At 69.3% G+C, this 230686-nt stretch carries 216 protein-coding genes, 1 pseudogene and 1 riboswitch (2 of these 218 only partly in view); of the genes and pseudogenes, 87 read left to right on the top strand and 130 right to left on the bottom strand.

Annotated features, from left to right (window positions below):
* Positions 1 to 1350, bottom strand: partial view of a UPF0182 family protein gene (locus ACNJ7K_RS13620; protein WP_174247011.1) — the start only. Its footprint begins 1668 nt before the window's first position; 1350 of the gene's 3018 nt are visible here — the first part of the coding sequence; its start codon is at positions 1348 to 1350; the stop codon falls past the left edge of the window.
* A gap of 192 nt (positions 1351 to 1542) precedes the next feature.
* Here ACNJ7K_RS13620 and ACNJ7K_RS13615 point away from each other — a divergent pair, with 192 nt between their 5' ends.
* Positions 1543 to 2148 carry a PPA1309 family protein gene (locus ACNJ7K_RS13615; protein ID WP_159417910.1) on the top strand — a complete coding sequence of 202 codons (606 nt, stop codon included), beginning with the start codon at positions 1543 to 1545 and terminating at the stop codon, positions 2146 to 2148.
* A gap of 42 nt (positions 2149 to 2190) precedes the next feature.
* On the opposite strand, the gene ACNJ7K_RS13610 is transcribed toward ACNJ7K_RS13615, so the two are convergent.
* Positions 2191 to 3216 carry a YlbL family protein gene (locus ACNJ7K_RS13610; protein ID WP_120283515.1) on the bottom strand — a complete coding sequence of 342 codons (1026 nt, stop codon included), beginning with the start codon at positions 3214 to 3216 and terminating at the stop codon, positions 2191 to 2193.
* A gap of 182 nt (positions 3217 to 3398) precedes the next feature.
* On the opposite strand from ACNJ7K_RS13610, the gene ACNJ7K_RS13605 reads away from it, so the two are divergent.
* From ACNJ7K_RS13605 to ACNJ7K_RS13595, 3 genes are all read left to right on the top strand, one after another.
* On the top strand, positions 3399 to 4844 hold the full coding sequence (locus tag ACNJ7K_RS13605; RefSeq protein WP_159417909.1) for a zinc-dependent metalloprotease: 1446 nt from the start codon (positions 3399 to 3401) through the stop codon (positions 4842 to 4844).
* An 84-nt stretch (positions 4845 to 4928) separates the two neighbouring features.
* Positions 4929 to 5822 carry a hypothetical protein gene (locus ACNJ7K_RS13600; protein WP_487041808.1) on the top strand — a complete coding sequence of 298 codons (894 nt, stop codon included), beginning with the start codon at positions 4929 to 4931 and terminating at the stop codon, positions 5820 to 5822.
* Positions 5819 to 7144 (top strand): ABC1 kinase family protein, encoded by a 1326-nt coding sequence (locus tag ACNJ7K_RS13595; RefSeq protein ID WP_159417907.1) that lies wholly within the window; start codon positions 5819 to 5821, stop codon positions 7142 to 7144. Before ACNJ7K_RS13600 ends, ACNJ7K_RS13595 begins: the two co-directional genes overlap by 4 nt.
* 19 nt (positions 7145 to 7163) lie before the next feature.
* Here ACNJ7K_RS13595 and ACNJ7K_RS13590 read toward each other — a convergent pair whose 3' ends face one another.
* Positions 7164 to 7493 carry a WhiB family transcriptional regulator gene (locus ACNJ7K_RS13590; protein WP_487041807.1) on the bottom strand — a complete coding sequence of 110 codons (330 nt, stop codon included), beginning with the start codon at positions 7491 to 7493 and terminating at the stop codon, positions 7164 to 7166.
* Positions 7494 to 8008: 515 nt separating this feature from the next.
* On the opposite strand from ACNJ7K_RS13590, the gene ACNJ7K_RS13585 reads away from it, so the two are divergent.
* Positions 8009 to 8368 (top strand): VOC family protein, encoded by a 360-nt coding sequence (locus ACNJ7K_RS13585; RefSeq protein WP_258258510.1) that lies wholly within the window; start codon positions 8009 to 8011, stop codon positions 8366 to 8368.
* A gap of 29 nt (positions 8369 to 8397) precedes the next feature.
* Here ACNJ7K_RS13585 and ACNJ7K_RS13580 read toward each other — a convergent pair whose 3' ends face one another.
* Positions 8398 to 10542 (bottom strand): ATP-dependent DNA helicase UvrD2, encoded by a 2145-nt coding sequence (locus ACNJ7K_RS13580; RefSeq protein ID WP_120279826.1) that lies wholly within the window; start codon positions 10540 to 10542, stop codon positions 8398 to 8400.
* 109 nt (positions 10543 to 10651) lie between these two features.
* On the opposite strand from ACNJ7K_RS13580, the gene ACNJ7K_RS13575 reads away from it, so the two are divergent.
* Positions 10652 to 10906 carry a mycoredoxin gene (locus ACNJ7K_RS13575; protein ID WP_016693351.1) on the top strand — a complete coding sequence of 85 codons (255 nt, stop codon included), beginning with the start codon at positions 10652 to 10654 and terminating at the stop codon, positions 10904 to 10906.
* Between the two features lie 77 nt (positions 10907 to 10983).
* Here ACNJ7K_RS13575 and nudC read toward each other — a convergent pair whose 3' ends face one another.
* Positions 10984 to 11883 (bottom strand): NAD(+) diphosphatase, encoded by a 900-nt coding sequence (gene nudC / locus ACNJ7K_RS13570; protein WP_159417905.1) that lies wholly within the window; start codon positions 11881 to 11883, stop codon positions 10984 to 10986.
* Positions 11884 to 11892: 9 nt separating this feature from the next.
* On the bottom strand, positions 11893 to 12981 hold the full coding sequence (locus ACNJ7K_RS13565; protein ID WP_120279828.1) for a potassium channel family protein: 1089 nt from the start codon (positions 12979 to 12981) through the stop codon (positions 11893 to 11895).
* 121 nt (positions 12982 to 13102) lie between these two features.
* Between ACNJ7K_RS13565 and ACNJ7K_RS13560 the strand changes: the two genes are divergently transcribed.
* Entirely contained in the window at positions 13103 to 13492 is a 390-nt protein-coding gene (locus ACNJ7K_RS13560) for a DoxX family protein (protein WP_120279829.1), read from the top strand.
* 49 nt (positions 13493 to 13541) lie between these two features.
* Complete coding sequence (locus ACNJ7K_RS13555) at positions 13542 to 14606, top strand: NAD-dependent epimerase/dehydratase family protein (RefSeq protein WP_120279830.1); 1065 nt, start codon at positions 13542 to 13544, stop codon at positions 14604 to 14606.
* A gap of 7 nt (positions 14607 to 14613) precedes the next feature.
* On the opposite strand, the gene ACNJ7K_RS13550 is transcribed toward ACNJ7K_RS13555, so the two are convergent.
* A complete protein-coding gene (locus ACNJ7K_RS13550; RefSeq protein ID WP_487041806.1) occupies positions 14614 to 17970 on the bottom strand; it encodes an ATP-dependent helicase in 3357 nt (1118 codons plus the stop codon).
* Positions 17967 to 21293: an ATP-dependent helicase gene (locus ACNJ7K_RS13545; RefSeq protein ID WP_487041850.1), complete on the bottom strand. Its 3327-nt coding sequence runs from the start codon at positions 21291 to 21293 to the stop codon at positions 17967 to 17969. The genes ACNJ7K_RS13550 and ACNJ7K_RS13545 overlap by 4 nt, the downstream gene beginning before the upstream one ends.
* Positions 21294 to 21448: 155 nt before the next feature.
* Between ACNJ7K_RS13545 and ACNJ7K_RS13540 the strand changes: the two genes are divergently transcribed.
* Genes ACNJ7K_RS13540 through ACNJ7K_RS13530 form a run of 3 tightly spaced genes read left to right on the top strand, consistent with a single transcriptional unit; the run spans position 21449 to position 24315 of the window.
* Positions 21449 to 22234: an alpha/beta fold hydrolase gene (locus tag ACNJ7K_RS13540; RefSeq protein ID WP_174247010.1), complete on the top strand. Its 786-nt coding sequence runs from the start codon at positions 21449 to 21451 to the stop codon at positions 22232 to 22234.
* Positions 22235 to 22237: 3 nt separating this feature from the next.
* On the top strand, positions 22238 to 22564 hold the full coding sequence (locus ACNJ7K_RS13535) for an MGMT family protein (RefSeq protein WP_120279834.1): 327 nt from the start codon (positions 22238 to 22240) through the stop codon (positions 22562 to 22564).
* Between the two features lie 14 nt (positions 22565 to 22578).
* Positions 22579 to 24315, top strand: coding sequence for an NTP transferase domain-containing protein (locus ACNJ7K_RS13530; RefSeq protein ID WP_487041805.1), 1737 nt, complete (start codon positions 22579 to 22581; stop codon positions 24313 to 24315).
* Between the two features lies 1 nt (position 24316).
* Here ACNJ7K_RS13530 and ACNJ7K_RS13525 read toward each other — a convergent pair whose 3' ends face one another.
* The 8 genes from ACNJ7K_RS13525 to ACNJ7K_RS13490 all read right to left on the bottom strand — a co-directional run bounded on the left by ACNJ7K_RS13525 (position 24317) and on the right by ACNJ7K_RS13490 (position 34125).
* Positions 24317 to 25045 (bottom strand): sirohydrochlorin chelatase, encoded by a 729-nt coding sequence (locus tag ACNJ7K_RS13525; RefSeq protein ID WP_487041804.1) that lies wholly within the window; start codon positions 25043 to 25045, stop codon positions 24317 to 24319.
* Positions 25042 to 26181, bottom strand: coding sequence for a uroporphyrinogen-III synthase (locus tag ACNJ7K_RS13520; protein WP_120279837.1), 1140 nt, complete (start codon positions 26179 to 26181; stop codon positions 25042 to 25044). The genes ACNJ7K_RS13525 and ACNJ7K_RS13520 overlap by 4 nt, the downstream gene beginning before the upstream one ends.
* A complete protein-coding gene (nirD, locus tag ACNJ7K_RS13515; RefSeq protein ID WP_060651360.1) occupies positions 26178 to 26612 on the bottom strand; it encodes a nitrite reductase small subunit NirD in 435 nt (144 codons plus the stop codon). Before nirD ends, ACNJ7K_RS13520 begins: the two co-directional genes overlap by 4 nt.
* Before the next feature lie 89 nt (positions 26613 to 26701).
* Positions 26702 to 29218 (bottom strand): nitrite reductase large subunit NirB, encoded by a 2517-nt coding sequence (nirB, locus tag ACNJ7K_RS13510; protein ID WP_159417900.1) that lies wholly within the window; start codon positions 29216 to 29218, stop codon positions 26702 to 26704.
* Positions 29219 to 29248: 30 nt separating this feature from the next.
* Entirely contained in the window at positions 29249 to 30703 is a 1455-nt protein-coding gene (locus tag ACNJ7K_RS13505; protein WP_159417899.1) for a nitrate/nitrite transporter, read from the bottom strand.
* A gap of 122 nt (positions 30704 to 30825) precedes the next feature.
* Positions 30826 to 31680, bottom strand: a complete 855-nt coding sequence (locus ACNJ7K_RS13500) for a TIGR02569 family protein (RefSeq protein ID WP_026061392.1) — start codon at positions 31678 to 31680, stop codon at positions 30826 to 30828.
* Positions 31681 to 31755: 75 nt separating this feature from the next.
* Complete coding sequence (moeZ, locus tag ACNJ7K_RS13495; protein ID WP_225623584.1) at positions 31756 to 32988, bottom strand: adenylyltransferase/sulfurtransferase MoeZ; 1233 nt, start codon at positions 32986 to 32988, stop codon at positions 31756 to 31758.
* Positions 32989 to 33066: 78 nt separating this feature from the next.
* Positions 33067 to 34125: a DUF3152 domain-containing protein gene (locus tag ACNJ7K_RS13490; protein ID WP_487041803.1), complete on the bottom strand. Its 1059-nt coding sequence runs from the start codon at positions 34123 to 34125 to the stop codon at positions 33067 to 33069.
* A gap of 193 nt (positions 34126 to 34318) precedes the next feature.
* On the opposite strand from ACNJ7K_RS13490, the gene fasR reads away from it, so the two are divergent.
* Entirely contained in the window at positions 34319 to 34975 is a 657-nt protein-coding gene (gene fasR, locus ACNJ7K_RS13485; protein ID WP_120279840.1) for an HTH-type transcriptional activator FasR, read from the top strand.
* Between the two features lie 66 nt (positions 34976 to 35041).
* Here fasR and ACNJ7K_RS13480 read toward each other — a convergent pair whose 3' ends face one another.
* Together ACNJ7K_RS13480 and ACNJ7K_RS13475 are read right to left on the bottom strand one after the other, a co-directional pair.
* A complete protein-coding gene (locus ACNJ7K_RS13480; protein ID WP_006550244.1) occupies positions 35042 to 35272 on the bottom strand; it encodes a DUF3107 domain-containing protein in 231 nt (76 codons plus the stop codon).
* Between the two features lie 57 nt (positions 35273 to 35329).
* Positions 35330 to 36034 (bottom strand): ferritin-like fold-containing protein, encoded by a 705-nt coding sequence (locus ACNJ7K_RS13475; RefSeq protein WP_060651355.1) that lies wholly within the window; start codon positions 36032 to 36034, stop codon positions 35330 to 35332.
* A gap of 206 nt (positions 36035 to 36240) precedes the next feature.
* Between ACNJ7K_RS13475 and ACNJ7K_RS13470 the strand changes: the two genes are divergently transcribed.
* Positions 36241 to 37905, top strand: coding sequence for a DEAD/DEAH box helicase (locus ACNJ7K_RS13470; RefSeq protein ID WP_159417896.1), 1665 nt, complete (start codon positions 36241 to 36243; stop codon positions 37903 to 37905).
* Between the two features lie 4 nt (positions 37906 to 37909).
* Complete coding sequence (locus tag ACNJ7K_RS13465; protein WP_159417895.1) at positions 37910 to 39115, top strand: Rv3212 family protein; 1206 nt, start codon at positions 37910 to 37912, stop codon at positions 39113 to 39115.
* Positions 39116 to 39119: 4 nt separating this feature from the next.
* On the opposite strand, the gene ACNJ7K_RS13460 is transcribed toward ACNJ7K_RS13465, so the two are convergent.
* The gene (locus ACNJ7K_RS13460; protein ID WP_159417894.1) at positions 39120 to 39920 is read right to left on the bottom strand and encodes a ParA family protein; all 801 of its coding nucleotides are present in this window, start codon (positions 39918 to 39920) and stop codon (positions 39120 to 39122) included.
* 74 nt (positions 39921 to 39994) lie between these two features.
* Here ACNJ7K_RS13460 and ACNJ7K_RS13455 point away from each other — a divergent pair, with 74 nt between their 5' ends.
* On the top strand, positions 39995 to 40480 hold the full coding sequence (locus ACNJ7K_RS13455; RefSeq protein WP_455409232.1) for a GNAT family N-acetyltransferase: 486 nt from the start codon (positions 39995 to 39997) through the stop codon (positions 40478 to 40480).
* Positions 40481 to 40487: 7 nt separating this feature from the next.
* Here the strand turns inward: ACNJ7K_RS13455 and ACNJ7K_RS13450 are convergent, their stop codons facing one another.
* Positions 40488 to 40910, bottom strand: a complete 423-nt coding sequence (locus ACNJ7K_RS13450) for a hypothetical protein (RefSeq protein ID WP_372473337.1) — start codon at positions 40908 to 40910, stop codon at positions 40488 to 40490.
* Between the two features lie 47 nt (positions 40911 to 40957).
* Here ACNJ7K_RS13450 and ACNJ7K_RS13445 point away from each other — a divergent pair, with 47 nt between their 5' ends.
* Together ACNJ7K_RS13445 and ACNJ7K_RS13440 are read left to right on the top strand one after the other, a co-directional pair.
* Positions 40958 to 41896 carry a diacylglycerol/lipid kinase family protein gene (locus tag ACNJ7K_RS13445; protein WP_487041802.1) on the top strand — a complete coding sequence of 313 codons (939 nt, stop codon included), beginning with the start codon at positions 40958 to 40960 and terminating at the stop codon, positions 41894 to 41896.
* A 271-nt stretch (positions 41897 to 42167) separates the two neighbouring features.
* Positions 42168 to 42422 carry a WhiB family transcriptional regulator gene (locus tag ACNJ7K_RS13440; RefSeq protein WP_006550236.1) on the top strand — a complete coding sequence of 85 codons (255 nt, stop codon included), beginning with the start codon at positions 42168 to 42170 and terminating at the stop codon, positions 42420 to 42422.
* A 75-nt stretch (positions 42423 to 42497) separates the two neighbouring features.
* On the opposite strand, the gene ACNJ7K_RS13435 is transcribed toward ACNJ7K_RS13440, so the two are convergent.
* Both ACNJ7K_RS13435 and ACNJ7K_RS13430 read right to left on the bottom strand, forming a co-directional pair.
* Positions 42498 to 43973 (bottom strand): sensor histidine kinase, encoded by a 1476-nt coding sequence (locus ACNJ7K_RS13435; RefSeq protein WP_120279845.1) that lies wholly within the window; start codon positions 43971 to 43973, stop codon positions 42498 to 42500.
* 34 nt (positions 43974 to 44007) lie between these two features.
* Positions 44008 to 44223 carry a biotin/lipoyl-binding carrier protein gene (locus tag ACNJ7K_RS13430; protein ID WP_006550234.1) on the bottom strand — a complete coding sequence of 72 codons (216 nt, stop codon included), beginning with the start codon at positions 44221 to 44223 and terminating at the stop codon, positions 44008 to 44010.
* A 95-nt stretch (positions 44224 to 44318) separates the two neighbouring features.
* Between ACNJ7K_RS13430 and ACNJ7K_RS13425 the strand changes: the two genes are divergently transcribed.
* Complete coding sequence (locus ACNJ7K_RS13425) at positions 44319 to 44393, top strand: 50S ribosomal protein bL37 (protein WP_022597109.1); 75 nt, start codon at positions 44319 to 44321, stop codon at positions 44391 to 44393.
* 142 nt (positions 44394 to 44535) lie between these two features.
* On the opposite strand, the gene rsrA is transcribed toward ACNJ7K_RS13425, so the two are convergent.
* Positions 44536 to 44817 carry a mycothiol system anti-sigma-R factor gene (gene rsrA / locus ACNJ7K_RS13420; RefSeq protein ID WP_088897715.1) on the bottom strand — a complete coding sequence of 94 codons (282 nt, stop codon included), beginning with the start codon at positions 44815 to 44817 and terminating at the stop codon, positions 44536 to 44538.
* Positions 44814 to 45452 (bottom strand): sigma-70 family RNA polymerase sigma factor, encoded by a 639-nt coding sequence (locus tag ACNJ7K_RS13415; RefSeq protein ID WP_120283527.1) that lies wholly within the window; start codon positions 45450 to 45452, stop codon positions 44814 to 44816. The genes rsrA and ACNJ7K_RS13415 overlap by 4 nt, the downstream gene beginning before the upstream one ends.
* A gap of 212 nt (positions 45453 to 45664) precedes the next feature.
* Between ACNJ7K_RS13415 and ybaK the strand changes: the two genes are divergently transcribed.
* On the top strand, positions 45665 to 46162 hold the full coding sequence (ybaK, locus tag ACNJ7K_RS13410; RefSeq protein WP_059382246.1) for a Cys-tRNA(Pro) deacylase: 498 nt from the start codon (positions 45665 to 45667) through the stop codon (positions 46160 to 46162).
* 21 nt (positions 46163 to 46183) lie between these two features.
* On the opposite strand, the gene ACNJ7K_RS13405 is transcribed toward ybaK, so the two are convergent.
* Positions 46184 to 46939, bottom strand: coding sequence for an SOS response-associated peptidase (locus tag ACNJ7K_RS13405; RefSeq protein WP_059382386.1), 756 nt, complete (start codon positions 46937 to 46939; stop codon positions 46184 to 46186).
* 80 nt (positions 46940 to 47019) lie between these two features.
* On the opposite strand from ACNJ7K_RS13405, the gene aroA reads away from it, so the two are divergent.
* Entirely contained in the window at positions 47020 to 48306 is a 1287-nt protein-coding gene (gene aroA / locus ACNJ7K_RS13400) for a 3-phosphoshikimate 1-carboxyvinyltransferase (protein ID WP_174247124.1), read from the top strand.
* Positions 48273 to 49292: a ribosome small subunit-dependent GTPase A gene (gene rsgA, locus ACNJ7K_RS13395; RefSeq protein ID WP_120279849.1), complete on the top strand. Its 1020-nt coding sequence runs from the start codon at positions 48273 to 48275 to the stop codon at positions 49290 to 49292. Before aroA ends, rsgA begins: the two co-directional genes overlap by 34 nt.
* Positions 49293 to 49366: 74 nt before the next feature.
* Here the strand turns inward: rsgA and ACNJ7K_RS13390 are convergent, their stop codons facing one another.
* The 6 genes from ACNJ7K_RS13390 to ACNJ7K_RS13365 all read right to left on the bottom strand — a co-directional run bounded on the left by ACNJ7K_RS13390 (position 49367) and on the right by ACNJ7K_RS13365 (position 55632).
* Positions 49367 to 50602: a fatty acid desaturase family protein gene (locus ACNJ7K_RS13390; RefSeq protein ID WP_059382247.1), complete on the bottom strand. Its 1236-nt coding sequence runs from the start codon at positions 50600 to 50602 to the stop codon at positions 49367 to 49369.
* A gap of 63 nt (positions 50603 to 50665) precedes the next feature.
* On the bottom strand, positions 50666 to 51952 hold the full coding sequence (locus ACNJ7K_RS13385; protein ID WP_120279850.1) for a fatty acid desaturase family protein: 1287 nt from the start codon (positions 51950 to 51952) through the stop codon (positions 50666 to 50668).
* A gap of 31 nt (positions 51953 to 51983) precedes the next feature.
* Entirely contained in the window at positions 51984 to 53114 is a 1131-nt protein-coding gene (locus tag ACNJ7K_RS13380; RefSeq protein WP_120279851.1) for a ferredoxin reductase, read from the bottom strand.
* Between the two features lie 110 nt (positions 53115 to 53224).
* On the bottom strand, positions 53225 to 53734 hold the full coding sequence (locus tag ACNJ7K_RS13375; protein WP_120279852.1) for a DUF6912 family protein: 510 nt from the start codon (positions 53732 to 53734) through the stop codon (positions 53225 to 53227).
* Between the two features lie 3 nt (positions 53735 to 53737).
* Entirely contained in the window at positions 53738 to 55147 is a 1410-nt protein-coding gene (locus ACNJ7K_RS13370; RefSeq protein WP_120279853.1) for a WS/DGAT/MGAT family O-acyltransferase, read from the bottom strand.
* A complete protein-coding gene (locus tag ACNJ7K_RS13365; protein ID WP_159419175.1) occupies positions 55144 to 55632 on the bottom strand; it encodes an HAD-IA family hydrolase in 489 nt (162 codons plus the stop codon). Before ACNJ7K_RS13365 ends, ACNJ7K_RS13370 begins: the two co-directional genes overlap by 4 nt.
* A 173-nt stretch (positions 55633 to 55805) precedes the next feature.
* Here ACNJ7K_RS13365 and ACNJ7K_RS13360 point away from each other — a divergent pair, with 173 nt between their 5' ends.
* Complete coding sequence (locus tag ACNJ7K_RS13360; protein ID WP_192378495.1) at positions 55806 to 56357, top strand: Rv3235 family protein; 552 nt, start codon at positions 55806 to 55808, stop codon at positions 56355 to 56357.
* A gap of 118 nt (positions 56358 to 56475) precedes the next feature.
* Here the strand turns inward: ACNJ7K_RS13360 and secA are convergent, their stop codons facing one another.
* The 16 genes from secA to ACNJ7K_RS13280 all read right to left on the bottom strand — a co-directional run bounded on the left by secA (position 56476) and on the right by ACNJ7K_RS13280 (position 74491).
* Entirely contained in the window at positions 56476 to 59280 is a 2805-nt protein-coding gene (gene secA / locus ACNJ7K_RS13355; RefSeq protein ID WP_230789046.1) for a preprotein translocase subunit SecA, read from the bottom strand.
* 184 nt (positions 59281 to 59464) lie between these two features.
* A complete protein-coding gene (gene hpf, locus ACNJ7K_RS13350; RefSeq protein ID WP_060651341.1) occupies positions 59465 to 60133 on the bottom strand; it encodes a ribosome hibernation-promoting factor, HPF/YfiA family in 669 nt (222 codons plus the stop codon).
* 235 nt (positions 60134 to 60368) lie between these two features.
* The gene (locus ACNJ7K_RS13345) at positions 60369 to 61013 is read right to left on the bottom strand and encodes a ComF family protein (RefSeq protein ID WP_159417885.1); all 645 of its coding nucleotides are present in this window, start codon (positions 61011 to 61013) and stop codon (positions 60369 to 60371) included.
* 130 nt (positions 61014 to 61143) lie between these two features.
* A complete protein-coding gene (gene lpqB, locus ACNJ7K_RS13340; RefSeq protein ID WP_159417884.1) occupies positions 61144 to 62928 on the bottom strand; it encodes an MtrAB system accessory lipoprotein LpqB in 1785 nt (594 codons plus the stop codon).
* On the bottom strand, positions 62925 to 64574 hold the full coding sequence (gene mtrB / locus ACNJ7K_RS13335) for an MtrAB system histidine kinase MtrB (protein ID WP_225623585.1): 1650 nt from the start codon (positions 64572 to 64574) through the stop codon (positions 62925 to 62927). Before mtrB ends, lpqB begins: the two co-directional genes overlap by 4 nt.
* A gap of 68 nt (positions 64575 to 64642) precedes the next feature.
* A complete protein-coding gene (mtrA, locus tag ACNJ7K_RS13330; RefSeq protein WP_006550216.1) occupies positions 64643 to 65320 on the bottom strand; it encodes an MtrAB system response regulator MtrA in 678 nt (225 codons plus the stop codon).
* 5 nt (positions 65321 to 65325) lie between these two features.
* Entirely contained in the window at positions 65326 to 65991 is a 666-nt protein-coding gene (locus ACNJ7K_RS13325) for a dTMP kinase (RefSeq protein WP_006550215.1), read from the bottom strand.
* A 31-nt stretch (positions 65992 to 66022) separates the two neighbouring features.
* Positions 66023 to 67492, bottom strand: coding sequence for an adenosylhomocysteinase (gene ahcY / locus ACNJ7K_RS13320; protein WP_487041801.1), 1470 nt, complete (start codon positions 67490 to 67492; stop codon positions 66023 to 66025).
* 126 nt (positions 67493 to 67618) lie between these two features.
* Complete coding sequence (locus ACNJ7K_RS13315; protein ID WP_019288501.1) at positions 67619 to 68224, bottom strand: TetR/AcrR family transcriptional regulator; 606 nt, start codon at positions 68222 to 68224, stop codon at positions 67619 to 67621.
* Between the two features lie 69 nt (positions 68225 to 68293).
* Positions 68294 to 68479, bottom strand: coding sequence for a rubredoxin (locus ACNJ7K_RS13310; protein ID WP_019288502.1), 186 nt, complete (start codon positions 68477 to 68479; stop codon positions 68294 to 68296).
* Positions 68476 to 68643 (bottom strand): rubredoxin, encoded by a 168-nt coding sequence (locus tag ACNJ7K_RS13305; protein ID WP_174247009.1) that lies wholly within the window; start codon positions 68641 to 68643, stop codon positions 68476 to 68478. The genes ACNJ7K_RS13310 and ACNJ7K_RS13305 overlap by 4 nt, the downstream gene beginning before the upstream one ends.
* Positions 68644 to 68645: 2 nt before the next feature.
* The gene (locus ACNJ7K_RS13300) at positions 68646 to 69890 is read right to left on the bottom strand and encodes an alkane 1-monooxygenase (protein ID WP_112320082.1); all 1245 of its coding nucleotides are present in this window, start codon (positions 69888 to 69890) and stop codon (positions 68646 to 68648) included.
* 248 nt (positions 69891 to 70138) lie between these two features.
* On the bottom strand, positions 70139 to 71416 hold the full coding sequence (gene manA / locus ACNJ7K_RS13295; RefSeq protein ID WP_019288505.1) for a mannose-6-phosphate isomerase, class I: 1278 nt from the start codon (positions 71414 to 71416) through the stop codon (positions 70139 to 70141).
* Positions 71416 to 72501, bottom strand: coding sequence for a tobH protein (locus ACNJ7K_RS13290; protein ID WP_268654054.1), 1086 nt, complete (start codon positions 72499 to 72501; stop codon positions 71416 to 71418). The genes manA and ACNJ7K_RS13290 overlap by 1 nt, the downstream gene beginning before the upstream one ends.
* Positions 72502 to 72648: 147 nt before the next feature.
* Positions 72649 to 74019, bottom strand: coding sequence for a phosphomannomutase/phosphoglucomutase (locus tag ACNJ7K_RS13285; protein WP_487041800.1), 1371 nt, complete (start codon positions 74017 to 74019; stop codon positions 72649 to 72651).
* A gap of 76 nt (positions 74020 to 74095) precedes the next feature.
* The gene (locus ACNJ7K_RS13280; protein WP_172414905.1) at positions 74096 to 74491 is read right to left on the bottom strand and encodes a DUF3499 domain-containing protein; all 396 of its coding nucleotides are present in this window, start codon (positions 74489 to 74491) and stop codon (positions 74096 to 74098) included.
* 87 nt (positions 74492 to 74578) lie between these two features.
* Between ACNJ7K_RS13280 and ACNJ7K_RS13275 the strand changes: the two genes are divergently transcribed.
* Positions 74579 to 75073, top strand: a complete 495-nt coding sequence (locus ACNJ7K_RS13275) for a metallopeptidase family protein (protein WP_059382262.1) — start codon at positions 74579 to 74581, stop codon at positions 75071 to 75073.
* Positions 75074 to 75196: 123 nt separating this feature from the next.
* Here the strand turns inward: ACNJ7K_RS13275 and ACNJ7K_RS13270 are convergent, their stop codons facing one another.
* Complete coding sequence (locus ACNJ7K_RS13270; protein ID WP_167388378.1) at positions 75197 to 75463, bottom strand: WhiB family transcriptional regulator; 267 nt, start codon at positions 75461 to 75463, stop codon at positions 75197 to 75199.
* 334 nt (positions 75464 to 75797) lie between these two features.
* Between ACNJ7K_RS13270 and cofD the strand changes: the two genes are divergently transcribed.
* The 3 genes from cofD to ACNJ7K_RS13255 are packed head-to-tail and all read left to right on the top strand — an operon-like array spanning position 75798 to position 78711.
* Complete coding sequence (cofD, locus tag ACNJ7K_RS13265; protein WP_487041799.1) at positions 75798 to 76787, top strand: 2-phospho-L-lactate transferase; 990 nt, start codon at positions 75798 to 75800, stop codon at positions 76785 to 76787.
* On the top strand, positions 76787 to 78154 hold the full coding sequence (locus ACNJ7K_RS13260; RefSeq protein WP_268654058.1) for a coenzyme F420-0:L-glutamate ligase: 1368 nt from the start codon (positions 76787 to 76789) through the stop codon (positions 78152 to 78154). Before cofD ends, ACNJ7K_RS13260 begins: the two co-directional genes overlap by 1 nt.
* A gap of 2 nt (positions 78155 to 78156) precedes the next feature.
* Positions 78157 to 78711, top strand: coding sequence for an NUDIX hydrolase (locus tag ACNJ7K_RS13255; protein WP_487041798.1), 555 nt, complete (start codon positions 78157 to 78159; stop codon positions 78709 to 78711).
* Positions 78712 to 78797: 86 nt separating this feature from the next.
* Here the strand turns inward: ACNJ7K_RS13255 and ACNJ7K_RS13250 are convergent, their stop codons facing one another.
* From ACNJ7K_RS13250 to rfbD, 4 genes are read right to left on the bottom strand one after another with little or no spacing between them, the layout of a single operon-like run.
* A complete protein-coding gene (locus ACNJ7K_RS13250) occupies positions 78798 to 79562 on the bottom strand; it encodes an SGNH/GDSL hydrolase family protein (RefSeq protein ID WP_159417881.1) in 765 nt (254 codons plus the stop codon).
* A gap of 14 nt (positions 79563 to 79576) precedes the next feature.
* On the bottom strand, positions 79577 to 80662 hold the full coding sequence (gene manB / locus ACNJ7K_RS13245) for a mannose-1-phosphate guanylyltransferase (protein ID WP_059382268.1): 1086 nt from the start codon (positions 80660 to 80662) through the stop codon (positions 79577 to 79579).
* The gene (locus ACNJ7K_RS13240) at positions 80652 to 81578 is read right to left on the bottom strand and encodes a glycosyltransferase family 2 protein (RefSeq protein WP_487041797.1); all 927 of its coding nucleotides are present in this window, start codon (positions 81576 to 81578) and stop codon (positions 80652 to 80654) included. Before ACNJ7K_RS13240 ends, manB begins: the two co-directional genes overlap by 11 nt.
* Positions 81579 to 81637: 59 nt before the next feature.
* The gene (rfbD, locus tag ACNJ7K_RS13235) at positions 81638 to 82507 is read right to left on the bottom strand and encodes a dTDP-4-dehydrorhamnose reductase (RefSeq protein WP_487041796.1); all 870 of its coding nucleotides are present in this window, start codon (positions 82505 to 82507) and stop codon (positions 81638 to 81640) included.
* A gap of 296 nt (positions 82508 to 82803) precedes the next feature.
* Between rfbD and ACNJ7K_RS13230 the strand changes: the two genes are divergently transcribed.
* Together ACNJ7K_RS13230 and ACNJ7K_RS13225 are read left to right on the top strand one after the other, a co-directional pair.
* Entirely contained in the window at positions 82804 to 84297 is a 1494-nt protein-coding gene (locus ACNJ7K_RS13230; protein WP_487041849.1) for an LCP family protein, read from the top strand.
* A gap of 35 nt (positions 84298 to 84332) precedes the next feature.
* Complete coding sequence (locus tag ACNJ7K_RS13225) at positions 84333 to 85043, top strand: TIGR03089 family protein (protein ID WP_487041795.1); 711 nt, start codon at positions 84333 to 84335, stop codon at positions 85041 to 85043.
* Here the strand turns inward: ACNJ7K_RS13225 and ACNJ7K_RS13220 are convergent.
* The 7 genes from ACNJ7K_RS13220 to ACNJ7K_RS13190 form a co-directional block, all read right to left on the bottom strand.
* Positions 85021 to 85416: a hypothetical protein gene (locus ACNJ7K_RS13220; RefSeq protein WP_159419173.1), complete on the bottom strand. Its 396-nt coding sequence runs from the start codon at positions 85414 to 85416 to the stop codon at positions 85021 to 85023. The genes ACNJ7K_RS13225 and ACNJ7K_RS13220 overlap by 23 nt on opposite strands.
* 46 nt (positions 85417 to 85462) lie before the next feature.
* Complete coding sequence (locus tag ACNJ7K_RS13215; protein ID WP_487041794.1) at positions 85463 to 87901, bottom strand: FtsX-like permease family protein; 2439 nt, start codon at positions 87899 to 87901, stop codon at positions 85463 to 85465.
* Positions 87898 to 88680 carry an ABC transporter ATP-binding protein gene (locus ACNJ7K_RS13210; protein WP_159417876.1) on the bottom strand — a complete coding sequence of 261 codons (783 nt, stop codon included), beginning with the start codon at positions 88678 to 88680 and terminating at the stop codon, positions 87898 to 87900. The genes ACNJ7K_RS13215 and ACNJ7K_RS13210 overlap by 4 nt, the downstream gene beginning before the upstream one ends.
* Positions 88681 to 88794: 114 nt before the next feature.
* On the bottom strand, positions 88795 to 89496 hold the full coding sequence (locus ACNJ7K_RS13205) for a response regulator transcription factor (RefSeq protein WP_487041793.1): 702 nt from the start codon (positions 89494 to 89496) through the stop codon (positions 88795 to 88797).
* Positions 89497 to 89506: 10 nt separating this feature from the next.
* Entirely contained in the window at positions 89507 to 90673 is a 1167-nt protein-coding gene (locus tag ACNJ7K_RS13200) for a sensor histidine kinase (protein ID WP_487041792.1), read from the bottom strand.
* Positions 90674 to 90684: 11 nt separating this feature from the next.
* Positions 90685 to 91197, bottom strand: a complete 513-nt coding sequence (purE, locus tag ACNJ7K_RS13195) for a 5-(carboxyamino)imidazole ribonucleotide mutase (RefSeq protein WP_487041791.1) — start codon at positions 91195 to 91197, stop codon at positions 90685 to 90687.
* On the bottom strand, positions 91190 to 92464 hold the full coding sequence (locus ACNJ7K_RS13190; protein ID WP_159417873.1) for a 5-(carboxyamino)imidazole ribonucleotide synthase: 1275 nt from the start codon (positions 92462 to 92464) through the stop codon (positions 91190 to 91192). The genes purE and ACNJ7K_RS13190 overlap by 8 nt, the downstream gene beginning before the upstream one ends.
* A gap of 156 nt (positions 92465 to 92620) precedes the next feature.
* Here ACNJ7K_RS13190 and ACNJ7K_RS13185 point away from each other — a divergent pair, with 156 nt between their 5' ends.
* Positions 92621 to 93154: a GtrA family protein gene (locus ACNJ7K_RS13185; RefSeq protein ID WP_024101520.1), complete on the top strand. Its 534-nt coding sequence runs from the start codon at positions 92621 to 92623 to the stop codon at positions 93152 to 93154.
* Positions 93155 to 93166: 12 nt separating this feature from the next.
* On the opposite strand, the gene ACNJ7K_RS13180 is transcribed toward ACNJ7K_RS13185, so the two are convergent.
* The 4 genes from ACNJ7K_RS13180 to ACNJ7K_RS13165 form a co-directional block, all read right to left on the bottom strand.
* Positions 93167 to 94474, bottom strand: a complete 1308-nt coding sequence (locus ACNJ7K_RS13180) for a sensor histidine kinase (protein WP_268654064.1) — start codon at positions 94472 to 94474, stop codon at positions 93167 to 93169.
* Positions 94475 to 94484: 10 nt separating this feature from the next.
* Positions 94485 to 95168, bottom strand: coding sequence for a response regulator transcription factor (locus ACNJ7K_RS13175; protein ID WP_024101522.1), 684 nt, complete (start codon positions 95166 to 95168; stop codon positions 94485 to 94487).
* Positions 95169 to 95243: 75 nt separating this feature from the next.
* Complete coding sequence (locus tag ACNJ7K_RS13170) at positions 95244 to 95807, bottom strand: PH domain-containing protein (protein WP_268654065.1); 564 nt, start codon at positions 95805 to 95807, stop codon at positions 95244 to 95246.
* Between the two features lie 55 nt (positions 95808 to 95862).
* Positions 95863 to 96708 carry a biotin--[acetyl-CoA-carboxylase] ligase gene (locus ACNJ7K_RS13165; RefSeq protein WP_120279876.1) on the bottom strand — a complete coding sequence of 282 codons (846 nt, stop codon included), beginning with the start codon at positions 96706 to 96708 and terminating at the stop codon, positions 95863 to 95865.
* Positions 96709 to 96824: 116 nt separating this feature from the next.
* Here ACNJ7K_RS13165 and ACNJ7K_RS13160 point away from each other — a divergent pair, with 116 nt between their 5' ends.
* The 3 genes from ACNJ7K_RS13160 to ACNJ7K_RS13150 all read left to right on the top strand — a co-directional run bounded on the left by ACNJ7K_RS13160 (position 96825) and on the right by ACNJ7K_RS13150 (position 99612).
* A complete protein-coding gene (locus ACNJ7K_RS13160; RefSeq protein WP_019288520.1) occupies positions 96825 to 98465 on the top strand; it encodes an acyl-CoA carboxylase subunit beta in 1641 nt (546 codons plus the stop codon).
* Positions 98466 to 98621: 156 nt separating this feature from the next.
* Positions 98622 to 98948 carry an acyl-CoA carboxylase subunit epsilon gene (locus tag ACNJ7K_RS13155; protein WP_016696115.1) on the top strand — a complete coding sequence of 109 codons (327 nt, stop codon included), beginning with the start codon at positions 98622 to 98624 and terminating at the stop codon, positions 98946 to 98948.
* A 1-nt stretch (position 98949) separates the two neighbouring features.
* Entirely contained in the window at positions 98950 to 99612 is a 663-nt protein-coding gene (locus ACNJ7K_RS13150) for a Maf family protein (protein ID WP_039584823.1), read from the top strand.
* A 13-nt stretch (positions 99613 to 99625) separates the two neighbouring features.
* On the opposite strand, the gene ACNJ7K_RS13145 is transcribed toward ACNJ7K_RS13150, so the two are convergent.
* On the bottom strand, positions 99626 to 100042 hold the full coding sequence (locus tag ACNJ7K_RS13145) for a group III truncated hemoglobin (RefSeq protein WP_120279879.1): 417 nt from the start codon (positions 100040 to 100042) through the stop codon (positions 99626 to 99628).
* A gap of 62 nt (positions 100043 to 100104) precedes the next feature.
* On the opposite strand from ACNJ7K_RS13145, the gene ACNJ7K_RS13140 reads away from it, so the two are divergent.
* From ACNJ7K_RS13140 to ACNJ7K_RS13090, 11 genes are all read left to right on the top strand, one after another.
* Positions 100105 to 100998, top strand: coding sequence for a sulfurtransferase (locus ACNJ7K_RS13140; RefSeq protein WP_487041790.1), 894 nt, complete (start codon positions 100105 to 100107; stop codon positions 100996 to 100998).
* Positions 100995 to 101408 carry a SufE family protein gene (locus ACNJ7K_RS13135; protein WP_487041789.1) on the top strand — a complete coding sequence of 138 codons (414 nt, stop codon included), beginning with the start codon at positions 100995 to 100997 and terminating at the stop codon, positions 101406 to 101408. Before ACNJ7K_RS13140 ends, ACNJ7K_RS13135 begins: the two co-directional genes overlap by 4 nt.
* Positions 101409 to 101415: 7 nt before the next feature.
* Positions 101416 to 102876 (top strand): condensation domain-containing protein, encoded by a 1461-nt coding sequence (locus ACNJ7K_RS13130; protein WP_120279881.1) that lies wholly within the window; start codon positions 101416 to 101418, stop codon positions 102874 to 102876.
* Positions 102877 to 102996: 120 nt separating this feature from the next.
* Positions 102997 to 104787, top strand: coding sequence for an acetyl/propionyl/methylcrotonyl-CoA carboxylase subunit alpha (locus tag ACNJ7K_RS13125; RefSeq protein WP_268654071.1), 1791 nt, complete (start codon positions 102997 to 102999; stop codon positions 104785 to 104787).
* Positions 104788 to 104945: 158 nt separating this feature from the next.
* Positions 104946 to 105323: a DUF1707 SHOCT-like domain-containing protein gene (locus tag ACNJ7K_RS13120; RefSeq protein WP_088897686.1), complete on the top strand. Its 378-nt coding sequence runs from the start codon at positions 104946 to 104948 to the stop codon at positions 105321 to 105323.
* A gap of 119 nt (positions 105324 to 105442) precedes the next feature.
* Positions 105443 to 105883, top strand: a complete 441-nt coding sequence (locus tag ACNJ7K_RS13115) for a DUF1707 SHOCT-like domain-containing protein (protein WP_268654073.1) — start codon at positions 105443 to 105445, stop codon at positions 105881 to 105883.
* 3 nt (positions 105884 to 105886) lie between these two features.
* Positions 105887 to 106249: a VanZ family protein gene (locus ACNJ7K_RS13110; RefSeq protein WP_120279883.1), complete on the top strand. Its 363-nt coding sequence runs from the start codon at positions 105887 to 105889 to the stop codon at positions 106247 to 106249.
* 97 nt (positions 106250 to 106346) lie between these two features.
* Positions 106347 to 106664: an SAV_915 family protein gene (locus ACNJ7K_RS13105; RefSeq protein ID WP_088897684.1), complete on the top strand. Its 318-nt coding sequence runs from the start codon at positions 106347 to 106349 to the stop codon at positions 106662 to 106664.
* The gene (locus ACNJ7K_RS13100) at positions 106661 to 106942 is read left to right on the top strand and encodes a hypothetical protein (protein ID WP_088897683.1); all 282 of its coding nucleotides are present in this window, start codon (positions 106661 to 106663) and stop codon (positions 106940 to 106942) included. Before ACNJ7K_RS13105 ends, ACNJ7K_RS13100 begins: the two co-directional genes overlap by 4 nt.
* A gap of 2 nt (positions 106943 to 106944) precedes the next feature.
* The gene (locus ACNJ7K_RS13095) at positions 106945 to 108081 is read left to right on the top strand and encodes a hypothetical protein (protein WP_487041788.1); all 1137 of its coding nucleotides are present in this window, start codon (positions 106945 to 106947) and stop codon (positions 108079 to 108081) included.
* A gap of 49 nt (positions 108082 to 108130) precedes the next feature.
* Positions 108131 to 109003 carry a hypothetical protein gene (locus ACNJ7K_RS13090; protein ID WP_487041787.1) on the top strand — a complete coding sequence of 291 codons (873 nt, stop codon included), beginning with the start codon at positions 108131 to 108133 and terminating at the stop codon, positions 109001 to 109003.
* A 3-nt stretch (positions 109004 to 109006) separates the two neighbouring features.
* Here the strand turns inward: ACNJ7K_RS13090 and ACNJ7K_RS13085 are convergent, their stop codons facing one another.
* From ACNJ7K_RS13085 to ACNJ7K_RS13075, 3 genes are all read right to left on the bottom strand, one after another.
* Positions 109007 to 109837: a tyrosine-protein phosphatase gene (locus ACNJ7K_RS13085; RefSeq protein WP_120279887.1), complete on the bottom strand. Its 831-nt coding sequence runs from the start codon at positions 109835 to 109837 to the stop codon at positions 109007 to 109009.
* 47 nt (positions 109838 to 109884) lie between these two features.
* Entirely contained in the window at positions 109885 to 111219 is a 1335-nt protein-coding gene (gene lat / locus ACNJ7K_RS13080) for an L-lysine 6-transaminase (RefSeq protein ID WP_487041786.1), read from the bottom strand.
* A 67-nt stretch (positions 111220 to 111286) separates the two neighbouring features.
* The gene (locus ACNJ7K_RS13075) at positions 111287 to 111751 is read right to left on the bottom strand and encodes an Lrp/AsnC family transcriptional regulator (protein ID WP_016692799.1); all 465 of its coding nucleotides are present in this window, start codon (positions 111749 to 111751) and stop codon (positions 111287 to 111289) included.
* A gap of 36 nt (positions 111752 to 111787) precedes the next feature.
* Here ACNJ7K_RS13075 and amaB point away from each other — a divergent pair, with 36 nt between their 5' ends.
* Positions 111788 to 113293: an L-piperidine-6-carboxylate dehydrogenase gene (amaB, locus tag ACNJ7K_RS13070; RefSeq protein WP_120279889.1), complete on the top strand. Its 1506-nt coding sequence runs from the start codon at positions 111788 to 111790 to the stop codon at positions 113291 to 113293.
* A gap of 29 nt (positions 113294 to 113322) precedes the next feature.
* Here the strand turns inward: amaB and ACNJ7K_RS13065 are convergent, their stop codons facing one another.
* A complete protein-coding gene (locus ACNJ7K_RS13065; protein ID WP_059382299.1) occupies positions 113323 to 113580 on the bottom strand; it encodes a DUF7218 family protein in 258 nt (85 codons plus the stop codon).
* Positions 113581 to 113680: 100 nt separating this feature from the next.
* Between ACNJ7K_RS13065 and ACNJ7K_RS13060 the strand changes: the two genes are divergently transcribed.
* Genes ACNJ7K_RS13060 through ACNJ7K_RS13040 form a run of 5 tightly spaced genes read left to right on the top strand, consistent with a single transcriptional unit; the run spans position 113681 to position 122624 of the window.
* Positions 113681 to 115228: an AMP-binding protein gene (locus tag ACNJ7K_RS13060; RefSeq protein WP_268654079.1), complete on the top strand. Its 1548-nt coding sequence runs from the start codon at positions 113681 to 113683 to the stop codon at positions 115226 to 115228.
* A complete protein-coding gene (locus ACNJ7K_RS13055; RefSeq protein WP_159417865.1) occupies positions 115225 to 116610 on the top strand; it encodes an FAD-binding oxidoreductase in 1386 nt (461 codons plus the stop codon). The genes ACNJ7K_RS13060 and ACNJ7K_RS13055 overlap by 4 nt, the downstream gene beginning before the upstream one ends.
* A 37-nt stretch (positions 116611 to 116647) precedes the next feature.
* The gene (locus ACNJ7K_RS13050; RefSeq protein WP_230788733.1) at positions 116648 to 117208 is read left to right on the top strand and encodes a hypothetical protein; all 561 of its coding nucleotides are present in this window, start codon (positions 116648 to 116650) and stop codon (positions 117206 to 117208) included.
* 51 nt (positions 117209 to 117259) lie between these two features.
* Positions 117260 to 121822 (top strand): ATP-dependent helicase, encoded by a 4563-nt coding sequence (locus ACNJ7K_RS13045; protein ID WP_487041785.1) that lies wholly within the window; start codon positions 117260 to 117262, stop codon positions 121820 to 121822.
* Position 121823: 1 nt separating this feature from the next.
* Positions 121824 to 122624, top strand: a complete 801-nt coding sequence (locus tag ACNJ7K_RS13040) for a DNA-formamidopyrimidine glycosylase family protein (protein ID WP_487041784.1) — start codon at positions 121824 to 121826, stop codon at positions 122622 to 122624.
* Here the strand turns inward: ACNJ7K_RS13040 and ACNJ7K_RS13035 are convergent.
* Positions 122594 to 123262 carry a TetR/AcrR family transcriptional regulator gene (locus tag ACNJ7K_RS13035; protein ID WP_174247008.1) on the bottom strand — a complete coding sequence of 223 codons (669 nt, stop codon included), beginning with the start codon at positions 123260 to 123262 and terminating at the stop codon, positions 122594 to 122596. The genes ACNJ7K_RS13040 and ACNJ7K_RS13035 overlap by 31 nt on opposite strands.
* Positions 123263 to 123287: 25 nt before the next feature.
* On the opposite strand from ACNJ7K_RS13035, the gene ACNJ7K_RS13030 reads away from it, so the two are divergent.
* Positions 123288 to 124313: an oxygenase MpaB family protein gene (locus tag ACNJ7K_RS13030; protein ID WP_487041783.1), complete on the top strand. Its 1026-nt coding sequence runs from the start codon at positions 123288 to 123290 to the stop codon at positions 124311 to 124313.
* Positions 124314 to 124366: 53 nt separating this feature from the next.
* Complete coding sequence (locus ACNJ7K_RS13025) at positions 124367 to 124888, top strand: hypothetical protein (protein WP_120279895.1); 522 nt, start codon at positions 124367 to 124369, stop codon at positions 124886 to 124888.
* A 52-nt stretch (positions 124889 to 124940) separates the two neighbouring features.
* Here ACNJ7K_RS13025 and glpD read toward each other — a convergent pair whose 3' ends face one another.
* Positions 124941 to 126671, bottom strand: coding sequence for a glycerol-3-phosphate dehydrogenase (gene glpD, locus ACNJ7K_RS13020; protein WP_039584835.1), 1731 nt, complete (start codon positions 126669 to 126671; stop codon positions 124941 to 124943).
* Positions 126672 to 126786: 115 nt separating this feature from the next.
* On the opposite strand from glpD, the gene glpK reads away from it, so the two are divergent.
* Entirely contained in the window at positions 126787 to 128301 is a 1515-nt protein-coding gene (glpK, locus tag ACNJ7K_RS13015; RefSeq protein WP_120279896.1) for a glycerol kinase GlpK, read from the top strand.
* Positions 128302 to 128340: 39 nt separating this feature from the next.
* Here the strand turns inward: glpK and ACNJ7K_RS13010 are convergent, their stop codons facing one another.
* Positions 128341 to 129738 (bottom strand): NAD(P)H-quinone dehydrogenase, encoded by a 1398-nt coding sequence (locus tag ACNJ7K_RS13010; protein WP_060651291.1) that lies wholly within the window; start codon positions 129736 to 129738, stop codon positions 128341 to 128343.
* A gap of 212 nt (positions 129739 to 129950) precedes the next feature.
* Here ACNJ7K_RS13010 and ACNJ7K_RS13005 point away from each other — a divergent pair, with 212 nt between their 5' ends.
* Positions 129951 to 130421, top strand: a complete 471-nt coding sequence (locus ACNJ7K_RS13005; RefSeq protein ID WP_120279898.1) for a gamma-glutamylcyclotransferase family protein — start codon at positions 129951 to 129953, stop codon at positions 130419 to 130421.
* Between the two features lie 64 nt (positions 130422 to 130485).
* Here ACNJ7K_RS13005 and ACNJ7K_RS13000 read toward each other — a convergent pair whose 3' ends face one another.
* The 3 genes from ACNJ7K_RS13000 to ACNJ7K_RS12990 form a co-directional block, all read right to left on the bottom strand.
* Positions 130486 to 131643 (bottom strand): M20 family metallopeptidase, encoded by a 1158-nt coding sequence (locus ACNJ7K_RS13000; protein ID WP_120279899.1) that lies wholly within the window; start codon positions 131641 to 131643, stop codon positions 130486 to 130488.
* Positions 131640 to 132800, bottom strand: a complete 1161-nt coding sequence (locus tag ACNJ7K_RS12995) for a M20 family metallopeptidase (RefSeq protein ID WP_120279900.1) — start codon at positions 132798 to 132800, stop codon at positions 131640 to 131642. Before ACNJ7K_RS12995 ends, ACNJ7K_RS13000 begins: the two co-directional genes overlap by 4 nt.
* A gap of 78 nt (positions 132801 to 132878) precedes the next feature.
* Positions 132879 to 133577, bottom strand: a complete 699-nt coding sequence (locus tag ACNJ7K_RS12990; protein WP_159417860.1) for an enoyl-CoA hydratase/isomerase family protein — start codon at positions 133575 to 133577, stop codon at positions 132879 to 132881.
* A 66-nt stretch (positions 133578 to 133643) separates the two neighbouring features.
* Between ACNJ7K_RS12990 and ACNJ7K_RS12985 the strand changes: the two genes are divergently transcribed.
* Both ACNJ7K_RS12985 and ACNJ7K_RS12980 read left to right on the top strand, forming a co-directional pair.
* Positions 133644 to 134456, top strand: coding sequence for a purine-nucleoside phosphorylase (locus tag ACNJ7K_RS12985; RefSeq protein ID WP_268654086.1), 813 nt, complete (start codon positions 133644 to 133646; stop codon positions 134454 to 134456).
* A complete protein-coding gene (locus ACNJ7K_RS12980) occupies positions 134453 to 135952 on the top strand; it encodes a phospho-sugar mutase (RefSeq protein WP_487041782.1) in 1500 nt (499 codons plus the stop codon). Before ACNJ7K_RS12985 ends, ACNJ7K_RS12980 begins: the two co-directional genes overlap by 4 nt.
* 36 nt (positions 135953 to 135988) lie before the next feature.
* On the opposite strand, the gene ACNJ7K_RS12975 is transcribed toward ACNJ7K_RS12980, so the two are convergent.
* Together ACNJ7K_RS12975 and upp are read right to left on the bottom strand one after the other, a co-directional pair.
* Positions 135989 to 136633 (bottom strand): MspA family porin, encoded by a 645-nt coding sequence (locus ACNJ7K_RS12975; protein WP_120279903.1) that lies wholly within the window; start codon positions 136631 to 136633, stop codon positions 135989 to 135991.
* Positions 136634 to 136852: 219 nt separating this feature from the next.
* Complete coding sequence (upp, locus tag ACNJ7K_RS12970) at positions 136853 to 137476, bottom strand: uracil phosphoribosyltransferase (protein ID WP_024101551.1); 624 nt, start codon at positions 137474 to 137476, stop codon at positions 136853 to 136855.
* Positions 137477 to 137588: 112 nt separating this feature from the next.
* Here upp and ACNJ7K_RS12965 point away from each other — a divergent pair, with 112 nt between their 5' ends.
* The 5 genes from ACNJ7K_RS12965 to ACNJ7K_RS12945 are packed head-to-tail and all read left to right on the top strand — an operon-like array spanning position 137589 to position 140933.
* Positions 137589 to 137924 carry a type VII secretion target gene (locus tag ACNJ7K_RS12965; RefSeq protein WP_159417857.1) on the top strand — a complete coding sequence of 112 codons (336 nt, stop codon included), beginning with the start codon at positions 137589 to 137591 and terminating at the stop codon, positions 137922 to 137924.
* Positions 137921 to 138916, top strand: a complete 996-nt coding sequence (locus ACNJ7K_RS12960) for a C40 family peptidase (RefSeq protein WP_120279905.1) — start codon at positions 137921 to 137923, stop codon at positions 138914 to 138916. Before ACNJ7K_RS12965 ends, ACNJ7K_RS12960 begins: the two co-directional genes overlap by 4 nt.
* Before the next feature lie 59 nt (positions 138917 to 138975).
* Positions 138976 to 139290 (top strand): hypothetical protein, encoded by a 315-nt coding sequence (locus ACNJ7K_RS12955; RefSeq protein WP_120279906.1) that lies wholly within the window; start codon positions 138976 to 138978, stop codon positions 139288 to 139290.
* Positions 139287 to 139634 carry a YbaB/EbfC family nucleoid-associated protein gene (locus ACNJ7K_RS12950; protein ID WP_487041781.1) on the top strand — a complete coding sequence of 116 codons (348 nt, stop codon included), beginning with the start codon at positions 139287 to 139289 and terminating at the stop codon, positions 139632 to 139634. The genes ACNJ7K_RS12955 and ACNJ7K_RS12950 overlap by 4 nt, the downstream gene beginning before the upstream one ends.
* A gap of 60 nt (positions 139635 to 139694) precedes the next feature.
* The gene (locus tag ACNJ7K_RS12945; protein WP_120279908.1) at positions 139695 to 140933 is read left to right on the top strand and encodes a primosomal protein; all 1239 of its coding nucleotides are present in this window, start codon (positions 139695 to 139697) and stop codon (positions 140931 to 140933) included.
* Between the two features lie 123 nt (positions 140934 to 141056).
* On the opposite strand, the gene ACNJ7K_RS12940 is transcribed toward ACNJ7K_RS12945, so the two are convergent.
* From ACNJ7K_RS12940 to ACNJ7K_RS12930, 3 genes are read right to left on the bottom strand one after another with little or no spacing between them, the layout of a single operon-like run.
* Positions 141057 to 142142, bottom strand: coding sequence for an adenosine deaminase (locus ACNJ7K_RS12940; protein WP_230788701.1), 1086 nt, complete (start codon positions 142140 to 142142; stop codon positions 141057 to 141059).
* 56 nt (positions 142143 to 142198) lie between these two features.
* On the bottom strand, positions 142199 to 143482 hold the full coding sequence (locus ACNJ7K_RS12935) for a thymidine phosphorylase (protein WP_230788698.1): 1284 nt from the start codon (positions 143480 to 143482) through the stop codon (positions 142199 to 142201).
* Positions 143475 to 143894 carry a cytidine deaminase gene (locus ACNJ7K_RS12930; RefSeq protein WP_159417854.1) on the bottom strand — a complete coding sequence of 140 codons (420 nt, stop codon included), beginning with the start codon at positions 143892 to 143894 and terminating at the stop codon, positions 143475 to 143477. The genes ACNJ7K_RS12935 and ACNJ7K_RS12930 overlap by 8 nt, the downstream gene beginning before the upstream one ends.
* Before the next feature lie 254 nt (positions 143895 to 144148).
* Here ACNJ7K_RS12930 and sdhC point away from each other — a divergent pair, with 254 nt between their 5' ends.
* Genes sdhC through ACNJ7K_RS12910 form a run of 4 tightly spaced genes read left to right on the top strand, consistent with a single transcriptional unit; the run spans position 144149 to position 147541 of the window.
* Complete coding sequence (gene sdhC, locus ACNJ7K_RS12925; RefSeq protein WP_159417853.1) at positions 144149 to 144556, top strand: succinate dehydrogenase, cytochrome b556 subunit; 408 nt, start codon at positions 144149 to 144151, stop codon at positions 144554 to 144556.
* 1 nt (position 144557) lies between these two features.
* Entirely contained in the window at positions 144558 to 144998 is a 441-nt protein-coding gene (locus tag ACNJ7K_RS12920; RefSeq protein ID WP_159417852.1) for a succinate dehydrogenase hydrophobic membrane anchor subunit, read from the top strand.
* A gap of 15 nt (positions 144999 to 145013) precedes the next feature.
* Positions 145014 to 146765, top strand: a complete 1752-nt coding sequence (gene sdhA, locus ACNJ7K_RS12915; protein WP_006550126.1) for a succinate dehydrogenase flavoprotein subunit — start codon at positions 145014 to 145016, stop codon at positions 146763 to 146765.
* A complete protein-coding gene (locus tag ACNJ7K_RS12910; RefSeq protein ID WP_006550125.1) occupies positions 146765 to 147541 on the top strand; it encodes a succinate dehydrogenase iron-sulfur subunit in 777 nt (258 codons plus the stop codon). The genes sdhA and ACNJ7K_RS12910 overlap by 1 nt, the downstream gene beginning before the upstream one ends.
* A 100-nt stretch (positions 147542 to 147641) precedes the next feature.
* On the opposite strand, the gene ACNJ7K_RS12905 is transcribed toward ACNJ7K_RS12910, so the two are convergent.
* The 4 genes from ACNJ7K_RS12905 to ACNJ7K_RS12890 form a co-directional block, all read right to left on the bottom strand.
* Positions 147642 to 147872, bottom strand: coding sequence for a LapA family protein (locus ACNJ7K_RS12905; RefSeq protein WP_225623587.1), 231 nt, complete (start codon positions 147870 to 147872; stop codon positions 147642 to 147644).
* 68 nt (positions 147873 to 147940) lie between these two features.
* A complete protein-coding gene (gene yhjD, locus ACNJ7K_RS12900) occupies positions 147941 to 148969 on the bottom strand; it encodes an inner membrane protein YhjD (protein WP_487041780.1) in 1029 nt (342 codons plus the stop codon).
* Positions 148970 to 148985: 16 nt separating this feature from the next.
* On the bottom strand, positions 148986 to 150026 hold the full coding sequence (gene trpS / locus ACNJ7K_RS12895; protein ID WP_120283541.1) for a tryptophan--tRNA ligase: 1041 nt from the start codon (positions 150024 to 150026) through the stop codon (positions 148986 to 148988).
* Positions 150027 to 150101: 75 nt separating this feature from the next.
* The gene (locus tag ACNJ7K_RS12890; RefSeq protein WP_159417850.1) at positions 150102 to 150905 is read right to left on the bottom strand and encodes an exodeoxyribonuclease III; all 804 of its coding nucleotides are present in this window, start codon (positions 150903 to 150905) and stop codon (positions 150102 to 150104) included.
* A 217-nt stretch (positions 150906 to 151122) separates the two neighbouring features.
* Here ACNJ7K_RS12890 and ACNJ7K_RS12885 point away from each other — a divergent pair, with 217 nt between their 5' ends.
* From ACNJ7K_RS12885 to acnA, 3 genes are read left to right on the top strand one after another with little or no spacing between them, the layout of a single operon-like run.
* Positions 151123 to 151899 (top strand): IclR family transcriptional regulator, encoded by a 777-nt coding sequence (locus ACNJ7K_RS12885; protein WP_120279913.1) that lies wholly within the window; start codon positions 151123 to 151125, stop codon positions 151897 to 151899.
* The gene (locus ACNJ7K_RS12880; RefSeq protein ID WP_120279914.1) at positions 151896 to 153098 is read left to right on the top strand and encodes a CaiB/BaiF CoA transferase family protein; all 1203 of its coding nucleotides are present in this window, start codon (positions 151896 to 151898) and stop codon (positions 153096 to 153098) included. Before ACNJ7K_RS12885 ends, ACNJ7K_RS12880 begins: the two co-directional genes overlap by 4 nt.
* The gene (gene acnA, locus ACNJ7K_RS12875) at positions 153095 to 155725 is read left to right on the top strand and encodes an aconitate hydratase AcnA (RefSeq protein ID WP_487041779.1); all 2631 of its coding nucleotides are present in this window, start codon (positions 153095 to 153097) and stop codon (positions 155723 to 155725) included. Before ACNJ7K_RS12880 ends, acnA begins: the two co-directional genes overlap by 4 nt.
* 46 nt (positions 155726 to 155771) lie before the next feature.
* Here acnA and ACNJ7K_RS12870 read toward each other — a convergent pair whose 3' ends face one another.
* Positions 155772 to 156986, bottom strand: coding sequence for a hypothetical protein (locus tag ACNJ7K_RS12870; protein WP_230788690.1), 1215 nt, complete (start codon positions 156984 to 156986; stop codon positions 155772 to 155774).
* A gap of 145 nt (positions 156987 to 157131) precedes the next feature.
* Positions 157132 to 158349, bottom strand: a complete 1218-nt coding sequence (locus tag ACNJ7K_RS12865) for an NADP-dependent isocitrate dehydrogenase (protein ID WP_120279916.1) — start codon at positions 158347 to 158349, stop codon at positions 157132 to 157134.
* A gap of 269 nt (positions 158350 to 158618) precedes the next feature.
* Positions 158619 to 158730: riboswitch (SAM riboswitch) on the top strand.
* A 134-nt stretch (positions 158731 to 158864) separates the two neighbouring features.
* Between ACNJ7K_RS12865 and metX the strand changes: the two genes are divergently transcribed.
* The gene (metX, locus tag ACNJ7K_RS12860; protein WP_230788688.1) at positions 158865 to 159992 is read left to right on the top strand and encodes a homoserine O-acetyltransferase MetX; all 1128 of its coding nucleotides are present in this window, start codon (positions 158865 to 158867) and stop codon (positions 159990 to 159992) included.
* Here metX and ACNJ7K_RS12855 read toward each other — a convergent pair.
* From ACNJ7K_RS12855 to ACNJ7K_RS12835, 5 genes are all read right to left on the bottom strand, one after another.
* Positions 159989 to 160273 (bottom strand): DUF3017 domain-containing protein, encoded by a 285-nt coding sequence (locus ACNJ7K_RS12855; protein WP_120279918.1) that lies wholly within the window; start codon positions 160271 to 160273, stop codon positions 159989 to 159991. The two genes, metX and ACNJ7K_RS12855, sit on opposite strands and share 4 nt — an antisense overlap.
* A 26-nt stretch (positions 160274 to 160299) precedes the next feature.
* A complete protein-coding gene (locus ACNJ7K_RS12850) occupies positions 160300 to 161154 on the bottom strand; it encodes a bifunctional methylenetetrahydrofolate dehydrogenase/methenyltetrahydrofolate cyclohydrolase (protein ID WP_186455312.1) in 855 nt (284 codons plus the stop codon).
* A gap of 5 nt (positions 161155 to 161159) precedes the next feature.
* Complete coding sequence (locus ACNJ7K_RS12845; protein ID WP_487041778.1) at positions 161160 to 162635, bottom strand: wax ester/triacylglycerol synthase domain-containing protein; 1476 nt, start codon at positions 162633 to 162635, stop codon at positions 161160 to 161162.
* 168 nt (positions 162636 to 162803) lie between these two features.
* A complete protein-coding gene (locus tag ACNJ7K_RS12840) occupies positions 162804 to 163418 on the bottom strand; it encodes a maleylpyruvate isomerase N-terminal domain-containing protein (protein ID WP_120279920.1) in 615 nt (204 codons plus the stop codon).
* A 151-nt stretch (positions 163419 to 163569) separates the two neighbouring features.
* Positions 163570 to 164601 (bottom strand): aldo/keto reductase, encoded by a 1032-nt coding sequence (locus tag ACNJ7K_RS12835; protein WP_120283546.1) that lies wholly within the window; start codon positions 164599 to 164601, stop codon positions 163570 to 163572.
* Between the two features lie 295 nt (positions 164602 to 164896).
* Here ACNJ7K_RS12835 and ACNJ7K_RS12830 point away from each other — a divergent pair, with 295 nt between their 5' ends.
* Complete coding sequence (locus ACNJ7K_RS12830; RefSeq protein WP_225623854.1) at positions 164897 to 165394, top strand: hypothetical protein; 498 nt, start codon at positions 164897 to 164899, stop codon at positions 165392 to 165394.
* Here the strand turns inward: ACNJ7K_RS12830 and ACNJ7K_RS12825 are convergent.
* Positions 165394 to 165459 (bottom strand): annotated as a pseudogene (locus ACNJ7K_RS12825) (DUF2510 domain-containing protein); the annotation flags it as partial. The gene ACNJ7K_RS12830 and the pseudogene ACNJ7K_RS12825 sit on opposite strands and share 1 nt — an antisense overlap.
* 143 nt (positions 165460 to 165602) lie before the next feature.
* On the opposite strand from ACNJ7K_RS12825, the gene ACNJ7K_RS12820 reads away from it, so the two are divergent.
* Positions 165603 to 166067: a tRNA (cytidine(34)-2'-O)-methyltransferase gene (locus ACNJ7K_RS12820; protein WP_159417844.1), complete on the top strand. Its 465-nt coding sequence runs from the start codon at positions 165603 to 165605 to the stop codon at positions 166065 to 166067.
* Here the strand turns inward: ACNJ7K_RS12820 and ACNJ7K_RS12815 are convergent.
* Genes ACNJ7K_RS12815 through ACNJ7K_RS12805 form a run of 3 tightly spaced genes read right to left on the bottom strand, consistent with a single transcriptional unit; the run spans position 166064 to position 170485 of the window.
* A complete protein-coding gene (locus ACNJ7K_RS12815) occupies positions 166064 to 166372 on the bottom strand; it encodes a rhodanese-like domain-containing protein (RefSeq protein ID WP_016692855.1) in 309 nt (102 codons plus the stop codon). The genes ACNJ7K_RS12820 and ACNJ7K_RS12815 overlap by 4 nt on opposite strands.
* A complete protein-coding gene (locus ACNJ7K_RS12810; protein ID WP_159417843.1) occupies positions 166365 to 167222 on the bottom strand; it encodes a DUF4349 domain-containing protein in 858 nt (285 codons plus the stop codon). Before ACNJ7K_RS12810 ends, ACNJ7K_RS12815 begins: the two co-directional genes overlap by 8 nt.
* Positions 167223 to 167233: 11 nt before the next feature.
* Positions 167234 to 170485 carry an error-prone DNA polymerase gene (locus tag ACNJ7K_RS12805; protein WP_487041777.1) on the bottom strand — a complete coding sequence of 1084 codons (3252 nt, stop codon included), beginning with the start codon at positions 170483 to 170485 and terminating at the stop codon, positions 167234 to 167236.
* Positions 170486 to 170672: 187 nt separating this feature from the next.
* Between ACNJ7K_RS12805 and ACNJ7K_RS12800 the strand changes: the two genes are divergently transcribed.
* Entirely contained in the window at positions 170673 to 171131 is a 459-nt protein-coding gene (locus ACNJ7K_RS12800) for an SRPBCC domain-containing protein (protein ID WP_487041776.1), read from the top strand.
* Positions 171118 to 171450: an ArsR/SmtB family transcription factor gene (locus tag ACNJ7K_RS12795; RefSeq protein ID WP_006550100.1), complete on the top strand. Its 333-nt coding sequence runs from the start codon at positions 171118 to 171120 to the stop codon at positions 171448 to 171450. The genes ACNJ7K_RS12800 and ACNJ7K_RS12795 overlap by 14 nt, the downstream gene beginning before the upstream one ends.
* Here ACNJ7K_RS12795 and ACNJ7K_RS12790 read toward each other — a convergent pair.
* Positions 171444 to 172349 carry a D-isomer specific 2-hydroxyacid dehydrogenase family protein gene (locus tag ACNJ7K_RS12790; protein WP_258258630.1) on the bottom strand — a complete coding sequence of 302 codons (906 nt, stop codon included), beginning with the start codon at positions 172347 to 172349 and terminating at the stop codon, positions 171444 to 171446. The genes ACNJ7K_RS12795 and ACNJ7K_RS12790 overlap by 7 nt on opposite strands.
* Before the next feature lie 112 nt (positions 172350 to 172461).
* Here ACNJ7K_RS12790 and ACNJ7K_RS12785 point away from each other — a divergent pair, with 112 nt between their 5' ends.
* The 4 genes from ACNJ7K_RS12785 to ACNJ7K_RS12770 all read left to right on the top strand — a co-directional run bounded on the left by ACNJ7K_RS12785 (position 172462) and on the right by ACNJ7K_RS12770 (position 178025).
* Positions 172462 to 172869, top strand: a complete 408-nt coding sequence (locus ACNJ7K_RS12785) for a YciI family protein (RefSeq protein ID WP_160874362.1) — start codon at positions 172462 to 172464, stop codon at positions 172867 to 172869.
* Between the two features lie 3 nt (positions 172870 to 172872).
* Positions 172873 to 174012: an RNA polymerase sigma factor gene (locus ACNJ7K_RS12780; protein WP_487041775.1), complete on the top strand. Its 1140-nt coding sequence runs from the start codon at positions 172873 to 172875 to the stop codon at positions 174010 to 174012.
* A 74-nt stretch (positions 174013 to 174086) separates the two neighbouring features.
* Positions 174087 to 175616 carry a multicopper oxidase family protein gene (locus ACNJ7K_RS12775; RefSeq protein WP_455409201.1) on the top strand — a complete coding sequence of 510 codons (1530 nt, stop codon included), beginning with the start codon at positions 174087 to 174089 and terminating at the stop codon, positions 175614 to 175616.
* 285 nt (positions 175617 to 175901) lie between these two features.
* Positions 175902 to 178025, top strand: coding sequence for an MMPL family transporter (locus tag ACNJ7K_RS12770; protein ID WP_120283548.1), 2124 nt, complete (start codon positions 175902 to 175904; stop codon positions 178023 to 178025).
* A gap of 52 nt (positions 178026 to 178077) precedes the next feature.
* Here ACNJ7K_RS12770 and ACNJ7K_RS12765 read toward each other — a convergent pair whose 3' ends face one another.
* On the bottom strand, positions 178078 to 178956 hold the full coding sequence (locus ACNJ7K_RS12765; protein WP_487041774.1) for a ferredoxin family protein: 879 nt from the start codon (positions 178954 to 178956) through the stop codon (positions 178078 to 178080).
* Between the two features lie 55 nt (positions 178957 to 179011).
* Positions 179012 to 179602: a hypothetical protein gene (locus tag ACNJ7K_RS12760; RefSeq protein WP_487041773.1), complete on the bottom strand. Its 591-nt coding sequence runs from the start codon at positions 179600 to 179602 to the stop codon at positions 179012 to 179014.
* Between the two features lie 50 nt (positions 179603 to 179652).
* Between ACNJ7K_RS12760 and ACNJ7K_RS12755 the strand changes: the two genes are divergently transcribed.
* Entirely contained in the window at positions 179653 to 180759 is a 1107-nt protein-coding gene (locus ACNJ7K_RS12755) for an alcohol dehydrogenase catalytic domain-containing protein (RefSeq protein ID WP_120279929.1), read from the top strand.
* Positions 180760 to 180766: 7 nt separating this feature from the next.
* Here the strand turns inward: ACNJ7K_RS12755 and ACNJ7K_RS12750 are convergent, their stop codons facing one another.
* Genes ACNJ7K_RS12750 through ACNJ7K_RS12735 form a run of 4 tightly spaced genes read right to left on the bottom strand, consistent with a single transcriptional unit; the run spans position 180767 to position 184823 of the window.
* Positions 180767 to 181681 carry an exodeoxyribonuclease III gene (locus tag ACNJ7K_RS12750; RefSeq protein WP_487041772.1) on the bottom strand — a complete coding sequence of 305 codons (915 nt, stop codon included), beginning with the start codon at positions 181679 to 181681 and terminating at the stop codon, positions 180767 to 180769.
* Positions 181682 to 181692: 11 nt separating this feature from the next.
* Entirely contained in the window at positions 181693 to 182469 is a 777-nt protein-coding gene (locus ACNJ7K_RS12745; RefSeq protein ID WP_487041771.1) for an alpha/beta fold hydrolase, read from the bottom strand.
* Positions 182470 to 182484: 15 nt separating this feature from the next.
* Positions 182485 to 184065: a DNA polymerase Y family protein gene (locus tag ACNJ7K_RS12740; protein ID WP_159417835.1), complete on the bottom strand. Its 1581-nt coding sequence runs from the start codon at positions 184063 to 184065 to the stop codon at positions 182485 to 182487.
* Entirely contained in the window at positions 184062 to 184823 is a 762-nt protein-coding gene (locus ACNJ7K_RS12735) for a hypothetical protein (RefSeq protein ID WP_159419169.1), read from the bottom strand. The genes ACNJ7K_RS12740 and ACNJ7K_RS12735 overlap by 4 nt, the downstream gene beginning before the upstream one ends.
* A 274-nt stretch (positions 184824 to 185097) precedes the next feature.
* Between ACNJ7K_RS12735 and ACNJ7K_RS12730 the strand changes: the two genes are divergently transcribed.
* Positions 185098 to 186246 (top strand): serine/threonine-protein kinase, encoded by a 1149-nt coding sequence (locus ACNJ7K_RS12730; protein WP_159417834.1) that lies wholly within the window; start codon positions 185098 to 185100, stop codon positions 186244 to 186246.
* Between the two features lie 13 nt (positions 186247 to 186259).
* Here ACNJ7K_RS12730 and ACNJ7K_RS12725 read toward each other — a convergent pair whose 3' ends face one another.
* Together ACNJ7K_RS12725 and ACNJ7K_RS12720 are read right to left on the bottom strand one after the other, a co-directional pair.
* Positions 186260 to 186946 carry a response regulator gene (locus ACNJ7K_RS12725; RefSeq protein ID WP_120279934.1) on the bottom strand — a complete coding sequence of 229 codons (687 nt, stop codon included), beginning with the start codon at positions 186944 to 186946 and terminating at the stop codon, positions 186260 to 186262.
* Complete coding sequence (locus ACNJ7K_RS12720) at positions 186943 to 188265, bottom strand: ATP-binding protein (protein ID WP_225623588.1); 1323 nt, start codon at positions 188263 to 188265, stop codon at positions 186943 to 186945. The genes ACNJ7K_RS12725 and ACNJ7K_RS12720 overlap by 4 nt, the downstream gene beginning before the upstream one ends.
* Before the next feature lie 97 nt (positions 188266 to 188362).
* On the opposite strand from ACNJ7K_RS12720, the gene ACNJ7K_RS12715 reads away from it, so the two are divergent.
* A complete protein-coding gene (locus ACNJ7K_RS12715; protein WP_487041770.1) occupies positions 188363 to 189832 on the top strand; it encodes a PspC domain-containing protein in 1470 nt (489 codons plus the stop codon).
* Positions 189825 to 190058: a hypothetical protein gene (locus ACNJ7K_RS12710; RefSeq protein WP_006550082.1), complete on the top strand. Its 234-nt coding sequence runs from the start codon at positions 189825 to 189827 to the stop codon at positions 190056 to 190058. Before ACNJ7K_RS12715 ends, ACNJ7K_RS12710 begins: the two co-directional genes overlap by 8 nt.
* Positions 190059 to 190200: 142 nt before the next feature.
* Here ACNJ7K_RS12710 and guaA read toward each other — a convergent pair whose 3' ends face one another.
* From guaA to guaB, 4 genes are all read right to left on the bottom strand, one after another.
* A complete protein-coding gene (gene guaA / locus ACNJ7K_RS12705) occupies positions 190201 to 191775 on the bottom strand; it encodes a glutamine-hydrolyzing GMP synthase (protein WP_487041769.1) in 1575 nt (524 codons plus the stop codon).
* A gap of 67 nt (positions 191776 to 191842) precedes the next feature.
* Positions 191843 to 193567 (bottom strand): GMC oxidoreductase, encoded by a 1725-nt coding sequence (locus ACNJ7K_RS12700; protein WP_487041768.1) that lies wholly within the window; start codon positions 193565 to 193567, stop codon positions 191843 to 191845.
* A gap of 182 nt (positions 193568 to 193749) precedes the next feature.
* Positions 193750 to 194883, bottom strand: coding sequence for a GuaB3 family IMP dehydrogenase-related protein (locus ACNJ7K_RS12695; RefSeq protein WP_487041767.1), 1134 nt, complete (start codon positions 194881 to 194883; stop codon positions 193750 to 193752).
* A gap of 71 nt (positions 194884 to 194954) precedes the next feature.
* On the bottom strand, positions 194955 to 196478 hold the full coding sequence (gene guaB, locus ACNJ7K_RS12690; protein ID WP_120279938.1) for an IMP dehydrogenase: 1524 nt from the start codon (positions 196476 to 196478) through the stop codon (positions 194955 to 194957).
* A gap of 260 nt (positions 196479 to 196738) precedes the next feature.
* Between guaB and ACNJ7K_RS12685 the strand changes: the two genes are divergently transcribed.
* Positions 196739 to 197149, top strand: a complete 411-nt coding sequence (locus ACNJ7K_RS12685) for a DUF5319 domain-containing protein (protein ID WP_006550077.1) — start codon at positions 196739 to 196741, stop codon at positions 197147 to 197149.
* A 95-nt stretch (positions 197150 to 197244) separates the two neighbouring features.
* Here the strand turns inward: ACNJ7K_RS12685 and ACNJ7K_RS12680 are convergent, their stop codons facing one another.
* The 3 genes from ACNJ7K_RS12680 to ACNJ7K_RS12670 form a co-directional block, all read right to left on the bottom strand.
* Positions 197245 to 198318, bottom strand: coding sequence for an anti-sigma-D factor RsdA (locus ACNJ7K_RS12680; RefSeq protein WP_230788652.1), 1074 nt, complete (start codon positions 198316 to 198318; stop codon positions 197245 to 197247).
* Positions 198311 to 198889 carry a sigma-70 family RNA polymerase sigma factor gene (locus tag ACNJ7K_RS12675; protein WP_019288580.1) on the bottom strand — a complete coding sequence of 193 codons (579 nt, stop codon included), beginning with the start codon at positions 198887 to 198889 and terminating at the stop codon, positions 198311 to 198313. The genes ACNJ7K_RS12680 and ACNJ7K_RS12675 overlap by 8 nt, the downstream gene beginning before the upstream one ends.
* A 128-nt stretch (positions 198890 to 199017) precedes the next feature.
* Positions 199018 to 199929, bottom strand: coding sequence for a hypothetical protein (locus tag ACNJ7K_RS12670; protein ID WP_159417827.1), 912 nt, complete (start codon positions 199927 to 199929; stop codon positions 199018 to 199020).
* Between the two features lie 524 nt (positions 199930 to 200453).
* Here ACNJ7K_RS12670 and ACNJ7K_RS12665 point away from each other — a divergent pair.
* Positions 200454 to 200747 (top strand): WhiB family transcriptional regulator, encoded by a 294-nt coding sequence (locus ACNJ7K_RS12665; RefSeq protein WP_006550073.1) that lies wholly within the window; start codon positions 200454 to 200456, stop codon positions 200745 to 200747.
* Positions 200748 to 200992: 245 nt separating this feature from the next.
* Here the strand turns inward: ACNJ7K_RS12665 and groL are convergent, their stop codons facing one another.
* Positions 200993 to 202603: a chaperonin GroEL gene (groL, locus tag ACNJ7K_RS12660; RefSeq protein ID WP_120279941.1), complete on the bottom strand. Its 1611-nt coding sequence runs from the start codon at positions 202601 to 202603 to the stop codon at positions 200993 to 200995.
* Positions 202604 to 202690: 87 nt separating this feature from the next.
* On the bottom strand, positions 202691 to 202993 hold the full coding sequence (gene groES, locus ACNJ7K_RS12655) for a co-chaperone GroES (RefSeq protein ID WP_006550071.1): 303 nt from the start codon (positions 202991 to 202993) through the stop codon (positions 202691 to 202693).
* 311 nt (positions 202994 to 203304) lie between these two features.
* On the opposite strand from groES, the gene ACNJ7K_RS12650 reads away from it, so the two are divergent.
* Positions 203305 to 205026 (top strand): Hsp70 family protein, encoded by a 1722-nt coding sequence (locus ACNJ7K_RS12650; protein ID WP_487041766.1) that lies wholly within the window; start codon positions 203305 to 203307, stop codon positions 205024 to 205026.
* 40 nt (positions 205027 to 205066) lie between these two features.
* Here ACNJ7K_RS12650 and tsaD read toward each other — a convergent pair whose 3' ends face one another.
* The 8 genes from tsaD to glmS all read right to left on the bottom strand — a co-directional run bounded on the left by tsaD (position 205067) and on the right by glmS (position 213536).
* Positions 205067 to 206095 (bottom strand): tRNA (adenosine(37)-N6)-threonylcarbamoyltransferase complex transferase subunit TsaD, encoded by a 1029-nt coding sequence (tsaD, locus tag ACNJ7K_RS12645; RefSeq protein ID WP_159419168.1) that lies wholly within the window; start codon positions 206093 to 206095, stop codon positions 205067 to 205069.
* Positions 206096 to 206139: 44 nt separating this feature from the next.
* Positions 206140 to 206655 carry a ribosomal protein S18-alanine N-acetyltransferase gene (rimI, locus tag ACNJ7K_RS12640; RefSeq protein WP_159417825.1) on the bottom strand — a complete coding sequence of 172 codons (516 nt, stop codon included), beginning with the start codon at positions 206653 to 206655 and terminating at the stop codon, positions 206140 to 206142.
* Positions 206652 to 207320 (bottom strand): tRNA (adenosine(37)-N6)-threonylcarbamoyltransferase complex dimerization subunit type 1 TsaB, encoded by a 669-nt coding sequence (tsaB, locus tag ACNJ7K_RS12635; protein ID WP_268654101.1) that lies wholly within the window; start codon positions 207318 to 207320, stop codon positions 206652 to 206654. The genes rimI and tsaB overlap by 4 nt, the downstream gene beginning before the upstream one ends.
* Positions 207321 to 207399: 79 nt before the next feature.
* A complete protein-coding gene (gene tsaE, locus ACNJ7K_RS12630) occupies positions 207400 to 207858 on the bottom strand; it encodes a tRNA (adenosine(37)-N6)-threonylcarbamoyltransferase complex ATPase subunit type 1 TsaE (protein ID WP_268655770.1) in 459 nt (152 codons plus the stop codon).
* 22 nt (positions 207859 to 207880) lie between these two features.
* Positions 207881 to 208939 (bottom strand): alpha/beta fold hydrolase, encoded by a 1059-nt coding sequence (locus ACNJ7K_RS12625; protein WP_159417822.1) that lies wholly within the window; start codon positions 208937 to 208939, stop codon positions 207881 to 207883.
* 4 nt (positions 208940 to 208943) lie between these two features.
* On the bottom strand, positions 208944 to 210116 hold the full coding sequence (gene alr / locus ACNJ7K_RS12620) for an alanine racemase (RefSeq protein WP_487041765.1): 1173 nt from the start codon (positions 210114 to 210116) through the stop codon (positions 208944 to 208946).
* A 58-nt stretch (positions 210117 to 210174) separates the two neighbouring features.
* Positions 210175 to 211626 carry an NAD(P)H-hydrate dehydratase gene (locus tag ACNJ7K_RS12615; RefSeq protein WP_487041764.1) on the bottom strand — a complete coding sequence of 484 codons (1452 nt, stop codon included), beginning with the start codon at positions 211624 to 211626 and terminating at the stop codon, positions 210175 to 210177.
* Positions 211627 to 211670: 44 nt separating this feature from the next.
* Positions 211671 to 213536 (bottom strand): glutamine--fructose-6-phosphate transaminase (isomerizing), encoded by a 1866-nt coding sequence (gene glmS, locus ACNJ7K_RS12610; protein ID WP_120279948.1) that lies wholly within the window; start codon positions 213534 to 213536, stop codon positions 211671 to 211673.
* A 128-nt stretch (positions 213537 to 213664) separates the two neighbouring features.
* Here glmS and ACNJ7K_RS12605 point away from each other — a divergent pair, with 128 nt between their 5' ends.
* A complete protein-coding gene (locus tag ACNJ7K_RS12605; protein WP_487041763.1) occupies positions 213665 to 214513 on the top strand; it encodes a hypothetical protein in 849 nt (282 codons plus the stop codon).
* A gap of 16 nt (positions 214514 to 214529) precedes the next feature.
* On the opposite strand, the gene ACNJ7K_RS12600 is transcribed toward ACNJ7K_RS12605, so the two are convergent.
* The 9 genes from ACNJ7K_RS12600 to eccCa form a co-directional block, all read right to left on the bottom strand.
* Positions 214530 to 215567, bottom strand: a complete 1038-nt coding sequence (locus tag ACNJ7K_RS12600; protein WP_487041762.1) for a WXG100 family type VII secretion target — start codon at positions 215565 to 215567, stop codon at positions 214530 to 214532.
* A complete protein-coding gene (locus ACNJ7K_RS12595) occupies positions 215564 to 215971 on the bottom strand; it encodes a hypothetical protein (protein ID WP_487041761.1) in 408 nt (135 codons plus the stop codon). The genes ACNJ7K_RS12600 and ACNJ7K_RS12595 overlap by 4 nt, the downstream gene beginning before the upstream one ends.
* A 118-nt stretch (positions 215972 to 216089) precedes the next feature.
* Entirely contained in the window at positions 216090 to 217430 is a 1341-nt protein-coding gene (gene glmM, locus ACNJ7K_RS12590; protein ID WP_487041760.1) for a phosphoglucosamine mutase, read from the bottom strand.
* A 152-nt stretch (positions 217431 to 217582) separates the two neighbouring features.
* Positions 217583 to 218086, bottom strand: a complete 504-nt coding sequence (gene rpsI, locus ACNJ7K_RS12585) for a 30S ribosomal protein S9 (RefSeq protein WP_006550056.1) — start codon at positions 218084 to 218086, stop codon at positions 217583 to 217585.
* On the bottom strand, positions 218083 to 218526 hold the full coding sequence (rplM, locus tag ACNJ7K_RS12580; RefSeq protein WP_006550055.1) for a 50S ribosomal protein L13: 444 nt from the start codon (positions 218524 to 218526) through the stop codon (positions 218083 to 218085). Before rplM ends, rpsI begins: the two co-directional genes overlap by 4 nt.
* A gap of 289 nt (positions 218527 to 218815) precedes the next feature.
* Complete coding sequence (locus tag ACNJ7K_RS12575) at positions 218816 to 219106, bottom strand: WXG100 family type VII secretion target (RefSeq protein ID WP_016690931.1); 291 nt, start codon at positions 219104 to 219106, stop codon at positions 218816 to 218818.
* Positions 219107 to 219167: 61 nt separating this feature from the next.
* Positions 219168 to 219521: a WXG100 family type VII secretion target gene (locus tag ACNJ7K_RS12570; protein ID WP_225623589.1), complete on the bottom strand. Its 354-nt coding sequence runs from the start codon at positions 219519 to 219521 to the stop codon at positions 219168 to 219170.
* 130 nt (positions 219522 to 219651) lie between these two features.
* The gene (locus tag ACNJ7K_RS12565) at positions 219652 to 221166 is read right to left on the bottom strand and encodes a type VII secretion-associated protein (protein WP_487041759.1); all 1515 of its coding nucleotides are present in this window, start codon (positions 221164 to 221166) and stop codon (positions 219652 to 219654) included.
* A complete protein-coding gene (gene eccCa / locus ACNJ7K_RS12560; protein ID WP_487041758.1) occupies positions 221166 to 225149 on the bottom strand; it encodes a type VII secretion protein EccCa in 3984 nt (1327 codons plus the stop codon). The genes ACNJ7K_RS12565 and eccCa overlap by 1 nt, the downstream gene beginning before the upstream one ends.
* Positions 225150 to 225344: 195 nt before the next feature.
* Between eccCa and eccD the strand changes: the two genes are divergently transcribed.
* Together eccD and mycP are read left to right on the top strand one after the other, a co-directional pair.
* Positions 225345 to 226796, top strand: coding sequence for a type VII secretion integral membrane protein EccD (gene eccD, locus ACNJ7K_RS12555; protein ID WP_455409188.1), 1452 nt, complete (start codon positions 225345 to 225347; stop codon positions 226794 to 226796).
* The gene (mycP, locus tag ACNJ7K_RS12550; RefSeq protein WP_183070544.1) at positions 226793 to 228160 is read left to right on the top strand and encodes a type VII secretion-associated serine protease mycosin; all 1368 of its coding nucleotides are present in this window, start codon (positions 226793 to 226795) and stop codon (positions 228158 to 228160) included. Before eccD ends, mycP begins: the two co-directional genes overlap by 4 nt.
* A 1-nt stretch (position 228161) precedes the next feature.
* Here the strand turns inward: mycP and eccB are convergent, their stop codons facing one another.
* Complete coding sequence (gene eccB, locus ACNJ7K_RS12545) at positions 228162 to 229616, bottom strand: type VII secretion protein EccB (protein WP_230788630.1); 1455 nt, start codon at positions 229614 to 229616, stop codon at positions 228162 to 228164.
* Between the two features lie 240 nt (positions 229617 to 229856).
* Between eccB and eccE the strand changes: the two genes are divergently transcribed.
* Positions 229857 to 230686: the 5' portion of a type VII secretion protein EccE gene (gene eccE, locus ACNJ7K_RS12540; protein WP_230788628.1), read on the top strand. Its footprint extends 754 nt past the window's final position; 830 of the gene's 1584 nt are visible here — the first part of the coding sequence; its start codon is at positions 229857 to 229859; its stop codon lies beyond the right edge, outside the window.

The raw sequence follows: 230686 nt of genomic DNA, 5'->3' as shown, positions 1-230686 counted from the left end.
ACGGTTGGCGGGCGCCGCGACGAGACCGTTGCCGTGCGTGTACACGGTGTGGCGGTTGATCCAGTCGGTCTGGTTACCGGTCAGGCTCGTCGGCGAGAGCTCACGCGCCGCGACGATGTAGTCCTCCATACGACCGTCGAGCTCGTACCGGTCGATGTCGAGCGACTCGGGGTAGCCGTAGAAGTTCTTCAGCTGCGTCTGCTGCGTGAACGTGCGGGGAAGCACGTTCGGGTCGAGCAGGCGGGCATTCGCGATCGTGGTGATGTCGGCCGGGATGTTCTCGGGCGAGGTGGTACCCACGCCCGGGTAGTCCTCGTACGCCACCTTGTCGTCGGTGATGCCGTACGCCTCGCGGGTCGCGGCGATGTTGCGCTCGATGTACTCGCTCTCCTTGTCGGCAGCGTTCGGGCGCACCGAGAACTGCTCGACCATGAGCGGGTACACCGCACCCACGAGGATCGACGACAGCACGAGCAGCGCCGTCGCGAGCGCGGGGATCCGCAGGTCGCGCAGGAAGATCGCCGCGAAGAACGCGATCGCGCAGATGACGGCGATCGCGAGCAGGATGAGCTTGGCCGGCAACACCGCGTTGATGTCGGTGAAGCCACCACCGGTGAAGGTGGGTTCCTTGCGGCTGCTCCACAGCAGTTCGTACCGATCGAGCCAGTAGGCGAACGCCTTGAACGCGACGAACAGGCCCGCGAGGACCGCCAGCTGCACACGCGAGGCCGTCGACATGCTTCCACCGCGACCGGCGAGACGGATGCCGCCGAAGATGTAGTGGGTGACGAGGTTCGCGATGAAACCGAGCACGATCGCGACGAAGAACCAGTTGAGCACGAAGCGGTAGAACGGCAGGTCGAAGGCGTAGAAGCCCACGTCGAGACCGAACTGCGGATCGGTGGTGCCGAAGTCGCCGCCGTTGAAGAACATCTGCACGGTGACCCAGCCGGCCTGGGCGACCAGACCGGAGAGCACACCGAGCACGACCGGGATGCCGATCCCGAAGGCGCGCATGCGCGTCATCACGGTGGTGCGGTAGCGCGCCACCGGATCGTTGGGTCCGGTGGTCGGCACGAAGACCGGGCGCGACCGGTAGGCGAGCAGCATCGCCAGCCAGACGACACCGCCGATGAACAACCCGACCACCAGGAACAGTGCGATCCGGGTCAGGAGAACCTTGACGTATACGTCCCGGAAGTCGACCTCGCCGAACCAGAGCCAGTTGGTGTAGGTGTCCACCAACCGTGGTCCGAGCAGCAGCAGCACTGCGGCCACCACTGCCAGGATCAGCAGAACTCTGCTCCGCTTCGACAATGTAGGTACTCCGGTCGGGGGCCTCATGCCCACGTGCCACGCTCCCAACTCGTCCGGCGGCGCGATCGCACCGCATCTGTACATCTCGCGCTCGACGAACGCGTACGAACGCGCCTCGTTGTCACGGAGTGACCGTTTCGCCCCACTCTACGGAATCCTCCTACCGGGGGTCGTACGACGCAGGTCCGGCAGCGCACACCCGCGTACGGGTGCCAGGATAGGCCGGTGAACCAACGTCTTCCCGTACCTTCCGAACAAGGACTCGCGCGCGCCGTCCACGAGATCATCGATTTCGCGGATGCGGAGGGTTGGGACCGCCCTCCCGTGATGTTCGCGCTCGTCCCGACCGTGCTCCTCGCAGCCGCCGAACCCACCCTCGCCGACCAGCTCGACGAGGGACACGAGTACACCCCGATCGCGCAGGAGGACTTCCCCGACGACGTCGAGGGCGGCAGTCCCGCACTCGAGGAGTTCCTCGCCACGACCACCTGGCCCGGCTCTGTCGCCGGGTGCGCGCTCGTGCAGGAGGTGGTGGTGCTGCCGCCGAGCGCCGAGAACGAACTCGACGACGCCTTCGCGCCGCTGCTCGCCGACACCCACGCGGCCGACGAGGCGGCACGACTCGCAGCGCACACTCACCCGGAACGACGCGCCGCCCGCCTCATCTCCGCGGTCCTGCGCGACGGGCCGTCGCTCTCGCTCCTGCAGTTGCGTCCGCTCGACGACGACGATCCGTTCGCGGGTGCCGAACTGCGGACCTACGACAACCTCGCCCCGCACGTCGTGGCGGCGTTGTACGCAACCCTGGAGGCGAGCGACGACGACTACTGAGCTGTCGGCCACCGCGCTGTCGCTCCCTCGGCGGCGGATGGGTCAGCTGCAGGTCGGCGCGTCGCGTCCGTCCGCGATCGCTGCCAGCGCGTCGATCGCGCCCTCGAGCGTCTCGACCTTCACGAGCTGCACACCCTCGGGGGCGCCGCTCTGCGCCTCCGCGCAGTTCTCGGCGGGCACCAGGAAGACGGTCGCGCCGTCCTCCGACGCCGCGGTGAGCTTGTGGGTGATCCCGCCGATCGGCCCGACCATCCCGTCCGAGTCGATCGTGCCGGTCCCGGCGACGTCCAGGCCGCCGTTGAGCAGGCCCGGGCTGAGCTTGTCCACCACGGCCAGACTGAACATCAGGCCGGCGGACGGGCCGCCGATGTCGGCCAGGTTGAAGGTGACCTCGAAGGGCACCTCGGGAACCTCCTCGGTGGCGATGCCCAGGAAGCCCTTGTCCGGGTCGCCGGGCCGTGGACCGACGGGGACGTCGAACGACTCCTCGGCATCGCCGCGCAGGACGGTGATGCCCACCGACTCGCCGGGCGGCACGTCGCCGACCGCGCGCTGGACCTGGCCGGCCGTGCGCATCTCCTCGCCGCCGACGGCGACGATCCGGTCGCCCGCTTCGAGCAACCCGGAGGCGGGAGCGTCCTGGCCCACCTCGGCGATCCGCAGGGTCACCGGCAGATCGAGATAGTGCAGAGCGGCGAGTTCGGCGGACCGCTCCGACTGGGCGAACTGCGCCTGGTCGACGGCCTGCACTTCGTCCTTGCTGCGGTCGGGCGGATAGACCTGCTCGCGCGGCGCGACGCCGTAGCGACCGCTGATCCAGGCGGTGAAGGTCTGCGCGAGGGTGAGATTGTCGGTGACCCCGACGGTCGTCATGAACAGACTGCCCTCGGTCTCGTCCGCCTCGATCCCCTCGAGCGCCACGACCGGGGTGCCCTCGATCTCGCCGAGCGTGTCGAAGACGGGGCCGGGGCCGAGCGCCACGTACGGCGCCCGGACGTTGAACGCCACGACCACGATGACGAGGATCGGGAGCACGAGCGCGAGCGGCAGGACGTAGCGACGATTCACCCGGCCAGGGTAGCGGTCGGCCGACGATGCCCCGCACCACGACCGTGCTGTGTCGCTCATGGCGTACCACGCCCCATCTGACGGCGTACCACGCCCCATCGTGATGGCGTACCACGCCGTGTTCGCCATGAGCGTGACCACGATGCCGGTCCCCGCCCGGGCCGCCTTGTACCGTTGGATACATGAGCGACACGCCCTTCGGATTCTCGAATCCCGACGACGACCCCGACCGCAGGAAGGACGAGGGTTCCGGTAGCGGCGGATCCGGTGGCGGTATCCCCTTCGGATTCGGACTGCCCGGCAGCGGCGGGGGCGACAACCCGTTCGGCGGTCAGGGCTTCGATCCCGCGCAGTTCGGTCAGATGCTCAGCCAGTTCGGCCAGATGCTCGCCGGCATGGGTAGCGCCATGGGTTCCGGCGGCGGCTCGGGCCCGGTCAACTACGACATTGCGACGAAGCTCGCACGACAGCAGATCGGGTCCGTCGACCCGGTCTCGCCCCGCACCGCCGACGCCGTGACCGACGCCGCGCGCCTCGCGGAACTGTGGCTCGACGCGGCCACCACGCTTCCCGCGGGTGCGTCGAAGGTCGTGGCGTGGACGCCCGTCGACTGGCTCGACAACACCCTCGAGACGTGGAAGCGCCTGTGCGATCCGATCGCCGAGCAGGTCAACGGGATGATGCTGAACGGTCTGCCCGAGGAGGCCCGCGCGATGGCCGGGCCCATGCTCGGCATGTTCTCCCAGATGGGCGGGGTCGCCTTCGGCTCCCAGCTCGGTCAGGCCCTCGGCCAGCTGTCGAAGGAAGTGCTCACCTCCACCGACATCGGTCTCCCGCTCGGCCCGGAGGGCACCGCTGCTCTGCTGCCGGCCGCGGTCGAGAGCTTCGGTGAAGGACTCGAGCAGCCCGCCCAGGAGGTGCTCGTCTTCCTCGCCGCACGCGAGACCGCCCACCAGCGCCTCTACAGCCACGTGCCGTGGCTGCGTCAGCGAATGCTGGCGACCGTCGAGGAGTACGCACGCGGCATCCGCATGGACATGTCGTCGATCGAGGATCTCGCGCAGGGACTCGATCCGTCGGCACTCACCGACCCGTCCAAGCTCGAGGAGATCCTCAAGCAGGGCGCGTTCGAACCCCAGACCACCCCGGAGCAGAAGGCCGCACTCGAACGACTCGAGACGATGCTCGCGCTCGTCGAGGGCTGGGTCGAGACGGTCGTCGCCGACGCGCTCGGCGAGCGGCTCCCGGGCGCCTCGGCCCTGACCGAGACCCTGCGCCGTCGCCGCGCCACGGGCGGACCGGCGGAACAGACCTTCGCCACGCTCGTCGGCCTCGAACTGCGGCCCCGGAAGGTGCGCGAGGCCGCCGCGCTGTGGCGACGTCTCACCACCGACGCCGGCACCGAGGCCCGCGACCACGTGTGGGCGCACCCCGACCTGCTGCCGGACTCGTCGGATCTCGACAACCCGGCAGCCTTCGTCGACCGTGTGATCGGCGGCGGTACCGGAGCCTTCGACGATCCGATCGCCCAGCTGCAGGCGACCATGGAACGCGAGCAGGCCGAACGGGATCGCGCCGCCGAGGAGGGATCCGACGAGGATCGTCCCGGGGACGACAGCACCTCCTAGAACGACCCGACAACGGTGCCCGCGCCTGTGGACAACTGCTCCTCGTGAGCCGTCCACGGGCGCGGGTGCTGTCAGTCTGTCTCCATGATCACCGCATCGCGCGAGACGACCACGAATCCCGTGCCGCCCGAGACGGCGGTTCTCCGGGTCGATCCGGAACTGGCCGTGCTCGAACGGTCCGACGGCTCGATCCAGCTCGGCTGGGGTCCCGACACCGCGACCGTCGTCCTGCCACCCGAGGGCATGGACAGCTTCGACCTCGGCGTTCTCGTCCGGCTGCTCGACGGCCGGCTCACCCTCGACGAAGTGCTGGACGTCGTGGCGGAGCGTGGTCTTCCGTCCGGACGGGTCCGGCAGGTGCTCGACGAGCTCACTGCGACGGGCGCGGTCAGGCAGGTCCCCGCGTCGTCGGTCGGTCCGGCGCGACCGCGGCGGGTGCGGGTCCACGGCTCGGGTCCGCTCGCGTCGGCGATCGTCGAGGATCTCCCGGTGTGGGACGTGCGGTGGGTGCGCTCGTCGCCCGGTGACGAACCGCAGGGTCCGGCCGACTGTGTCGTCCTCGCCGACGGGCAGGTGCCCGACCCCCACCTCGTCGACATGCTCGTGCGGGCCGGGATCCCTCATCTCGCGGTGCGGATCCGGGACGGACGCGGCATCGTCGGTCCGTTCGTGCTCCCAGGCCGGAGCAGTTGCCTGCGCTGCGCCGATCTCGTACGGACCGATCTCGATCCGTCCTGGCCGCGACTGGCGAGTCAGCTGTACGGGCGGCAGGGCCACGCCGGTCGGGCGGTGACGTCGGCGACCGCGGCGATGGCCGTCGGTCAGATCGAGGCGTTCCTCTCCGCCGATCCGTCGGTGACTCCGGCGGTCGACCGCACGCTCGAACTGGACCTGCGAACCCACTGCATCGTCACGCGTCGATGGTTCCGTCATCCCCGGTGCGACTGCTCGGCCATCGCTCCGGTCGGTCAGGCATGATGGGGGGCGTGCCAGACATCCCTCGCAGAAGCTCGTCCCGCACTGCCAAGCTCGCGAGCATTCCCCTGGGAATCGCCGGGCGCGCGGCCGTCGGTTTCGGTCGTCGGCTCGCCGGTGGGGATCGGGAGGAGATCGACGCCGAGATGACGGCGAAGGCCGCCGAACAGTTGTTCAGTGTGCTGGGCGAACTCAAGGGTGGCGCCATGAAGTTCGGCCAGGCACTGAGCGTGATGGAAGCCGCCGTCCCGGAGGAGTTCGCCGAACCGTATCGGGAGGCGCTGACCAAACTGCAGGCCGAGGCCCCTCCCCTGCCCGCCCGGGCCGTGCACCGCGTGCTCGACCAACAACTCGGCACGAAGTGGCGTGAGCGCTTCGAGTCGTTCGACGACGTGCCCGTCGCGTCGGCCAGCATCGGCCAGGTGCACCGGGCCGTGTGGTCGGACGGACGCGAGGTCGCGGTGAAGGTCCAGTACCCGGGCGCCGACGAGGCGCTGCGCGCCGACATGCGCACGCTGTCCCGGTTCGCCGGGTTGTTCGCCACGATGATGCCGGGCGCCGATGTGCGTGCGCTGCTCGACGAGTTGTCCGCACGCACCGAGGAAGAACTCGACTACCGGATCGAGGCCGACAATCAGCGGGCCTTCGCGAAGGCCTTCGCCGGCGACGAGAAGTTCCTGATCCCGCGTGTCGTCGCAAGTGCACCGAAGGTCGTCGTGACCGAATGGCTTTCGGCGACACCACTGTCGGCGATCATCAACGGTGGTACGCGAGAGCAGCGCAACCGGGCCGGTGCGCTGCTCGCGGAGTTCCACTTCTGTTCGCCCGCACGCGCCGGTCTGCTCCACAGCGACCCGCATCCGGGCAATTTCATGCTTCTCGACGACGGCCGTCTCGGGGTCATCGACTTCGGCGCCACGGCGGCGATGCCCGACGGCTTCCCGCCGGTGCTCGGGCGGATGGTCCGGCTCGCGCTCGAGGAACGTTTCGACGAACTCACCCGGCTGCTCTACGACAACAAGTTCGTGCTGCCCGGCCGCACGGTTACCGACGAGGAGATCGCCGATTACCTCCGGCCGTTCACCGATCCGATCCACACCGAGTCGTTCCACTTCACCCGCGCATGGCTGCAGCGGGTGGCGGGCACGGCCACGGACTTCTCGAGTTCGACCTTCAAGACGGCCCGGACACTGAATCTTCCGCCCGAGTACGTGGGTGTGTTCCGGGTGCTGCTCGGTTCGGTCGGCATCTGCGCTCAGCTCGACGCCGAAGCGCCGTACATGCGCATCCTCAGTGAATGGCTACCCGGCTTCGTCGAGGAGTAACGAAGCCGGGCAACCGTATTCACGCACAGACCAGTTCCTTGCGGGGTTCGGGCAGCGGATTCTTCCGCGGCCGGCCCCGCGGCCGCTTGCGGGCCACGACGACACCACGGTCGATGATCTCCCCGCCCCACACGCCCCAGGGTTCCTCCCGCTCGAGAGCTGCGTCGAGGCACTGGGCACGCACCGGGCAGCCCGCGCACAGCGTCTTGGCGTACTCGAGATCGGCCGGGGTCTCGGCGAACCACAGGTCGGGGTCGTTGTCGTGGCACGGCAGGGTGTCGCGGTCGCGGTCGTTGCGTGACGTCGCGAAAGTGTCGCTGCGCGACAGGATGTCGTCGGTACGACGCATCTCGTCTCCTTCCGTTCGTTTCGACAGGCTCGACGGGTATTCGCTCGGCACGTGAGCTCCTTCGTTGGTTCGGTGGAATGCGATGCGAACCCGGCCGGAGAACGAGAAAGGCCACGGTCCGCTGGGCGGGGTCCGTGGCCTGGAGGAGACGAAGGTCTACCGGGAGATACTTCCCGATCGACTTCCGACCACGGACGAGACGGCGGCGGCGTACACACGTCGGCGTGCACGCGGCGCGGCGGCCACTGCGGGAGCCACAGATGTGGCAGTGCGGGTGGTAGCGGCGGCCACAGCGACACGAGGGGCAGCTGCTACTGCCACAGCGACACGAGGGGCCGTTGCCACTGCACGAGCATCGAAGCCGAGCATCGGGGCCACCTCACTTTCTCGTCGCGCACGGGCCGTCTCCCGTGACATCGTCATCCAGCCTAGATTCGTGGACACGATCGGCACAAGTTATTTTCTACCTGCGGTTTCGTGTCGCGGTCTTCGTCCCGGCACTACAGTCGGAGGGCATGTCCCTCGCGACCACGAGATTCCTGCCCGTCCTCGACTGCCCGGATCCGCGCGCGCTCGCCGACTTCTACCGCCGGTTGCTCGGATGGACGATCACCAACGAGCGAGAGGACTGGGTCGAACTCGCCCGTGACGACTCGACCGCCATCGCATTCCAGCGCGATCCCGACTTCACGCCGCGTCACTGGCCCGCCGACGGTGTGCACGCCCATCTCGACTTCCACGTGCCCGATCTCGACGAAGCCGAACGTCTCGTCCTCGGGCTCGACGCGCTGCGCGCCGACGACGGATCGAACAAGAGCACCTTCCGGGTGTTCCGCGACCCGGCGGGGCACTACTTCTGCCTGTGCGCCGAGTGAACCCGGCCGAGACGTCGGCCGGGTAGTCCTCAGAGGTCGAGGGTGTCGACGGTGCGCTCCCCCCGCACGAGGGCGAGCACGTCGGCGCCGTACTGCTCGAGCTTCTTCGCCCCGATCCCCGGGATGGCGACCAGCGCCCGATCGTCGCGCGGCTGCTGTTCGGCGATCGCGACGAGGGTGTTGTCGCTGAAGACGACGTAGGCCGGAACCTTCATCTCCTTCGAGCGCTCCCGGCGCCATTCCTTGAGCGCGACGAGCAGATTCTCGTCGAGATCGGAGGGGCACCCCTCGCAGCGACCGAGCATGGTCGAGGTGGTGCCCATGAGCGGCTTGCCGCAGACACGGCACTGCGGGCGCTTCTTCCGCGGGGAGGCCGGTTCGGCGATCTTCGACGCGGGTGAACTGTCGGGGATGAGCCCGTGCAGGAAGCGGGAGCGTCGCCGCGACCGGCGACCGCCCGCCGTGCGGGACAACGCCCACGACAACTGCAGGTGCACGCGGGCACGAGTGACGCCGACGTAGAGCAGCCGCCGTTCCTCCTCGATGCCGGCCTCGTCGGGCGGGGTGTCCTTGTCGCCGGTGACGTGGGTGATCGGCAGGGTGCCGTCGGTGAGCCCGACGAGGAAGACGGCGTCCCATTCGAGGCCCTTCGCCGCGTGCAGAGACGCGAGCGTGACGCCCTGGACGGTCGGTGGCTGACGCGCCTCGGCACGAGCCGCGAGATCGCGCAGCAGGCCCTGCAGATCCAGGTCGGGTTCGTGCTCGAGCAGTTCCTCGGTGAGCTGCACGAGCGCGACGAGCGACGCCCAGCGCTCGCGTGCCTGCGCACCCACCGGTTCGGTGTCGGTCAGGCCCAGCGGCACCAGGGTGGCCCGGACGAGGCTGAGCAGCCCGGCACCGCGACCGGCGTCCTCCGGCAGGTCGTCGCGTGTACCCACCTGACGCAGGGCATTGACCGCCTGCCGGACCTCCGCGCGGTTGAAGAAGCCTTCACCTCCGCGCACCTGGTACGGGATTCCCGCCTGCGTGAACGCCTGCTCGTAGGCCTCGGACTGGGCATTGATGCGGTAGAGCACCGCGATCTCGGCTGCCGGCACCCCCTTGCCCATCAGCTTCGCGACGGCCTTGGCGACCGCCTGGGCTTCGGCGGGCTCGTCGTCGAACTCGGCGAAGGTGGGCTCCGGTCCGGACGGACGCTGACCGACGAGCTTGAGCCGGGTGCCGGCGATGCGGCCCCGCGCCGCGCCGATCACGCGGTTGGCGAGGTCGACCACCTCCGGGGTGGAGCGGTAATCGCGTTCGAGGCGTACGACCGTGGCGTCGGGGAACCGGCGGGAGAAGTCGAGCAGGTGCTTCGGGGTGGCGCCGGTGAACGAGTAGATGGTCTGGTTGGCGTCGCCGACCACCGTGAGGTCGTCGCGCTCGCCGAGCCAGGCGTCGAGCACGCGCTGCTGCAGCGGAGTGACGTCCTGGTACTCGTCGACGACGAAGCAGCGGTAGCGGTCGCGGAACTCCTCGGCCACCGCGAGGTTGTCCTCGAGGGCCGCGGCGGTGTGCAGCAGCAGGTCGTCGAAGTCGAGATACATCCCGTCGCCCGACCGGGTCTTGAGCTGCTCGTAGGTCTCGTAGACGCGCGCGACCCGCTCTGGATCGGCCGGTGGGGTGCGGTGGGCGCGGGCGGCCGCGGCGGGATAGTCCTCGGGCGCGACGAGCGTGCCCTTGGACCATTCGATCTCCGACAGCAGGTCGCGCACGGTGTCGGTGTCGGTCGGGAAGCCGCACCGGTGCGCGGCCTGCGAGACCGCCGCGAACTTGCGGTCGAGCAGTTGCCACGGCGTGTCGCCGACGACCTGCGGCCAGAAGTACCGCAGCTGCCGCAGGGCGGCGGCGTGGAAGGTGCGGGCCTGCACCTGCGTGCCGTCGCCGCCGATGCCCAGGGCGCGCAGGCGTGAGCGCATCTCCCCTGCCGCGCGGGCAGTGAAGGTGACGGCGAGGACCTGGCCGGCGGAGACGTGACCGGCGGAGACGAGGTGGGCGATGCGGCGCGTGATGGTGCGGGTCTTGCCGGTGCCGGCACCGGCAAGCACGCAGACCGGTCCGCGTGGGGCGAGTACCGCTGCTGCCTGCTCGGGGTCGAGACCGTCCACCACATCCGCACACATGGCCTCCATCATGACAGCGACCGCCGACAGCGCAGCCCCCGGTGACCCCGCCCGCTGTGGTGAGGACCACAGCTCACCCCGGTCGCGGAACATGTTCGGCGGCTGTGATGTTCTCCAAGACATGACGACCACCGACGCACCCGCCCTGACCGTCTACTCCACCACCTGGTGCGGTTACTGCAGGCGGCTGAAGACCCAGCTCGACCAGAACGGCATCGCGTACACCGAGATCGACATCGAGTCGGATCCGGCCGCGGCGGAGTTCGTCGGCAGCGTCAACAACGGCAACCACGTGGTGCCCACCGTCAAGTTCGCCGACGGCAGCACCGCCACCAACCCGTCGCTCGCCGAGGTCCAGCGCGCTCTGGGTCTGTAGTTCCTGCTCGTTCGGAAAGGCCGGTCGCGTCCGCCGCGGCCGGCCTCTCTCGTGCCCGGACCCTCTGTCCGGGCCTTCTAGTCCTTGGCCCAGCCCTCGAGCATCCCGCGCGCGATGGAGATCGAGCCGGGCAGCAGCAGCGGGGCGTCCTCGGCGGAGGCCCAGTCGCCCGTCGCCAGCGCCGCACGGACCTCCTCGCGGGTGAACCACCGCGCCTCGGTGATCTCCCCGTCGCGGAAGTCCAGCGCCTGCTCGGGATCGGCAATCGCCGCGAATCCCAGCATGAGCGACCGGGGGAACGGCCAGGGCTGACTGCCGAGATACCGCACGTCGCGCACCTCGACACCGACTTCCTCGCGGATCTCCCGCACCACGCACGATTCGAGCGACTCACCGGCTTCGACGAAGCCCGCGAGAACGGAGAAGCGCCGCTCGGGCCACACCGGCTGCCGGGCGAGCAGGACCCGATCGTGTCCGTCGTGCACGAGACAGATGATCGCCGGGTCGGTGCGCGGGAACTCCTCGTGCCCGGTCTCGGTGCTGATCCGCGACCAGCCGGACATCGTCGGGCGGGTGGGCGAGCCGTCGACCGCGCTGTAGCCGGCGTTGTCGTGCCAGTTCAGCAATGCGACCGCGCTGACCATCAGGTCGGCGTCGGCATCGTCGAGACGCTCGCCGACGCGTCGCAGATCGGCCACCGTGCCCGTCTGCGCCAGGACGCGGGCCGCCCAGACGTGATGTCCGTCGCGGATACCCAGGAAGATCGCGCCCTCGACCGGTTCGGGACCGAGTTCCGACGCCTCACCGAGCACGAGAGCGCTGTCGGAGACGCGGACCTGGTTGCGTCGATCGACCCGCAGGAGTTTCGCGTCGGCCCAGCCGGCGCGCAGGGCGTCCTCGTCCGAACGCAGCTCCTCCGCCCGGTCGACGACGGTACGAGAGAGCAGCGGGGTACCCGACAGAGCGAAACCGGTCACATCAGCACCCTAGCCACGCATGGCGCCCGGCGGCGAACCCACCAGCCGGATGTAGAGCAGTTTGTCGCTCGCCTCGAGTGCGTCGACCTCGGGCGAACCGATCCGCCACATCCGCCCGTCGCGGACGACGGCGAGGACGATGTCCTTCAGATGCCGGGGAGATCCCCCGACCTCGCCGGGCTCGACGTCGCGTTCGGTGATGGCGAATCCGGCTTCCGGTGTGAGCAGGTCCTCGATCATCTCGACGACGTTCGGAGTGGTCGTGGCGATGCCGAGCAGGCGCCCCGCCGTCTCCGACGAGATGACCACCGAGTCGGCACCGGACTGACGCAGCAGGTGGGTGTTCTCCGACTCGCGGATGGCGGCGACGATCTTCGCGCGCGGGGCGATCTCGCGGGCGCTGAGGGTCACGAGCACCGCGGTGTCGTCGCGGTTCGCGGCGACGATCACCGCCGACGCGTGCTGCACCCCGGCGAGCCGGAGCACATCGGACTTCGTCGCCGAACCCTGAACCGTCACGAGGCCCTGGCCGGCCGCGGACTCGAGAACCACCGGATCGGTGTCGACCACGACGATCTCGGACGGGGGTACCCCGTCGCCGAGCATCGCGTCGACTGCGGTACGGCCCTTGGTGCCGTAACCGATGACGACGGTGTGATTACGCACGCGGCGCCTCCAACGCTGGATCTTGAATGCTTGCCGGGAACTCTCGGTCAGTGCCGACAGAGTGGTACCGACGAGCACGATGAGGAAGAACACCCGGAGCGGGGTGATCAGCAGGATGTTGATCAGGCGCGCTTCGGGTGTGAACGGGGTGATGTCGCCGTAGCCGGTGGTCGAGAGCGAGACCGTGGCGTAGTAGACACAGTCCAGCAGCGACAGTTCGTCGCCCTGGGCGTCGCGGTATCCATCGCGATCGAGGTAGACCACGACGACCGCGAGGAACAGCGCAGCGAACGCGTAGCCGATGCGACGCGCGATCGCGAGTCCGGGACTCGTCTGTTCCTGGGGGACGCGCAGCACACCGACGAGCGCGAAGTCGGGGCGCTCGGTGAGCTGATCGGAGCGGCTGAACCGCGCACGCAACCTCCCGGGCATCGCGGTGTCCCACCTTCCTGCTGTCGGCCTCCACTGGCGGCCACCCTCGGTCGTCGCGGTACCGAACGGACTGCGCCCGATACCGGATCGCAGCGTACCGCCGCGCGTTAGTGTGGCACGCATGTCCACGAAAGCGGCACAGCGCTCTGCGATCCGGCTGTCAGGTCTTCTTCTCGGCGTCGGAATCCTGCACTTCGTGCGACCGGAACCCTTCGACGGCATCGTGCCGCGCGCCCTGCCGGGTGATGCCCGCACCTACACCTACGCCTCGGGGGTCGCGGAGATCGCCGTCGCCGGCGCGCTCGCCGTGCCCCGCACCCGGCGCCTCGGCGGTTCCCTGGCCGCGGCGCTGTTCCTGGCGGTCTTCCCCGCCAACGTGCAGATGGCCGTGACGTGGCTGCGCAGCCCGAAACTCTCCCCCGCCGCCAAGGCGGTGTCGCTCGCCCGGCTCCCGCTGCAGATCCCGCTCGTCACCGAGGCACTGAAGGTCCGCCGCACATCCTCCCGCTGAGCTACCCACACGCGGTGATTGAGGTCACAGCGAGCGGGTATGCGTCGGTATGGACACCGGACGTGGTCTGAAGGTGGTCGTCGTCGGCGCGACCGGCAATCTGGGAACCGGGATCGTCGAGGCGCTCGGACGCGAACCCGACGTCGCCGAGATCGTCGGCGTCGCGCGACGACCGACGGAGTGGACGTCCCCCAAGGCGACCTTCACGGTCGCCGACACCACCACCGACGACTTCCGCCCGATCGTGCGGGGCGCCGACGCGGTGATCCACCTGTCCTGGCTGTTCCAGCCAACTCACCGTCCTGAGGTGACCTGGAAGAACAATGTGCTCGGCGCGATCTCTGTCTTCGAGGCGGCTGCCGCGGAGAAGGTTCCCGCGCTGATCTACTCGTCGTCGGTCGCGGCCTATTCGCCCGGAAGCTCGACGGATCGCGTCACCGAGGACTGGCCCACACACGGATGGCCGGGTGCCGCCTATCCCCGCGAGAAGTCGTATCTGGAACGTTTTCTCGACACCCTCGAATTACGGGCGCCGGAGATGCGCATCGTGCGGATGCGGCCCTACTTCATCTTCAAGCGCGAATCGGCGACCTCGCAGCGACGCCTGTTCGTCGGCCCCCTGCTCCCGGGAAACCTGCTGCGCAGCGGACTGCTCCCCGTGATGCCGTTGGTCGAGGATCTGCGTGCCCAGGTACTACACACGAGCGACGTGGCCGACGCCTTCGTCCGTGCGACCGTCCGGCCCGTCCGCGGCGCGTTCAACCTCGCCACGGAACCACCCGTGGACGGCGCGTTCCTGGCAGAGATGTTCTCCGCCAGGAAGATCCCCGTACCGCGTGCAGCACTCCGCGAGGCCGTGAGGGCGGCGTGGCACGCGCATCTCGTTCCTGCCTCCCCCGGCCTGCTCGACACCGTTCTGCAACTTCCGCTGCTCGACAGCACGCGCGCCCGCACAGAACTGGGCTGGGAACCGCAGTATTCGCCGCCCGAGATCCTCGAGGAATTCCTGTCGGGACTGCGGGAAGGAGCCGGGATGCCCACCGCTCCCCTGGCACCCGACACCGCCGGGCGCCGGGCACACGAAGTGGCCACCGGTATCGGGCAGCGCCCCTGAGTCGGTGTCACTCGCCGTCGGCACGCCCTCGCAGATTCCCCGCCTCGAGCACGAGGCGTTCGAGCATCGCCGCATTCGGCAGTTCCTCGGGTGCGACGGTGCGTCCGGTGCGGACGTAGTGGAAAGCCGCTCGAACCTTGTGTAGCGGTAGTTCGGCCGGCCGGCCGGTGAGCCGCTCGGTCCGCGCCGCCATCAACTGCGCCCAGGCGAGACGGTAGGCGGCGAGCTGCACACCCACCGCGGCGAGCTTCTCGCCTTCCGGTTCGGCGCCGGTCTTCCAGTCGATGACCGTCCAGCCCCCGTCCGGATCCTCGAAGACGGCGTCGATGCGTCCGCGGATCACGGTGCCGCCCAGGGCCGTTTCGAACGGCACCTCGACCTCGACGGGGTTACGCGACGCCCACTTCGACCGCAGGAACGCCTCCTGGAGCCGGTCGAAGTGCGAATCGTCGCCGTCCTCGTCGTCGGCACCGGGAAGCTCGTCGAGGTCGAGCAGGCGTGTCGCGCCGAATCTGCGCTCGAGCCACGCATGGAAGGCGGTGCCGCGACGCGCGAGCGGATTGGGCCGGAACGGCAACGGACGACGTAGACGGGCAGCGAGGGCGTCGGGATCGGTGGCGAGATCGACGAGCTGACTGACGGACAGCTGTGCGGGCAGCACCACCTCGGCGCTCTGCTCGGCGCGCTGTTCGCGTTCGGCCAGGAGCGCATCGACGTCGGTAGCCCACTCGTCGGGATCGTCGTCGTACTCGGTCGGGAGGTCGGTCCGGTCGAACTCGGCAAGGACCAGTGCCGCGCCGCGTTCGACCTCGGTGCGCCGGGCACCGAGCGGGTCGCGCGGCCACAGTGCGCTGCGGGGTGAGGCCGTGAGCGGATTCTCCTCCTCCGGTTCGGGTTCCGGAGCCCAGTGGTCGACCGCACCGAGTCCGGGCCGGGCCGTGACGATCTCGTGCAGTTCCCGGAGGAACGGCGAGGGCCCCTTCGGTTCGGATCCGGTGTCGGCCCAGTGGTGGGCGGAGACGAACAGTGCCCGCTCGGTGCGGGTGAGAGCGACGTAGAACAACCGGCGGTCCTCGTCGAGCTTGCGGCGCTTGAGCGCGTCCTTGTGGGCGTCGATGGCCCGCTCGAGCATCTTGCGATCGGAGACGTCGTCGAGGTCGAGCACGGGCACACCGTCGGTGCTGCCCGGATCGTCGTCGGGCAGCACCCGGTCGCCCCGCAGATGCGGAGGCAGTTCGGTCGTCGAACCGAGCCAGGTCGCGGCGGCCGTGGACGACGGGAAGACCCCGGCGGCCACGTGCGGCACCGCGACGACCTCCCATTCGAGGCCCTTCGCGGAGTGGACGGTGAGGACCTGCACGCGGTGGGGGTCGACCTCCACCTCACCGGGTGCGAGTCCCTGCTCGATCTCCTCCGCCGCCGCGAGGTAGGACAGCAGACCGGGAAGCGTCGCGTTGGTGCGTCCCGCGTAGGACGCGACGACGGAGGCGAAGGCGTCGAGATGCTCGCGGCCGGCGACACCGCGCCTGCTGCCCACGCGGGCCTCGGTCTCGATGCCGATACCGAGCACACGCTCGACCTCGGCGACGAGTTCGGTGAGCGGCTGACCGAGCCGCTCGCGCAGGGAGGTCAGCTCGCGGCCCAGCGCGACGATGCGCGCGTAGCCGAACTCGGAATAGCGGCTGCTGTCGCCGGGATCGGAGATCGCGTCCGCGAGACCGGCCTGATCGGCGTACTCACCGGGCAGCGCCGAATCGAGGGCGTCCTCGAGCGCATCGGGATCGGTCACCGCGCCGGCGACACCCCAGCGTCCCGCGATGGCCAGTTCCTGGGCGCGTTCCCACAACGCCTTCAGGTCGGCGGCACCGAGCTGCCAGCGGGCACCGGTGAGCACCCGCACGGCCGCGCTTCCGGCCAGCGGATCCGCCGCGAGACGCAGCATCGCGAGCACGTCGGCGACCTCCGGCGTGTGCAGCAACCCACCGATGCCCACGACCTCGACCGGAAGGTCGCGGGCGCGCAGCGCTTCGGCGATCGGCGCGGCGTCGGCGTTGCGCCGGACGAGGACCGCAGCGGTCGGCGGTGTGCGTCCGGCCTCGCGGGCGGCGGCGTACTCGGCGGCGATCCGGTCGGCGACCCAGTCGCGTTCGACCGCGACGTCGGAGTGCAGTGCAAGGCGGACGTCGCCGGCGGTCGCGTCGGGGCGGGGACGCAACCGGCTGACCGACACCCCGCGATCGCGCAGGGGCTCGGACGAGACGTTCGCCAGTTCGAGGGCCTGCGGCGGATTGCGCCAGCTGGTGAGCAGTTCGCGGGTGGGTGCCGGCTCGCCGTCGGCCGCCGGGAAGTCGGTCGCGAACCGCGGCAGGTTGGCGGCCGACGCACCGCGCCAGCCGTAGATGGACTGCATGGGATCGCCGACCGCGGTGACCGCGAGACCGGGATCGGCGCCACCGCCGAACAGGGCAGCGAGCAACACGCGCTGGGCGTGCCCGGTGTCCTGGTACTCGTCGAGCAGCACAGCCCGGAATCGTTCCCGCTCACCGGCTCCCACCTCGCGGTGATCGCGGGCGACCCGCGCGGCGAGCGACATCTGGCTGCCGAAGTCGAGGGCGCCTTCGCGGCGCAATGTCTCGGACAGCCGTTCGACGAGCGGAAGCAACTGCAACCGCGCGTGCTGGGTCTCGAGGTAGCCGAGCAGCGTCTTCGACGGTGCTCCGCGCTGCCCCGGACCGGGCGGGAGGGTGTGCACGAGCTGTTCGAGTTCGACGTGGGCGTCGCGCAGCAGATCCGGCTCGACGAGGTGCTCGGCGAGCTGGCCGGACAGGGCGAGCACGGCCTCGGTCACCGATGCAGGATTGCGGTCGGTGTCGAGTTCGCCGTCCCACGAGCTGACCACGCGGTGCGCGACCTGCCACAGCTCGGTCTCGGACAGCAGGGTCGCCGACGGTTCGATGGGCAGCAACAGACCGTGCTCGGTGAGCAGGCGACCGGCGTACGCGTGGTACGTGCTCACTTCGGGTTCGCTGCCGAGGATCCGCGCGCGCAACCCACCGCTCGGGTCGAGGTCGCGCAGGAGCGCCGATCCGGCGAGCTTGGCCAGGCGCGCCCGGATACGGGCCGTGAGCTGCTGCGCGGCCTTACGCGTGAAGGTCAGGCCCAGCACCTGCTCTGGTTCGACGAGACCGTTGGCGACGAGCCACACCACCCGCGCAGCCATGGTCTCGGTCTTGCCGGCACCGGCTCCGGCGACGACCAGCATCGGGCCGGGCGGGGCCTCGATGACGGCGGCCTGCTCGGTCGTCGGCGGCAACTGTCCCAGTGCCTCCGCGAGGCGCTTCGCGCTCACCCGTGGAGCACTCATTCCCCTGTCACCTGCCTGCCTTCGTCGTGTGCCGGGCAGCTCGACAGCACCGGGCAGTGCCGGCACCCGTCGTTGACCCTCGCGACGAAACGGGGGCCGCGGGTCGCGGCCGCTGCGTCGTGGATGATCTCCCGCCACTGGGCGAGACCGTCCTCGTCGAGGGGCGGCTGCACGCGCTGCGTCGCGCCTTCCTTGTTGTGGGGTTTGGCCACGAAGACCAGGCGCGCGCCACCGGGCTCCGATGCCGGTTCACCCTCGATCGCGCCGGCCGCCGCGGCGACCTGGTAGGCGGCGAGCTGGGCATGATCGCGCGCGGCGTCCTTCGACACCGGGTTCTTCGCGGTCTTGACGTCGATGACGACCGGACGGCCCTCGGCGTCGCGTTCGAGCCGATCGATGCGACCGCGGAGCCGCACGCGGGGCTTGTCGTCGGAATCGGGTTCGAGGATGCCGTCGACCTTGATCTCGACGCCGATCTCGGTGAGCTCTCCGCGCGTGCCCTGCAGCCACGTCGAGAAGGTGTCGAGCATGCGACGGGTGCGTTCGAGCTCGCGGCGGGCATACCATTCGGCGCCCAGATCGACCGAGTCCCATGCCTTCTCGAGGGCCTGATCGATGCGGTCGGGCGGGATCCGTCCGGCGAGCGCCTGGACGAGGGTATGGACGAGCGTGCCGGTGACGGCGTGGCTGTTCTCGCCGTCGGAACCGCCGTGCCGCTCGAACATCCACCGCAGCGGGCAGGTCGTGAGCTGCTCGACCGTGGACGGCGACAACCGCACCGCGTCGTCGTCGGGATCCCACAGCGGGTCGGCCGTGCTGGGATCGGCCGTGCCGTACCAGTCGTCGGGGTGGGCGCCGCGGACCCCGGCCCGCGCGAGCCGCGCGAGTTGCTGAGCGGCGCGCTGCTGTCGTTCGGGTTCGGTCTCGGCGATCTCCGGATCGCACACCACGCTGCGCAGTTCGGCGACGAGCGCGGGCAGGGCCAGCACGCGGGTGCGCACCTCGTCGGGCACGGGTTCGGCGAGGAGATCGTCGGACGCATCGAGCTCGTCGGTGTCGACACCGCGCAGTTCGTCGACGAAACGGGAACGGACCAGTTCGCTGTCGCCGCTCACCGAGTCGACGGCCGTCACCAGGAGGTGGGTGCGGGCGCGACTGCACGCCACGAGGAACAGGCGCCGCTCCTCGGCGAGCAGCGGTGCGGTGCGCGAGAGCCGCGCACCGGTCTCGTCGCCGCCGTCGGCGCCGGAGACGGCGTCGATCAGAGCTTCGATGCCGAGCAGGGTGCCGCGTGCTCGCAGGCTCGGCCACAGGCCCTCCTGGACACCGGCGACCACCACGACGTCCCATTCGCGACCGGCAGCGGAGTGCGCGCTGACGACCGTGACCGCTTCGGATTCGGCGGCGACGCGGGTGCGGGCCGTGGCGGGGATCTCCTGCTCGGTGAGGTAGTCGACGAACCCGGCGATGTGTGCGCGGGGCAGACGGTCGACGTAGTCGGCTGCGGCGTCGAACAGGGCCACGACGCCGTCGAGATCGCGGTCGGCCTGCGCACCGATCGGCCCACCCCAGGCCGACGCGGCGGCCCATCGCCGTTCGAGTCCGGTGGCCTGCCATGCCTCCCACAGCACATCCTCGAGACCGCCCCCGCGCAGCGCCGCCGAGCGGGCCTTGCGCAGCACACCGAGCACCTTCTTCAGCGGGGCGGCCTCGACGTCGGTCAGTCCACGGATCAGGTGCGCGTTCTCGGTGGTGTCGTCGCCCTCGGTGAGCAGGATGCGCAGCAGTTCGGCGGAGTCGCGGTCGTTGCCCGACGCGAGTTCGACCCGTCGCAGGCCACGCCGCAATCTGCGCAGCGCGACCGGTTCGGCACCGCCGATGGGCCCGGACAGCAGGGCGAGCGCTTCGTCGCCGCCGAAGCCGCTGTCGGACACCGCGCGCAGCACGAGCAGCAGTCCCGCGACGCTGTGCTGACGGGCCAGCGGGAGTTCGGAGGCGGCGGTCGTCATCGGGACGCCCGCCGCGAGCAGCGCGCGGCGCAGCGGAGCGAGCACCCGCGGCACGGACCGGACCACGATCGCCATGCGCGACCACGGCACACCGTCGACGAGATGGGACCGGCGCAGGGTGTCGGCGACCAGTGCCGCCTCCTTGGCCTGCGACGAGCACACCGCCACGCGGACCCGCCCGGGATCGTTTTCCTCGACGCTGTGCCCGGCCATACCGCGGTGCGGCGGCAGGCCCGGCAGTCTGCGAGCGATCCCGTCGGCGAGCGACGCCACCTCGGGAGCGGCACGATGATTGACACCCAATACGACCCGGCGCGATCCGTCGGCCTCGCCGAGGCTCTCCAGGAAGGAAGTGTCGGCGCCGCGGAAACCGAAGACGGCCTGATCGGGGTCGCCGGCGATCGTGCTCGTGCGAGTGCCGGTACCGATCACGCGGACCAGGTCGGCGGCCTGCGGATCGAGATGCTGGGCGTCGTCGACGAGCAGGTGGCGGATCCGGCCGCGCTCGGCGGCCAGCAGATCGGGATCGGTCGCGAACGCCGCGAGCGCCGCACCGACCAGTTCGGCCGCGTCGAGTGCCGGAGCGGTGGCCTCCGGAGCTTCGAGACCGACGGCACCTCGCAGCAGCATCACCTGCTCGTAGCGCTCCGCGAAACGCCCGGCCGCGACCCACTCCGGTCGATTGCGGCGCTCCCCGAGTGCCACCAGATCCTCCGGACCGAGACCGCGCTCGTTCGCGCGCAGCATCAGGTCGCGCAGTTCGACGGCGAAGCCCGTCATGCCCAGTGCCGGACGCAACCGCTCGGGCCACATCCCGGCGCCGTCGTCGATGTCGCCGCGCAGCAGTTCGCGCAGCACGGCGTCCTGTTCGGCGCCGGTGATCAGGCGCGGCGGCGGATTACCGTGCGCCGAGGCCTGCAACCGCAGCACCGCGAAGGCGTAGGAGTGGACGGTACGGACGAGCGGCTCGCGCGTCGCGCGGGGCACGGCGCCGTCGCCGAGCGCGATCAGACCGGCCGTGATCGCCTCGCGCACGGCGGTGGCGGCCCGCCGCGAATGCGTGAGGATCAGCACCGACTCGGGATCGGCGCCGCGTGCGATGCGGTGGACCGCGAGATCGACCAGCAGGGACGTCTTGCCCGTGCCGGGACCGCCGAGGACCTGCCACGGCCGCCAGCGGAGGGAAGGCGGGGCGTCGTCGAACAGCACGCGCACGTCGTCGGGCCACTCGCGGGCCACCGGCGCCTCGGCGGACCTGCGTACCAGGCGCGCGGCCGGGCGACGGACGCGATCGGGGATCTGCGGTTCGGACATGCGCGAGACGGTGGCAGGCAGGTCGGTGACCTGCGCCCGTGGTGGGTGCAGGTGGGGGGTGCCGGTATCGACGTCGAGCATGACCCCATCCCACCAGACGGGTACGACAGCGTCCGGGAGCACACCGCGTGGTCCCGACTGGGATAGTGGTCGGCGTGAGTGCCACGGAGCTTCTGCACACCCATCTGTTCGGGCCGGACGACGGGCCGGAGGTCCTCGCCCTGCACGGACTCACCGGTCACGGTCGACGCTGGCGGAACCTCGCCGAACGGCACCTGCCCCACCTGCGGTTCGTCGCTCCGGACCTGCGGGGACACGGCCGGTCGCCGTGGACTCCCCCGTGGTCGTTCGAGGCGCACGTCGCCGATCTGACGGCGGTGCTGGACGCGCACACCACCGGTCCCGTCACCGTGGTGGGCCATTCCTTCGGGGGTGCCCTCGCGCTGCATCTCGCCGCCGCGGTGCCCGACCGGGTGCGGGCGCTGGTGCTCCTCGATCCGGCGATCGGTCTCCCGGCCGACCGGATGCTCGAGATCGCCGACCTCACCCTCCACAATCCCGACTACACGGACGAGGCCGAGGCCCGGGCCGAGAAGGTCCACGGCGACTGGGGCGAGGTGGCACCCGAACTGCTCGACGAGGAGATCGCCGAGCACCTCGTCGAACTCGACTCGGGGCGCGTCAACTGGCGGATCTGCGTACCGGCGCTGGTGACCTCGTGGGGCGAACTGGCCCGCGGACCCGTCCTGCCGCCGGCCGGTATCCCGACGATCTTCGTACGGGCCGGGAAGGTGCAGCCCCCGTACACCACGGCGAATTTCCGTCGCGACCTCGCGGAACGACTCGGCGACGACCTGACCCTGCTCGAATTCGACTGCGACCACATGATCGACCAGGCCCGTCCCGCCGAGACCGCCGAACTCGTGGCCCGGATGGTGTAGCCGGTGGTCACCACGGACGAGCAGATCGAGCGGGTCCGCGAACTCGTGGCCTCCGTGCCCGCGGGCCGGGTCGTGACCTACGGCGACATCGCCGGTGCCGCGGGCCTGTCGAGTGCACGCACCGTCGGCTGGATCATGCGGACCGATTCCGCGGACCTGCCGTGGCACCGCGTGGTCCCCGCCTCCGGGCGACCGGCCGCGCACCTCGCACGCCGGCAACTCGCACGCCTCGAACTCGAAGGTGTCCCGATCTCCGGCGACCGGATCGATCTCACCCGGGCACGGCACCGGTTCCCGCCGGACTCAGGCGATCACGAGCGGAGCGGATGAGGCAGCATGAAGACATGAGCACGCTCACCCACGTCGAAGCCGTGATCGTCGCGGGAGGCCGCGCGACCCGCATGGGAGGCGTCGACAAGCCCGCTCTGACCGTCGGCGGCCGCACGATGCTGGACACCGCCCTCGACGCGGTCGAGGGGTGCGCGCGGGTGACGGTGGTGGGTCCGCACCGCGACGATCTCGACCCCCACGTGCTGCAGATCCAGGAGACACCGCCCGGCGCGGGTCCGGTCGCGGCACTGGCAGCGGCGGATCCGGTCGCCGATCTCGTGGTCACTCTCGCCGCCGACCTTCCGTTCGTCACCCCGAAGACCGTCGCGGCCCTGTTGGAGTCCCTGAACGAGGATGTGGCGGCCGAGGCCGCCTTCGCGGTGGACGACACCGGACGGGTGCAGTTCCTGCTCGCCGCGTGGCGGACACCGGCGCTGGCCGCGCGTCTGGACTCACTCGGTGGAGACGTCGCGAACCGGCCCATGAAAGCGTTGTTGCCCGAGCGGTACGTCACCGTCCCGGTCTCCGAAGCGACCGACTGCGACACCCCCGCCGATCTGGAGGCGGCGCGCGCCGGATCCGCGACCGCCCGTGTGGCCCCCGACCCCGACCACGCGCGGAGAATCCTACGAGAAGCATTGTCACCGTTGCCTTCCCGCACCGTTCCGGTCGAGGAGGCGCAAGGCGCCACGTTGGCGGCACCGCTCGTCGCGGCGGAGGCGCTGCCTCGCGTCCGGACCTCGGCCATGGACGGTTACGCGGTGGCGGGCGACGGACCGTGGTTGCTGCGCAACGAGATCCGCTACGCCGGTGACGGGGGCTCGCTCACGCTCGGCGACGGAGAGGCCGCCCGGATCGCGACGGGCGCCCACCTGCCGGCCGGCGCGACCGCTGTCGTGCGCGACGAGTTCGTCCGTGTGGAGGGCGGTTTCGTCACCCGTCTGCCCGATGCACCCGTGCGCGACGACGCGCGTCGCCGCGGGGAGGACTGGGAGTCGGGGACGGTCCTTGCCGAGGCCGGCACCGCCGTGAGCCCGGCGGTCGTCTCCGCAGCCGCCAGCGGTGAGGTCACCGAGCTTCGGGTGCGCGGTCCGCTGCGTGTGCACATCGCGCTTACCGGCGACGAGATCCGTCGCACCGGTCCTCTCCGCGAGGGGCAGACGCGCGACTCGCTGGGTCCGATACTTCCCGACTTCGTCCGCTGGTGCGGCGCTACGGTGGTCGGCGAAGGACATCTCCGTGACACCGCGGACGGATTCGACGCGTTGTTCACGGGCACCGACGCCGATGCGATCGTCATCGTCGGCGCGACGGGTGGTGGCGCCGCCGACCAGTTGCGCGGTGCGCTGGCGCGGGCCCGCGCGCAGGTGGTCGTCGAACGCGTCCGGTGCAAGCCCGGCGGATCGCAGGTCGCGGCGACGCTGCCGGACGGCCGTGCAGTGCTGGGACTGCCCGGGAATCCGGTGGCGGCGGTGGCGACGCTGCTGGTGATGCTGCCTGCGATCGCCGACGGCCGCACCCTCCGTACCCCGGCGACTCCTGCGACCGCTCCACTGGCGAATGCCTCGGAGGTCGTCGGCGACATCACGCGGTTGCTGCCCGCCCGTCAGGACGGGCAGGGACGATGGTTGTGCGACAACACGATTCGCACGGCGCATCTCGCCGGTCTCATCGGACGCAGCGCGATCGCCGTGGTGCCGCCGGGAGCGGTGGACGGCGATCGCGTCGAATTGTTGCCGCTCCCCCGCTGATTCAGTCGCAGTGGCGAGCCGCTCCCACAGGAGCGAGGCGCAACGCGTCGACTGCGGAGCGGTAGCGCCGGGCCACGAGGTCGACGACGGGTTCGGCGACACCGATCGGCGCGGCGACGCCGTCGGCGCCGACCTCCGACAGCCGGCGGTGGAAAAGACCGTCGGCGAGAAGATAGGACGCGACGAACACCCGACGCGCGCCGCCGGCACGGACCTCGTCCACGACTGTCGCGACCCGCGGTTCGCCGGTGGCGATCCACCCGACCCGCACCGGGGTCCGCACGAGCGACGAAACCATGCGGGCCGTCACGTGGACGTCGCGGCAGGCGCGAGGGTCGGAGGAGCCGGCTGCCGCAAGCACGACGTCGTCGCCCTCGACCCAGCCTGCCTGCCGCAACCGCTCGACGAGAACACGGGCGAGAGCAGGGTCGGGACCGAGCGCGGGGGTGATCGTCACCGCGTCGTTCCCACCGGCCGCGACCTCGCGCGGAACGTCGGTGTGCACGTGATAGCCGGAGGCGAGGAAGGCGGGGACGAGCACGGTCGGACGGTCGGTGTCGCGCAGGACCTCCGAGGGCGACGGGCCGAGGACGTCGACGAAGGCGACACGGGTGGGGCCGACGCGGGAGGAGACGGCATCGGCGAGCGCCGCGATCATGTCGACACCGCGCGGATTGCGGGTGCCGTGCGCGACGAGCAGCAATGCCGGGTCGGTGTGTGTACCGGTCATGGATGCATTCCTTCCGGGTCGACGGCGAGGCGGTAGCCACGCTTGACGACGGTCTGCACGATCGCCGGTGCGCCGAGAGCCGAGCGCACCCGGGCGACCGCGGTTTCGACGGCGTGGGTGTCGCCGCCCCCACCGGGCAGGGCAGCGAGGAGTTCCTCGCGGGAGACGACGAGACCGGCGCGCGCGACGAGCGTGCGCATCAGGGCCATCCCGGCAGGGGGAAGGCACCGCACGGTGCCGTCGACGATCACGCAGCGCCCTCGCGGGCTGAGCACGTGACCGCCGGCCTCGATGCGCACGGCCCGCCGGGGAAGTTCCTCGGCGATGTGCCGGGCGAGCGAACCCAACCGGGATCGGTGGGGCATGCTGACGGGCACGTCGAGTTCGGTGAGCGGTGCCGCGGTGACGGGACCGACGCACACGGCGGTGACGCCGGTGCGCAGCGACCGCAGCATCGGCTCGAGCCAGCCGGTCTCCTTGGCCCGCATGAGCATCGACGCGACGGCCGGTGCGCTGGTGAAGCTCACGGCGTCGAGTCCACGTTCCACGATCTGCTCGATCATCCGGTCGAGCGCGGTGAGATCCTCGGGGGGCGTCCACCGGTAGACCGGGACGGGCACGACGTCGGCGCCCGCAGCGCGCAGCGCCTCGCACACGTCGGTCCCGGGTTCCCATTCGGTGCGCTCACCGTGCAACTGCACCGCGATGCGGCGGCCGGCGACACCCTCGTTCAGCAGGAGTTCGAGCACCTCGGCGGACGATTCCGAGGAAGGGGACCACTCCTCGCGGAGTTCGGCGGCCCGGATCGCGCCCGTGACCTTCGGGCCACGGGCGAGGATCCGGCTCGCGCCGAGTGCCTGCGCGAGGTCGTCGGCGAGTCCCCAGCCTTCCGCTGCGCCCATCCACCCGCGGAACCCGATCGCTGTGGTGGCGATCGTGATGTCCGGGGGCTGCGCGACGATGCAACGGGTGACACGCTCGAGTTCGTCGTCGTCGGACAGCGGGATGATGCGGATGGCGGGGGCGTGCACGACCTCGGCCCCACGCCTGGTGAGGAGCGTGGCGAACTCGTCGGCACGCCGAGCTGCCGTCACGCCGATGGTGAATCCCCGCAGCGGCACGTTGTCGTCGCTCACGAACCCTCTCCGGTCGCATCCTCGTGCCGCCGGTCGCGCGGGACGAGGCTGTGGATCTGGACGACTCCCGCCCACACGCGCACCTCATAGACGGGCAGACGCACCGACGGATCGTCGAGGCACCGGCCGTCGTCGAGGGAGAAGACCTGCTTGAGCAGCGGCGAGGCCACGGTGGGCTCTCCGCCCCGGTCGCCCACGATGCCGCGGGACATCACCGCGGCGCGGCCGAACGGATCGAAGTTGCCCACTGCGCGCAGGGTTCCGTCGTCGAGCAGGAACAGGGCCACCTGCTCGCCGCCGCGCAGCAGCACGGCCACGCCGCGGCCCGGAATGAGATGGCTGAGCGGACAGGCCGAGGTCCATTCCAGCCGCCCGTCGAACACGCTGTCGCGCGTCGATCCCCCTACGGTATGCGTCTCGATGACGGTCATCGCTGTCCTCCTTGAAACTGCTGTCCTGAAGTTTGGGCGCCCGGTGTTTCGAGCGCGTTACCCGCTCGTTCCCTCGGGGTAAGCGGTCGTCACGCCCCGGTTCCGGGTCCGATGCCCGGCATACCCACGAGGACGGGGACCTTGCGGGGGCCGCTGTCGTCGAAGCGGACGGTGGGGTCGGGCTGCTCGGGCGCGTTGACGAACGAGACGAACCGCGCCAGCTTCTCCGGATCCTCGAGGACGCCGGCCCACTCGTCCTTGTAGCCGTCGACGTGCTTGGCCATCGCAGCCTCGAGATCGTCGGCGATACCGAGGGCATCGTCGCACACGACCTCCTTGAGGTGCTCGAGGCCGCCCTCGAGTGCGTCGAGCCACGGAGCGGTGCGCTGGAGCCGGTCGGCGGTGCGGATGTAGAACATCAGGAACCGGTCGATGTACCGGACGAGGGTCTCGTCGTCGAGACCACCGGCGAGGAGCTGTGCGTGCTTGGGCGACTGGCCGCCGTTGCCGCACACGTACAGGTTCCAGCCGTTCTCCGTCGCGATGACACCGACATCCTTGCCGCGTGCCTCGGCGCACTCACGGGCGCATCCCGACACCCCCATCTTGAGCTTGTGGGGCGATCGCAGTCCGCGGTAACGCAATTCGAGAGCGACGGCCATCCCGACCGAGTCCTGCACGCCGTAGCGGCACCAGGTGGAGCCGACACAGCTCTTGACGGTGCGCAGCGACTTGCCGTACGCCTGCCCGGATTCCATGCCGGCGTCGACGAGACGCTTCCAGATCTGCGGGAGCTGTTCGACGCGGGCACCGAACAGGTCGATGCGTTGACCGCCGGTCATCTTCACGTAGAGACCGAAATCGCGTGCCACCTCACCGATCACGATGAGCTGCTCGGGGGTGCACTCGCCACCGGGCATGCGCGGCACGACCGAGTAGGTGCCGTTCTTCTGGATGTTGGCGAGGAAGTGGTCGTTCGTGTCCTGCAGACCGGCCTGCTTGGGGTGCAGGATGTGGTCGGAGTCGGTGGACGCGAGGATCGAGGCCACCACCGGCTTGCAGATGTCGCAGCCGTGTCCGGTGCCGTACTGGGCGATGAGCGCGGAGAAGGTGCGGATGCCGGTGGCCTGGACGATCTCGAACAGCTCGGCGCGCGACTGCTCGAAGTGCTCGCACAGGGCCTTCGACATCTGCACACCCGACTGGGCGAGCAGCTGCTTGATGCTCGGGAGACAACCGCCGCAGGTGGTGCCGGCGCTCGTGCACGACTTGACCTGCGCGATGTCGCAGGCACCTTCGGAGATCGCGCCGCAGATCGCGCCCTTGGTGACACCGTTGCACGAGCACACCTCGGCGTCGTCGGGTAGCGCACCGGCGCCCGGCTTCTCCCCCACCGGGGAGATCAGCGTGGCCGGATCCCCCGGCAGTTCGCGGCCCACGAGCGGTCGCAGGTTGCCGTAGGCGGAGGCGTCGCCGACGAGGATGCCGCCGAGCAGGGTCCTGGCGTCGTCGGAGACGACGAGCTTGGCGTAGGTGCCCTTCGCGGAGTCGGAGAGCACGACCTCGAGGGCGCCGGGCGTCGTCGCGTGGGCGTCACCGAAGCTCGCGACGTCCACGCCGAGCAGCTTGAGCTTCGTCGACAGGTCGGCGCCGGGGAACTCGGCGGTACCGCCGACGAGCCGGTCGGCGACGACCTCGGCGGTGCTGTAACCGGGGGCGACGAGTCCGTAGCAGGTGCCCTCGACGGCGGCGCATTCGCCGATGGCGTAGACGGCCTCGTCCGAGGTGCTCCGGCAGGTACGGTCGGTGAGCACACCGCCGCGGCCGCCGAGTTCGAGTCCGGCCTCCCGGGCGAGCTCGTCCTGGGGACGGACGCCGGCGGAGAAGATCACGAGTCCGGCCTCGAGGACGGTCCCGTCGGACAGGGTCACCTGCAGCGCCTCCGGTCCGGACTCGATCTTCTCGGTGCCCACCCCGGTGTGGGTGACGAGGCCGAGGTCGGTGACGAGACGGTCGAGGACCCGGCCGCCGCCTTCGTCGACCTGGGCGGGCATGAGCCGGTTGTTGTACTCGACGACGTGCGGCGTCACTCCCAGCAGGCGCAGCGCGTTGGCGGCTTCGAGTCCGAGCAGGCCACCACCGATGACGATGCCCGCGAGGCCGGCGGCCTTGGCGCGTTCGGCGGCGGCGCGGATGCCGTCGAGATCGTCGAGCGTGCGGTAGACGAAGCAGCCGGGCAGGTCGTGGCCGGGCACCGGCGGCACGAAGGGGTACGAGCCGGTCGCGAGGACGAGGCTGTCGTAGGGCAGAACGTCGCCGCCGGCGGTGGTGACGGTGCGGGCCGCGCGGTCGATTCCCACGGCGCGGGTGCCGACGCGCAGGTCGACGAGATCGTCTGCTGCGTAGTCGTTTCCGGCGAGAGCGAGTTCCTTGCGGTCCCAGGCTCCGACGTAGGACGACAGTCCCACGCGGTCGTAGGCGGCGTCGGCCTCCTCGCCGAGCACGGTCACCGACCAGCTGTTCTGCTCGTCGCGGACACGCAGGGCTTCGACGAAGCGGTGGGCGACCATTCCGTGTCCGACGACGACGACGTTCTTGCGGCTCATGATGTTCTCTTTCTTCGTGCCGGGGATCGGTCAGACTGCGACGCGGGCCGGGGCGGGAGCCTCGGTGGACGGCTCGCTCGCGGGAGTGGTGTGGGGGCGGCGGAGGAAGACGAACCAGGTCACCGCGATGCACACGAGGTAGAAGATCGCGAAGACCCAGAAGGCCATCGTCGCGGACTGCGCCTCGCCGCCGTAGGAGGCGCGGAAGACCAGGTTGATGCCGACGCCGCCGAGTCCACCGATGGCACCGGCGAAGCCGATGAGGGCACCGGACATGCTGCGCGACCAGGCGGCCTTCTCGTCGCGATCCAGTTCGTCGAGGTCCTGCGCACGGGCCTCGAAGATGGACGGGATCATCTTGTAGACCGAGCCGTTGCCGAGCCCGGAGAGCAGGAACAGGGCGATGAAGCCGAGCACCATGGCGGTCAGCACACCGCCGGTTGCGGCGCCGGTGGTGCGGTCGTCGAGGGTGCCGGCGACGATGAGCACCGCGGCGGCCAGGGCCATCGCGACGAAGGTGTAGAGGGTGATTTTCCCGCCGCCGATGCGGTCGGCGAGCTTTCCGCCGAGCGGACGGGAGATGGATCCGAGGAGCGGGCCGATGAAGGCGATCTGCGCGGCGTGCAGGGCGGCCTGGGCGGGGGTGTCGCCGCCGGCGAGGAAGTTGATCTGCAGGACCTGACCGAAGGCGAAGCTGAAGCCGATGAACGAACCGAAGGTGCCGATGTAGAGGAAGGAGATGATCCACGAGTCGCGGAACTTCAGTGCGGCGCCCATGGCCCGCAGGTCGGCCTTCTGGTCACGGAGGTTGTCCATGAACAGGGCGGCGCCGAGCGCGGCGACGGCGCACAGGACCAGGTAGACCGCGCAGACGATCCAGGGCTCGGTGTTGCCGATGGTGGCGATGACGAGCAGGCCGATCAGCTGGACGGCCGGGACACCGATGTTTCCGCCACCGGCGTTGAGTCCGAGCGCCCAGCCCTTCAGGCGCTGCGGATAGAAGGCGTTGATGTTGGTCATCGACGACGCGAAGTTGCCACCACCGACGCCGGCAAGTGCCGCGACCAGCATGAACGTGGTGTAGGAGTGACCCGGGTTCAGCATCAGGTACAGCGCCCCGATGGTGGGGATCAGCAGTACGAGGGCACTGAAGATGGTCCAGTTGCGGCCGCCGAAGCGGGCGGTGGCGACGGTGTAGGGGATGCGGAGGATCGCGCCGACGAGCGTGGGGACGGCGACCAGGAAGAACTTGCCGGCGGCGTCGATGCCGTACACGTCGGTGGGCATGAACAGCACCATGACCGACCAGATCGACCAGACGGAGAAGCCGACGTGCTCGGCGATCACCGACCAGATCAGGTTGCGCTTGGCGACCTGCTTGCCGCCGGCCTCCCACGCCTCCACATCCTCGGCGTCCCACCGCTCGATCTTGTGACTGCGTGCGAATTTGTCTCTGAGACTTTCATTTTCGATGAAGGTCGTCATCGCCGTTCCTCCTCGGGTCCGTGTTGATCCCAAAGGTAGGAAACGGGTGTTGCTACGGTGCTGCCCGCGGTGACCGTCGCGTCAAGAGTTGCTCACCCCGGCCCCGGCCGCCCTGTGAGGTGTTACAGGAGGAACCGCACGAGGTCGGCGGTGTGCGCCAGGCCCGGGAAGGCGTCCTCGGTCGAGCGCGGGTGCAGCGCGTGCACGGCCAGCCGGAAGATCACCGCGCGCAGCAGCATCTGCGGCCACTCGGGAAGGTCCTCCCAGCGGCCGATGAGTCCTTCGTCGGCACCGCCCCACGACAGTGCGTCGACGACGGCGACGGCGGCCGCCCAGGAGGCCGGACGCCAGTAGGGGGTGATGTCGGTCAGCCCGGGCGCTGCGCGGCCGGCGAACAGGACGGTGCCGAACAGGTCTCCGTGGACGAGCTGGTCGGGCAGGTGCACGGGCTTGCGGAAGGTCGCGAGCTGGTTGATCAGGTCGAGGCTCTTACGGCCGTCGGGGGTCACCGTCTCGGGTGCACCCGCCGCGCGGGCGCTGCGCAGGGGTACGGTCTCCCAGGCCGCGCGGTCGGCGGCGACGAAGACGTCGACGTCCTCCCAGGGTGCGACGGGTGGCTGCATGAGGAAACGGGGACGTTCGAGCTGCGCGGTGGCGGTGTGCAGCCGTAGCGACAGCGAGACCACTTCGTCGTGCCGGGGCTCGGACGTGCCGACGATGTAGGTGTCGGCGCGCCATCCGGAGACCACGTAGCGACCATCGGTGGACCGCACCGGGCGGGCCAGCCGCACGCCGTCGACGGTCAGGGTCTCCCGCACTTTGGCGGACCAGGCCGCGCGAGCATGATCGGCGACTCGGGACAGCACGACGTCCCCACACCGGAAACCTCCGTCCCAGTCGGGCCCGAGCGGGACCGGTTCGACATCGCGGAGACCGAATGTGGAGCACACGTGCTGAGGCGGTTCGGGTGAGCTCACGACGCTCAACCTACCTTCGCAGACCGCCCGGATCGGGAAGGCACTCCGCTGTTTCAGGTCACAACGAGGTCACCGTCAGTAGACCGGCAGCGAGGTGTCGACCTGCTGCGCCCACGCGATCACGCCACCGTGCAGATGCGTCGCATCCGAGAAACCCGCTCGCGCAAGGACTTCGAGCGCTTCGGCCGAGCGGATACCGGTCTTGCAGTACAGCACGATCGGGGTGTTCTGCGGCAGGTCGGCGAGGGCCTCGCCGGAGAGGATGCGGTCCTTCGGCACGAGCCGTGCACCGTCGATACGGACGATCTCCCACTCGACGGGTTCGCGCACGTCGATCAGCGCGAGGTCGCGGCCCTCGTCGAGCATGCGGCGCAGTTCGGTGGGGGTGACGGCCGATCGCGCCGACGCAGCGGCGTCGGGAACGATCCCGCAGAAGGCCTCGTAGTCGACGAGTTCGGTGACCGGCACCCGTCCCGGATCGCGGCGCAGGGTCACCGTGCGGAACGACATCGCGAGCGCGTCGTAGATCATGAGCCGGCCGAGCAAGGGCTCACCGATCCCCGTGATGAGCTTGATCGCCTCGGTGGCCATGACGGTGCCGATCGTGCCGGGCAGGACACCGAGCACACCGCCCTCGGCGCACGAGGGAACCATGCCCGGCGGCGGCGCCTCGGGGTAGAGGTCGCGGTAGTTCAGGCCGCGCCCGTCGGGAGCGTCCTCCCAGAACACCGACACCTGACCTTCGAACCGGAAGATCGAGCCCCACACGTACGGCCTGCCGGCGAGGACAGCGGCGTCGTTGACGAGATAGCGGGTCGCGAAGTTGTCGGTGCCGTCGAGGATCAGGTCGTACTGCTCGAACAACTGCACGGCGTTGCTCGACTCCAGCCTCGTCTCGTACAGACGCACGGTGACACCGTCGTTGATTGCCAAGATGCTGTCGCGGGCGCTCTCCCCCTTGGGCCGTCCGACGTCGGAGCGGCCGTGGATCACCTGCCGCTGCAGGTTCGACGTCTCCACGTCGTCGAACTCGACGATGCCGATCGTGCCGACGCCCGCCGCCGCCAGATACAGCAGCGCGGGCGAACCGAGTCCGCCGGCGCCGATGCACAGCACCCGCGCGTTCTTCAACCGCCGCTGACCGGTGACCCCGACGTTCGGGATGATCAGGTGACGGCTGTACCGGGCGACCTCCTCGCGACCGAGCTCCGGGCCGGGTTCCACCAGCGGCGGAAGGGATCGGCGCGTCGACGGTGTCGTTGCGGTCACGGGTTCTCCTGTCGCGATGCGTCCTGCGTCACCGTCCATGGTGCCATTCGGTGCTGCAACCCCACCCCGCCCCGCCCGTCGACCCCCGCCCGGCCCGGCGACTACCGTGCTCGGCGTCTACGCCCGCGGGTACGGCCAGGGGTTGAACCGGCAGCGCAGCCCGTCGGCGGGGACCGCGCCGTCCGGGTCCAGGCGCGCGATGTCGTCGTTGGCGGTGCCGAAGGTCTGCTGCATCATGATCGGCGCGAGACCGCCGTCGGTGGTGCAGGCGTCGTGTTGCGCCAGGCCGATGGCGTGGCCGACCTCGTGGTTGACGACGTACTGGCGATACGACCCGATGTCGCCCTGGAAGGTGACGGCCCCGCGCACCCACCGCGCTTCGTTGAGGAGCACCCGCTCCATCGAGGGGTTGAAGCACGATCCCTCGAGCGGGATGTCGTAGCCGCATCCTTCGCGGATGGTCATCTGCGAGGTGAGGGAGATCCGGAAGTCCGGCTCGCCGGTGTCGATGCGGCGGAAGGCGACCGCCTGGTCGCCGATCCAGCTCCGCGGATCGGCGAGGGTGCGGTCCACCATCGTCGCGAAGGCCGCGTCGCCGCCGTAACCGGTGGTGTCGATGCCCTCCTCGAGTTCCACCGTGTAGGTGAACACGCGGTTCTGCCCCGCACCGACCTGCCCGGTGGTGCCGGGCACGACCCGCCACTGCCGCGCACCGACTTCCGTGAACGGCCCGCCGTCCGGCAGGGCACCGGACTCGAGCGACTCGGGGAAGGCCCCATCGGGCTGCGGGGCCTCGACGATGATCTCGGTGACCTCGCTCGCGACGACCGGATCGGCGGGCTCCTCCGCTCCTCCCCCACGCGCGGCGTCCCACAGCACGACCAGGGTCACGACGGCGAGGATCGGGACGGCATAGGCGCGCCAGCCGTAGGTGGCGACGAATCTGCCCACGCGGGTCTGCTTGCGGACGTCGCGTTCGGGTCGCGGTCGGCGAGGCGGCCGGTCCGGCCGTCCCACCGGGTCCCACACGGCACGTAGAGGCTGGTGCGACCGGCGACCCGGCTCGGATCGTTCCGTTCCTCGCGACCGGGACGAACCGGACGACGTCGGGGAAGGATCTGTCTGCGAGGAGCCCTGCGGCCCCCTGCTCTCGCGCACTCCTCCACGCTCGATCACGGATGTCAGGATGTCATATCGAGACCATTTCGATATCCGAAGCGTCGAAGGCGTGCCCCCATCCGTGCACCGGGAACGGATACTGGTCGGTAGGCCGGTCCGTTCGATACGCAGGTTCACCTGTAACCTGCAAAGACGAGGAGCGCCGAGGTGGCACACGCCACTATCGGAGTAGTGCAGATTGGGAGCAAGCATGACCGACGTCACCGAACGAGCATCCGGCCGGGGTAACAACGGCAAACGGGGCGCCCGGATGCCGCGTGACGAACGTCGTGCACAGCTGCTCGAGGCTGCCAGTGAGGTCTTCGTCACACGCGGTTACCACTCGGCCGGCATGGACGAGATCGCCGAATGCGCCGGAGTGAGCAAGCCGGTGCTGTACCAGCACTTCCCCGGCAAGCTCGAGCTCTACTGCGCCGTGCTGCAGAACTATGTGGACACCCTCATCAACGGCGTCCGCCAGGCCCTGCGGTCCACGACCGACAATCGTCAGCGTGTGCGTGCCGCGGTGCAGGCCTTCTTCGATTTCGTCGACAACGACAGCCAGGGATTCCGTCTCGTCTTCGAATCGGACCTCATGGGCGAGCCGCAGGTGTCGCGGCGGGTCGAGCAGGCCACCGAGGCGTGCGTCGACGCCGTCTTCGACCTCGTGAGCCACGATTCGGGCCTCGATCCGTACCGGGCCCGCATCCTCGCGGTCGGCCTGGTGGGAACGAGCCAGTTCACGGCTCGTTACTGGCTCGACGCCGCGCGTCCGATCCCCAAGGAGGACGCCGTGGACACCACGGTCGCGCTGGCCTGGGGCGGTCTGAAGCACGTGCCGCTGCAGCCGGAACTCCGTCGTCGCTGACGACACATACCGAGAACGACGAACGGGCCGGGGCGACATGCCCCGGCCCGTTCTCGTCGGTCGCTCTCAGTTGGCGGCGAAGCCGACCTTGCCCAGCGTGGCAGGACCGATGTCCACGTAGCTGATCTTGGCGGCCTGCACGAGAACCTTGCGGCCCTTCTCGTCGACAAGTGCGAGCACCCCGTCGTCGGCGCCGTTCAACGCGGCCCGGACGAGCTTCTCCACCTCGTCGGGCGTCTGGTCGCTGACGACGACAACTTCGCGCGGGCTGTCCGCGACGCCGATCTTGACCTCCACGGTGGACCTCCGATTCTCATGCGTTGAAACCGAGCTGGTACTGCTGTCAGCCCCAGGCTAATGCAGTCCGAGCACCGACATCCGCTCGGCGTGCTCGACCTGCATGCGATCGAACAGTGCGGCGATGTTCGTCAGGTCGCCGGACGCGAGAATCACCAGCTCGGCGAGTTCCTCGTTCTGCGCGAGGACGTACTGCGCCTGGGTGATGGCCTCGCCGAGCAGCCGGCGTCCCCACAGCATCAGGCGGTCCTTCTGCAGCGGGCTGCGCTCGACGACCTCGCGGACCTCCTGCACCACGAACTCCGAGTGGCCGGTCTCGGCGAGGACCTCCCGGACCACCGTGGAGACCTCGGGAGCGAGCATGTCGGCGATCTCACAGTAGAAATCTGCGGCGATCCCGTCACCCACGTAGGCCTTGACGAGGACCTCGAGCCAGGTCGAGGGAGCGGTCGAGGCGTGGTAGGCGTCGAGCGCCTTGCGATAGGGCTCCATCGCCGCGTAGATCTCGACGCCGCGATCGGTGAGCGCGGTTCGGAGCGTCTCGAAATGGCTCATCTCCGCAGCTGCCATGCTTGCGAGCGCGACCCGCCCGCGCAGGGACGGGGAGAACCGGGCGTCCTCGGCGAGACGGTAGAACGCCGAGATCTCGCCGTACGCGAGCACTGCGAAGAGCTCTGCGACACCGGGGTGATCGGCGGGGACTGCGGGTCCGCCCGGCGTCGCGCCGGACTCGGAGGTGGACTGCGGCGTATCGGCTCCCATGACGACGAAGCGTAGTACTACCTCGTGGAATGCGCCGGAACCGGTACAATGGATCGGGAAGCCCGCGTTTCGAGCCGCCGACCGTGGCCCGCGAGCTTCCCAGATAATGTGCGCGCACCCGAACTGCGGATCGCTGCCGCGCTTCGCCGAGCCTGGTGGATACCGCTCGCGCTGAGGTGCAGGCCGGTCGCCTTTCCCCCTCGTGCGTGCGTGCCGAGACCAGGAAGGCCGGACCCCTGAGCAAGATCACCATCGACCACGAAGACGACGCGAGCGAAACGACCGTCTCCGCACAACTCGATTCCACCCACGTACCCCCCACCTTCGGCGAACTCGGCGTCCGCGACGAGATCGTCCGCGCCCTCGCCGAGGTCGGCATCGAACGCACCTTCGCGATCCAGGAACTCACCCTGCCGCTCGCCCTCGCCGGCGACGACCTCATCGGTCAGGCCCGTACGGGTATGGGCAAGACCTTCGGCTTCGGCGTTCCGCTCCTGCACCGCATCGCCACCGAGGGTTCCGGTACGACCACGCTCGACGGCACTCCCCGTGCGCTCGTGATCGTCCCGACCCGCGAACTGTGCATCCAGGTCACCAACGACCTCGTGAACGCCTCCAAGTACCTGCCCGGCAGCCGCAAGTCGGGCCTCGAGGTCCTGTCGATCTACGGTGGCCGCCCCTACGAGCAGCAGATCGACGAACTGAAGAAGGGTGTCGACGTCGTCGTCGGTACTCCCGGTCGTCTGCTCGACCTCGCCAACCAGGGTCATCTGATCCTCGGCAAGATCGGCGTGCTCGTCATGGACGAGGCCGACGAGATGCTCGACCTCGGCTTCCTGCCCGACATCGAGCGCATCCTCACGATGGTCCCCGACCGTCGTCAGACGATGCTCTTCTCGGCCACGATGCCCGGCCCGATCATCACTCTCGCCCGCACGTTCCTGAATCGCCCGACGCACATCCGCGCCGAGGAAGCCGAATCGTCGGCCGTGCACGAGCGCACCCAGCAGTTCGTCTACCGGGCGCACGCGCTCGACAAGGCCGAGCTCGTCGCCCGCGTGCTGCAGGCCGAGGGACGTGGCGCCACCATGATCTTCACCCGCACCAAGCGCACGGCGCAGAAGGTGGCCGACGACCTCGTCGAGCGCGGTTTCGCGTGCGGCGCGGTGCACGGCGACCTCGGTCAGATCGCACGCGAGAAGGCACTCGACAAGTTCCGCAGCGGCAAGATCGACGTCCTCGTCGCGACGGACGTCGCCGCCCGCGGCATCGACATCGACGACGTCACCCACGTCATCAACTATCAGTGCCCCGAGGACGAGAAGACCTACGTCCACCGCATCGGCCGTACCGGTCGCGCCGGACGCACCGGTATCGCGATCACCCTCGTCGACTGGGACGACGTGCCGCGCTGGCAGCTCATCGACAAGGCTCTCGATCTCGGTATCCCGGATCCGATCGAGACCTACTCGAGCTCCCCGCACCTGTTCGAGGAGCTGAGCATCCCGTCCGACGCCACCGGACGCGTCCGCAAGGCCGCTCCCGCCGCCTCCGACAACGGTGAGAAGCGCGAGCGCGTCGAGCGCGAGGGCGGATCCCGACCGAAGCGCAACCGGGTCCGCCGCCGCACCGTCCGCGGAAAGTCGGCCGACGGCTCCGCGACGGATGCCGCCGCAACCGGTTCCGACGACTCGGCGAAGGCCGAGAACGAGTCTGCCGCAGCGGAGACGGGTGAGGACACCGGGGCTTCCGCTCCGGCACGTCGTCGCCGTCGTCGCCGTCGCACCCGCTCGGGCGAGGGCCCCGCCGGTCGCGCAGAGCAGCAGGACACGTCGAACGTGGAAGCGGTCTCGACGTCGTCTGCCCGATAACCACGTGCTCGCGCCCGAGCGCCGCACCCGCACCGACCTTCTCGTCGCAGCCGCACTCGTCGTCACCGCTCTGGTGGCGGCGAGTGTCGTCTGGCTGAACTCGGATGCGCGGGGCACCACGTCGACCACCTGGGACGGACCCGTCCCCACTCCTGCTGCCGCGCAGGCGCTTCCGCGCACTCTCGCCGAACTGTGGCGTGCTCCGAGTACGGCGACGACCGCGCCGGTGGTGTCCGGGGGCACGATCGCCACGGCCGACAGTGGTGCGGTGGTCGGCCGCGACCCGCAGTCGGGCGAGGAACGCTGGCGGTACGACCGCGACCGGGCGTTGTGCGCGGTCACCGAGGCCTGGGGCGACGTGGTCTCGGCCTACCGCGGCCCACGCGGATGCGGTCAGGTCACCGCGCTCGACTCCGGCAGTGGCGCTCGCGGCGCGCAACGGTCGAGCGACGCCGACGATCCGATCCGGCTCGTCGACGCCGGTTCGCACCTGATCGCCTTCGGCGAGTCGCGTCTCGAGATGTGGCGCTCCGATCTGGTGCGCACGGTCGAGTACGGGCGCGTCGACGCACCGGTGAACCCGAACGCCCAGCCCCGATCGGGTTGCGAACTGCGCTCGGCAGATTCGGGCGCCGAAGTGCTGGCCGTGCTCGAGCAGTGCGCAAACGAGCCGACCAATCGGCTCACCCTTCTCGATCCCACCCCCGACGACAGCACCAAGCCCGAGGAGTTCGCCTCGTCGGTGCTGCCGGAAGCGGGCGGGGACTCCCGCATCGTCGCGGTGGTCGGCGACCGCACGGCGGTCTACCTGGCCCCGGACGACAACGACGGGCCACGTATCGAGGTCTTCGACAGCGAGGGCGTCCTCGTCGACACGCACACCCTGCCGCGTCCTGCCGGCGAATCGGACGACCCCGCCCTCGAGCGCGGCGGCGTGCTGGTGTGGTGGACGGGCCGCGACACCGTCGCACTGTCCACCACCGATTTCGCTCCGCAGTGGACCGTCGAGGACACCCTCGGCAACGGCGACATCATGGCCGGTTCGCTGCTCCTTCCCGTCGAGGACGCCCTCGTGGGAGTCGACTCACGGACCGGCGAACCCGGCCCGCGCATCGACGTCGAGCGCGGAGCGGTCTCCACGGTGAACGTCGCCGTCGCCGGGGACGTCGTGGTCGAGCAACGCGACGACGAACTCGTGGTGTTGGGCTGATGTCTCAGTCCGCGACGGCGGTTTCGAAGGTCTCGAGTTCCGCCTCCCCCGACCAGTAGCGCAGCAGGTTCTCGGAGAGCGCCCGGTACGCCTCGGCGCCCTTGTTCTTGCGTCCCGCCAGCACCGTCGCGCCCGAGGCGGAAGCCTCCGCGAAGCGGACCGTGCGGGGTACGGGCGGGGCCAGCACCGGCAGGTCGTACCGGTCGGAGACATCGGCGAGCACGTCGCGACTGTGCGTGGTCCGCGAGTCGTACAGGGTCGGCAGCGCGCCGAGCAGCTCGAGATCCGGATTGGTGATCTGCCTGACCTCGTCGACGGTGCGCAACAACTGCCCCACTCCACGGTGTGCGAGCGTCTCGCACTGCAGTGGAACGAGCACCGACCGCGCCGCGGTGAGACCGTTGAGCGTGAGAACGCCGAGGGAGGGCGGGCAGTCGATCACGACGACGTCGTAGTCGTCCTCGACCGACGCCAGGGCCCGCTCGAGGGTGTATTCGCGTCCCGGCTTCATGAGCAGCATCGCCTCCGCACCCGCGAGGTCGATGGTCGCCGGCAGCAGCGACATCCCCTCCGCGGTGTCGAGCAGGACGTCCTTCGTCTCGACACCGCCCACGAGCACGTCGTGCACGGATTGTTCGAGCTTGTCGGGGTTGTGCCCGAGGGAGAAGGTCAGGCACCCCTGGGGGTCGAGATCGACGACGAGCACCCGCCGGCCCAGCGCCGACAGCGCGGCCCCCAACGACGCGACGGTGGTCGTCTTGGCGACGCCACCCTTCTGATTTGCCACTGCAAGTACCGTTGCCACGACCCCGATCCTCGCGCACTCGGCGGCGCAGCGCGAGGTGAATCCGCCCACGAGACCGCAGGAGGCAGCCCGTCGTGATCCGCAGAGCCACACCCGAGGACGTCCCCGCGATCACCGGACTGATCTACGACCTCGCCGAATACGAGAAGGCCCGGCACGAGTGCACCGTGGTGCCCGCGCAGATCCACGAGGCTCTGTTCGGGCCGCAACCCTCGGTGTACGCGCACGTCGCCGAGGAATTTGGTGAGGACGGAGCCGCAGGTCAGGTCGTCGGGGTGGCGCTGTGGTTCCGGAACTTCTCCACCTGGGACGGCGTGCACGGCATCTACCTCGAGGATCTGTTCGTCCGTCCCGAACACCGCGGCAAGGGACACGGACGCGCACTGCTCGCGGCGCTCGCCCACGAATGCGTGGAGCGCGGTTACACCCGCCTGAGTTGGTCGGTGCTGGACTGGAACGAGCCGTCCATCGGTTTCTACCGCTCGCTCGGCGCCGTCGCGCAGGACGAGTGGACGACGTTCAGGCTCAGCGGCCCCGCGCTGCAGGCTCTCGGCAGCTGAGCCCGGATCACTCGTCGACGTCGGGCGCGTACTCGTGCGCAAGCCACCGCGTCGTGGGCGGGCTGAACAGCAGCACGAGCGTGGGGACCACGACGAGCCCCAGCACGGTACCGATGGCCGGCTGGTGCGAGTCGGTCAGCAGCGACCACACCACGGGCAGCAACAGCAACTGCGCCAGTACCGCCACGGCACGTCCCCAGCGCACCCCGCGCACGAGCGCGATCCCGCCGGCCAGTACCCCGCCGAACAGGACGAACAGCCACAGCGCGAAGCCGTAACCGTTGGTGACCGACTGATCGTGTTCGCCCGAGGCTGCGCGGATGATCGAGTACACCGCGAACCCCATCGCGACGACACCCTCGAGGACGACGAGCCAGCCGGCGGCACGCACGGTCGACGGAACGCTGCTGCGAGGTGTTTCGAGAGGCACCCGTCCAGCGTAGTGGACCCGCCGGGCACCACTTAGGCTGATGTTCCGTGCGCGCCCTGCTGATCGTGAATCCGAATGCGACGACGACCACCCCGGCCGGTCGCGACCGTCTCGCTCACGCCCTGAGAGGCCGGCTCGCACTGACCGTCGCACACACCACCCACCGCGGGCACGCCGCAGAACTCGCGCGTTCGGCGCACGCCGACGGGATGGACGTCGTCGTCGCGCACGGGGGCGACGGCACCGTCAACGAGATCGTCAACGGTCTGCTCGGCCCCTCCCCCGACCGATCCGCCGATCCGTCACTTCCGCGACTCGCGGTGGTGCCCGGCGGCTCGGCGAACGTGTTCGCGCGGTCCCTGGGGTTGTCCGCCGATCCGCTCGAGGCCACCGGGCAGGTGCTCGAGTCGTTGCAGGAGGGCAGGACCAGCCGGATCGGCCTCGGCCACTGCGACGGACGGTGGTTCACCTTCAACGCGGGCCTCGGCCTCGACGCCCAGGTGTGCGAGGCCATCGACCTGAGCCGCGCCGAGGGCAAGAAAGTGACGACGACGTGCTATGTGTGGCATGCGGTGGCCCGGTTCTTCGCGTCGAAGCGGGCCGAGCCGACGCTCACGCTCGAGATGCCCGGATCCGAACCTGTGTCGGGGGTGCACTACGCGTTCGTGTCGAACTCGAGTCCCTGGACCTATCTCGAGTCCCGGCCGGTGCACACGAATCCCGGCACATCGTTCGACACCGGGTTGGGTGTGTTTGCCATGACGACGACCCGGGTATTTCCGAGCCTGCGGGTGGTGAGGCAACTCCTGGCCGCCCGTGGCGAGCCGGCGTCGCCGCATCTGGTGCGTGCGGACGATGTCGCGCACGTGCGCGCCCGGGCCTCGCGCCCGATCGGACTTCAGGTCGACGGCGACTATCTCGGACTCCGCACCGAGGTCGAGTTCGTGGCCGTACCGTCGATCCTCGATGTCGTCGCGCCCCGCTGACGATCCCCTCTAGCGGGACAGCGACAGAAAGAAAAGCACGAATTCTGTGATTACCACTACCTTCTCGGCCCGAGTGGAGTAGAAAGAGGGATTGGCGAACTCGTAGCTCACAACAGCGTGAGCTTCCCCACGATCGTGGTCGATTCTATTGACTCCACGCTCGTTCGTGAAAGCATTCACAAGTAACCGCGCGGAAACACTCCGTGCCACAGGCGTGAACACGCATTGACCATCAGCCGGTGCACACGCACCATCGAAGGAGAGTAGAAGCATGGACTGGCGCCACAAGGCCATCTGCCGCGACGAGGATCCGGAACTGTTCTTCCCCGTGGGGAACAGCGGCCCGGCTCTCGCGCAGATCGCGGATGCCAAGCTCGTGTGCAACCGTTGCCCCGTCACCGCCGAATGCCTTTCCTGGGCGCTCGAGTCCGGCCAGGATGCCGGCGTCTGGGGCGGTATGAGCGAGGACGAGCGCCGCGCTCTCAAGCGTCGCAACGCCCGCACCCGCGCTCGCACGGCGGTCTGAGCAGCTCCGACAGACGTTCGAAGGCCCGGCCCCCTCACGGAGGCCGGGCCTTCTTACGTGCACAGGCCGAAGCGGTCAGGCGACCGGCACCTTGCCCAGCGGTAATTGCAGGCGCGCATCGGTCCCGCCGGTCTCGTTGGAGGTCAGTTCCAGCGATCCGCCGAGTTCGGCGGCCACGAGGGTCCGGACGATCTGCAGACCGAGCCGGTTCGACGCCTCGAGGCTGAATCCGTCGGGAAGGCCCTTCCCCTCGTCACGGACCACGACGTCGAGCATGCGGGCCGAACGCTGTGCCCTCACAGTGACCGTGCCGTTGACGCCCGGATCGAAGGCGTGCTCGACGGCGTTCTGGACGAGCTCGGTCAGCACCATGACCAGGGGCGTCGCGCGATCTGCGGGGAACACACCGAGGTTCCCCTCTCGCAGCACACGGATCTGACTGCCCACCGTCGACACGTCGACGACGATGGGGATCAGCTGGTCGAAGACACCGTCGAGATCGACCTCCTCGTCCACGGACATCGACAGCGCCTCGTGCACCAGGGCGATGGACGTCACCCGGCGAACCGCTTCGCCGAGGGCCTGCTGGGCTTCGGTGTTCCCGGTTCGGCGCGCCTGTAGTCGCAGCAGTGCGGCGACCGTCTGCAGATTGTTCTTGACGCGATGGTGGATCTCGCGGATCGTCGCGTCCTTGCTCAGCAGTGCGCGGTCGCGTCGTTTGACCTCGGTGACGTCGCGGACGATCACCGCGGCGCCCCTGATCTTGCCTCCCGGATTCAGGACCAACGCACGGATCAGAACCGTGGCACCGCGTGCCTCGATCTCCATGCGCTGCCCCAGACGGCCCTCCACGGCCCCGCGGAGGTAGTCGGTGACGTCGCGGCTCTCGAAGGGATCGGTGACCAGTGCGCGGGTCGTCTCCACGAGATCCTGACCGATCAGGTCGGAGTTCAGACCCATCCGGTGATAGGCCGACAGCGCGTTCGGGCTGGCGTAGACGACCTTGCCCTTCCGGTCGAGCCGGATGAATCCGTCGCCCGCACGCGGACTCGACTTGGTGTCCGAGCGCGCCTCGGGCGTGGGGAAGGTGCCCTCGCTGATCATCCGGTAGAGGTCGTCGGCGCATTCGAGATAGGCGGTCTCGAGCGCGCTGGCCGACCGTCGCGACACACGGGCGGCGTCGCGGCTGAGCACCGCGACGACCCGACCGTCCGAGCGCACCGGCACGGCCTGACGGATGTTGATCCCGGCGCCCGGGGACGACTTGACGTCGACGATCTCTCCGGTTTCGAAAGCCTCACGGACGTAAGGATGTTCGTTGTCGGAGACGAGCATGCCGACGGCGTCCTCGGGAATCACGGTCGAGGCGGTGGTGGGCCGGCACTGTGCGACGCACACGATTCCGGACGGCGCCGCGTCGACCCACAGGAGGACGTCGGCGAACGACAGGTCGGCGAGCAACTGCCACTCGCCCACGACACGTTGGAGGTGATCGACGGCCGCGCCCGGAAGATCCGTGTACCTTGCGAGCAACGAACTGAGTGTGGACACGGGAACCGCTTTCGTACTCAGGAGATATCCGCCGTCAGGAGATCACGGCGATGAGGTCGCCCTGCTGGATGACATCCCCCACCGAGACTCCGACGGAGGTCACGGTGCCCGCCGACTCGGCGAGCACGGGAATCTCCATCTTCATCGACTCGAGGATCACCAGCGTGTCGCCCTCGGCCACCACGTCACCCTCTCGCACGACGACCTCGAACACGGTCGATACCATCTCCGCGCGTACGTCTTCCGCCATCGAACACCTCGTTTCACGCTCCGGCGGCGGACCTGCCGACAGGACCACTCGACCGCACGTGAAACACTGTAATGAACGAGAAAGGAGATCCCACCATGGGTAAGCGAGGTCGCAAGAAGCGCAGCCGCAAGGGTAACGCCGCCAACCACGGCAAGCGTCCCAACGCCTGAGACGCGGACAGGGGCCGGAAAGCAGCAGCTTTCCGGCCCCTGTCACGTTCGGGGTGTCTCGTCTACGACTCGGTACGAGTGAACTCGTCTACGACTCGGCGTGAGTGGAACTCGCCTACGACTCGGCGTGAGTGGAACTCGCCTACGACTCGGTGCTGTCCGTCTCGGTGATCACCACGGTGCGGCGGATCTGCAGCATCAGCCGCTCCCGCAGGCCCTCGGGTGCGTGTTCCCCGCCGCACTTGCGGCTGAGCAGCGATTTGATCTTCTCCTCGATCCCGTAGGCCTCGAGGCAGGTGCCGCACTCGTCGAGGTGCCGCTGCAGCTTCTCGCGGGAACCGGCGTCGCACTCGGAATCGAGAAGCAGGTAGACGTCCGCGATGACCGCCGAGCAGTCGAGTCGATCGAAGTCGGGTTCGCTCACTGCGGTGCTCCCTTTCCGCTCTCGGGCCGATCCGATGTTCCGGTTGTCGCGTCCACGGCCTTCTCCCGCATGAAACCGCGATCGCGCGCCACGTCGGCCAACAGGCCCCGCAACTGCTTGCGACCCCGGTGCAGTCTCGACATCACAGTGCCGATCGGCGTCCCCATGATCTCGGCGATCTCCTTGTAGGGGAACCCTTCGACGTCGGCGTAGTAGACGGCCATGCGGAACTCCTCGGGAAGCTCCTGCAGCGCCGCCTTGATGTCGTCGTCGGGAAGCGCGTCGAGCGCCTCGACCTCCGCGGACCGCAGACCGGTCGACGAATGCTCGGCCGTGGCGGCGAGCTGCCAGTCGGTGATCTCGTCGGTCGGGTACTGCGCGGGCTGCCGCTGACGCTTCCGGTACGAGTTGATGTAGGTGTTGGTGAGGATCCGGTACAGCCAGGCCTTGAGGTTGGTGCCCTCGCGAAACGACCGGAAGGCGGAGAAAGCCTTGATGTAGGTCTCCTGCACGAGGTCCTCGGCGTCGGAGGGATTGCGGGTCATCCGCAGCGCAGCGCCGTAGAGCTGATCGAGCAGGGGAAGCGCATCCCGCTCGAACCGCTCGGTCAGTTCTTCCACAGACTCCTCGATCACACCGATCCCTTCATCGACGCCTGTCGAGAAGGCTACCGGTCCGTCGGGGTCCGGATCGGCGGGACGTCTGACGGCGTCCGGTCGAGGCGGGCACAGCACTGCCACGAATTCTCCGATCGTCGGGTGTCGGGTGGCCGGTGGATCCACCCGTCGGTGTGCAACGCCGTACCCGCCGCACTTGTTCCCCACCTCCGGTTTTCTAGAGTGATCGGATGGCCTCGACATCCACTCCCGCGACGGTGTTGTTGAAGCGCGAGAAGGTCGCGCACCGGGTCCACGAGTACGCACACGACCCGAGGTCGTCGTCCTTCGGCGCCGAAGCCGTCGAGGAACTCGGCGCACGTCTCGGGGTCTCCCCCGATCAGATCTTCAAGACGCTGGTGGTGTCGCTGTCGGACGGCAAGCTCGCCGTCGCGGTGATCCCGGTCCCGGCGACGCTGTCGCTGAAGGCCGCAGCAGGGGCACTGGGCGGCGGCAAGGCCGTGATGGCCGATCACACCGCCGCCGAACGCGCGACCGGATACGTCGTCGGTGGCATCTCTCCGCTCGGGCAGCGCAAGCGTCTGCGCACCGTGATCGACGTCTCCGCCGAGCAGTGGGACCGGGTGCTGTGCAGCGCGGGGCGGCGCGGACTCGAGATCGAACTGGATCCGCACGATCTGATCCGGCTGACCGGTGCGGTCGTGGCCCCGATCACGGCCGGGCCGTAGAGCACCGCGGCCCGGCGGCACCTACAGCAGCACCATCTGGTCGCCGGCGCCGTCGTCGGGTTGCAACAGTTCGGGGCCGTTGTTGCGGATGCTGTTGACCTTCGCGGACACGCGGCGGATCTCGATCGCCGAGATCGCCTCGAGGCTCGGCACGATCAGATCCGGGTGGCCGAGGCTGTCGGGGTCGAGCCACGCGTCCCATCGCTCCGCGGGGAGGATCAGCGGCATCCGCTCGTGCACGTTGCCGAGTTGCTCGACCGACTGCGCGGTGAGGATCGCCGTGCTCGACAGCGGTGGTGCCTTCGGGTTCCGCGGGTCGCGCCACTCCGCCCACACTCCGGCCATGCAGATCCGCGATCCGTCGGCGGGCGCCATGAAGTACGGCACCTTGCGGGGTCTGCCGTCCGGCGCGGGTTCGACCTGCCATTCGTACCAGCCGTCCATCGGGACGAGGCACCGCTTGTGGCGCAGCGACCGTGCGAAGCTCGGCTTGGTGGCGACCGACTCGGATCGTGCGTTGATCAGCGGTGCGCTTCCGCCCACCTCCTCGGCGAACGGCGGCACGAGTCCCCAGCGCATGCGCCGGACACGGCGGCGGACGGGACCGTCGGGATCGTCTCCGTCGTGCCGGGCGACGACGGTGAGCACCTCGGTCGTCGGCGCGACATTGTAGTCGGGCCCGCGCCGGTCCCGGCCGCTGTCGCCGGTCTCGTCGAGTGCGTCGAGTTCGACGGCGAGCGTCGCCGGGTCGGCCGTGGAGACATACCTTCCGCACATGCCGTCGAGTGTGGCATCGCCGGGTGACGGAACCGACACCGGCGCGCACCGGGTGGGCGAGGGTGCCCGCACCGGTCCGGATGGGCGAAGATGGTCGGGTGAGTCTGTGGAGAGCACCCCGCGCCGTGTCCCCGGTTCGAGCGTCGGTGACGCTGCCGGGATCGAAGTCGATCACCAACCGTGCCCTGATCCTGGCCGCACTCGCCGACGGGCCGTCCACCCTGACCGGCGCGCTGCGCAGCCGCGACACCGATCTGATGATCGGGGCCCTGCGCACGCTCGGCACGACCGTCACCGAGCGCGACGGCGGCACCACCCTCGACGTGACCCCCGGTGCCCTGCGCGGAGGTGAGGTCGCCTGTGGACTGGCCGGCACCGTCATGCGGTTCGTTCCGCCGCTGGCCGCACTGGCCGACGGCGACGTGCGGTTCGACGGCGACGAACAGGCCCGCGTCCGCCCGATGAGCACCGTGCTCGACGCCCTGCGCGCCCTCGGCGCCGACATCGACGGCGACCGGCTCCCCTTCACCGTGCACGGCCGCGGTGCGGTGCGCGGTGGTTCCGTCACCATCGACGCGTCCGCGTCCTCGCAGTTCGTCTCGGGTCTGCTGCTGTCCGGTGCCGCCTTCGACGAGGGCGTGGTGGTCCACCACGCCGGCGAACCGGTGCCCTCGATGCCGCACATCGAGATGACGGTCGAGATGCTCCGCACGGCCGGGGTCCCCGTCGACACCTCCGAGGCCGACACCTGGCGGGTGCCCCCCACGACCATCAAGGCCGTCGACGTCACCGTCGAGCCCGACCTGTCGAACGCAACCCCCTTCCTCGCGGCCGCGGCGGTCACCGGTGGTGTCGTCTCGGTGCCCCTGTGGCCGGAGTCGACCACCCAGGCCGGCGATGCGATCCGCGGCATCCTCGAGCAGATGGGCGCCGAGGTGACGTGGGCCGACGGGACGCTGACCGTGCGCGGCCCGGGCGAGCTGCGGGGTCTCGACGTGGACCTGCACGACGTCGGCGAGCTGGCGCCGACCGTCGCGGCCCTCGCTGCGGTCGCCGCCTCGCCCTCCGACCTGCGCGGTATCGCGCACCTGCGCGGTCACGAGACCGACCGGCTGGCGGCACTCGCCACCGAGATCGGTCGTCTCGGCGGTTCGATCACCGAGACCGAGGACGGGCTGCACATCGAGCCGGCTCCGCTGCACGGCGGCACCTGGCACTCCTACGCCGACCACCGGATGGCCACGGCCGGGGCGATCCTCGGGCTCGTCGTCGACGGGATCGAGGTCGAGGACATCGGCACCACCGCCAAGACGCTCCCCGACTTCGAGGGTCTGTGGGAGTCGCTACTGACGGGGAGCGACTCCTGAGGCGGCGGGAGTACGACGAGTCCGACGTCCGGGTTCGCCCCGGACGCGGCTCGCGGCCGCGCACGAAGGACCGCCCGGCCCATCTCGATGCCGAGGAGGGCATGGTCGTCTCCGTCGACCGAGGTCGGTGGGGTGTCGCGCTCGGCGGTGATCCCGATCGGATCGTGACGACGATGCGGGCACGCGAGCTCGGCCGGACCCCGATCGTGGTGGGCGATCAGGTGGGTGTCGTCGGCGATCTCTCCGGTCGCCCCGACACGCTCGCGCGCATCGTGCGGGTCGAGGACCGCAGCACCGTCCTGCGGCGCACGGCCGACGACACCGATCCGTTCGAGCGCATCGTCGTCGCCAATGCCGAACAGCTGCTCATCGTGGTCGCGCTCGCCGATCCCCCACCGCGGACCGGACTCGTCGAACGCGCACTCGTCGCGGCCTACGCCGGCGGTCTCGCTCCCCTGCTGGGACTGACCAAGAGCGACCTCGCCGATCCCGACGAGTTCGCCGCGCACTTCACGGATCTCGACATCCCGGTGCTGCTCGTCGGTCAGGACGACGATCTCACCGCCCTGCACGAGCGGATCGACGGTCGCGTGACCGCCCTGATCGGGCACTCGGGGGTCGGCAAGTCGACACTGGTGAACAGGCTCGTCCCCGACGCCGACCGCGCCACCGGTGAGGTCTCCGGGGTGGGCAAGGGACGGCACACCTCCACCCAGTCGGTGGCCCTGCACCTGCCCGAGGGCGGGTGGGTGGTCGACACCCCGGGCATCCGGTCGTTCGGGCTCGCGCACATCGGGCCCGACGACGTCGTCGCGGCGTTCGGGGACCTGGCCGAAGCGGTCGAGGACTGCCCGCGCGGGTGCACGCATCTCGGCCCGCCCGCCGATCCCGAATGCGCCTTCGACTCGTTGGAGGGCAAGTCGCACAACCGGGCGATGGCCGTGCGCGAACTGCTCACGGCGCTCGCGTCCAACGACCCTTGGTGAACCGACGAACCCCGGTTGAACGCACGAACCCCGGCACCTGTGGGTGCCGGGGTTCGTGCTCGTTCTCGTGACCGTCAGCGCATGCCGAGCGCGCGGCGGATGAATCCGCGCTTGCGGGTCTTCTCGATGGTGGTGGCCAGACCCACACGGCGGCCGGTGGCCGGATCGATCTCCGGCGCTCCGCCGAAGCCCCGCTCGGAGGCGGTCTCCGGGGCGGCGTCGCGGTCGTCCTTGAGGTACTTGTCGGGCAGCGACAGCTTCGCGATGGTGCGCCACGACTTCCAGTACTGCACCGCGAGCGGGCCGGTGGTGTACGGCAGGTCGTACTTCTCGCACAGCTCACGCACCCGCACCGCGATCTCCGCGTACCGATTGGACGGCAGGTCGGGGTAGATGTGGTGCTCGATCTGGTAGCTCAGGTTGCCGGTCATGAAGTCCATGACCTTGCCGCCGGAGATGTTCGCGGAGCCGAGCATCTGACGCAGGTACCACTGGGCACGCGTCTCGGTCTCGATGTCCTGCTTCGTGAACTTCTCCGCACCGTCCGGGAAGTGACCGCAGAAGATCACCGCGTTGGTCCAGATGTTGCGCACGAAGTTGGCCGTGGCGTTGGCCTTCATCGTGGACTTCCACGACTTGCCGGTGAGCGCCGGGTAGATCACGTAGTCCTTGAGGTGCTGCTTGCCGAGCTTGGCGAGCACCTCCTTGCCGCGTGCCTTGGTGAGCTCGCGGTCGTCGCGTCCCTGGATGACCTTGCCGAGCTCGAGCAGCTGGATGGCGATGCCGTACTGGAACAGCGCTGCGAGGATGGCGTTGTACGCGACGTTGCCGAGGTAGAACGGCTTCCATCGCTGGTCGCGGGTGACGCGCAGCAGGCCGTATCCCACATCGTCGTCCATACCGAGGATGTTGGTGTACTTGTGGTGCAGGTAGTTGTGGGTGATCTTCCAGTGCGCCGACGGGTCGACATTGTCCCACTCCCAGTTGGCCGAGTGCACCTCGGGGTCGTTCATCCAGTCCCACTGCCCGTGCATCACGTTGTGCCCGAGCTCCATGTTCTCGATGATCTTCGACAGGGAGAGCATGCCCGTGCCCAGCAGCCACAGCGGACGCTTGTTCGAGCCGAGCAGCACGAGGCGCCCGCCGATCTCGAGGCCGCGCTGCAGCCGGATCGTGTTGCGGACGTATCGAGCGTCGCGCTCACCGCGGGACTCCTCGATATCGCGCCGGATGGCGTCGAGTTCGCGGCCGATGGCCTCGACGTCCGCCTCCGTCAGGTGCGCGTACTCCTTGACATCCGATATCGCCATGCGGGCTACTCTACCGTAGGTTACGGGCCCGTAGGTTAGCCGGATTCGGAGCTGTGGCGCGAATCACACAGTGACGGAAGGTCGCCGGTGACCCGATTCACCACGGCGACGACGACGCTCTGCTACCGCATGCTCCGCGTGGACCCGCAGCGCCGTGAGGAGACCCCGGCGACGTCCGGTGGACGTCTCGGTGACCACCGCGGGCGCGTCCGGGCGCCACCTGTCGAACTTGCGCTCGGAGGAGGTCTCGGGGGCGTCATCGGCCGTCGCCTTGAGGAACCGGTCGGGCAAGGCGAGCTTGTGGATCGTGCGCAGGGCGAGCCAGTACTGCCGGGCGAGCGAGCCGGTCGTGTACGGCAGGTCGTACTTGCCGCACAGCGCCCGCACACGGGCGGCGACCTCCGGGTAGCGGTTGCTCGGCAGGTCCGGGAACAGGTGATGCTCGATCTGGTAACTGAGATTCCCGGTGAGGAAATCCATCGCACGCCCACCGGAAATGTTTGCGCTGCCGAGCAACTGGCGCAGATACCACTCCCCGCGCGTCTCGTTCTCGTAGTGCTCGGTCGTGAACTTCTCTGCGCCGTCGGGGAAGTGGCCGCAGAAGATCACGAGATACGCCCAGATATTGCGGATCACGTTCGCGGTGAGGTTCGCCGACAACGTGCTGCGCCAGGCCGGGCCGGTGAGCGCCGGGAAGAACACCAGGTCCTTGACGACCTGCCGGCCGGCCTTCGCCGCGAATTCCTTGTTGGGCCCCGAATTCCACTGCGCGGGCGGGACGCCCTCGAGTTCCTTCTTCGCCGAGAGGTCGTGCAGCGCGATCCCCCACTCGAAGGTCAGCGCGAGGACGATGTTCGCGATCGGCTGCGCGAGATTGCGCGGACGCCACTTCTCGTCGCGCGTCATCCGCAGGATGCCGAATCCCACGTCTTCGTCCATGCCCACGATGTTCGTGTAGGTGTGGTGCGCGTAGTTGTGGGCGCGCTTCCAGTGCTCGGACGGACCGGTCTGATCCCATTCCCACGAGGTCGAGTGGATCTCGGGGTCGTTCATCCAGTCCCACTGCCCGTGCATCACGTTGTGCCCGAGTTCCATGTTCTCGATGATCTTCGCGAGCGACAGCGCCGCGGTACCGATGATCCAGCGCGACCGTCGACGCGAACCGAACAGCGCGCAGCGTCCGACCACCTCCAGCACACGCTGCGCACGGATGACGGAATGGATGTAGCGGGCGTCCCGCGGGCCGCGCGAATTCTCCACATCCCGTCGAATCGCGTCGAATTCGTTTGCGAGAGCAACAATGTCGTCTTCGGTCAGATGAGAGAACGCGCGGATGTCGGTGATGGCCAAGCGGGATCCTTCGGAGGTTTGCTGTCGGTGTCTACACGTCCAGTGTGCAGTCGCCGGCAGCGGCGGAGATGCAGGTCTGGACGCGTTCGCCCTCTGCGTGCTCCTTGCCGGATCGCAGATCGACGACGTGCCCCTTCTCGAGCGGCACAACACAAGTCTGACAGATTCCCATCCGACAACCGAAGGGCATCAGCGCACCGACGCTCTCACCGGCCTCGAGAATCGTCGTGGCGCCGTCCACGGTGACGGTTTTGCCGGACTTCGCGAACGTGATCGTTCCGCCCGAGCCCGAGGTGTCGGCACGGCTGACGGCGAAGCGCTCGAGGTGGACCTGATCCTCGATGTCCTCCGCGGCCCAGTGCGCGGTGATGTCGTCGAGCATCTGCTGGGGACCGCACGCCCAGGTCTGACGCTCGCGCCAGTCGGGGCACACCTCGTCCAGCTCCGAGAGCGCGAACTTGCCCTTCTCACGGGTGTGACGCACGTGCACGCGGAACCGATCGTGGGTGGCGTCGAAACGCTCGAGCTCGGACCGGAACATCACGTTCTCGGCCGTCGGCGCGGAGTGGATGTGCACGACGTCGGGCAGGTCGAGTTCGCGCTCGACCGCACGCCGGTCGAGCGTCCGCAGCATCGACATGATCGGCGTGATGCCACTGCCGGCCGTGAGGAAGAGGATCTTCGCCGGCGGCGGGTCGGGCAGGACGAAATCGCCCTTCGGGGCGGCGAGGCGCACGACGGTGCCCTCGGGGACACCGCCGACGAGGTGGCTGGACAGGAAGCCCTCGGGCATCGCCTTCACGGCGATGGAGATGACCTTGTCGTCCCAGGTGGGCGAGGAGGTCAGTGAGTAGGAGCGCCAGTGCCAGCGACCGTCGATGTGCAGACCGATGCCGATGTACTGGCCGGGTGCGTATCCGAAATCGAAACCCCAGCCGGGACGGATGACGATCGTCGCGGAATCGGGGGTCTCCTGGCGCACCGACACGATTCGCCCGCGCAGTTCACGGGCGGACCACAGCGGGTTGACCAGGTGCAGGTAGTCGTCGGGGAGCAGAGGGGTGGTCAGCCGGGCCACCGCGCCACGCAGGACGTTGGAGAGCGACTTCTCTCCTGGCGCGACGTGTGCCGCAGGCTTCTCGATCCATTCCTTCAGGCCCATCCGACCGTTTCTCCTCACTCCGGTTACGGCTCCGTAGGTTATCAGAGGTTACGGAAGCGTAGGTTGCGCGAGAGACGGTCGTCACACCGATGGCGTGGCGATATGCGAGGTCAGAGCAGTTCGAGCAGGAAGGGCAGTTCCTGGGCCGCGTACCACGCCAGTTCGTGGTCCTCCGCGTCGCCGAGGACGAACTCGGCCTCCTCGTCGCCCAGTTCTGCGGCATCGACGATCTCGCGTGCCCGCGCGACGTCGGCCTCCGCCTCCTGCAGGTCGATGTGCACCGACGCGACCGCACGCATCGTGATCGGCCCGGTGAGCTTGACGACCGCATCGTCGAGATCCGGTCGCGGCTTCACCTCGTCGACGTCGGCGGCGATCACCACCCGACGGGACACGAAGGACGGGTGATCGTTCGGCTCCTCCGATCCGAGCAACCGCAGCGACGCGCGTGCCGCCTCGGCCATCGCGACCTCGGCGAGCTCCTCGTCGTCGCCCGCCGTGTAGGCCTCGCGCAGAGCGGGGGTCACCGCGAAGGCCGTCCGGCCCACCGCGTCGACCTCACCGTCGGCGACGAGGCCCTGCAACATCGCGAGCGTTGCCGGTACATAGACACGCGTCACTTCTCACCTGCCGGCATCCGTCAACTCCTCGAGAGATTCCTGGATCAGCGTCGCTGCCACGTCCACATCGGGCATCGCATCACGATCCGCATTCAAACCGTAGTAGATCTTGCCGTCGTAGGACGTCAACGCGATGCTCAGGGCCTGATTCTTCAGCAGCGGCGAGACCGGGAAGATCTCGAGCAGCCGAGCTCCGGTGAGGTAGAGCGGGTGCTGCGGCCCCGGCGCGTTGGTGATCATGAGGTTGAACATCCGCTGCGAGAAACCCATCGCGACCCGGGCTCCCACCGCGTGCATCGTCGCCGGGGCGAAGCCCGACAAGCGGACCATCGTCTGCGCCGCCACGCGTCGCCGTTGCCGCGAATAGGCCTCGCCGGCGTGCGCGATGTGCGACAGACGGACCACCGCGTTCGGCTCCCCTACCGGCAGATCCAGCAGGAAGGACGACACCTCGCCCTGCGGGTGCACCTGGATCGTGTCGTTGTCGCCGCAGTCGTCCGGATCCTGGGTGTACACCGACATCGGAACCATCGCCCGCACCACCGTCGCCTCGGTGACCGGCTCCCCGCGGGAGAGCAGCCAGTACCGCAGCGCGCCGGCGAGGACCGCGAGCACCACGTCGTTGATCGTGCAGCCGTAGCGGGAGTGGATCTTGCGGTAGGGCTCCAGATCGGAGTGCACCACGGAGAACCGGCGGCTCCTCGAGATCTGCGTGTTCAGCGGCGTCTCGGGCGCCGACTGCGCAGCCGTACGTGCGATCCGGCCCACTGCGTCGACGGTCTCGGTGAGCGTCGCCGTGAGATCGCCCACGGCCGATCGCACGGCGGCGATCCCCTCCCCCGGGCGCGCGACGAGTTCGGCGAGCGCTCCGACGAGCAGAGCGGACTCCGACGGTTCGCGTTCGGGCATCCACAATTCCTCGGGGACCTCACGCGGCACCGGCTCCTTGTCGAAGAGCACCTGGACGATGTCGAGGGCTTCCTCGCCGTCGACGAGCGCCGAATGCGACTTCGTGAACAGCGCCACCCGATCGTTCGCGAGCCCCTCGACGAGATACATCTCCCAGAGCGGTCGCGTGCGGTCGAGCGGTCGCGAGACCAGACGCGCGACGAGGTCGTGCAGCTGTTCGTCGGAGCCCGGTTTCGGCAGCGCGGAGCGTCGCACGTGGTAGGTGATGTCGAAGTCGCGGTCGTCGACCCAGACGGGTCGCGAGAGCCCGAATGCGACCTCCCGCACCTTCTTCCGGTAACGGGGCACCTCGGGCAGTCGCTGCTCGACCAACCGCAGCACGCTCTCGTAGTCGAGACCGCCCTCGGGGGGTTCGAGGATCGCGAGCGACCCGACGTGCATCGGCGTGTTGCTCGTCTCCAGGTAGTAGTACGACGCGTCCTGCGCCGTCATCCGGCTCGTCATCGACCCCGTTCCCCCTCCTGCCCCGAACCTCCCGAGCGCCGCCACCACGACTCGGTGCCGTCCACGGCTCCGATCCCGATCTCCTCGGGATCGAAATCGAAGAGTACGGCCAGTTCGCCCGGCGCGTCGTGTGAACCATCATGGTGTACGCCGACCATCCCCGCAGCGGCGGCGCCTCGCACGTTGCCGACCGAATCGTCGACGAAGACGCACTCGCCGGGTTCGAGGTCCAGCAGCCGGGCGACCAGCAGGTAGCTCTCGGGGTCGGGTTTGGCGACACGTGTGTCACCCGAGAGCACCACGCGGTCGACGAACGGGCCCTCGAGATCGCGCAGCCACTGCGCGCCGGGCCCACCGGGATCGTTGCTCAGCAGGGCGGTCCGCACCCCACGCGCGCGCAGGACCGTCACGGCCGCGCCGAAGGTGTCGGGGTCGCTTCCCGGTCCGACCAGGACGCCACCGACATCGAGTACGAGTCCTCGCATCACGACACCACCGTAGGTCCCGGACGTCCTGCTCGCGCAGCGCATCCCGCGCGCGTCGAACCGGGACCGTCGCCCGGCGATATGGCATCATGTGCGCGGTTCGTCCTCTCCCGAATCATCCGCCGTCACGGTGTCACCGTGACGATCCGTTCTCATGCCCTCCGGGAGAGTCCATGCCGCATCACACCGGGCGCTACGTGCGCCGCCTCACCCACCTCGAACCTCCTGTCGAGGTGACCTGCCACCGTCCCCGCAGCCACGTCGCCCGGCGGCCCACGCCGCACGACGGACGCTCGGGACGCGCCCCGCTCCGCCGCGACGGAACGGGACGTCCTGTCGACGGCCGGGGCACCGAAGGTCCGGCCACCGGACCGGGTGACCGGCCTGCGATCGTGCTCGATCCGGGTGTCGTGCGGGTCGCGGAGACGGCGGTGCGCCTGGTCCTCGAGGTCGTCGACGGCCGCCGTCCCGCGGTCCAGTCCACCACGGTCCTCGACCCACGTCTCGTCGCGACGATCACCGCGGCCCGGCCTCCGCGTGCCGGACGCAGCACCGCGGTGCTGTTGCGGACGCGGGTGCGTCCCGTCGACACCGACACCGTGGAACTGTTCGGCAGCTACGGCCGCGGGGACCGGGTGTTCGCCTTCGCCGGCCGGATGGTGCGCAAGCGTCCCCGTCCTCGTGCTCCGCACCGCTGGACGATCACGACCCTGTGGCTCGGGTGAGCCACAGGGTCGTGGGGTGGTCGTGAGTCTTCGACTCAGCACCGCATGTGAGTCTTCGACTCAGCGCCTATGTGAGTCTTCGACTCAGCACCGCATGTGAGTCTTCGACTCAGCGCGTTCAGCGCCGCCGGTTGGTCTTCGCGTCGCGCCGGGCCGCGGCACGACGCTCCTTGCGGGTGCCCGCCTGCCGAGGCGCGGAGCCCGCGTCGGAACCGGCGGTCGTACGCGCGACGTGGGCGCGGCCGTCCTCGTCGGGACCGGTGTAGGTCAGGCGCCGCTCGGTCTCGTCGAGACCCTTGGCCCGCAGCGCGGCCGGTGCGGGCTCCGCCTGCGCCGGTTGTGCCTGTTGTGCCGTCGGGGCCGGCTGTGCCGGTCGGGCGGGAGCAGCCTTGGCGAGGCTCGGGGCCGCCTGCGCGGCGGCCGCCGCAGAGGCCGGCGTGACCGCCACACCCGCGGACTGCTGCTGTTGCGCGGCCTCGACCTGGAGGTTGAACAGGAATCCGACCGATTCCTCCTTCAGGCCCTCGAGCATTGCGGTGAACATGTCGAAGCCCTCGCGCTGGTACTCGACGAGCGGATCGCGCTGCGCCATGGCGCGCAGGCCGATGCCCTCCTTGAGGTAGTCCATCTCGTAGAGGTGCTCGCGCCACTTGCGGTCGAGGACCGACAACAGCACGCGACGCTCGAGTTCGCGCATCGCATTCTCGCCGGCGATGGCCTCGAGTTCGGCCTCGCGACGTGTGTAGGCGGCGCGGGCGTCCTCGAGAAGGACCTCGAGCAGACCGTTGCGGTCGAGGTCCTCGTTCTCGGCGACGAGCGTCTTGTGGTCGACACCCACCGGGTAGAGGGTCTTGAGCGCCGTCCACAGCTGCTCGAGATCCCAGTCCTCGACGTAGCCCTCGGCAGTCGCACCGTCGACGTAGGCGGTGATCACGTCGGTGAGCATGTGCTGCACCTGACCCTCGAGGTCCTCGCCGCGCAGGATCCGGCGGCGCTCCTCGTAGATGACGGTGCGCTGCTGGTTCATCACCTCGTCGTACTTGAGGACGTTCTTGCGGATCTCGAAGTTCTGCTGCTCGACCTGCGTCTGCGCGCTCTTGATGGCCTTGGAGACCATCTTCGCCTCGATCGGCACGTCGTCGGGCAGGTTCAGCCGCGTCATGATCGACTCGAGCGCCGCACCGTTGAAGCGGCGCATCAACTCGTCGCCGAGCGAGAGGTAGAACCGCGACTCGCCCGGGTCGCCCTGACGACCGGAACGACCACGGAGCTGGTTGTCGATACGACGCGACTCGTGCCGTTCGGTGCCGAGCACGTACAGGCCACCGGCGGCCCGCACCTTCTCGGCATCGGCCTTCGACTCGGCCTTGATCCGCTCGAGGATCTCGTCCCAGGCCGCCTCGTACTCCTCCGGCGTGTTGACCGGGTCGAGGCCGCGCTTACGCAGCTCGATGTCGGCGAGGATGTCGGGGTTGCCGCCGAGCACGACGTCGGTACCGCGACCGGCCATGTTCGTCGCGACCGTCACCGCGCCGGACCGGCCGGCCTGCGCGATGATCTGCGCTTCCTGCTCGTGGAACTTCGCGTTGAGCACGCTGTGCGGAACACCGCGCTTGGTGAACTGCCGGGACAAGTATTCCGATCGCTCGACGCTCGTCGTACCGATGAGGACCGGCTGGCCCTTCTCGTGACGCTCGACGACGTCGTCGACGACGGCCGCGAACTTCGCTTCCTCGGTCTTGTAGATCAGGTCGCCCTGGTCGACGCGCACCATCGGGCGGTTGGTCGGGATCGGGATGACACCCAGGCTGTAGATCTGGTGGAGCTCGGCGGCCTCGGTCTCGGCCGTACCGGTCATGCCCGACAGCTTGTCGTACAGGCGGAAGTAGTTCTGCAGCGTGATCGTGGCGAGCGTCTGGTTCTCGGCCTTGATCTCGACGCCTTCCTTGGCCTCGATCGCCTGGTGCATGCCCTCGTTGTAGCGGCGGCCCGACAGGACGCGGCCGGTGAACTCGTCGACGATGACGACCTCGCCGTTGCGGACGATGTAGTCCTTGTCCTTGGCGTAGAGTTCCTTGGCCTTGATGGCGTTGTTGAGGTAGCTCACCAGCGGCGAGTTGGCCGCTTCGTACAGGTTGTCGATGCCGAGCTGGTCCTCGACGAACTCGACGCCGGCCTCGTGCACACCGACGGTCCGCTTGCGGATGTCGATCTCGTAGTGCAGCTCCGGCTCGAGCAGCTTGGCAATGCGCGCGAACTCGGAGTACCACTTGCTCGACGCGTCGGCGGGACCCGAGATGATCAGCGGGGTCCGGGCCTCGTCGATGAGGATCGAGTCGACCTCGTCGACGATCGCGAAGTTGTGGCCACGCTGGACGAGGTCGTCGAGCGAGTGCGTCATGTTGTCGCGCAGGTAGTCGAAGCCGAACTCGTTGTTGGTGCCGTAGGTGATGTCGGCGGAGTAGGCCGCGCGGCGCTGGGCCGGGGTCATTCCGGACAGGATCACGTCGGTCTCGAGTCCGAGGGAACGGTGCACGCGGCCCATCCACTCGGCGTCGCGCTTGGCGAGGTAGTCGTTGACCGTGACGACGTGGACGCCGTCGCCGGAGATCGCGTTGAGGTAGGCCGGCAGCACGCAGGTGAGGGTCTTGCCCTCACCGGTCTTCATCTCGGAGATGTTGCCGAAATGCAGCGCCGCGCCACCCATGATCTGGACGAGATAGTGCTTCTGGCCGAGCACACGGAAGGACGCCTCCCGGGCGGTCGCGAAGGCTTCCGGAAGCAGATCGTCGAGCGTCTCGCCGTCCTGATAGCGGCTCCGGAACTCATCCGTCTTGGCCCGGAGCTCGGCGTCGGTCAGGGCCTCGAAGTCCGGGGAGAGGGAATCGACATGCTCGGCGATGTGCTTGAGCCGCTTGACCATGCGACCTTCACCGATCCGGAGCAGCTTCGTCAGCGACAGCACTGGTGTGTTCGTCCTCAATCTCGGGTACCTGCACGGACAAGAAATCCGGCCGAGGCCTTGTCGGACCCCGGCCGGATTCCATGGTAGGCGCTGCGCGGGAGTGATCGCGATGGCGAGGTGCCTTCGGTCACTCCCGGCAGTGTCACACGAGCCTGATCAGACCGTAGTCGAAGGCGTGTCGCCGGTAGACCACGGACGGCTTGTCCGTCTCCTTGTCGTGGAACAGGTAGAAGTCGTGACCGACGAGTTCCATCTCGTAGAGGGCGTCGTCGACGGTCATCGGCTGAGCGTTGTGTTCCTTCGTCCGGACGATGCGACCGGGACCGTCCTGGGGTTCCTTCTCGCTGTCGCCGAGCGACAGGTCGGGCGAGATGGCGAGCTCGTCGTCCTGGGCGAGGGCCGCGGTGGCTTCCGCCACGGACACGGGCGTCTTCTCACCGTAGGAGACCTTGCGGCGCTCCTTCGTCCGTCGCAGGCGCGATTCGAGCTTGCTGATCACAGACTCGAAGGCAGCGTAGAAGCTGTCGGCACTGGCCTCGGCACGTACGACAGGTCCCTTTCCGCGGGCAGTGATCTCGACCCGCTGACAACTCTTCCTCTGACGCCTGTTGCGTTCGTGTTGCAACTCGACGTCGAAGATGAAGATCGTCGGATCGAAACGTTCGAGCCGAGCGAGTTTCTCGGAGACGTAGATCCGGAAGTGATCGGGGACCTCGACGTTGCGTCCTTTCACGACAACGTCGGCACGGGGGCCTTCCGTGGCGGCATCGGCCTCTGCAACGGAACCTCTGGACTTCGAAGGGGTCGTCACGCGTACCTCCCGAGTTACGGCCGGCGCAGCCCGCGCGCCGGCATGATGTATGAGCGCGAGAGCGCGCTCGCCCGGAATCGGAAGAACAGGCGTTTCCACCCGTCTACCTTGTTGTTTCCGGGTCTGATGGCGACGGTAGTACGTAACGCGGAGGTGTGCCACCGTTCCCGCGTGATTTCACATCGCGTCGCCTTCCGGTCACTCGGTGAGGTACTTTCCGGGCCCGTCCGCGGGCTCACGCGTGGGCGATCACGAGCACTCCGAGAGGGTCGAATCCGGCGCGTCGGAGTGCCTGCACCGACTCGCGCGCGGTGGTTCCGGTGGTGAGCACATCGTCGACGACGAGGACCGGGATCGTGCGCGGCAGACCGTCGGCGCGCACCCCGACACGGCCGGCGAGGTTGCGCTGCCGGTCGGCTGCCGAGAGCCCCACCGAATCACGCACCCCGGCCGCCACACTCAGGATCGGATGCACGTGGAGGCGACGGTCGTGGGTCGCGGCGGCCCGGGCGGCACGCGTGACGGGATCGCCTCCGCGTGCCCGCGCCGCACGCGCCCGGGTGGGGGCGGGCGTCACGATCAAGGGACCCTCGGGCAGCTCGCTCCATCGGCGCAGCCGCGCGATCGCGACGGCCCACGCGAGCCCGAGCGGCTCGGCGAGATCCCGACGGGCACGCTCCTTCGCGACGATCACCGCGCGGCGCCTGGGGCCGGTGTACGGGCCCAGACTCCACACCGGGATCCCGGGGTCGACGCGCGGCGCGACTGCCACGGGATGATCGGAGAGCTCGCGTGCGCACGCCCGGCACCAGCTCGCTCCGGGAGCGGCACAACCACCGCACCGGGCGGGCAGGACGAGATCGAGAAGGGCGGTGAGCACACCGGGAGTGTGCCCGAAGTCACCGACGCCCGGGCGTCACCGTCGGCACCGACGCCCGGGCGTCACCGTCGGCACCGACGCCCGGGCGTCACCATCGACACCGACGCCCGGGACGTCACCGTCGGCGCGCTCAGCCCGGGAGGACGGGGATGGCCGCCATGCCGGCCAGTCCGGGTACCTCGCGCCAGTACCGGTCGCCCGCGGGATCGCGGTTGTTGAGCTGGAAGACCGTCCGGGAATCGGCGACGAACTCGCTGGCCGTGGACGCCTCCACGGCGACCACCGGAGGGGTGAGATTGCGGCTCGGGAGTGCGTCGATGCGCGAGCCGTCCACCGCGACCTGCACGACGGGCACGTCGGCCGACGCGCGGGAGACGACGATGGTGTCGGCTGTGCTCCAGTCCAGGGCGAGCGCGGGACCGCCGAGGCCGAAGCCGATCTCGCGCGGATTGGTGAGCGAGTACTCGCCGGTCGTGGTCGGTACGATCGTTGCGACGAAGACCCGTCCGTCGATGATCAGGGCGGCGCGGACACCGTCGCGCGACAAACGTAACTCGGTGATGCGGCCCCCGAGGGCGCGGATCGCACCCGCTTCGACGCCGACCACGGTGACCCGCCCGGTGCCGGGTTCGCGCACCGCGCGCACCACCGCGGTGCCGTTGACGACGGCCCACACCGAGTTGTTGTTCGGCGACCAGGACGGCCGGGTGATCGACTCGCCGTCGACCGCGGGTTCGGCGGCGCCTTCGCTGTACGCACCGACCATCAGTTGCACGGCCGGCTCCGGTGCCGGTTTACCCGTGTTCTCGACCGCGGCGACGAGTTCCCCGTCCAGCGACAGGGCGACGGACTGCAGGTCGTCGGACATGCCGAAGAAGCTGCGGACCGGTGTCACGCCGGTCTCGGCGACGCTCACCAGCGTCCCGTCGAGCAGCGCGTGCAGACCCACCGTCACGCTCGACGCAGCGAGGGGGTTCATGGACGCCACGTCGGCGGTGGTCCAGCCGTTCGGGAACCGTTCGTCGAGGGGTTGGCCGTCGGCGAGGAGGTGGTACGGACCGCTGATGTCGGCGTTGGCGAGGGTCCAGATCACCTGCGCGGCGAGCAGTTCGCGATCCTGCCGGCCCATCGAGCCGACCCCCTGGAAGTCGATGCGGATGCCGCCGAGTCCGACGCCGACGTCGGTCGTGCGGCCGTCCGCCTTCGTCACCGAGCCGATGACGGTGACGTCCTCGAGGAGGTTCTTGACCGCGGGCGCGAGGACCTCCTTCGGCCCTTCGACGAGCAATCCGATCAGCTGCGAGGCCGTCTGTTCGGGTGTGCCCGTGATCCAGCGCGGGTCGGGGACGACGGCGTTGCCGGTCGGGTCGAGGAAGTACAGCGAGCGGCGTTGATAGGTGTTGAGGAAGCGGGGGCGGTCCATGATGACGCCGGCCGGCAACCGGTCGATGCGCCACTCCCCGTCGGCGCGGACGAGAGAGAAGCGTGCCTCGAACTCCCCGTCTGCGGGACGGTAGATGCCGCCCTCCTCGAGGTAGCCGACGGTGCTCGCCCGCACCACGTAGGTGGCGCTGTCGCCGTCGCGTTCCTCGACGAGGACGTCGACCTTGTCGACGATGGTCGCGCTCGCCGCGTCGTCCCAGGACTCGGACATCGTGGGGGTGAGGAACTGCCGGGCCGCGCGGTGGCGGTTGGTCGGATCCGTGCTCGCCTGCAGGAAGTCGCGCAGGAGCAGGTCGGGTTCGCGACCGGGTACGGGCGCGGCGACCTCGGTGGTCGCGGGGCCGCGTTCGAGGGTTCCGATGGCCTGCGGTGACGAGGAATCGGGCAGCGTGGCGCATCCCGACAGCACGAGTCCGGCCACGGTCAGGAGTACGACGAGCACGCCCGCTGCACGCGGAGTCGAGCGGCTCATGTACTGGCTCCTTCGGACGGTGTGCTCGCGGGGTCGGTCGGGGTCTCTCCCGTCGCCGGCCGCTCCGGGGTGTCGTCACCCGGCGGGGGCTTGCCCTGCACGGCCTTCGCGGCGCTGGGCACGAGAGGCAGGGGGCTGCGTCCCACCTTACGTCCGCGTTCGCGCGGGAGGGTCAGCCGGAAGCTGGCGCCTCGTCCCGGTTCGCCCCACGCTTCGAGCTTGCCGTTGTGCAGGTTGGCGTCCTCGACGCTGATGGCGAGACCGAGGCCGGTGCCGCCGGAGCGCCGGACCCGCGACGGGTCGGAGCGCCAGAACCGGTTGAAGACGAGCTTCTCCTCCCCGGGTCGCAGACCCACGCCCTGGTCGCGCACGACGAAGGCCGCGGCCGCGTCGTCGGCGCGCAAACGCAGCAGGATGGGCTTGCCCTCGCCGTGATCGATCGCGTTGGCGAGCAGGTTGCGCAGGATGCGTTCGACGCGGCGGGGATCGACGTCGGCCTCGACGGACTCGTCCGGCAGGTCGACGATCAGCTCGGTGGCGGTCTCGCGGGCGAGGTGCCGCACGGTCGAGACGGCGGCACGCGCGCACATCCGCAGATCGAGTCGTTCGGAGGCGAGTTCGGCGACACCCGCGTCGTGCCGGCTGATCTCGAGCAGGTCGTTGAGGAGGCTCTCGAAGCGGTCGAGTTCGGCGACGAGCAGTTCGGAGGACCGCTTGAGGACGGGGTCGAGCTCGTCGCTGCCGTCGTGGATGAGGTCGGCGGCCATACGGACGGTCGTGAGCGGGGTGCGCAGTTCGTGGCTCACATCGGAGGTGAACCGTTTCTGCAGGTTGCCGTACTCCTCGAGCTGGGTGATCTGCCGAGACAGGCTCTCGGCCATCTCGTTGAACGACATCGCCAGGCGCGCCATATCGTCCTCACCGCGGACCGGCATGCGTTCCTTGAGCCGTCCGTCGGCGAAGCGCACGGCGATCCGGGAGGCCGACCGGATGGGCAGCACGACCTGCCGCGCGACGATCATCGAGATCGCGGCCAGCAGTACGAGCAGGACCACGGCGCCGACGAGCAGTGTGCCGCGGACGAGGGCGAGGGTGCGTTCCTCACCGCCGAGCGGGAAGACGAGGTACAGCTCGAGTGTCGAGATGTCGGAGTCGGTGGGGCTGCCCATGATCAGGGCCGGCCCGGTGTAGCCGTCGGGATCGGCGACCGTCGCGAACTGGTACGCGATCTGCCCGTTCTGGACGAAGGCGCGCAGGTTCTGCGGGATCTGGTCGGCGGGTCCGCTCGAGGTGGGGGCCCGCGGACCGTCGCCGGGGACGATCAGGACGGGGTCGAAGGTTCCGGCGACGCCGGTGTCCTGTCCCCCGTCGCTGCCGCGGCTGGTGAGGATCGCCGCGGCACCGTCGAGGCGGACCGCGAGCGAGCCGGAGTCGTCGGCGCCCGCGAGTTGTCCCTCGACGAGTGCGCGCGAGCGATCCATCTCCTCGGTCGCCGCGTCGATCTTCACTTCGAGCAGTCGGTCGGTGATCTGGCTCGTGAGTACCACTCCGAGCACGAACATGACGATCAGCGACAGCGTGAGGGTCGAGGTCACGACCCGCAGCTGCAGCGATCGTCGCCAGGTGTGCGCGAGTCGGCTGCTCATCGACCGCGACCACCTCACCAGCGGCAGCGTCCTACGCGTGATACGCCGCCGAAGCCGGTAGGTTCGGATCACGGCGGTCCGGCCTTGTAGCCGACCCCCCGCACTGTGAGCACCGCCTCGGGATTCTCGGGATCCTTCTCGACCTTCGCGCGCAGACGCTGGACGTGGACGTTCACGAGCCGGGTGTCGGCAGCGTGCCGGTAGCCCCAGACCTGCTCGAGCAGGACCTCACGGGTGAACACCTGGCGCGGCTTGCGCGCGAGCGCCACGAGCAGGTCGAACTCGAGGGGCGTGAGCGAGATCGCCTCGTCGCCGCGGGTGACCTTGTGGGCGGGGACGTCGATGGTGATGTCCCCGATGGTCAGGACCTCCGCCGGTTCCTGCTCGGTGCGACGCAGCCGGGCCCGCACGCGTGCGACGAGCTCCTTCGGCTTGAACGGCTTGACGATGTAGTCGTCGGCGCCCGATTCGAGGCCGAGCACGACGTCGACGGTGTCGGACTTGGCGGTGAGCATCACGATCGGCACACCGGAATCCGCGCGGAGCACACGGCACACGTCGATGCCGTTCATGCCGGGGAGCATGAGATCGAGCAGGACGAGGTCGGGCCGGATCTCGCGCACGGCGCCCAGCGCCTGAGTGCCGTCCCCCACCACGAACGGTTCGAATCCCTCGCCGCGCAGCACGATCGTGAGCATCTCGGCCAGCGCGGTGTCGTCGTCGACTACCAGAATCCTCGGCTTCATAGCCTCTATCGTGTCACCCCTTCACCGTCGTGAAGCAGATTTGAGATGTCAACGGCGAGTTGTCGCGGGGAGGTCTGCGGGCCTGCGACCTCCCACGGAGACATCCACTGCTGCTGCGCGAGCTCGTCGTACACCTCGCCGGTGCGGTGTTGCAGGCCGGCATCGCGCTCGTAGGCGTCGCGATCGCGGTCGGCCTCGGTCGCGGCGCGGTTACGGGCACGCTCCGCGGCGAGGGCGACCGGAACGCGGAGAAGCACCTGCAGATCGGGCACCGGGAGCCCGAACCGTTCGAACTCGAGACGGCGGATCCACTCCACCGCCGGGCCGGTCGCGCCCTGGTTCCGGCGCGCCGCGGTGTACGCGGCGTTGGACGCGACGTACCGGTCGAGCAGCACGATGTCGTTGTCGGCGAGCAGCTTCCGCAGCTCGTCGGCAGCATCGCGTCGGTCGAGCGCCCACAGCAACGCCATCGCCTCGACGCTCGAGGCGGTGTCGCCGTGCTGCCCGCGCAACGCCTCCGCGCCCAGATCGGCGTGGATCGACTGCCCGTACCGCGGGAAGGCCAGCGTCGCGACCTTCCGTCCGGCCTCGCGCCAGGTCTCGACGAGACCGGCGGACAACGTCCGCTTGCCGGCCCCGTCGAGACCCTCGACGACGATCAGATCACCCATGTGCCCTGTGATTCCCGTCGAATCAACGGGATCAGTACCGGTAGTGCTCGGGCTTGTACGGGCCCTCGACGTCGACACCGATGTACTCGGCCTGCTCCTTGGTCAGCTTCGTGATCTGTCCACCGAGCGCCTCGACGTGGATCTTCGCGACCTTCTCGTCGAGGTGCTTGGGCAGGCGGTAGACCTCGTTGTCGTACTCGTCGGGCTTGGTCCACAGCTCGATCTGGGCGATCACCTGGTTGGCGAACGAGTTGCTCATCACGAAGGAGGGGTGGCCCGTGGCGTTGCCCAGGTTGAGCAGGCGGCCCTCCGACAGGACGATGATCGAATGGCCGTCGACGAAGGTGAACTCGTCGACCTGCGGCTTGATGTTGATCCGCGTGACGTCGGCGGCCCGCTCGAGGCCGGCCATGTCGATCTCGTTGTCGAAGTGGCCGATGTTGCCGAGGATGGCCTGGTGCTTCATCGCCTTCATGTGCTCGAAGGTGATGATGTCCTTGTTGCCGGTCGCAGTGATGACGATGTCGGCCTGGCCGATGAAGTCCTCGACCGTCACGACGTCGTAGCCGTCCATCATGGCCTGCAGGGCGTTGATCGGGTCGACCTCGGTGACCGAGACGCGTGCGCCCTGGCCGCGCAGGGCCTCGGCGCAGCCCTTGCCGACGTCGCCGTAGCCGCACACGAGCGCGGCCTTGCCGCCGATGAGGACGTCGGTGCCGCGGTTGATGCCGTCGAGCAGCGAGTGCCGGGTGCCGTACTTGTTGTCGAACTTGCTCTTGGTGACCGAGTCGTTGACGTTGATCGCGGGGAACGCGAGCTCGCCGGCTGCGGAGAGCTGGTACAGGCGCAGGACGCCCGTGGTGGTCTCCTCCGTGACGCCCTTGACGGACTCGGCGACGGTGGTCCACTTCTTCGAGTCGGCCGCGAGCGAGCGGCGCAGCAGCTCGAGGAAGACCTTGTACTCGGCGGAGTCCTGCTCCTCGTCGATCGGCGGGACGACGCCGGCCTTCTCGAACTGGGCGCCCTTGAGCACGAGCATCGTGGCGTCGCCGCCGTCGTCGAGGATCATGTTGGCGGGTTCGCCGGGCCAGGTGAGCATCTGCTCGGCCGCCCACCAGTACTCCTCGAGGGTCTCGCCCTTCCAGGCGAAGACCGGGACGCCCTTGGGCTCTTCGGGGGTGCCGTGCGGGCCGACGACGACGGCCGCGGCGGCGTGGTCCTGGGTGGAGAAGATGTTGCACGACGCCCAGCGCACCTGCGCGCCGAGGGAGACGAGCGTTTCGATGAGCACAGCGGTCTGGACCGTCATGTGCAGCGAGCCGGAGATCCGTGCGCCCTTCAGCGGCTGCACTTCCGCGTACTCGCGACGCAGCGCCATCAGGCCCGGCATCTCGTGTTCGGCGAGCCGGATCTCCTTGCGCCCGAACTCGGCGAGGGACAGATCGGCGACCTTGAAATCGAGACCGTTGACCCGGTCGGCTACGAGCGTGGTGTCAGACACGTGCAGATGCCTCTTCCTGTCGGCAGACGATGTTGGTTCCAGGCTATACAACCTGCGCAAGAAGAGGCCCGGCAGATCGTCCCCCGACGGGATCCGTCCGTCGCACCTCCGTACGGCGCCCGGGCGTCAACCGCGTACGGCGGCCCGTTCGACGAACGGCACGAGCAGATCGGCGAGGTCGGCGGCGACATCACGCCCCGAGGCCGGGGGCATCGAGACGAAGCTCAGCGCGACCCGCACGACAGCGCGCGCGAGGATCCCGGCGTCGGACTCGGACGCCGCGATCCAGCTGTGGTGGAAGGTCTCCGTGAGGCGACCCGCGCCCCGTTCGAGGATGGGGGCGGCGTCGGTCGTGATCAACCGCAGCAGGTCGGGTTTGGCCTCCCCGCTCAGCAGCGACTGCACCAGGGGGTCGGCGGCGGACGCCTCGAAGAAGAAGGTGAATCCGTCCACGAGCGCGGCCCGCGCGTCGCCGACGTGGGCGTACACCGAATCGGCCACGGCGTCGACGAACTCGTCGACCAGACGCAGCGCATAGCCCTGGGCGAGCCCCTGCCGGGAGGAGAACTCCTTGTACAGGGTCTGCCGGCTGATGCCGGCAGCCCGGGCGACGTCGCTCATGGTGACAGCCGACCAGTCGCGTTCGTGCAGCAGCTCGCGCATGGCGTCGAGGATCGTCGAGCGCAGCAGCACCCGACTTGCCTCGTGGAAGGGAACCCGCGCGTTCGACATGGTGGGAACGCTCTCACGCGCGGAAGTGCTCGTCAAAGCAAGGCGGGTCGTGATCCCCCGGGCAGCGGTTCACCGGCGGACGATCTCGACCATCTCGAAGTCGGCCTTGGCGGCGCCGCAGTCCGGGCACGACCAGTCGTCGGGGATGTCCTCCCATCGGGTGCCGGGTCCGATGCCCTCGTCGGGCCACCCTTCGGCCTCGTCGTATTCGAATCCGCAGACGAGACAACGGAACAGACGGTAGTCGGTACTCACGGGGTGTGCTCCTCGAAATCGGTCTTCTCCCGGACTCCGCAGTCGGGACACGGCCAGTCGTCGGGTACGTCGGACCACGGGGTGCCGGCCGGAAAGCCCTCGCGGGGAACGCCGGCGGTCTCGTCGTACACGAACTCGCAGACGGGACAGCGGTAGGACGCCACGATCATTTTCCTTCCGCGGCAGCGGGATCCGATGCTCCGTAGCGGGCCAGGATCTTCTCGCGTCGACGCGGTTCGATATTGACGCGGGTGATGTCGCCGTCGTAGTGGTCGAGCACGCGGTGGTCCATGACCTTGCGCCACAGCGGTGGGATGTAGGCGAGGGTGATCATCGTCGCGTAGCCCGCGGGCAGTTGCGGTGAGATCTCCATGCTGCGCAGGGTCTGGTAGCGCCGCGTGGGATTGGCGTGATGGTCGCTGTGCCGCTGCAGGTGGTACAGGAAGATGTTCGTCACCAGGTGGTCGCTGTTCCAGCTGTGCGCGGGCGAGCAGCGCTCGTAGCGTCCCTTCGCCGTCTTCTGCCGCAGCAGACCGTAGTGCTCGAGATAGTTCACGACCTCGAGCAACGAGAACCCGAAGACCGCCTGGATCACGAGATACGGCGCGATCGACAGACCGAAGACGCCGAGAAGCACCGCGTACAGCACGACGGAGATCGCCCACGCGTTGAGGACGTCGTTGTGCACGCTCCACACCGGCTTGTCGAGCCGCTCGAGGCGGGCTCGTTCGAGGCGCCACGCCGACCGCAGACTGCCGACGACGCTGCGGGGCAGGAATCGCCAGAAGCTCTCCCCGAACCGGGCCGAGGCCGGGTCCTCCGGGGTGGCGACCCGCACGTGGTGGCCGCGATTGTGCTCGATGTAGAAGTGCCCGTAGAACGACGGGGCGAGCGCCCACTTCGACAGTCGCCGTTCGAATTCGACCTTCTTGTGGCCGAGCTCGTGCGCCGTGTTGATACCGATGCCCGCGACCACGCCGACCGAGATCGCGAGTCCGATCTTCGACATCACGCCGAGCCCGCCGTCGATGCCGAGCCAGGACAGGTCGCCGGCCGACCAGAGGTAGCAGGCGAAGACCAGCGACGCGAACTGGAAGGGCAGGTAGAGGTAGGTGCAGTAGCGGTAGAAGCGGTCGTTCTCGAGTTGCTCGAACAACTCGTCGGGTGGGTTCTCGCCGTCGGGCCCGACGAACAGGTCGAGCAGCGGGACGAGGACGTAGATCAGCAGGGGGCCGATCCACCACAGGATCGGGGTGACGCTCTGCAGGCCGAGTTCGTTACCGCCCCACACCAGGGCGGTGGCGACGAACAGCGCCGTCGGGGGCACCAGTCCCAGAAGCCACAGATGGCGCTTTCGGTCGCGCCACTGAAGGTCGGGTCGATCCACCGAATCCGCGGATGCCGTACTCATGTCGGGTCTCCTCATCACCGTCGATGGCGCCGGGCACGCCACCACACGGTGACGCACACCACTCATGCCTTGACTCTAGGCCGCTGTTCGTCCGAGGTCTAGACATTTGGAGGAAATTGTAAATCTCACGAAGATGCGTCCGGAAACGACGAAGGCGAGCCCGTGCGGGCTCGCCTTCGATTCGATTCCGTCCCTACCGGGACTCTGTTTCAGGACTCTGCTTCAGGACTCTGCTTCAGGACTCTGCTTCAGGACTCGTCGGTCGCCGATCCCGGTATCTCGCCGAGGCGGGCCCGGAAGACCTGGGTGTCCGCGGCACAACCGTGGACGGTCGGATTCCGGTCGCACGCCGACAACCACGCCGAGTCGCCGGGCCTCAGCGTCACCGACTCGCCGTCGCACTCGACGCGGGCATCGCCTGCGGTGCACAGCAGGATCTGTGGTCCGTCGGCACCGACCCCGAGGGCGTCGCCCGGGGCGAGATCGATGCGGGACAACGCGAACTCCGGTGCCGGGGTGCGGTAGCGGCGCTCGATCGGGCCCTGCCCCGTCCCGGTCTCCGCCGACTCCTCCGGTACGGCTTCGAGAATCGGCACCGAGGCCGCACCGAAGTCGAGCACCCGCAGCAGTTCGGGCACGTCCACATGCTTCGGGGTGAGACCACCGCGCAGCACGTTGTCGGAGTTCGCCATGATCTCGACACCCATGCCGTGCAGGTAGGCGTGCAGATTTCCCGCGTCGAGGTACAGACCCTCGCCCGGCTGCAGGGTGATGCGGTTGAGCAGCAGCGAGGCGAGCACTCCGGCGTCGCCGGGATAGAAGTCCGCCAGCTGCAGGGCCGTGCGCACCTCCGGAACGAAATCGCGTTCGCCGTTCCGTCCGGCTGCGAGATAGGTGACGCAACCGTCGAGCACACGCGGCAACAGCGCCGCGAGAGCGGGCGGGGGCAACGTGATCCAGGTGGTGAACAGTGCCCGCAGACCACTCGAATCGGGTTGGCCCGCGAGCAGTCCCACATAGGGGTCGAGTTCCGGCACGGCCAGCGCCTCGAACAGCTCCACGGTCCGTTTCGGATCGCGAAAGCCGGCCAGGGCCTCGAACCGGGTCAGAGCCACGACGAGTTCGGGCTTGTGGCTGGCGTCCTTGTAGTTGCGGACGGGCGAGTCGATCGGGATGCCGAGTGCTTCCTCACGAGCGAAGCCCTCGGCTGCCTGACCGGCGCTGGGATGCGCCTGCAGCGACAGCGGTTCCTCCGCCGCCAGCAGCTTGAGGAGGAAGGGCAGGCGGGGACCGAATGCCCCCACCGTGCGATCACCGAGGTGTCGCTGCGGATCGGCCGACAGTACGTCGAGCAGCGAGTGCTCGTCGCCGTCCGAATCCACCAGCCTGGCGGGATCGGCCGGATGCGCACCGAGCCACAACTCGGCCTCGGGATGATGGGACGGCACATTGCGGCCACGCAGGGTGGCGATCGCGGTCCGCGATCCCCAGGCGTACGAGCGCACCGCACCTTCGAGTCGGTGCACTATCTCCCCCCTGCCAATCCGAGATATGCGGCCGCCATCTCTGTGCGGACGGTCAACACTGCCACCTGTTCCAGCACGGTCGGAACCGTGCTCGATTCGAACTCTCCGATCACGGACATCAATTCCACATCCGGAAGTGCCGCCGTCCTGCGCTGCGCCGCCGAGCGGTCGGGGTCGGTGCTGAGCACGAACACCCGTGCCGGTGCGATCGGTGCCGGTCCGTCCAGCTCCTCGTCGTGGAAGAACGGGTCGTAGTTCTCACCGCTCGCGGTGACGACGTTCGTGAGCCGGTCGCGCGCGACCAGCACGTCGCTCAGCGCCGCCGCGCCGGCAACCACACCCGCCTCCTGGAGCAGGGACTCCGACGCGTGCCGGGCGAGCACCGCCGTCGCGGCGGAATCGCCCGCGAACACCACGCGGCGCGACTGCATGCGCACCGCGAGCGACTTGGCGGGATTGTGGAAGACCTCGTTCGCCGGGTGATTGCGCGCCGCTTCCTCGTCGGCCGTGTCGGCGACCTCGGCGAGCGGCGGGACACCGGTGATCCGGACGGCGCGCTGCAGCACACCGAGCACCGCGCAGAACACCGCGACGTGCCGGGCGAGTACGTACCGGGTCTGGACCCGGACGCGCGGCGGCAACGACATCGCGCGACCGGCCGAGACCGCCCGCACCGGACCTTCGTCGGGGGCGTCGACGACGACCTCCGCGCTGCGACGCAGTCCGGCGTCGATGCTGCGCGCCAGCTCGGGATCGCCGGCGTCGTTCCCCGAGACCACCACGACGTCGAGCGCGCCGACCCACGGCGGGGTGGCCGACGCGGAAACCAGGGGCACACCGGCCTGCCCACCGAACATCGCGACGACCAATTCGGCGGCCGAGCGGGCGCGGGCGTCGGTGCCGACGAAGACCACACTGCGGGGGTGCATATCGGTGAGCCGGCCGAGCAGACCTTCGTCGACCGCCGCGGCAACCGCGCGGATCTGGGCGCCGCCGAGGGCCGCGCTCCTGAGGATGCCGTCGACATCGGCGGCGAGAACACCGCCCGCATCGTCGAAGTCGAACAGCGGTGAGGGTGCCGTCACGACCGCATCACCTTCCTTCCGCCGCCGCGACCTCGGCGAGTCGGCTGACAGGGCCCGGTGGGGCCACCGACCCGAGATCGGTGCTCCGCCGAACCGACACCGGCACGACCTGTACCGGCACTTCGATTATTCCCGTTGTCCCTCCGTCTACGCACGAACGACGGAAAGGATCTCCTTCACCAATGCCTCGACCTCACCGTCCGTGCGGGCCTCCACGTTGAGCCGCAGCAACGGCTCGGTGTTGGACGCGCGCAGGTTGAACCATGCGTTGTCGGGCAGGTCGACGGTGACACCGTCGAGCCGGTCGATCGACACCGCGCGGTCCTCGAACGCCGCGACGACGGCCTCGGTGCGCTCGGCGGCATCGGCGACCGTCGAGTTGATCTCGCCCGACGCCGCGTACCGGTTGTAGGAGCTCATCAGCTCGGAGAGCGGACCGTCCTGCGAGGCGAGTGCGGCGAGGACGTGCAGGGCCGCGAGCATGCCGGAGTCGGCACCCCAGAAGTCGCGGAAGTAGTAGTGCGCCGAGTGTTCCCCGCCGAAGACGGCACCGGTCTCGGCCATCTGCTGCTTGATGAACGAATGCCCGACCCGGGTGCGCACCGGCTTGCCGCCCTGCTCGGCGACGAGTTCGGGCACCACGCGCGAGGTGATGAGGTTGTGGATGATCGTCGAACCGGGTTCCTTGGCGAGTTCGCGGGCGGCGACGAGCGCCGTGACCGCGGACGGGGTGACCGGCTCGCCGCGCTCGTCGACGACGAAGCAGCGGTCGGCGTCGCCGTCGAAGGCCAGACCCACGTCGGCACCGGACTCGACGACCAGACGCTGGAGGTCGACGAGGTTGGCGGGGTCGAGGGGGTTGGCCTCGTGGTTCGGGAAGGTGCCGTCGAGTTCGAAGTACAGGGGCACGAGATCGACGAGCAGGGCGCCGAAGACGGCGGGGACGGTGTGGCCGCCCATGCCGTTGCCGGCGTCGACCGCCACTTTCAGCGGCCGCATCTCCGCGAGATCGACCAGGCCGCGGACGAACGAGGCGTAGTCCTCGAGGACGTCCTGCTCGGTGATGCTGCCGCGCTCGCCGTCGTAGGCGGGCACACCCTCGACGAGGTCGGCGGAGATCTGTGCCAGACCGGTGTCCTGGCCGACGGGCTTGGCACCGGCACGGCAGAGCTTGATGCCGTTGTACTTCGCGGGATTGTGGCTGGCGGTGAACATGGCGCCGGGCGCGTCGAGCAGGCCCGACGCGAAGTAGAGCTGGTCGGTGGATGCGAGGCCGATCAGCACCACGTCGAGCCCCTGGGCGGTGACCCCGTCGGCGAAGGCCTGCGAGAGCGAAGGGGACGAGGCGCGCATGTCGTGCCCGATCACCACACGGTCCGCGCTGCCCTCACTGCGCAACAGGCGTGCGAACGACGCTCCGACCTCGCGGACGAACTCTTCGTCGATCTGCTCTCCGACGACTCCCCGTACGTCGTAGGCCTTGATGACTGCTGACACCGACTCGGCAGCTCTCGCCACTGTATTAGCTCCTGAACTCGACTCGTGCGATGCCGTCCTCCGCGACATCGCACTCGCTCAGCCTAGTGCGAACGGCTCAGGACGTGGGATCGGGAAGAACACGCAGGTGGCCGCGTCGGCCGGTGCGTGCGGTGGGCGGCACGACGGCCCGTTGGGGTTCCTCGGCGTCGTCGTCGCTCGAGTCGGAACGGGAACGCTCCCCCAGGCCGGCCTCGCGTACGGCCTCGGCGAGGGCGGTCAGATCGTCCTCGTCGGGGGTGGCCGACGAGAACGCTCCCTCGTATCGGACGAGTTCCCAGCCCTTGGGTGCCGTGATGCGCGAACCGTGCATCTCGCAGAGATCCCACGAGTGCGGTTCCGCGACGGTCGCCAGGGGACCGACAACGGCAGTGGAGTCCGAGTACACGTAGGTCAGCGTCGCAACAGCAGGGTTCTTGCACCCAGGCCGGCAGCATCGACGCAGTGTTCTCACGACTGGGAGCGTAGCGCGCCGGACGCGCCAGGACTATTCGGACACACCGAAAGGGTGGAGCGATTTTCGTGTCGTAGTGTCCATGGCATGGTCCGCGCACGACGTTCCCGCCCTGTGTCGTCCCGTTCCGTGGCACGCCGCGGCAGGGGAATCCGCGGTCCCCTGTTCCCGCAGAGCCTGCCCGCGTGGAAGACACGCGCCGAGAAATTCGACCTGCTCGTCCTGGGGGCGTTCGCGCCGATCGACGCGCGCTGGCACGACCGCCTCACCAAGCTCGACATCGCCGTCGACGAGGTCCCGAAGATCCGGGCGCGCGACCCCGACTCGGTCAACTGGCCGGACGAGGTGGTTGCCGACGGGCCGGTGCCGCTGTCCCGGCTCGTGCCGGCGGGGATCGATCGACGAGGCGCTGCCACCCGGGCGCGGATCGTGTTGTTCCGCCGGCCTCTCGAGGTGCGCGCGAAGGATCCGGACGATCTGACGGATCTGGTGCACGACGTCCTCGTGCACCAGGTGGCCACCTATCTCGGCGTGGAGCCGGAAGTGGTGGATCCGACACTCGGTGAGGACGACGAGGACTGAAGAACCTTCCCGAAACATGACGAAGGCCGGGTTGCTCGTCCCCCACGGCCGCAACCCGACCTTCGTCGTCCGACTCGGTGTTTCACTCGGTCCCGTACTCCCCGTACCGGGCCGAACCCCTCGTCAGACTATTCCGCGCTTGAGGCGACGGCGTTCCCTCTCGGAAAGCCCGCCCCAGATACCGAACCGCTCGTCGTGGGCGAGTGCGTATTCGAGACAGTCGTCCCGGACCTCACACCCCATGCAGATGCGCTTGGCCTCTCTGGTGGAGCCACCCTTCTCGGGGAAGAATGCCTCCGGATCGGTCTGCGCACAGAGCGCACGCTCCTGCCACTGCTCCTCGCCATCCGCTGGGTCGCCGAATCCCGAGATCAAACTCAGGACGGGCACCCCGACGTCCGGGTAGTCACAGACAGCCTCGACTGCAGTATCGCTTCGAGTGAGCTCGAAGCTGTCGCGCTCGCCGGCCATTGTCCCTCCTCACCTGCAGCGCCGAATCATGACCGGGGATCAACCCGCTGCCACCCTTCGAATACTCGTTCGAATGCGGGTTCACCGCAAGGGATCTCGAATTCGATTATCGAATGACATGTATGTGATTAGACACTTCGGGTGTGTCGCGGTCAAGCGGAGCGGCGTTGTTCACATATCATCGGCCGCTTTGCCGAAACGCGTTTCGGACGGCGCGCGACCGGGTAGGCGACGCACCGCTTAGGCTTGGGCCGTGAATGTGACTGTATTGGTCGGAGGTGTCGGTGGGGCGCGTTTTCTCTCAGGTTTGCGCCGGCTTCTCGATATTTCCCCGGGCGTGGAGCCGAATCCGGACGCGGCACACCGCATCACCGCGATCGTCAACGTCGGCGACGACGTGTGGATGCACGGCCTGAGGATCTGTCCGGATCTCGACACCTGCATGTACACCCTCGGCGGTGGGATCGACACCGAACGCGGCTGGGGCCGCGCCGGTGAGACCTGGAACGCCAAGGAGGAACTCGCCGCCTACGGGGCGATCCCCGACTGGTTCGGTCTCGGCGACCGCGACATCGCCACCCACCTGATCCGGACGCAGATGCTGCGGACCGGCTATCCGCTCTCCGCGATCACCGAAGCGCTGTGCACGCGGTGGAAGCCGGGGGTGACCCTGCTGCCGGTCTCCGACGACCGCAGCGAGACCCACGTCGTCATCACCGATCCCGAGGACGGTGAACAGCGGGCCGTGCACTTCGAGGAATGGTGGGTCCGCCACCGCGCCCAGGTGCCGACCCACAGCTTCGCCCACATCGGCGCAGAAGAGGCCAAGCCGGCTCCCGGTGTGCTCGAGGCGATCGAGAACGCCGACGCCGTCGTCCTGGCTCCGTCGAACCCCGTTGTGAGCGTCGGGGCGATCCTCGCGATCCCCGGTATCCGCGGAGCGCTGCGCACCACCTCGGCGAAGGTCGTCGGCCTGTCCCCAGTCATCGACGGCAAGCCCCTGCGCGGCATGGCCGATGCGTGCCTGGACGTCATCGGAGTGGAGACCACCGCCGAGGCGGTCGGCCGGTACTACGGCGCCCGCTCGGGCACAGGCCTTCTCGACGGCTGGCTCGTGCACTCGACCGACAGCGCCGAGGTGCCGGGCGTCGAGGTCCGATCCGTTCCCCTGCTCATGACCGACACCGACGCGACGGCCGAGATGGCCCGCGCCGCCCTCGACCTCGCCGGAGTGACCCTGTGATGCCGGACGCCGTCGCCGACCCCGCAGTGCGCGACCACGCGCCGGGCGGCCCGATCGAGATCCTGCCCGTTGCCGGGCTTCCCGAGTTCCGGCCCGGCGACGACCTGGCCGTAGCCGTCGCTCAGGCCGCGCCGTGGCTGGCCGACGGGGACGTCCTCGTCGTCACCAGCAAGGTGGTCTCGAAGGTCGAGGGACGGATCGTCGCCGCGCCCACCGATCCCGACGCCCGCGACGCGCTCCGCCGGCGCCTGGTGAACGAGGAAGCGGTGCGCGTGCTGGCACGCAAGGGCCGCACCCTCATCACCGAGAACAAGCTCGGCATCGTGCAGGCGGCCTCCGGCATCGACGGATCCAACGTCGACAGCGCCGAACTCGCGCTGCTGCCCGAGAACCCCGACGCGAGCGCAGCGGCGCTCCGCGAACGGATCGGTGCGCTGCTCGGCGTCCGGGTCGCCGTGGTGGTCACCGACACCATGGGCCGCGCCTGGCGCAACGGCCAGACCGACGCCGCGATCGGCTCGTCCGGGCTTCCCGTCCTGCACGGCTACGCCGGCTCGCACGACTCGCAAGGCAACGAACTGCAGGTGACGTCCGTGGCGGTCGCCGACGAGATCGCCGCCGCAGGCGATCTGGTCAAGGGCAAGCTCGGCGGTGTGCCCGTCGCCGTGGTGCGCGGACTCGACCTGCCCGACGACGGATCCACCGCCCGCGCCCTGATCCGCAGCGGCGAGGACGACCTGTTCTGGCTCGGCACCGAGGAGGCCCTCGAACGCGGTCGGCGCGAGGCACTGCTGCTGCGCCGGTCCGTGCGGCAGTTCGCCTCCGAACCCGTCGATCCCGAGGATCTGCGCGAGGCGGTCGCCGAGGCCCTCACCGCACCCGCACCCCATCACACCCGCCCGGTGCGGTTCGTGTGGGTGCGCACCGAGCAGGTGCGGCGCCGGCTCCTCGACCGCATGCGCGACAGGTGGGCCGAGGATCTCCACGGCGACGGACTCGACCCGGTGGCCGTCGAACGCCGACTCTCCCGCGGCGCGATCCTCTACGACGCACCCGAGGTGATCGTCCCCTTCTGGGTGCCCGACGGCGCACACCACTATCCGGATGCGCGTCGCACCGCGGCGGAGGCGACGATGTTCACCGTCGCCGCCGGCGCCGCGGTTCAGGGTCTGCTCGTGTCCCTCGCCACTCGCGGGCTCGGAAGCTGCTGGATCGGTTCGACGATCTTCGCTCCCGAGGTGGTCCGCGAGGAACTCGGGCTTCCTGCCGAGTGGTCGCCGCTCGGGGCGGTCGCCGTCGGTTACCCGCTCATCGAACCGGAGCCGCGCGAACCCGCGGACCCGGGCGACGCGCTCGTGGAGCTGTAGCCGTGTCGGCGCGTTCCCTGCACGCCTCGGCGATCGACCGGCTCACCGCCTGGCGCACCGACTCCGAGGACGCCGAATCGCTGCGGCACACGATGCTGGCGTTCCTCGATTCGGCGCCCGACGGGTGCCTGCGCGACCACGTGCCCGGGCACATCACGGCGTCGTCGATCGTGCTCGACGTCGACCACCGCAACGTGTTGCTCACCCTGCATCCGCGGGTGGGGCGGTGGATCCAGCTCGGCGGTCACTGCGAGCCGTCGGACGAGACGGTCGTCGACGCGGCCCTGCGCGAGGCCACCGAGGAATCCGGCATCGCCGATCTGGTGATCGATCCGGAACTGCTGTCGGCGCACACGCATCCGATCACGTGCTCCCTCGGCGTGCCCACCCGTCACCTCGACCTGCGGTTCCTGGTGACCGCACCCGTCGGTGCCCGGCCGGTGCGCAGCGACGAATCCACCGACCTGCAGTGGTGGCCCGTCGACGCGCTACCGCCGGAGGCCGAGCACGAGACGATCGCGCACATGGTCCGGCTCGCCGCGGCTCGACGGGCCTGAAACGACGCGGCCCGACGGGCCTGAAACGACCACGCTCGTCCCGGCGGGTCGCCGGGACGAGCGTGAGGTCGGAACCGGCCGTGAGGTCAGAACCGGACAGGGCCGAGTTCGGGGTATTTCGGGGTGATGCCGTCGCCGGAGGACACCCCGCGCAGCCGCCGGCCCACCCAGGGGACGAGGAACTCGCGCATCCACGCACGGTCTGCGGCGCGTTCCTGGGCCCGCGTGAGGACGGGCGCCTCGTCGAACTCCACCGGTCCGAGACCGTGTGCGACGCCCAGCAGGTCGAGCACGCGGATCGCCATGTTGTGGTGGCCGGCCGCGGACATGTGGAGCCGGTCGAAGTCCCACATGCGTAGATCGCGGTACTCGTCGAACCGCCAGAAGTCGACGATGGTCGCCCCGTGCCGGTCGGCGATCGCCCGGACGAGTTCGTTGTACACGGCCCAGCGGCCGCGCAGCATTCCGAAGACCGGCGCCCAGCTGCCGTCGTAGGCCGTCCACATCAGGATGCGGGCGCCGGTCGCGGCGAGCTTGCCGATCGCCTCGTCGTACTCGGCCGCGAGCGCGTCGAGGTCGAGCTTCGGACGCATGAGGTTGTTGCCGCCGGCGTAGATCGTCACGAGATCGGGACGCATCGCCACGGCGGTCTCGAGCTGCTCGTCGAGGATCGGTCGCAGCAACCGGCCCCGGATGGCGAGGTTCGCGTACGCGAAGTTCTCCGAGTGCCGCGCGAGCTCACCGGCGACGAGATCGGCCCAGCCGCGCAGCCCGTTGGGACGCGCCGGATCCGGGTCGCCGACTCCCTCGGTGAACGAATCGCCGAGGGCCACATACCGTTCGAAGCGCACTTCGTCCTCTCGACTCACACGTCGGTACTGAAGCGGATGCCGCCGTCGGGGATCTTCACCCCGGGCCACACCCGCGCACCGCGCAGGAGTTCGCACCGGGCACCGATGTCGGCGCCGTCGCCGATCACGCCGTCGCGGATCAGAGCGCGCGGACCGACCCGCACACCGAAACCGATGATGGTCCGCTCGATCACCGCACCGGCCTCGACCCGCGCACCGTCGAAGATCACCGCGCCGTCCAGGCGGGCGCCGGCACCGATCTCCGCGCCGCGGCCGACGACCGTGCCGCCGATCAGCAGTGCGCCGGGGGCGACGGAGGCTCCCGGATGCACGAGCGACTCGCCGCGTTGCGGCGGAAGCGCCGGCGACGGGGCGATACCGCGGACCAGATCGGCCGAGCCGCGGACGAAGTCCTCCGGGGTGCCCATGTCGCGCCAGTAGGCGGCGTCGACGTGCCCGTAGACCTTCTTGCCCTCGGTCAGCAGCGCCGGGAACACCTCGCGCTCCACCGAGACCGGGCGGCCCTCGGGGATCTGCTCGATGATCTCGCGGCGGAAGACGTAGCAACCGGCGTTGATCTGATCGGTCGGCGGATCCTGGGTCTTCTCGAGGAAGGCGGTCACCCGGCCGTCCTCGTCGGTCGGCACACAGCCGAAGGCACGCGGATCGCTCACCCGCACCAGGTGCAGGGTCACGTCCGCCTCGGTGCGCACGTGGGTGTCGAGGACGGCGCCGAGATCGGTGCCACCGAGCACGTCGCCGTTGAAGACCATGACGTTGTCGGCGCGCAGCTTCGGCAGCACGTTACGGATACCACCGCCGGTGCCGAGCGGCTCGGTCTCGGTGACGTACTCGATCTCGAGGCCGAAGTCCGACCCGTCGGCGAAGTACTCCTCGAAGACCTCGGCCTTGAACGAGGTGCCGAGCACGACGTGCTTGATGCCCGCCTCACGGATCCGCGCGAGCAGGTGGGTGAGGAAGGGCACCCCCGCGGTGGGCAGCATCGGCTTGGGTGCCGACAGCGTCAGCGGTCGTAGCCGCGTACCCTGTCCGCCGACCAGAATCACCGCATCGGTGTGCGGTGCCGAATCACTCGTCATCGTCTCCCCTGTTCACTGTCGTGCCGACCGGAATGTTCTGGTCGGTCCTCCCGTTCCGACGCTCCCGCACGGCCGCCGCGACCGTCACTCGCGATCGCACCGCGAGCCCCGCCCGCAACGCCCACCGCAGCGGTGCCTGCCACCCGTGGGGGTGACGGTCCGCCTGGAAGCGGTAGGCACTCTCATGATGTGCCGGAAGCATCAGTTCGGGGTGCCGTCCGGCCGCGTGGCCCTTGGCGTGCGTGACCACCGCGGACGGCACGTACACGTTGAGCCAGCCCGCTCGTCCGAGCCGGTCGCCCAGGTCCACGTCCTCCATGTACATGAAGTATCGCGAATCGAAGCCGTCGATCGAATCGAAGGCGGCGCGCCGCAGCAGCAGGCACGATCCGGACAACCAGCCCACGGGGCGTTCGCTGATCTCCTCGTTCTCCTGCCGGTAGCGGCGCGTCCACGGATTGGCCGGCCAGACGGTGCCGAGCAGCGCGTGACCGGCACCGGAGGCGAGGGTGGGGACGGTGCGCGCCGAGGGGTAGACGCTTCCGTCGGGTTCGTGGATCAGCGGCCCGAGCGAGCCGGCGCGCGGCCAGCGACGCGCCGCGTCGAGCATCTCGTCGAGCGAACCGGGATGCCACCGCACGTCCGGGTTCGCGACGACGACGAACTCCGCAGCCGGGTCGACCTCGGCGACCGCGCGGTTGATCGCACCGCCGTAACCGATGTTCCCGCCGGTCCGGAGCAGTCGCACGTTCTCGTGTGCCGCCTCGGCGGCCTCGGGAGCACCGTCGGTCGAACCGTTGTCGGCCAGGATCACCTCCGTCGGCAGAACGGTCGCGGAGGTGAGCGAGGTGAGAAAGTTCTCGAGGTGCTCTCCGGGCGAGTAGGTCACCGTCACCACGGCCAGCGTCGATTCCACGCCGGTCACCTTAGCGACCTCGACGGTGTGCGACACCTCACGGGCCGCTTCGTCGGATGTCATCGTGCAGGCGGCACGACTCCGTCACCGGCGATCGCCTCGTGCAGTGCCTCCCGCCACGGGCGGAAGGGTGTCAGGCCGGCGCCGATCCACGCGCTGTCGTCGAGCACCGAGTAGGCGGGCCGGGGCGCGGGGCGGACGAACTCGTCGCTGCGGCACGGGTGCACCCGCTCCGGATCGGCGCCGATCTCCTCGAAGACCGCTCGGGCGAGGTCGAACCACGTCGCTTCCCCGGCGTTGGTCGCGTGCAGGATCCCACCGGGGATGCCGTCGGCGCGGGAGGCGAGTTCGAGCAGGCCGTCCGCCAGGTCGCGGGCATAGGTGGGGCAACCACGCTGGTCGTCGACGACGCGCAGGGTGTCGCGTTCACCCTCGAGTCGCCGCATGGTCGCGACGAAATCGTTGCCGTCGCCCGTGTACACCCAGGCGGTGCGCACGACGTGCGCGGTGGGCAGCGCCTCCAGCACCGCTCGTTCACCTGCGAGTTTGGTGCGGCCGTAGGCCGTGCGCGGGCCGGTCGGCGCGTCCACCCGGTACGGCTCGGTCGCGTCGCCGGCGAAAACGTAGTCGGTGGAGACATGGACGAGACGGGCACCCTTGTCGGCGCAGACGGCGGCCAACACGCCCGGGCCCGTGCGGTTCACCACAGCGGCCCGGTCCTCGTCGGTCTCGGCCGCGTCGACGGCGGTGTACGCGGCGGCGTTGATCACCACGGATCCGGGTTCGACCGCGGCGGCCACGGCCTGCGGATCGGTGATGTCCACCTCGGACGATCCGACACCGCGGATCGGTATCCCCGCCGCGGTGCCGCGGTTCACGAGATGACGGCCGAGTTGGCCACGGGCTCCGGTGACGAGAACGCTACGCACTCGGAGAAGTCTGGCACGCCGGAGTGGTGCGCGCCGGGCGAGCGTCCCCACCAGTAGCCTTCAACCGAGAGCTACAGATACAGACCCCGTACCACCCACAGGAGGAGTCCCAGGTGCCGCCAGAGCCGCGTCGCCGCACCGGCCGACGTCCCGATCCGACGGGACGTCGCACCCGCGCGGGCGATCCGACAGCTGCCGACGGCAGGTACGGGTCGGATCCCGGTCCCCGGCAGTCCCGGCGTTCCGCCCGGCGCGAGCCGCCCTCACGCAGCCCCGGAGCACCGGCGGAGGCGCGGGTGTACAGCGGCAGGCCGTGGCAGATCGCCGTCGCGATCGCGGCGTGCCTGGTGCTGGTCGTCACCGGTGTGGCGTGGCGCAGCGTCGAGGCGCTGCAGTCGTCGCTGGCGTCGGTCCGCGGCCTGGCCCTCGGCGACGGCGAGGACGGCGCCGTCGACATCCTGCTGGTGGGCACGGACAGTCGCACCGATGCGCACGGCAATCCCCTCTCCCAGCGCGAGCTCGACGCGTTGCGCGCGGGTGAGGAAGTGGCGAACAACACCGACACGATCATCCTGATCCGCGTGCCGAACGACGGCCGGTCTGCCACCGCGATGTCGATCCCCCGCGACACCTACGTCGAGGTGCCCGAGATCGGGATGTCGAAGATCAACGCGGCCTACGGCGCCACGAAGGCGAACCGGCGCGCCGAGCTCGTCGAAGCGGACGCCGACGCGACCGAGGCCGAGCTCGAGAAGGAATCGACCCAGGCGGGCCGGGAGGCGCTCATCGAATCGGTCGCCGACCTGACGGGTGTGACGGTGGACCACTACGCCGAGGTCGGACTCCTCGGCTTCGTGCTGCTCACCGACGCCGTCGGCGGTGTCGACGTGTGCCTGAACGCACCGGTCGACGAGCCGCTCTCGGGCGCCCGTTTCGATGCCGGTGAGCAGACACTGCAGGGTTCGGACGCGCTGAGCTTCGTCCGCCAGCGGCACGACCTGCCGCGCGGCGATCTCGACCGGATCGTGCGGCAGCAGGTGTTCATGGCGTCGCTGGCACAGAAGGTGCTCAGCGCGAAGACGTTGTCCAACCCGTCGAAGGTGAGTCAGCTGACCGCCGCGGTGCAGCGTTCGGTGGTGCTCGACTCCGATTGGGACATCATGGCGCTCGCGACCCAGTTGCAGGGCCTCGCCGGTGGCGACGTGACCTTCTCGACGATTCCGGTGCAGGACATCAACGCGATGACCGACTACGGCGAGTCGGTGGTGCAGGTCGATCCGGACGAGGTGCGCTCCTTCGTCGCCGAGCTGATCGGCCGCGAGCCGGACGGCAGCGAGACCACCTCGACCCCGGTGCCCGCTCCCGACATCGACGCGTCGACCGTCACGGTCGACGTCGCGAACGCCGGATCCGTGTCCGGCCTGGCCTCCCAGGTCTCCGCGGCCCTGTCCGAGGAGGGCTACGTCGAAGGCGAGGTGGGCAACTACACCGGTTCAGGGGTGGGCACGTCGACGGTCTTCGGTGCCGACGAGGACTCCGACGAGACCCGCGCGGTGGCCGCGGCGCTCGGTGGTCTCGCCACCGAGTCCGATCCCTCGCTCCCCGCCGGCACCGTGCGGGTCGTGCTCGCCGGCGACTACACCGGCCCGGGCTCGTCGTCGTACTCCGGTTCGTCCACCGCCGCATCCGCCTCCGACATCGGGGTGAGCCCGGCCGGTGGCACCGCCACCCCGGCTCCCGCCGCACCGCCCATCGACGCGGGCTCCGACGGCCCGCGCTGCGTGAACTGACAGTCGCGCGAACAGAATTCGAGAAGAAGGACATCGTGACCACCCTGACCGACGCACTGCTCGACCCGATCCTCGCCGAAGATCCGGCGGGTCCGCGGATCACCTGGTACGACGACGCGACCGGCGCGCGGATCGAACTGTCGGCGCTCACCCTCGCCAACTGGGCTGCCAAGACGGCCAACATGATCCGCGATCAGTTCGGCGTTCTTCCCGGCGGTCGCGTCGCGGTGCTGCTGCCCGCGCATTGGCAGAGCGCAGCAGTGTTGCTCGGTGCGTGGTGGGCCGGAACCGAGGTCGTGCTCGAGGCCGACCCCGATGCCGATCTCGCTCTCGTCACCCCCGACCGGCTGGACGAGGTCGACACGGTCGCCGAGGTCGCGGCGTTGTCGCTCGACGCCTTCGGTGCCCCCGTGCGCGACCTGCCGCCCGGGATCACGGACTATGCGACGGACGTGCGGATGCACGGCGACCAGTTCCGATCCTCCGGTGCGGGCGACGCGGTGCTCGCCGGACGTTCGCAGTCGGACGTGCTCGCCGCCGCCACGGAGTCTGCGTCGGCGGCGGGTATCGGCAACGGCGACCGCGTGTTGTCGTCCCGGTCCTGGTCGCAGCCCGACGATCTCGCCGCCGGACTGCTCGCGGTGCTCGCGGCCCGGGCGTCGCTGGTGCAGGTGAGCAATCCCGACCCGGAGGCCACCGAGCGCCGCGTCGCGAGCGAGAAGATCACAGTTCGTCTGGACGGGTGATCCCGCGCTCCGCGCGGTAGCCGCCGTCGGCGAGTCCCGCCTCGATCTCGAACCTGTTGCGGGACCCCGGGTTGCGGAGTTCCTCCCACAGATAGCGCACCGCGAAGCCGGTGCCGTACCGCGCCCACTGGTCGACGTGGATCGCCTCGTGTCGCAACAACCGGCGCGGCGGGGCCTTCCGAGTGAGGAAGACCCCGCCGACGGTGGTGCCGCCGCGCGCGAACCCACCACGCATTCCGGTGGCGACGTAGAGGCCGTACTCGTGATCGAATGTCACGGTGCCGCCCCACATCCGGGCCCAGCACAACGCCAGCATCGTCACGACCCGCACGGCGGGCACTCCACGCGCTGCCCGGGTCGCACGATCGGGCATCCCTCTCGCCACGAGCCGAGTCTACCGACCCGACCGCACCACGACCTCAGCCCGCCGCGGCGGCGACCGGCGACACCCTGCTCGCACGTTGCGCCGGGATCAGCGAGGCGATCACGCCGGCACCGCCACCGGCGAGGACGATGCCTGCGAGCTGCCACCAGGGAACCGATCCCAGGCCGACATGCTCCGCCCCGATCACCGACGCGGTTCCGGCCGTCCCGAGCAGCAGTCCCAGAGCCACGCCCAGGACGGACGCCACGCCCGCGATGATCAGCGCCTCGCGGACGAGCACGCTCCGCACCCCCGCCCGCGACAGACCGACTGCCCGCAGCACCGCGTTCTCCCGGCGCCGCTCGAGCACCGACAACGCCATCGTGTTGCCCACCCCGATCAACGCGATCACCACCGCCACCGACAACAGCCCGCCGACGATCATCAGCATGGTATCGAGGACCTTCTCGAACATCTGACGCGTCTGCACCGCGCCCTCGACGGTGCTACCGGGGAACGCAGTCGCGGCGACTCGGGAGACCTCGTCGGAGACCGCAGCGAGATCGGCGTCGGACAACCCGTCGTCCAGCTTCAACCACACCGTGTCCGCCGCGGAACGAGCTAGCGCACTCAGATCACCGATGTCCATCAGGTCCGGGCCACCACGTTCGGTGGTCGCGACCGTCAATGCGCGCGTACCGACTTCGCCGCCGACCGTCACGATCTCGCCGTCGCCCACCCCCAACTCGGCGGCGAGAGACTCCTCGAGCACGATCGTTCCCGGTTCCGGCAATCGGAGGTCTGCGCGGACGGTGGACGCCGCCGATCGCGCGTCGAGACCGAGCACCGAGAACTCCGTGTCCGCGACGGTGACCGAACCCGTCGCGACCTCGACACCCGACCGGACGCCGTCGATCGCCGTCAATCGCTCGGCCGCACCGGCCGGAACCGCACCCGGCGCAGCCACCACGAGGTCCACCGGCAGGTTCTCGTCGAGGAGGTCGGGTGCGCCCGCCTTCACCGTGCCGATACCCACGACCAGGGTCGATGTGAGGGTGACGCCGATGAACAGGGCGGTCGCGGTCGAGGCGGTGCGACGCGGATTACGACGCGCATTGCCCGCCGCCAGTGCGGCGGTCGGACCACCGAACGGGGCCAGCGCATCCCCCACCGCTCCCACTGCGGCCGGCACCGTCCGCCGGGAGGCGAGAATCATCCCGACGAAGAGCGACAATCCTCCGGGGCATGCCAAAAGCACATTGGCGGTCACGACCCCGGCCAGGAGCAACGCCGATCCCGCTGCGATCGCCACCGCAGCGCAGATGCGCCGGGTCCGGGAATCCGAAACCGGTTCGGGCTGCGTCTCGAGCGGTTGCATCGCCGCGAGCGCGGGGACCCGGGTCGCGGCGCGCGCCGCACCGTTCGCGGCGAGTACCGTCATCGCGGTCCCCAACACGAGGCCGAGCAGGATCGTCGTGACGGTCACCGAGATCGAGGTGAGGGGGAGCGGGACGTCCGCTGCACGAGCGAGGGTGACAACGGCCGCCGCGAGGCCGTACCCGGCCAGCACCCCGAGGACCGCGGAGACGAACCCGACGACGAGCGCCTCTCCCCGCACGCTGCGGCGTACCTGCACGGCGGTGACACCGACGCACCGCATGAGTGCGAGTTCGCGGGTGCGGGCAGCGAGCAACACGGCGAAGGTGTTCGCGATGACGAGGCCGGCGACGACCACGGCGATCGCCGCGAAGCACAGAAGGATATTGCGCAACAGAGCGATATCGCCCACGTAGGAGTCGGCGACCTCCGTGGCACGCTCGGTCCCCGACGTCACCACCGCTCCCGGGGTCAGTACCGCCGCTGTGTCGCGGACGATGTCGGGATCTCCGGTGACGCGCACCTCCCAGTCCGCGATCTCACCCGTCCACGAACGCACCGGCCCGGCATCGGCGAAGATCGTGCGCGAGTTCAACGCGAGGGGTGAGCCGTCGAGGTCGACGACGCCTACCACCTCGACGCTCGCCGGTGCTGTCGCACCGAGGACGTCGGTGATCGTCATCGACTCGCCGATCGCTCGCCCGGACGACGAACCGACGAGCACCTCACCGGGGCCCGCGGGCCACCGGCCGTCCCGGAGTCGCTGCCAGCGCAGGGTCTCATCGGATGCGACCGACATGGCCTCGCCGTATCCGGATCCGCCGTTCTCGTCCACGATGTGCACGGGTCCGGACACGTCTAACGCTGCCGCCCGCACTCCGGGGGTGCCGGTGATCTCGGCGAGCAGGTGGTCCGGCTCCGTATCGGACTCCCCCTCCGTCACGACGGTCGTGACTCCGTCGTAGCGAGCGGCGGTGGATTTCGTGATCGACGAGTCGACGGTGTCGCCGAGCACGAGTGTCGTCACGACGAAGGCCACGGCGACGAGTACGGCGAGCGCGGACGCGACGTACCGGCCGCGATGGGCGCGCGCCTGCGCCAGAACGAGCCGTCTCATCGCGCCGACACCACCGAGGGTGCACCGAGTCCGCGCATGGTGTCGAGGACGGTATCGGCGGTGGGGTGGGCGATCTCGCCCGCGAGTCGTCCGTCCGCGAGGAGGACCACCCGATCCGAGTACGAGGCGGCGACGGGATCGTGCGTCACCATCACCACGGTCTGCCCTGTCTCCCGCACACTCGACCGCAACATGGAAAGCACTTCCGCTCCGGCCTGCGAATCGAGGTTGCCGGTCGGTTCGTCGGCGAAGATGACGTCGGGCTGTGGCAGCAGTGCGCGGGCCACCGCGACACGTTGCTGTTGGCCGCCCGACATCTCGTGGGGCCTGTGGTCGAGACGCTCGGCCAGCCCGAGACGACCTGTCACTTCCTCGAACCAGGCCGCCGAGGGGCGGGTACCGGCGAGTCGCATCGGCAGGAGCGCATTGTCGCGGGCAGTCAGGACGGGGAGCAGGTTGAACGCCTGAAAGACGAAACCGATCCGGTCACGGCGCAACCCGGTGAGAACGGTGTCGGACGCGGCGCTGATCTCCACGTCCGCCCGGCGGCCGTCACCGTGCAGGACGACGCGGCCTGCATCGATGGCATCGAGACCGGCGAGCGCATGCATGAGGGTCGATTTTCCCGAGCCGGACGGGCCCATGATCGCGGTGAAGCGGCCGCGCTCGAATGCCACGGACACCCCGTCGAGGGCACGCACCTCGGTGTCGCCGCGTCCGTAGACACGTACGACGTCCTCGGCGGAGCAGGCCGGGACGAAAGAACTGGTCGAAGTCATACTACGAAACGTAGAAGTTCTGCCGCACAAGAACATCGGAGAGCAGTGCGATCTTTCTCGCCACCCCCGTCCGACCCGGGTAGGACCCGCTCGGGGCGAGGTCCACCTGGAGTCCTACTCCCTCGCGCCGAGCAACTCGTCGGGCCTCACGAGTCCGGCTCGGAACGCGAACAGTACTGCTTGCACGCGATCTCGCGAACCGGTCTTCGCGAGGACCCGGCCCACATGAGTCTTCACCGTGGCAGCCGAGAGCACGAATCGTTCGGCGATCTCGCTGTTGGTCAGTCCGTGCGACATCGCGACGAGCACCTCGAGTTCACGGGGAGTGAGATCCGCCGGCACCTCCACCCGCCCGGACGGCGCTTCCCTGCCGTGGAGCAGGGGGGAGACATGTTGCAGCAGGCGACGTGTCGCGCGCGGCGCCATGACGGCGTCACCGCGGTACACGGTGCGGACCGCGGACAGCAGGTCCTCGGGAGGGGCGTCCTTGAGCAGAAACCCACTGGCACCGGCAGCGATGGCCTGCACCACGTACTCGTCGTTGTCGAAGGTGGTGAGCACCACGACCTTCGGTGCATCCGGATCACGAAGCAGGGTGCGAGTCGCCGAAATCCCGTCGAGGCGGGGCATCTGAACGTCCATGAGCACGACGTCCGCATGCACCCGCCCGAGTACCGCGATGGCAGCTTCCCCGTCGGATGCCTCGGTGACCACCTCGATGTCGGGCTGCGATTCGAGCACCATGCGGAAACCCGCTCGCACGAGTTGCTGGTCGTCGACGAGTGCGACGCGGATGGGAGCGGCGGATTCGGTCACGTCCGTCACCCTATGTGGGGAGTTCTGCGCAGACGCGATAGCCACCGCCCTGCCGGGGGCCGGCGTCGGCGCGGCCACCGTGCAGCCGAGCCCGTTCCTCGATGCCCGTCAGCCCCTGTCCGCCGGGTCGCGCCTCCACCAGTGCGGCGGCCCCACGGCCGTCGTCGACGATCTCCACGACGATGCGGTCGCTGTGCCACCGGAGTGTGACCTCGGCGTGCGCGCGAGGTCCGGCATGTTTGAGGACGTTCGTGAGGGACTCCTGCACGATCCGGTAGATCGACAGACCGAGCCCTTCAGGCACCGCACAGGGCTCGCCGGCGACCGACAGTGTCACCTCGAGTCCGCTCGCCCGGATCCCGTCGACGAGCACCGGCACGTCGTCGACGCCCGGAGTGGTGGTGAACTCACGTGGCGAATCCTCGCGCAGCACCGACAGCAGTGAGCGCATATCCGTGAGCGCGCGTCGACCGGTTTCGGAGATCGTACCGAGGACGTCGGCTGCGGTCTGCGGGTCCGCCGCGGCCGCGTATCGTCCGCCGTCGGCCTGCGCGATGATCGCGGTGAGGGAATGAGCGACGATGTCGTGCATCTCCCGGGCGATCCGGGTGCGTTCCTGCGTCGCTGCGAGTTCCGCTTCCTTGAGACGCTCGAGTTCGAGCAGCCGATTACGTTCGGTCAGGGCGTCCATCTCCCGCAGCCGCAATCCGCGCATCCGGCCGAACGCCCACACGCCGGCGACGAACATCGCGACAAGCACCGCCGAGGTCACCGTGGCGAACACCGTGCGACCCTCGTACTGGTCGAAGTACCGCGCACCTGCTGCGGCACCGCCGACGACTCCCAGCACCAGTCCGGCGTTCGCGGCCCAGCGCGGCGCGTAGGCGGCGAGCGCGTACACCGCCGCCGGGACCGCGAACGCCGCGACGGCATTCATCGCGGGAAGGACCACCAGATGCGTGTAGGCGGCCACGGCGACTGCCCCACCGGCGATGACGGGACGCGTGCGCCGCCATGCCAGTGGCACCGTCATGGCGAGCGCGATGGCCGTCCCCGGAAGGCCGTAGTCGTCGACGGTCCCGGTCAGCCCTACGAAGACGAGCAGACCGGCAAGCGTCGCATCGATCGCCCATATGTGGGCACGACTCCAGCGATGCCACCGCTCGACGAGAGGCATCTCGGGCTCCGTCAGCCGAGCAGTTTCTGCCGCAGCGCCTCGTCCTTCTCGAGCACCATCTGCTCGAGACCCGCCTGAAAGTTCTCCATCTGCTCGCGCAGCGCCGGATCGGAGGCACCGAGGATGCGCGCGGCGAGCAGACCCGCGTTGCGGGCGCCGCCGATCGAGACGGTGGCGACGGGGACGCCGGCGGGCATCTGCACGATCGACAGCAGAGAATCCATGCCGTCGAGGTACTTCAGCGGCACCGGGACACCGATGACCGGCAGCGGGGTCGCCGAGGCGACCATGCCGGGCAGGTGGGCGGCGCCCCCGGCGCCCGCGATGATGACCTTGATCCCGCGACCGGCGGCGTCCTTGGCGTAGTCGAGCATCCGCTGCGGCGTGCGGTGCGCCGAGACGACACCCACCTCGAAGCGGATCCCGAACTCGACCAGCGCCTCGGCCGCGGCCTGCATGGTCGGCCAGTCCGAGTCGCTGCCCATGATCAGGCCGACCTGTGCACCCTGTGCCACGTCACTCACCGCTTTCTCCCGTGTGTTCGTTCCAACCGTCGGTCCACACCGCGTGCGAGAGCCAGTGCGCCGCGCGTTCCGCGCGTTCGCGCACGGCGGCGACGTACTCGGGATCGTCGATCGATCCGGACGGCGCACCGAGCACGTTGACGTGGCCGATCTTGCGGTCCTTGCGCTCGCCCTTGCCGTAGAGGTGCACGTGCACGTCGGGCATCCGGGCGAACAGGTGGTGCAGCCGCTCGTCCATGCTCATCGCCGGTGCCTCGGGCGCGCCGAGCACGTTCGCCATCACCGTCACCGGCGCGATCGGGCTCGTATCGCCGAGCGGGTAGTCGAGCACGGCGCGCAGGTGCTGTTCGAACTGGCCGGTGCGGGCACCGTCCATACCCCAGTGACCGGAGTTGTGCGGACGCATCGCCAGTTCGTTGACGATCAGCTCACCGGAGCGCGTCTCGAACAGCTCGACCGCCATCACACCGACGACGCCGAGCTCTCCGGCGATGCGCAGCGCGAGCTGCTCGGCCGCGGTGGCGACGTCCTCGGGCAGGTTCGGGGCGGGCGCGATGACGACGGCGCACTGGCCGTCGCGCTGGACGGTCTCGACGACCGGCCACGACGCGCCCTGGCCGAACGGGGACCGCGCGACCATCGCCGACAGCTCGCGCGTCCACTCGACCTTCTCCTCCGCGAGGAGCGGGACACCGGCGGCGAGCTGATCGGCGACGACCCTTTCGAGTTCGGCGTGGTCGTCGAGGATCCACACGCCGCGGCCGTCGTAACCGCCGCGTGCAGCCTTGAGCACGTACGGATCGCCGAGCGCGTCGAGGGCGGCGCGGGCGTCCTCGACGGAGGTGATCTCCGCGAATTTCGGCATCGGTGCGCCGAGCTCACCGAGCCGCTTGCGCATCGCGATCTTGTCCTGGGCGTAGATCAGGGCCTGCGGGGGCGGCAGCACGGCGACGCCTTCGCGCTGCAGGACCTCGAGATGTTCGGTCGGAACACCCTCGTGGTCGAACGTGAGTGCGTGCGCACCGGTCGCGGCGCGACGGAGGGCGTCGAGGTCGTCGTGGCTGCCGAGCACCACGTTCGGGCTGACCTGCGCGGCGGGTTCGTCGGCGCTCCCGGCGAGGACGCGGAGTGTCTGACCGAGCGCGATCGCCGCCTGATGGGTCATCCGCGCGAGCTGTCCACCACCGATCATCGTGACGACCGGCATGCCCGTCGTCAGAGTGCGGGGCGTGTCGGATCTGGGGGACGATTCAGGTCTGCCTGTCACGGCTGTCCATGGTGTCACAGCATGTCGTGACGTCGTTCCGCTGCTCCCCCGCCGAGCGTCGAGGGACCTCTCACCGACCCGCGCGGCGGTGTGGGGATGCCGACATGTGTGGTCGGGTTTCGGAAATTCACCTCTTCGTTTCGTACACTTCTCCAAGTGACAATCGTCGATGAAGCGTTGAGCAGAGTTCCCCAGCCTTTCCGGGGGCTGTTGCTCCGGCATCGCGAATTGATCAAATTCGCCATCGTCGGCGGCACCACCTTCGTGATCGACTCGGCGATCTTCTACACGCTCAAGCTCACAGTTCTGTCCGAGAAGCCGGTAACCGCCAAGATCATCGCCGGTGTCGTCGCGGTGATCTGCTCGTACATCCTCAACCGCGAATGGTCCTTCCGTAATCGCGGCGGTCGCGAGCGCGCCCACGAGGCGTTCCTGTTCTTCTTCGTCAGCGGTATCGGCGTCGTGCTCTCGTTCATCCCGTTGTGGATCTCGAGTTACGTCTTCGACCTGCGCGTACCCGAGGTGAGCCTCGCGACGGAGAACATCGCCGACTTCGTCAGCGCGTACATCATCGGCAACCTGCTGCAGATGATCTTCCGCTTCTACTGCTTCAAGAAGTTCGTCTTCCCGGAGGAGATGGTCCCGGACGCTCCCCTGGGCGAGCCCAGCGAGCAGCTCGACCGGTCCTGACGGGAAGAAGGTCTAGCGAGGTTCGCGCGTGCCGGTCGGCATGTAGGCGTCCCGATCGCGGGGCGCGCCGAGGAACAGCGCGAACAGTGCCGGCCGGCGCCGCTGCAGTTCGAGGCGACCGCCGTCCGCCTCCGCGAGAGCGCGCGCGAGCGCCAGTCCCACCCCGGTCGACCCGCCGCCGGAGAAGCCGCGGTCGAAGACGTACGGCGCGACCTCGTCGCCTACGCCCTCCCCCTCGTCGGCCACCTCGACGCACACGGTGACGTCGCCGCGGGTCGCGACCTGCCGCACCGAGACAGTGCACGTGCCGCCTCCGTGCACGAGCGCGTTGTCGACCAGCACCGCCACCGCCTCACGCAACCGCGAACCGGTCACCGCCGCCCGCAACGACGGATCGCCGCGCAACACCAGTTCCCGTCCCGCCTCCTCGTAGGGGCCGCGCCAGTCGGCGACGACACCGGTGAGTTCGCCGACCACCGAGACGTCGGTGCGCTGGTCGGCACTGCTGTCGCGGGACTGGCGCACGAGACCGTCGATCGCGGTGGTCAGCCGGTCCACCTGCGCCATGGCCGCCTCGGCCTCCTCCACCACAGCAGGATCGTCGTGGGTGGACAGCTCGTCGAGCCGCAGCCGGATCGCGGTCATACGGGAGCGGAGTTGGTGCGAGACGTCGCCGACGAGCGCGTGCTCGCGCTGCAGGCGGTGCGAGATCTCGACGGCGGCCGAATCCAGTACGTCGGAGACGCGATCGAGTTCGGGGATACCGTGCCGGCGGGCCACCGGGCGGAAGTCGCCCTCGGCGAGACGGGCCGCCCGGTTCGCCACGTCGCGCAGCGGGTCGGCGAGTCGTCGAGCGGTCGCCACCGCGACCAGCGCCCCGGCCGCGACGGACAGCAGCACCAGCAGGCTCACCGCGGCGAGCACCTGCTGCTGCAGCGTCCGCATGCTCTCCGAGGGCACCTCGATGAGCAGCGAGCCGGACGTCCCCATCGACAGCGACTCGACGATCGACGCCCCGAGCACCGGCGTGCCGATGTCCAGCCGCGCCGCGACGTTCTCGGGTGTCGGGTAGACCACGACGGCCCGCCCGTCGGTGGGGACGAGCAGGCGCAGGGAACTCGTGTCGAGACCACCGACGACGAATCCGTCGGTGCCCTCCTGGGCGATGATCTCGTCGGCCATGCGCTCGAGCCGGTTCTGCAGGTCGCGGCGGGCGGTGTCCTCGACGAACAGGAACGCCGTGTAGGCCAGCGGAATGCCGAGCAACAGCGCGACGAGCAGCACGGTCGCCAGGACGGCGTTGAGGATGCGGCTGCGCACGCCGGAGACGCTAGTCGGTGTTCAGCCGGAAACCGACACCGCGCACCGTGGCGATGCGACGTTCCCCTGCCGGTCCCTCGTCGCCGATCTTGCGGCGCAGCCACGACATGTGCATGTCGAGCGTCTTCGAACCACGCAGGTCGGCGTCGCCCCACACCTCCTCGAGGATCGCGTCGCGGGAGACGACCTGCCCCGCGTGCTCGAGCAGCACGCGCAGGAGTTCGTACTCCTTGTTGGCGAGCGTCACCTCGGAGCCGTCCACGAGGACACGGCGCGCGGCGCGTTCGAGCCGGATCCCGGCGACGTCCACGATGTCGTCGTTCTCCGGGCCGCCGCGCCTGCGCAACAGCGCGCGCACGCGCGCCATGAGCTCGGCGAGACGGAACGGTTTGCCGACGTAGTCGTCGGCGCCGGCATCGAGACCGACGACGAAGTCGACCTCGTCGGTGCGGGCGGTGAGCATGAGCACGGCCAGATCGGAGCGGCTCGCCCGGATCTGGCGACACACCTCGAGTCCGTCCATCCCGGGTAGACCCAGGTCGAGGATGAGCAGTTCGAACCTGCCCGACAGTGCCTGTTCGAGCGCGGCCGGACCGTTGTCCTCGACGGTCACGTCGTACCCTTCGCGTCCCAGCGCGCGGGACAGCGGTGCAGCGATTGCGTCGTCGTCTTCGGCGAGTAGAACGGCAGTCACCACGCCAGCCTACGGATCGGGGTTCGCTTTGTCGGGATTACCGGCGGGTCGAGTCGGCACACCTGCGACTCGCGGTCACCACGCCTTGCGGTGCTCGTGCTCGTCGCGCCGGTAGCGGGTGGTGTGACGGTCGTCGGGGCGCTGGTCCTGCGCGTCGAAGACCTGCCGGTAGAGCAGGGCGTGTACCTGCTGGACGTCGGGGATGTCGTCGAACTCGATGGGATCGTCGGCGGCGGAGACCACGACGAGCGTGCCGGTCCGGAGCATCCGGTCGACGAGGCCGTGCCGGAACTGGACGTTGCTGATCCGGCCCATCGGGATGTCGATACCCGTGTGGGTGAGCACACCGGTACGGACGAGGACGCGCCGGTCGGTGACGAGGAAGTGCGTGGTGAGCCACCCGACGAAGGGAGGGACGCACCGCCAGCCGACGAGGCCGATCCACGCCGCCGCCACGGCGAGGCCGCACCAGTTCGCGGCGGCACCGTCGAACCGTGCCTGGACGAGTCCCAGCAGGAAACCGGCGACCATCGTCGACACGAGGAAGGTGGCCGTCGGCAGCACGAGAGACTTCCAGTGCGGATGCCGATGCAGCAGCAACTCTTCCTCGGGTGCGAGGGCGTCCTCCGGGTATCCCATACCGCCCACGATGGCATATGTCGGTCTTGTACCGATGCGAGCGGTCGCAGGGTGCTCAGACCGGTCGCAGATGTGTGATGTCGCCCGCAGCGACCGCCACGGACTCTCCCCCGCCGTCGGGGCGGATCACGATCCGCCCCTGGTCGTCGACGTCGGTCGCGATGCCGTGCAGTTCGGTGTCGCCGGGCAGGATCGCACGGACGCGCTGCCCGACCGTGCTGCACCGTTCGCGGTAGGCCGCGGCGAGTTCGGTGGTATCCCATCCCGCGCGGGCCCACGCCCGGATCCGCTCGCCGAAGCCGGCGAGCAACGCTTGCGCGAGCGGCGTGCGATCGAGTTCGGTGGCGTCCTCGAGCAGCAGCGAGGTGGCGGTGGGGACGGGCAGTTCGTCGCGTCCGAGGGTGGCGTTGATTCCGATCCCCGCGACGACCGTGGGCACCGGCGAAGTGGCCGCGACCTCCACGAGGATCCCGGCGAGCTTGCGCCCGTCGACGAGGACGTCGTTGGGCCACTTCAGTTGTGCCGCAACGCCGGTCACGGATCGCACGGCGTCGACGGAGGCGATGCCGCACAGCAGCGGGAGCCAGCCGATGTTCTGCAGCGGGCACTCGGGCAGCCGCAGCAGGACCGACACGATGACCTGCGCGCCGGGCACACCGTTCCAGGTGCGCGAGTGGCGGCCGCGACCACCGTGCTGGAACTCGGCGAGCAGCACGCGACGGTCGTCGCCGGTCGCGGCGACGGCGAGCAGATCCGCGTTCGTCGAGGCCGTGTCGGCGACGACGTCGAGACGTGTGTAGAAACCTTCGCGCTCGACGCCGACGAGGGCATCGCGCAACGCCGCCTCGTCGAGCGGTGTGCGGAGGGCGAGGAGATCGGTCGTGGGCCGGTCGGATGCCATGTACACAGCCTAAAGTGGGCCTTCGCTACCTACCCGCCGGTAGGTCCGGAGCGGTGGTCCGGCCTTCGGGACCTCGATGCAGCGGCCTTGTATGACGATCGCTAAGCTGACTGGCCATGACCACTGTCCAGGAGCCGTCCGCGCCCGAGGCGGCGAGTACGCCCGATATCCACACCACCGCCGGCAAGCTGGCCGACCTGCGCAACCGTCAAGCACAGGCCAAGGTCCCGGTCGGTGAGGCCGCAGTCGAGAAGGTTCACGCCAAGGGCAAGCTGACCGCTCGCGAGCGCATCCAGGCGCTCCTCGACGAAGGATCGTTCGTCGAGCTCGACGCCCTCGCTCGCCACCGCAGCACCAACTTCGGCCTGGCCGACAACCGTCCGCTCGGCGACGGTGTCGTCACCGGCTACGGCACGATCGACGGCCGCGACGTCTGCGTCTTCTCGCAGGACGCCACCGTCTTCGGCGGCAGCCTCGGCGAGGTCTACGGCGAGAAGATCGTCAAGGTCATGGACCTGGCCCTCAAGACCGGCCGTCCGCTGATCGGCATCAACGAGGGCGCCGGCGCGCGCATCCAGGAGGGTGTCGTCTCCCTCGGCCTCTACGGTGAGATCTTCCACCGCAACGTGCAGGCCTCCGGTGTCATCCCGCAGATCTCGCTGATCATGGGCCCCGCGGCCGGTGGTCACGTCTACTCCCCCGCTCTCACCGACTTCGTCGTGATGGTCGACCAGACCAGCCAGATGTTCGTCACCGGCCCCGACGTCATCAAGACCGTCACCGGCGAGGACGTCACGATGGAGGACCTCGGCGGCGCCCACACCCACATGGTCAAGTCGGGTGTCGCGCACTACGTCGCCGACGGCGAGCAGGACGCCCTGGACTACGTCAAGGATCTGCTGTCCTACCTGCCGAGCAACAACCAGGCCGCTGCACCGCGCCTCGCGCCGAGCGACCCGATCGAGGGTGCGATCGAGGACTCCCTCACCGCCGAGGACATCGAACTCGACACGCTCATCCCGGATTCGCCGAACCAGCCGTACGACATGCACGAGGTCATCCGTCGCCTGCTCGACGACGACGAGTTCCTCGAGGTCCAGGCCGAGCGCGCCAAGAACATCATCGTCGGCTTCGGTCGCGTCGACGGCCGCAGCGTCGGCATCGTCGCCAACCAGCCCACGCAGTTCGCCGGCTGCCTCGACATCGACGCGTCCGAGAAGGCCGCGCGTTTCGTCCGCACCTGCGACGCGTTCAACGTGCCGATCATCACGCTCGTCGACGTTCCCGGCTTCCTGCCCGGCACGGAGCAGGAGTACAACGGCATCATCCGTCGCGGTGCCAAGCTGCTCTACGCCTACGGCGAGGCGACCGTCGGCAAGATCACGGTCATCACCCGCAAGGCCTACGGCGGCGCGTACGACGTCATGGGTTCCAAGCACATGGGTGCCGACGTCAACCTCGCGTGGCCGACCGCGCAGATCGCCGTCATGGGTGCCTCCGGCGCCGTCGGCTTCGTCTACCGCAAGCGCCTGCTCGAGGCCGCCAAGAACGGTCAGGACGTCGACGCGCTGCGCCTCGAGCTGCAGAACGAGTACGAGGACACCCTGGTGAACCCGTACGTCGCCGCCGAGCGCGGTTACGTCGACGCGGTGATCCCGCCGTCGCACACGCGCGGTCAGATCGTCTCCGCGCTGCGCCTGCTCGAGCGGAAGATGGTTTCGCTCCCGCCGAAGAAGCATGGAAACATTCCGCTGTGACGCTCAGCGGCAGGACCGGGCGCAGCCCGGTCCTGCCGCGACCGTACGGCGTAGCACGTCGCCGACGACGTGCGATGAACCCGAGAGAGGGATCGACATGACAGCGACCCGGTGGGCATCCGATGCCCGTGTGGACGCGTACCCGGGGGGTGCCCTGTGACAGCGACGGCAGAGGACAAGATCATCACCGAGTTCGAGGTCGAAGAGCAGTCGCCCGCGGTCGAGGCCACGGCCGCCGACGACGCGACCGAAGCCGCCCAGGAGAGCACCGCGGTCGCCGAGACCGCGGCCGCCATCCGCATCGTCAAGGGCAACCCCGCCGACGAGGAGATCGCGGCTCTCGTCGCCGTGCTCGCCGCTGCCGCTGCGTCGGCAGGCGACGAGGTGGTCGACACCCGGCCGCCCGAGACCTGGGGCGATCCGACGCGGATGCACCGGCAGTGGGCGCCGTTCTCGCCGTATTCGTACCCGAACCGCGGCTGACATGCCCCGGCTCGTTCTGGCCTCGGCTTCACCCGCCCGCCTCGCGGTTCTCCACGCGGCGGGCGTGAAGCCGTTGGTGCAGGTGTCGGAGGTCGACGAGGACGCACTCATCGCGTCCCTCGGCCCCGGCACGCCACCGGCGCAGGTCGTCACCGAGCTGGCCCGCGCCAAGGCCACCGACATCCTGCCCGTCCTGCGCGAGCAGAAGCTGCGCGACGCCGTCGTCATCGGCTGCGACTCGATGCTGCTGATCGACGGCGCTCTGCAGGGCAAGCCCGGCACCGTCGAGGCGGCCCGCGAGCGCTGGCGGACGATGGCCGGCCGCAGCGGCGAGCTGCTCACGGGTCACGCCGTGCTCCGTATCCGCGACGACGAGGTCGTCGCGGAGGCCGCCGACCACAGCGGCACCGTGGTGCACTTCGGCACCCCCACGGACGAGGAACTCGAGGCCTATCTCGACAGCGGCGAGCCGCTCGAGGTGGCCGGGGCCTTCACGCTCGACGGTCACGGGGGCTGGTTCGTCGAGCGCATCGAGGGCGATCCGTCGTCGGTGATCGGCATCGGGCTCCCGCTGGTGCGTCGCCTCCTCGCCGAGGTCGGCATCTCCGTCGCACGTCTGTGGGCCGAGAACGCCGCGATCCCCGTCGAGGCGCTCGAGAACTGAGCCGTACCGGGCACTATCGGGTCGTGCCGCCGTACAGGGTCTTCTGCAACGAGCCCACCATCGCCTCGGCCTTGGTCTTCGCACGCTCGGCATCCACGCCGTGGAACATCTCGTCCACGGTCCCGCACCACAACTGCAACCACCGCTCGAACCGGGCGGGGGTCAGTCCGTGGTGTCCGTGCAGCGCCCGGTGCACCGGTACGAACGCTCCGCGATAGCGGGTCGTGCGGAAGAGGATCTGCTCCCAGAAGTCGCCGACGACCACCAGATGATCGTCGAGTCCGACCACGGCGAGGACGTCGAAGGCCGGCGCGAGCACGGGATCGTCGAGGGCCCGTTCGTAGAACCGCCGGACCAGCAGGTCGATATGCTCCCGCGATGCGAGCTCGACCGGGGCCGGCCGGTCGCCGGGGGTGTCACTGCGGGTCACGTCCCGTCACGGTACCGCCTAGAATCGACGGCGCACCTGCCACCACAGCCTCAGGAGCCCATGTGCCCGTCGCACCCGATAGCAACCCTTCGTTCGCGGTATACGCCGATCCCAACCGTCTCGTGTCGACGGAGTGGTTGTCGGCTCATCTCGGCCATCCCGAAGTGAAGGTCGTAGAGTCCGACGAGGACGTCCTGCTCTACGACGTGGGGCACATCCCCGGTGCGGTGAAGATCGACTGGCATCTCGATCTCAACGACCCCGTCACCCGCGACTACATCGATGGCGAGCAGTTCGCCGCGCTCATGGATCGCAAGGGCATCCGCCGCACCGACACCGTGATCATCTACGGCGACAAGTCCAACTGGTGGGCCGCCTACGCGCTGTGGGTCTTCACCCTCTTCGGCCACGAGGACGTCCGCCTGCTCGACGGTGGCCGCGACGCGTGGATCTCCGAGAACCGCGACACCACCCTCGACATCCCCGTCGCCACGACGAGCGGTTACCCGGTCGTCGAGCGCAACGACGCGCTGATCCGCGCGTTCAAGGACGACGTCCTCACGCACCTGGGCAAGGGCCCGCTGGTCGACGTGCGGTCGCCGCAGGAATACACCGGCGAGCGCACCCACATGCCCGACTACCCGGAGGAAGGCGCCTTGCGCGGTGGCCACATCCCCACCGCGGTGTCGATCCCGTGGGCGAAGGCAGCGGCGCCGGACGGCCGGTTCCGTGCGCGGCCCGAGCTCGAGGAGATCTACGGCGACATCGACCAGGACGCCGACGTGATCGCCTACTGCCGGATCGGCGAGCGCTCGAGTCACACCTGGTTCGTCCTCACCTACCTGCTCGGATACTCGAACGTGCGCAACTACGACGGTTCGTGGACCGAGTGGGGCAACGCCGTCCGCGTGCCCATCGTCAAGGGCGACGAGCCCGGAGAAGTGCCGGCCGCATGAGCATTCCCGCCCCGCTCGCCGAGATCGTCGACGACTTCGCCGCCGTCGAGGGTCAGGACAAGCTGCAGTTGCTGCTGGAGTTCAGCCGCGAGCTCCCGCCCCTTCCCGCGGAGCTGGAGGAGGCGGCGATGGAACCGGTGCCCGAGTGCCAGTCGCCACTGTTCCTGTCCATCGACGCCTCCGACCGGTCGCGGGTGAAGCTCCACTTCAGCGCACCCGCCGAAGCGCCGACCACCCGCGGATTCGCATCGATCCTGCAGCAGGGACTCGACGGTCTCAGCGCACAGGAGATCCTCGACGTGCCCGACGACTTCTATGCCTCGCTCGGTCTCGCCGAGGCGGTCAGCCCGCTGCGGCTGCGAGGGATGAGCGCGATGCTCACGCGCATCAAGCGGCATCTCCGAGCCTGACGCGGTCATGGAGTTCACCGAGCTCGCCGACTACCGGATCCCCCCGGGCGTTCTCACCGAATGGCTGCCGTGTGCGGCCGAGGACGACTGGCGCGAGGACCCTCGCCCCGCCTCGTACATCCACGAGGCGCATCTGCGGCGTACCTCGGGGGTCCGGTACGGCGGGGGCCGCGACTCCTGGCTCGGCACGGCCTTCGAGGTCCCCGGGCCGCTCGACACCGAGCGGTTCCGGCGGGCCCTGCAGCGCTGGATCGACCGGCACGAACCGCTGCGCAGCCACGCGCACCTCGACGAGGAGCAGAGCGGCGGCGGTCTGGTGCGGCGCACCGCTCCCCCGGGCCGGGTGTCGGTGCGGCCCATCCGGCACGATCCCGCCGATCCCGACACCATCCACGAGCACCTGCTCGGCCTGTTCGACGACTACACGACCCCGCACCTGTGGCCGTCCTACGTCTTCGCGACGCTCGAGCGGACACCGGACGGGAATCCCGACGATGCAGAAGGCGTGAAGGACACCGACGAGCGGTTCACGGTCTTCTTCGGCGCCGACCACTCCATCATCGACGGCTACTCGGTGGTGCTCGTGGCGCACGAGATCTCGGCGCTCTACGAGGAGGAGCGCACCGGTCGCGCCGCCGACCTGTTCCCGGTGGGCAGCTACATCGACTTCGGCGCCGCCGAACGCGACGAGTCCGCACATCTCGACGACGACGACGAGGCCGTGCAGATCTGGCGGCGGACCCTCACCGAATGCGGCGGCGAACCGCCCGCCTTCCCCCTCCCGATCGGGGCGCGACCCGCGCACGCCACACCCCAGCAACGACTGTCGGAGCGCTGGTTCGACGACGACGAGGCGAGCGCCTTCTCCGCATGCTGCCGACGCGCCGGGACGGGATTCTTCGCCGGCGTGCTGGCGTGCTTCGGTCGGGCGACGGCCGAACTCACCGGCGCGGATCGCTTCCGGACCGTCGCGCCCGCGCACACCCGCGCCGGGCCGATCTGGGCGGGTTCGCTCGGATGGTTCGTCGGCCTGCGTCCGATCGACCTGAAGCTCACGGACACAGCCGATTTCGAGACCCTGGCGATGCGGGCCGGCGACGAACTGCACCGCACCCGCGCGAGCGCACGAGTGCCGTTCGTGCGGGTGGGCGAACTCCTCGGCGTGCCCATCCGTCCACGTTTCGTCGTCTCGTACATGGACGTGCGGTTCGTGCCGATGGCCGCCCAGTGGCCCGAATGGAACGCTCAGGCGCTGCGCAGCCGCAGCTTCACCCACGACGTCTACGTCTGGATCAACCGCACGCCCGAGGGTGTGAACATGTCGGCGCGATTTCCCGACAATACGGTCGCGGGCGAGAACGTCCCGAGCCTTCTGACGCGTACCCGCGAACTGATGCACGAGGTCGCGGTGGGTGGACCGTGGATCGCACGGCCGGAAACGGCGGCAGTCCCACCTACCGGTGAGTAGCATTGTGCGCTCGAACGGCCGCCGTAATGTGTATGGGCATCCGGTTACATCGTCGATCCGAATGGCGCTTAGACTGCCCGTCGACGGAAATAACCTAACGATCGATCAACAGGAGGCTCCGTGCCCAGTCATGCCAGCGCGCAGATCACGAAGGTGCTCGTCGCGAACCGCGGCGAAATCGCTGTGCGGGTCATCCGAGCCGCCAAGGACGCGGGCTACGGCAGTGTCGCCGTCTACGCCGAACCGGACGCAGACGCACAGTTCGTGAAGCTCGCCGACGAGGCGTTCGCACTGGGCGGCACCACCTCGGCCGAGTCCTACCTGGTGTTCGACAAGATCCTCGACGCCGCGGCCAAGTCCGGCGCCGACGCCATCCACCCCGGCTACGGCTTCCTCTCCGAGAACGCCGACTTCGCCCAGGCCGTGATCGACGCCGGCCTCATCTGGATCGGCCCCTCGCCGCAGTCCATCCGCGACCTCGGCGACAAGGTCACCGCCCGCCACATCGCCGAGCGCGCCAAGGCTCCGATGGCCGCCGGCACCAAGGACCCGGTCAAGAACGCCGACGAGGTCGTCGAGTTCGCCGAGAAGTACGGCGTGCCGGTCGCGATCAAGGCCGCCTTCGGCGGTGGCGGACGCGGCATGAAGGTCGCGCAGACCATCGAGGAGATCCCCGAGCTGTTCGAGTCGGCCACCCGTGAGGCCGTCGCCGCCTTCGGTCGCGGTGAGTGCTTCGTCGAGCAGTACCTCGACAAGGCCCGCCACGTCGAGGCCCAGGTCATCGCCGACCAGCACGGCAACGTCATCGTCGCCGGCACCCGCGACTGCTCGCTGCAGCGCCGCTTCCAGAAGCTCGTCGAGGAGGCCCCCGCGCCGTTCCTGACCGACGAACAGCGCAAGCGCATCCACGACTCCGCCAAGGCCATCTGCCGCGAAGCCGGTTACTACGGCGCCGGCACGGTCGAGTACCTCGTGCAGGGCGACACCGTCTCCTTCCTCGAGGTCAACACCCGCCTGCAGGTCGAGCACCCGGTCACCGAGGAGACCGCCGGCATCGACCTCGTGCGTCAGCAGTTCCGCATCGCCAACGGCGAGAAGCTCGAGCTCACCGAGGACCCGACCCCGCGCGGCCACTCCTTCGAGTTCCGCATCAACGGTGAGGACGCCGGTCGCGGCTTCCTCCCCGCCCCCGGCCCGATCACCGTCTACAAGGAGCCCACGGGCCCCGGTGTGCGCGTCGACTCGGGTGTGGTCCAGGGTGACGTCATCGGCGGCCAGTTCGACTCGATGCTCGCCAAGCTGATCGTCACCGGTGAGACCCGCGAGCAGGCGCTGCAGCGTGCTGCCCGCGCGCTGGCCGAGTTCGAGGTCGAGGGCCTGGCCACGGTCATCCCGTTCCACCGCCACATCGTCGAGAACCCGGCCTTCGTGGGCGACGGCGAGAAGTTCGACGTCTACACCAAGTGGATCGAGAACGAGTGGGAGAACACCATCGAGCCGTACACCGGTGGCGCCCCGATCGAGGACGAGGACGAGGCCCTGCCGCGTCAGAACGTCGTCGTCGAGGTCGGCGGACGTCGCGTCGAGGTGTCGCTGCCCGGCCAGTTCTCGCTCGGCGGTAACGGCGGCGGTGCCGGTGCGCTCCGCAAGAAGCCCAAGCCCCGCAAGCGCGGTGGCGGCGGCGCGGGCAAGGCGTCGGGCGACGCGGTGACCGCACCCATGCAGGGCACGGTCGTCAAGGTCGCGGTCGCCGAGGGCCAGGAGGTTGCCGAGGGCGAGCTCATCGCCGTGCTCGAGGCCATGAAGATGGAGAACCCGGTCAACGCCCACAAGGCGGGCGTCGTCACCGGCCTGGCGGTCGAGCCGGGTGCCGCGGTCACCCAGGGCACCGTGCTCACCGAGATCAAGTAGGACGCCGCTCGAGCAACGCTCGGGCGATACGGCGAGGTCCCCCGCATCTCTCACGATGCGGGGGACCTCGCCGTATCGGGTCCCTGGCGACCGGTTCACGCCGAATCTGTGTCGTCGCGGTCCCGCTCGTCCGCGTGAAAAACCACTAGCCTGGAGTCATGGCCGACCGCCCCGACATCCGCATCGGCACCGCCGAGCGTGAAGAAGCCGTAGCACTGCTCGGCGAACACTTCGCCGCGGGCCGTCTCAGCCTGGCGGAGTTCGACGAGCGGGTCGCACTCGCCACGCAGGCCACGGTGCGCGGCGACCTGATCCCCCTCTTCGCCGACCTGCCCTCGGCGCCGGCCGCGATGGCCTCGACAGGGCCGCGGGATCTGGCGGAGCAGCTGCTCACGCTGGTTCCGTTCATCCTGGTCGCGCTGCTCGTGATCGTCGTCTTCCGGCATCCGATCGCGCTGCTCATCGCCTTCGGTGTGCTGTTCGTCGCGGGTCGCCGGGCCTACCGACTTCTGGGCGAGGGCCGCGGGCCGTCCTGACCTCGCGGTGCTCGGCCGCGTCCTCCTGCCGTTGCGGAGATCCTGTAGTCGAGATCACAGCCCTTCGAGAGGCGCCCGTGCCTGTCGCCGGTCCGACGGCACAGGTTAGTGTGGCCGGCATGCCCGAACACCCCGACATCCGGATCGGCAACGCAGAACGCAGTGAGGCGCTCGACCTGCTCGGCGAACACTTCGCGCTCGGCCGGCTGACGCTGTCGGAGTTCGACGAACGCAGCGCGAAGGCATCGGCCGCGACGACGCGGGGCGATCTCCAGGTGCTGTTCACCGACCTGCCCGCCCACGTCACCGAGCTGCCCACCACGACCCGCGACGACCTCCCGGTGATCGCCCCGCGGAAGAATCCCGAGCGCTGGCGCGAGGTCGTGATGGGGCTGACGCCGCTCGTCGCGCTCGTGTTGTTCTTCACGTTCGACACGTGGTTGTTCTTCCTGTTGATCCCCGCCGTGGGCATCGTCCTGTTCGCCGGTCGCGACCGGGACGGGCACAGCACCGACGACAGGGGAGCCGACAGTCGCCGGGACGAGAAGAAGAACGCCTGAACCGTGCCGTCCACGCTTCTCCGGCACCGCGCTCTGCCGCTGATCGTCGCGGTCGTCGTCATCACCGCGATGCTGCTCTCCCCCGGCGGCACGGTGCCGAGCGGCCCACCGCACGCCGACAAGGTCACACACGCACTGATGTTCCTGGCCCTCGCGCTCTGCTCCCGTTACGCACGGATCTCCCCCGTCGTCACCGTGGTGTGGCTGGGCCTCTACGGCGTGCTGACGGAGATCCTCCAGGCCACCGTCGCGGTCCGGCGTTCCGGATCGTTCTGGGACTGGTGCGCCGATCTCGTCGGCGTCGCGATCGGCCTCGCCGTCGCGGCCGTCGTCGGCTCACGTTCTCGCACGCGGTCGAAACCGTAAGCATCAACCCGTGATTCGTCACAAAACCTGACGCTGGTAGCCTCCTCCGCGCCGACAGTCCGACGGGGGATCGGACGGGCTGTTCACGGGGGAACGAATGTCGCAGGAACAGGTCGCGGACGCACTACCGACGGTGCTCCCGCCGTATCTCTATCTACCGTGCGCGGAAGCGGTCCCGGATCCGGCCGATGCCACCGTCGACTATCGATATCTCAGCGACGGCCGCATCGCCCTGCTCGCCTACACGGCACTCGACCGTCTCCACTCCTGTTGCGGCGCCGGCCAACCGTGGCTGGCGTTGCCCACGCACGTGCTCCCGCGACTGCGTGAGGCACAGCCGTGGGATTCGCTGCTGCTCGACGTCCCGATACCCGAAGCGGAACGTCGACACCCGGCCTCCGGAGACGGGAGATGAGCCTGTACGTCGATCCCGCCGAACTCGATCGGGCCGCAGGCATCTACACGGGTGCGGCCACGGACACCGCGGCTCTCGTCGACACCTGCCCCACGAGCGTGGACGCGGGTCTCGCGACCGGCCCGCTCACCGGCATGATTGCCCAGATCGTCACCGACCTCGCCGGCATGGTCGAGGTGCTCGGCGGAACGGGTGGCCTGCTGACGACCACGGCGCAGACGTACCGGGACGCCGACGACGAGGCCGCCGCCGCGCTCGTCCGGACCTGGTCGGAGTGACCGTGCCGATCGATACTTTCATCGCAGGCAACCCCACCGATATCCGACGGGTCGAGGACTGGATCCGCACGACGCTGGGCACCACGATCACGAGCGTCGCCGACGCCGCGGCCCGGGCGCGGCGCATCGCCGACGACGCCTGGGAGGGCGACGCTTCCAAGACCTACCTCGACAGGTCGAGCGAACACGTCCACGCCATCGACGATTTCCACGAGCGGACCTCGAGGACCGCCGATGTCTTCGCGGGCCTGGCGGGCGAACTGTCGCGCGCCCTGTTTGACATGGCCGACATCCGCGCTCGCGCCGCCACTGCCGGTCTGTCCGTCTTCACCGACATGATCAGCGAGCCCCCACCGGCCTACGACGAAGCCACCACGCAAAGGGCTGCAGCGTACGAAGAGGCGCGCGGGGCGGCCGAGGCGGTTCACGCTCGCTGGTCGGTCGCAGTCGCAACCGCCACGAACACCTGGACCGGACACCCGTGGTCCGCGTCCTTCCTCGTGAGCACCGCGCTCGACTACGTCGACAAGACCCTGCAAGGCAGGATCGCGGACCTCCTCACCGTGCAGCAGCACCTCCGGACCGAGGCGATCCGTGAGATGGAGCGATTTCTCACGCTTTCGCCGGACACACCCTACGACGAGCTGCGACGCCTGTTCGGTTGTGCGCGGGAACCACTCGACGATCTGGTGGCGACCACCGGTCGCCTCGACGACATGGCGTCGATGTCCCGGACAGCCGGCCGAGCCGCGGGGGCCATAGGTCTCGTCGCCGGTGTAGGGCTCGACTATTTCGCGGGTGGTGAGTCCCTCGAACAGGCCGTGGTATCCAACGGTGTGGGTCTCGCTGCCTCGATAGCAACCGGCGCGGCGGTGGGAAGTGCGGTCGGGTCGATAGTTCCGGGCGCCGGCACGGCGTTCGGAGCGGTGGTCGGCGCGGGAGTGGGGACGGCCGCCGGAATCTTCACATCGGGAGCGGTCGACAACCTCTACGAGTCGAGTACCGAGTCCGTGTGGAGAGCGATAGGCGCCGGTTGGGAAGAGGTCGAAAGTGCTGCCGCAGCTACCGGAAAGTTGGCCGGCGCCACCGTCGGTGGAACGTTGCGCCTGGGAAGAGGAATACTCGATGCCGTCTTCTGATCGTCCCGATCTCCGGACTTACGGGGATCCTCGAGCCACCCCCGTCATCGTGTTCACTGCCCTCGTGGGTCTGTTGTGCCCGCTGCTGATCGTCGCGGCCGTGATCGAACGGGTGGCGGCAGGACTACCGTTCGCGTTTCCCGACGCTACGGCCTTCCTTCTGACACTGGGCGCAACCATCCTGATGTATCCGGTGCTCGGTGTCCTCATGTACAGCCCCCGGATCAGCGCTGATCACATCGTCGCGGGCTCCGAGAGTTCTCAGCCGGTTCTCCTTCTCCGGCAATCCCCTTCGATATTCTGGAGCGTCGTCATTCAGATCGGGACATTCACGCTCATGTTCCTCGTGATCATCTGGGTCAGCGACGGGTCTCGGGAACAGCTATCCGGAAGCATCGTCCTGACCGTACTCGCCTGCGTGTGGCAGGTCGGCTACTGCTTCTTCATCGTCCGACACAAACTGCGCCCCGGTTACATCGCACTCTCCGCGGAGGGAATCCGCTTCAGCGATCACGCCACGGACACCTGGATCCCCTGGGAGGCATCGACGTCCGGAGTGCTGACCGACCCCCTCTACGTCGTGATCGTCGCCCTACCGGTGCGTGGCGCCACCACGAGTTCACGGGTTCCACTGCCGTGGCGGATCATCGACGACCGCAAGGACAGCGACCTACGTCCCTCATCCCGACGCCGCCCCGGTCATACTGCCCGCATCGACCGGCGCCGGTTCGAGATCGCACCCGAACTCCTCGACGCCGTGCTCGACCACTATCTCCGCGACCCCGACGCCCGCGCCGAACTCGCCGATCCCGACGCTGTCGCACGCCGAGTCGACGAGCTGCGCTCCTACGCACCCGGACCGCGGTGGCGACGCTACGGTCCGGTCCCCGTGCCGACCCTGAGCACGGCGGCGCCGAGGTGACGGTCAGGCGGTCACGTTCGAATCGACGAGCCGGGTCCGCAGGGCCTGCAGGGTGTCGTCGTCGAGACCGAGTCCGGCGGCGAAGTACTGCTCGATGGTTCCGTAGCGCGACAACGCCTCGTCGATCGCCACCTCGAGGTACTCGCGGCGCACCCCGAGCAGGGGTGTGATCAATTCCGGATCGCCGCCGAGCGATGCGAACCGGGCGAAGAAGTCGTCGAAATGCGGGAGCAGTTCGTCGTTCGTGCGCAGGTAGTCGGCGAACACGGCTTCCTGGTCGGCTCCGGCGAACATGAGCAGCGAGGCCGCCGCCCAGCCGGTGCGGTCCTTGCCGGCACTGCAGTGCACGAGCGCCGGGACCTCGCCGTGCGCGACGGTGCTCGCCAGGGTCCGGTACGACGCCACAGCGCTCGGCAGCGTGACGAACTCGCGGTAGCTCTGCCGCAGGTACTCGACGGCACGACCGTCCCCGAGCGTCTGGGCCACCAGCTCCGGGTTGGACACGAGTTCCGGCAGCGCGGCCGCGATCGATCCGCTCTGCCGGTCGGCGAGGACGTCGAGCCCGAGGTGCCGGGCACCGTCGGGGACGCGATCGGGACGGCGCTGCTGCTCCTCGAGCGTGCGCAGGTCGAAGACCGTCGCGATGCTCAGGGCGTCGAGGGTCTCGACGTCGGTGTCGGTCAGGCGGCTGAGGTCCGTCGAGCGGAAGACCACTCCGGTGCGGACCACGCCGCCGAACGAACTCCGGCAACCGCCGATGTCCCTCAGGTTGACCAGCGACGGAATCGCGAAGGATTCGCCCCCGGTTACGGTCTCGTCCAGTGCATCGGCCATGTCCGACAAGCTACCGCCGTCCGGCCGTGAACAGGTGGACCCACCCCTCATTCGTACTGCGAGGTCACCCTGTCGAGCGCGTCGAGGGCCTCGTCGAGCTCGTGGGTGGTGACGACGAGCGGCGGCCGGAAGCGGATGCCTCGCGTGCCTGTCCCGATCACGAGGACGTGTTCGTCGCGGTACAACCGTCGCAGCACCTCGTCGCGGATCTCCGGAGTCGGGAGGTCGACGGCGCACATCAGTCCGCGTCCGCGCGGCTCGGTGACGACCGGTCGTCGCGCGGCGAGCTGCTGCAACCCCGACAGCAGGTGCGCTCCGCTCAACCGGGCACGGTCGATGAGCCGGTCGTGCTCGACGACCTCGAGGATGCGGCGGGCCCGCACCATGTCGGTGAGATTGCCGCCCCACGTCGAGTTGATCCGCGAACTCACGGCGAACACGTTGTCGGGCACCTCGTCGATGCGTCCACCGGCCATGATCCCGCACACCTGCGTCTTCTTGCCGAAGGCGACGATGTCGGGGGTGACGCCGAGCTGCTGGTAGGCCCACGCGGTGCCGGTCGTGCCGGCGCCGGTCTGCACCTCGTCGAAGATCATCAGGGCGTCGTTCTCCCGGCACAACCGCGCGATCGCCCTGAAGAACTCGGGACGGAAGTGGTGGTCGCCGCCTTCCCCCTGGATCGGTTCGGCGACGAAGCACGCGATGTCGTGGGGACGTTCGGCGAAGGCGCGGCGTGCCTGTTCGAGGGCCATCTCCTCGGCCGCGGCGACGTCGCGTCCCTCGGTGAGATAGGGCGCATCGATCCGCGGCCAGTCGAACTTGGGGAACCGGTCGGTCTTGACCGGATCGGTGTTGGTCAGCGACAGCGTGTACCCGGTGCGGCCGTGGAACGCCTCGGTCAGGTGCAGCACCGATCCGCCCAGGTGGGCGGGCAGACCGCGGGACTCGTTGAGACGGCTCTTCCAGTCGAACGCGACCTTGAGCGCGTTCTCCACGGCGAGCCCGCCACCGTCGACGAAGAACAGGTGCGGGAGAGCCGGGTCGCCGAGTACGCGCACGAAGGTCTCGACGAAGCGCGCCATGGGCACCGTGTAGATGTCGGAGTTGCTGGGCTTGTTCGCCGCGACGGCGGCGAGTTCGTGCGCTGCCTCAGGATCGGTCAGCGCGGGATGGTTCATTCCGAGCGTGGACGACGCGAAGAACCCGAACATGTCGAGCCACGTGGTTCCGTCCCGGGCGTCGACGAGGCGTACTCCGCGGGAACGGTCGAGATCGAGGACGAGGTCGAAACCGTCGGCGAGCATGTGCCGGTCGAGGATGCTGTGTACCCGGTCGGGGGCGAGGTTCTCGGCACCGTCCGGGTTTCGGAATGCAGTGCTCATGACCCCACCGTACGCGAGAATCAACGGGACAAACCCGGTATCACAGCAACACTTACGGCGTAGGGGCCTATCGTTCGTAAAATGTTTGCAGAACGACGGTGCTGCGGGTGGCGACGTTCGCGGTCGCGCGGATCTCCTGCAGCAACCGCTCGAGAGCGCGAGGAGACTCGACACGCACGAGGAGGATGTAGCTTTCGTCGCCCGCCACCGAGTGACACGATTCGATCGCGGAGATGTGCCGGAGGCGGGCCGGTGCATCGTCGGGTTGCGACGGGTCGAGAGGGGTGATCGCCACGAACGCCGACAACATCAGCCCGAGCGCTTCGGGATCGACGCGCGCACTGTATCCGCGGATCACGTTGCGCGCCTCGAGTCGGCGCACCCGCGACTGCACGGCCGAGACGGACAATCCTGCCTTCTCGGCGAGCGCCGCGAGCGTCGCACGACCGTCGGCGACCAGTTCGCGCAGCAGCATTCGATCGATGTCGTCCAGCGACTCCTTCGACGAGTCGTTTCTCGAGGATTCGGGCACCAGCGCAGGGTATCCGAGCAGTAAAGGAGCTCACCGATGAATGCGACCACCGATCTCGCCGATCGCGCGGCGACCGCCCTGAGGCAGTGCGGTGTCGGCGCCCTGTCCGACGACGGGGCGCTCGCGGTGACCAGCCCGATCGACGGCAGCGTGATCGGACACCTTCCGGTCCACTCGGCTGCCGAGGTCGACGCGACGATCACGGCGGCGGCACAGGCCTTCGAACAATGGCGCGACGTCCCCGCTCCGGTGCGCGGCCGCGTGGTGCGACGGCTTGGGGAACTTCTCGTCGAACACAAGTCGCATCTCGCCGAACTCGTCACTCTCGAGGCCGGGAAGATCCCGTCGGAGGCCGCGGGCGAGGTGCAGGAGATGATCGACGTCTGCGAGTTCGCCGTCGGTCTGTCGCGGCAGCTCTACGGGCGGACGATGCCGTCCGAGCGCCCCGGGCACCGGCTCATGGAGATCTGGCATCCGCTCGGCGTGGTGGGCGTGATCTCCGCGTTCAACTTCCCCGTGGCCGTGTGGTCGTGGAACACCGCGATCGCGCTGGTGTGCGGCGACCCGGTGGTGTGGAAGCCGTCGGAGACCACCCCGCTCACCGCGCTCGCCTGCGACGCGCTGCTGCGCCGCGCCGCCACCGATGTCGGCGCCCCCGAAGGGCTCCACCATCTTCTCCTCGGCGACCACACGGTGGGTGAAGCGCTCGTCGACGACCCCCGTATCGCGCTGGTGAGTGCGACCGGCTCCAGCCGGATGGGGCGGATCGTCGGGCCGCGCGTGGCGGCCCGGTTCGGCCGGAGCCTGCTCGAACTCGGCGGCAACAACGCGGCGATCGTCGCTCCGTCCGCCGATCAGGATCTCGCCGTCCGGGGCGTCGTGTTCGCGGCCGCCGGAACGGCGGGCCAGCGCTGCACCACCTTACGTCGGCTGATCGTGCACCGGTCGATCGCCGACGAGTTCGTCGAGCGCATCGCGAAGGCGTACTCGGGTCTGCGGGTGGGGAATCCGCTGGACGAGGGTGTCCTCGTGGGTCCGCTCATCTCGGAACGGTCCTACGAGGCGATGACCGCGGCGCTCGACCGCGCGCAGGCCGACGGGGGCACGCTCGTCGTCGGCGGCGACCGGGTGGAGGTCGCCGGTGGTGGCGTGTACGTCTCGCCCGCGCTGGTCCGGATGCCCGCGCAGACCGAGGTGGTGCGCGAGGAGACCTTCGCCCCGATCCTGTACGTCCTCGACTACGACGACCTCGACGAGGCGATCGCCTTGCACAACGGTGTACCGCAGGGCCTGTCGTCGGCGATCTTCACGCTCGACCAGCGCGAGGCGGAACTGTTCCTCGCCCGATCGGACTGCGGCATCGCCAACGTCAACATCGGCACCTCGGGTGCCGAGATCGGTGGCGCGTTCGGTGGGGAGAAGCACACCGGTGGCGGGCGCGAATCCGGATCGGATGCGTGGAAGGCATACATGCGGCGGGCGACGAACACCGTCAACTACTCGACGGAGCTGCCGCTCGCCCAGGGTGTCGAGTTCGGCTGATCCCGAACGACGTTCGGGGGTCCGGGCGGCTAATGGTTGCGCAGTGCGTCGATCAGCTCGTCCTTCTTCATGTCGGAGTAACCGGTCATGCCCAGTTCCTTCGCACGCTTCTTCAGGTCGTCGACCGTCCAGTCGTCGTAGGAGCCGGACTTGCCGCCCTTCTTCCCGACCTGCGACTTGCCCTCGTTCGCAGCCGCGTTGGAGATCCGGGCCGCCTTCTCCTTCGAGGCGCCGTCCTCGCGGAGCTCCTCGTACATCTTCTCGTTCTTGATCGACGGATTCGGCATCGTCTTCTCCTTCCGTGGTCCTTCCGCACGGGTACCCGACGACACTGCGCCCAATCAGAGGATATGTGGTCTGCACCACATGCTGTGGTAGACCTTGGGCATGTATCCAGGGAACTTCGTCGCCACCACGCCCGACAAACCCGCGATCATCCGCCCCGCCACCGGGGAGTCGCTGACCTATCGCGAACTCGACGAACGCTCGATCCGGCTGGCGAAGTACCTGAGGTCCCTCGGTCTCGAGCGCGGCGATCACATCGCCCTGATCTCGAACAACGACCTGCGGGTCATGGAGGTCTACTGGGCGGCCATGCGCTCGGGCCTCTACATCACCGTCGTCAACTGGCACCTGACCCCGGCCGAAGCCGCCTACATCGTCGACGACTGCGGCGCGAAGGCCCTCGTCGTGTCGGCGCAGGCCGTCGGTGCGGTCGACCTGTCCCCCGGTGCGTATCCCGGCGTCACCCACCGGTTGGCGTTCGGTGGGTCGCCGGCCGGTTTCGAGGAGTACGACGCCGCGCTCGCCGGTTTCGACGCGACACCGCTCGACGACCAGCCCCGGGGCCAGGACATGCTGTACTCGTCGGGCACCACGGGCCGGCCCAAGGGCATCAAGCCGAAGCTCCCTGACGGGCAGGTCCAGGACATCCCTGACCCCTACACGGCGGTCTTCGCCCCGATGTACGGATTCGACGACAGCACCGTCTACCTGTGCCCTGCACCGCTGTACCACGCTGCGCCACTGCGCTTCTGCGGCACGATCCAGTCGGTCGGCGGCACCGTGATCCTCATGGACCACTTCGATCCCGAGGAAGCGCTCGCGCTCATCGACCGCTACTCGGTCACGGCGAGCCAGTGGGTGCCGACGATGTTCGTCCGGATGCTCGAGCTCCCCGAGGAGATCCGCGCGAAGTACGACGTGTCGAGCATGAAGGTCGCGATCCACGCCGCGGCGCCGTGCCCTCCCGAGATCAAGCGGGCGATGATCGAGTGGTGGGGGCCGGTGATCAACGAGTACTACGCCTCCACCGAGGGCGCCGGCGCGACGTTCATCGACTCCGCCCAGGCCCTCGCACATCCCGGCTCGGTGGGCCGTGACGGTGCCCTGGGCACCGTCCACATCTGCGACGACCAGGGGCAGGAACTGCCCACCGGCTCGATCGGCACGGTGTGGTGGGAACGCGACGAGCGTCCGTTCGAGTACCACAACGACCCGGTGAAGACCGAGGAGGCGACGCATCCCGAGCATCCGACGTGGACGACCAGCGGCGACATCGGTTATCTGGACGAGGAACGCTATCTCTACCTCACCGACCGGGCCGCGTTCACGATCATCTCGGGCGGCGTCAACATCTACCCGCAGGAATCCGAGAACGTCCTCACGCTGCATCCGAAGGTGTTCGACGTCGCGGTGATCGGCGTGCCGAACGAGGAGATGGGCGAGGAGGTCAAGGCCGTCGTGCAGCTCGTCGACGGAGTCGAGCCGAGCCCGGAGCTCGAGCAGGAACTGCTCGCCTACGTCCGCGACCGCGTGTCGCACTTCAAGGCGCCGCGCAGCATCGATTTCTCCGACGATCTCCCGCGCACTCCCACGGGCAAGCTCGTCAAACACAAGCTGCGGGCGCGTTACGTGGAGCCGGTGCGCGGATGAGCCGCCCGAACACCGACACGACCCCGGTGCTCGACGAACTCGCCGGACAGTTGCCCGCCGACGCGCTGGTCACCGATCCCGACATCCTCGCCGGCTACCGGCAGGACCGTGCGCAGGACCCCGATGCCGCGGTTCCGCTCGCGCTCGTGCGCGCGACGTCCACCGCGGACGTGCAGGCGACACTGCGGTGGGCGAACGCCCACAGGGTGCCGGTGGTGCCCCGCGGTGCCGGCACGAGCCTGTCCGGCGGGTCCGGTGGGCTCGCCGACGGGATCGTGCTCAGCACCGAGAAGATGCGGGCGATCACCGTCGACACCGCGACCCGCACCGCCGTCGTCCAGCCCGGTCTGCTCAACGTCGAGGTGAAGCAGGCCGCGGCCGAACACGGACTCTGGTATCCACCGGATCCGTCGTCGTTCGAGATCTGCACGATCGGCGGCAACGCGGCCACCAACGCCGGTGGGCTGTGCTGCGTGAAGTACGGGGTGACGACCGACTACGTGCTCGGACTCGAGGTGGTCCTCGCCGACGGCACCGCGGTGCGGCTCGGTGGTCCGCGGGTCAAGGACGTCGCGGGCCTGTCGCTGACGAAGCTGTTCGTCGGCAGCGAAGGCACCCTCGGGGTCATCACCGAGGTGACCCTGCGCCTCGTCCCACCGCCGCCACCGGCCTCCACGATGGTCGCGACCTTCGCCACCGTGCAGGCCGCCGCCGACGCGGTCGTCGCGATCACCGCGGTCCTGCGACCGGCGATGCTCGAGTTCATGGACAGGGCGTCGATCGGGGCGGTGGAGGACATGCTGCGTATGGGACTCGACCGCACCACCGAGGCCATGCTCATCGCACGCTCCGACGCACCCGGCAGCGCCGCCGCGGAGGAGATCGAGATCATGGTGCGGGCCTGCCGCGAGGCCGGCGCCGACGATGTCTTCGCGACCGACGACCCCGAGGAGGGGGAGGCGTTCACCGTCGCCCGCCGCATGGCGATCCCGGCCGTCGAGCGCACCGGCAGCCTGTTGCTCGAGGACGTCGGGGTGCCGATCCCCGCACTGCCGGAACTGGTGCGCGGAATCGCCGATCTCGCAACCGAACACGACGTCACCGTCGCCGTGATCGCCCACGCCGGGGACGGCAACACCCACCCGCTGATCGTCTACGACCCCGCCGACGAGGACATGACAGCGCGGGCGCAGATGGTCTTCGGGAAGATCATGGATCTCGCGATCGAACTCGGCGGCACCATCACCGGTGAGCACGGTGTCGGCCGGCTCAAGAAGGCCTGGCTACCCGATCAGGTGGGACCGGACGTGATGGCCTTGACCGAGCGGATCAAGGCCGCGCTCGACCCGAACGCGATCCTGAATCCCGGCGTGGTGATCTGATGACCCGCACCACATCGGCAGCGGTCATAATCGTCGCGTGAACACCCGTGTGCCCCCGTCGACGGCCGCCCTGCCGCTGCGCGAGACCAAGTACCGCGAGCTCGAACAGTATCCCGAGTTCGGCTCCGTCACGGCCTGGCTTCGCGACGTCGTGTCGTCGATCGTGCCCAACGCCCGCATGAGCGAATGCGAGTACTGGTCCGTCGTGTGTCTTCCCACCGGGGAGCCGGACGACCCGCGGAAGCCGCTGGTCTCGGTGCACGCCGGCAACATGGCGGTCGCCGGGGTGTTCCTCGACCTCTCCGACGGGCAGCGGAGCCTCGCCGGCTACGTCCGCGTGTCGGGGCCCGAGTTGGAGAAGGCCTCGGGCTCGACCCGCGAGCAGCTCGCGGCGGACTCCCCCGACCTCTCCTTCGTCGACGAGGGCTCCGTGGTGTCCGTGGTGTGGAGTGACGAACCCGCCGCGCGGGAGCAGTTCGAGGCGCTGCCGTGGCGGGCCCCGGCGCGGGCGCTCGTGACGGAACTGATGCGTGGCGGCCGCAACTCCTGGGCCGACGATCACTGCCGGCAGATCGCCCGGTTCGCGTACGACGACTGAGCGGGTTCACGTGCGGCGACTGAGTGTGTCGGTCGGCGGGTAGACGATGGGATGGTGACCGACATCCTCGATCGTTTCTCCGCGCCGACCCGGGCGTGGTTCGCCGGGGCGTTCGAGTCCCCGACGCCGGCCCAGCTCGGCGCGTGGGATTCGATCTCCTCGGGAGCCCACACGCTCGTCGTCGCCCCCACCGGCTCGGGCAAGACCCTGTCGGCATTCCTGTGGTCGCTCGACCGGCTCTCGTCCACCCCGGCCGACGAGCACGCCGCGCGCGAGCACCGCACCCGCGTCCTGTACGTCTCACCGCTCAAGGCCCTCGCCGTCGACGTCGAGCGCAATCTGCGGTCTCCGCTCGTGGGCATCATGCAGACCGCGAAACGGCTCGGGCTGACGCCGCCCGACATCACCGTCGGTGTGCGTTCCGGCGACACCTCCCAGGCCGATCGTCGCGCCCTGGCGCGCACGCCACCGGACATCCTCATCACGACGCCCGAGTCGCTCTTCCTCATGCTCACCTCGTCCGCGCGGGAGAACCTCGTCGGTGTCGAGACGGTGATCGTCGACGAGGTCCACGCGGTGGCGGGGACGAAACGCGGGGCGCACCTCGCGCTGTCGCTCGAGCGTCTCGACCAGCTCCTGCGCGCGCCGGCCCAGCGCATCGGGTTGTCGGCTACCGTGCGACCGCACGAGGAGGTCGGCCGGTTCCTCGCCGGTTCCGCCCCCATCCGGATCGTCGCGCCGCCCTCGGCGAAGACGTGGGATCTCGCGGTGCGCGTACCGGTCGAGGACATGACCGAACTCGGGGTCTCCGAGCCCGACGAGGAATCGTTCTCTCCCACACCGCAGGCCGGGTCGATCTGGCCGCACGTCGAGGAGCAGATCGTCGATCTCATCACCGAGCACCGGTCGACGATCGTGTTCGCCAATTCGCGGCGACTGTCCGAACGTCTCACCGCCCGGCTCAACGAGATCCATGCCGAACGTCTCGGCGAGGAGGTGGACCGCGAGGGCGCACCGCCTTCGCAACTCGGATCGCCCACCGAGACCACCGCCGGCGCTGCACCCGTGCTCGCCCGCGCCCACCACGGGTCGGTGAGCAAGGACCAGCGCGCCCTGATCGAGGACGACCTCAAGTCGGGCCGGTTGCGGTGTGTGGTGGCGACGTCGAGTCTCGAACTCGGCATCGACATGGGTGCGGTCGATCTCGTGATCCAGGTCGAGGCTCCGCCCTCGGTGGCCAGCGGTCTGCAACGCGTCGGCCGCGCCGGGCACCAGGTGGGCGAGACCTCACGCGGCGTGCTGTTCCCCAAGCACCGCACCGATCTCGTGCACTGCGCGGTGACCGTCGAGCGGATGGTCGAGGGGCACATCGAAGCGCTGCAGGTCCCGGCGAATCCGCTGGACGTGCTCGCCCAGCAGACGGTCGCGGCAACGGCCCTCGAGCCCGTCGACGTCGACGACTGGTTCGACACGGTGCGGCGCAGCGGATCGTTCGCGACGCTCTCCCGCGGCGTCTACGAATCCGTCCTCGACCTGCTCGCCGGTCGCTATCCGTCCGACGAGTTCGCCGAGCTCCGCCCCCGGGTGGTGTGGGACCGCACGGCCGGCACCCTCACCGGCAGGCCCGGCGCCCAGCGACTCGCGGTCACCTCCGGCGGCACGATCCCCGACCGCGGCCTGTTCACCGTGTACATGGTCGGCGAGAAGAACACGCGGGTGGGCGAACTCGACGAGGAGATGGTCTACGAGTCGCGGGTGGGCGACGTCTTCGCGCTCGGTGCCACCAGCTGGCGGATCGAGGAGATCACCTTCGACCGGGTGCTGGTCTCCCCCGCCTACGGCCGGCCCGGCCGGTTGCCCTTCTGGCACGGCGACAGTCAGGGTCGACCCGCCGAACTCGGTGCCGCGCTCGGTGCATTCCTGCGCGAGATGGGGCACGCCTCACCGGAGGACGCCGAGACCCGCTGCCGCAAGGGCGGTCTCGACGACTACGCGACCGGCAATCTCATCCGCCTGCTCGACGAGCAGCGCACCGCCACCGGGCACCTGCCCACCGACCGCACGCTCGTCGTCGAACGGTTCCGCGACGAACTCGGCGACTGGCGGCTGGTGCTGCACTCGCCGTTCGGGTTGCGGGTGCACGCACCGTGGGCGCTCGCGGTGGGCGCGCGACTGCTCGAACGCTACGGCGTCGAATCGCACCCCACGCCCTCGGACGACGGCATCATCGTCCGGTTGCCCGACACCGACGACGCCCCGCCCGGCTCGGAGATCTTCGTCTTCGACACCGAGGAGATCGACGACATCGTCACCGAACAGGTCGGCGGCTCGGCGTTGTTCGCGTCCCGTTTCCGGGAGTGCGCGGCGCGGGCCCTGCTCCTGCCCCGCCGCAATCCGGGCAAGCGCGCCCCGTTGTGGCAGCAGCGTCAACGATCGGCGCAGCTGCTCGACGTCGCTCGCCGCTATCCCGACTTCCCCATCCTGCTCGAGACGGTGCGCGAGTGCCTGCAGGACGTCTACGACCTGCCTGCTCTGCGCGACCTGCTCGGCAGCATCGCCCAGCGCAGGATCCGGCTGGTGGAGGTCGAGACCCCCACGGCCTCACCGTTCGCGACGTCGCTGCTGTTCTCCTATGTGGGCGAGTTCCTGTACGAGGGCGACAGCCCGCTTGCCGAACGTCGGGCGGCGGCACTGTCGCTCGACTCGACGCTGCTCGCCGAACTCCTCGGCCGGGTCGAGCTGCGCGAACTGCTCGACGCCGACGTCATCACCGAGGCCGAGCACGAACTGCAACGCCTGACCCCACAGCGACGCGCACGCGACGCCGAGGGCGTCGCCGATCTGCTGCGTCTGCTCGGTCCGCTCACCGACGCCGAGCTGCGCGAGCGCACCACCGACGACCCGACGTCCTGGATCGAGGATCTCGAAGCGCAACGACGCGCACTGCGTGTCTCGTACGCGGGGGAACACCGGTGGGCGGCGATCGAGGACGCCTCACGTCTGCGCGACGCGCTGGGCGTGCCCCTGCCGATCGGGGTCCCGACGGTGTTCGTCGAACCGGTCCCCGACCCGCTCGGCGATCTGATCGCCCGGCACGCCCGCACCCACGGCCCGTTCACCACCGCGCAGGCCGCCGCCCGGTTCGGACTGGGCACGGCGGTCGTCGAATCCGTCCTCGGCCGGCTCGCGTCCGAGAAGCGCGTCACGGCAGGCGAATTCCGTCCGGGTGCGAGCGGATCGGAATGGTGCGACACGGAGGTGCTCCGAAGGCTGCGGCGCCGGTCGCTCGCCGCCGCCCGGCAGGACGTCGAACCCGTCAGCACCACGACCCTCGGACGATTCCTGCCCGACTGGCACCACCTCGGCACCGGCCCGGGCACGAGCGCGCTCTACGGCATCGACGGTGTCCTCACCGTCGTCGAACAACTCGCCGGGGTACCAGTGCCCGCGAGCGCCCTCGAACCGCTGATCCTCGCTCCCCGCGTGCGCGACTACACCCCGACGATGCTCGACGAACTCACCACGACCGGCGAGGTCCTGTGGTCGGGCGCCGGATCCATCTCCGGGAAGGACGGCTGGGTGGCGCTGCATCCGGCCGATCTGGCTCCGGTGAGTCTGGCCCCGGTCGACGACATCGAGCTCGGACCGGTGCACCGGGCGATCCTCGACTCGCTCTCGGGCGGCGGCGCGTACTTCTTCCGGCAACTCGTCGACGCCGTCACCGCCCTCCACACCACGGCGAGCGACACGACGGTCGCCGACGCCCTGTGGGAGCTGGTGTGGAGCGGGCACGTCGCGGGCGACACCCTCGCCCCGCTGCGCGCCCTGATCGGCGACACCTCCCGCGCCAAGCCCGCCCACCGCACCCCGCGCCGGGCACCGCGCGCCCGGATGTACCGGGCCCGGCCCACGCTGCCGAGCCGCACCGGGCCACCGACCGTCAGCGGCCGATGGTCGATACTGCCCGCACGCGAGACCGACGCGACGGTCCGCGCGCACACCACCGCCGAACTGCTGCTCGAGCGGTACGGCGTGGTCACCCGCGGTGTCGTCGTCGGTGAGGGCGTGCCCGGTGGTTTCGCGACGATGTACAAGGTGCTCAGCCGGTTCGAGGAGACGGGCCGGTGCCGGCGCGGCTATTTCGTCGATTCGCTGGGCGGAGCGCAGTTCTCGACGCCGTCGGTCGTCGACCGTCTGCGGTCGTTCTCGGATTCGATCGAGGGCCGGCACTCGGAAACCGCGGCCGTCACCCTCGCGGCGTGCGATCCCGCCAACCCGTACGGTGCGGCACTGCCGTGGCCGAAGTCGTCGGCCGACGACGACGCGCCGCGGCACCGGCCGGGCCGCAAGGCCGGTGGACTCGTGGTGCTCGTCGACGGGGCGCTCGTGCTGTTCGTCGAACGCGGCGGACGCACGCTGCTCACCTTCGACGACGATCCGGGCCGGTTGCGCAGTGCATGTGCGTCGCTCGCCGCGACCGTCAAACGGGGAGGTGTCGACAAGATCGTCGTCGAGAAGGTCGACGGTGAGACGATCCACGGGCACGAGTTCGCCGGATATCTTGCCGAAGCGGGATTCTCGGCGACGCCGCGCGGCTACCGGCTGAGGTTCTGACGTGCCCGAGGGAGACACCGTGTTCCGCGCCGCGCACCGCCTCCGAACGGCACTGGAGGGAAAGGTGCTCACCGAGACGGACTTCCGCGTGCCGCGTTTCGCCACCGCCGATTTCACCGGGTGCACGGTCGACGAAGTGGTCTCGCGGGGCAAGCACCTGCTCGTCCGCGTGGCCGACGTCTCGATCCATTCGCACCTGAAGATGGAAGGCGAATGGCACGTCTACCCGCGCGGAACACGGTGGCGCAAGCCCGGATACAAGGCGCGTATCGTGCTCGGCACCGAGGACGTGCAGGCGGTGGGTTTCGAACTCGGCATCGTCGAGGTGCTCGCCCGCGATCGGGAGGACGACGCCGTGGGCCATCTCGGGCCGGATCTGCTCGGTCCCGATTGGGATCCCGAGCGTGCGGCGGCGAATCTCGTGCGCGACCCGGACCGCCCGATCGGGGTGGCCCTGCTCGATCAGCGCATCATGGCCGGCGTCGGGAACGTGTACCGCTCCGAACTGTGCTTCCTGAGGGGCGTCGATCCGTGGACGCCGGTCGCGCAGGCCGGGGATCCCGCGGCGTGGGTCGACCTCGCGCATCGGTTGCTGGTCGCGAACCGTGACAGGACGACCCGTATCACCACCGGCGACCGCCGTCCGGGCCGCAATCTGTGGGTGTACGGGCGTCGCGGGAAGCCGTGCAGACGCTGCCGGACTCCGATCCGGTTCGGCGAGATCGGCACCGCGACCGATCCCGAACGGGTGGTCTACCGGTGCCCGCGATGTCAGCCGCGCCCGGAAGGACCCCCGGCCTGATCGCCCTGCAGGCACGCCGCCCTGCCGGCGTCCTCGACGAGCGCGACGCAGTGCCGGACGAGGGTCTCTCGCGAGACCGCGAGGTCGCCTTCGAGATACCCCATGAACAGGCTGGTGAGGGCGCCGACGACACCCACGGCCACCATGTGGCGCTCCCCCTCGTCGCCGCGCGGCGGCAGTTGGTCGCGGACCAGCGCGACGAAGGCCGGCGCGAGTTCGATACCGCGCCGACTGATTGCGGGTTCGCGCAACGGAGCGAGGAGGAGCACGCGTCCCTTCGCAGGATCGTCGACCATGAGCTCGACGAACGCCCGCACCGCGGCCTCGGCCCGGCCGAGGGTGGGCGCGGACAGGACCGCCTCGGTCAGCGCGTCGCGGGCGCGGTCGGCGACGTGGGCGTAGACCTCGCGGACGAAGGTGTCGCGGTCGGTGAAGCTCTCGTAGAAGTACCGTTCGGTGAGTTCGGCGGCCCGGCACACGGCCCGGACGTTCGCCGCCGCGCCGTCGGGGGCTCCGAGCAGGTCGACGCCCACCGTGAGGAGGCGTTCCCTGCGCAGCCGACGGCGTTCGTCGATGCCGACGCCCGCCCAGCTGCGGCGCGTGGTGTCCACCCTGTCGCTTCCCGTCGTTGACTGCATGCCCGCCGAATCCTACTCTGACAACATGCGTAGTCAGGGTTCCGTCGGGCCGGACACCGCCGAGTCGTCGCACTTCGCGGCACCGCGCCCTGCACGGCCGGAACCACCGGAACCCCTGGGTCCCGATTCGCTGACCTGGCGGTATTTCGGCGGGTGGCGCGGCATGCTCTTCGGGCCGTGGGCCGGATCGATGCAGAACATGCATCCCGGCCTCGGCGCCGGGGTCGAGGAATACTCGCAGTTCTTCGACGAACGCTGGGAACGGCTCTACCGATCGCTGTACCCGATCTACGGCGTCGTCTTCGACGGACCCCGCGCCCCGGAGACCGCAGCGAAGGTACGCGGCTACCACAACACCATCAAAGGCCTCGACAAGAAGGGCCGCAGGTACCACGCGCTCGATCCCGACACCTTCTACTGGGCGCACGCGACCTTCTTCTACAGCCTCGTCGTCTCCATCGAGTGGTTCGACGGCCCGCTCACCCTCGAACAGAAGCACCGCCTGTTCGACGAGCACGTGCAGTGGTACCGGCTGTACGGCATGCCGATGCACTCGGTCCCCGCATCCTGGGAGGACTTCCTCGAGTACTGGGACCACATGTGCCGCACCGTGCTCGAGGACAACAAGGCCACTCGCGACGTGCTCGACCTGTCGAATCTCGACCGCCCGCCCTTCCTGCGGTGGTTCCCCGAAGGGGTCTGGAAACTGATCCGCCCACCGGTGACGGCCGGTTTCCTGTGGCTCACCGTCGGGCTGTACGACCCACCGGTACGCGAGCTGCTCGGCTACCGGTGGAGCCGACCGGAGGCGGCACTGCACGCTCTCGTCGGTCGCGCGATCGGACTGGGCACGAAACTCGTGCCGTGGCGGTACCGCTACCACCCGCGGGCGCGGGCCGGCTGGGACCGCGCGTTCGGGCGGATCCCGGCCGATACGGGCCTGCTCGAGACACCGGCGCGCAATCTGCCGCCCCTCGACCGCCGCGATTCACCGATGCACTACAGCCCGAAGGTGACGACTCGCCACCGCCCCACCACCGATTCATCCTGACGCGTCCTGCCGGTCGGCGCCTCGCCGAGGGTGTTCTGTGTCACGCTATCGAGGTGTCCACGCCCTCGTACCTGTTGTCTCGACGGCGCCGTCCCCTGCCGCCGAGTTCGGCGGCCTCCCGTATCAGTGCGTACGTCTACGGCAACATCCTGGTGCTGGCCGCGCTCGTCCCCATCACGACGTCCCCCGAGTACATCGGGATCGCGATCGTGGTCGGCACTGCGCTCTCGACGTTCATCGCCCATGTCTTTGCGGAGTCGGTCGCCCAATCCGTTCGTTCGGGTGAACAACTCTCGCGTAGCGAACGCATCGAGGAACTCCGCGACTCCGTTCCCATCCTGTCGTCGGCGGTGTTGCCCTGTCTCGTGCTCGCCACGGCCTGGATCGGCTGGCTCGAACCCCGTACGGCCCACATCCTCGCCGAGGTCGCCGTGCTGATCCGTATCGGCTCGACCGTGTTCGTCGTGCGCCGGTTGCAGAACCGCAGACCGAATCACCGGACCGTGATAGCCGCGGTGGGAGTGGCTCTGATCGCGACGATCGTGGTCGTCGTGAAGGTCGTGCTCACGCACTGACCACCGTGGAAGCGGTGCCCACGCACCGAGCCCCGTCAGGCGCCGCCCGCGGCTAGGTGATGGGCACCGGCTCGAGGATCTCCGGCCGGGCCTCGGGGGCCGCCGCCCTCAGTGCGTCCGCCGATTCGTCGTCGGGTCGGTTCTGCGACTCGATCTCGGCCTCGACGCGCGCCCGGTACGTCGCGACCTCCCGGTCGATCATCGCGTCGTCCCAGCCGAGGACCGGAGCGACCAGCCGAGCCGTCTGCTCCGCGCAGTGCAGACCGCGGTGCGGGTACTCGATCGAGATGCGGGTCCGGCGCGCCAGCAGGTCCTCGAGATGCAGAGCGCCCTCGGCAGCCGCACCGTAGACCACCTCGACCTGCAGGTACTGCGGGGCATCGGTCAGCGGTTCGAGCAGTTCGGGCCGGCCCTTCGCGAGACTCAGCACGTCCTCGACGAGGGAGCCGTAGCGGTCGAGCAGATGCTTGACGCGGTAGGGATGCAGGCCGTACTGCTCGGCGAGGTGCATGGTCTGGTTGACCAGCGCGAAGTACCCGTCGGCCCCGACGAGGGGCACCTTCTCGGTGATCGACGACGCGATCCGGGCCGGGATGTCCTCGGCTGCGAGATCGACGGCGTCCTCGGCCATGACGCGGTAGGTCGTGTACTTGCCGCCCGCGATGGCCACGAGCCCCGGCGCCACCCGCGCGACGGCGTGCTCACGCGAGAGCTTCGACGTCTCGTCGCTCTCCCCCGCCAGCAACGGTCGCAGACCGGCGTAGACACCGTCGATGTCGTCGTGGGTGAGCGGGACGACGAGCACGCGGTTGACGTGGTCGAGGATGTAGTCGATGTCGGCCTTCGTCGCCGCCGGGTGCGCCAGGTCGAGATTCCAGTCGGTGTCGGTGGTGCCGATGATCCAGTGGTTGCCCCACGGGATGACGAACAGCACCGACTTCTCGGTGCGCAGGATGATCGCCGAATCGCTGACGATCCGGTCGCGGGGCACGACGATGTGCACGCCCTTCGAGGCGCGGACCCGGAATCGGCCGCGCTGCCGCGACAACGACTGGATCTCGTCGGTCCACACACCGGTCGCGTTGATCACCGCGTGCGCTCGCACCTCGGTGACCGAACCGTCCTCGCTGTCGCGCACCCGCACACCCGACACGCGGTCGGCCTCGCGCAGGAAACCGACGACCTGCGTGGACGTACGCACGACCGCGCCGTAGTGCGCGGCCGTCCGCGCGACGGTCATGGTGTGCCGGGCGTCGTCGACGACCGTGTCGTAGTAGCGGATTCCGCCGACGAGCGAATTGCGCTTGAGACCGGGAACCATCCGCAGGGCACCCGACCGGGTCAGGTGCTTCTGCGCCGGAACGGACTTCGCGCCGCCGAGACGGTCGTAGAGGAAGATCCCCGCCGCGACGTAGGGCCGCTCCCACACCCGATGGGTGAGCGGGAAGAGGAACTTCAACGGCCTGACCAGGTGTGGCGCCAGGGTCGTCAACGCGAGTTCGCGCTCGCGCAAGGCTTCCCGCACCAGACCGAATTCGAGCTGCTCGAGATAGCGCAGCCCACCGTGGAACATCTTCGACGACCGGCTCGACGTGCCGGACGCGAAGTCGCGGGCCTCGACGAGCGCGACCCGCAGACCCCGGGTCGCGGCGTCGAGCGCTGCTCCCGCCCCGACGACACCACCGCCGATGACGACGACGTCGAACTGTTCGGTGGCGAGACGACGCCAGGCGTCGGCGCGCTGTTGCGGTCCGAGGAGTTGCACACCCGATTGGTTGGTCACCGCACCGCTCCCGTGAGTCGCCGACGTATCCCGATCAAGGCTAGTAGCTTCGGACCCGCAGCGCGCAGCGGAAGCGTTGCCGAACCGAGCCGTCCCCTTCACCCAAGGACCACCTGTGAACCAGTTCATCGCGGCGATCGACCAGGGCACCACGTCCAGCCGGTGCATCATCTTCGACCACGACGGGCGCATCGTCTCGCTCGCGCAGAAGGAACATCGCCAGTTCTTCCCGCGGTCGGGATGGGTCGAACACGACCCGGAAGAGCTGTGGCTCAACACCCGTGAGGTGGGCGCCGCGGCACTCGCCAAGGCGGATCTGCGGCGCAACGACATCGCGGCGATCGGCCTGACGAACCAGCGCGAGACCACGGTGGTGTGGGACCGCACCACCGGAAAACCGGTGTACAACGCGATCGTCTGGCAGGACACCCGCACCGACAGGCTCGTCGAGGAGCTTGCCGGCGACGCCGGGCCCGACCGCTACCGCGAGATCACCGGACTACCGCTGTCGACCTATTTCGCCGGACCGAAGGTGCGGTGGATCCTCGACAACGTCGACGGTGCCCGAGAGCGCGCCGAGGCCGGCGACCTCGCGTTCGGCACCATCGACAGCTGGATCCTGTGGAATCTCACCGGTGGTGTCGGCGAGGAGGGCCAGCCGCCCGGACTGCACATCACCGATGTGACCAACGCCTCCCGGACGCTGCTGATGAATCTCGGGACGCAGCAGTGGGATCCGGCGATCTGTGCCGAACTCGGCATCCCGGAGTCGATGCTGCCGGAGATCCGCAGTTCGTCGGAGGTGTACGGGCACGCCCGCGAACGTGGACCGCTCGCCGGGGTCCCGATCGCCGGCATCCTCGGCGACCAGCAGGCCGCGACCTTCGGCCAGGGCTGCTTGTCCCCCGGCGAGGCGAAGAACACCTACGGCACCGGCAACTTCCTGCTGCTCAACACCGGCACGACCCCGGTGCACAGCGAGCACGGCCTGATCACCACCGTCTGTTATCGCATCGGTGACGCCCCCGCGGTCTACGCCCTCGAAGGTTCGGTGGCGGTGACCGGTTCGCTCGTGCAGTGGCTGCGCGACAATCTCGGGCTGATCCGGTCCGCCGACGAGATCGAAGCGCTCGCCGCGAGCGTCCCCGACAACGGCGGGGCCTATTTCGTGCCGGCCTTCTCGGGATTGTTCGCGCCGCGCTGGCGACCCGACGCCCGCGGCGTCATCGCCGGCCTGACGCGCTTCGTCGAGAAAGGCCACCTCGCGCGGGCGGCGCTCGAGGCGACGGCCTACCAGACGCGGGAGGTCATCGAGGCGATGAACGCCGACTCCGGGGTCGACCTGCGCACCCTCAAGGTCGACGGCGGCATGGTCGCCAACGATCTGCTCATGCAGTTCCAGTCCGACATCCTCGGTGTGCCGGTCGTGCGGCCCACCGTCTCCGAGACCACCGCGCTCGGTGCCGCCTACGCCGCCGGTCTCGCCGTCGGCTTCTGGGAGGACGAGGAGGACATCCGCCGCAACTGGACCGCGGACCGCACGTGGGAACCGGCGATGCCGGTCGACGAACGCGAGCGCCTGTTCGGCGAATGGAACAAGGCGGTCGAACGCACCTACGACTGGGCCTGAGCAGGGCGGGATCGCTGCCGATCCCGCCCCGTCCGACGCCTAGTCCAGATCGTCGTGGCGCATCAGCTGGCGGGCGGCCTCGGTGACCGATCCGCTCAGCGACGGGTAGACCGAGAAGGTCTGCGCGAGGTCGTTGACGGACAGGTTGTTCTGCACCGCCAACGCGATGGGAAGGATGAGCTCGGAGGCGGTAGGGGCGACGACCACACCGCCGATGACCACACCGGTCGCGGGACGGCAGAAGATCTTCACGAAACCGCGCCGCAGGCCGGACATCTTGGCGCGCGGGTTGGTGTTGAGCGGGAGCATGACGGTTCGGGCGGGCACCTCACCCTTGTCGATCGTCGCCTGACTTACACCGACGGCGGCGATCTCAGGACGCGTGAACACTGCGGCCGCAACGGTTTTCAGCTTGATAGGGCTCACGCCTTCGCCGAGCGCGTGATAGATCGCGATGCGGCCCTGCATGGCCGCGACCGACGCGAGCGGCAGCAGTCCGGTGCAGTCGCCCGCGGCGTAGATGCCGGGGACGGCGGTGCGGGAGACGCGGTCGACGGGAAGGTAACCGCCCCGGTCGAGTTCGAGCCCGACCTTGTCGAGACCGAGATCCCGGGTGTTGGGCACCGAGCCGACGGTCATCAGCACGTGGCTGCCCTCGACGATGCGGCCGTCGGCGAGGAGCACGCGGACGCCGTCCTCCGTGCGTTCGACCCGGTCGGCGCGGGCGTGCTTGACGAGGGTCACACCGCGCTCGGTGAGGACGTCCTCGAGCACGAGAGCCGCGTCCTCGTCCTCGTGCGGCAGGATCCGGTCGCGGCTCGACACGACGGTGACCTGCACACCGACCTCGGTGTAGGCGGAGACGAACTCGGCGCCGGTGACACCCGAACCCACGACGACGAGGTGCTCGGGCAGCTTCTCGAGGTCGTAGAGCTGACGCCAGGTGAGGATCCGCTCACCGTCCGGCTCCGCGCCCGGCAGGATGCGCGGACTCGCGCCGGTCGCGATCAGCACGACGTCGGCGTCGAGCACCTTCTCCTCACCGGTCAGCAGCTTGGCGCGCACCTGGTGGGCGGCCATACCGGGCTGCGTGTCGACGAGTTCGCCGTAACCGGAGTACAGCTTCACCCCGGCGGCCTCGAGCTTGGTGCGGATGTCGGCGGACTGTGCGCGGGCCAGGCTCTTCACACGGCTGTGGACCTGCGGCAGCGACACCTCGGCACGTTCGAGCTCGATGCCCAGGTCGGCGGCGCGGCGCATGTCGGTGCGCACGCCGGTCGAGGCGATGAAGGTCTTGGAGGGGACGCAGTCGAAGAGCACGCAGGCGCCACCGATCCCGTCCGAATCGATCAGTGACACCGTCGCGCCGTACTGGGATGCCACCAGCGCCGCCTCGTATCCTGCGGGGCCGCCGCCGATGATGACGATCCGGGTCATTGTTCTCCTCTGTATCGATTCCGAAGGGTGCCGGGTCGGGCTGCACGTGAGCGCCTGGTGGGCACACACGTCGGTCTCAACGCTATGCCAATGCCCCCACCTCGCGCACAGGGACCGGTGGACCCGGCACGCAACAGCCCTCCGACACTCCTCGTCCGTCCCTGTGCCGCCCCTCCGACGACTCCGGTGGACGACGGGTTAGCCTTATCCTCGTGCCGATCTACGCCGCCTACGGGTCCAACATGCATCCGGAGCAGATGCTGACGCGCTGCCCGCATTCGCCGATGGCGGGAACCGGGTGGTTGCACGGTTGGCGACTGACCTTCGCCGGCGCCGACATCGGCTGGGAGGGTGCCCTCGCGACGGTCGTCGAGGATCCGGACGCAAAGGTGTTCGTGGTGCTCTACGACGTGCCGGAGGACGACGAGCGCAGCCTCGACCGCTGGGAGGGAGCCGAACTCGGTTTCCACCGCAAGATCCGCGTGCGTGTCGACACGGCCGACGGTCCGGTCCTCGCGTGGCTGTACGTCGTCGACGGATACGAGGGCGGCCTGCCGTCGGCACGCTATCTGGGCGTGATGGCCGACGCGGCCGAGATCGCCGGAGCACCCGCCGACTACGTGCGGGATCTGCGGACCCGCAACAGCCGCAACGTCGGACCGGGACGACCCGACAGTTTCTAGTCGGGCGCTCTCATCGAGCGCCGAGCGTGAAGCGCTCTCATCGAGCGCCGAGCGTGAAGCGCTCTCATCGAGCGCCGAGCGCCAGATTCGTCATCACCCGTACGCCCACGGCGAGCGCCCGCTCGTCGAGATCGAAGGTGGGCTGGTGGATGTCGAGTTCGGGCCCGACCCCCGGCCACACCCCGAGCCGCCCCATGGCGCCGGGGACGTGTTCGAGATACCACGAGAAATCTTCTCCCCCACCGGATTGCGGGGTATCCGCGAGGGCGTCGGGGCCGGTCGCGCGGATCGCGTCCTCGAACATGCGCGCCGACACCTCGTCGTTGACCACCGGCGGCACGCCGCGGCGGTAGTTCAGTTCGTAGCTGACACCGGTGGGCGCGAGCAGACCGTGCACGATCTCGCGGACCATCGGTTCGAGCAGCTCCCAGGTGTCGTGGTCGCCGGTGCGGACGGTGCCCGCGAGCATGCCGGTGCGCGGGATCGCGTTCGGTGCCTTGCCCGCACTGACCGCACCCCACACCATCACGGTGCCGGTGCGCGGATCGATGCGACGGCTGAGCATGCCGGGAAGACCCGTGATGACGGCACCGAGGCCGTAGACGAGATCGCCGGTCAGGTGCGGCCGGGAGGTGTGCCCACCGGGTGAGTCGAGGACGAGTTCGACGGTGTCGGCCGCCGAGGTGATCGCCCCGACCCGCATACCGACCTTGCCCGCCTCGAGACGCGGGTCGCAGTGCAGTGCGAAGATCCGCGAGACCCCGTCGAGTCCGCCCGCCGCGACGACGTCGAGCGCCCCGCCCGGCATGACCTCCTCCGCAGGCTGGAAGACCAGCCGGACACCGATCGGCAGTTCGGGCATCGAGGCCAGCGCCAGACCCGCACCGAGCACGACGGTGGTGTGGGCGTCGTGCCCACACGCATGCGAGACACCGGGCACGGTGGATTCGAACGGCAGGCCGGTGGCCTCCTGCATCGGCAGGGCGTCCATGTCGGCGCGCAGGGCGATGCGCGGTCCGCCGGTCGGACCGAGATCGCAGATCAGACCGGTGCCGCGAGGCAGGACCTTCGGCTCCAGTCCGGCCGCGCGCAGGTGCTTCGCGACGAACTCGGTGGTGGCGTACTCCTGCCGGGCGAGCTCGGGATTCGCATGGATGTGACGGCGCCAGAGCGAGAGGTCCTCGGTGTGGCGGTCCAACCACTTCTCGACGTAGGGGTTCATCGGCGGCCGGCCTGTTCGAGGAGCCGTGCCCGGTGGACCGGATCGGTCGCCGCGCGTACAGCGGTCGCTGCAAGCGCGCGCGCTCCGTCGAGTACTGCCCGATCGGCGGACTCGGTGACACACGCGGCCGCGAATGCAGCCTGATGTGTCACCGCGCCACCGGAGTCGAGTCCGATGACCGGATGGATTCCCGGCACCACGTTCGTCACGTTTCCCATGTCGGTACTGCCCAGGGGGCGCGCTCCTTCCTCCTCGACGGGCAGCGGTCGGCGCCCGAGATCGATGATCTCCTCACGATATGCCTGCACCAGCCACGGGTCGGGGGTGAGTTCGGTATAGGTCGGCGAGACCGTCCGGATCCGGTGATTGCATCCGGTGGCCAGCGCCCCGGCGGCGAAGCAGTTGCGTGCGCGTTCGACGAGGTCGTCGAGGAGTTCGCTCGTCCCGGCCCGCAGGTAGTACAGCAGTTCGGTGTGGCTGGGCACGATGTTCGGTGCCGTCCCGCCCTGCGCGACGATCCCGTGGATCTGTTGCCCGGGATGCAGGTGCTGCCGCAGCAGTCCGACCGCGACCTGGGCGACGGTCGCCGCGTCGGCGGCGTTGAGCCCGTACTCGGGGGCCGCGGAGGCGTGCGCCTCGCGGCCGTCGTACTCGACGGCGATGTCGGCGAGGGCGAGCGAGGTCGCCCCGGTGATGTCGAACGGGCCGGGGTGCACCATCATCGCCGCACCGACACCGTCGAAGACGCCGCGTTCGAGCATGAGGACCTTGCCGCCGCCGGTCTCCTCCGCGGGGGTTCCGATGACGCGGACGGTCACGTCGAGTTCGTCGGCGAGCGCGGCGAGGCCGATCCCGGCACCCACGGCCGACGCCCCGATGATGTTGTGGCCGCACGCGTGCCCGATGCCGGGCAGCGCGTCGTACTCGGCGCAGAACGCGAGGACGAGTTCGCCGCTGCCGAACCGCGCGTCGAAGGCGGTGGGCAGGTCGGCGATGCCGGTGGTGACCTCGAAATCGTGAGCACGCAGCACCTCGACGATCTTCGCGGCGCTCCGGTGTTCCTCGAACGCAAGTTCCGGTTCGGCGTGGATGGAATGCGACAGGCCGACGAGGGTGTCGGAAGCAGCCTCGATCGCCGCGGCGTAGTCGGTCGTCACGGGGTCCAGTCTGTCATGCTCACCGCGTCCCGATCGATCGGCGCGTGCGACCGGTTCGTCGACTTCGCGGCGGGGCGATCAGCCCAGCCGGAAGTTCGACGGGTCGGTCCGGATCTCCAGCGCCGAGATCAACGGTGCATGCAGACCGCGCTTGATGCCCGACAGATTCGGTCCGCGGGTGGCGGTGAGCGCCGCGGCCCGCTCGGCCGCCGCGGCGAGCACGTCGTCACCGGTGACGGCCTGCTCGGCGATGCCCGCGGCCACGGCGTCCTCACCGCCGTAGCGACGACCGGTGGTGATGGCCTCGACCGCCGTCTGGATCGGCAGGCGGGAACGGATCAGCGCGGACATCCCGACGGTGAACGGCATGTTCAGCTGCACCTCGGGCAGGCACCAGTAGCCGCGATCGGCGCGCATCACCCGGAAGTCGTGCACGAGCGCGAGCATCGCGCCGGCACCGAAGGCGTGTCCCTGCACGGCCGCGACCGTCGCCGCGGGGAAGGTGAGCAGCCGCACGTAGAGGTCGTGGACGGAGTCCAGATAGCCCGGCAGATCCGGCAGGTTCGCGCCGACCCAGTCGATGTCGAGTCCGTTGCTCCAGAACTTGCCGGTCGCCGCGGTCACGAGGGCAGCGGGCCCGTCGTGTGCCTCCACTTCGTCGAGGAGGGAGTGGATCGCGACCAGACGGTCGGGGTGGAAACGGTTCTCGGAGACCTCCGCGTCACGGTCACCGAGATGCAGGACGAAGACGTCGCCGTCACGTTCGAGGTAAGGCATGCGCGTCAGCATACCGCGCCTACTTACCCGTGAGTAACATGTCGGGAGCGATTAGGGTCCGATGCCATGGGAGAACCCGATCACGTCTTCGACCCCGCCGCGGCCGCCGACGCCGCAGCCGCCGCTCTCGCCGAACGGACGGGGGTCGCCGAACACTCCGTCGCCGTCGTCCTCGGGTCCGGCTGGCGGGCCGCGGTCGAGAGTTTCGGCATCCCCGTCGCCACGATCCCGATGAGCGAGCTGCCCGGCTTCGCACCGCCGACGGCGGCAGGGCATGCCGGGAACATCCACTCGGTGCGCGCCGGCGACAACGCCGTCCTCGTCCTCGCCGGCCGCATCCATGCTTACGAGGGGCACGACCTCGCCCGCGTCGTCCATCCCGTACGCACGGCAGTCGCAGCGGGTGCCCGCACCGTCGTCCTCACCAATGCGGCGGGTGGTATCGACCCCGAGTTCTCCGTGGGGCAGCCGGTTCTCATCTCGGACCACCTCAATCTCACCGGTCGCTCGCCGCTGGTGGGCGCCCAGTTCGTGGACCTCGTCGACGCCTACTCGCCGGATCTTCGTGCACTCGCCCGCGAGATCGATCCGTCGCTGCGCGAAGGGGTCTACGCCGGTCTGCCCGGGCCGCACTACGAGACCCCGGCGGAGATCCGGATGCTGCGCACCCTCGGCGCCGACCTCGTCGGCATGTCCACGGTCCACGAGACCATCGCGGCACGCGCGGCCGGAGCTCGGGTGCTCGCGGTCTCGCTGGTGACCAACGCCGCGGCCGGCATCACCGGCGCTCCCCTCGACCACGCCGAGGTGCTCGCCGCCGGCCGGGCGGCCGCGACCCGGATGGGCGATCTCCTGCGCGATCTGGCGGCCCGGCTGTGACGCTGCGATTCGGTACCGCGGGTCTGCGCGGCCCGGTCGGCGACGGGCCGGACTGCATGAACGTGCCCGTCGTCGTCCGCACCACCGCCGGGCTCGCGGCGTGGCTCGAGGCGAACGGGCAGGGCGGTGGCACCGTCGTCGTCGGCCGCGACGCCCGCACGGGCTCCGTGGAATTCCACACTGCCGCCGCGGAAGTCCTCGCCGCGGCCGGCTTCGACGTCGTCGCCCTCGGAAAGCCGCTCCCCACCCCGGTGACCGCCTTCGCGGTACGGGCGCTGGGCGCCGTTGCGGGCGTGCAGATCACGGCGTCGCACAATCCCGCCGCCGACAACGGGTACAAGGTCTACCTCGCGGACGGGGCTCAGCTGGCGGCACCCGCCGATCGGGAGATCGAGGCGGCGATCGACGCCATCGGTGATGCCGCGGACGTGCCCCGGGTGCCGGTCGCGCCGTCGGGTGACGACCTCGTCGATCGTTATCTCGCCCGGGTCGCGTCGCTCCCCCGTTCCCCGCACCGCAGCGTGCGCATCGCTCTGACGGCACTGCACGGTGTCGGCGGTGAGACGGCGGTCGCGGCCCTGCGTTCCGCGGGATTCGACGACATCCACGTCGTGGCGTCCCAGTTCGCGCCCGACCCGGCGTTTCCCACCGTCGCCTTCCCCAACCCCGAGGAACCGGGCGCGACCGATGCCCTGCTCGCGCTGGCGGCCGAGGTCGATGCCGACATCGCGCTGGCGCTCGATCCCGATGCCGACCGTTGCGCGGTGGGTGTCCCGGGCCCGCAGGGGTGGACGATGTTGCGCGGCGACGAGACCGGGGTCCTGCTCGGCGACCGGATCCTCGCGTCGTCGCCGCCCGGTTCGCTGGTCGCGACCACCATCGTCTCGTCGACCATGCTGGGACGGCTCGCGGCCGCACGTGGTGCGCGATATGCGCAGACACTCACGGGTTTCAAATGGCTCGCCCGCGCCGGCGACGGCCTCGTCTACGCGTACGAGGAAGCGATCGGACACTGTGTGGATCCGGACGCTGTGCGCGACAAGGACGGCATCGCGACCGCCGTGGTCGTCGCCGACTACGCGGCCGACCTGAAGCAGTCCGGCCGGACCCTTCTCGACGCACTCGACGACCTGCATCGCGAACTCGGTGTCCACATCGGCGATCAGGTGTCGATCCGCGTCGACGACCTGCAGTGCATCGGCGCCGTGATGACGCGGTTGCGTGCGGAGCCGCCGACCACGCTCGCGGCTCTGGCGGTGACTGCGACCGATCTCGCCGGGAGTCCGGGACCGATGAGCACCGATGCTCTCGTCTTCGAAAGTCGCGCGGGCGCCCCGGACGGGCCGGCGGTACGCGTGGTGGTGCGTCCGTCGGGCACCGAGCCGAAGCTCAAGGTCTATCTGGAGGTGGTCACGGAGCGAGACCGCCCGACCGCGGAGGCGACACTCGACGCCCTGCGCGGATGGGCGGCCTCGCTCGGTGACGAGAGCCCCTGACCCGGCCGGATCCGACCGGGTCAGGATGCGATTCGATCAGACCTGCTGCGGCACACCGTAGGTGACGACGGTGTTCCGGTCGGCGGTGACGGCCTTGAGGTACGGCCGGATCATCACCGGTCCGATGGCTCCCGAGACCGAACCGTGCACGCCGGCGATCCGGATGGTCGTCGAGCTGCCGTCGAACTCGAAGCCCTCGACGATCGGGACGGACGTGATGCCGCCCGGCTCGAGCGGGATCTCGATCTCCTGGGACGGGATGATGTCGCCGCTGAGCGAACCACCCGAGTCGAAGCCGAGATCGAGCGTGGTCCCATCGGGACTGATCGAGACACCGACCCCCACATTGTTGTCCACGCCCCACGACAGGCTCGGGGTGATGACGGTGACCGTCGCCCCCGGCAGCGCGACCGGGTAGCCGACCTGGAAACCGACCTCCACCGCCGTCCCGGCGAAGTTCGCCGCGTTCGGACCCGTGATCCGAACGGTCGCAACCTCATCGTGGAAGAACTCGACGCTCAGCGGTGAGCTGTCGAGCGGCGGCACCGACTGTGTCGAGGTGTCGGCCTGGATCACTTCGATCGCGTGCCCTCCGTCCAACGGGAGGATCCGCGAGTTGTCGACAGCGGCCGCAGCCGTGCCGTGACTCGTCACTGCGGCGAGTACGGCGACCGCGCCCACCGAAGCCGCTCTGACGCTTCCACGAATCAGTTTGCGGGAGAAGATTTTTGCCATTCCGCCGACCCCATCTCTGGCTGTACCTACGCAGTGGACTTCACACGGAGCACACCGAGCGTAAGAAGAAAACGAGACCTGCGGGTTGTTTTTCGATAACGAGATGACTGCGGTCGGGTGTCACATCCGTACCGCCAGTCACACGAGTAACAGGCGACGCGCGATTTACCGCGGTCCGAACTGCCTGTCCCCCGCATCCCCGAGACCCGGCACGATGTACTTGTTCTCGTTGAGACCTTCGTCGACCGACGCCGTGACCAACCGGACCGGATGACCCGAGGCAGCAAGGGCCTCGACGCCCTGCGGCGCCGCGACCACACAGATCGCGGTGATATCCGTGGCACCGCGTTGGGCGAGGATGTCGAGGGTGTGCACCATCGACCCACCGGTCGCGAGCATCGGGTCGAGCACGAAGACGGGAAGACCCGACAGGTCCTCCGGCAGCGACTCCAGATAGGGCACCGGCTCGAATGTCTTCTCGTCACGAGCGAGACCGACGAAACCGACCTGCGCCTGAGGAATCAGGGCGTGGGCCTGTTCGACCATGCCGAGGCCGGCGCGAAGAACCGGGACGAGCAGCGGAGGCTGCTGCAGGCGCACTCCCGTCGTCACCGCGACCGGCGTCTTCACGTCGAACGTCTCGGTGGGCGCATCGCGCACCGCCTCGTAGACGAGCATCTGGGTGAGCCGCCTCAACGCGTGCCGGAAGGCAGCGTTGTCGCTGCGTTCGTCACGAAGGATGGTCAGGAGCGAAGCAGCGAGCGGGTGGTCGACGACGAGCGAATCCATGTCCGAAGGATAGAACGACGGAACCGATCGACAGTCGGGTGCGTCGTACCCGACAGGGACGGAACCGCCCGAAGGTGCCGAATCCCACAGGAACGACGCGAGAGGCGACGAGGTGACCGAGTACTCCGGTAGGGACGCGATACGGATCGACACGAGCGCCGTCGGGAGGTTCGGCGACGACGCCGCCGAACTTGCCGCCCGCCTGCACGAGGCCGCCGAACGGACACGGCACGGCGACCCCTCGTCGCTGAGCGCCGCACTGGGTCCGATCGGAGCACCGGTGCTCGCCGCGCTCACCGCGACCCACACAGCCCACGTGCGCGATCTCGACCGGCTCGGTGACCTGCTCGGCGGGATGGGAGATGCCGCCAGGGCATCCGCGTTTGCTTACGCGCGGACCAGCGACGACACCGCCGCACGACTCGGCTCCGTCGCGGAGTCACTGTGATCCCGGCCGACGCGCTCGTCGCGCCGCTGACCGGCCTGCTCGACGCGTTCGGCACCGCGCTGCCACCCGGCGTGGATCCGGGTGAGATGGTGCGCATCGGTGCGCAATGGGCCGAGGAGGTGCACGCGGCCGGGCGCGACGCCGTCGCCGAGCTCGCCTGGGCCTGGGGTGGCCCGGCTGCCTCGCAGGCGATCGCGAGTGCCGAGCAGGTGCTCACCGACGTGCTCACGGCGGCCGATCGTGGGGTGGCGCTGGCCGGGATCGCGCTCGAGGCGACCGTCACGGTCGTCACCGGTGCGGTCGAGATCGCTCGTCTCGTCGATTCGTTCGTCACATTCGCCGAGCAGGCCGCACCCGCGACGTCGCTTCCGCAGGGTCAGCTCGCACTCCTCGCAGTGGCGATCGACCACCTCGTCACCGGGCTGGACGTGCTGACACGGGTGACCGGAACCCTCGCGGAGCTGACCGATCGGGCGTCCGCACTCCTCCCACCCGAGCCCTCCACTCCCCCGATCGGCTCCGGCGACCACCACGACCCCGACCCGGCCGGTGACGACCCACGCACGCTGCACACCTTCGGTGGAGGGTTCTCCGCGGGCGTGGAGGTGCGGCTCCCGGACGGTAGCGTCAGCCGGGCGCCGAACGAGACCGCGGCGACAGCGGTGCGTCACGCCCTCGCCCAGCAGGGCACCCCGTACGTGTGGGGCGGCACGAGCCCCGGCTCCGGGCTCGACTGCAGCGGGCTGACGCAGTACGCCTACGCGCAGGCCGGCGTCGAACTGCCGCGGTTGGCCCAGGAACAGGACGTCGGCACGCGGGTCGATCCTGCGGCCGCCCTGCCCGGAGACCTCGTCGTGTGGGACGGGCACGTGGCGATGGTGGTGGGCAACGGCCTCATGGTCGAGGCAGGCGATCCCGTCTCCGTGTCGCCGATGCGCACCACCAACGGCGCAATGGCCTTCCACGGCGTCTACCGACCGACCGCCGGTTGATTCCGGAGAATTCCGCACCGGAGGGGAACCGGCCGGGCTCGCGCTGCGTCCAACCCGGTATGGACAGCACGACGACGGAACCGATCACGGCCACCGCCCACAACTCGGCCGGGACGATCTCGGTGCGGACGACGGACGGTGGACTGCCGGTGGACCTTCGCATCGACCCCGGTGAGTTGCGTTACGGAGCACGGCAACTGGCCGATCAGATCCTCGCCCTGAACCGGCAGGCCGCCCTCGAGGCTGCGGTGGTCCGCGGCGAACGCCTCGCCGCCGAAGGTGTCCCCCGCGAGATCCTCGACCGGATGCGGCTGCCGTCCCGCGCCGACCTGGCGGACGGACCGACCGATCGTCGTGGAGGTCTCGTCCGATGAGCGAACGGATGGTAGAGGCGATCGTCGACCGGGCCCACATCCGACTCGATGCGCTCGAACGCACGGTGGAGCAGCTCGGCGCGGTACGGGGTACCGCGAGCAGTCCCGACGGACGGGTGACCGCCCGCGTGGACGGTTCGGGAGCGCTCGAAGGACTCGAGCTGGCCGAGCCGATCGGCGGCACCGCCCCCCGGGAACTGGCCGCGGTGATCCTCGCGACCGTGCACGAGGCCGCACGGCAGGCCGCTGCCGCGCGCGTCTCCGCGATCGACGAGCTCCGCGCGGCCCTCGCCGCGAGCGACGACGGTCCGGTCACCGTCGGCGACCGTCCGGTGACGCGATGAAACCGATGGCGAGCCGCCCCCGGCTATATTCTCGGCGCGGACATGGCTAGGCTTCGCGCCATGGCTGGAGACATCGTCCCGATCGAGCTCGGTCTCACCGACGGCAACCTCGTGACGCTCTGGGCGCCGCGCTGGCGCGAAGGCGACGACGAGTGGGAGGCATTCCTCGGCCACGGCGACGATCTGTACGCCTTCCCGTCGGTCCCCGAGCTCGTCGCGTTCGTGCGTTCGGGTGCCGACAACGACCTCGTCGAGCACGAGGCGTGGCCGATCGTGTCCAAGCTCGCGGCCTCGGAGTTCGAACCCGACGAGCCGCACACCTACGACCTCGTCGGCGTCCCCGAGCTCGTGGCCGACGACCCGGATCCCGTCTCGGTGTCCGAACTGCAGGACACCTTCGACATCGTGAGCATCCTCGGCGACGTCTGCGATCTCGATGTCGTGACGAAGTTCTTCGAACGCGAGGAGATCGACCTCCTGCTGCAGCACGGTGTCTCGGCCTTCCGCACGCGTGAGGGCCTCGACCTGTGGAATCGCGTCGGGACCGCGGTCGCGCAGGACTGGGACGGCGTGATCGACGCGCTCGACGCCGTGATCTCCACTCCCGATGTCGACGCCGCAGTGGTCGCCGAGATCGAATCCGAGCTCGTCGCTGTCGACGAGAACGAGGTCGAGGCGGACGACACGGTCGAGGACGTCGATGCCGACGACGAGTACGAGTTCATCGACGGCGATGACGAGGACGACGGCTACGAGTTCTGGGCCCGGGTCGGCATCGATCCCATCCGGATCATCACGACCGACGGCACCTGGTACTCGCTGCGGTGCTACGTGAACGACGACGCCGTCTTCCTCGGCCACGACGGCACGATCGACGTCTTCCCCTCCGAGCGCGCGCTGGCCCGCCACCTCGCCGACAACCACGACCACGACCTCGCGACGCTCGAGCCGTACACGGAGATCCAGCTCGCCGCCGTCGACGGATCGCTCGACGTGACGGTCACCGACGACAACGTCTACGTGCTCACCGGAATCGCCGACGACATCGCCGGAGGTGTCGCGGCCGTCGACCCCGACCAGCTCGAACTCGCGGTCGAGTTGTTCGTCGACGCAGCGAACTTCGCGGACGACGACTCGACGGAGGCCGCGCTCGCCGCGTCCACGGAGCTCGGCTGGTTCGTCAACCACGTGATCGAACCCGATTCGGGACGCACGGCACCCAAGCCGCCGTTCGACACCGAGTCCCTTGCTTGGCGCGAACTCGAGCGCGAGTTCGAGGCGCGACTGCGCAAGCATTGACGCGACCCGCGTCGGGTCGGCTCCACTCCGGCGCGCGAAGTGGTCACAAGAGCGCGTTGTAGCGCGCTCCGATGACCATTTCCCGCTCCGCGCACCCATAGAGGTATCTGCGGGTCGCGGTCTCTACCCGACGAGGACGGCGTATCCAGGCTTGATGACGTCGTCGATCAGTTCCAGCCGCTGGTCGAACGGGAGGAAGGCCGACTTCATCGCGTTGATCGTGAACCGCTCGAGGTCGACCCAGCCGTAGTCGAAGGTCTCGACGAGCCGCACCATCTCCTGCGTCATCGTGGTGTCGCTCATCAACCGGTTGTCGGTGTTGACGGTGACACGGAAGCGCAGGCGGGCCAGCAGGTCGAAGGGATGCTCGGCGAGCGTGCGCACCGCGCCGGTCTGCACGTTCGACGACGGGCACAGTTCGAGCGGGATGCGCTTGTCGCGGATGTAGTTCGCGAGCCGGCCCAGAGTGGCGGTTCCGTCGTCGTGCACTTCGATGTCGTCGACGATGCGCACACCATGACCGAGCCTGTCGGTGCCGCAGAAGGCGACCGCTTCGTGGATGGACGGGAGACCGAACGCCTCACCGGCGTGGATCGTGAAGTGCGCGTTGGCCGCGCGGGTGTACTCGAAGGCGTCGAGATGACGGCTGGGCGGGTTGCCCGCCTCGGCGCCGGCGATGTCGAAACCCGCCACGCCGCGGTCCCGGAAGCGCACGGCGAGTTCGGCGATCTCCAACGAGCGTGCAGCGTGCCGCATCGCGGTGAGCAGACAGCGCACCCGGATGCGACGACCACCGGCGGCCACCTCGGATTCCCCGGCTCGGAAGCCTTCGAGGACGTGTTCGACGACCTCGTCCAGCGACAGCCCTTTCTCCAGGTGCTGCTCGGGTGCGAAGCGCACCTCGGCGTACACCACACCGTCGTCGGCGAGGTCGAGGACGCATTCGCGTGCGACGCGTTCGAGTCCTTCTGCCGTCTGCATCACGGCGACGGTGTGCTCGAACGTCTCGAGATAGCGCTCGAGCGACCCGCTGTCGGCGGATTCGCGGAACCACCGGGCGAGATCCTCTTCGCTGTCCGCGGGCAACGACCATCCGCACGCGTCCGCGAGTTCGAGGACCGTCCGGGGACGGAGGCCACCGTCCAGGTGGTCGTGGAGGACCACTTTGGGTGCGGTGCGAACGAGTTCGGGAGTCAGACGGCCGTTCATGATCGGGACGGTAGTCGGCGGCGGCCGGTTCCGCTCGGTCTCCGGCCGCCGGACCTCTACGCCCGGATCCGTTCGATCACGAGCGGCTGCCGAACGGGGGCCGTGTCGGAGATGCGGACACCGCCGCGGAGGGCGGCGAGCGCGTCGGGGATACGTCCCGGAGTGTCGGTGTGGAGCGTCGCGATCGGCTGTCCCGCGCGGACGCGATCGCCGAGGACCGCGTGCAGTTCGATACCGGCCCCGGGCTGGACGTCCTGACCCTGCCGTTCGCGGCCGGCTCCGAGTCGCCACGCGGCGATGCCGACCTCGTACGCGTCGAGTTCGGAGAGCACTCCGTCCGCGTCGGCGTGGAAGGTCTCGGTGTGGGTCGCGACCGGCAACGGCGCTGCGGGGTCGCCACCCTGGGCGGCGATCATCGCGTTCCACCGGTCCATCGCGGTGCCGTCCCGCAGCCGGTCGGCGGGATCGACGTCATCGACACCGGCGGCGGCGAGCATCTCGCGGGCCAGGGCCAGGGTCAGCTCGACGACGTCGTCGGGTCCGCCGCCGGCGAGCACCTCGACGGCCTCCCGGACCTCGAGCGCGTTGCCCGCCGTGCGCCCGAGCGGGCTGTCCATGCGGGTGAGCAGGGCCGTCGTGGGCAGCCCTTCGTCGGTGCCGAGTTCGACCATGGTGCGCGCCAGCTCGCGGGCCTCGCCGAGTTCTTTCATGAAGGCGCCGCTGCCGACCTTCACGTCGAGGACGAGGGCTCCGGTGCCCTCGGCGATCTTCTTGCTCATGATCGAGCTGGCGATGAGCGGGATCGACTCGACGGTTCCGGTGACGTCGCGCAGCGCGTAGAGCTTGCGATCGGCGGGGGCGAGATCGGCGCTCGCCGCGCACACGACCGCACCGACGGCCGGGTCGCTGAGGATCTCGGCGATCTCCGCGGTGGTCAGATCGGCCTTCCATCCGGGGATCGCCTCGAGCTTGTCCAGGGTGCCGCCGGTGTGACCGAGACCGCGGCCCGACAGTTGCGGGACCGCGACGCCGCAGGCCGCGACGAGCGGTGCGAGCGGCAGGGTGATCTTGTCCCCGACACCGCCTGTCGAGTGTTTGTCGACGGTACGCAGGCCGAGAGCGGAGAAATCGAGGCGACGACCGGAGTCGATCATTGCGGTGGTCCAGCGTGCCGTCTCGGCCCGGCTCATGCCGCGGAACCAGACCGCCATCGCCAGGGCCGCCATCTGGGCGTCGGAGACGATGCCGTGGGTGAACGCTTCGATGACCCAGTCGATCTCGGCGCCGGAGAGTTCGTGGCCGTCGCGCTTGCGGCGGATGACGGTGACGATGTCAGGCACGGCGGTCCTCGTTCTCCCGCACGGCCGCGAGATCGTCGGGGCCGAACGCGTCGGGGAGGAGATCGGAGAGGCGACGCGGGCCGCCCTGGGCGTCGACCTCGAGATCGGGGCCGCCGTGTTCGAGAAGCACCTGCCGGCATCGGCCGCACGGGGTCAGGACGTGGCCTCGGGAGTCGCAGACGGCAACGGCCCGGAGACGGCCTCCACCCTGGGCGAACAAGTTACCGACGAGTACACATTCGGCACACAGACCCAGTCCGTGTGAGACATTTTCCACATTGCACCCGAGGACCGTCCGACCGTCGACGGTGAGGCCGGCAGCCCCCACCGGGAACCCGGAGTAGGGAGCGTAGGCTCGACTCATCACCTCATGTGCTTTGGCGCGCAACATTTTCCAGTCGATGTCCGGCATGGTTCACCATCCTGTCACGGTGGCATGGACGACGGTAGGCGACCCCCACCGCGCCAGATCACAGTTGGAAAGGCAAACCTAACTTCGCATTTGGAGCCCTGTACGAACGGGGCAGGAGATTAGTTCCCGAGTTTGGGATGGGTCTAGAGTCGATCCAAGTCGGTTCAGGTTCACGTCGGGCCCGTACTGCGGAATCCCCCACAGGTAGGAGCAGCTCGACGCGTCCACCATTGACGTTGGAGGCACAGCACTCGATGAGCAGCACGACTGAAGCCGCCCCCGCAAAGGCGGGGCGCACACGGTCGCTTTACCGGGGAGACCCCGGCATGTGGTCCTGGGTATTGCACCGGATCACCGGCGTGGCGACATTCTTCTTCCTTTTCGTCCACGTCCTCGACACCGCACTCGTCCGGGTCAACCCCGAGACCTACGACGCGGTGATCGAAACGTACAAGAATCCGATCGTCGGCCTCATGGAGCTCGGCCTGGTCGCGATGGTCCTGTACCACGCACTCAACGGCCTGCGGGTCATGCTCGTGGACTTCTGGTCGAAGGGCCCGAAGTACCAGCGCGTGATGCTCTGGACGATCCTCGCGATCTGGTTCGTGGTGATGATCCCCGCGTCCGTTCGCATCCTCTACAACACGTTTGCGGGGCACTGACATGACCGAAGCGAAGACCCTCGGTAAGGAATACGACCGGCCCGCCGGTCTGGACAACCCGCGCTCGCCGCGTCGCGCCGCGAAGAACAACTTCGAGCTCTACGCCTGGTTGTTCATGCGCCTGTCCGGCCTGGCCCTGATCATCCTGGTCCTCGGTCACCTCTTCATCATGCTGATGCTCGATGACGGCGTGCACCGCATCAACTTCGCGTTCGTCGCAGGCCGCTGGTCCAGCCCGTTCTGGCAGATCTGGGACCTGTCGATGCTGTGGCTCGCGCAGCTCCACGGCGGTAACGGTCTGCGCACCGTCATCGCGGACTACGCACGTAAGGACTCCACCCGGTTCTGGCTCAACACGATCCTCGTCGTGTCGATGATCCTGATCATGGGCCTGGGCACCTACGTGATCTTCACCTTCGACCCGAACATCACGGCGAGCTAGGGGAGCCGAACCTTCATGCAGGAACATCGTTACGACGTAGTCATCGTCGGCGCCGGCGGCGCCGGCATGCGCGCGGCCATCGAAGCCGGCCCGCGTGCGCGCACCGCAGTGCTCACGAAGCTCTACCCCACCCGCAGCCACACCGGCGCCGCTCAGGGCGGCATGTGTGCCGCCCTCGCGAACGTCGAAGAGGACAACTGGGAGTGGCACACCTTCGACACCGTCAAGGGTGGCGACTACCTGGTCGACCAGGACGCTGCGGAGATCATGGCCAAGGAGGCCATCGACGCCGTTCTCGACCTCGAGAAGATGGGTCTTCCGTTCAACCGGACGCCCGAGGGCAAGATCGACCAGCGTCGCTTCGGTGGCCACACCCGCGACCACGGTAAGGCCCCGGTCCGTCGCGCGTGCTACGCCGCCGACCGCACCGGCCACATGATTCTGCAGACGCTGTACCAGAACTGCGTCAAGCACGACGTCGAGTTCTTCAACGAGTTCTACGCGCTCGACATCACCCTCACCGAGACCGAGAACGGTCCCGTCGCGACGGGTGTCATCGCGTACGAGCTCGCGACCGGCGAGATCCACGTCTTCCACGCCAAGGCCATCGTCTTCGCGACGGGCGGCTCGGGCCGTATGTACAAGACGACGTCGAACGCCCACACCCTCACCGGTGACGGCCTCGGCATCATCTTCCGCAAGGGCCTGCCGCTCGAGGACATGGAGTTCCACCAGTTCCATCCGACGGGCCTGGCCGGTCTCGGCATCCTCATCTCGGAGGCCGTGCGTGGTGAGGGCGGCATCCTCCGCAACGCCGACGGCGAGCGGTTCATGGAGCGCTATGCCCCCACCATCAAGGACCTCGCGCCCCGCGACATCGTCGCCCGTTCGATGGTGCTCGAGGTGCTCGAGGGTCGCGGCGCCGGACCGAACAAGGACTACGTCTACATCGACGTGACCCACCTCGGCGAGGACGTCCTCGAGGAGAAGCTCCCGGACATCACCGAGTTCTCCCGCACCTACCTCGGTGTCGACCCCGTCACCGAGCTCGTGCCGGTGTTCCCGACCTGCCACTACGTCATGGGCGGTATCCCGACCAACGTCGACGGCGAGGTCCTCCGCGACAACGAGAACGTCGTGCCCGGCCTGTACGCGGCCGGCGAGTGCGCGTGCGTGTCCGTCCACGGCGCCAACCGTCTCGGCACCAACTCGCTGCTCGACATCAACGTCTTCGGTCGTCGCGCCGGCATCGCCGCCGCGGAGTACGCCAACAGCACGAAGCACGTCGAGATGCCCGAGCAGCCGACGAAGTACGTCGACGACTGGCTCGATCTGATCCTGCACCAGGGCGGCAAGGAGCGGGTGGCCGACATCCGCACCGAGCTGCAGCAGACGATGGACAACAACGCGTCGGTGTTCCGCACCGAGGAAACGTTGACGCAGGCGCTCAACGACATCCACGAGCTGAAGAAGCGCTACAAGGAGATCACCGTCCACGACAAGGGCAAGCGCTACAACAGCGACCTGCTCGAGGCGCTGGAACTCGGCTTCCTCCTCGAGATGGCCGAGGTCACCGTCGTCGGTGCGCTGAACCGCAAGGAATCGCGTGGCGGACACGCCCGCGAGGACTACCCGAAGCGCGACGACGAGAACTTCCTCAAGCACACCATGGCGTACAAGGTGGGCGAGGAACTGATCTCCGACATTCGCCTGGACTACAAGCCGGTGGTCCAGACCCGGTACGAGCCCATGGAGCGTAAGTACTGATGACAACCATCGAGAAGACCGACACGGGCGCGTCGACACTGCCACCCGTGCCCGAGGGCGCGACGATGGTCACCCTCAAGATCGCCCGGTTCAACCCGGAGGACGACAAGGGTCAGCACTGGGATTCGTTCCAGGTGCCGGCACTGCCGTCCGACCGTCTGCTCAACCTGTTGGGCTACGTCAAGGGTTACCTCGACGGCACGCTCACCTTCCGTCGCAGCTGCGCCCACGGCGTGTGCGGCTCGGACGCGATGCGTGTCAACGGCGTCAACCGTCTCGCCTGCAAGATCCTCATGAAGGACATGCTGGACAAGAACGGCAAGGACGTCACGATCACGATCGAGCCGATCCGTGGCCTTCCGGTCGAGAAGGACCTCGTCGTCGACATGGAGCCCTTCTTCGACGCCTACCGCGCCGTGAAGCCGTTCCTCATCGCCTCCGGCAACGAGCCGACCCGCGAGCGCATCCAGTCGCAGGCCGACCGTGCCCGGTTCGACGACACCACCAAGTGCATCCTGTGCGCGTGCTGCACCACCTCGTGCCCGGTGTACTGGAGCGACGGCAGCTACTTCGGCCCCGCCGCGATCGTCAACGCGCACCGGTTCATCTTCGATTCGCGTGACGAGGGTGCCTCCGAGCGTCTGGACATCCTCAACGACAAGGAAGGCGTGTGGCGCTGCCGCACCACCTTCAACTGCACCGACGCGTGCCCCCGTGGCATCCAGGTGACGAAGGCGATCCAGGAGGTCAAGCGCGCGCTCATGTTCGCTCGCTGATCACCTCGCACGACAGCAGGTCCGTCCCTTCGGGGACGGACCTGCTGTCGTCTGTGCCCACTCCCCTGTGCTCTGTTTCCGGTGGCCGAGCTGATGGGGATCAGCGGCCGCGTGCGAACAGGAAACCCGCGACCCACCCGACCGCGAAGATGACGACGAGCACCAACCACAGCGGCGCCTGCAGCGAGATCCAGAAGAGGTCGATGCTCGTACTGTTGCGGTTCTGGAGGACGAACAGCGCAGCGAGCAGGACCAGGACGACTGCGAGCACTCTGCGCGGAGTCACCCGGAACGAGCGTCGGGGCGCGGCGGATCGCGTCTGTTTTGCCACGCCTCCATCGTCGTCCGTCCGCGGCACGATCGGCACCCCCGAACCGGGTTTTCACCCCGGGAGTTCGCTCATTTCCTCCGGAATCGCAGCCCGGCGAGGAGTCCACCGACCACGCCCGCACCGAGGAGCGCAGCACTGCGGCGCGCGTCGAGGCCCTCGTGCACCTCGAGGCGGGGCGTGATGACCGCCCCCGTAGGCGCGGGATGGTGGGCGAGTGCGAGGCTGGCCCGGGACGTCGCTGCGAATGCGGTGCAGAAGAGCACCAGCCGGGCCGTGAGGTTACCGAACACGAGGATGCCGAGGATCGGGCCGAAGGCGACGCCCGCCGGTCCGTTGAGGACACGTTCGAGGTAGATCGAGCCGGTCTGCTTGAGCAGCTCGAAACCGATCCCGGCGATCAGACCCGCGACGAGCGCACTACGGAACGGAACGGGTTCGCGGGGCAGGCGGGCGATCACCCAGGTGAATACCAGAGCGGTGGCGGCGGTGGCCGTCACCAGTGCCAGAATGCGCAGACCCACGCCGATGCCGACGAGATTCTCCATGTTGAGCAGCTCGACGATCCTGCGCGCGATCGGCCCACTGCTCAGCGCCGAGAGCCCCAGCGACACGGTCATCGCGAGGCCGAGACTGAGGAGTGCGCCGCCGTCGCGCAGCTTGACCACGAAGAAGTTGCCCTTGTCGCGCGGGTGCTCCCACATGGCGGTGAGGGCTTCGCGAAGATTCGTGATCCAGCCCAGACCGGCGTACGAGGCGGTGAGCAGACCGATGAGACCGACGGCGCCGCGGGATTCGATCGCCGAGTCGATCAGGCTCTGCACGGTGCCGCCGAGCTGACCGGGGATGTTCTCGGAGATGATCTGCCGGATCTGGTCGAGCAGTTCGGGTCGCCCGGCGAGCACGAAACCGGCCAGAGAGAACACGACCATGATGATCGGGACGATCGCCAGCACCGTGAAGTAGGTCAGGCCGGCCGCGTAGTAGTCGCCCTTGTTCTCCTGGTACCGCACCCCGGCCCGAAGGACGCGGTCGAGCACCGGATGGGCCGCGCGTTGACGTTCGAGAAATCCCGGCTTCTCGTCGGGTTCGCCGGCCATCCAGATGCTCCTTCGTCTAGGTCCGCGGCAGGAAACCCACCTTGTCATAGACCTGCGCCAAGGTGCGGGATGCGACCTCGCGAGCGCGGTCCGCGCCGCCCGCGAGAATGCGGTTCAGTTCGGCCGGGTCGGCCAGGTACTCGTCGACCTTGGTGCGGATCGGCGTGACGAACTCGGTGAGGACCTCTGCGGTGTCGGCCTTCAGATCGCCGTAGCCCTTGCCCTCGTAGCCGGCGACGAGTTCGTCGATGCTGCGACCCGACAGCGCCGACTGGATCGTGAGCAGGTTCGACACACCGGGCTTGTTCTCCCGGTCGAAACGGATCTCACGCTCGTTGTCGGTGACCGCGGAGCGGATCTTCTTCGCCGAGACCTTCGGATCGTCGAGCAGGTTGATCAGGCCCGCGTCGGTCGCCGCGGACTTGCTCATCTTCGACGTCGGATCCTGCAGGTCGTAGATCTTCGCGGTCTCCTTGACGATCGTCGGCTCGGGGACGACGAAGGTCTTGCCGAAGCGGGAGTTGAAGCGCTGCGCGAGATCTCGCGTGAGTTCGAGGTGCTGACGCTGATCCTCCCCCACCGGCACGTGGCTCGCGCGGTAGAGCAGGATGTCGGCGGCCATGAGGATCGGATAGGTGAACAGGCCGACTCCGGCGTGCTCGGTGCCCTGCTTGGCCGACTTGTCCTTGAACTGCGTCATCCGGCTGGCCTCACCGAAACCGGTGATGCAGCTCAGGATCCAGGCGAGCTCGGCGTGCTCGGGCACCTGGCTCTGCACGAATAGCACGGACTTCTCCGGATCGATACCGATCGCGAGCAGCTGCGCCACGGAGACGAGCACGCGCTTGCGCAGCAACTTCGGCTCATGCGGAACGGTGATCGCGTGCAGGTCCGGGATGAAGTAGAAGGCGTCGTTCTCGTCCTGCGCCGGAACCCACTGTGCCAGCGCCCCGAGGAAGTTCCCGAGGTGGAACGAATCCGAGGTGGGCTGGATGCCGGACAGCACACGGGGGCGGGCCTTCGGCTTCGTGGCGTTCTGTTCTGCAGTGCTCGACATGCCGTCGATGATTCCACGCAGGCCACGCCGCGCTGCCACCGAGGTGGGCACTTCTGCGGCGATCCGCAGAAGCGGTCAGCGATCGAAGGTCACCGTCACCGGTGCATGGTCGGACCAACGCTGGTCGTAGCTCGCTGCGCGTTCGACGCGGGCCTCGGTTGCGCGGGCCGCCAGGCCCGGGGTCACGAGGTGGTAGTCGATGCGCCAGCCTGCATCGGTGTCGAATGCCTTGCCGCGGTACGACCACCACGAATAGGGGCCAGCGACGTCGCCGTGGAGGTCGCGTACCACGTCGCGCCAGCCGGCCTCGAGGAGGTCGCCGACCCACGCGCGCTCCTCGGGCAGGAAGCCGGACTTCTTGACGTTGCCCTTCCAGTTCTTGATGTCCCGCTCGGTGGGGGCGATGTTCCAGTCGCCGCACACCACCATGTCGCGACCTGCGGCCGTCACCGCGGCGTACCGCTCGGCGAGGTAGGTCGCGAAGCTCTTCATGAAGTGTTCCTTCTCGTCCTGCTTCGGCGTCTGCGCTTCACCGGTCGGCAGATACAGGCTCCCCACCGTCACATCGCCGAAGTCGGCCTCGATGTAGCGGCCGGCCGACGCGAACTCGTCGACGTCGAATCCGACGCAGACCGCGTCCGCCGGTACGCGCGAGAGGATCGCCACCCCGGCGCGGCCCTTGGCCGAGGACTCCGCGCCGACGCAGTGCCATCCGGCCTCGAGTGCCGGGGCGATCGCGGCGTGGAACTGCTTCTCGGTGGCCCGCACCTCCTGCAGGCACACGATGTCGGCGGCCGACGAGGCGAGCCAGTCGACGAGACCCTTGGCTGCGGCTGCGCGCACGCCGTTGACGTTCACGGTGGTGATCACGAGAGGCACCGGGTCACCGTAGCCGACGCCGGCGACGCGACTGCCCCACTGTGGGAGAAGCCTCCCGTGAGGATGGTTCACCCCACGACCGGACGTTCCACAAGACGGATCAGGCAGACCATTTTCTCTCACCCAACGGAACACATCAACAATCTTCCAGGTCAAATACGTCAGCGATCCATTGCGCGGATTGCCTAAACCGTTCTACGGACCTAGAGTGACTCGCATGACACAGGCATCGACGGTCACCGGAGCCGACGGCGGCGTGCGAAGCGTCGCCCGCGCGTTCGATCTGCTCAGCGCATTCGACGCCGAGCATCCGATCCGGACGCTGCGCGAACTCGTCGAGATCACCGGGCTCCCCAAGTCGACGGTGGTGCGCCTCCTGGGCACCCTCACCACGCAGGGGATCGTCGCCACCCGCGGTGACTCGACGACCTACAGCGTCGGCCCCGCCTTCCTCCGCTGGATAGGTCTGGCCGACGCGATGTGGGAGATCGGTGCCGAGGCACGGCGATCGATGACGGAACTGCGCGATCGCTGCGGGGAGACCGTCAACGTCTACATCCGCCAAGGCCTGCACCGCCTCTCCGTCGCTCAGGTCGAGGGCACGACGACGGTCCGCAGCGTCGTCCAGGTGGGCGCGCAGTACCCGCTCGTCGTCGGCGCCGCCGGCCGGATCCTGCTCGGTGGCTGCCCGGACGACGTCCTCCAGGCTCTCGCCGAGCAGGAGGGCACGACGAGCACGGCGGACCTGAGGTCCGAGGCCGCCGGAGCGCGGGAGGCGGGTTACGCCATCACCCACGGCGATCGGGAGCTCGGCGCTTCCGCGGTCGCCGCGCCGATCCTGTCCGCCGACGGCCGTGTCATCGCAGCCCTGTCGATCAGTGGCCCCACGTCGCGCTTCACCGCCGACCGGGTCGCCGCCTATGTCGATGCCGTAACCGACACCGCCCGGCAGATCAGTGCTGCCGGGCTCGGAACCGTGGAGGCCTTCCTGTGACCACAAACCTTCTCGAGGGCGTGCGCGTCCTCGACATGACCAACGTTCTGGCCGGCCCCTTCGCGGGTTACCAACTGGCCCTGCTCGGCGCGGATGTCGTCAAGGTGGAGACCGCCGGCAGCGGCGACCTGGCCCGCCAGCTCGGCGCCGATCCCGACCTCAGCGCCGAATACATGGGGGTGTCCTTCCTCGCCCAGAACGCCGGCAAGCGCTCGGTCACGGTCAACCTCAAGACCGAGGGTGGCAAGAAGGTCTTCGAGCAGCTACTCGCGGACGCCGACGTGCTGCTCGAGAACTTCCGCCCGGGCGTGCTCGCCCGCCTCGGCTTCGACTGGGAACGCCTGCACGAACTCAATCCGCGCCTGATCTACTGCGCTGTCTCGGGATTCGGCGCCACCGGCCCGATGAGCAGCCGACCCGCCTACGACCAGGTGGTCCAGGGACTGTCCGGCATCATGAGCGTCACCGGCGACACCGAATCCGCGCCGCTGCGCGTCGGATATCCCGTCTGCGACAGCTTCGGCGGTATGGCCGCGGCCATGACGGTGTGCGCCGCCATCGTCCGCCAGCGACAGACCGGGCAGGGCGCGTATCTGGACACGTCGATGCTCGACGCGGCCATCACCTCGATGGGCTGGGTGGTCTCCAACCATCTGGTGACCGGCAAGGAGCCGGTACCGATGGGCAACGAGAACATGACCTCGGCGCCGTCGGGTGCGTTCCGGACTGCCGACGGTGTCCTCAACATCGCGGCGAACAAGCAGGAACAGTACGAGATCCTGTGCACGGTGCTCGGCCGCGAGGAGCTCGTCACCGACCCCCGTTTCGTCACCCGCGAGGACCGCAAGCGCAACCGCGAGATCCTGCGCGACGAACTGGAGATCTCGCTCAAGGAGAAGACGGCGGCCGAGTGGGACGAGATTCTGCTCGACACCGGCGTTCCTGCTGCGCCCGTCGCTCCGGTGTCGGAAGCGCTGCGCTCGGATCAGATCCGCCACCGCGGGTTGATCTCCGAACTGGATGTGGCGGCCGGATCCGGCACCGTCCAGGTCCTCGGTCTGCCCACGCACGTCGACGGTGAGTCGGTCCGTCCCGATACTGCACCGCCGACGCTCGGAGAGCACACCGACGAGATCCTCCGCGAGATCGGTTTCAGCGACGAGCAGATCACCCGCTTCCGGGAAGAAGGCGCGGTATGACGACCGATCCCTTCCGCTCTCTGACCGCTCTGCCGGTCGCGGACGAGGCCGGCACTCCCCTGCACTACTACAGCCTGGCCGAGGCCGAAGCGCACGGCGCCGGACCGATCTCCGACCTGCCGTGGTCGCTGAGGACGCTCGTCGAGGGCATCCTGCGTCACCAGGGTCATCCGCAGGCGCTGCCCGAGCACGTCCACGCCGTCACCCGCCGCGACGAGACGGCCGCGATCCCGTTCTTCCCGGGTCGCGTGCTGTTCCAGGACGCCTCGGGCATCCCGGTGCTGGCCGACATGATCACCCTGCTCGAACGTGCCCGGGCCGAGGGTCTGGACACGTCCGCACTGGAACCGGCGCTGCCCCTCGACCTGGTCGTGGATCACGCACTCGAGGTGGACGAATACGCGAATCCCGAAGCGGCACTTCACAACATCGATCTGGAGTACGAGCGTCACCGCGATCGGTACCGCTTCCTGCGCTGGGCGCAGGACCGGCTTCCCGGTCTCCGTGTCGTGCCGCCGGGGCTCGGCATCTGTCACCAGCTGAACCTCGAGGTCCTCGCACCGGTCGTGACCACGACCGAATCCGAGGGCCGTCACGTCGCAGCGTTGGACAGCCTGGTCGGCACCGACTCGCACACCACGATGATCAACGCTCTCGGCGTCACCGGCTGGGGCGTCGGCGGCATCGAGGCCACCGCCGCGGCCCTCGGGCAGGCCGTCATGATCCGCGTGCCCCGCGTCGTCGGCGTCGAGCTCACCGGACGTCTCGCCCCCGGGGTGTTCGCCTCCGATCTCGCCCTCACCCTCGCCGAGAAGCTGCGCGCACTGAACGTCGTCGGCGCCGTCGTCGAGTTCCACGGTCCGGGCCTGGAGGCATTGTCGGTGCCCGACCGCGCAACCGTCGCCAACATGGCACCCGAATACGGGGCGACGATGGCGTGGTTCCCCGCCGATCGCCGGACGATCGAGTACCTGGCCGCAACGGGCCGCTCCCCCGAGCGTGTCCGGCTCGCCGAGCAGTACCTGAGAGCCCAGGGTCTGTTCCGCACCCCGAGCAGCCCGGCACCCCGGTTCGAGACCGGTCTGTCGATCGACCTCGGGAGCATCACCACCACCCTCGCCGGACCGTCCCGGCCGCACGACGCCTTGTCGCCCGCCGAGGTTCCGGCCTCCCGCGGCGAGAGCGGACCGCTCGATGGCGACATTGCGATCGCCGCGATCACCAGCTGCACCAACACGTCCAATCCCCGATCGCTGGTCGCAGCGGGTCTGCTGGCGCGCAACGCCGTCGCGGCCGGTCTGCGTCCGCCGGCCTGGACGAAGACGTCGTTCACGCCCGGCTCGCGGGCGGCCGCCGATCTGTTGGCCTCGGCGGGTCTGCAGGACCACCTCGACCGGCTCGGCTTCCAGGTCGCGGGATTCGGATGCGGCACCTGCATGGGCAATTCCGGGCCGCTCAGCCCGGCCCTGTCCGGAGCCGACCGGGCGAAGGACACCGCGCTCGCGGCGGTGCTGTCGGGCAACCGCAACTTCACCGGACGCATCCACCCGGCCGTCGCACACGCCTACCTCGCCTCCCCCGCGATGGTCGTGGCCTACGCCCTCGCGGGCAACGTCCGCATCGATGTGACGAGCGAACCGATCGGGCGGGCCGAGAACGGCACCGACGTCACCCTCGCCGACCTGTGGCCCTCCGACGAGGAGATCGACGCGCTGCTGGCCGAGCACGAGGCCTCCGCACTCGGGCGCGACGCGCACCGGGAGTTGACCACCACGCGCTGGCAGGAACTCGAGTACCCGCGCGGCGAGCACTACCGCTGGGACGGGGAGGCCGGCAGCATCCGTCGCCCGCCCTTCACCGACCCGGAGCTGACGTCTCCCACCCTCACGGGGGATCTGACCGCGCGGCCTCTGCTGGTCCTCGGCGATGCGGTCACCACCGACCACATCTCGCCGGTCGCACGGGTCCTGCCGGACTCCGCAGCAGGGCGTTGGCTCCGCGAGCGCGGTGTGGGCGACCGGGCGCTGGGCACTTTCAGCTCCCGGCGGCTCAATCACGACGTCATGATCCGGGGTGGCTTCGCCAACACCCGCCTCGCAAATCTGCTCGTGCCCGAGAAGCAGGGTGGCTGGACGCGCACGGCACCCGGTGAGGAGCCGGTGCCCGTCCACGAGGCCGCCGAGTACCACCGCCGGCAGGGCACGCCGGTCGTGGTGGTCGCCGGTGAACTGTACGGCGCCGGATCGGCGCGGGACTGGGCCGCGAAGGTCACTCGGCTGCTCGGCATCCGCGCGGTCCTCGCCCGTAGCTTCGAACGCATCCATCGCACCAATCTGGTCGCGATGGGCGTCCTGCCGATCCAGTGGCAGGGACCCACCCCGGAGACCTTCGACGGCAGTGAGGATATCGACCTGATCGGACTGGCCGATCTCGGATCGACCACCGAGATCACCGTCCGGGTCCGCCGTGCGGGCGAGATCGCGTGGGAGGGCACGGCGCTCTGTCGGATCGACACTCCCCTCGAGTGGGAATGGCTGCGCGCCGGGGGTCTGTTCGGCCACCTGCTGACCGAGCAGACGGAGCGGCAGCGGGCAACGGAGCCCGAACCGGTGGGCGCACACCGGTAGACGAGTGGATCGACGGGGACGTCCTCCGAGGAGGACGTCCCCGTCGTCATGTCCGGTCCGCCGGAGCGACACGGGCGACGGTGCGCGCCCGCACGATCAGATGACGGAGCGGCGGGACGGACCCCTCCGCTCGACCGTTCCTCCGGCCACCGTCGAGCTCGGCGCGCCGCACCCGGTACCGCTCGCGCAACACCGCGGCGCGCAGGGCGGCGATGACACCCGGGAACCGACCCCGACGGCCGACCCCGACGGTGCCGAGGAGCAGGACGGCGGCCGGCAGCACTATCCAGGCGTACAGGACGGCGGCGGAGGCGATCGCCTCGGCGACGGCGTCCTCGTCGAGTGCCGCCCACACGATTCCCGCACCGACCACGACGTAGAGGGTGCCACCCAGGGCCGCGGCCAGGACCGCGCCGACGTATCGGCGGAGCAACCAGCAGCGGACCGTCCACAGCACGAGGACGACAGCCGTGAACATCGTGATCGCGGACGTGACCACCACGAAAGCGACGTCCGAGGAGTCCAGGAGGGGCCCGGAACCCGACTCGTCGTCGAACACCACGATCATGAGGAGCCCCGTCACCACCGTGACGACGGCCAGGACCGCGAGTTCGATGGCGAGCGCCGCGAAGGGGTGGCCGGCGACCCGCGGGTCGTCCGGTCGCAGCCTCGCCGCCGTGGCGAGCAGTTCGCGTCGGCGCAGCAGTGACGCCTCCCGGCGCAGACGACGGCGGGCACCGACGCCGCGCTGGGTCGCGAGGAACAGATCCTGGCTGAGCACCACGATCACGAAGACCGCCGGGAACAGCAGCAGCGCCGCCAGATCCACGGAGTGCGGGAGGCCGTCGAGCAGCGCAGCGACGAAGGTCATCGTCGCCCCGACGCCGAACACCGACCCGCACAATTCGAGGTGTTCGAGGCGCAGCGCCTCGGTCGATCGGGACGAACCCTCGGCGGTGATGGCGGGGCCGAGCGACCACGCGATGAGATTGAGCGCAATGACGAGGGCGGCGAGCACCCCGAGGACGGCGGCGGCCTCACCCATCGTGAGGGTGGTGAGCACGCCGCTGCGCACCGGCGTGGACCGGTCGTAGGCCAGTTCGTCGGTGCGGCGGGCGATCGCATGGATCAGGTTGGGGGCGAGGGCGACCGGCAGGTAGGCCAGCGCCGAGCCGAACATCAGCATCCACACCCGCGTCCAGAACCGTCGGCGGGCGTGCGCTCCGCCGCGGCCTTCGGAGTCGGTGGCAGTGGTGGTCACGGCCGTCCTCCTCCCGGGCCCTACGGTGATGCGACTGACAGTGGTACACGAAACGGTAGCCGGTGCCGGGAGTGCTCGGGAAACACGACACGGGACGCCCGATTCGGGCGTCCCGTGTACATGCTGTCGAGAACGGAGCGGAAGATCAGGCGCGAGCCTTCTGCAGGTTCTCGTCGAGTGCGGCGAGGAACTCCTCGGTGGTCAGCCAGCCCTGCTCGGGGCCGACGAGCAGTGCGAGGTCCTTGGTCATCTGACCGGCTTCGACGGTCTTGATGACGACGTCCTCGAGCTGCTGCGCGAACTCGATGACCTCGGGGGTGTTGTCCAGCTTGCCGCGGTGCTCGAGTCCGCGGGTCCAGGCGAAGATCGACGCGATCGGGTTGGTCGACGTCGGCTTGCCCTGCTGGTGCTGACGGTAGTGCCGGGTGACGGTGCCGTGTGCGGCCTCCGCTTCGACGGTCTTGCCGTCCGGGGTCATCAGGACGGAGGTCATCAGACCCAGCGAGCCGTAGCCCTGCGCGACGGTGTCGGACTGGACGTCGCCGTCGTAGTTCTTGCAGGCCCAGACGTAGCCGCCCTCCCACTTGAGGGACGATGCGACCATGTCGTCGATGAGGCGGTGCTCGTAGGTGAGACCGGCGGCCTCGAACTCGGTCTTGAACTCCTCGTCGAAGATCCGCTGGAACTCGTCCTTGAACATGCCGTCGTAGGCCTTCAGGATCGTGTTCTTGGTCGACAGGTAGACCGGGTAGTTGCGCTGCAGGCCGTAGGAGAAGGATGCACGCGCGAAGTCCTGGATGGACTTCTTGTAGTTGTACATACCCATCACGACGCCGCCGTCCTCGGGGATCCGGCAGACCTCGTGCTGGATCGGCTCGCTGCCGTCCTCGGGCGTGAAGGTGATGGTGACGGTGCCCGGGCGGTCGACCTTGAAGTCGGTGGCGCGGTACTGATCGCCGAACGCGTGACGGCCGACGACGACGGGCTTGGTCCAGCCCGGCACCAGACGCGGTACGTTCGAGATGATGATGGGCGCGCGGAAGATGGTGCCGCCGAGGATGTTACGGATGGTGCCGTTGGGCGACCGCCACATCTTCTTCAGACCGAATTCCTCGACACGCGCTTCGTCGGGGGTGATGGTGGCGCACTTGACGCCGACGTTGTGCTTCTTGATGGCGTTCGCCGCGTCGACCGTCACCTGGTCGTCGGTGGCGTCGCGGTGTTCCACGCCGAGGTCGTAGTACTCGAGATCCACGTCCAGGTACGGGTGGATCAGCTTGTCCTTGATGAACTGCCAGATGATGCGGGTCATCTCGTCGCCGTCGAGTTCGACGACCTTACCTTCAACCTTGATCTTGGACATATGCGCTTCGTGTCCTCCTAGGACGTTTCTGTAGGTCCCCAATCGACCGCACTTTGTGGGTGCGATCGCCGTCGGCTCGCGAGCAGCGAGCATGGCCGTGTCCACGTCCTGGACCGCGGCCAAACATGACAAGCGTACTGCTATTGCCGATGACCGCAAAGCGCCTCGTCCCACCCCCACGCCCTACCGACCGGTAACTTTCCTGCTGGTCAGGGATGTTCAGAGGGTGCATAGGACCCTGCGACGGAGAGTCGCTAGACTGCCGGGAAAGTCATGAGTGCCAGCGTCAAGCCCCGGCTTGCTGGCCGGCAACCCTCCGACCGGGGTGGGGTGCTCCGGGTGATGACACGGTCGGTGGAACCCCACCGACAAGCCTGTTGTCGGGAGGACTGAGATGATGATGTGCTGTCGCACGCAAGCCACGATCACACCTCCCATCACCGCCGGAAGGACACGATGACCGACATCCGCAGCCGGCGCTGCCAGCCCACCGCGAGCCTCGAGGCGGTCATCTCTTGACGGCGGGCACCGAGCGGCGTCGCGTCGAACTGCCCCCGTCGGACGGACGCCTCGACACCATCGACATCGGCGATCTCGCGCTCGAGAGCGGCGAGACGCTGCCGAACGTCACGATCGCCGTGCAGAGGTGGGGCGAACTGTCCCCCGCCCGCGACAACGTGGTGCTCGTCGAACACGCCCTCACCGGCGACTCGCACGTCACCGGCCCCGCCGGACCGGACCATCCGTCCCCCGGTTGGTGGTCGGGCATGGTCGGCCCGGGCGCTCCGATCGACACCGATCGCTGGTGCGTGGTCTCGACGAACATCCTCGGCGGGTGCCGCGGCTCCACCGGCCCCGGCAGCACCGCACCCGACGGCAAGGCCTGGGGATCCCGCTTTCCGCTGATCACCGTGCGCGACCAGGTGGCGGCCGAGGTTGCGCTGCTCGACAGGCTCGGCATCGACGTCCTCGCCGCCGTGACCGGCGGGTCGATGGGCGGCATGCGCACCCTCGAGTGGATCATCGCGTACCCGGAGCGGGTGCGGGCGTCGCTCGTCCTCGCCACCGGTGCCCGCGCGACCGCCGACCAGATCGGCACCCAGAGCGCGCAGATGGCTGCCATCACGGCCGACCCCGACTGGCAGGGCGGCGACTACTACGGCACGGGGCGGCGTCCCGAAGCCGGGCTCGCCATCGCCCGGACCATCGCGCACCTCACCTACCGGACCGAACTCGAACTCGACACGCGCTTCGGGAATCTCCCCCAGGACGACGAGGACCCGTGGCGCGGCGGCCGGTACGCCGTGCAGAGCTATCTCGAGCACCAGGCGCGCAAGCTCGTCGCGCGCTTCGATCCCGGTACCTATGTGGTGTTGTCCGACGTGATGAACCGGCACGACGTCGGGCGCGGACGCGGCGGCGTCGAGGCCGCACTCGCGTCCACCCCGGTCCCGACGATCGTCGCCGGCGTCGACTCCGACCGGCTGTATCCGCTGCGCCTGCAGCAGGAGATCGCGGATCTGCTCCCGGGATCGGGCGACCTGCGTGTGCTCGTCTCCCGCGACGGGCACGACGGATTCCTCACCGAGGCCGACGAGGTCGCGAAGCTCCTCGTCGAACTGATGAAGCTCGCCGAGGGCTAGTCGGTTCCCAGCGGGTCGATCGACGCGGCGAGCGCCACGACGATTCCGCCGACGACCATCATCGAGACGACATCGAACGTCTTGCCGCGTACCGCGAGGACACCGACCTTGTCCTCGTCGAGAGCCCAGCGGAACAGGCCGGCGAGGATGGTGGCGCCGCCGAAGACGAACGCTCCGCGTCGCCACCGGTCGGCGATCACCAGGATCACCGCTGCCGCGATCACCAGGGTGACCGCGAGCAGCGGCAGGTTCAGACGCGTGAATCGCAGAGCCTGAGCCATCTCGTCTCCCGGGGTCGTCGACCCGCTTATCGGGACGCGAGCTGCTCGGCCCGCTCCACGACGTTGGTCAGGAGGAAGGCGCGGGTCAGCGGTCCGACGCCACCGGGGTTCGGGGACACGAAGCCCGCGACCTCGCGCACGTCGGCGGCGACGTCGCCGCGCAGTCCGTCCTCAGTGCGGGAGACACCCACGTCCAGCACCGCGGCGCCGGGCTTGACCATGTCCGCCGTCACCAGGCCGGGAACACCTGCGGCTGCGACGATGATGTCGGCGCGACGCACCTCTGCAGCGAGATCACGGGTGCCGGTGTGGCAGAGGGTGACCGTCGCGTTCTCCGAACGACGGGTCAGCAGCAGACCGATCGGGCGACCGACGGTGACGCCACGACCGACCACCACCACGTGCGCGCCGGCGATCTCCACGTCGTAGCGGCGCAGCAGGTGGATGATGCCGCGCGGCGTGCAGGGCAGCGGAGCCTCCTTGCCGAGCACGAGCCGGCCGAGGTTGACCGGGTGCAGTCCGTCGGCGTCCTTGCCCGGATCCATGCGCTCGAGCGCCGCGTTCTCGTCGAGATGCTTCGGCAGCGGGAGCTGCACGATGTAGCCGGTGCAGGCGGGATCGGCGTTGAGCTCGTCTATCGCCTCGAACAGCTGCTCCTGGGTGATGTCGGCGGGCAGATCCTTGCGGATCGACGTGATGCCGACCTTCGCGCAGTCGTTGTGCTTGCCGCGCACATAGGCCGCGGATCCCGGATCGTCGCCGACGAGGATCGTGCCGAGGCCGGGCGTGACGCCCTTGGCCTTCAGCGCATCCACGCGGACCTTCAGGTCCTCGAAGATTTCGTCGCGGGTTGCTTTGCCGTCCAGGATCGTCGCAGTCACGTCGTTCATTCTTCCAGGCGCCCGTCCGGCGTCGAATCGCGGCCGGTACCGGAAACCGTCCGGGCGCCCGGAGGCAGGCAGTCCCGGGACAGTTCCGCAAAGGCCTCGGCGAGATACCGCTCGTACTGCCCGGGGTCGGGCATGCAGGAGTCCGATACCAGAAAAGACAAGGTGAGAACCTCGCCGAGCGACGTCACGGAGTGGACGAGACCGTAGTTCCGGTTGAGCATCGGAGTACCGATCGCCTCGACGGCGGGACTGTCACCGAAGCGGAGACTCTCGACCGGCCCGCGGGGCACGTTCGTCACGGTGGTGTTGGCCAGCGGCACCACGTCTCCCGTGGGCCCCACCCGCCTGCGGTGCGCTCGTCGGATCGTCATCGCCAGGTCGAACGCGGGCGATGCATCCACCGCTGCAACGGAGGCAGCCGACTCCGGACGCCGGATGCGCTGTTTCTCGAGAGCGGCCGACTCGTGGACTCGGCGGAGTCGCTCGCGCGGATCCGTCCGGTCGAGGTGCAGGTCGACATACATGAGCGTGACCTTGTTCTCCGACTCCGTTCCCGCCCCGTCTCGGAGCGATCCCGGAACGATCGCCGCCGGCGAGTCGGCGGGAATCTCCTCGTAGGACGCGAGGTAGGCGCGAAGTCCGCCCGAGACGACCGTCAGGAGCAGGTCGTTCACCGAGGTGTCCGTGGCGCGCGCGACGGCACGCACCTCCGGCAGCGGCATACGGACGATGCCGAGCTGCCAGGGACCGCCGGCGTCGGTGTCGAAGCGGGTGCGGGGACGTTGCGGCCGGGGCGTGGTGATCTCCCCCGAGGCGGTGAGACCACCCAGCGCTCGTCGAGCGCGACGTGCTGCGACCAGGGCCGGGAGCATCCTCGCGTACCGGAAGGGCAAGGCTGCCGCCGCGCGGACCGTTCCGGGTACGGCGACAACTCGTCCTCCCGCCGAAGGGGTGGCAGACGGATCGTCGAGCAGCGCACGAGCGATCTCGACGGCTCCGAGCCCGTCGGTCACCGAGTGGTGCAGGAGCAGCGCGACGATCGTGGCGCCCTCGGGGAGGTCCTCGACGCCGCGAATATCGGTCAGGACGTGCACTTCCCACGGCGGTGCGGACAGATCGAGACGGCGTTCCTTCGTCGACGCGAGCATCCGATGCAATTCGCTGCGCGAGGTCGGTCCGATCGTCTCGTACCGGACGTGGTCGTCCGGGTCGACGTCCGTCTCCACCCAGTAGGGGAAGTCGAGGTCCGCCGGCACGCGGTGCAGACGTCGGGTGAGCGCCGGTGTGCGATGCAGACGTTCCCCGATCCAGGTGACGGCGTCTTCACGGGTACGGATCGGAGCCTCGCCTGCCCGGGCGTCGAACACGTAGAAACTCACCATGGTCGGCGGCGGGGCTTCGGGGTCGGTGTCCCCCACGAAGACGTGGAGCGCATCCCGCGCGGCCAGTCGGATTCCGCGTCGGCGTGTCATCGCGATGGTTCTCTCCCGGGTCGCCCGCTGCTCGTGCCTCTCGATTGAACCAGTTACCGCTCAGGGCCACATCCGATCGGAGATCCGCGTGACAAACGGCGCCGGCATCCGCGCTTGCGCTGCTGGAGGATTCGATGTTCCGACCCCGGCCGCACTGAACTTCTCCGCTCACATGACGGAATAGCCATCCGGCAGCGACGTCCGTCCGGTCAATGCCCGCAGCACGGTCGTACCGTCGCCGAATGCCAGCGCGATCCTTGTGGCGAGCAGGGTTGCCTCTTCGAGGACGTCGGCCGGAGGCTCGTAAGGGATACCTGCGGCAGCTGCGATGTCGAGACCGTGAACGGCGAGTTCGAAGGTGCGCGTCGGCAGATAGGAGTGCAACCGGATCCCCTTGTCCCCGATCACGCGGAGCAGACGGTCCTCGCCGGCACCGAGCCGGTCGATCACCGCGGTCGAGAGGGCATCGATCGTCGCCACCGGGTCGTCACCGAGGTCGGCACCGGCACGCCGTCCACGTTCGACGATGTCGTCCGCGCCGAGGACCGAGGTCAGTTCCTTGACGTGGACGTAGTACTGCTCCGCGCTCGCGAGGTCCTCGGTGTCGGCGGGACCGTCCAGATAGGTCGTGACGGTCGTCAACGAGCGCGAGGTGTGGCCGATCAGCGCTCGGAGGTTCCATTCACCCAGGCCCGGACCGTCCCAGCGATCCTCCGGCACGGTACGGACCAGCTCCGAGAAGCTGCGTACCGCCGAGACGTACGTCGCTACCGGTGATCCCATGACATCTCCCGCAGTCGACCGAATATCGAACCCGACACGAGAATGAAAACACGCGTCCCCCGGCTACGCCGACGGTGTGAGCACGCGGGTCAGCGCGAATCGCTCGCGCAACGTGAATCCCAGGTTCTCATAGAGCCGCATGGCGGTCGTGTCAGAGACCGAGCCCGGTGCCGTGGACGCCGTACTCGTCGATGACGGCGAGTTCGTCCTCGGTGAGCGGCGGGAAGCTCAGCGCCTCGAGGTTGTGGTCGAGCTGCCAGGTAGAGCTCGCGCCGACGAGCGCCGAGGTCACCGCCGGCTGCCGGAGCACCCACTGCAGCGCCAGCTGGGCCAGCGACTGCCCACGCGACCGGGCGAGCTTGTCGAGTTCTGTGACGCGCTGCCGGTAGGTCTCGTCGATCACGTCCGGGGAGAGGAACGCGCTGTCCACCGCTCGCGCACCGTCCGGAATGGTCTCGAGATACTTGTCGGTCAGAAGTCCCTGTGCGAGCGGCGAATACACGACGAGGCCGAAACCGTCCTGCTCGGCCGCGTCGAGCAGACCGTTCTGCTCGATGCTGCGGTCGAAGATCGAGTAGCGCGGCTGGTGAACGAGTAGTGGGACGCCGGCTTCCCGCAGAAGTGTCGCGGCCTCGTGCGCACGATCCGGTTGGTAGTTCGAGATGCCGACGTAGAGCGCCTTCCCCTGCTCGACGGCGGAGACGAGTGCCCCGACGGTCTCCTCGAGCGGCGTCGACAGGTCCGGGCTGTGGCTGTAGAAGATGTCGACGTAGTCGGTGCCGAGATCACGCAGGCTGTGCTCGAGCGAGCCCAGCAGCGACTTGCGCGACCCGCCCTTCTGGTAGGGACCGGGACCGATCGGATTGCCGGCCTTCGTCGACAGGATGATCTCGTCCCGGTAGGGCGCGAGGTCCTTGCCGAGGATCCGGCCGAAGTTCTTCTGCGCGGCACGGTGCGGCGGACCGTACCGGTCGGCGTTGTCGAAGTGGGTGATGCCGAGGTCGAAGGCGTGGAGGATGATCTCCCGCTGCGTCTCGAAGGGGTAGTCGGTGCCGAACTTCTGCCACAGCCCGAACGAGAAGGCCGGCAGGTCGAGCCCGGACCGCCCCGAGCGACGGTAGGGAATCGTCTCGTAACGATTCTCGGCTGCGGTGTACGGGGTTTCGACGGTGCCGTGCGACATCGGGCGGAGTTCGCCTTTCGGTTCCAGCGGAATTCGGGTCCACGCCACTCGATCACGGGCACTTCCGGACTGTCACCGGTTCCGCTCAGGCTGCGCACAATGATCCGCCGAGCGCCGGTGCACTGACGTCGACGGGTGGTTCTAATTCGGTGACTGCCAACGGTCCCGGCCATCCGAGCCGGGAGCGCACACCATCGGAGTCCCCTTGGTCGTGACTCCAGTGGCACCTGGGGTGGAACAGAACGAACCGCCGTGCACAGTGCCACCCGATTGCTGAGCAGGAGACGGAGGCGGCGTGTACGCAGGAGCGGGCGGGGGCGTGTACTGCGTCACCGGCGGCGGGGTGTACTCGGGCGTCGGGGGCGGCGTGTACTCCGTCGTCGCCGGCGGGGTGTACGCGGGAGCGGGCGGCGGGGTGTACTCCGTCGTCGTTTCCACGACGGTCGTTCCGACCTGGGGAACCAACGGCACCACGGCAGGCGAGTCGGAGGTCGTGGTGGGCGCCGATGTCGTCGTCCGGGGCGACGTTGTGGTGGGCTTCGCCGTCGTCGTGGTCGGAGCCGCCGAACTGCTCGTCGTGGACACCACCGAGGTGGTTTCCGTCTTCGGTTCCTCCTCACCGACAGCGGCGCCGAGCGCGACGAGTCCGACGAGGCCGGCGCCGAGCACCCACGGCCACTTGCGCCGCTTCTGCCCGCCTCCGGCAGGAGGATTGCCACCCTGGCCGACAGCCCCGAACACCTGTGTGGGGTCGCCGCTGCCCTTGGGCCTGGTCTGGTTCGTCCACTGCTGACCGTCCCAGTAGCGATCGATGGACGGGTCATAGGGGTCGGGATGCCAACCGGCAGGAGGATTCATGCTCGATCCGTTCTGAGGAATGCGTTCCGCAGAACGTCGCCGGTACCGATCGGTTTGTTACACCGACAATTCGGAACCTCACCGAGGCAGGTGGAAGGGGCGTGCGAGCCGGGACACACAGTGCCGACTTGTTAACCTGCATCGTGTTCAGAGTGATGTTCCACGAGCCGCGCATTCCCCCCAACACCGGCAATGCCATACGCATGGTCGCCGCGACCGGCGCGGAACTGCACCTGGTGGAACCACTCGGTTTCGACCTGTCCGAGCCGAAGCTGCGCCGCGCGGGCCTCGACTACCACGACCTCGCGTCGGTCACCGTGCACAGCAGTCTCGACGCCGCATGGGCGGCGCTGGCCCCCGAGCGGGTGTTCGCGTTCACCGCGCACGGCACGTCGAGCTACGCGGAGATCGAGTACCGGGCCGGCGACGTGCTGTTGTTCGGACCCGAACCGACCGGGCTGTCGCCCGAGGTGCTCGCCGACCCGCACATCACCGAGCAGATCCGTATCCCCATGCTGCCCGGGCGGCGTTCGCTGAATCTGTCGAACGCCGCAGCCGTCGCCTGTTACGAGGCGTGGCGACAGCACGGTTTCCCCGGAGGGTTTTAGGCGCCGCTCTCCACCGGACGACCCGAGCGGGCCCATCCGTCGGTGCCGCCCGCGACGGACACGGCGTCGACACCGCGACCGGCGAGATACTGCGCGGCCTGCAGGCTGCGGCCACCCACGGCGCAGACGACGTAGACGGTGCCCTCGGTGGGGATCTCGTCGATCCGCGCGACGAACTCGCTGAGCGGGATGTTCGTGACGCCGGGTACGCGCACCTGGGCGTATTCGTCGCGTTCACGCACGTCGATGACGGTCGCCCCGTCGGTGAGCGCGGATTCGAGTGCGGCCAGGTCGACCTCACGCATCGCTGTCGGTCCTCTCGGTATCGGGCGTCCCGGTGGTTCCGGACGAACGTCCCCGTCGGGTGATGAGCCGGATGACCAGGTAGAGGACACCTGCACACACGAACAGGAACGCCACCCACGGTAGCGCGGCGCCGATACCGACCACCGCTGCCCCCAGCGCGGCCCACAGACTGTTCCATCCCGCGACCAGCCCGTCCCAGAAACTGTCCTGCTCGGAGGGAAGACGATCGGTGGTGATGTCGACGGTGAGCGTGGACAGTTCGATCCGGTCGCCCAGCTGACGTCGCTGCGCCTCGAGACTGTCGAGTTCGGCTTGTCGTTCGGCCAGCGCGGTCTCTGCAGCGATCAGCGCTTCGACGTCCGCCGACGACTCGAGCAGCGCGCGCAGGCGGTCCACCGAGGCCCGCAACGCACCCACTCGGGCTTCGAGGTCGGTGTACTGCATCGTCACGTCGTCGCGAGTGGTGCTCAGGCTGGTGACTCGGCCGAGCGTGCGGATCTCGTCGACGACCTCGTCGAGTCGGTCGGCGGGCACCCGCACCGTGAGCACGCTGCTCGCCTCGGGTTGCTCGGTGAGCGAGTCGACGCGCCCACCGGCCTCCTCGACGACCGTCACGACCCGGCGGCCCGTCGCCACGGGATCGCCGGCATCCATCTCGAGGTAGCCGGTGACGACCTCCTTGCGGTCGGACTCCTCGACGGGTTGCGACTCGCGGAGACCGCCGTCGACGATCGCGGGTGCCGAGATCGCAGGCGCGGAGGCCGAGGAGCCCTCGCCTCCCCCACCCTCGTCGCAGCCGGTGACGACCAGCGCGAACAGAGCCAACGACACCAGCGACAGGCGTTTCACACTCGGCGATGCTAGCGAAAGTCGCGTGATCTGCTCGGCATTCGCAGATCCATGGCTTCGAGATGGTCGGCGAGGAGCGTGACCACCCCCTCGGCATTCTGGAGTCGGCCGCGAACGAGCAGGGCGGGAGCCGTGTGGGCCACGGTCCGGTAACGCGCCCACAGACCGACCGAGCACACCACGTTCACCATTCCGGTCTCGTCCTCGAGGTTGAGGAAGGTGACACCGGCGGCGGTCGCCGGTCGCTGCCGGTGGGTCACGGCCCCGCCGACGAGGATGCGTGTCCCGTCGGGGACCTGCAGCAGGTCCGCGGCCGGGATCACCCCGAGTTCGTCGAGCCTCTCGCGCAGGAACTGCGTCGGATAGCTGTCGGGCGAGATTCCCGTGGCCCAGACGTCGGCGGCGGCGAGTTCGAGAGCGCTCATGCCCGGCAGGGCCGGAGCCGGCACCGTCCCGATCCCAGGAAGCCGGCCGGGGCGTTGTGCCGCCGCCGGAGCCGCACCCCAGAGGGCTTCGCGGCGGGTGACACCGAACGAGGAGAACGCTCCCGCGGTGGCCAGTGCCTCGACCTGCGCGGTGGTGAGACCGACGCGGGCGGCGAGGTCGGCGGGCGAGGTGTACGGGCCGTGGGCACTGCGTTCGGTCACGATGCGTTCGGCGAGGTCGTCGCCGATGTGCCGCACCGTCGCCAGGCCGAGCCGGACCTCTCGCCCTTCGTTCTCGAGGGTGGCGTGCGCGAGGCTCGCCCCGATGTCGGGGCCGTGGACGACCACACCGTGACGGCGGGCATCGGCGACCAGCGATTGCGGCGAGTAGAAACCCATCGGCTGAGCACGCAGCAGACCCGCGCAGAACGCTGCGGGATGGTGCAGTTTGAACCACGCCGAATAGAACACCAGCGAGGCGAAGCTCTGCGAATGACTTTCGGGGAAACCGAAATTCGCGAAGGCGTAGAGCTTCTCGTAGATGCGGTCGGCGACGTCCCCCGTGATGCCGTGCAGGTCCCGCATGCCCTGATAGAGGCGTCCCCGCAGACGCTCCATCTTCTCCGTCGACCGTTTCGATCCCATGGCGCGACGCAACCGGTCGGCCTCCGCCGCGGTGAATCCCGCGGCGTCGACGGCCATCTGCATGAGCTGTTCCTGGAAGAGCGGAACACCGAGGGTGCGTTCGAGGGCCTTCTCGAGGCACGGATGGTCGTAGGTGACGGGTTCGAGACCGTTGCGCCGCCGGATGTAGGGGTGCACCGAACCGCCCTGGATCGGGCCGGGCCGGATGATGGCCACCTCGATGACCAGATCGTAGAAGCAGCGCGGCTTCAACCGCGGCAGAGTGGCCATCTGCGCCCGCGACTCCACCTGGAAGACACCCACCGAGTCGGCGCGGCACAACATCTCGTAGACCCCCGGCTCGGAGAGGTCGAGGTGCGCGAGATCGACTCGGATGCCTTCGTGTTCGTCGACGAGGTCGATCATGTAGTGCAACGCGGAGAGCATGCCGAGGCCGAGCAGATCGAACTTCACGAGACCCGCTGCAGCACAGTCGTCCTTGTCCCACTGCAGAACGGTGCGTCCTTCCATTCGCGCCCATTCGACGGGGCACACGTCGGCGACGGGCCGGTCGCAGATCACCATGCCGCCCGAGTGGATGCCGAGATGCCGTGGGAGACCTTCGATCTGTTCGGCGAGATCGAGAACCGTCTCCGGGATCCGTTCGTCGGTCTCTACCCGCACCCCACCCCACCGGCCGATCAGCTTGCTCCACGCGTCCTGCTGTCCCTGCGAGTATCCGAGAGCACGGGCCATGTCGCGGACGGCGGAACGACCGCGGTAGGTGATGACGTTCGCGACCTGCGCCGCATTGATGCGGCCGTACTTGCGGTAGACGTACTGGATCGCCTCCTCGCGCCGGTCGGATTCGATGTCGAGGTCGATGTCGGGTGGGCCGTCGCGTTCGGGCGACAGGAAGCGTTCGAACAGCAGCTTGTTGCCGACGGGGTCGACGTTGGTGATGCCGATCGCGTAGCAGACCGCCGAGTTGGCGGCCGATCCTCGTCCCTGGCAGAGGATGTCGCTCCGCTTGCAGAAGTCGACGATGTCGTGGACGACGAGGAAGTATCCCGGGAATCCCAGCCGGCCGACGACGTCGAGTTCGTGTTCGATCTGCCGATAGGCGTCGGGGCGGCGCTCGACCGGACCGTAGCGGCGACGCGCCCCGTCGTAGGTGAGTTCGCGCAGCCAGGTGAACTCGGTGTGCCCGTCGGGAACATCGAAGGGCGGCAGTTTCGGGGCGACGAGACGCAGATCGAAGGCGCATTCACGACCGAGTTCGGCGGCATGGTGCACGACACCCGGAAAGGCCTCGAACAGCCGCGTCATCTCCTCCCCCGACCGCAGGTGCCCGCCTCCGGTCGGGGGGATCCGGCCGACGGCGTCGTCGAGGCTCTGCCGGTCGGAGATCGCCGCCACGGCCATCGCCAGACGTCGCCGATGGGGATGCGCGAAGTGCGCCGCCGTGCTCGCGATGCACGGAATGCCATGTCGCGCGGCAAGTTCGAAGAGGGCTGCGTTGCGTTCGTGGTCGTCGGGATATCCGTGACGGGTGAGTTCGACGGTCACGCGGTCGGCACCGAACCGGTCGACGAGATCGAGCAATGCTGCTTCGGCGGCGGGGATCCCGCCCGTGGTGAGCGCCTGTCGCAGGTGCCCCCGACGACAACCGGTGAGGATCTGCCAGTGCCCACCGGCGGCGTCGGTGAGCGCGTCGTAGTCGTACCTCGGGTTGTTCTTCTCCCCTCCTGCGAGGTGGGCGTCGGCGATCTGCCGCGACAGGCGTCGATAGCCCTCCTGACCGCGGGCGAGGACGAGCAGGTGCGCATCGTCGAGGCCCAGCTCGGCTCCGAAGACGGTGCGGATGCCGAGTTCGCGTGCGGCTTCGGCGAATCGCACCGCTCCGTACAGTCCGTCGTGGTCGGTCACCGCGAGGGCCTCGAGTCCGAGTCGTGCCGCCTCCTCGGCGAGTTCCTCCGGCGTGGAGGCACCGTCGAGGAAGCTGAACGCGGAGTGGGCGTGCAGTTCGGCGTAGGGCACGACCGGTCCTTCCGGACGTCGGACCCGCGCCTCGTACTCGGTGCGGGTGCGCGACCACGCCGGGCTGTCGCTCCCGTCGCCGGGATGTTCGGCATCGCGACGGGAAGTGCCGGGTCGTCCCGAGAGCACACGCTCCATCTCCGACCAGGTCGGCGGACCGTTTCCCCATCCCACTCCGACACCTCCTCGACCGGTTCAGTATCGCACATATGTTCGAACAAGACGTTCGAACGCGTGCAGTTCTCGTCGACGCATCCCGGCGTGTCGCGACGAGAACTGCACGATCGACTGCAACCAGGGGGTTGCGCCATCAGGGATCAGGTGCAACCCTGGAGTTGCATTCCCATCGAAGGAGGCAATCATGACCGACGAACTCGACCGCATCGAACGCGACATCACCATCGACGCCCCTGTGGACCGGGTGTGGACACTCGTGGCCGAACCCGGTTGGTACATCAACGACAACGAGTGGACCGAGCACCGCCTCGAACACGACGGAGATCTCACCACCGTGCACGATCCGGTCCACGGCGCCTTCGTCTTCCGCACCGTGACCCTCGACGAACCGCACTACGCGGCCTTCCGCTGGCTCGCCGACCACACCGATCCCGACAGTCCGTCGACCCTCGTCGAGTTCCGGCTCACCGCGCTCGACACCGGCACGACCGAATTGCGCGTCACGGAAACCGGATTCGACTCCCTGCCCGGCGACGTGAGCGAACGCCGCACCCGCTTCGAGGAGAACTCCCGCGGCTGGACCACCGAACTGGAGATCGCCAAGCACCATCTCGAGAAGGACGGAAGCGTTGCCCGACGCTGAGTTCTCCGCCGACCTGCATCCCGTCTTCGCGGCCCTGGCCGACGACACCCGCTGGCGCATTCTGCAGCGACTGGGCCGGTCTCCGGCGTCGGCGTCCGGTCTCGCGGCCGAGTTCACGGTCTCCCGTCAGGCCATCGCCAAGCATCTGGCGGTGCTCGAACGGTGCGGTCTCGTGACCTCCGAGCGCGCCGGGCGGGAGATCCGTTTCTCCGCCGTCGGATCGCGGCTGAGCGCGGTCGGGCGTGCGATCGACGCGGTGGGGGCCGGTTGGGACCGTCGCCTGTCCGCGATCAAGAAGGCGGCCGAACGGCCTCAGTAACCCGCGTTCGGATCGACCCGGGCGATCAACTCCTCGCCCGCGACGAACCGGCGCACGTTCTCCTCGAGGGTCGGCGCGAACGTCTGTGTCAGCCGACTGCGCGTGTTGGCGATGTGCGGCGTGATCACGGCGTTGTCGAGATCCCACAGCGGATGACCGTCGGGCAACGGTTCGGGATCGGTCACGTCGAGGACCGCCCCGGCGATCGCGCCGTCTCCGAGAGCCTTCACCAGCGCGTCGGTGTCGACGAGGTTGCCCCGCGCGACGTTCACGAGCCACGCCGACCCGGGCATCGCCGCGAGCGCGGCGGCGTCGACGAGATGATCGGTCTCGGCGGTCGCGGGTGCGGCGACGACGAAGTGATCGGCCATCGACCACACCTCCGAGGTGCGGTCGGCCGGCAGCGTGACCTTCGCGCCATCGACGGGACGCCCCGAACGATTGACCGCGACGACGTCCGCGCCGAGGGCATGCAGGCGCGGGATCATCGCCCGGCCGATACCGCCGCATCCGACGATGGCCACCGTCGAGCCGTGGAGGGTCCGCACCCGCGGGTCGAGAACGTCCTTGGTCCACCGCTTCGCGGCGACCGAGGCGTGGAACTGCCGCAACCCCACGAGCAGCGCTCCCACCGCGTACTCGGCCACATTGTCGGCGTACACGCCGGACGCATTCGCCCACAGCCGCCGATCGTCGATCACGCCCGCCCGGAAGAACGGTTCGATACCCGCGTAGGTGAGCTGCACCCAGCGGACCCGGTCGGGCAGATCCGGGAACTCCTCGGCGCTGCCGTCCCACACCAGGGCGTCGGCCTCGTCCAGTTCGGAGAGAGTTCCACCGCCGGAGACGATCGCGGCGGCGAGGTGTTCGTCGTGGCCCGGTCCGAGATGAATACGCATGCCGCGACCCTAACCTCGAATCGTTCGCGGAGGGATGTCGAGAATCCGGAAGCGACTCCGTCTCCTCCATGAACGCGGCCACAATGGGCCGTACCGCACGGAGGAGAACATCATGGCCAAGTACCTGCTGCTCAAGCATTACCGCGGCGCCCCGGCAGCGGTGAACGACGTCCCCATGGATCAGTGGGAGCCGGAGGAGGTGTCGGCCCACATCCGGTACATGCAGGATTTCGCCGCCCGTCTCGAGAGCACCGGTGAGTTCGTCGACGCGCAGGCGCTCTCCCCGGAGGGTGCCTTCGTCCGCTACGACGGTGAGGGACGTCCCCCGGTCACCGACGGGCCGTTCCCGGAGACGAAGGATCTCATCGCCGGGTGGATGGTGATCGACGTCGACGGCTACGACCGGGCACTGGAACTGGCTGCCGAACTGTCGGCCGCGCCGGGAGCCGGTGGGAAGCCGATCCACGAATGGCTCGAGGTGCGCCCGTTCATGTCCGAACCGCCGACCGTCACGGAGTGAGATATGGACGACGCGTTGCTGCGCACGCTCGTCCCCACCGTGATCGGCATCCTCGTCCACCGCGGAGCGGATTTCGCGTCGGCCGAGGATGCCGTGCAGGACGCGCTCGTCGAAGCCCTGCGGGTGTGGCCGGAGGATCCGCCGCGCGACCCGAAGGGCTGGCTGGTCGCAGTGGCGTGGCGCAGATTCCTCGACACCGTGCGCGCCGATGCGTCCCGCCGACGCCGCGAGATCCTCGTCGACACCGAGCCCCGGCCCGGTCCGGGCACACCGGTGGACGACACGCTCGCGTTGTACTTCCTGTGTGCCCACCCGTCGCTCACGCCCGGCTCGGCGGTCGCGCTCACCCTGCGGGCCGTCGGTGGGCTGACCACCCGGCAGATCGCGCAGGCCTATCTCGTCCCGGAGGCGACGATGGCCCAACGCATCAGCCGGGCCAAGCGCACGATCGCGGACGTCCGGCTGGATCGGCCGGGCGACGTCGCGACGGTGCTGCGGGTGCTCTATCTCGTGTTCAACGAGGGCTATTCGGGTGACGTCGACCTGGCCACCGAGGCCGTCCGGCTCACGCGCCGGCTGGCAGCGGTGATCGATCACCCGGAGGTGTCGGGTCTGCTCGCGCTGATGCTGCTCCACCACGCCCGGCGAGCGGCGCGCATCCGGCCGGACGGCAGTCTCGTTCCCCTCACCGAACAGGATCGCAGCCTGTGGGACACGCGTCTGATCTCGGAGGGCGTGGAGATCCTGCAGGCCGCGCTCGCCCGCGACCGGCTCGGCGAGTTCCAGGCGCAGGCCGCCGTCGCCGCCCTGCATGCCGACGCGCGTACCGCGGAGGAGACCGACTGGGTGCAGATCGTCGAGTGGTACGACGAGCTCCTGCGGTTCACCGACAACCCGGTGGCCCGTCTCAACCGTGCCGTCGCGGTCGGTGAGGCCGACGGACCCCACGCCGGTCTCGCAGCAATGGCCGAGCTCGACCCCAGCCTGCCCCGGTACACGGCGGCCGCGGCGTATCTCCACGAACGCGCCGGCGACACCGCGACGGCGGCCCGGCTCTACGCCGAGGCCGCGCACCTGGCGACCAGCGTGCCCGAACGCGACCATCTCGTGCGGCAGGCGGCACGCCTGCACAGCGTTTCCTGAGGTTCCGTCAGGGTTCTCCCCCACCACGAAATCCGGTGCCACGCCGGATGTGCCGACGGTGCGGGAGAACGAGCATGGGTGTCGTGAAACTCCTGGTGCGCCTGCTCGCCATACCCTTCGTGCTCTTCATCGCGTTCGTGGCGGTCATCGGTGGCCTGGCCGTCCACGCGTGGACCACGCGCGCGCTCGACACCACCGGACGCGTCGACTTCGACACCGCCCTGCGCATCCCTCCCGTCGAGTCGGGCACCGTCGACGCCGACGGCACGCGCGTGTTCGACCTGACCATGCAGCGCGGCACGACCGACCTCGGGCACGGCCCCGACACCCGGACATGGGGCGTGAACGGCAGCTATCTCGGACCCACCCTCCGCGCCGTGCGCGGCGAGAACGTGCGCGTGAACGTCACGAACGAACTCGGCGAGACGAGCACGATGCACTGGCACGGCATGCACCTGCCCGCGGCGATGGACGGCGGACCGCACCAGCCGATCGAGCCCGGAACGACATGGTCGCCGTACTGGACCGTCGATCAACCGGCCGCGACCCTCTGGTACCACCCGCACCTGCACGGTTCCACCGCCGCGCACGTGTACCGGGGCGTCGCGGGCATGTTCCTGATCGACGAGCCCGGCACGTCGCCGCTCCCCCACGACTACGGGGTCGACGACATCCCCCTCGTCGTCCAGGACCGGAAGTTCGACGGCGACCAGCTCGACGACAGCAACGCGATCTTCGCCGACGTCGGCACGCTCGGCGACGAGATCCTCGTCAACGGCACACCGCGGCCGTTCCTGGACGTCGGCACCGAGACGGTCCGGCTCCGGGTGCTCAACGCGTCGAACGCGCGCGTCTACAACTTCTCGTTCGACACCGGGATGCCGTTCCTCGTCGTCGGCAGCGACGGTGGTCTGCTCGAGGAGCCGCGGGCCGTCCGCAGTCTCCGGCTGTCGCCGGGTGAGCGTGCCGAGATCATCGTCCGGCCGGAAGCAGGTTCGAGGCACGTGCTGCGCAGCACCCCGCCCGAGCTGAAGGCCGGCTTCTGGCAGGACCGCTTCTCCGGTGGCGACGACCGCATGGACGTCCTCGAGCTGCGGGCGGCACCCGTCCTCGGATCGTCGGCCGCGATCCCGGAGAGGCTGACCACCCTTCCGGAGCTCGGGGAACCGAGCAGCACCCGCCGCATCGACCTGACCTCGTCGACGACCATCAACGATCGCAAGATGGACATGGGCCGGATCGACGAGGTGGTCGTCGCCGGCACCACCGAACTGTGGGAGGTGCGCAACGTCAGCGGCACGATCCACAACTTCCACATCCACGACGTGCAGTTCGAGATCCTCGGCATGACCGGGGTGAGTCCCGACCATCCGTCCCTGGCCGGTCGCAAGGACACCGTCTTCGTCCCGCCGGCGGCGACCGTGCGTCTGCTCGTTCCGTTCGGTAGCCACACCGATCCGGCGATGCCGTACATGTACCACTGTCACCTGCTCAAACACGAGGACAGCGGCATGATGGGACAGTTCGTGGTGGTCGGCGCCGACGAGGTGCACGACGTGACGCAGGCGGCCGGCACGGCCCACCATGCCCACGACGGCGGGTGAACCCGGTCACGTCCGGCAGGGCCGGGAATGGATCCTTGCCCACCCCTGTTGAGGAGTGTGGATCGGCGCGTCGCGTACGCCCCGGAGCCAATGAGAAACCGCCTTCGTGGAATACCGTCCGGCTGGAGCCACGTTGCGCAACGTGCCGTGAGGCATCCGGCGCGTCGGTCCACCTTCTTCCTCCCCTGATCTCGCGGCCGTTCCGGCCGAGCAGGGTGAAGCCCTCCCACTCCACGCCAGTACAGTTGCCGATCGTCACAATCGTCAGCGGAACCGGGAGTGGGCATGAGTCGCTGGGCCGAGATCGTCGTCACCAGGAGCCGATGGGTACTGGCGATCGTGCTGCTCGTCGTGCTCTTCGCCGGCGCCTGGGGCGTCGGGATCTTCGGCAAGCTGACCGGCACGGGCTACTACGACCCGAACAGCGAGGCCGTCGAGGTCGAGCAGATCATCTACGAGAACTTCGGGTCGCAGGCCGCGGACATCATCGCGCTCTACACCGCACCCGAGGGACGCACGGTCGACGACATCCGTCCCGACATCGAGAGAACCCTCGCCGAGTTCCAGGACGCCGTCCCCGCCGAGTCGATCCAGACCTACTGGACCGCTCCGCCGCCGATGAACCAGCTGCTGCTGTCGACCGACCAACGCAGCGTGGCTGCCTCGATCACGCTCGGCGCGAACTCCGGGCTCACCGCCGCGAGCTTCCCCGAAGCCCTCGACCTGCTCGAGGTGCCCGGCGTGGAATCGCAGTTCGCCGGCAACACCGTGGTCGCGATCGAGTTCACCGACACCCTGGAGAGCGATCTCGTCCGGTCCGAGCTCATCGCGGTGCCCATCACGCTGGTGCTGCTGGTGTTCATCTTCGGCGGGGTGATCGCCGCCGCGGTCCCGGTCTTCGTGGGTGTGCTCGCGATCTTCTCGTCCCTCGCCACCCTGCGTCTGCTGTCGAATTTCACCGAGGTGTCGTCGTACGCGCTGAACATCACGTCGCTGATCGGTCTGGGCCTGGCGATCGACTACGGCCTGTTCATCGTCAGCCGCTACCGCGAGGAACTCGCGGCCGGTTCGGACGTCACCTCGGCGGTCAAGCGGACGATGTCCACCGCCGGTCACACCGTGATGTTCTCCGCTGCCCTGCTGATCTGCGCGTTCGCGGGCATGCTCGTCTTCCCGCAGACGGTGCTGCGGTCGCTCGGCCTCGGTGCCATGGCCGCCGTCCTCGGTGCCGCCGTCCTGTCGCTGACCGCGGTTCCCGCGCTGCTGACGATGCTCGGCCACCGCATCAACGCGTGGACCTGGGACCGTGAGACCTCCACCCGCGCCGAAGCGCGGGCGCGTCGTTTCTGGGGCGGGGTCGTCCGCAAGGTCGTGCGCCGTCCCGCCCTGATCGCGGTGGTGATCACCGGCGGTCTCCTCGTACTCGCGTCGCCTGTGTTCGAAGCACGGTTCGGGGAGATCGAATACACCGCGCTGCCCGAGGACAGCCAGGCCCGCGCGGCCACCCAGACCCTGCTCGACGAGTTCCCGAGCACCGGCAACGGCGCCACACTCGTCCTGCGCGGCGAGAACGGGCAGGCCCCGGACAGCACTGCCGTGCGCACGGTGTCCACCGAGGTCGCCAAGGTCGACGGCATCTCGCAGACCGTCATCGTCGGGCAGGAGTCCGACGTGGTGGTCCTGCAGGGCCTCTACGCGCAGGGCGTGGACGGCACCGCACGGGCGAGCGAGATCACCGGCGAACTGCGCGCCCTGGACGTGCCGGACGGCACCGATCTGCTCGTCGGCGGTGGCCGGGCCCTCGTCGACGACGCCAACCAGGCCGTCTCGGATTCGCTCCCCTGGATGATCACGATCATGGTGCTCTCGACCCTGGTGCTGCTGTTCCTGGCATTCGGGTCGGTGGCACTACCGATCAAGGCCGTGCTCATGGCGGCACTGAGCCTCGCCGCGACCTTCGGTGTGCTGACCTGGGTGTTCCAGCTGGGCCACGGTGCTTCGTGGCTGCACGTCGTTCCCGCGGCGATGGAGCCGACCTTCGTCGTCCTCATCCTCGCCGTGGTGTTCGGCCTGTCGACCGACTACGAGGTGTTCCTCATGTCGCGCATGATGGAGGCCCGCGCGGCCGGAGCGAGCACGGTCGAGGCCGTCGAATACGGCATCGCCCGCACCGGACGTGTCGTCACCGCCGCCGCACTGCTGCTGATCGTGGTCACCGGGGCCTTCACCATCTCCGGCCTGTCGATCATGCGGTTCCTCGGAGTCGGCATGATCGTCGCGCTCATCATCGACGCGACGATCGTGCGCATGCTGCTCGTGCCGTCGCTGGTCAAGCTCATGGGTGAGGCCAACTGGTGGGCACCGGCGTGGATGAAGCGCGTGCACGCGAAGGTCGGACTGGGGCATTAGACCGCAGAGCGGCCGGGTCATCAGACCGCAGGGCGGCCGGTGTTCGGGGTCGCTACAGCGGCGTGATCGTCGTCGCGACGACGGGACGCGCCGGCTTGGCGGCGGCACCGCAGCTCGCCGGCCGGGCCGGTAGTTCCGAGGTCTCCACCCGGACCCGCCATGCCCGGCCGTCGTGATGGCGCACGATCGGCTCGTCCCCGTCCTCGACCGTCACGGCGTCGATCGCGAACTCGTCGATCGCCTCGCGCACCGCGATCTCGGCGGCCTGCCCGGCCGCACCCCAGGTGCTGCGACCCCGCAGACCGGCCGCGTGGACCTGTCCCTTCCCGGCGTCGCGGACCGCGGCGAGACTGTCGTCCTCACCGAGCCGCCCGTAGGTGTAGCCGGTGGGCAGCATGATCATCGACGGCGCGAAACGGTGTCCGCCGGTGTGCGAGCACTCCCACACGTCCTGCCCGAACTCGGCGGTCAGAGCGGCCGCGATCGGGCGCCCCAGCACAGCGCAGCACCGGTCCCTCTTGCCGTGAGCGCACACCAGGGCGATCGGGTCCTGCACGGCGGCGCCGAGACCGGGGGCCGGACCTGCGACCACACGGGGGACGATGTCGAGCAGCTCGGCCGGCTCGGTGATTTCGAGCCGCTCGCACCAGGTGTTCTCCGGTTCCGTGCGGGCCAGCAGGACGGTTCGGGTCTCCCGCACCACGTCGCGGCCGGGTCTCCGGATGAACAGGATCCGCACATCCGCGGCCTTCGCCCGGGCGGACAGTTCGTCCGACAACTCGGCGCCGAGGGCGGTGCCGTCGAGCACGTCGCGGCCCCAACCCGTCGGCACCTCGAGGCACACGTAGCCGGGCGCGGTGGCTGCCGTTCCGGGCAGCGGCTCGTCGAGCGCGGACAGTGCGGAACAGGTGGGGGCGGAGATGGTGGTCACGCGGACATTGTGGCCCGGACACCCTCGCGGCGGCTCGGCACCCCGTGGTGACGGGTCAGCCGCGGCGCAGGCACCCCGCGGTGACCGGTCGGCCGCGGCGCAGGCACCCCGCGGTGACCGGTCGGCCGCGGCGCAGACGCTGCAGCGCCGCCCCACTCCACATCCGCAGGAATCCCTGCGACAGGTACGCGAAGCTGCCCAGTGCCAGCACCCACTTGGTGACGCTGACGGTCGAGGCGGCCCGGACCGTCCGGTCGTCGATCCGGGTGCGCTGATCCAGCAGGTACAGGCCGACGATGTTCTCGACGTAGTCCCCCGCCGCGGCGACGACCGGCGCCGCCATCAGGATCCGACGCGTACTCGGCGACAGCGGGCGGTGCTCGTCGAGTGATCGTGCGCCGGCCCGCAACGCGATCGCGAAGGTCGCCGGGTGGACCATGTCCCAGTAGTAGTGCTCCCGGTAGCGCTCGATCTCCTCGGGACCGAGATCGTCGAGGATCTTCCGGTACTTCGCGGCCGAGAAAGTGGTCTGGACGGTGCCCACTGTCGGGGCCGTGGAGCCGAGAACCCGACCGATGTTCGCCTGGGACACGAGGAAGACGGCGGCAGCACCGATGAGGACGCGGTCGGCCCGGGTGAGTGTCATGCTCGTGATGCTAGGGGCAGAGAATCCGCGACCCTACGGAAGGGAGACCCGTGCAGATCACCGGAGCAGTCCTGGAGGAGATCGGACGTCAGCGGCGGTACGAGGAGTCCACTCCGCTCAGCGTGGACCTTCTCGAACTCGACCCACCGGGACCGGGTGAGGCGCTGGTCGAGATCGAATGTGCCGGTGTGTGCCACTCCGATCTGTCCGTGGTCGACGGCAACCGGCCTCGCCCGGTGCCCATGCTGCTCGGGCACGAAGCGGCCGGACGCATCGTCGAACTCGGTGACGACACCACCGGATTCTCCGTCGGCGAGCGGGTCGTCATGACCTTCATGCCCCGCTGCGGTGAGTGCGAGGGCTGCGCGAGCAACGGCATCCGCCCCTGTATCCCGGGATCGGCCGCGAACGCTGCGGGAACCCTGCTGTCGGGCGCCCGGCGGCTGCACCGCGACGGGAACGACGTCCACCACCATCTGGGAGCATCGGCCTTCGCGACCCACGCCGTCGTCGACACGCGGTCGCTCGTCGGTGTCGGCGACGACGTCCCCGCCGAGGTCGCCGCGCTGATGGGCTGCGCCGTGCTGACCGGTGGCGGTGCGGTCGTCAATGCCGCTCGTCCTCAGGCCGGGGACACGCTGGTCGTCGTCGGTCTCGGTGGAGTGGGGATGGCCGCGCTGCTCGTGGCGCTGGCCCACGACGACGTCACCGTGATCGCCGTCGACACCTCCCCCGACAAACGCGACACGGCCCGTTCGCTGGGAGCCCGACACGTCCTCTCACCGGACGAGGCCGTCGAGCAGGGCGTGAAGGCACGACTCGTCATCGAGGCCGCGGGGAGCGTGCCCGCGCTCGCCACGGCGGTCGCGCTCACCGGACCGGGAGGCACCACGATCACCGTCGGACTGCCCGCCCCCGACGCCCGGCTCGAGATCTCGCCCACCGCTCTCGTCGGCGAGGGCCGCTCACTGGTGGGCAGCTATCTCGGCTCCGCCGTCCCGGCCCGCGACATCCCCCGCTTCGTGGACATGTGGCGCGAGGGGCGACTGCCGGTCGAGCGACTCGTCACCGACCGTCTGCCGCTGGGCCGGATCAACGAGGCGATGGACGCCCTGGCCGACGGAACCGCACTCCGTCAGATCCTCACCATGGACTGAGGGCGACTCAGATGTCGTAGTCCACGACGACCGGCGCGTGATCGCTGATCCTCCGGTCCGGTGCCGGATCGCGGTCGGTCCCTGCGGAGATCGCGGTCCGGGCCAGTTGCGGCGTGGCGAGGTGGTAGTCGATCCGCCACCCGGAATCGGAGGCGAACGATTCCCCCAGCCACGACCACCACGAGTAGGGACCGTCGACCTCGGGATGATGCCGGCGGACGACGTCGACGAGCGTGCGCGGTGACAGCAGCGAATCGAACCAGGCGCGTTCCTCGGGCAGGAAACCCTCGGCCTGCCCGCGACGCCGCCAGTTGCGCACGTCGTAGCGTGTGTGGGCGACGTTGAAATCACCCATGATCAGGAACTCGCGCCCCTGGGCGCGCGCCGCGAGTCGTCTACGGGTCAGCTGCCGGGCGAAGGCCGACAGGAACCGCATCTTGCGCTGGTAGCGCACCCCGCCGTCCGGTTCGTCGCGCATGCGCCCGGGCTTCTGGAGGTGCGCCGGGAGCCCACCTTTCGGCAGGTACAGCGACGCCACGGTGATCGGTGCGTCGGCGAGATCGACCTCCACGTACCGCCCCTCGTGGGCGAATTCGGACAGTCCGCGTGCCAGCGCTCCCCGATCGAACTCGATCCGGTCGACGTGTTCCTCACCGGGAAGTCGCAGTAGCGCGGTGCCGCTCCAGGTGCGCACGACGGCGGGTTCGTGCAGGGTCAGGATCCCGACGCCGTTGCGGCCGGGAAGGGTGCCCTCGTCGTAGGCGAGGTGGTACTTGCCGAAGACACCCTGCGGGATCGCAGCCGCCGGAGCGCGTACCTCCTGCAGGGCCACCACGTCGGGGTTGCGTTCACGCAGCCAGTCCTCGAATCCGCGGCGCTGTGCGGCGCGGATTCCGTTGATGTTGAAGGTCGCGATGCGCACGATCGTCCAGTCTAGGCAACCGATCGATCCGTGAGGAACGGGACGACGGCCGCTGCGAAATCGCGGGCACGGTCGCGGTGGATGCTGTGCCCGCAGCCGATCTCCCGCACGGAGGCCGAAGGCAGTGCCTCGACTGCCGCCGTCAGCAGTTGCGGGTCGACCATGCTGCCGCGCCGCACTCCGCGCAACAGCAGGGTCGGTGCGGCGAGGGACGGAAGGTGCTGCCACCACACCGGATTCGGCGTGTGGAACTGGGCGACGACCGACGGTGTCATCGAGCGGTCGAAGGCGGTGACCGCGCGAGGGTTGAGCGCCATGCTGGTCGCGGCGTGCCACAACTCCGCCGGAGTCGGACGGTGGGCCGGCACCTCCGGAACGGGATCCCCCTCCCGCAGCGGCAGGGGTGTCTCCTCGAGGACCAGTCGCCGGACGAGTCCGGGATTCTGTTGCGCGACCAGCGATCCCACGTGCCCGCCGAGCGAGTGCCCGACGAGATCGACGGTCTCGACACCGAGGTGGGCACACAGACCGGCGACGTCGGCGGCGAACTCGCCGAAACGGTACGAGGCGGCCCGGCCGCTGCGTCCGTGTCCGCGCAGGTCGACGGTGATCACCCGTCGGCCCGCCTTCACCAGGGCTCCGGCGAACCGGGTCCACGTGCGCCCGTCGCCGCCCATCCCGTGCACCAGCAGGACGGGCACGGAACGGGCGGCGGCAGCGGACGGTGCGAACTCGCGATATGCGAGGGCGACCCCGTTCGGCGCGGCGGTGAGGACCGGAGATCTCATGATGCTCGAGCCTACTCAGTCGTAGACGCCCTCCACCCGCCAGCCGTCGGCACCGAAGAACACCAGCAGGGCCCGTGATTCCTCGAGCAGCACCTGCAGACGGGCGGCGCACCGGGCGACGGCCGGGTCCCACCAGTACTCGTCCACCGGCCACGGACCGGCCCATCCGATCACCGTCCAGCTGCGACTTCCCCATCGCAGCCGAGCAGGTGACCCGCTGAGCAGTCCGCGCTCGGTCACCGAGACCGGATTCCCCACGTCGTCGTCCAGCCGGATCGCGGGAGGTGTGTGCAACACCAGCGCGGGAGCGGGGGGCGGGAGCCGGCCCGGCCACGGTGCGTCCGGGTCGGAGTGCGGGATCGCCTCGTCGCCGACGGGCACGAGGACGATCCGTTCGGCGGGTCCCCGGCCACCACCGAGCACGCCGATCCGGACGGCGTCCCCACCGAGCAGGCCCTGCACCCGGACGAGCGCCCGACGTGCCCGTTCGTCCTCGTCGCCGACACCGCCCCACAACCCGAGTTGCAGCGCACCGGCGGCCACGACCTCGACCGGTTCGAGGCGCAGCAGCACGATTCCCGCCGTGGGCCGGTTGGTGTTGCGGCCGGTGAGCCATCCGTCGAGCTGCCATCGCACACGATCGGCCGTGCCCTCGGGGGTGAGCGGCTCGGCGCAGCGCCAGGTGCGCGCGCGTTCCTCACCGGCCCCGGTGCGGGCCGTCACGAGCAGTCGCGTGCACGCGACTCCCGCTGCGGCGAGCCGGGTGTGGAGCAGTTCGGCCAGTGCGCGACCGGCGAAGGCCGCGGCGTCGACCCGTTCCACCGGCGGGTCGCAGGGCTGTTCGACCGTCAGGTCCGGAGGGATCGGCCGTCCCGACGGGGGACGTTCCGGCAGGCCCCGTGCGCTCCGGTGCGCAGCCACGACGTCCGCGTCGAAGCGTGACGCCACATCGATCGAGGACAACGCGGCGAACGCTCCGATGGTGCGGATACCGAGACGGCGCAACAGATCCACCGTGTCGGCCCGCCGAGGAGCCGCCAGCGCCGGTTCCACCGCGAGATACGAGACGGGCAGCGGCGCCAGGAACTCGGCGCCCCTCCCCGTCGGGACCAGCGCGTTCCGGCGCGCGGCGAGGACCGCGGTGGACAACTCGTCGGCGACACCGACCTGGCATTCCACGCCGGTCGCCGCGACCGCGTCGATCAGGGCCTCCGCGGCGGCCTCCTCCGAGCCGAACCACCGGATCACACCGCGCGCGGCGAGGATCACCAGACCCGGGCGCAGCACCTCCACGCCCGGGGCCACCGCATCGATCGCGGCCACCACCGCCTCGAACGTCCGCGCTTCCAGGTCGGGATCCGAGCGGGCCACATGCAGTTCCGGGCAGCGGGCCTGCGCCTCACGTCGTCTCAGACCGCGCCGGACACCCGCGGACCGCGCCGAGGCCGAGCAGGCGACGACACGATTCGCCGAGACCACCGCCACCGGGACGGTCGCGGGCAACTCCGCGGCGGTGGCGGCGGCGACCGCGGGCCAGTCGGGGCACCAGAGGGCCACGACCCGCGCGGGCGCCCGTCGAGAGGACGAGTCGTTCACCGGACCGCTTTACGGAAACGCCCGTCCTCCAGCCGATTCCGCTCTTCGCTCGCCCACTCGACGGCACTGCGGTCGGCGCACACCTCCACGCGGGTGGCGCGCGGAGGGAACGCACGCCCGTGCGCCCGGACCGACAGGCGAGTCGCGCACAACCGGTCCCGGCCGGGACCGTCCACGCCCCGATAACCGTCGATCCGCGCCTCCAGTCGCACGTGGGCACCTTCCCAGCGACCGTCCGTGACCACGAGGACGGACTGCTTGCTCCGCGCCCGGGCGGCGACCGCACGAGCGCGGGACGGCGGCACCGATGCCCCGCCGAGTCCCAGCACCACCAGGTCGATCCCGTCGAGCAGCACCGCGGCGATCTCCACGGGATCCGGTCCGGGATCGGGGATCACGGCCAGCCGGTGCAGGTGGGCCCCCATCTCCGCGGCGGCGAGCAGACCCAGCCGACGCTGACCGATCACGGCGGCGTACCCGCCCGAGGCCGTCACGGACGCGAGCATCCCGAGGAGAAGGGAGGTGGCCCCCGACACCGAGACGACGCTGCCGCGCACCAATCCGCCCTGGGGCAACAGTTCCGCGAGCGGTGCCGGGACGGGCAGGATGCGGCCGGAGGGGGCCTCGACCCGGCCTCGCGCGACGGACGGGACCTCGCCCCGCGCCGGCACTGCCGCGATACGACGTCGCAACGCTTCGATCCGCTCCGCGCGACCCGCTTCCTCGTCGTCCACCGGAAATTCGGCCACCTCGCCCACTGTCACCCCTGTCATCCGCCTGCCGCCTGACACACACGACCGGCCGACCACGGGGAAGTCGTGGCCCGGCTCGCACTCTATTCGAACATACTTTCGATCTTCATCAAGTAGAACCGACCCGAATCCTTCCCGTCAAGCCGGAAGCACCGCCCCCGACGGTGACTACAGTGCAGCTCACACGTTCTTCGGCCGGGGCGAACACCTCCGATCGACTACTCTCGATCGAGTGGCGGAGCAGGCATGGGCAGGACGGGCCGTAGGGCCGGATCACTTGGTGGCCGGTCGATATCGGCTCGACTCCAAGCTCGGCGGTGGCGGCATGGGTGCCGTCTGGCTCGCCCGCGACAACCGTCTGGGCCGCGACGTCGCCGTCAAACAGGTGATCTCCACCGCAGACCTCGATCCCGACGAGGCCGAGGATCTCCGCCGCCGCGCGCTCCGGGAGGGCCGGGCCGCCGCCCAGCTCGCCCACGAGCACGCCATCTCGATGTACGACATGGCTCTGCACTACGGCGAACCGTGGCTCGTCATGGAGCACTTGCCGTCCCGCAGCCTGGCGCAGGTGATGAACGTCGTCGACACTCTCCCGCCGTACGTGGTGGCGCAGATCGGCGCGAACGTCGCCGACGCCCTGACCGCCGCGCACGCCGCCGGGATCGTCCACCGCGACGTCAAGCCCGGCAACATCCTCATCGCCGAACGCGGCCGCGACGCCGGCATCGTGAAGATCAGCGACTTCGGCATCGCCCGCGCGAAGGGCGACAACGACCCCGACGGCGTGATCATCGGCACCCCCGCCTATTTCGCGCCCGAGGTCGCACGCGGCAACGACCCCACCGAGGCCAGCGACGTCTTCTCGCTCGGCGCCACCCTCTACACCGCGGTGGAGGGGCAACCGCCCTTCGGTTTCGAGACCGACTCGATCGCGTTGCTGCACCGGGTCGCGCGGGCGGAGATCATCATGCCCACGCACACCGGTCCGCTCACCGAACCCCTGCTCGAGATGCTCCAGCCCGATCCGGCGCGACGCCCGACGATGGCGCAGGCGCGCGATCTCCTCGCCCGCGTGGTCCTCGGACCGGGCGGATCGGCGGCGGCCCTGCGCGGCCGTCCCATCCAGAACGAGGACGGCACGATCCCGTCGTGGGCACAGCGTTCCGCGCACTTCACCGAACCCGCACGCCCCCGTGGTTCCTTCGTCGACCGTCCCCTCGGTGCGGCGGCTCAGGCCACCGGTGGTCCGAAGAAGTCGGCGAAGGGTTTCGCCCCCGCGGATCTGCTCGACCGTCTGCTCCCGAAGGGTCCCGTGCCCGACAACCCGCAGGACCGCATCGTCGCCTATGCGCCCCTGGCGATGGCGGCGATGGTCGCGGTGATCCTGGTGGCGCTGCTCGTCGCCGTCATCATCGCGCTGGTCGTCTGAACCGACGTCACGCTCAGTCGATGCGGCGGCGGTGGGCCCACCGGGTCAGCGCGTTGCGGTTCGACTGCTGCGTCTTGCGCAACACGTTCGACGCGTGCGTCTCGACGGTCTTCACCGAGATCACGAGTTCCTCGGCGATCTCGCGGTAGGTGTAGCCGCGAGCGAGCAGGCGCAGCACCTCGAGTTCCCGGGGCGTCAGCGAGTCGAGCTCGGGATCGAGTGGCGGTTCCGGTGCGGCCGACCGGCCGGTGAACGAGTCGAGCACGAAACCGGCCAGACGCGGACTGAACACGGCGTCTCCCCCGGCGACCCGCCGGACGGCGTCGGCCAGATCCGGCCCGGAGATCGTCTTCGTCACGTATCCGCGGGCGCCGGCGCGGATGACGGCGATGACGTCCTCGGCCGCGTCGGACACGCTGAGCGCCAAGCAGACCGGCCCGTCCGGGATCCGCTGGAGGACGGCGACGCCGCCGCCGTCGGGCATGTGGACGTCGAGGAGCACGACATCCGGCTTGGTCGCCTCGATCCCGGCGACGGCCTCGGCGACTCCCCCGGCCTCGCCGACGATCTCCATGTCGGCCTCGCGCCCCAGTTCGGTGCGCACTCCGGAGCGGAAGACGGCGTGGTCGTCCACCAGGAAGACACGATAGGGACGGTTGTTCTCGGTGGCATCGGACGATGTCGCCGGAATCGAAGTCACTGTGTCTGCTCCTCGGGGTGGGGGTCGTTCACCCCCCACTCTAAGGTCGACTCGGTGTCCTGTTCGCGTTCGGTATCCGTCCGGCCGGCGCGCGGCACATGGATGCGCACCTCGGTTCCCTTTCCGGGACTCGACTTCACGACCGTCCGGCCGCCGCGACGTTCGATGCGCGCCCGGATGGACTTGGCCAGACCCTGCCGATCGGCCGGTACTTCGCCGGGATCGAATCCGACGCCGCGATCGCGCACGAACACGCTCACCTGATGCGGTTCCACCTCGGCGAAGAGGTCGACGCTGTCCACCCCGGCGTGCTTGGCGGCGTTGACGAGAGCCTCGCGGGTCGCGCCGAGCACGGCGGTCGCGGCCTCGGGGGTCAGATCGCTGTCGTCGGGCGCGACGTCGCCGACGATGACGGGTTGGACGGACAGACCGTACTGGTCCTCCACCTCACCGGCGATGGTGCGCAGCGTCTCGGCGAGCGAGGTGCTCGGCGTCTCGTCCCCACCGAACAGCCAGCGGCGCAGTTCGCGTTCCTGGCTGCGCGCCAGTCGCACGACCTCCTGCTGGTCGCCGGCCTGCTTCTGGATGAGCGCGAGGGTCTGGAGCACCGAGTCGTGCAGGTGCGACGCGATCTCCTCGCGCTCCTCGTTGCGCACCCGGGCGGCACGCTCGGTCTCGAGGGCACGCCACATCCGGATCCACAGCGGCACCGACAGCAGGGCGGCACCGACCAGCGTGACCACCACGGCGACCAGCGACGAGCGCAGCGCCGCGACGTCGACCTGCGCGATGACCATCACTCCGAGTCCGGTGACGACGAGGGTCAGGCCGCCGAGTACGCGGGCCCATGTGAGGACCGTCGGATGTGCGGGCAGACCGAGTACCGATCGGGGGCCTTCGACGTCGAATTCACGCCATACGAGCGCCGCACCGACGACCACCACGACGATCGGCAGCACCACGCCTGCGGCACCACCACTGAACAGCCACGAAAGACCCACCGCCAGGCCGATACCCATGAAGGCGAGGCCGATGGCGCGGCGCCGTTCGGGGCCGGTGGGGCGATCGGTGTCGGAGCCCGGAGGCACGAACATCCACAGCAGGCCGTAGGCCGCGATCCCGAACCCGCCGAGGGCGGCGAGCACCGTGAACGCGACCCGCACCTTGGTGGCGTCGATACCGAGATGGTCGGCGACACCGCCGGCCACACCGCCCACGATGCGACCGCCCACCCGCCGTTCGAGGCGGGGAACGGTCACGGGTAATCCAGGTACCGGTTGCACACCTCGATACTGGCACGGTGATCGCCGGCCCGGCATCGGGGACGAACCCTGATGTCCGGGTTCCGATCGGCCCCTCGGAAATCAGGGTTGGTCCCTGATGTGCCGCGCGCGGAAGCCCAGCAGGATGGGTGCCATGGACACGAGGAGCTTTCAGGACCAGGTGGCGGACATGTGGCGGACCCGCCCCGTGCGTCTGCCGAAGGAGGGGCACATCGCGGGTGTGTGCTCGGGTATCGGAGCGCGCTACGGCGTCGATCCCGTGCTGATCCGTGTCGTCTTCGTCGCGTCGGCGCTGTTCGGCGGTGGCGGTCTCGTCCTCTATCTGGCCGCCTGGCTGATGTTCCCCCGTCACGGCGACCAGGTCTCCTCGCTCGAATCGCTCGTCGGGCGGGGTGCGAGCTCGGACTCGACCACCAAGGTCGTCGTGCTCCTCGTGGCCCTGGCGATCGCGGCGGGTGCCATCGGACCGGTGGGTGCGGGTTCGGGCGGCTCCGGATTCATCGGAACGCTCCTGCTGCTCGGCGGCTGGTGGCTGCTCTATCAGCGGCGTCCCGAACCGCCGGTGCTGCCGGCGCCCGAGGGAACCTCCTTCCCCACCCAGGCGGCCTTTCCTCAGCCTCCGGTGACGAACGCGTACTGCTCCCCGTGGGGCGCACACACCGGGGCATGGCACATGCAGGCGGGTCCGGCGGCCACGACGACACCGAGCGGGGAGGCGACCCCGCCTGCGCAGGCCACCGACGCGACGGAGGTCGTGAACACCACTCCGGCCTCGGGCACCGACACCCCCGCCTCGGGCACCGACGCCACAGCGCCCACCGAGACGACGGAGAGGAAGACGTCCCCGATGCCCGACCTACGCAAGGACACCGACCGCAAGGACACCGACGTTCCGCTCCCGGGTGTCGACGAGCTCTCGCCCCACCGTTCGGCACCGCCGGCATGGGATCCCCTCGGGGTCGCCCCGTTCGCATGGGATCTGCCCGAACCGGCACCGAAGCACGAACCCGCCATCGTCACGAATCGGCGCTCGCGTCTGACCACGACGGTTCTCGGCCTGGCCGTGATCGCCGCTGCGGTGACCGGCGCGCTCGGTGCCGCCGCCGACCTGGCCTGGGTGACCCCCGCCCGGGTGGGTGCCATGGCCCTCGCGGTCGTCGGTCTGGGCCTGCTGATCGGCGCGTTCCTGCACCGCGGTCACGGACTGCTCGTCATCACCGGTCCCCTGCTCGGATTCGTCGTTCTCGCCTCGATCGCCGGCCCCGTCGACACCTCCAACTGGGGCGACCGGACCTGGGCTCCGACCAGTACCGATCAGCTCGAGTCCGAGTACAGCTTCCAGTTCGGGGCGATGACCCTCGATCTGCGAGGACTCGAACTCACCGAGGACCGCACGGTGCAGGTCGATGGCCGGTTCGGCAGCGTCGAGGTGCTGTTGCCGGAGAACCTGGACGTCCGCGCCGACTGCACGGTCGGCCCCGGTGAGATCAGGGGATGCCCCGCCCCCGGCATCGACGGCGGCGCCGACGGAGTCGACGACGGGCCGGTCCTGGACCTGAACGCAAACATGGAATTCGGATCTCTGGAGGTGCGTCGTGGCTGATCACGAAACCGGAACACACACCGAGGATCGGACCGAGCGCACCCGCAAGGGACCGTCGCTCCTGCTCCTGCTCGCCGCACTGGCAGCGCTGGTCGTGAGCGGATGGGCCATGATCGGGCCGTTCTCGGTCGAGTTCCTCGCCGCCGTCGACCTCGGATGGGTCCTGGTGGGCGCGGCCCTATTGATCGGAGCGGTGCTGGTCTTCCTCCCCAACCGCCGGAGGTAACGACCCCATCTACGCGACGTCCCCCGGACCTGATCGGTCCGGGGGACGTTCGTCGTCTCACCGCTCCCGGTGAGTGAGGATCACTCCCACGCAGTCATACGCGAGTGAGGATCACTCCCACGCAGTCATACGCGAGTGAGGATCACTCCCACTCGATCGTTCCCGGGGGCTTGCTCGTCACGTCGAGCACCACTCGGTTGACCTCCGCCACCTCGTTGGTGATGCGGGTGGAGATCCGCTCGAGAGTCTCGTAGGGCAGGCGCGTCCAGTCGGCGGTCATCGCGTCCTCGCTGGAGACCGGACGCAGCACGATCGGGTGACCGTAGGTGCGGCCGTCGCCCTGCACGCCCACGCTGCGGACGTCGGCGAGCAACACGACCGGGCACTGCCAGATCTGTCCGTCGAGGCCGGCGGAGGTGAGCTCTTCGCGGGCGATGGAGTCGGCGCGACGCAGGATCTCGAGGCGTTCGCGGGTGACCTCACCGATGATGCGGATACCGAGGCCGGGGCCGGGGAACGGCTGGCGGCCGACGATCTCCTCGGGCAGGCCGAGCTGACGTCCGACCGCGCGCACCTCGTCCTTGAACAGCAGGCGCAGCGGCTCGACGAGCTCGAACTCGAGGTCCTCGGGGAGTCCACCGACGTTGTGGTGGCTCTTGATGTTCGCGGTGCCGGAACCGCCGCCGGACTCCACGACGTCCGGGTACAGGGTGCCCTGCACGAGGAACTTCACGGTCTCGCCCTTGTCGGCACCCTCGCCGAGCACCTCGGAGACCGCGCCCTCGAAAGAACGGATGAACTCGCGGCCGATGATCTTGCGCTTGGTCTCGGGGTCGGTGACGCCGGCGAGCTCGCGCAGGAAGGTCTCGGACGCGTCGACGGTGACCAGACGGGCACCCGTCGCGGCGACGAAGTCCTTCTCGACCTGCTGCCGTTCGCCCTCGCGCATGAGGCCGTGGTCGACGAACACACAAGTCAGACGGTCGCCGATGGCGCGCTGCACCAGCGCGGCCGCCACGGCGGAGTCAACGCCGCCGGACAGGCCGCAGATGGCACGACCGTCGCCGATCTGCTCGCGGACCTGCTCGACGAGCGCGTCGGCGATGTTCGCTGCGGTCCAGTCGCCCGGGATTCCGGCGATGTCGTGCAGGAACCGGCTCAGCACCTGCTGGCCGTGGGGCGAGTGCAGCACCTCGGGGTGGTACTGGACACCGGCGAGGCGACGGGCGCGGTGCTCGAACGCCGCGACCGGGGCGCCGGCGCTGGTGGCTGTGACCTCGAAGCCCTCGGGAGCCTCGGTGACACCGTCGCCGTGGCTCATCCAGACGGGCTGCGTCTCGGGCAGGCCGTCGTGCAGCACACCGCCGGAGACCGACAGCTCGGTGCGGCCGTACTCGCGCGAGCCGGTGTGCGCGACCGTGCCACCGAGCGCCTGCGCCATCGCCTGGAAGCCGTAGCAGATGCCGAAGACGGGGACGTCGAGATCGAACAGCGTGGGATCGAGACGCGGTGCGCCCTCCTCGTACACGCTGGCGGGGCCACCGGACAGCACCACCGCGCGCGGGTTCTTCGCCGCGATCTCCTCGACACCGGCCGTGTGGGGCACGACCTCCGAGTAGACGTTGGCCTCACGAACGCGCCGAGCGATCAGCTGCGCGTACTGAGCTCCGAAATCGACGACGACGACCGGTCTGGACTGCTGGCTTTGCGACGACACCCGAACAGTCTAAGCGGCCGCGCCGGGTGTTCCCGACGCGGCCGCTCATCCGATCACTTCCGGGTCGCTACGCGACGCCGCTGTGTTTGACCTCGACGACCGGCAGCCGCAACGCACCGGGTGCGTCGACGGGCACCACGGGGTTCTTCGGTTCGATCGGCGCGATACGACGGTAGGGCTGTCCCTGCTCGGGACGCTGGTCGTCCTCACCCTTGTTGGGCCACAACGATGCAGCGCGTTCGGCCTGCGCCGCGATGGTGAGCGAGGGGTTCACGCCGAGGTTCGCGGAGACCGCGGCGCCGTCGACGACGCTCAGCGTCGGGTAGCCGTGGACGCGGTGGTACGGATCGATGACCCCGTGGTCGCGATCGGATCCGATCACGGCGCCGCCGAGGAAGTGTGCGGTGAGCGGAATGTTGAAGATCTCACCCCACGTGCCGCCCGCGACACCGTCGATCTTCTCGGCGATGCGGCGTGTGGCCTCGTTGCCGGCCGGGATCCAGGTGGGATTCGGCTGCCCGTGTCCCTGTTTGCTGGTGACCTTGCGGCGGCCGAACAGACCCTTGGTCGTGTAGGTGGTGATGGAGTTGTCGAGGTTCTGCATCACCAGCGCGATGATGGTGCGCTCGCTCCACCGATGCACCGAGAGCATCCGCAGCATCTTCACGGGGTTCCGTACGACCTGCCCGAGGAACTTCACCCAGCGCGGGGTGCGTCCGTCGCCGTCGGTCATGAGGGTCTGCAGCAGGCCCATCGCGTTCGATCCCTTGCCGTACCGCACGGGTTCGATGTGCGTGTCGGGGGTGGGGTGGAACGACGAGGTGATCGCGACACCCTCGGTGAGCTTCAGATCGGGGTCGATCCTCATCTTCCCGGCACCGACGATCGATTCGGAGTTGGTGCGGGTCAGTTCGCCGACCTTGTCGGACAGTTCGGGCAGCGCACCGGTGTCCTTGAGGTGGTGCAGCAGGTGCTGCGTGCCCCACGTTCCGGCAGCGAGGACGACGTGCGCGGCCGTGTAGGTGCGCCGCCGCTTGCGGACCCACGCGCCGGTGCGTTCGGTGATCACGTCCCAGGTGCCGTCGGCGGCCTGACGCAGATCGGTGACGGTGGTCAGCGGGACGATCTCGGCTCCCGCTCGCTCGGCGAGACCCAGATAGTTCTTCACGAGGGTGTTCTTGGCGCCGTGGCGGCATCCCGTCATGCACTCGCCGCACTCGATGCAACCGGTGCGGTCGGGGCCCACGCCGCCGAAGTAGGGGTCGGCGACCGTGCGGCCGGGTTCGCCGAAGAACACACCCACGGGCGTCTGGATGAAGGTCTCGCCGACTCCCATGTCGTCGGCCACCGACTTGATCACCTTGTCGGCGTCGGTCATCCGGCCGTACTGCACCACGCCGAGCATCCGCTTCGCCTGGTCGTAGTAGGGGCTCAGTTCGTCCTGCCAGTCGGTGATGTGCGCCCACTGGCGGTCCTCGAAGAACGGCGCCGGAGGCTTGTACAAGGTGTTCGCGTAGTTCAGCGACCCGCCGCCCACGCCGGCACCGGCGAGGATCAGGCAGTCGCGCAGCAGGTGCACTCGCTGGATGCCGAAGCAACCGAGCTTGGGCGCCCAGAGGAAGCGGCGCAGGTCCCAGCTGGTCTTCGCGAAGTCGGCGTCGGCGTAGCGGCGGCCGGCCTCGAGAACGCCGACCTTGTAGCCCTTCTCCACGAGGCGCAACGCCGTGACGCTCCCACCGAAACCCGATCCGACGATCAGGACGTCGTAGTCCGTGACCCGTTGCTTACCCATGGAACCTCCAGCGACGAGAGTTGTTACCGGCCAGTATGCACCTCGGTGGTGTGACTACAGGCACATCTCAGACTCTACCCGTTACGTGGAGTTGCACGAAAACAAAGGGTGAGAAATGCCGATGGCCGGTCACCGCGTCCTGCGACGCTGTGACCGGCCATCGGGATGTACCGGGAAGGTCCTTATCCGCGGACCGACAGACCGACCTTCTGGAATTCCTTCAGATCGGAGTATCCGGCCTTCGCCATCGATCGGCGCAGACCGCCCACGAGGTTGAGCGAACCGGAGGGGTCGTCGGACGGGCCGAACAGCACCCGGCGGAGGCCCGGTCGTCCGTCCTCGGCGATCCGGACGGCAGCGCCGCGCGGCATCGACGGATGCCCGGCCACGGACGGCCAGTACCAACCCTTGCCTGCGGCTTCCTCGGCGAGGGCCAGGGGCGCGCCGAGCACCACCGCGTCGGCGCCGCACGCGATCGCCTTCGCGAGGTCGCCGGCGTTCTCGATGTCGCCGTCGGCGAGCACGTGGACGTAGCGGCCCCCGGTCTCGTCGAGGTAGTCGCGCCGGGCCGCAGCCGCGTCGGCGATGGCCGTGGCCATCGGGATACCGATGCCGAGCGAAGAGGACGTGGTGGTCGCCTGCTTCGTGGAGCCGAAGCCGACGATGACACCGGCCGCACCGGTGCGCATCAGGTGCAGCGCGGTCCGGTGGTCGCTGACGCCACCGGCGATGACCGGCACGTCGAGCTCCGAGATGAACGTCTTGAGGTTCAGCGGCTCGTCCTCACCGTGGGCCACGTGCTCGGCCGAGATGATGGTGCCCTGGACGACGAGGAGATCGACGCCCGCCTTCACGAGCTCGGGCGTGAGCGCGCGCGCGTTCTGCGGGCTGACGCGGACCGCGGTGGTGACACCCGCATCCCGCACCTGTGCGACGGCGGCGGCCAGCAGATCGCCCTGCAGCGGAGCAGCGTGCAGTTCCTGCAGGTAGCGGACGGCTGCGCGCGGATCCGTGCTCGCGATCTCCGCGAGACGGGTGACGACGGCGTCGACATCCGCATGACGGCCCCACAGGCCCTCGCCGTTGATGACGCCGAGACCGCCGGCCTTGCCCAGCTCGATCGCGAAGGTGGGCGACACCAGCGCGTCGGTGGGGTGCGCCAGCACCGGGATGTCGAAACGGTAGGCGTCGATCTGCCAGGCCGTCGACACCTCCTTCGACGAACGCGTCCGGCGCGACGGGACGATGTCGACGTCGCCCAGCTCGTACGTACGTCGGGCCGTGCGACCCATGCCGATTTCAACGAGGTCGCGCACGCGCGCCCCTTTCTCCTCTTGGACGATGCTCCCGTCCTACTCGGAACGGGACCCTGCTGCGAACGCGAAAACTACCGGACCACGTAGTTCGGTGCCTCGGCGGTGATCGTGATGTCGTGCGGGTGGCTCTCCTTGAGGCCGGCGGCGGTGATCTGCACGAACTGCGCCTCCTGCAGCTGCTCGATCGTCGTCGCGCCGGTGTAGCCCATCGCTGCGCGCAGGCCACCGATGAGCTGGTGCGTGACCTGCTGCAGCGGGCCGCGGAACGGCACGCGTCCCTCGATGCCCTCGGGCACGAGCTTGTCCTCGGAGAGCACGTCGTCCTGGAAGTAGCGGTCCTTCGAGTACGACTTGGCCTCGCCGCGGCTCTGCATCGCGCCGAGCGAACCCATGCCGCGGTAGCTCTTGAACTGCTTGCCGTTCACCAGGATCAGCTCACCCGGGGACTCGGTGGTGCCGGCGAGCAGCGAACCGAGCATCGCGGTGGACGCACCGGCCGCCAGAGCCTTGGCGACGTCGCCGGAGAACTGCATACCGCCGTCGGCGATGACCGGCACACCGTGGGCGCGCGCCACCGTGGACGCCTCGAGGATCGCCGTGATCTGCGGCGCGCCGACACCCGCGACGACACGCGTGGTGCAGATCGAGCCGGGGCCGATACCGACCTTGACCGCGTCGACGCCGGCATTGATGAGCGCCTCGGTGCCCTCGCGGGTCGCGACGTTGCCGCCGATGATCTGCACGCGGTCGCCGACCTCGGTCTTGAGCTTGGAGATCATCGACAGCACGTTGGCCGAGTGGCCGTGGGCGCTGTCGACGACGAGAACGTCGGCTCCGGCGTCGACCAGGGTCATGGCGCGGGTCCAGGAATCGTCGCCGACACCCACGGCGGCGCCGACGAGCAGACGGCCGTCGCGGTCCTTCGTGGCGTTGGGGTGCTGCTCGGTCTTGACGAAGTCCTTGACTGTGATCAGGCCGGTGAGCTTTCCCTGACCGTCGACGATCGGCAGCTTCTCGATCTTGTGGCGACGCAGGAGACCGAGCGCGGCCTCAGCGGTGACGCCTTCGCGGGCCGTGACCAGCGGAGCCTTCGTCATGACCTCGGCGACCGGACGGTTCTGGTCGACCTCGAACCGCATGTCGCGGTTGGTGATGATGCCGACGAGCTGACCCTCGTCGTCGGTGACCGGCAGACCCGAGATGCGGAATCGCGCACACATCGCGTCGACCTCGGCCAGCGTGTCGGTCGGCTTGCAGGTGACGGGATCGGTGACCATGCCGGCCTCCGACCGCTTGACGGTCTCGACCTGCGCGGCCTGCACCTCGGTGGGCATGTTGCGATGCAGCACGCCCATGCCACCGGCCCGGGCCATCGCGATGGCCATGCGGGACTCGGTGACGGTGTCCATGGCGGAGCTGACCAGCGGGATCCGCAGGCGGATCTCACGGGTGAGCTGGCTCGACGTGTCGACCTGACTCGGGACGACGTCGGAAGCCGCGGGAAGCAGCAGCACGTCGTCGAAGGTCAGACCCAGCATTGCGACCTTGTTCGGGTCGTCACCGCCGGTGTGCACGCGCCCTCCGGTACTACTCATGCGGTTCGGACCCTCCGTGACAGTCGATGGGAGCGGACGGCAGAACCGTCCGGCAGCGGGAATGAATGAAGGCTGTGCACGCTCGTCGCACCGACGGGCGGTTGGAGAGCGGCACGCACCCATTCATGTTATCTGTTCGGAGGAACAAGCTCGGCTCCCACCCTGTTCCCCGATGTTCCTCACATCACCCCGTGTGATTTCACGGCGTGTCCCCTGGCGACCGCTGGCGCAGACCCCCTCATTCTGCGTACCGTGGAGTCGTGCGTGATCAGTTGCCTCCCGGACTCCCACCGGACCCGTTCGCAGGAGACCCCGACGATCCGTCCGCAGCACTGGACGCGATCGAGCCGGGCCAGCCCCTGGATCCTGCGGAGCGGCTCGCGGTGGAAGAGGACCTCGCAGACCTGGCCGTCTACGAGGCGCTGCTGGCTCCCCGCGGCGTCCGCGGACTCGTGGTGTGCTGCGAGGACTGCCACCAGGACCACTACCACGACTGGGACATGCTGCGAGCGAACCTGCTGCAGCTGCTCGTCGACGGCACCGTCAGACCGCACGAGCCGGCCTTCGATCCGTCCCCCGACGCCTACGTCACCTGGGACTACTGCCGCGGCTACGCGGACGCGTCCATGAACGAGGCTCTTCCCGTCGACCCCTACGGTCTGGATTCCTGACCGACCGTTCCCCACGCGGACCACGCATCACGTCACTTCCACGAACGACCCGGGCCCGACAGCACATGCTGCCGGGCCCGGGTCGTTCGGTACTTCTAGCCGCCTTCCGAAGTGGTCACGGACCCCGGAGCGAAATCTGCTCCCGGTCCGTCCTGCGTCGACCGCGGCGACGACGCGGTCGTGGTGGGTGCAGGGGTCGCGGACTCCGACGTCGCCGGCGGCGGCGGTTCGCTCGGCGGAGGTGACGGCTGCGTGCTGGAGGACGGCGGCGGCGGCGCGGTCTGCGACGGCGTGGACGTGGCGGACACCGGAGGCGGCGCCTGCAGAATGGTCGGATCCACGGTCGTCGACGACGTGGGCGGGGCGGTGGTGCCCGTGTCGGTACCCGTTGTGGGAGCGGGCTGCTGTCCTTCCGTGCCGGGCGTCGTGACCGGCGGGGGCACGACGGCACCGGGAACCACCGGCGCCTCGGGTGCCACCGGCGCTGCCGGCGGCGGAGGCACCTGCGGCACCAACCGGCCGAGTTCCTCGGCGAGGCGTTGCGCCCAGTCGCCGAGCGCATCGCGCTCCTCTGCGTCCCGGACGTCGCCCGAACGGGACTCCGCGGACGTCAGCAACTCGCGTGCTTCTTCCGTGTGGCCCTCGGCGATGAGTTGTTCGGCACGTTGCAGGGTCGATGTGGTGTCGATCCGGGCCTCGGTGGATTGCGCCTGCTCACTGAACACGACCTGCTTGACGCCCCACAACGGGTCGCCGGGCTCGGCGCCGTAGGACACCGCGGTCGCGCTGCCGATGGCGACGGCGACGAGCGCTGCTGCACCTGCGAGCGGACGGAGCAACCGGAGTTGCCCCTTCGATCTCGGGCGCAGAGGGGTGACCTCCGGGGTCGGAGCGAGCGTTTCCCGCGTCCCCAGTTCGCGATGGACGGCGGCGACCACTTCGTCGAGGTCGGGGCCGGCGGGCATCGGTTCGGCGAGGATCTCTGCACGCCAGTCGGCGAGCAGCGTGGCGAGTTCGTACTCCTCGGTGTCCTTCGTCTCGACGAGCCCGTTACCGGAGATCGCATCGATCAGCGCGTCGTCACGACGCACGGCGGCAAGGTCCACGGAAGTTTCGTCGTCGGGAAACTCGTCGTCGAAGCCGTCGCCCGAGAAACGCCCCCTACCCATTCCGCTCACCTGCTCTCGTGACTTCCTTCTTGAGTCTCGCGATGGCCCGGTGCTGGGCCACCCTGATCGCTCCTGCAGTACTACCGACCGCTGCGGCCGTCTCCTCGGCCGACAATCCCATGACGAGACGGAGGATGAGGATCTCGCGCTGCTTCTCCGGCAGGATGCCCAGCAGCTGCTTCATCTGCCGGCCCGCCTCGGAGTTGATCGCGTATTCCTCGGGGCTGTCGTCGAGCGACATCACCTCCGGCACATCCGCCACGGGTTCCGCGCGGTTGCGGGCCGCACTGCGGTGCGCGTCGGCGACCTTGTGAGCAGCGATCCCGTATACGAACGCCATGAAGGGGCGGCCTTGGTCCTGATATCTCGGCAGAGCGGTCATCACGGCCAGGCACACCTCCTGTGCAACGTCGTCTGCAGAGAGCTGGCCGCGCTCTGCAGATCCGACCCGTGCGCGGCAGTACCGCACGACGAGGGGCCGGACACTTGCAAGAACCTGAGCGAGAGCCGCCCGGTCGCCTTGCGCAGCCGCAGCAACCGCGGAGTCCAACTCCTCACCCATAACAGTCATCGATTGCGCAAGTCCTGGCGTTACAGACGGCACCACCCCCCCGGGCGGGCTTCCACCTGACCGTGGAACACCCCCAGAGTAACTACAACGACCGACCGGTCGGGTCACCCCCCGCGCGCGAATGGAACTCAACAGGCAGACGAGGTCACGAAGCGACCCCCATGCCCCCTGATCACGGTCGCGCAGAAGTCACGGACGCGTCCCGCGTCGAGATCACGGCCGGGTGCCGCATCGTCGTCACGGACGCGACCCGCATCTCTCCCTGCCCCCAGCCCGTCGAGGAGCATCGCCGCGGCCCATTGCAACGGGATCAGTCCGTGTTCCTCCGCACGCGCGAGGACGTCGGCGGCCAGGTCCATGGCCGGACCTTGGTCGGGCAGTCCGGTCAGAGAGGCCGACCGCACGAGGTCCGACTTCACGGAGTGCCGGATCGATCCGAATCCGTCCGCAAGTTCCACCGCGCGGTCCGCCTGGCTGCGCGCACGGGTGAAGTCGCCTGCCGCGAGAGCGGATTCGGCCCCGACCCATGCGAGACGGATCCGCTGTCGCACGAAGGCCTTCTCCCCCGCTTCCGATTCGGCAGCGTCGAGAGCGGCTGCGCATCGGTCGAGGAGCGACCCGCACACCGCGAGACGGCCCCGCCCGAGCGCATCGGCCGCCAACCCCGTGGCGGCGTCGCACTGTGCAGCGACAGTGTTCCCGGAGCCGATTCGCAGCGACCCCGCCTCGGCGAGAGCACGTCCGTCCAGGACGGCGGCGGCGCGATGTCCGCCCAACTGACGGAGAAGGGAGGCCTCGGTGCTCGCGCCGAACGACGACCACACTCCTCCGGTTCCACGCACTCGGGCCAGCTCGGCCCGCGCGGCGGCGTAACGCCCCTGCCCACCGAGCGCGACGGCCCGCAACCAGTTCTGTTCGGGTCCGTGCGCCGCAGGGAGCGGATGTGCCCCCGGGGTCGGGCCGAAGGCCGCGGCGACCAGGATCGCGTGACGGTCGGACGGTGTCGGTGCCGTGTGCCGGCGGGCGTCGGAATGTGCCATCGCGGAATCATCGCACCAGCGGATACCGGCGATACGCGGGGCTCCAGGCCGACGCCGGGCATTTGCCGGAGAGAAATTATCACCGTGAGCGCAAATAGTCTCGATGATTGGAACGCAGGGATGCGCAGAAGACATTTCCGAACATTTTGTTAAACATCGCGTTAAAACATGCGCGGTGCATGTAGGGTGTCGCCCCTGCTCTCCGAGCCCGGGTCGGAGCCACATCAGGCCGCCGAAAGGCCGGGTTACCAGCGAGTAAAGGACCTTCTACCCACATCGGGAGCGGAGAATACCGCGGATCGCCCCCACCCGCAGCGCACAGGCACGACTCCTCACGAAAGTAAATATTTCCGCGGTTAAATCTTGGCCGTTCGGTTATGGACTATCCCACTCATCGAAAATATTGACGACGAATCGATACAGATCCTACGGTGAGTTTGTTTGATTCGGATCACAGCGGGAATCCCGATGTGTCCACGGTCCGCTCGCACAACTCACGCGAGCTTGCTGCAAAGGAGTGCCACATGCCTGCACCACACACACTGCCCGGCCCCAACGCGGACCTCTGGGATTGGCAGATGCACGGTAAGTGTCGTGGTGTGGACTCCTCGGTGTTCTTCCATCCCGACGGAGAGCGCGGTCGTGCCCGCGCCCAGCGGGAGAACCGCGCGAAGGAGCTGTGCCGCACCTGCCCCGTGCTGGCGCGTTGCCGCGACCACGCCCTCGCCGTCGCCGAGCCGTACGGCATCTGGGGCGGCATGTCGGAGACCGAGCGGGAGATGTACACGAGGCAACGACGGCGGAAGGTCGCTGTGTGAGGCGGTCACCCGCCCCGTGATGACGCCGTCAGGTCGTGACCATGTCGACACGACCGGGACGGTACGACCGGGACGGTACGACCGGAGGCCGGTTGGAGGAGATGCGTCGATACGATGAAGGCCCCGCAGGGAATGCGAACATTCCTTGCGGGGCCTCGCTGTATTCGTGCCGTCCGGAACGACTTTCACGTCCGGCTCGACCTACGGACCCGCCGGGCGGCGGGTCCGCGGCCCTGACCGGTCGCTCAGTGCGCGTGACCGTGGCCGTGCCCGGCCTCGGCCTCTTCCTCCGGCTTGTCGACGACGGCGCTCTCGGTGGTGAGCACCATGCGTGCAACCGACGCGGCGTTGACGACAGCGGAGCGCGTCACCTTCACCGGGTCGACGACGCCCTCGGCGACGAGGTCGCCGTAGGAGAGGGTCGCGGCGTTGAAGCCCTGACCGCTCTCCTCGACCTTGCTCACGACCACCGCACCATCGATGCCGGCGTTCGTGGCGATCCAGTACAGCGGCGCGGTGAGCGCGGTGCGCAGCGCGGCCACGCCCGTGGCGGCGTCGCCGGAGAGGGACGCCTGAAGCTCCTCGAGCGAGCGTGCGGCCTGCACGAGAGCCGACCCGCCACCCGGGACGATGCCCTCCTCGATGGCCGCCTTCGCGGCGTTGACTGCATCCTCGACGCGGAACTTGCGCTCCTTGAGGTCCGTCTCGGTCGCCGCACCCACACGGATGACCGCGACGCCACCGGCGAGCTTCGCGAGGCGCTCTTCGAGCTTCTCGCGGTCCCAGTCGGACTCGGTGGCCTCGATCTCACGACGCAGCTGAGCGGCGCGCGCCTCGATGTCCTCGGCGGTACCGGCACCGTCGACGATCGTGGTGCTGTCCTTCGTCACCACGACACGGCGGGCCGAGCCGAGCAGGTCGAGTCCGGCCTCCTTGAGGGACAGACCCAGATCGGAGTTGATGACCGTACCCGCGGTGACGACGGCGAGGTCCTCGAGGAAGGCCTTCCGGCGATCACCGAAGTACGGAGCCTTGACGGCAACGGCCTTGAGAGTCTTGCGGATCGCGTTGACCACGAGGGTCGACAGCGGCTCGCCCTCGATGTCCTCGGCAATGATCAGGACCGGCTTACCGGACTCTGCGATCTTCTCGAGGAGCGGGAGGAAGTCGGGAAGCGAGCTGATCTTCTCGCGGTACAGCAGGACGAGCGCGTCCTCGAGGACGGCTTCCTGCGCGTCGATGTCCGTGATGAAGTAGGGCGACAGGAAGCCCTTGTCGAACTGCACGCCCTCGGTGACGACCAGTTCGGTGCTCAGCGTGGAGGATTCCTCGACGGTGACGACACCGTTCTCCCCGACGCGGGTCAGCGCTTCGCCGACCATCTCACCGATCTCCTCGTCGCGCGAGGACACGGTGGCGACCTGCGCGATGGCGGTCTTGCCCTCGACGGGAGTGGCGGCAGCGAGCAGAGCCTCGCTCACCTTGTCCGCACCCTGGGCGATACCGGCACCGAGCGCGATCGGATTGGCGCCTGCGGCAACGTTCTTCAGGCCGACCTTGACCAGCGCCTGGGCGAGAACGGTCGCGGTGGTGGTGCCGTCACCCGCGACGTCGTTGGTCTTGGTCGCGACACTCTTGACGAGCTGGGCGCCGAGGTTCTCGAACGGATCCTCCAGCTCGATCTCACGGGCGATGCTCACACCGTCGTTCGTGACGGTGGGACCACCGAAGGCCTTGGCGAGCACGACGTGCCGGCCACGCGGGCCGAGCGTCACCTTGACGGCGTCGGCCAGCTGGTCGACACCGCGCTCGAGAGCCCGCCGCGCGGTCTCGTTGAACTCGATTTGCTTGGACATGTTCTGCGACTACTCCTGGACTCGGATGTTCCCCAACGTATTCCGCCCCGGGTCCGAAACGGGACACCGGGGCGGAATGCAAGCGGCCTACTTGGCGACGACAGCCAGGACGTCGCGCGCAGACAGGATCAGGTACTCCTCGCCGGCGTACTTGATCTCGGTTCCGCCGTACTTGCTGTAGATGACGACGTCGCCTTCCTTGACGTCCAGCGGGATGCGCTTGTCGCCATCTTCGTCCCAGCGGCCGGGGCCGACGGCGACGACGGTGCCCTCCTGGGGCTTCTCCTTCGCCGTGTCCGGGATGACCAGGCCGGAGGCAGTCGTCGTCTCGGCCTCGTTGGCCTGGACGAGGATCTTGTCCTCGAGCGGCTTGATGTTCACGCTCGCCACGATGAGCCCTCCACTTTCAGGGGTAATGGGGTCCGAGAACCGGTGTTCTCGAACACGGGTGTGTTCAGTCATCACGGTGACTCCGCACGCGTCCCGTCGTCGCGGGTGCCGGGCCGGCGCTCGGTGTCACTAGCACTCTATACACGCGAGTGCCAGCGCTCAAGGGCAACGGGTGCAAACACGCCGACCTGCGTCGAACCCGGCGTCATGTTACGGTTGAATAACGGAAACCCATGAGCGTGATCGTTCGGTGACCTCAGCCGAGGTAGGCCCTGGACGCCTGGTCGTCGATCACGCACGGAAGGTGAACAATGCCCACGTCGCTCGGCATCTCCGTCGGCGCCTCCGGCGTCGGCTCGGCCCTGCGCGTCGATGCTGCACACGCGCCCACAACGGAATTCCGCAGACTCGCCTCCGAGTCCCAGCCCGGGCGCGATCTCGGAGATCTCGTCTTCGACGCCGTCTCGCTCACGTCTCCTCGCGGAACCGCCCGCGGAGCCGACAGTCCCGACATCATCACAGTCGCATACCGCACCGAGGAACAGGCGAACGAGATCCGCACGGCCGCCGAGCGGACGGGCCACATGGTCCGCCTCGTTGCGGAGACCACCGCCGCCCTCGAATACCTCTACACCGTGGGGGTCCGTCGCGAACCCGGCGCGATCGCGCTCGTGGACATCGGAGCCACCGGCACGACCGTCTCCGTCCTCGACCGCGCGACCGGCACCCTGCTGCGGTCCGCACGCACCGAGACCGTCAGCGGCGACGCCCTGACCGCACGTGTGCTCGATCATGTCCGCAACGCCACCGAGCGGATGCGCACCCGGCGGCAGATCGACCCCGGCCTGCTGGCGGCCCGGTGCCAGGGCGCCCAGGAGGCACTCTCCTCGGCGACGACGACCCGCATCGACATCGCCGAGGCCGGTCCCGACGCGACGGTCACCCTCACCCGAGCGCAACTGGACGAACTGACGACCGATCTCGCCGACGAAGCGGCGGCGTTCACGCGGCGCATCTGCTCGAGCACCGATCCGGTTCCCGAGACCATGGCCCTCATCGGAGGCGCGGCCGCGTCCCCCGTCCTCGCCGCGGCGATCTCGGCGGAGTTCGACGGCGAGATCGTCACCGTCCCCGAACCGGGAGCGGCTGCCGCGATCGGTGCGGCGCTGTCGGCCGATTCCCTGTCCTCGGTCGGATACACCGTGGTCGGTGCCCTGTCGCGCACCGGCAACCGATCCTCGGGTCGTGTCTCCGGTGCGGTCGCCGGGCTCCTGGTGCTCAGCGCGATCATGGCCGGCTTCGCCACCCAGCACTTCACCGAACGAGACAGCAGCGACGCCCAGGTGTCGCCGCGTTTCACGAGCGGCGACGTCCCCACGCAGGAGGCCGGTCCCGGCGAGTCGGCCGTCCCGTCCCACGACCCGCCGCCCGAACCCGTGACGTCCCGGAGCACCCAGGACGCACCCGCGCCCACGACGGTTCCCTGGCCGTTGCCGACCGTCGAGCACACCGTTCCGTCGACCCAGGATCCGTGGCCCACCGCGCCCGAGTCGTCGAGCACCACCGTGACACCCACGCCGATCGATCAGGTGCCGACACCCGGGTCGACAGCGGAGGAAGAGTCCGACACGGACCGACCGTTCACGTCGCCGGATTCCGAGACCGCACCGAGGCCCGATCCGGACTCCACGGCTCCGGACACGACCGCTCCGGACACCACAGCTCCGGACACGACGGCTCCCGACACCACCGAGCCGACCACGCCGCCGGAGACGACGAGCCCTGCGCCCACCGATCCGGAGACGACCGAACCGAGCACCGGCGTGAGCCCGACCCCCCCGTCGACCACATCGCCGACCGAGACGCCGTCCGCGTCGCCCACCGGCGCATATCCGACCGACGTGTCCTCCACGATCGCGTCCGTCACGGAGGAGAGCACGACCGTGCCGTCCACCGGACAGACCACGACGGGCGACACGACCACCGGGGAGACCACCACCGGATCCGGAACCTCGGAGATCGCCCCCACCTAGGCGGAGCGCCCTCCTCGGGCGACGGATCGGTCGGGAACGGTCAGGCGACGACCTGCGACACCGACACCGACAGGCCCGGATCCGTCGCAGCGCCCAGCGAGGACGGCTGCGCCCCCGCGGCGATGAGATGCGCGCCCAGCGACGCGATCATGACGCCGTTGTCGGTGCACAGCTTCGGTCGCGGCACACGCAGGGTGATACCGGCGGCAGCGCACCGTTCCTCGGCGAGCGCGCGCAACCGGCTGTTGGCGGTCGCTCCACCACCGAGGACGAGCGTGTCGACACCGAGATCCTGGGCGGCCCGCACGGCTTTCATGGTGAGCACGTCCGCCACCGCCTCCTGGAAACCCGCAGCAACATCGGCGACCGGCACCGGTTCGCCCGCACGTTCCTTCGCTTCGACGAAGCGGGCCACCGCGGTCTTGAGACCGGAGAACGAGAAGTCGTGACGCGCGTCGCGCGGACCGGTCATGCCCCGCGGGAACACGACTGCGGTGGGGTCGCCCTGGCGGGCCAGCCTGTCGACCTCGGGACCGCCGGGATAACCGAGCCCCAGCAGTCGCGCGACCTTGTCGAAGGCCTCCCCGGCGGCGTCGTCGACGGTGGTGCCGAGTTCGACGATGGGCTTGCCGAGATGTTCGACGTGCAGCAGGTGGGTGTGACCACCGGAGACGAGCAGCGCCACGCAGGGCGGCATCGGTCCGTGCTCGAGGGTGTCGACCGCGACATGGCCCGCGAGGTGGTTGATCGCGAAGAACGGCACGTTCCACGCTGCCGCGTAGGCCTTGGCGGCGGCGACACCGACGAGCAGTGCTCCCGCGAGTCCCGGACCGATGGTCACGCACACCGCGTCCGGCTTCTCGATCCCGGCCTCGTCGAGGGCGCGCCGCATCGTCGGCCCCATGGCCTCGAGATGGGCGCGGGATGCGATCTCCGGCACCACACCGCCGAAGCGGGCGTGCTCGTCCACGCTCGACGCCACGGCGTCGGCCATCAGCTCGAGGGTGCCGTCACCCACCCAGCGGACGATGCCGACACCGGTCTCGTCGCACGAACTCTCGATGCCCATCACGACGGGGCGCTCGGGCAGCTCGAATCGGGGGCTGGTGGTGCTCACGCCGGTGACTCCTCTCGCGGATCCGGACGACGCATCGTGTACGCGTCCGCGCCGCTCGGCTGGTAGTAACGCTTCCTGGTTCCGACGATCTCGAAGCCCTCGCGCCGGTACAGGGCGATCGCCGCGTCGTTGTCGGTGCGCACCTCGAGGAAGACCGGTCCTCCCCAGCGGTCGGCGACGGCCAGCAACTCCCCCAGGAGGGCTCCGCCGATCCCCCGGCGGCGCGCGGCGGGGTCCACGCCGATGGTGTGCACCTCGGATTCGGGTTCGATGGCCGTACCGAGTCGCGCGAGTCCCGCGTAACCGATCAGCCGGCCCTGCGGATCGCGTGCCGCGAAGTAGCGATTGTGAGGCGAAGCCAACTCCGAACGGAAGGCATCGGCGCTCCACGGGTCGTCGCCGGGGAACAGGATCTGTTCGAGTTCGGCGCAGCGTGGTGCGTCCTCCGGACGTAGCGCGTCGATGACGACCGCGTTCTCCGCGGCCGTGTTCTCCTCGGGTGTACTGGTCATGCTCGGCGGTTCGCGGTCTCCACCGCGTCGGGGCGGCGCAGGTACAGGGGCACGAGCGGCTCCGGGGCGGCGCCCGCGCGCAGGGCGTCGGCGGCGACGATCACCAGGCCCGCCGGGGACGGCGTCTGCACGTCCACCGCCGGGAGGTCGAACAGCGCGACGTGCGACGGCGAGCCCGCCACCCGCACCGACGGCTCGGCGGGCACGTCGGCGGGCTTGCGCACCTCGGGTCCTTCGACACGGCGGCCACCGGAATAGCGTGCCCAGTAGATCTCGCGACGACGGGCGTCGGTGACGACGAGCAGATCGTCGTCCGTACCGTGTTCCCGGTGGACGTCCGCGGCGATCGCGTCGAGGCTGCACACACCGTGCACGGGGATGCCGAGAGCATCACCGAAGGCTGCAGCGGTGGCCATGCCGACACGGAGACCCGTGAACGGACCCGGTCCGATGCCGACGACGATCGCGTCGAGATCGGTGGGTGCGGCGCCGGCCTCGGCGAGGCATTCGAGGATCTGCGGGGTGAGAACTTCGGCGTGCGCTCGCGGATTGTCGAGCACGCGCGCAGCGACCGTATCGGGCCGGGCATCGTCCCGACCGCGGTCGAGACGGACGACTCCCGAGGTCACGGCGGGGGTGGCGGTATCGACAGCGAGCACGAGCACGATGTACCAGCTTACTCCGCACGACCTGCCCGGTCGGTGCGCAGTGACGGAAGCCACCGGCATGCGGGGTACCGGTGGGTCAGCCGACCCACTCCCACTCGGCACGGCGGACGTCGGTGCCCGGGTCGCGCCGGAGCCGGACCCTCAGATGCCGTTCGGCGAGCTGCTCGACCAGGCCACCGCCCCATTCGACCACCACGACGGTGTCGGTCAGGTCGGTGTCGAGGTCGAGCGCGTCGAGTTCGTCGAGGGCGTTCGGTCCGTCGCCGAGACGGTAGGCATCGACGTGGACGAGCCCGACCGGTTCGCGTCCCTCCGGACTACCGGGACGGTGTTCACGGGCGATGACGAAGGTCGGGGAGGTCACGCGTCCCTCCACGCCGAGGCCGGCGGCGATTCCGCGGGTCAGCGCCGTCTTGCCCGCGCCGAGCGGCCCGTCGAGCACGACGAGGTCGCCGGCCCGCAACTCGGCTGCCAGCCTGCGCCCGAACGCCTCGGTGTCCTCCACGGTCGGCAGTTCGATGCTCTGCGCCCCCACCTGCGGCCCACTCGATTGCGACTCACCCAATTGCGATCTGCCTTCCGCTCGCTCCCTGCGTGAAACTCCGCTGGATCAGGCGATCGAGGGCACGATCGACCACCTCGGGGAACTCCAGCTGCACGAGGTGCCCGGCACCACGTACCCGCTTGAGTTCGACGTCGGGCAGTTCCTCCGCCAGCGCCTCGGAACTCGCGTACGGGATGACCATGTCGGCGTCGCCGGACAGCACCAGCACGGGCACGGTGCCCAGGACCGGAAGCGCCGCGGACTCGTCGTGCAGTTCGAGGGTGCGGAGGAAGTTGACGATGGTGAGCACCGACGTCTCGTCGAGCATCCGGTCGGACAACTTCACCAGGCGGGGGCTCACGACCGTGCCGTAGGACGCCGCACGCAGGATCGGGGTTACGACGGCACGGGCCGCGCCGCGGGCGAACTGCACGAATCCCGGTGCGGTACGCGCCGCGTACCGGAACGCGTCGATCACCGGGTTCTCGAGATTGCGTCCGATACCGGTCTTGCTCAGACCTGCCGCGGTGGTCGCCAGGAGCCCGACGCCCACGATGCGTTCACCGAACAGGTCGGGTCGCTGGGAGGCGAGGGCGATCGCGGTCATGCCGCCCATCGAGTGGCCCACGACCACCACCGGACCGGTAGGCGCGACCTCGTCGATCACCCGGCCCAGGTCACGGCCGAGCTGCGCGATGGTGCACGTCGCGGCACCGGAGAAACCGGATTCGCCGTGACCACGCTGGTCGTAGAAGACGGCACGCACGTCGCGTCCCCACTGTTCGCGCAGGTGTCGGTACTGCATGTGCCAGGACTGCATGCGCAGGCAGTAGCCGTGGACGAACACGACCGTGAGCGGAGCCAGCGACGAGCCGCTCTCACGGACCACGAGCGGCACACCGTCCTCGGTGGTCACGATGCGGCGCGGGAGCCGGAGGATCTCGTCGAAGTCCTCGTTCTGATAGATCTCGTGGGCGGGCGCGCCCGCGGTCTTGACCGCGTACAGTCCCGCCGACGATGCGAGCGTCGCGAGGCTCGCACCGAGGAGTCCCATCCTGTTCACGAGGGACATGACGTCACGCTCCCTTCGCTCCGACATAGGTCCGGACGGTCCGTCCGCCGATGCCGGTCACGATCTCGTAGTTGATCGTGTCCAGCTTGTCGGCCCAGTCCTGGGCGTTCGGTTCTCCATGACGCCCGTCACCGAAGAACAACGCCTCGTCGCCCTCGCTTACTCCTGCCCCGTCGGGGCCGAGGTCGACGACGACCTGATCCATGCACACGCGCCCGATCTGCGGGCACCGGCGCCCGCCGAGCTGCACCTCGATGCGCCCGCTGAGATTGCGGCGGATTCCGTCCGCATATCCCATGGGCAGCAGCGCCACCGTCGTATCCGCGGGAGCGGTCCAGGTGTGCCCGTAGGACACGCCGTCTCCCGCCTTCACCTTCTTCACCAGCACCACCCTCGCCCGCACGGTCATCACCGGCCGGAAGCCCAGGTCGCCGAGTTCCGGGATCGGTGTCAACCCGTACATCGCAATTCCGGGCCGAACCATGTCGAATCGCAGGTCGGGACGGGTGACGGTGGCCGCGGAGTTCGACAGATGCACCACTTCGGGAGCCAGATGGTGCCGCCGCAGATCCGCAACGGCCTCGCTGAGCCGGTCGCGCTGCTCGGCGTTGCCCGGATGCTCGGGTTCGTCGCCGTGGGCGAGGTGCGAGAACGCTCCACGCAAGCGCACGACACCTTCGGCCTGTGCCCGGCCCAGGTCGCGCAGCATGTCGTCCCACTCGTCGGCGGCGACACCGTTGCGGTTGAGACCGGTGTCGACCTTGACCGTGACGGTCGCGGTGACCCCGACCTGCCGGGCCGCCTCGACGACGGCCGCGAGGTGGCGCGGCGAGGACAGGCCCAGTTCGACCCCGGCCTCGACGGCGGGAGCGAAATCGGAGTCGGCGGTGTGCAGCCACGACAGGATCGGCGCCTCGATACCCGCGGCGCGGAGTTCGAGTGCCTCGCCGAGCGTCGTCACACCCAGTTCGCGGGCACCTGCGGCGAGCGCGGCGCGCGCGACCGGCACGGCTCCGTGGTTGTAGGCGTCGGCCTTGACGACGGCCATGACCGCAGCCGGACCCGCGTACTCCCGGAGCGCTCGTACGTTCTCCGCCACAGCGTCGAGATCGATGACGGCTTCGGCTTGGGGAAGAACGGTACGTGCAGGTCGCGGGGTGCGTTGGGTCGTGGTCACGTCTGTCGATCCTGCCACTGTGCCGTCGAACGCCGACGTCGTGTCCCCGTGTGCCACGTCACGATTCGGCAATGTGGGTGCGCAGCAGACGAATCGAGTCGCCGATGCGGGAGAGGATCGCGCTCGCCGAGATCGGCGCCGCTCCGGGAGAATCCGGGTCCTGCGCGGCGAGGTTCGCGGCGAGCGCATGGGCCCGAGCACCGGCCGCCGCGGCCAGGTCCACCGGCATGCCCGACGAGAGCAACGAGCCGATGACACCGGCCAGCACGTCCCCGGCGCCCGCGGTCGACGCCCACGACCCGCCCGCGTCGTTGACGAAGACGTGCCCGTCGGGTCGTGCCACGAGGGTCGCGCGGCCCTTGAGCAGCACGTGCACACCCCAGTCGGCGGCGAGGGAACGTACCGCCGCGACCCGGTCCGGTTCGGGACGCTGCCCGGTCAGGCGTGCGAATTCGCCGGCGTGCGGGGTGAGCAGGGTGGGCGCGGACCGGCCCCGCACGAGACCGGGTTCGCGGGCGAGGAGCGTGAGCCCGTCGGCGTCGACGAGCACCGGCAGGTCGGTGGCGAGGATGTCGCGCAGGTTCGCGCAGGCCTCGTCGTCGGTACCGGCGCCCGGCCCCACGACCCAGGCCTGCACTCGCCCGGTCTCCGCCACCGAGGGCGACACGACGACCTCGGGGAACCGCGCGAGCACCTCGGAGGCACCCGATCCGGCGTAGCGCACCATGCCGGAGGTCGCGGCGACGGCCGCTCCCGTGCACAGCACACCCGCCCCCGGATATCGGGCGCTGCCGGCACGGATACCCACCACACCCTGGGAGTACTTGTCGTCCTCGGCGCCGGGCACCGGCCAGATCGCACCGATCTCGGACGGTTCCGCCGCGACCAGCCCGGCCTTCGGGAGTGTGAGTCCGATGTCGACGAGTTCGACGCGGCCGCAGCGCGCGGCGGCGAGCGCATGGACCGGCTTGTAGGCGCCGAAGGTGACGGTCACCGCGGCCGTGATCGCCGGTCCGTCGACCGCGCCGGTATCGGGATCGACACCGCTCGGGGTGTCGACGGCGATGATCGGCGCAGTGATCTCGTCCACGATCGCGGCCGCCGCCGATCGGAGCGGGCCGCGCCCGGAGATGCCGACGATGCCGTCGAGCACGAGGTCCGGGTCGCCGACGTGCTCGGGAGTCGCCTGGACGATCCGCCCACCGGCCTTCCGCAGTGCCCGCAGACCCGCGGGGTGCACCCGGTCGGGGTCGAGCAGCAATGCCGTGACGGACACGCCGCGGTGGCGCAGGAAGGTTCCCGCCCACAGCGCGTCGCCGCCGTTGTCGCCGGATCCGACGAGCAGGCTCACCCGCCGACCGGCGATTCCACCGGTGCGTTCGCGCAGTTCGGAAGCCACGACCCGCGCGAGTCCGTACGCCGCGCGCCGCATGAGCGTCCCCTCGGGGAGGGACGCCAGCAGCGGGGCCTCAGCCGCACGGACCACGTCGGACGGGTGAAAACTGCGCATTGTCCCCCTACCCTGTCACTCCTGCACCGGCGGCGGGTGGGCCGCTACTCGACGGTGACCGACTTGGCGAGGTTGCGGGGCTTGTCGACGTCGTAACCGCGGGCCTGCGCGACCTCCGCGGCGAAGACCTGCAACGGCACCGTCGACAACAGCGGCTGCAGCAGCGACGCCGACGACGGGATCTCGACGAGGTGATCGGCGAACGGCCGGACCGTCTCGTCGCCTTCCTCGGCGATGACGACGGTGACGGCTCCGCGGGCCTGGATCTCGCGGATGTTGCTGAGCAGCTTGCTGTGCAGCACGGCGCGGCCCTTCGGCGACGGCATGACGACGATGACGGGCAGCCCGTCCTCGATCAGCGCGATCGGGCCGTGCTTGAGCTCACCGGCGGCAAAACCCTCGGCGTGCATGTACGCCAGTTCCTTGAGCTTGAGCGCACCCTCGAGCGCGACCGGGTAGCCCACGTGCCGACCGAGGAACAGCACGGCCGGCGAGGCCGACAGCTCCCGCGCCAGCGCCCGCACCGGCTCCATGCCGGTCAGCAGCTCGGCGATCTTCTCCGGCATCGCCGCCAGGTCCTGGTATTCGCGGGCCACCTCGTCCGGATACTTCGTGCCGCGCGCCTGCGCCAGCGCCAGACCCACGAGGTAGTTCGCGGCCATCTGCGCCAGGAACGCCTTCGTCGACGCCACACCGATCTCCGGGCCGGTACGGGTGTAGAGCACCGCGTCGGCCTCCCGCGGGATCTGCGCGCCGTTGGTGTTGCACACCGCCAGCACCCGCGCCTTCTGATCCTTGGCGTGCCGGACCGCTTCGAGGGTGTCGGCGGTCTCCCCCGACTGCGAGATCGCCACGACCAGCGTGGACCGGTCGAGCACCGGATCGCGGTAGCGGAACTCCGAGGCCAGCTCGACCTCGACGGGCAGGCGGGTCCAGTGCTCGATCGCATACTTGGCGACCAGGCCCGAGTGATACGAGCTGCCGCAGGCGACGACGAACACCTTGTCGATGTCGCGCAGTTCCTGATCGGACAGGCGCTGCTCGTCGAGCACGATGCACCCGTCGACGAAGTGACCGCGCAACGTGTCGGCCACCGCGGCCGGCTGCTCCTCGATCTCCTTGAGCATGAAGTAGTCGTGGCCGCCCTTCTCGGCGGCGGCGAGATCCCAGTCGATGGTGAACGGACGCGTCGCCACGTCGGTGTTGCCGTCGAAGTCGGTGACCTCGTAGGAGTTGTTCGTGATCACCACGACCTGGTCCTGCCCGAGCTCGACCGCCTCCCGGGTGAACTCGATGAACGCCGCGACGTCCGAGGCGATGAACATCTCACCGTCGCCGACCCCGACGACCAGCGGCGTCGACCGACGCGCCGCGACGATCGTGCCCGGATGATCCGCGTGGGCGAAGACCAGCGTGAACGCACCCTGCAGCCGGCGCAGCACACTGCGGGCGCTGTCGACGAAGTTGCCCGCCGTCGGGCCCTCGGCGTAGGCGCGGGCCACCAGGTGCACCGCGACCTCGGTGTCGGTGTCGCTGGCCAGCTCCACACCCGACTTCTCGAGCTCCTCACGCAGCGGCGCGAAGTTCTCGATGATGCCGTTGTGCACCACCGCGACCTTGCCGGTCGCGTCGCGATGCGGGTGCGCATTGCGGTCGGTGGGACGACCGTGGGTGGCCCACCGGGTGTGCCCCATCCCCGCGGTACCGGCGAAGTGCTCCTCGCCGATCTCGGCGAGCTCGGCCTCCAGATTGACCAGCCGCCCCGCCTTCCGCTCGACGGCCAGAGCACCCTTGCCGTCGAGGATGGCGATTCCCGCCGAGTCGTAACCCCGGTACTCCATCCGCCGCAGCGCTTCCACCACGACGTCGAGAGCACGACGGTGCCCGACATAGCCCACGATTCCGCACATGCCTAGCAGGGTACTGGTCGACCCCCGCCCGGGAACAACACACCGGTGAGCCCGTACACGTGCATCGGGGCACGCCGTCCGGTACGCACCGACCCCGGCGGGCAGCGCCATCCGCTAACGTTCAGGCCGTGGCGGCGAACCCCAAGAAACTGGCTCAGGAACTCTCCCGGCGCGGCCCGCACTCGGTGCTGCGCGGCGACCTGGCGCTCGCCGGTCAGCCGGGTGTCGTGTACACCCCCGCGGAAGGCTTCGACCTGCCCGCGATCGCGTTCGGGCACGGCTGGCTCACCGGGGTCACGAAGTACACGAAGCTCTTCGAGCACCTCGCGTCCTGGGGAATCGTCGTGGGCGCGCCCAACACCGAGCGCGGACCGGTGCCGTCGGCGATCGGGTTGTCGACCGACCTGCTCACCACCCTCGACATCTGCACCGGCGTGCGTCTCGGTACCGGGCGGATCAGTGTCCATCCGTCGAAGCTCGCGCTGGTAGGCCACGGCTCGGGTGCCGGGGCGGCGGTGCTCGCCGCAGCGAGGCGTGAGGTCGCGGCCGTCGCTGCGCTCTATCCCTCGCCCGTCTCCCCCGCCGCCTCCGAGGCGGCCGGCCGCGTGCGGGCACCGGGCCTCGTCCTCGTCGGTGAGAAGAGCATCGGGTCGATGACCAGCGACGCCGTCGCGGTCGCCCAGGGCTGGGGCAGCGACGACGTGCAGCTGCGGGTCGTCGACAAGGCGAACGACGAAGGACTCGTCGAGGGGCGCCGCCTGCTCGGAGCTCTCGGCGTCGGCGGTGCCGAGCGTCGCACCCAGGAACGCACTCGTGCGCTGCTCACCGGCTTCCTGCTGCACCGTCTCACGGGCGACAAGACGTACGCGATCTTCTCCGACCTCACCACCGAGCTGCCCGGCTCCACGGTGATCTCCGACCCCGACGTCGTCGACCGCGATCTCGGCACGCAGGTCAACCTGCTCCTCGGGCGCTGACGCACCGTCGTTCGCGTCACAGCGGTCCGGCTTCCGCGAGCACGACTCCCGCATCGCCCGCGTCGTTCTCGTCCTGCCGGTGGTCGTCCTCGACCGGCCCTGAGGCATGTTCGCGTCTGCGTTCGCCCGGCCGGATCCCGGGAACCGTCAGCAGTGCACCTTGATTCGGCGGGTCGCTCGGTCCGTGCCGCATCGTCCCGTCGTCGACGACGGGAGCCACCGTCCCGGCACCGGACGCGCCCACGGCCACCCCGGCGCCCTCGGCAACGCGTTCGGTGGTCGTCGCCAGGTCGGTGACAGTGCCGGCGATCCGGTGGCCGGCCTCCTCACACGCCCCGAGCACCACGGCGACGGCGTCCCGGACGGCCGGGACCAGACGTTCTTCGACCCATCTCCGGCACTCGGCGGCAGGGTCGCCCACGTTGCTACCGGGCGGGTCGCCCACGTTGCTACCGGGCGGGTCGCCCACGTTGCTACCGGGCGGGTCGCCCACGTTGCTACCGGGCGGGTCGCCGAACCAGCAGGCATGCTCCTCTGGGCTCGGTCCGTGCGGGCCGCCGCTCGCTCCGGCGACGATCGTGTCGATCTCGTCCCTCGTGCGACCGTCGACGGCGCGTTCCGCGAGATCCCCGACGACGCGGGCCTTCTCACGCAACGCCGCGGCGATCGCGGTGGCGGCCGACTCCAGAGCGACCGCGAGATCGGTCAGCGACGCACACAACGCCACTCCGGCACGGACGGTGGTCGTCAGCTCGGCGCGAGCCCGGTCGGCGGCGGATCCGTCCCACGACTCGTCGAGTTGCTGCAGGAGGCGACGCTGTTCGTCGGTCCGACGACCGAGCGAGGTCGCGAGCGAGCGCGTCGTGACGGCGTCGTCGGCGAGGGCGGGCAACGAGAGAGCACGTTCCTCGTCGTAACGTGCCCGGACGTCTGCGACGCAACAGCCGGACTCGAGCCCGAGAGTGTGCAGGGACTGCACGAGGTCGATCAGACGGGCCAGGCCGGGCGCTCCCGCGTCGAGGATGTCGCCTGCGCTCTCGGGCGAGGTCCTCACGGCTGCCGGGTCCCTGCGTCGCCGAACCCGGCACTGTCGAGGTCGGCACCGGTCACAGCGGTGAGGGCGATGACGGTCGCGTCGTCCTGGTGCCGGTAGGTGTCCGCCACGACGCGCAACGCGTCGGCATGCGCCTGCACGGTCGCCGCCCAGCTCTCACACGCAGCACGCATCCTGCGATAGCCGGTCTCGACGCGGACGCCGGCCGCCCGATGCGTCGATCCGGCACCGCCGCCATCGAAGACGAGACCACCGAAGCCGCGACGGATCCCGGCGTCGGCGTCCTCGGCGACCTCCGCGAGTCGTGCCGCGACGGCGCGCACCGCCTCGTCGTCGAACCTGATCGTGCCGCGCTGTGTAGCTGTGTCGTGCTGCGCTGCCGTGTCGTGCTGCTGTGTGTCCATGTCCGCCCTTCGCCCACCGAACCCTCTCGAAGGGTTAGGACGCAGCGCGGGGCGATCCGGTTCCACCACAGCGTCACTGCGAGCGGAAGGCGGCGGCGATGTGCAGGGACCGCGCAGGTCAGACGGCGGCGACGACCCCCGCGAGACGGTCGGCGACCGCCCGGGCGTGATCGTCGTCGGCGGCTTCGACCATGACGCGCACAAGCTGCTCGGTGCCCGACGGACGCAGCAGCACCCGGCCGGTCTCACCGAGTTCGCGCTCGGCCTCCGCGACCGCGTCCGCCACCGCAGGATCGTTCGCGACGGCGACCTTGTCGTGGACCCGCACGTTCACGAGGACCTGCGGAAGCGATGTCATCACCGAGGCGAGCTTCGCGAGCGGCAGACCCGTCGTGGCGATCCGCTCCATCAGGCGCAGACCCGTGAGCACGCCGTCGCCGGTCGTACCGTGCGCGGGCAGGACGATGTGACCGGACTGCTCACCGCCGAGGCCGTAGCCACCGCGGCGGAGCTCCTCGAGCACGTAGCGGTCACCCACACCGACGGTGCGCACCTGGATTCCCGCCGCCCGCATCGCGAGATGCAGACCGAGATTGCTCATCACCGTGGCGACGAGGGTGTCGTCGGGAAGTTCACCGGCTTCGTGCATGCCGAGGGCGAGGATCGCCATGATCGCGTCGCCGTCGACCACCGTGCCGGTCGCGTCGACGGCGAGGCAGCGGTCGGCGTCGCCGTCGTGCGCGAGACCGAGGTCGGCGCCGTGCTCGAGCACGGCCTGCTGCAGCACGGACAGGTGCGTGGATCCACAGCCGTCGTTGATGTTCAATCCGTCGGGTTCGGCGTTGATCGCGATCACCGTCGCACCCGCGGCCGCATAGGCGGCCGGGCCGGCCTGCGAGGCGGCGCCGTGCGCGCAGTCGACCACCACGGTCGTACCGGTGAGCGGCTTGTGCACGGCCGTCGCGAGATGCGCGAGGTAACGTTCGAGGGCGTCGGACACGACGCGTACCCGGCCGATGCCGGAGCCGGTGGGGCGTGCGGCGCTCTCGGCGTCGCCGTGCAGCACCGCTTCGATCCGGTCCTCGGCCTCGTCGTCGAGCTTGTGCCCGCCGGCCGCGAAGATCTTGATGCCGTTGTCGGGCATGGGATTGTGCGACGCGGAGATCATCACGCCGAGGTCGGCGCCGTAGTCACCCGTGAGGTACGCGACCGCAGGGGTGGGCAGCACGCCCACCGACACCACGTCGACTCCGGCTGCGGTGAGTCCGGCCGTGACGGCCGCCTCGAGCATCTCCCCGCTCGCGCGTGGATCTCGACCCACGACCGCGACCGGTCGCCGCTCGGCACCCTGCGGGGCCAGGACCGCTGCCGCAGCGCCTGCCAGGCGTACTGCCAGCTCCAATGTGAGCTCGGCGTTGGCCAAGCCCCGGACTCCGTCGGTGCCGAACAACCGACCCATGTACACAGCCTCCCAGTCGTGTGCGGCCCCCGCCGCGGGTGTCGATAGAGGACAGAATGCACGAAAGCAGGCGCCGGTAGGAGATGTCTACCGACGCCTGCTCTCGTGGTGGAACAGGTGCCGACTCTGACGAAATCAGCGTCGGCGGCACATCAGCGCTTGGAGTACTGCGATGCCTTACGGGCCTTCTTCAGGCCGTACTTCTTGCGCTCGACGGCACGCGGGTCACGCGTAAGGAAGCCGGCGCGCTTGAGCGCGGGGCGATCCTCGGGGGTGACCTCGGTGAGTGCACGCGCGATGGCGAGACGCAGCGCGCCGGCCTGGCCGGACGGGCCGCCGCCGTGCAGGCGTGCGTGGATGTCGAACGACTCGGTGCGCTCGACCGTCACCAGAGGCGACTTCACGAGCTGCTGGTGCACCTTGTTCGGGAAGTAGTCCTCGATGGTGCGGCCGTTGAGGGTGAAGTTGCCGGTGCCGGGCACGAGGCGGACGCGGACGACAGCCTCCTTACGGCGACCGACGGTCTGGACCGGACGGTCGAACACGATCGGGGCAGCAGGTGCCTCGACGACGTCCTCGACGTACTCGTCTGCAGCGACCTCGACGTTCTCGACGTACTCTTCGGGGTTCACGTTCTGTTCCTCGGGCGTCGTCACTGTGCCACCTGCTTGATCTCGAACGGCACCGGCTGCTGCGCGGCGTGGGGGTGGTTCGGGCCCGCGTAGACCTTCAGCTTCTTCGCGATGGCGCGACCGAGCTTGTTCTTCGGGAGCATGCCGGTGACGGCCTTCTCCACGAGGCGGTCGGGGTTCTTCTCGAGAACCTCGCCGACGGAACGAGCCCGCAGACCGCCCGGGTGACCGGAGTGGCTGTAGAGGAACTTGTCGGTCCGCTTGTTGCCGGAGACGGCAACCTTGTCGGCGTTGATGATGACGACGAAGTCACCACCGTCGACGTGCGGCGCGAATGTGGGCTTGTGCTTTCCGCGGAGCAGGTTTGCCGCCTGCACCGCGAGGCGGCCGAGCACCACGTCGGTGGCGTCGATGACGTGCCACTGATGGGTCACGTCGCCGGCCTTCGGTGTGTACGTAGACACAGATCTTCCTCGTCTATCGTTTCGCTGCTGGCCTGCATGCCGACGGTTGCCACGCCCGGCGGCCAGTTGGGACCCGGGAGAGGTGTTCGTCGCGCCACAGGGCACGACGACGTGCGACACGCCGAGGGGACACTCTACCGGGCGGACGCAGGGCCGGTCAAAGCGCCGCAGCAACCCTGACCCCGATCACCCCCGGCCGGAGCACCCCGGAAGCAGCAGCACGTCCCGGCGGCCTCTCCACCACCGGGACGTGACAGCGCCGGATCAGCTCGGATCCGGCGGACCCGGATCAGCCCGGGAAGCGCTGCTGGTTCAGTCGCTCGACCTCCTGCATGTTGTCGTTACCGGTCGAGACCACCCGACCGATGTCGTGCAGCACCTGGATGAGGCCGGCCTCGGCCTCGTTCCAGCGCGCCTGCGTGGCGGCGTAGCGCTCCTGCGCCCCGCTGTCCCAGGTGGCGATGAGGGGCGCCACCTGCCCCTCGATGCGGTCGAGCGTCGCCTCGATCGCCTTCTGACCGGACACGAGCTGGGCGTGCAGGTCGGCGACGCCGGCGAAGTTCTGATAGATCTCGGACACGGATCGTTCTCCTTGTTCTCGAATGTGTGCCGGAGGGGCTGTGTGCCGGAAGGAGCGGGGATCAGGTGAACGACCCGTTGAGCACCGAACCACCGTCGGGGTCGATCGCCGACAGGGACTGGGCCTGCTGGTCCTCGGCCGCGGCGTACGACCGTCCACTGGTGCGCACGGCTTCTGCCAGTTCGTCCAGGGCGTTCGACAGCTTGGTGTGGTTGACGTTCCAGCGCTCCATGATTCCGGCGAACTGTTCCGCCGAGCGGCTCCGCCAGACCGACGGCGCGGACTGCACCACGCCCGTCAGGCGACCGAGGATCGCGTCGAGTTCGGCGCGGGAGTCCTGGAGTTGTCCCGCGACGACCTCCATGGTCGTCACATCGGTGGTGAGGTGATTCGAATTGCCGGTCGGTTGGGTCAACGGCGTACTCCTTCGCTCGTGCGTGGATCATCCGGCTCGGCGTCGAGCCGGTCCTGGCTCCTACATGTGGTTGGACGCACCCGATCCGGTATCGGTTCCGCGCCTTCCGAAATTCGTGGACTTTCTTTTCTCACCCGACCCGGAGGGTGTGGACGGCCTGCTCGCACTCGCTGCGGATACGGGTCCATTCCTCCTCGAGGTACTGGCACCCCACCGAGACCTGAAGTCCCGGGAAGACCAGGACCGACCACCGCACCACCGAGTAGTCGTCGGGAACCTCGGTGTACGCCACGACCTTGCGGTCGGCGAAGGTCGTGTCGGTGTCGAGGTCGCGGATGACCGGTGCGCGTTCGGCGGCTCGTTCCGCCAACGCGGAGGCGACCGAGCGCTCGTCGGTCCCGTCTGGGAGATCGCGGTACACGACCAGGATCCGGCGATCGGTTCCGCCGACCGGTATCAGTTCCGCGCGACCCGCGGGCACGGTCGCGGGGTCGCGGACGCGCCAGCCCTCCGGCAGGTCGAGGTGCAGCGGACCGGCGTCGATCCGCGTCGACGGGGAGGGACCGGTGTCGGCGGCCGACTCCGGCTCACGAGCGTCGGTCGGTGTCTCCTCTGCAGCAACGACTTCCGGTGGATCCGGAATCTCCGCGTCTCCGCCTTCTCCGGTGAGTAGCAGCCACAGGAAGATCGCAGCGGCGAGCAGGAACGGAACCGCCGCCCCGGCGACGACCAGGGTGCGCACCGTGCCGGCCCGCCCGGCACGAGGGGGATCCGGGCGTGCGCGCACCTCGCTCAACCACGGCAACGTCCTGTCGGGTACGTCGGTCGTCGGAGCGACGGCCGGGGCACTCGTGGTCGTTCCGGTTCCGGCCGGTGGCGTTGGAGGGCCGGTCACGGCGCCGAGCATCTCCGAGGCCGCGATGGGCACCACCCGCCGGCCCGCACCCACGAGATCGGTTGCAAGGGCGAACGATTCGACACCGTACGGTTCGCCCGGACCGCCGGTCACCACCACGACTTCCGGCCCTGCCCCGCCACACACCGAGGTCAGCAGGACCTCGAGTCGCGTCGCGGCGTCCGGGGAGTGCACGGACAGACCCGGATCGCGCGCGAGGCGTTCGACGGTCGGCCCGTCAGGTCCAGGCGGAGCGATGCTCACGGCGGTGGCTCCCCCGGCCGCGAATTCGAGCACCGCGCACCGCTCGTGCGGCGCAGGATCGGCGGCGCGCGCGGCAGCCACGGCGACCGGGAGCAGGATCGTATCGCCCGCGACCTGCCGCACGGCGGTCCGGAAGAGATCGCGTCGCCGCTCGTTCCACCAGGTGGGGTGTATCGCGCACGCCACCCCGCCGGTGTCCGGTGCACCCACGGTCGCTGCGGCGTAGGAGACGAGCCCGCTCAGCAGTTCTCCGAGTTCGGTCTCCCCTCCGACCGCGGCCGCATCCACGAGTTCCGTGACATCCACGACGCCTGCGACGCCGGCCGGCTCCGACTGTTCCTCCGCTGCCGCTCCGTAGACCCGCCGGTCGCCGAGTTCCGCTGCGAGAGCGGGCACGCTGCGCGTGGTTCCGGGCCACCCGATGTGGACGGACCCGGGTGTCAGCGTGAACGCGACCGCGACGACCGTCTCGTCCCCGATCGCCATCACACCTCCGGCGCCCAGGCGGTCTGGACGAGCGCCGTGCCGTCGCGTCGTACGAGCGTGCCGCGGCCCGGCGGCATCGGCGACGGACGGACCGCGCCGACGAGCGCTCCCTCGTCGCGGCTACCGCTCATGATCAGACCCGGAGTCGACAACTCCCGCAGGCGTCCGAGGATCGGTTCGTACATCGCGCGTCCGGCACCACCCGAGCGACGCGCGACCACCAGGTGCAGACCGACGTCGCGTCCCTGCGGGAGATAGTCGACCAACGGCAGCAGCGGGTTCTGGCCCGAGGTGGCGACCATGTCGTAGTCGTCGATCACCACGAAGACTTCGGGTCCGGTCCACCACGATCGATCGCGCAGCTGTTGTTGCGTCGTGTCGGGGCCCGGCAACCGGCGCTCGAAGATTCCGGCGAGTTCGCGGACCATGGCCGCGAAGACCGTCGCCGACGGGGCATATCCCCCCAGATGGTCGCCGCCGACGACGCCGAGCAGCGTGCGGCGGTAGTCGCCGACGATGATCCTGGTCTGCGCACCGCTGCCGGCTTCGACCAGTCCGCGGCACAGCCCTCGCAGCAGATTGGTCTTGCCGCATTCCGAGTCGCCGAAGATCAACAGGTGCGGATGGTCGGTGAAATCCACCGATACGGGCGCGAGTTCGGATTCGTCGATGCCGATCGGGACGGAGAGCCGGGTCGCCGGGGACGCGTCGGCCGGTGGCGGCCACCCTGCGGGCAGAGCTGCGAGGAGGTCGGATCGGTCGATGCGTTCGGGCAGCATGCGCACCGGCGGCGCCGAACGCCCCGGCGTGGCAGCACGGACGGCCTCGACCGCCGCCGCGACCCCGACCGCGAGATCGGCCGGATCGGAGCTTCCGTCCACCCGGGGCAGCGCCCCCAGGATGTGCAGGCCGTCGCGGTCGATACCGCGTCCCGGCCGCCCTTCCGGCACCATCGCCGCTCTCTTTCGGCCGTACTCGGAGTCGGACGGGTCGCCGAGGCGGAGTTCGAGCCGTGTACCCAGCAGGTCGCGCATGGCGGGCCTCACGTCACCCCAACGCGGGGCGCTGAGCACCACGTGGATGCCGTAGGACAGGCCCTGAGCGGCCAGGATCCCGATCGTCTGTTCCAGCGCCTCGAAGTCCTGCCGGATGCTGGGCCAGCCGTCGACGACGAGGAAGACGTCGCCGAACGGATCGTCGGTGGCCGGTGCGACCGCGTCGGCGCGCATCCGCCGCAGCTGGGCCATGGACTCGATACCGTTCTCGGCGAAGGACCGTTCGCGACGACGCAGCAGCGACATCATCTCCGCGACCGTGCGGCGCACCCGGTCGGTGTCGTGCCGCCCCGCGACGGAACCGACGTGCGGCAGGCCGGCCAGACCGGACAACGTGCCACCACCGAAATCGAGACCGTAGAACTGCACCTGTTCGGCGGTGTGCGTGAGGGCCATCGACAGGACGAGGCTGCGCAGCAGTGTGGACTTTCCGGACTGCGGGCCGCCGACCACCACGACATTGCCGGCCGACCCGGACAGATCGACCACCAGCGGGTCGCGGCGTTGCTCGAACGGCCGGTCGACGACACCGACGACGGTGCGCAGGACTGCGTGACGCGGCACGTCGCCGGTGAGCACCGACCTGGGCAACAGCATGTCGAGCGACGGGGAGTCGTCGAGCGGAGGAAGCCACACCTCGTGCGCCGGTGTTCCGTGCCCCCGGATCCGGTCGACGACCACCTCGAGCACGCTCCGACCGTCGCCCGCGGGAAGAACCGGGAGCGGCTCCGTGACCGGGGCGGGCGGACCGGCGTCGACCGGCACCGCCCGCGCGGTGAAGAGCCGGGGCCGGGACGTGCCGGCCGGCACCGCCGATCGGGTGCGCCGGGTGGGGCGGCCGGGCTCGTACGGTCCCGAGACGTACGCCGCGGAGAAACGCTGGATGTCGGCGGAATCGGTCCGCAGATATCCGGCGCCGGGTGTCGACGGCAGATGGTAGGCGTCGGGAACACCGAGGACGCTCCGCGATTCGTTGGCGGAGAAGGTCTTCAGGCCGATGCGGTACGACAGGTGGCTGTCGAGACCGCGGAGACGCCCCTCGTCGAGTCGTTGGCTGGCGAGCAGCAGGTGCATGTGCAGCGACCGGCCCAGACGTCCGATCGCCGCGAAGAGGTCGGCGAATTCGGGCTGTTGAGAGAGCAGTTCGGAGAACTCGTCGACCACGATGAACAGCGCGGGCAGCGGGTCGAGCGGTGCACCTGCAGCCCTGGCCTTCTCGTAGTCGCCGACGTTGGCGAAATTGCCTGCGGTCCGGAGTAGTTCCTGACGGCGGTTCATCTCGCCTTCGAGGGCGTCCTTCATGCGGTCGACCATCGCGATCTCGTCGGCGAGGTTGGTGATCACCGCCGCGACGTGCGAGATCCGGTCCAGACCGAGGAAGGTCGCGCCGCCCTTGAAGTCCACGAGGACCAGGTTGAGCGCCTCCGGTGGGTGCGTCGCCACGAGACCGAGGACCAGCGTCCGCAGGAATTCGCTCTTTCCCGAACCGGTTGCGCCGATGCACAATCCGTGCGGTCCCATCCCGTTCTCGGCGGCCTCCTTGAGGTCGAGTTCGACGGGCGCACCGTCGATGCCGACACCGATCGGTACCCGCAGGCGGTCTCGTCCGCGGCGCGGCGCCCATGCCTGCGCGGGGTCGAAGCGGGCCACGTCCCCGAGTCCCAGGAGCTCCTGCCAGTTCGACGGCCGGTCGTCGCCGGCGCTCTCGTCCATCGCCCCGCTCGTCACCCGGTACGGCGCGAGGAGTCTGGCCAGCGTCTGTGTCTGCGGAGTCCCGATGCCGTCGGCATCGGCGAAGATGTCGACATCGGTGCCGGTGGCGACCCCGACCCGTCCGTCCTCGACCACCAGGCGCAGGCCGCGCGTCGCGCTGAGCCGCGTGGCGTAACCGGAGAGGTCGAGCACGGTCATCGCGTCGAGACCGTCGTCGAGCACCCCCGAACCCGATCCCGTGACCCCGCCGTCGACGACCACGACGAGATGCACGGCCCCCTCGGTGGCCGGGGCGTTCCGGACGAATCTGCTGCGACCGGCGAGGACCGCCGCGAGATCGGTCTCGAGTTCGAACAGCGAACCGAACACCGTGCGTGCACTGCCCGCACCGTCGCGCAGGACGGGGTTCTGTGCGTGCGGCAGCCACTTGATCCATTCCCATTCCGCGGCGGTGTCGGGCCCGCACACGACGGCGACCTGCAGCGTGTCGGGACCGTGGAAGGTGCACGCCTGCGCGAGCATCGCCCGCGCGAGCGAGCGCGCCGCGCCGCGATCGCCCTCGATGCCGATCGCGGCGAAACCCCGCAGCGACACGGCCGTGGGCAGCGCCTGCACCACCGAGTGCGCACGCACGAACCTGCGCAGCGAGAGGGCGGCGACGGGTTCGAGATCCTCGACCGGTCCGGTGTCCGGAGGCACGAGCCGGGTCGCGAGTCGCTGCCCGCCGCGCCCCACCCTGAGGTGGCCGAAGTCGGGATCGGTGCTGCGTCGCTCCCACATCCGGACGGTGCCGGCGAGGGTCCACAGCAGGGCCGGGTCGGGATGCGACCATTCGAGCGCCCGACGTTGTTCGTGCGCCGTCTCGGTGACCTCGCGCCGGAGCTGGTCGAGATAGCGCAGATAGTCCTTGCGGTCCTCGTTCGCCTCGGCAGTCTTCGTTCCCCCGCTGCGACCACTGTTGGCGAGCATGCCCACCAGGGACACGACCATCATGAGGGGGAAGATCATCGCCATGGGGCTGCGTGCGGCGCCGGAGGTGAACATCAGCGCGACCATCCCGATCATCGCCGCGACCATCACGAGCGGGAGCAGTCTGGTCACCAGATTGCCGGGCGTGGCCCGGGGGATGTCCGGTGGCGGTTGGACACTCACCTCGCCGCTGGGAACGCGCGGTGCCTCCCGCCGTGCTCTGCGCACGAAACGCACGGTACTCACGTTCGTCACCCCCCGGAACGCCGTCGGCCGCCCCCTACGGCCCCACGGTCGTGGAAGACTAACCCATGGCTGCGACCTTCCGTGCTCCTGCTCGCCCGTCGGTCCCTCGACGGAGAACTCGGGCACGACACCGATCGGGACGATGTCGTATGGTCTGCGTCGTTCGGACTGCAGTGACGGGGGGAACCGAGGCCGATGACATCTGTGCGTGCGCGATCCGAGACCCCGGGGCAGGTGGGCGCCCCGGATCTGTGCCGGATCACCGTGCTCGCCCGCCACACCGAAGTCGATCTCGCGCTGCCCCTCGACGTTCCGGTGGCGCTGCTGCTCCCGGGGATCGTGGATCTCGTCGCCGGCCACCGGCCCGACAACGACTTCGACGCGACACCCGAACGCTCGGAACCCGACGGCTGGGCACTCGCCCGGATCGGTCGGGCCCCGCTGTCCGGTGTGCTGAGTCTCGACGAGCACGGCGTCCGCGACGGGGAGATCCTCGTCCTGGAGGATGCCGGATCCCCCGCTCCTCCACCGTTGTTCGACGACGTCATGTACAGCGTCGCGGCCTCGGACCGGACCACGACGCCGTGGGGTGCGGGCCCGTCGGGTCTCATCGCGGCCGTCCTGGGTCCGGTCGCCCTCGCCGCGGGCTGCGTACCGTTGCTGTTCCTGCCCGACGGCGCGAGCCGTCTCACCCTCGGAGCCGTGTGCGCCGCACTGCCTCTCCTGGTGCTGCTCGCCGCAGGCATCCTCGCCCGGCTCCACGACGATCGACGGACCGCGACCGCGCTGCTGTGGTGCACCTTCCCGCTCGCAGCGACGGCCGGTGCGCTGCTCGTTCCCGGCGAATCGCCGGCGCCGCGTCTCGTCCTCGCCGCGGCACTGACCGGTGCGGTCGCAGTGCTCGCCGTACGTGTCACCCGCATCGGCCTCGCACCGTGCACGGCGGTCGCCGCGACCGCCGCGGGTGTCGTCGTGACGGCCACCCTCGCATCGACCACCGATCTCGATGCGCGCGCCCTCGGAGCCGGAACGGTGGTGGTGGCGTTGCTGGTCGCCGGCACGGCACCGCGCCTCGCGGCGATGCTCGCGAAACTTCCCATCCCTCCTGTCCCCGCTCCGGGCGCTCCGCTCGAACCGGAGACCACCGAGAGCAACGTGTCCGGGTTGCCGTCACCGGCGGAGCTCGAGCACCGCGCGGACCGGGCGCGCAGCGCGCTCACCGGGATCGTCCACGCCGTCGTCCTACTCACGGCGGGCGGAGCGTGGTGCGCCGCATTCCCGTGGGACGGAGAGGTGTCCGTCCCCGCGGTAGCACTGGCCGTGGCGTCGGCCGTGGTCCTGGTCTTCCGAGGCCGCACCTACACCGCGACTGCGCAGGCGGCTCCCCTCGTGGCGGGTGGCGCGGTACTGCTGCTCGGGCTGCTCGTCGGTGCGGCAGCGAGCCGAGCGTTGCCGCCGTGGGCGGTGTTCGCATCGGCTACGGGTCTCGCATGCGCCGGTTTCCTCTTCGGGGTGGTCGCGCCGCGACGGACGTTCACTCCGGTGCAACGCCGGATCGCCGAGATCGCCGAGTACGCGACCATCGCCACCGTCGTGCCGTTGGCCTGCTGGGTCGCCGGTGTGTACGCAGCGATCCGCGGACTGTGACGGTGCGGCTGTCAGGTCGGTTCGCGGTCCTGGTCCTCACTGCCCTGGTAGCGACCGTCACACCGGGTCTCGCGACCGCCGCGCCCCCGGTACCCGATCCGGCGCAACTACCCGTCGGCGCGACGCCTGCGCCTCCCGAGGCCACCGAGATGCGGGTGCTGTGCGCAGAACTGCCGGATGCTCCCGACGGACCGCAGACCCCTCGGGCACAACGCATCCTCGACTTCGCGTCCGTGTGGCCGATCACCCGGGGAGCCGGGCAGGTGGTCGCTGTCATCGACACCGGGGTCCATCCGCATCCGCGGTTGCCGGCCCCGATGCCGGGTGGCGACTACGTGTCCACGGGCGACGGCACCGAGGACTGCGACGCGCACGGCACCCTCGTCGCCGGGCTGATCGCAGCACGGCCGACACCCGGATCGGGTTTCGCCGGTGGCGCACCCGACGTGGGGATCATCGCCATCCGCCAGTCGAGCGGCCATTTCTCCGACCGCTCCCGATCGGACGACGATGCCGCGCGCAACGCCTCCGGATACGGCGACGTACGGACCCTCGCAGCGGCCGTCCGACATGCGGTGGACCTCGGCGCCACCGTCGTCAACATCTCCGAGGTCGCCTGCCGGACGGTCGCCGAGGGCCTCGTCGACGGTCCGCTGGGAGCGGCGGTGCAGTACGCGACGGATGTGCACGACGCGGTCGTCGTCGCGGCGGCCGGCAACACCGACACCTGCCGCGAAGGCAATCCGCGCTCGGCGGATCCGGCCGATCCCGGTGCGGATCCGTGGGATTCGGTCGTCACCCTGGCATCACCGGCCTGGTACGACGAGTACGTCCTCACCGTCGGTGCGGTGGAGGACGACGGCACACCGGCGGAGTACAGCTTGCCCGGGCCATGGGTCGACGTCGCCGCTCCCGGGAGCGGGCTCGTCTCGCTCAATCCCGGCACCGATGGTCTGGCCGACCTGATCCCCGGCCCCCAGGGCGGCAGACCGGTGTCCGGGACGAGTTTCGCGGCGCCGCTCGTCGCGGCGACGGTCGCGCTGGTGCGCTCGCGGCACCCGCAGTTGTCCGCCCGGGAGGTGATGACGCGCATCGAGAACACCGCCCACTCCCCCGCGGAAGGATGGAATCCGCAGGTGGGGCACGGTGTCGTCGACCCGCTCGCCGCCGTCACCGCTCCGCTGCCGGCCGAGCGCGCGGAGCCGGTGCCGGCGGTTGCCGTCGCCGAGCCGACTCCTCCCCCGGTACCGGATCACCGGCCGCGCACCATCGCGCTGATCTCGGCTGCAGCCGTGATCGCCGCGACCGTCCTCGTTCTCGTCCTCACCGCACCGGCACGACGACTCGCCCGATCACGCACCTGAATCAGTTGCCCGCCCGGACGGGGACCGCCCCTGGGTCCGCGGCGACACCGTCGTGTGCGAGGAGTGCCTGTTCCCGGCCGAGCACGGGTCCCGGCGCGAGCAACTGCAGGATCGGCCACGGGACCCGGACGGGTGGATCCGTGAAGCCGAGCGCCGCAGCGGCGTCCGCATCGATGATGCCGTACCGCACACCGGTGTCGGCGACGTAGAACAACGAACCGAGACGGTCGGTGTCCGAGGTCAGCGAGGTGGTCTGCACGTATCTGCCGCGGCCCGGCGGAATGTGGATCGCGTCGACCTGCGGTCCGGCACCGTCGGCCTGGGCCGGGGCCACGGGCACCGCGTCCTTACCGGTGGGCAGGGCCGTCCCCGCGGACAACCGCAGAGCCGAGCGGTGCCGGTCGGCCTCGCCCGTGCCCGGCTGCCAGGTCGAGCACGCCACCGGTCTCTCCCCCGGATCGACGATCCGCGGGACGACCTCGGGAAAGGTGTCGACCGGCAGTTCGTGCACGACCGGCGCGGCCGCGAGGACGTCGGGCGGAACCACCGGAATCTCCGGTGCTCCTTGCGAATCCGAGAAGTGGATGAGATGCGCGGTGGCCCGCGAGACCTCCTGCACACCGTTCTCGAGCACCACGTGGAAACTCTGACCGTCCGGTTCGGACACCGCGACGACCGACCCGACTCGCACACCCGGAATCGACACGCCCGGGACACCTCCGGCGCCGGTGATGACGGGTGCCGTCAGTTTCGGCGACTCCGGCACGGCGGCGAGCAGTCCGGGGCTCGCGGGGCGCGCACGGGAGACGTCGATGCCCAGCAGGCGCACGAGCGACCGGTCGTTCGGGTCGATCTCGGCGCGCCTGCCCTCGTAGAGCAGGTGGTATCTGCCGTCCGCGGTCACGAGGAGCGCTTCGTCGCCGGCGAGTACCGAGCCTGCCCGGTGGTCGGGTGTGCCGGCGAGCACGGCGGTGGTCGAGGACTGCAGACCGTTCGGGTCGGCGACGTCGCACACCGTCCACGGCACCTCCTCTGCATCGTGGACCAGGGAGGATGGCGCACCCGGGATCCCCACCAGCGGTCCGCGTGGTCGTGTCGTCAGTTCCTCGTCGGCCACGACCGCCGGTTCGGCGGGCGATCCGAGGATCAGCCGCGCCGACGCGAGATTCAGGACGGGATGGAAGGTCGTGTCGATCGCGACGTAGAGCGCACCGGAGTCGCGTCCGACGACGACGGAAGCATCACCGATCCGGTCCTGGGGGCGGAACAGGGCAAGGGCGGCACAGCCTCCCAGCACGACACACGCGACGACGATTCCGACGACGAACGCCCGGAACTGGGAACGCATGGGATCGTGGATCATTCGTACGTCGCCCCGCACCAACGCATGATCCATGCGTCGTACCAGGAAACGGTATCCACTGACCTGCCATCGCGTGGTCGGTTGCGCTGCCATCGATCTCCCCCCGTACGGCACGCTCTCTGGCGCAACACAGTACAGTTCTGTCGGGCGCTCACCACAGGCGCTCCGCGCGGTCAGGGGGAAGGTCGGCACCGCGCCGGAATCATTGCCGGCCGTCGTTCGGGGGGATCGATGCAACGGACCGTATCCGAGACGGAGGATTCACGGGTCGGCACAGTGCCCAATGGTGCACGGATCAGCACAACAGCAGGTGAGACGAGAAATCATGTCGCCGTGCGGCTCGTGGGTGCGCAGTGCGTGGCCGTCCTCGTGTGGGCGCTGGCGGTGGTGTCGGGGGCGTCCGTGGGGGTGGCCTGTGCGATCGCCGTGCCGTCGGCCGCGCTGTGCCTCGTGCGGATCGGCGGGCGCGGCACAGCCGAATGGATCGCGACCGTTCTGCGCCGACGCACGGAGGCTGTCCCCGTCTCGGGTGTCCTCCGCGACTTCCATGTCGGGTCGGCGGTCCCGGTGGGGGTGCGATGGGACGGCCCGTACGCGACCGTCGTTCTCGAGCTGACCTCCCAGGCCGGCGCGATCACCCGGCTCGGGCGCGACAGCGAGGAGACGGGGCGAACCCTTCCTCTCGACGCGATCGCCGCCTGCCTGTACCGGCACGATGTCGTTCTGGACGGGATCGATGTCGTGGTGCAGGGGCGCCGGGTTCGCGACTCGACCCCCGCGGGCCACGCCTACGCGCAGTTGCTGGGCCCGCTTCCCGCCGCGGCCGAACGCACGGTGCGGGTGGTGCTCCGACTCGATGTCACGTCCTGCGCGGCCGCTGCCGCCCGTAGAGGCGGAGGCTCCGAAGGTGCGGCCCGGACCGTCGTCGCGGCGGCGCGGCGCGTGATCCGCGCGCTCGGCGACGCCGGGTACGGTGCGCGACTGCTCACCGCGAGCGAGATCGAACAGGCCGCGCTGCGTATCTCCCACGGGGTGCCGGCGACGGAGTGGGTCCCGACGCACCGGCACGTCGCCCTGTCCTCTGCCTTCGATTCGGGCGGCGCCTTCGATCCCCGACGGATCGACCGCCACCACACGGCGGCGATCTGGTCGCATCCGACCCT

Origin of the sequence: Rhodococcus shunpengi (assembly GCF_048381395.1) — a bacterium.
In the GTDB taxonomy this organism is placed as follows: Bacteria; Actinomycetota; Actinomycetes; order Mycobacteriales; family Mycobacteriaceae; genus Rhodococcus.
This window is presented reverse-complemented; position numbering and strand designations above follow the sequence as displayed.

Excerpts from the sequence above, each read along its gene's own strand:
- ACNJ7K_RS12745 (WP_487041771.1), bottom strand. The coding sequence starts at position 182,469 with ATGAGATCTCCGGTCCTCACCGCCGCGCCGAACGGGGTCGCCCTCGCA.
- ACNJ7K_RS13260 (WP_268654058.1), top strand. The coding sequence starts at position 76,787 with ATGCCGGACGCCGTCGCCGACCCCGCAGTGCGCGACCACGCGCCGGGC.
- aroA (WP_174247124.1), top strand. The coding sequence starts at position 47,020 with ATGGGCGAAGATGGTCGGGTGAGTCTGTGGAGAGCACCCCGCGCCGTG.
- ACNJ7K_RS12920 (WP_159417852.1), top strand. The coding sequence starts at position 144,558 with ATGACCGAAGCGAAGACCCTCGGTAAGGAATACGACCGGCCCGCCGGT.
- amaB (WP_120279889.1), top strand. The coding sequence starts at position 111,788 with ATGAATGCGACCACCGATCTCGCCGATCGCGCGGCGACCGCCCTGAGG.
- ACNJ7K_RS13085 (WP_120279887.1), bottom strand. The coding sequence starts at position 109,837 with ATGGCCGATGCACTGGACGAGACCGTAACCGGGGGCGAATCCTTCGCG.
- ACNJ7K_RS12940 (WP_230788701.1), bottom strand. The coding sequence starts at position 142,142 with ATGAACGGCCGTCTGACTCCCGAACTCGTTCGCACCGCACCCAAAGTG.
- rimI (WP_159417825.1), bottom strand. The coding sequence starts at position 206,655 with ATGACCAGTACACCCGAGGAGAACACGGCCGCGGAGAACGCGGTCGTC.
- ACNJ7K_RS13380 (WP_120279851.1), bottom strand. The coding sequence starts at position 53,114 with ATGGGCCTGAAGGAATGGATCGAGAAGCCTGCGGCACACGTCGCGCCA.
- ACNJ7K_RS12665 (WP_006550073.1), top strand. The coding sequence starts at position 200,454 with ATGCCTGCACCACACACACTGCCCGGCCCCAACGCGGACCTCTGGGAT.
- ACNJ7K_RS12615 (WP_487041764.1), bottom strand. The coding sequence starts at position 211,626 with ATGCGCAGTTTTCACCCGTCCGACGTGGTCCGTGCGGCTGAGGCCCCG.
- nirB (WP_159417900.1), bottom strand. The coding sequence starts at position 29,218 with ATGAGCCGCAAGAACGTCGTCGTCGTCGGACACGGAATGGTCGCCCAC.
- ACNJ7K_RS13360 (WP_192378495.1), top strand. The coding sequence starts at position 55,806 with ATGCCGCATCACACCGGGCGCTACGTGCGCCGCCTCACCCACCTCGAA.
- ACNJ7K_RS13060 (WP_268654079.1), top strand. The coding sequence starts at position 113,681 with ATGTATCCAGGGAACTTCGTCGCCACCACGCCCGACAAACCCGCGATC.
- ACNJ7K_RS13325 (WP_006550215.1), bottom strand. The coding sequence starts at position 65,991 with ATGGGTGATCTGATCGTCGTCGAGGGTCTCGACGGGGCCGGCAAGCGG.
- sdhC (WP_159417853.1), top strand. The coding sequence starts at position 144,149 with ATGAGCAGCACGACTGAAGCCGCCCCCGCAAAGGCGGGGCGCACACGG.
- ACNJ7K_RS12775 (WP_455409201.1), top strand. The coding sequence starts at position 174,087 with ATGGGTGTCGTGAAACTCCTGGTGCGCCTGCTCGCCATACCCTTCGTG.
- ACNJ7K_RS13010 (WP_060651291.1), bottom strand. The coding sequence starts at position 129,738 with ATGACCCGGATCGTCATCATCGGCGGCGGCCCCGCAGGATACGAGGCG.
- ACNJ7K_RS12990 (WP_159417860.1), bottom strand. The coding sequence starts at position 133,577 with ATGCCTTACCTCGAACGTGACGGCGACGTCTTCGTCCTGCATCTCGGT.
- ACNJ7K_RS13045 (WP_487041785.1), top strand. The coding sequence starts at position 117,260 with ATGGTGACCGACATCCTCGATCGTTTCTCCGCGCCGACCCGGGCGTGG.
- yhjD (WP_487041780.1), bottom strand. The coding sequence starts at position 148,969 with ATGGCCGGCGAACCCGACGAGAAGCCGGGATTTCTCGAACGTCAACGC.
- ACNJ7K_RS13590 (WP_487041807.1), bottom strand. The coding sequence starts at position 7,493 with ATGCGTCGTACCGACGACATCCTGTCGCGCAGCGACACTTTCGCGACG.
- secA (WP_230789046.1), bottom strand. The coding sequence starts at position 59,280 with ATGGTCAAGCGGCTCAAGCACATCGCCGAGCATGTCGATTCCCTCTCC.
- ACNJ7K_RS13505 (WP_159417899.1), bottom strand. The coding sequence starts at position 30,703 with ATGACGACCTTCATCGAAAATGAAAGTCTCAGAGACAAATTCGCACGC.
- ACNJ7K_RS12950 (WP_487041781.1), top strand. The coding sequence starts at position 139,287 with ATGAGCGAACGGATGGTAGAGGCGATCGTCGACCGGGCCCACATCCGA.
- ACNJ7K_RS12625 (WP_159417822.1), bottom strand. The coding sequence starts at position 208,939 with ATGTCCCTCGTGAACAGGATGGGACTCCTCGGTGCGAGCCTCGCGACG.
- acnA (WP_487041779.1), top strand. The coding sequence starts at position 153,095 with ATGACGACCGATCCCTTCCGCTCTCTGACCGCTCTGCCGGTCGCGGAC.
- lpqB (WP_159417884.1), bottom strand. The coding sequence starts at position 62,928 with ATGAGCCGCTCGACTCCGCGTGCAGCGGGCGTGCTCGTCGTACTCCTG.
- ACNJ7K_RS13530 (WP_487041805.1), top strand. The coding sequence starts at position 22,579 with ATGAGCACGCTCACCCACGTCGAAGCCGTGATCGTCGCGGGAGGCCGC.
- ACNJ7K_RS12780 (WP_487041775.1), top strand. The coding sequence starts at position 172,873 with ATGGACGACGCGTTGCTGCGCACGCTCGTCCCCACCGTGATCGGCATC.
- ACNJ7K_RS13370 (WP_120279853.1), bottom strand. The coding sequence starts at position 55,147 with ATGACGAGCCGGATGACGGCGCAGGACGCGTCGTACTACTACCTGGAG.
- ACNJ7K_RS12720 (WP_225623588.1), bottom strand. The coding sequence starts at position 188,265 with ATGCCGGGCCGGCGATCACCGTGCCAGTATCGAGGTGTGCAACCGGTA.
- ACNJ7K_RS13135 (WP_487041789.1), top strand. The coding sequence starts at position 100,995 with ATGAGCATTCCCGCCCCGCTCGCCGAGATCGTCGACGACTTCGCCGCC.
- ACNJ7K_RS12985 (WP_268654086.1), top strand. The coding sequence starts at position 133,644 with ATGGGAGAACCCGATCACGTCTTCGACCCCGCCGCGGCCGCCGACGCC.
- ACNJ7K_RS13115 (WP_268654073.1), top strand. The coding sequence starts at position 105,443 with ATGCCCGAACACCCCGACATCCGGATCGGCAACGCAGAACGCAGTGAG.
- ACNJ7K_RS13275 (WP_059382262.1), top strand. The coding sequence starts at position 74,579 with ATGGTCCGCGCACGACGTTCCCGCCCTGTGTCGTCCCGTTCCGTGGCA.
- mtrB (WP_225623585.1), bottom strand. The coding sequence starts at position 64,574 with ATGAGCAGCCGACTCGCGCACACCTGGCGACGATCGCTGCAGCTGCGG.
- ACNJ7K_RS13170 (WP_268654065.1), bottom strand. The coding sequence starts at position 95,807 with ATGGGATACCCGGAGGACGCCCTCGCACCCGAGGAAGAGTTGCTGCTG.
- ACNJ7K_RS12700 (WP_487041768.1), bottom strand. The coding sequence starts at position 193,567 with ATGGGTAAGCAACGGGTCACGGACTACGACGTCCTGATCGTCGGATCG.
- ACNJ7K_RS12770 (WP_120283548.1), top strand. The coding sequence starts at position 175,902 with ATGAGTCGCTGGGCCGAGATCGTCGTCACCAGGAGCCGATGGGTACTG.
- ACNJ7K_RS12930 (WP_159417854.1), bottom strand. The coding sequence starts at position 143,894 with ATGCCGGACATCGACTGGAAAATGTTGCGCGCCAAAGCACATGAGGTG.
- eccB (WP_230788630.1), bottom strand. The coding sequence starts at position 229,616 with ATGGCAGCGCAACCGACCACGCGATGGCAGGTCAGTGGATACCGTTTC.
- ACNJ7K_RS13565 (WP_120279828.1), bottom strand. The coding sequence starts at position 12,981 with ATGCCCGGGAGGTTGCGTGCGCGGTTCAGCCGCTCCGATCAGCTCACC.
- trpS (WP_120283541.1), bottom strand. The coding sequence starts at position 150,026 with ATGTCGAGCACTGCAGAACAGAACGCCACGAAGCCGAAGGCCCGCCCC.
- ACNJ7K_RS12650 (WP_487041766.1), top strand. The coding sequence starts at position 203,305 with ATGCCCACGTCGCTCGGCATCTCCGTCGGCGCCTCCGGCGTCGGCTCG.
- ACNJ7K_RS12785 (WP_160874362.1), top strand. The coding sequence starts at position 172,462 with ATGGCCAAGTACCTGCTGCTCAAGCATTACCGCGGCGCCCCGGCAGCG.
- eccD (WP_455409188.1), top strand. The coding sequence starts at position 225,345 with ATGACATCTGTGCGTGCGCGATCCGAGACCCCGGGGCAGGTGGGCGCC.
- ACNJ7K_RS12670 (WP_159417827.1), bottom strand. The coding sequence starts at position 199,929 with ATGGCACATTCCGACGCCCGCCGGCACACGGCACCGACACCGTCCGAC.
- tsaD (WP_159419168.1), bottom strand. The coding sequence starts at position 206,095 with ATGGGCATCGAGAGTTCGTGCGACGAGACCGGTGTCGGCATCGTCCGC.
- ACNJ7K_RS13365 (WP_159419175.1), bottom strand. The coding sequence starts at position 55,632 with ATGCGAGGACTCGTACTCGATGTCGGTGGCGTCCTGGTCGGACCGGGA.
- glmM (WP_487041760.1), bottom strand. The coding sequence starts at position 217,430 with ATGGGTCGGTTGTTCGGCACCGACGGAGTCCGGGGCTTGGCCAACGCC.
- ACNJ7K_RS12715 (WP_487041770.1), top strand. The coding sequence starts at position 188,363 with ATGGACACGAGGAGCTTTCAGGACCAGGTGGCGGACATGTGGCGGACC.
- ACNJ7K_RS13430 (WP_006550234.1), bottom strand. The coding sequence starts at position 44,223 with ATGGCGGAAGACGTACGCGCGGAGATGGTATCGACCGTGTTCGAGGTC.
- ACNJ7K_RS12760 (WP_487041773.1), bottom strand. The coding sequence starts at position 179,602 with ATGACACTCACCCGGGCCGACCGCGTCCTCATCGGTGCTGCCGCCGTC.
- ybaK (WP_059382246.1), top strand. The coding sequence starts at position 45,665 with ATGGCCTCGACATCCACTCCCGCGACGGTGTTGTTGAAGCGCGAGAAG.
- ACNJ7K_RS13105 (WP_088897684.1), top strand. The coding sequence starts at position 106,347 with ATGTCGCAGGAACAGGTCGCGGACGCACTACCGACGGTGCTCCCGCCG.
- ACNJ7K_RS12885 (WP_120279913.1), top strand. The coding sequence starts at position 151,123 with ATGACACAGGCATCGACGGTCACCGGAGCCGACGGCGGCGTGCGAAGC.
- ACNJ7K_RS12680 (WP_230788652.1), bottom strand. The coding sequence starts at position 198,318 with ATGGGTAGGGGGCGTTTCTCGGGCGACGGCTTCGACGACGAGTTTCCC.
- ACNJ7K_RS13605 (WP_159417909.1), top strand. The coding sequence starts at position 3,399 with ATGAGCGACACGCCCTTCGGATTCTCGAATCCCGACGACGACCCCGAC.
- ACNJ7K_RS13595 (WP_159417907.1), top strand. The coding sequence starts at position 5,819 with ATGATGGGGGGCGTGCCAGACATCCCTCGCAGAAGCTCGTCCCGCACT.
- ACNJ7K_RS13405 (WP_059382386.1), bottom strand. The coding sequence starts at position 46,939 with ATGTGCGGAAGGTATGTCTCCACGGCCGACCCGGCGACGCTCGCCGTC.
- ACNJ7K_RS13220 (WP_159419173.1), bottom strand. The coding sequence starts at position 85,416 with ATGCCCGATCGTGCGACCCGGGCAGCGCGTGGAGTGCCCGCCGTGCGG.
- ACNJ7K_RS13120 (WP_088897686.1), top strand. The coding sequence starts at position 104,946 with ATGGCCGACCGCCCCGACATCCGCATCGGCACCGCCGAGCGTGAAGAA.
- ACNJ7K_RS13200 (WP_487041792.1), bottom strand. The coding sequence starts at position 90,673 with ATGCCTCTCGTCGAGCGGTGGCATCGCTGGAGTCGTGCCCACATATGG.
- ACNJ7K_RS13065 (WP_059382299.1), bottom strand. The coding sequence starts at position 113,580 with ATGCCGAATCCGTCGATCAAGAACGAGAAGATGTACGAGGAGCTCCGC.
- ACNJ7K_RS13210 (WP_159417876.1), bottom strand. The coding sequence starts at position 88,680 with ATGACTTCGACCAGTTCTTTCGTCCCGGCCTGCTCCGCCGAGGACGTC.
- sdhA (WP_006550126.1), top strand. The coding sequence starts at position 145,014 with ATGCAGGAACATCGTTACGACGTAGTCATCGTCGGCGCCGGCGGCGCC.
- ACNJ7K_RS13150 (WP_039584823.1), top strand. The coding sequence starts at position 98,950 with ATGCCCCGGCTCGTTCTGGCCTCGGCTTCACCCGCCCGCCTCGCGGTT.
- ACNJ7K_RS12790 (WP_258258630.1), bottom strand. The coding sequence starts at position 172,349 with ATGCGTATTCATCTCGGACCGGGCCACGACGAACACCTCGCCGCCGCG.
- glmS (WP_120279948.1), bottom strand. The coding sequence starts at position 213,536 with ATGTGCGGAATCGTGGGCTATGTCGGGCACCGTCGTGCTCTCGACGTC.
- guaB (WP_120279938.1), bottom strand. The coding sequence starts at position 196,478 with ATGAGTAGTACCGGAGGGCGCGTGCACACCGGCGGTGACGACCCGAAC.
- ACNJ7K_RS13100 (WP_088897683.1), top strand. The coding sequence starts at position 106,661 with ATGAGCCTGTACGTCGATCCCGCCGAACTCGATCGGGCCGCAGGCATC.
- ACNJ7K_RS13165 (WP_120279876.1), bottom strand. The coding sequence starts at position 96,708 with ATGGCATCCGACCGGCCCACGACCGATCTCCTCGCCCTCCGCACACCG.
- ACNJ7K_RS12865 (WP_120279916.1), bottom strand. The coding sequence starts at position 158,349 with ATGTCCAAGATCAAGGTTGAAGGTAAGGTCGTCGAACTCGACGGCGAC.
- ACNJ7K_RS13215 (WP_487041794.1), bottom strand. The coding sequence starts at position 87,901 with ATGAGACGGCTCGTTCTGGCGCAGGCGCGCGCCCATCGCGGCCGGTAC.
- ACNJ7K_RS12675 (WP_019288580.1), bottom strand. The coding sequence starts at position 198,889 with ATGACTGTTATGGGTGAGGAGTTGGACTCCGCGGTTGCTGCGGCTGCG.
- ACNJ7K_RS12800 (WP_487041776.1), top strand. The coding sequence starts at position 170,673 with ATGACCGACGAACTCGACCGCATCGAACGCGACATCACCATCGACGCC.
- upp (WP_024101551.1), bottom strand. The coding sequence starts at position 137,476 with ATGGATTCGCTCGTCGTCGACCACCCGCTCGCTGCTTCGCTCCTGACC.
- ACNJ7K_RS13160 (WP_019288520.1), top strand. The coding sequence starts at position 96,825 with ATGACCACTGTCCAGGAGCCGTCCGCGCCCGAGGCGGCGAGTACGCCC.
- groL (WP_120279941.1), bottom strand. The coding sequence starts at position 202,603 with ATGTCCAAGCAAATCGAGTTCAACGAGACCGCGCGGCGGGCTCTCGAG.
- ACNJ7K_RS13130 (WP_120279881.1), top strand. The coding sequence starts at position 101,416 with ATGGAGTTCACCGAGCTCGCCGACTACCGGATCCCCCCGGGCGTTCTC.
- ACNJ7K_RS12840 (WP_120279920.1), bottom strand. The coding sequence starts at position 163,418 with ATGGGATCACCGGTAGCGACGTACGTCTCGGCGGTACGCAGCTTCTCG.
- ACNJ7K_RS12910 (WP_006550125.1), top strand. The coding sequence starts at position 146,765 with ATGACAACCATCGAGAAGACCGACACGGGCGCGTCGACACTGCCACCC.
- ACNJ7K_RS12855 (WP_120279918.1), bottom strand. The coding sequence starts at position 160,273 with ATGGCTCAGGCTCTGCGATTCACGCGTCTGAACCTGCCGCTGCTCGCG.
- ACNJ7K_RS13575 (WP_016693351.1), top strand. The coding sequence starts at position 10,652 with ATGACGACCACCGACGCACCCGCCCTGACCGTCTACTCCACCACCTGG.
- ACNJ7K_RS12955 (WP_120279906.1), top strand. The coding sequence starts at position 138,976 with ATGGACAGCACGACGACGGAACCGATCACGGCCACCGCCCACAACTCG.
- ACNJ7K_RS12945 (WP_120279908.1), top strand. The coding sequence starts at position 139,695 with ATGGCTGGAGACATCGTCCCGATCGAGCTCGGTCTCACCGACGGCAAC.
- ACNJ7K_RS12815 (WP_016692855.1), bottom strand. The coding sequence starts at position 166,372 with ATGCGTGAGGTCGACCTGGCCGCACTCGAATCCGCGCTCACCGACGGG.
- ACNJ7K_RS12845 (WP_487041778.1), bottom strand. The coding sequence starts at position 162,635 with ATGACACGCCGACGCGGAATCCGACTGGCCGCGCGGGATGCGCTCCAC.
- ACNJ7K_RS12565 (WP_487041759.1), bottom strand. The coding sequence starts at position 221,166 with ATGGCGATCGGGGACGAGACGGTCGTCGCGGTCGCGTTCACGCTGACA.
- ACNJ7K_RS13390 (WP_059382247.1), bottom strand. The coding sequence starts at position 50,602 with ATGGCGATATCGGATGTCAAGGAGTACGCGCACCTGACGGAGGCGGAC.
- ACNJ7K_RS13035 (WP_174247008.1), bottom strand. The coding sequence starts at position 123,262 with ATGCAGTCAACGACGGGAAGCGACAGGGTGGACACCACGCGCCGCAGC.
- ACNJ7K_RS13550 (WP_487041806.1), bottom strand. The coding sequence starts at position 17,970 with ATGAGTGCTCCACGGGTGAGCGCGAAGCGCCTCGCGGAGGCACTGGGA.
- ACNJ7K_RS13315 (WP_019288501.1), bottom strand. The coding sequence starts at position 68,224 with ATGTCGAACGCGCGGGTTCCCTTCCACGAGGCAAGTCGGGTGCTGCTG.
- ACNJ7K_RS13600 (WP_487041808.1), top strand. The coding sequence starts at position 4,929 with ATGATCACCGCATCGCGCGAGACGACCACGAATCCCGTGCCGCCCGAG.
- ACNJ7K_RS13545 (WP_487041850.1), bottom strand. The coding sequence starts at position 21,293 with ATGTCCGAACCGCAGATCCCCGATCGCGTCCGTCGCCCGGCCGCGCGC.
- ACNJ7K_RS13030 (WP_487041783.1), top strand. The coding sequence starts at position 123,288 with ATGCGTAGTCAGGGTTCCGTCGGGCCGGACACCGCCGAGTCGTCGCAC.
- lat (WP_487041786.1), bottom strand. The coding sequence starts at position 111,219 with ATGAGCACTGCATTCCGAAACCCGGACGGTGCCGAGAACCTCGCCCCC.
- ACNJ7K_RS13555 (WP_120279830.1), top strand. The coding sequence starts at position 13,542 with ATGGACACCGGACGTGGTCTGAAGGTGGTCGTCGTCGGCGCGACCGGC.
- mtrA (WP_006550216.1), bottom strand. The coding sequence starts at position 65,320 with ATGAAGCCGAGGATTCTGGTAGTCGACGACGACACCGCGCTGGCCGAG.
- ACNJ7K_RS13055 (WP_159417865.1), top strand. The coding sequence starts at position 115,225 with ATGAGCCGCCCGAACACCGACACGACCCCGGTGCTCGACGAACTCGCC.
- ACNJ7K_RS12595 (WP_487041761.1), bottom strand. The coding sequence starts at position 215,971 with ATGGACACACAGCAGCACGACACGGCAGCGCAGCACGACACAGCTACA.
- moeZ (WP_225623584.1), bottom strand. The coding sequence starts at position 32,988 with ATGGACGGTGACGCAGGACGCATCGCGACAGGAGAACCCGTGACCGCA.
- fasR (WP_120279840.1), top strand. The coding sequence starts at position 34,319 with ATGACCGACGTCACCGAACGAGCATCCGGCCGGGGTAACAACGGCAAA.
- ACNJ7K_RS13585 (WP_258258510.1), top strand. The coding sequence starts at position 8,009 with ATGTCCCTCGCGACCACGAGATTCCTGCCCGTCCTCGACTGCCCGGAT.
- ACNJ7K_RS13580 (WP_120279826.1), bottom strand. The coding sequence starts at position 10,542 with ATGATGGAGGCCATGTGTGCGGATGTGGTGGACGGTCTCGACCCCGAG.
- ACNJ7K_RS13300 (WP_112320082.1), bottom strand. The coding sequence starts at position 69,890 with ATGAGTACGGCATCCGCGGATTCGGTGGATCGACCCGACCTTCAGTGG.
- ACNJ7K_RS12835 (WP_120283546.1), bottom strand. The coding sequence starts at position 164,601 with ATGTCGCACGGCACCGTCGAAACCCCGTACACCGCAGCCGAGAATCGT.
- ACNJ7K_RS13475 (WP_060651355.1), bottom strand. The coding sequence starts at position 36,034 with ATGGGAGCCGATACGCCGCAGTCCACCTCCGAGTCCGGCGCGACGCCG.
- manB (WP_059382268.1), bottom strand. The coding sequence starts at position 80,662 with ATGACGAGTGATTCGGCACCGCACACCGATGCGGTGATTCTGGTCGGC.
- ACNJ7K_RS13000 (WP_120279899.1), bottom strand. The coding sequence starts at position 131,643 with ATGAACCCCTACGTCGAGAAGTGGTTGGACCGCCACACCGAGGACCTC.
- ACNJ7K_RS13525 (WP_487041804.1), bottom strand. The coding sequence starts at position 25,045 with ATGACCGGTACACACACCGACCCGGCATTGCTGCTCGTCGCGCACGGC.
- nirD (WP_060651360.1), bottom strand. The coding sequence starts at position 26,612 with ATGACCGTCATCGAGACGCATACCGTAGGGGGATCGACGCGCGACAGC.
- ACNJ7K_RS13560 (WP_120279829.1), top strand. The coding sequence starts at position 13,103 with ATGTCCACGAAAGCGGCACAGCGCTCTGCGATCCGGCTGTCAGGTCTT.
- ACNJ7K_RS13440 (WP_006550236.1), top strand. The coding sequence starts at position 42,168 with ATGGACTGGCGCCACAAGGCCATCTGCCGCGACGAGGATCCGGAACTG.